This window comes from Spongiibacter sp. IMCC21906 (genome assembly GCF_001010805.1).
Taxonomy (GTDB): Bacteria; Pseudomonadota; Gammaproteobacteria; order Pseudomonadales; family Spongiibacteraceae; genus Spongiibacter.
In genome coordinates, this window is record NZ_CP011477.1 from 3182052 (window position 1) to 3412737 (window position 230686).

The 230686-nt window shown below is 51.9% G+C and carries 219 protein-coding genes, 3 tRNA genes and 1 pseudogene (2 of these 223 only partly in view); 101 read left to right on the forward strand and 122 right to left on the reverse strand.

Translation table 11 applies throughout. The features are described from left to right. From IMCC21906_RS17120 to IMCC21906_RS14710, 5 genes are all read right to left on the reverse strand, one after another. A protein-coding gene (locus IMCC21906_RS17120) for an arsenic resistance protein (RefSeq protein ID WP_231580280.1) crosses the window boundary here: on the reverse strand, positions 1-17 show its beginning. 382 nt of this gene lie to the left of the window's left edge; only the first 17 of its 399 coding nucleotides appear in the window; it begins with the start codon at positions 15-17; its stop codon lies beyond the left edge, outside the window. Between the two features lie 409 nt (positions 18-426). Then, entirely contained in the window at positions 427-960 is a 534-nt protein-coding gene (locus IMCC21906_RS14695; RefSeq protein WP_052763560.1) for a protein-disulfide reductase DsbD domain-containing protein, read from the reverse strand. 5 nt (positions 961-965) lie between these two features. Then, positions 966-2138, reverse strand: coding sequence for a protein-disulfide reductase DsbD (locus IMCC21906_RS14700; protein ID WP_047012803.1), 1173 nt, complete (start codon positions 2136-2138; stop codon positions 966-968). 178 nt (positions 2139-2316) lie between these two features. Continuing rightward, positions 2317-2952 carry a peroxiredoxin gene (locus IMCC21906_RS14705; protein WP_047012804.1) on the reverse strand — a complete coding sequence of 212 codons (636 nt, stop codon included), beginning with the start codon at positions 2950-2952 and terminating at the stop codon, positions 2317-2319. 81 nt (positions 2953-3033) lie between these two features. Further along, complete coding sequence (locus IMCC21906_RS14710) at positions 3034-3540, reverse strand: hypothetical protein (protein WP_231580281.1); 507 nt, start codon at positions 3538-3540, stop codon at positions 3034-3036. 77 nt (positions 3541-3617) lie between these two features. Between IMCC21906_RS14710 and cadR the strand changes: the two genes are divergently transcribed. Further along, positions 3618-4025, forward strand: coding sequence for a Cd(II)/Pb(II)-responsive transcriptional regulator (gene cadR / locus IMCC21906_RS14715; protein WP_047012805.1), 408 nt, complete (start codon positions 3618-3620; stop codon positions 4023-4025). On the opposite strand, the gene IMCC21906_RS14720 is transcribed toward cadR, so the two are convergent. The 4 genes and pseudogenes from IMCC21906_RS14720 to IMCC21906_RS14730 all read right to left on the reverse strand — a co-directional run bounded on the left by IMCC21906_RS14720 (position 4003) and on the right by IMCC21906_RS14730 (position 8676). Continuing rightward, the gene (locus IMCC21906_RS14720; protein WP_231580282.1) at positions 4003-6012 is read right to left on the reverse strand and encodes an FTR1 family protein; all 2010 of its coding nucleotides are present in this window, start codon (positions 6010-6012) and stop codon (positions 4003-4005) included. The genes cadR and IMCC21906_RS14720 overlap by 23 nt on opposite strands. A 445-nt stretch (positions 6013-6457) precedes the next feature. Continuing rightward, a pseudogene (locus IMCC21906_RS16710) lies at positions 6458-6562 on the reverse strand (MerR family DNA-binding transcriptional regulator); the annotation flags it as partial. Beyond that, positions 6540-7997 carry a Cu(+)/Ag(+) sensor histidine kinase gene (locus IMCC21906_RS14725; protein WP_082117496.1) on the reverse strand — a complete coding sequence of 486 codons (1458 nt, stop codon included), beginning with the start codon at positions 7995-7997 and terminating at the stop codon, positions 6540-6542. The gene IMCC21906_RS14725 and the pseudogene IMCC21906_RS16710, both read right to left, overlap by 23 nt. Next, a complete protein-coding gene (locus IMCC21906_RS14730; protein WP_047012807.1) occupies positions 7984-8676 on the reverse strand; it encodes a heavy metal response regulator transcription factor in 693 nt (230 codons plus the stop codon). The genes IMCC21906_RS14725 and IMCC21906_RS14730 overlap by 14 nt, the downstream gene beginning before the upstream one ends. 211 nt (positions 8677-8887) lie before the next feature. On the opposite strand from IMCC21906_RS14730, the gene IMCC21906_RS14735 reads away from it, so the two are divergent. The 5 genes from IMCC21906_RS14735 to IMCC21906_RS14755 all read left to right on the forward strand — a co-directional run bounded on the left by IMCC21906_RS14735 (position 8888) and on the right by IMCC21906_RS14755 (position 13474). Continuing rightward, positions 8888-9640, forward strand: a complete 753-nt coding sequence (locus IMCC21906_RS14735; RefSeq protein ID WP_047012808.1) for a MauE/DoxX family redox-associated membrane protein — start codon at positions 8888-8890, stop codon at positions 9638-9640. Positions 9641-9838: 198 nt separating this feature from the next. Beyond that, a complete protein-coding gene (locus IMCC21906_RS14740) occupies positions 9839-11686 on the forward strand; it encodes a copper resistance system multicopper oxidase (RefSeq protein ID WP_047012809.1) in 1848 nt (615 codons plus the stop codon). Next, positions 11683-12528, forward strand: coding sequence for a copper resistance protein B (locus IMCC21906_RS14745; RefSeq protein WP_022960196.1), 846 nt, complete (start codon positions 11683-11685; stop codon positions 12526-12528). The genes IMCC21906_RS14740 and IMCC21906_RS14745 overlap by 4 nt, the downstream gene beginning before the upstream one ends. A gap of 52 nt (positions 12529-12580) precedes the next feature. Continuing rightward, positions 12581-12874, forward strand: coding sequence for a hypothetical protein (locus IMCC21906_RS14750; RefSeq protein WP_040803697.1), 294 nt, complete (start codon positions 12581-12583; stop codon positions 12872-12874). 18 nt (positions 12875-12892) lie between these two features. Continuing rightward, positions 12893-13474 (forward strand): cytochrome c, encoded by a 582-nt coding sequence (locus tag IMCC21906_RS14755; RefSeq protein ID WP_047012810.1) that lies wholly within the window; start codon positions 12893-12895, stop codon positions 13472-13474. Between the two features lie 24 nt (positions 13475-13498). On the opposite strand, the gene IMCC21906_RS14760 is transcribed toward IMCC21906_RS14755, so the two are convergent. From IMCC21906_RS14760 to IMCC21906_RS14865, 20 genes are all read right to left on the reverse strand, one after another. Beyond that, positions 13499-13753, reverse strand: coding sequence for a DUF5676 family membrane protein (locus tag IMCC21906_RS14760; RefSeq protein WP_022960193.1), 255 nt, complete (start codon positions 13751-13753; stop codon positions 13499-13501). A gap of 47 nt (positions 13754-13800) precedes the next feature. After that, a complete protein-coding gene (locus IMCC21906_RS14765; protein WP_022960192.1) occupies positions 13801-14259 on the reverse strand; it encodes a hypothetical protein in 459 nt (152 codons plus the stop codon). A gap of 208 nt (positions 14260-14467) precedes the next feature. Continuing rightward, positions 14468-15820, reverse strand: coding sequence for an APC family permease (locus IMCC21906_RS14770; protein WP_008284552.1), 1353 nt, complete (start codon positions 15818-15820; stop codon positions 14468-14470). A gap of 189 nt (positions 15821-16009) precedes the next feature. Beyond that, on the reverse strand, positions 16010-16357 hold the full coding sequence (locus IMCC21906_RS14780) for a hypothetical protein (protein WP_008296008.1): 348 nt from the start codon (positions 16355-16357) through the stop codon (positions 16010-16012). Between the two features lie 41 nt (positions 16358-16398). Continuing rightward, the gene (locus IMCC21906_RS14785; RefSeq protein WP_231580284.1) at positions 16399-16728 is read right to left on the reverse strand and encodes a hypothetical protein; all 330 of its coding nucleotides are present in this window, start codon (positions 16726-16728) and stop codon (positions 16399-16401) included. Positions 16729-16856: 128 nt separating this feature from the next. Beyond that, positions 16857-17507, reverse strand: coding sequence for an isoprenylcysteine carboxylmethyltransferase family protein (locus IMCC21906_RS14790; protein ID WP_008296010.1), 651 nt, complete (start codon positions 17505-17507; stop codon positions 16857-16859). A 26-nt stretch (positions 17508-17533) separates the two neighbouring features. Next, the gene (locus IMCC21906_RS16715) at positions 17534-17818 is read right to left on the reverse strand and encodes a DUF2933 domain-containing protein (RefSeq protein ID WP_008296011.1); all 285 of its coding nucleotides are present in this window, start codon (positions 17816-17818) and stop codon (positions 17534-17536) included. A gap of 8 nt (positions 17819-17826) precedes the next feature. Next, the gene (locus IMCC21906_RS14800) at positions 17827-18165 is read right to left on the reverse strand and encodes a P-II family nitrogen regulator (RefSeq protein ID WP_008296012.1); all 339 of its coding nucleotides are present in this window, start codon (positions 18163-18165) and stop codon (positions 17827-17829) included. 12 nt (positions 18166-18177) lie between these two features. Beyond that, positions 18178-18531, reverse strand: a complete 354-nt coding sequence (locus IMCC21906_RS14805) for a cupredoxin domain-containing protein (RefSeq protein WP_008284637.1) — start codon at positions 18529-18531, stop codon at positions 18178-18180. A gap of 27 nt (positions 18532-18558) precedes the next feature. Next, positions 18559-20772: a heavy metal translocating P-type ATPase gene (locus IMCC21906_RS14810; RefSeq protein ID WP_040362992.1), complete on the reverse strand. Its 2214-nt coding sequence runs from the start codon at positions 20770-20772 to the stop codon at positions 18559-18561. 140 nt (positions 20773-20912) lie between these two features. Next, positions 20913-21233, reverse strand: a complete 321-nt coding sequence (locus IMCC21906_RS14815; protein WP_023659439.1) for a heavy-metal-associated domain-containing protein — start codon at positions 21231-21233, stop codon at positions 20913-20915. Next, positions 21230-21646 (reverse strand): MerR family DNA-binding protein, encoded by a 417-nt coding sequence (locus tag IMCC21906_RS14820; protein ID WP_047013472.1) that lies wholly within the window; start codon positions 21644-21646, stop codon positions 21230-21232. The genes IMCC21906_RS14815 and IMCC21906_RS14820 overlap by 4 nt, the downstream gene beginning before the upstream one ends. 1257 nt (positions 21647-22903) lie before the next feature. Beyond that, the gene (locus IMCC21906_RS14830; RefSeq protein WP_047012811.1) at positions 22904-26032 is read right to left on the reverse strand and encodes an efflux RND transporter permease subunit; all 3129 of its coding nucleotides are present in this window, start codon (positions 26030-26032) and stop codon (positions 22904-22906) included. Then, positions 26029-27630, reverse strand: a complete 1602-nt coding sequence (locus tag IMCC21906_RS14835) for an efflux RND transporter periplasmic adaptor subunit (RefSeq protein ID WP_047012812.1) — start codon at positions 27628-27630, stop codon at positions 26029-26031. The genes IMCC21906_RS14830 and IMCC21906_RS14835 overlap by 4 nt, the downstream gene beginning before the upstream one ends. Further along, positions 27627-28964: a TolC family protein gene (locus tag IMCC21906_RS14840; RefSeq protein ID WP_047012813.1), complete on the reverse strand. Its 1338-nt coding sequence runs from the start codon at positions 28962-28964 to the stop codon at positions 27627-27629. The genes IMCC21906_RS14835 and IMCC21906_RS14840 overlap by 4 nt, the downstream gene beginning before the upstream one ends. A gap of 11 nt (positions 28965-28975) precedes the next feature. Continuing rightward, complete coding sequence (locus tag IMCC21906_RS14845) at positions 28976-29476, reverse strand: DUF411 domain-containing protein (protein ID WP_231580286.1); 501 nt, start codon at positions 29474-29476, stop codon at positions 28976-28978. A 127-nt stretch (positions 29477-29603) separates the two neighbouring features. Continuing rightward, positions 29604-29963, reverse strand: coding sequence for a hypothetical protein (locus tag IMCC21906_RS14850; protein ID WP_047012814.1), 360 nt, complete (start codon positions 29961-29963; stop codon positions 29604-29606). Positions 29964-30321: 358 nt separating this feature from the next. Continuing rightward, positions 30322-30939 (reverse strand): LysE family translocator, encoded by a 618-nt coding sequence (locus IMCC21906_RS14855; protein WP_047012815.1) that lies wholly within the window; start codon positions 30937-30939, stop codon positions 30322-30324. Between the two features lie 91 nt (positions 30940-31030). After that, a complete protein-coding gene (locus tag IMCC21906_RS14860; protein WP_052763561.1) occupies positions 31031-31684 on the reverse strand; it encodes a nucleotidyl transferase AbiEii/AbiGii toxin family protein in 654 nt (217 codons plus the stop codon). Next, positions 31671-32693: a DUF6088 family protein gene (locus tag IMCC21906_RS14865; RefSeq protein ID WP_047012816.1), complete on the reverse strand. Its 1023-nt coding sequence runs from the start codon at positions 32691-32693 to the stop codon at positions 31671-31673. Before IMCC21906_RS14865 ends, IMCC21906_RS14860 begins: the two co-directional genes overlap by 14 nt. A 383-nt stretch (positions 32694-33076) precedes the next feature. Here IMCC21906_RS14865 and IMCC21906_RS14870 point away from each other — a divergent pair, with 383 nt between their 5' ends. Genes IMCC21906_RS14870 through IMCC21906_RS14890 form a run of 5 tightly spaced genes read left to right on the forward strand, consistent with a single transcriptional unit; the run spans position 33077 to position 37711 of the window. Continuing rightward, on the forward strand, positions 33077-33487 hold the full coding sequence (locus tag IMCC21906_RS14870) for a TIGR03757 family integrating conjugative element protein (protein ID WP_052763562.1): 411 nt from the start codon (positions 33077-33079) through the stop codon (positions 33485-33487). Next, complete coding sequence (locus IMCC21906_RS14875; protein ID WP_047012817.1) at positions 33484-34425, forward strand: TIGR03756 family integrating conjugative element protein; 942 nt, start codon at positions 33484-33486, stop codon at positions 34423-34425. Before IMCC21906_RS14870 ends, IMCC21906_RS14875 begins: the two co-directional genes overlap by 4 nt. 10 nt (positions 34426-34435) lie before the next feature. Beyond that, a complete protein-coding gene (locus tag IMCC21906_RS14880) occupies positions 34436-35833 on the forward strand; it encodes an integrating conjugative element protein (protein WP_047012818.1) in 1398 nt (465 codons plus the stop codon). Beyond that, a complete protein-coding gene (locus IMCC21906_RS14885; protein WP_156166061.1) occupies positions 35830-36177 on the forward strand; it encodes a hypothetical protein in 348 nt (115 codons plus the stop codon). The genes IMCC21906_RS14880 and IMCC21906_RS14885 overlap by 4 nt, the downstream gene beginning before the upstream one ends. Positions 36178-36193: 16 nt before the next feature. Next, positions 36194-37711, forward strand: a complete 1518-nt coding sequence (locus tag IMCC21906_RS14890) for a conjugal transfer protein TraG N-terminal domain-containing protein (protein WP_047012819.1) — start codon at positions 36194-36196, stop codon at positions 37709-37711. 14 nt (positions 37712-37725) lie between these two features. Here IMCC21906_RS14890 and IMCC21906_RS14895 read toward each other — a convergent pair whose 3' ends face one another. The 3 genes from IMCC21906_RS14895 to IMCC21906_RS14905 all read right to left on the reverse strand — a co-directional run bounded on the left by IMCC21906_RS14895 (position 37726) and on the right by IMCC21906_RS14905 (position 38906). Then, positions 37726-38091: a DUF3742 family protein gene (locus IMCC21906_RS14895; RefSeq protein ID WP_047012820.1), complete on the reverse strand. Its 366-nt coding sequence runs from the start codon at positions 38089-38091 to the stop codon at positions 37726-37728. 150 nt (positions 38092-38241) lie between these two features. Further along, on the reverse strand, positions 38242-38661 hold the full coding sequence (locus tag IMCC21906_RS14900; RefSeq protein WP_047012821.1) for a type II toxin-antitoxin system VapC family toxin: 420 nt from the start codon (positions 38659-38661) through the stop codon (positions 38242-38244). After that, positions 38658-38906: a plasmid stabilization protein gene (locus IMCC21906_RS14905; protein WP_047012822.1), complete on the reverse strand. Its 249-nt coding sequence runs from the start codon at positions 38904-38906 to the stop codon at positions 38658-38660. The genes IMCC21906_RS14900 and IMCC21906_RS14905 overlap by 4 nt, the downstream gene beginning before the upstream one ends. Before the next feature lie 405 nt (positions 38907-39311). On the opposite strand from IMCC21906_RS14905, the gene mobH reads away from it, so the two are divergent. Continuing rightward, positions 39312-41165 (forward strand): MobH family relaxase, encoded by a 1854-nt coding sequence (mobH, locus tag IMCC21906_RS14915; protein ID WP_047012824.1) that lies wholly within the window; start codon positions 39312-39314, stop codon positions 41163-41165. Here the strand turns inward: mobH and IMCC21906_RS14920 are convergent. Continuing rightward, a complete protein-coding gene (locus IMCC21906_RS14920) occupies positions 41162-41410 on the reverse strand; it encodes a hypothetical protein (RefSeq protein WP_047012825.1) in 249 nt (82 codons plus the stop codon). The genes mobH and IMCC21906_RS14920 overlap by 4 nt on opposite strands. Before the next feature lie 764 nt (positions 41411-42174). Between IMCC21906_RS14920 and IMCC21906_RS14930 the strand changes: the two genes are divergently transcribed. Then, on the forward strand, positions 42175-43212 hold the full coding sequence (locus tag IMCC21906_RS14930) for a LysR family transcriptional regulator (protein WP_231580287.1): 1038 nt from the start codon (positions 42175-42177) through the stop codon (positions 43210-43212). A 2-nt stretch (positions 43213-43214) separates the two neighbouring features. On the opposite strand, the gene IMCC21906_RS14935 is transcribed toward IMCC21906_RS14930, so the two are convergent. After that, positions 43215-43514, reverse strand: coding sequence for a helix-turn-helix domain-containing protein (locus tag IMCC21906_RS14935; protein ID WP_047013478.1), 300 nt, complete (start codon positions 43512-43514; stop codon positions 43215-43217). A gap of 100 nt (positions 43515-43614) precedes the next feature. Between IMCC21906_RS14935 and IMCC21906_RS14940 the strand changes: the two genes are divergently transcribed. Then, entirely contained in the window at positions 43615-44280 is a 666-nt protein-coding gene (locus IMCC21906_RS14940; protein ID WP_047012827.1) for a LysR family substrate-binding domain-containing protein, read from the forward strand. Positions 44281-44611: 331 nt separating this feature from the next. Continuing rightward, complete coding sequence (locus IMCC21906_RS14945; protein ID WP_231580288.1) at positions 44612-45634, forward strand: IS110 family transposase; 1023 nt, start codon at positions 44612-44614, stop codon at positions 45632-45634. A gap of 499 nt (positions 45635-46133) precedes the next feature. Here the strand turns inward: IMCC21906_RS14945 and IMCC21906_RS14950 are convergent, their stop codons facing one another. The 7 genes from IMCC21906_RS14950 to IMCC21906_RS14985 form a co-directional block, all read right to left on the reverse strand. Continuing rightward, a complete protein-coding gene (locus IMCC21906_RS14950; protein ID WP_047012828.1) occupies positions 46134-47042 on the reverse strand; it encodes an amidohydrolase family protein in 909 nt (302 codons plus the stop codon). Between the two features lie 382 nt (positions 47043-47424). Further along, complete coding sequence (glk, locus tag IMCC21906_RS14955) at positions 47425-48396, reverse strand: glucokinase (protein ID WP_047012829.1); 972 nt, start codon at positions 48394-48396, stop codon at positions 47425-47427. Positions 48397-48481: 85 nt separating this feature from the next. Next, positions 48482-49717, reverse strand: a complete 1236-nt coding sequence (locus IMCC21906_RS14960) for an ATP-binding protein (RefSeq protein ID WP_047012830.1) — start codon at positions 49715-49717, stop codon at positions 48482-48484. 154 nt (positions 49718-49871) lie between these two features. Continuing rightward, complete coding sequence (locus tag IMCC21906_RS14965; RefSeq protein ID WP_047012831.1) at positions 49872-50432, reverse strand: lipocalin family protein; 561 nt, start codon at positions 50430-50432, stop codon at positions 49872-49874. Between the two features lie 62 nt (positions 50433-50494). Continuing rightward, the gene (locus IMCC21906_RS16725) at positions 50495-50653 is read right to left on the reverse strand and encodes a YqaE/Pmp3 family membrane protein (RefSeq protein ID WP_047012832.1); all 159 of its coding nucleotides are present in this window, start codon (positions 50651-50653) and stop codon (positions 50495-50497) included. A 366-nt stretch (positions 50654-51019) separates the two neighbouring features. Beyond that, a complete protein-coding gene (locus tag IMCC21906_RS14980; RefSeq protein WP_047012834.1) occupies positions 51020-51421 on the reverse strand; it encodes a hypothetical protein in 402 nt (133 codons plus the stop codon). Between the two features lie 26 nt (positions 51422-51447). After that, complete coding sequence (locus tag IMCC21906_RS14985; RefSeq protein WP_047012835.1) at positions 51448-51762, reverse strand: DUF883 family protein; 315 nt, start codon at positions 51760-51762, stop codon at positions 51448-51450. A gap of 264 nt (positions 51763-52026) precedes the next feature. Between IMCC21906_RS14985 and IMCC21906_RS16730 the strand changes: the two genes are divergently transcribed. From IMCC21906_RS16730 to IMCC21906_RS15000, 3 genes are all read left to right on the forward strand, one after another. Beyond that, positions 52027-52203, forward strand: coding sequence for a DUF1328 domain-containing protein (locus tag IMCC21906_RS16730; protein ID WP_047012836.1), 177 nt, complete (start codon positions 52027-52029; stop codon positions 52201-52203). Between the two features lie 47 nt (positions 52204-52250). Further along, the gene (locus IMCC21906_RS14995) at positions 52251-52451 is read left to right on the forward strand and encodes a CsbD family protein (RefSeq protein WP_047012837.1); all 201 of its coding nucleotides are present in this window, start codon (positions 52251-52253) and stop codon (positions 52449-52451) included. 117 nt (positions 52452-52568) lie between these two features. Further along, positions 52569-53132, forward strand: coding sequence for a BON domain-containing protein (locus tag IMCC21906_RS15000; RefSeq protein WP_047012838.1), 564 nt, complete (start codon positions 52569-52571; stop codon positions 53130-53132). A gap of 170 nt (positions 53133-53302) precedes the next feature. On the opposite strand, the gene IMCC21906_RS15005 is transcribed toward IMCC21906_RS15000, so the two are convergent. The 3 genes from IMCC21906_RS15005 to IMCC21906_RS15015 all read right to left on the reverse strand — a co-directional run bounded on the left by IMCC21906_RS15005 (position 53303) and on the right by IMCC21906_RS15015 (position 56738). Further along, a complete protein-coding gene (locus IMCC21906_RS15005; RefSeq protein WP_197085911.1) occupies positions 53303-54139 on the reverse strand; it encodes an alpha/beta hydrolase in 837 nt (278 codons plus the stop codon). Positions 54140-54167: 28 nt separating this feature from the next. Continuing rightward, complete coding sequence (locus IMCC21906_RS15010; RefSeq protein WP_047012839.1) at positions 54168-55628, reverse strand: HAD-IB family hydrolase; 1461 nt, start codon at positions 55626-55628, stop codon at positions 54168-54170. Positions 55629-55856: 228 nt separating this feature from the next. Continuing rightward, complete coding sequence (locus tag IMCC21906_RS15015; RefSeq protein WP_047012840.1) at positions 55857-56738, reverse strand: DMT family transporter; 882 nt, start codon at positions 56736-56738, stop codon at positions 55857-55859. 362 nt (positions 56739-57100) lie between these two features. Between IMCC21906_RS15015 and IMCC21906_RS15020 the strand changes: the two genes are divergently transcribed. Further along, the gene (locus tag IMCC21906_RS15020) at positions 57101-58702 is read left to right on the forward strand and encodes a GMC family oxidoreductase (protein WP_047012841.1); all 1602 of its coding nucleotides are present in this window, start codon (positions 57101-57103) and stop codon (positions 58700-58702) included. 26 nt (positions 58703-58728) lie between these two features. Here the strand turns inward: IMCC21906_RS15020 and IMCC21906_RS15025 are convergent, their stop codons facing one another. Together IMCC21906_RS15025 and IMCC21906_RS15030 are read right to left on the reverse strand one after the other, a co-directional pair. Beyond that, positions 58729-59328, reverse strand: coding sequence for a tRNA-uridine aminocarboxypropyltransferase (locus IMCC21906_RS15025; RefSeq protein ID WP_047012842.1), 600 nt, complete (start codon positions 59326-59328; stop codon positions 58729-58731). Between the two features lie 83 nt (positions 59329-59411). Next, on the reverse strand, positions 59412-59870 hold the full coding sequence (locus tag IMCC21906_RS15030) for a hypothetical protein (protein ID WP_047012843.1): 459 nt from the start codon (positions 59868-59870) through the stop codon (positions 59412-59414). A 182-nt stretch (positions 59871-60052) separates the two neighbouring features. Between IMCC21906_RS15030 and IMCC21906_RS15035 the strand changes: the two genes are divergently transcribed. Beyond that, on the forward strand, positions 60053-60847 hold the full coding sequence (locus tag IMCC21906_RS15035; RefSeq protein WP_047012844.1) for a class III extradiol ring-cleavage dioxygenase: 795 nt from the start codon (positions 60053-60055) through the stop codon (positions 60845-60847). A gap of 48 nt (positions 60848-60895) precedes the next feature. On the opposite strand, the gene IMCC21906_RS16445 is transcribed toward IMCC21906_RS15035, so the two are convergent. From IMCC21906_RS16445 to IMCC21906_RS16455, 4 genes are read right to left on the reverse strand one after another with little or no spacing between them, the layout of a single operon-like run. Next, positions 60896-61660, reverse strand: coding sequence for a DUF2894 domain-containing protein (locus tag IMCC21906_RS16445; RefSeq protein ID WP_197085912.1), 765 nt, complete (start codon positions 61658-61660; stop codon positions 60896-60898). Next, positions 61653-62348: an OmpA family protein gene (locus IMCC21906_RS15045; RefSeq protein ID WP_047012845.1), complete on the reverse strand. Its 696-nt coding sequence runs from the start codon at positions 62346-62348 to the stop codon at positions 61653-61655. The genes IMCC21906_RS16445 and IMCC21906_RS15045 overlap by 8 nt, the downstream gene beginning before the upstream one ends. Positions 62349-62350: 2 nt before the next feature. Further along, positions 62351-64630, reverse strand: a complete 2280-nt coding sequence (locus tag IMCC21906_RS16450; RefSeq protein WP_052763566.1) for a hypothetical protein — start codon at positions 64628-64630, stop codon at positions 62351-62353. After that, positions 64627-65388 (reverse strand): DUF3348 family protein, encoded by a 762-nt coding sequence (locus IMCC21906_RS16455; protein ID WP_052763567.1) that lies wholly within the window; start codon positions 65386-65388, stop codon positions 64627-64629. The genes IMCC21906_RS16450 and IMCC21906_RS16455 overlap by 4 nt, the downstream gene beginning before the upstream one ends. 323 nt (positions 65389-65711) lie before the next feature. Here IMCC21906_RS16455 and IMCC21906_RS15060 point away from each other — a divergent pair, with 323 nt between their 5' ends. After that, entirely contained in the window at positions 65712-66134 is a 423-nt protein-coding gene (locus tag IMCC21906_RS15060; protein ID WP_047012846.1) for an Rrf2 family transcriptional regulator, read from the forward strand. 48 nt (positions 66135-66182) lie between these two features. Here IMCC21906_RS15060 and IMCC21906_RS15065 read toward each other — a convergent pair whose 3' ends face one another. After that, on the reverse strand, positions 66183-66527 hold the full coding sequence (locus IMCC21906_RS15065) for a HopJ type III effector protein (protein WP_047012847.1): 345 nt from the start codon (positions 66525-66527) through the stop codon (positions 66183-66185). 137 nt (positions 66528-66664) lie between these two features. On the opposite strand from IMCC21906_RS15065, the gene IMCC21906_RS15070 reads away from it, so the two are divergent. Next, a complete protein-coding gene (locus IMCC21906_RS15070) occupies positions 66665-66931 on the forward strand; it encodes a hypothetical protein (protein WP_047012848.1) in 267 nt (88 codons plus the stop codon). A gap of 49 nt (positions 66932-66980) precedes the next feature. On the opposite strand, the gene IMCC21906_RS15075 is transcribed toward IMCC21906_RS15070, so the two are convergent. Together IMCC21906_RS15075 and IMCC21906_RS15080 are read right to left on the reverse strand one after the other, a co-directional pair. Continuing rightward, positions 66981-67496 carry a hypothetical protein gene (locus IMCC21906_RS15075; protein WP_047012849.1) on the reverse strand — a complete coding sequence of 172 codons (516 nt, stop codon included), beginning with the start codon at positions 67494-67496 and terminating at the stop codon, positions 66981-66983. Positions 67497-67562: 66 nt separating this feature from the next. Further along, positions 67563-68123: a hypothetical protein gene (locus tag IMCC21906_RS15080; protein ID WP_047012850.1), complete on the reverse strand. Its 561-nt coding sequence runs from the start codon at positions 68121-68123 to the stop codon at positions 67563-67565. A gap of 409 nt (positions 68124-68532) precedes the next feature. Here IMCC21906_RS15080 and IMCC21906_RS16460 point away from each other — a divergent pair, with 409 nt between their 5' ends. Further along, the gene (locus tag IMCC21906_RS16460) at positions 68533-69429 is read left to right on the forward strand and encodes an alpha/beta fold hydrolase (RefSeq protein ID WP_052763568.1); all 897 of its coding nucleotides are present in this window, start codon (positions 68533-68535) and stop codon (positions 69427-69429) included. Between the two features lie 544 nt (positions 69430-69973). Continuing rightward, positions 69974-70948: a transglutaminase family protein gene (locus tag IMCC21906_RS17000; RefSeq protein WP_082117568.1), complete on the forward strand. Its 975-nt coding sequence runs from the start codon at positions 69974-69976 to the stop codon at positions 70946-70948. A 4-nt stretch (positions 70949-70952) separates the two neighbouring features. Here IMCC21906_RS17000 and IMCC21906_RS15095 read toward each other — a convergent pair whose 3' ends face one another. Both IMCC21906_RS15095 and IMCC21906_RS15100 read right to left on the reverse strand, forming a co-directional pair. After that, the gene (locus tag IMCC21906_RS15095; RefSeq protein WP_047012851.1) at positions 70953-71147 is read right to left on the reverse strand and encodes a hypothetical protein; all 195 of its coding nucleotides are present in this window, start codon (positions 71145-71147) and stop codon (positions 70953-70955) included. 330 nt (positions 71148-71477) lie between these two features. Continuing rightward, positions 71478-71789: a hypothetical protein gene (locus IMCC21906_RS15100; RefSeq protein ID WP_047012852.1), complete on the reverse strand. Its 312-nt coding sequence runs from the start codon at positions 71787-71789 to the stop codon at positions 71478-71480. Between the two features lie 247 nt (positions 71790-72036). Between IMCC21906_RS15100 and IMCC21906_RS15105 the strand changes: the two genes are divergently transcribed. After that, positions 72037-73137: a hypothetical protein gene (locus tag IMCC21906_RS15105; protein WP_047012853.1), complete on the forward strand. Its 1101-nt coding sequence runs from the start codon at positions 72037-72039 to the stop codon at positions 73135-73137. Positions 73138-73179: 42 nt separating this feature from the next. Here IMCC21906_RS15105 and IMCC21906_RS15110 read toward each other — a convergent pair whose 3' ends face one another. Both IMCC21906_RS15110 and IMCC21906_RS15115 read right to left on the reverse strand, forming a co-directional pair. Beyond that, on the reverse strand, positions 73180-75870 hold the full coding sequence (locus IMCC21906_RS15110) for a TonB-dependent receptor domain-containing protein (RefSeq protein WP_231580289.1): 2691 nt from the start codon (positions 75868-75870) through the stop codon (positions 73180-73182). A gap of 115 nt (positions 75871-75985) precedes the next feature. Continuing rightward, positions 75986-77674: a hypothetical protein gene (locus tag IMCC21906_RS15115; RefSeq protein WP_047012855.1), complete on the reverse strand. Its 1689-nt coding sequence runs from the start codon at positions 77672-77674 to the stop codon at positions 75986-75988. Between the two features lie 230 nt (positions 77675-77904). On the opposite strand from IMCC21906_RS15115, the gene IMCC21906_RS15120 reads away from it, so the two are divergent. Continuing rightward, entirely contained in the window at positions 77905-79365 is a 1461-nt protein-coding gene (locus tag IMCC21906_RS15120; RefSeq protein ID WP_047012856.1) for an NAD-dependent succinate-semialdehyde dehydrogenase, read from the forward strand. 82 nt (positions 79366-79447) lie between these two features. Here IMCC21906_RS15120 and IMCC21906_RS15125 read toward each other — a convergent pair whose 3' ends face one another. The 12 genes from IMCC21906_RS15125 to IMCC21906_RS15180 form a co-directional block, all read right to left on the reverse strand. Then, positions 79448-80740 (reverse strand): adenylosuccinate synthase, encoded by a 1293-nt coding sequence (locus IMCC21906_RS15125; protein ID WP_047012857.1) that lies wholly within the window; start codon positions 80738-80740, stop codon positions 79448-79450. Between the two features lie 30 nt (positions 80741-80770). Then, the gene (locus IMCC21906_RS15130) at positions 80771-81946 is read right to left on the reverse strand and encodes an ATP phosphoribosyltransferase regulatory subunit (protein ID WP_047012858.1); all 1176 of its coding nucleotides are present in this window, start codon (positions 81944-81946) and stop codon (positions 80771-80773) included. A gap of 32 nt (positions 81947-81978) precedes the next feature. Next, positions 81979-82164 carry a DUF2065 family protein gene (locus IMCC21906_RS15135; RefSeq protein ID WP_047012859.1) on the reverse strand — a complete coding sequence of 62 codons (186 nt, stop codon included), beginning with the start codon at positions 82162-82164 and terminating at the stop codon, positions 81979-81981. Between the two features lie 124 nt (positions 82165-82288). Continuing rightward, on the reverse strand, positions 82289-83164 hold the full coding sequence (hflC, locus tag IMCC21906_RS15140; protein ID WP_047012860.1) for a protease modulator HflC: 876 nt from the start codon (positions 83162-83164) through the stop codon (positions 82289-82291). A 2-nt stretch (positions 83165-83166) separates the two neighbouring features. After that, positions 83167-84315 carry an FtsH protease activity modulator HflK gene (hflK, locus tag IMCC21906_RS15145; protein ID WP_047012861.1) on the reverse strand — a complete coding sequence of 383 codons (1149 nt, stop codon included), beginning with the start codon at positions 84313-84315 and terminating at the stop codon, positions 83167-83169. Positions 84316-84463: 148 nt separating this feature from the next. After that, positions 84464-85759, reverse strand: coding sequence for a ribosome rescue GTPase HflX (hflX, locus tag IMCC21906_RS15150; protein WP_047012862.1), 1296 nt, complete (start codon positions 85757-85759; stop codon positions 84464-84466). 33 nt (positions 85760-85792) lie between these two features. Beyond that, a complete protein-coding gene (gene hfq, locus IMCC21906_RS15155) occupies positions 85793-86047 on the reverse strand; it encodes an RNA chaperone Hfq (RefSeq protein WP_047012863.1) in 255 nt (84 codons plus the stop codon). A 154-nt stretch (positions 86048-86201) separates the two neighbouring features. Further along, complete coding sequence (gene miaA / locus IMCC21906_RS15160; protein ID WP_047013484.1) at positions 86202-87107, reverse strand: tRNA (adenosine(37)-N6)-dimethylallyltransferase MiaA; 906 nt, start codon at positions 87105-87107, stop codon at positions 86202-86204. Positions 87108-87168: 61 nt separating this feature from the next. After that, positions 87169-89031 (reverse strand): DNA mismatch repair endonuclease MutL, encoded by a 1863-nt coding sequence (gene mutL, locus IMCC21906_RS15165; protein WP_047012864.1) that lies wholly within the window; start codon positions 89029-89031, stop codon positions 87169-87171. Next, positions 89031-90371, reverse strand: a complete 1341-nt coding sequence (locus tag IMCC21906_RS15170; protein ID WP_047012865.1) for an N-acetylmuramoyl-L-alanine amidase — start codon at positions 90369-90371, stop codon at positions 89031-89033. Before IMCC21906_RS15170 ends, mutL begins: the two co-directional genes overlap by 1 nt. Beyond that, positions 90358-90828, reverse strand: coding sequence for a tRNA (adenosine(37)-N6)-threonylcarbamoyltransferase complex ATPase subunit type 1 TsaE (tsaE, locus tag IMCC21906_RS15175; RefSeq protein WP_047012866.1), 471 nt, complete (start codon positions 90826-90828; stop codon positions 90358-90360). The genes IMCC21906_RS15170 and tsaE overlap by 14 nt, the downstream gene beginning before the upstream one ends. After that, positions 90803-92395, reverse strand: coding sequence for an NAD(P)H-hydrate dehydratase (locus IMCC21906_RS15180; RefSeq protein WP_082117569.1), 1593 nt, complete (start codon positions 92393-92395; stop codon positions 90803-90805). Before IMCC21906_RS15180 ends, tsaE begins: the two co-directional genes overlap by 26 nt. A 66-nt stretch (positions 92396-92461) precedes the next feature. Between IMCC21906_RS15180 and queG the strand changes: the two genes are divergently transcribed. Further along, positions 92462-93619 (forward strand): tRNA epoxyqueuosine(34) reductase QueG, encoded by a 1158-nt coding sequence (gene queG / locus IMCC21906_RS15185; protein WP_047012867.1) that lies wholly within the window; start codon positions 92462-92464, stop codon positions 93617-93619. Here the strand turns inward: queG and orn are convergent, their stop codons facing one another. Then, a complete protein-coding gene (gene orn / locus IMCC21906_RS15190; RefSeq protein WP_047012868.1) occupies positions 93620-94162 on the reverse strand; it encodes an oligoribonuclease in 543 nt (180 codons plus the stop codon). A 186-nt stretch (positions 94163-94348) separates the two neighbouring features. Between orn and rsgA the strand changes: the two genes are divergently transcribed. The 4 genes from rsgA (at position 94349) to IMCC21906_RS17005 (ending at position 98608) form a co-directional block, all read left to right on the forward strand. Continuing rightward, complete coding sequence (gene rsgA / locus IMCC21906_RS15195; RefSeq protein WP_047012869.1) at positions 94349-95356, forward strand: small ribosomal subunit biogenesis GTPase RsgA; 1008 nt, start codon at positions 94349-94351, stop codon at positions 95354-95356. A 157-nt stretch (positions 95357-95513) separates the two neighbouring features. Beyond that, entirely contained in the window at positions 95514-96362 is an 849-nt protein-coding gene (locus IMCC21906_RS15200; RefSeq protein ID WP_369795799.1) for a sulfurtransferase, read from the forward strand. Between the two features lie 43 nt (positions 96363-96405). Beyond that, positions 96406-97266 carry an archaetidylserine decarboxylase gene (asd, locus tag IMCC21906_RS15205; protein WP_047012870.1) on the forward strand — a complete coding sequence of 287 codons (861 nt, stop codon included), beginning with the start codon at positions 96406-96408 and terminating at the stop codon, positions 97264-97266. A gap of 199 nt (positions 97267-97465) precedes the next feature. Next, positions 97466-98608, forward strand: a complete 1143-nt coding sequence (locus IMCC21906_RS17005; protein ID WP_052763571.1) for a PAS domain-containing sensor histidine kinase — start codon at positions 97466-97468, stop codon at positions 98606-98608. Between the two features lie 186 nt (positions 98609-98794). Here IMCC21906_RS17005 and IMCC21906_RS15215 read toward each other — a convergent pair whose 3' ends face one another. Beyond that, positions 98795-99742: an IS5 family transposase gene (locus tag IMCC21906_RS15215; protein WP_047011319.1), complete on the reverse strand. Its 948-nt coding sequence runs from the start codon at positions 99740-99742 to the stop codon at positions 98795-98797. A 172-nt stretch (positions 99743-99914) separates the two neighbouring features. Here IMCC21906_RS15215 and IMCC21906_RS16470 point away from each other — a divergent pair, with 172 nt between their 5' ends. Genes IMCC21906_RS16470 through IMCC21906_RS15230 form a run of 3 tightly spaced genes read left to right on the forward strand, consistent with a single transcriptional unit; the run spans position 99915 to position 103263 of the window. Further along, positions 99915-101897, forward strand: a complete 1983-nt coding sequence (locus IMCC21906_RS16470; protein ID WP_052763572.1) for an ATP-binding protein — start codon at positions 99915-99917, stop codon at positions 101895-101897. Next, positions 101866-102288, forward strand: coding sequence for a response regulator (locus tag IMCC21906_RS15225; protein ID WP_047012871.1), 423 nt, complete (start codon positions 101866-101868; stop codon positions 102286-102288). Before IMCC21906_RS16470 ends, IMCC21906_RS15225 begins: the two co-directional genes overlap by 32 nt. A gap of 36 nt (positions 102289-102324) precedes the next feature. Further along, positions 102325-103263: a diguanylate cyclase gene (locus tag IMCC21906_RS15230; RefSeq protein WP_047012872.1), complete on the forward strand. Its 939-nt coding sequence runs from the start codon at positions 102325-102327 to the stop codon at positions 103261-103263. Between the two features lie 63 nt (positions 103264-103326). On the opposite strand, the gene epmA is transcribed toward IMCC21906_RS15230, so the two are convergent. Both epmA and efp read right to left on the reverse strand, forming a co-directional pair. Then, a complete protein-coding gene (epmA, locus tag IMCC21906_RS15235) occupies positions 103327-104286 on the reverse strand; it encodes an EF-P lysine aminoacylase EpmA (protein WP_047012873.1) in 960 nt (319 codons plus the stop codon). Between the two features lies 1 nt (position 104287). Then, positions 104288-104857 carry an elongation factor P gene (gene efp, locus IMCC21906_RS15240; protein ID WP_047013489.1) on the reverse strand — a complete coding sequence of 190 codons (570 nt, stop codon included), beginning with the start codon at positions 104855-104857 and terminating at the stop codon, positions 104288-104290. Between the two features lie 47 nt (positions 104858-104904). Between efp and epmB the strand changes: the two genes are divergently transcribed. From epmB to IMCC21906_RS15260, 4 genes are all read left to right on the forward strand, one after another. Further along, complete coding sequence (epmB, locus tag IMCC21906_RS15245) at positions 104905-105915, forward strand: EF-P beta-lysylation protein EpmB (RefSeq protein ID WP_047012874.1); 1011 nt, start codon at positions 104905-104907, stop codon at positions 105913-105915. A gap of 88 nt (positions 105916-106003) precedes the next feature. After that, a complete protein-coding gene (locus IMCC21906_RS15250; RefSeq protein WP_047012875.1) occupies positions 106004-107590 on the forward strand; it encodes a hypothetical protein in 1587 nt (528 codons plus the stop codon). Then, complete coding sequence (locus IMCC21906_RS15255; protein ID WP_156166063.1) at positions 107562-107783, forward strand: hypothetical protein; 222 nt, start codon at positions 107562-107564, stop codon at positions 107781-107783. Before IMCC21906_RS15250 ends, IMCC21906_RS15255 begins: the two co-directional genes overlap by 29 nt. A gap of 53 nt (positions 107784-107836) precedes the next feature. After that, positions 107837-109825, forward strand: coding sequence for an EAL domain-containing protein (locus tag IMCC21906_RS15260; protein WP_197085913.1), 1989 nt, complete (start codon positions 107837-107839; stop codon positions 109823-109825). A gap of 32 nt (positions 109826-109857) precedes the next feature. Here IMCC21906_RS15260 and serB read toward each other — a convergent pair whose 3' ends face one another. Further along, positions 109858-111069, reverse strand: a complete 1212-nt coding sequence (gene serB, locus IMCC21906_RS15265) for a phosphoserine phosphatase SerB (RefSeq protein WP_047012878.1) — start codon at positions 111067-111069, stop codon at positions 109858-109860. 119 nt (positions 111070-111188) lie between these two features. On the opposite strand from serB, the gene IMCC21906_RS15270 reads away from it, so the two are divergent. Then, positions 111189-112379, forward strand: a complete 1191-nt coding sequence (locus IMCC21906_RS15270) for a hypothetical protein (RefSeq protein WP_047012879.1) — start codon at positions 111189-111191, stop codon at positions 112377-112379. Between the two features lie 24 nt (positions 112380-112403). On the opposite strand, the gene parC is transcribed toward IMCC21906_RS15270, so the two are convergent. Further along, positions 112404-114653 carry a DNA topoisomerase IV subunit A gene (gene parC / locus IMCC21906_RS15275; RefSeq protein WP_047012880.1) on the reverse strand — a complete coding sequence of 750 codons (2250 nt, stop codon included), beginning with the start codon at positions 114651-114653 and terminating at the stop codon, positions 112404-112406. 130 nt (positions 114654-114783) lie between these two features. Here parC and IMCC21906_RS15280 point away from each other — a divergent pair, with 130 nt between their 5' ends. Further along, positions 114784-115038, forward strand: coding sequence for a hypothetical protein (locus IMCC21906_RS15280; protein ID WP_047012881.1), 255 nt, complete (start codon positions 114784-114786; stop codon positions 115036-115038). 5 nt (positions 115039-115043) lie between these two features. Here the strand turns inward: IMCC21906_RS15280 and IMCC21906_RS15285 are convergent, their stop codons facing one another. Next, the gene (locus IMCC21906_RS15285) at positions 115044-115223 is read right to left on the reverse strand and encodes a hypothetical protein (RefSeq protein ID WP_047012882.1); all 180 of its coding nucleotides are present in this window, start codon (positions 115221-115223) and stop codon (positions 115044-115046) included. Positions 115224-115335: 112 nt separating this feature from the next. On the opposite strand from IMCC21906_RS15285, the gene IMCC21906_RS15290 reads away from it, so the two are divergent. From IMCC21906_RS15290 to IMCC21906_RS15345, 11 genes are all read left to right on the forward strand, one after another. Next, positions 115336-115818 carry a peptidylprolyl isomerase gene (locus IMCC21906_RS15290; RefSeq protein WP_047012883.1) on the forward strand — a complete coding sequence of 161 codons (483 nt, stop codon included), beginning with the start codon at positions 115336-115338 and terminating at the stop codon, positions 115816-115818. A gap of 1217 nt (positions 115819-117035) precedes the next feature. Then, positions 117036-117818: a cellulose biosynthesis protein BcsQ gene (gene bcsQ, locus IMCC21906_RS15300; RefSeq protein WP_047012885.1), complete on the forward strand. Its 783-nt coding sequence runs from the start codon at positions 117036-117038 to the stop codon at positions 117816-117818. Between the two features lies 1 nt (position 117819). Then, entirely contained in the window at positions 117820-122175 is a 4356-nt protein-coding gene (bcsA, locus tag IMCC21906_RS15305) for a UDP-forming cellulose synthase catalytic subunit (protein WP_047013490.1), read from the forward strand. Between the two features lie 5 nt (positions 122176-122180). After that, positions 122181-126530, forward strand: coding sequence for a cellulose biosynthesis protein BcsC (locus IMCC21906_RS15310; RefSeq protein WP_197085914.1), 4350 nt, complete (start codon positions 122181-122183; stop codon positions 126528-126530). Positions 126531-126534: 4 nt separating this feature from the next. Further along, positions 126535-127008 (forward strand): cellulose biosynthesis protein BcsD, encoded by a 474-nt coding sequence (gene bcsD, locus IMCC21906_RS15315; protein WP_047012887.1) that lies wholly within the window; start codon positions 126535-126537, stop codon positions 127006-127008. Further along, positions 126998-128065, forward strand: coding sequence for a glycosyl hydrolase family 8 (locus tag IMCC21906_RS15320; protein WP_052763575.1), 1068 nt, complete (start codon positions 126998-127000; stop codon positions 128063-128065). Before bcsD ends, IMCC21906_RS15320 begins: the two co-directional genes overlap by 11 nt. A gap of 255 nt (positions 128066-128320) precedes the next feature. Then, on the forward strand, positions 128321-128875 hold the full coding sequence (locus tag IMCC21906_RS15325) for a hypothetical protein (RefSeq protein ID WP_047012888.1): 555 nt from the start codon (positions 128321-128323) through the stop codon (positions 128873-128875). Positions 128876-128936: 61 nt separating this feature from the next. Continuing rightward, positions 128937-129590 (forward strand): membrane protein, encoded by a 654-nt coding sequence (locus IMCC21906_RS15330; protein ID WP_047012889.1) that lies wholly within the window; start codon positions 128937-128939, stop codon positions 129588-129590. 101 nt (positions 129591-129691) lie between these two features. After that, positions 129692-130900: a hypothetical protein gene (locus IMCC21906_RS15335; protein ID WP_047012890.1), complete on the forward strand. Its 1209-nt coding sequence runs from the start codon at positions 129692-129694 to the stop codon at positions 130898-130900. 36 nt (positions 130901-130936) lie between these two features. Further along, positions 130937-131383, forward strand: a complete 447-nt coding sequence (locus IMCC21906_RS16475) for a hypothetical protein (protein WP_052763576.1) — start codon at positions 130937-130939, stop codon at positions 131381-131383. 80 nt (positions 131384-131463) lie between these two features. Beyond that, the gene (locus IMCC21906_RS15345; protein WP_156166065.1) at positions 131464-132240 is read left to right on the forward strand and encodes a hypothetical protein; all 777 of its coding nucleotides are present in this window, start codon (positions 131464-131466) and stop codon (positions 132238-132240) included. A gap of 43 nt (positions 132241-132283) precedes the next feature. Here IMCC21906_RS15345 and IMCC21906_RS15350 read toward each other — a convergent pair whose 3' ends face one another. From IMCC21906_RS15350 to rimP, 8 genes are all read right to left on the reverse strand, one after another. Continuing rightward, positions 132284-133696: a S41 family peptidase gene (locus IMCC21906_RS15350; protein WP_082117503.1), complete on the reverse strand. Its 1413-nt coding sequence runs from the start codon at positions 133694-133696 to the stop codon at positions 132284-132286. Between the two features lie 204 nt (positions 133697-133900). Beyond that, positions 133901-136024, reverse strand: a complete 2124-nt coding sequence (pnp, locus tag IMCC21906_RS15355; protein ID WP_047012893.1) for a polyribonucleotide nucleotidyltransferase — start codon at positions 136022-136024, stop codon at positions 133901-133903. A gap of 72 nt (positions 136025-136096) precedes the next feature. After that, a complete protein-coding gene (rpsO, locus tag IMCC21906_RS15360; RefSeq protein ID WP_047012894.1) occupies positions 136097-136366 on the reverse strand; it encodes a 30S ribosomal protein S15 in 270 nt (89 codons plus the stop codon). 152 nt (positions 136367-136518) lie between these two features. Then, on the reverse strand, positions 136519-137445 hold the full coding sequence (gene truB, locus IMCC21906_RS15365) for a tRNA pseudouridine(55) synthase TruB (RefSeq protein WP_047012895.1): 927 nt from the start codon (positions 137443-137445) through the stop codon (positions 136519-136521). A gap of 6 nt (positions 137446-137451) precedes the next feature. Further along, complete coding sequence (gene rbfA / locus IMCC21906_RS15370; RefSeq protein ID WP_047012896.1) at positions 137452-137832, reverse strand: 30S ribosome-binding factor RbfA; 381 nt, start codon at positions 137830-137832, stop codon at positions 137452-137454. 16 nt (positions 137833-137848) lie between these two features. Continuing rightward, the gene (infB, locus tag IMCC21906_RS15375) at positions 137849-140641 is read right to left on the reverse strand and encodes a translation initiation factor IF-2 (protein ID WP_047012897.1); all 2793 of its coding nucleotides are present in this window, start codon (positions 140639-140641) and stop codon (positions 137849-137851) included. 29 nt (positions 140642-140670) lie between these two features. After that, positions 140671-142173 carry a transcription termination factor NusA gene (gene nusA, locus IMCC21906_RS15380; protein WP_047012898.1) on the reverse strand — a complete coding sequence of 501 codons (1503 nt, stop codon included), beginning with the start codon at positions 142171-142173 and terminating at the stop codon, positions 140671-140673. A 45-nt stretch (positions 142174-142218) separates the two neighbouring features. Beyond that, entirely contained in the window at positions 142219-142674 is a 456-nt protein-coding gene (gene rimP, locus IMCC21906_RS15385; protein WP_047012899.1) for a ribosome maturation factor RimP, read from the reverse strand. 656 nt (positions 142675-143330) lie between these two features. On the opposite strand from rimP, the gene IMCC21906_RS15390 reads away from it, so the two are divergent. Beyond that, positions 143331-144578: a hypothetical protein gene (locus IMCC21906_RS15390; protein ID WP_047012900.1), complete on the forward strand. Its 1248-nt coding sequence runs from the start codon at positions 143331-143333 to the stop codon at positions 144576-144578. Between the two features lie 336 nt (positions 144579-144914). On the opposite strand, the gene IMCC21906_RS15395 is transcribed toward IMCC21906_RS15390, so the two are convergent. From IMCC21906_RS15395 to rlmE, 7 genes are all read right to left on the reverse strand, one after another. After that, positions 144915-145000 (reverse strand) — tRNA-Leu (locus IMCC21906_RS15395). A gap of 13 nt (positions 145001-145013) precedes the next feature. Then, the gene (secG, locus tag IMCC21906_RS15400; protein ID WP_047012901.1) at positions 145014-145412 is read right to left on the reverse strand and encodes a preprotein translocase subunit SecG; all 399 of its coding nucleotides are present in this window, start codon (positions 145410-145412) and stop codon (positions 145014-145016) included. Next, on the reverse strand, positions 145412-146167 hold the full coding sequence (gene tpiA / locus IMCC21906_RS15405) for a triose-phosphate isomerase (protein ID WP_047012902.1): 756 nt from the start codon (positions 146165-146167) through the stop codon (positions 145412-145414). The genes secG and tpiA overlap by 1 nt, the downstream gene beginning before the upstream one ends. Before the next feature lie 75 nt (positions 146168-146242). Beyond that, entirely contained in the window at positions 146243-147577 is a 1335-nt protein-coding gene (glmM, locus tag IMCC21906_RS15410) for a phosphoglucosamine mutase (RefSeq protein WP_047012903.1), read from the reverse strand. Positions 147578-147579: 2 nt separating this feature from the next. After that, on the reverse strand, positions 147580-148458 hold the full coding sequence (folP, locus tag IMCC21906_RS15415) for a dihydropteroate synthase (protein ID WP_047012904.1): 879 nt from the start codon (positions 148456-148458) through the stop codon (positions 147580-147582). A 5-nt stretch (positions 148459-148463) separates the two neighbouring features. Beyond that, a complete protein-coding gene (gene ftsH, locus IMCC21906_RS15420; protein ID WP_197085916.1) occupies positions 148464-150419 on the reverse strand; it encodes an ATP-dependent zinc metalloprotease FtsH in 1956 nt (651 codons plus the stop codon). A 115-nt stretch (positions 150420-150534) separates the two neighbouring features. Beyond that, positions 150535-151158 (reverse strand): 23S rRNA (uridine(2552)-2'-O)-methyltransferase RlmE, encoded by a 624-nt coding sequence (gene rlmE / locus IMCC21906_RS15425; protein WP_047012906.1) that lies wholly within the window; start codon positions 151156-151158, stop codon positions 150535-150537. Between the two features lie 138 nt (positions 151159-151296). On the opposite strand from rlmE, the gene yhbY reads away from it, so the two are divergent. Beyond that, complete coding sequence (gene yhbY / locus IMCC21906_RS15430) at positions 151297-151602, forward strand: ribosome assembly RNA-binding protein YhbY (RefSeq protein WP_047012907.1); 306 nt, start codon at positions 151297-151299, stop codon at positions 151600-151602. A 31-nt stretch (positions 151603-151633) separates the two neighbouring features. On the opposite strand, the gene greA is transcribed toward yhbY, so the two are convergent. The 8 genes from greA to grpE form a co-directional block, all read right to left on the reverse strand. Then, entirely contained in the window at positions 151634-152116 is a 483-nt protein-coding gene (gene greA, locus IMCC21906_RS15435; RefSeq protein WP_047012908.1) for a transcription elongation factor GreA, read from the reverse strand. Beyond that, entirely contained in the window at positions 152113-155334 is a 3222-nt protein-coding gene (carB, locus tag IMCC21906_RS15440) for a carbamoyl-phosphate synthase large subunit (protein WP_047012909.1), read from the reverse strand. The genes greA and carB overlap by 4 nt, the downstream gene beginning before the upstream one ends. Positions 155335-155466: 132 nt before the next feature. Beyond that, complete coding sequence (gene carA, locus IMCC21906_RS15445) at positions 155467-156606, reverse strand: glutamine-hydrolyzing carbamoyl-phosphate synthase small subunit (RefSeq protein ID WP_047012910.1); 1140 nt, start codon at positions 156604-156606, stop codon at positions 155467-155469. Positions 156607-156874: 268 nt separating this feature from the next. After that, positions 156875-157681 carry a 4-hydroxy-tetrahydrodipicolinate reductase gene (gene dapB / locus IMCC21906_RS15450; RefSeq protein ID WP_047012911.1) on the reverse strand — a complete coding sequence of 269 codons (807 nt, stop codon included), beginning with the start codon at positions 157679-157681 and terminating at the stop codon, positions 156875-156877. Between the two features lie 23 nt (positions 157682-157704). Beyond that, positions 157705-159075: a YhjD/YihY/BrkB family envelope integrity protein gene (locus IMCC21906_RS15455; protein ID WP_047012912.1), complete on the reverse strand. Its 1371-nt coding sequence runs from the start codon at positions 159073-159075 to the stop codon at positions 157705-157707. Between the two features lie 105 nt (positions 159076-159180). Then, the gene (dnaJ, locus tag IMCC21906_RS15460; RefSeq protein WP_047012913.1) at positions 159181-160314 is read right to left on the reverse strand and encodes a molecular chaperone DnaJ; all 1134 of its coding nucleotides are present in this window, start codon (positions 160312-160314) and stop codon (positions 159181-159183) included. Between the two features lie 186 nt (positions 160315-160500). Then, a complete protein-coding gene (gene dnaK / locus IMCC21906_RS15465; RefSeq protein WP_047012914.1) occupies positions 160501-162423 on the reverse strand; it encodes a molecular chaperone DnaK in 1923 nt (640 codons plus the stop codon). Positions 162424-162542: 119 nt separating this feature from the next. Continuing rightward, the gene (grpE, locus tag IMCC21906_RS15470) at positions 162543-163100 is read right to left on the reverse strand and encodes a nucleotide exchange factor GrpE (RefSeq protein ID WP_047012915.1); all 558 of its coding nucleotides are present in this window, start codon (positions 163098-163100) and stop codon (positions 162543-162545) included. A 212-nt stretch (positions 163101-163312) separates the two neighbouring features. Between grpE and recN the strand changes: the two genes are divergently transcribed. Further along, on the forward strand, positions 163313-164980 hold the full coding sequence (gene recN, locus IMCC21906_RS15475; RefSeq protein ID WP_047012916.1) for a DNA repair protein RecN: 1668 nt from the start codon (positions 163313-163315) through the stop codon (positions 164978-164980). Between the two features lie 91 nt (positions 164981-165071). Here recN and fur read toward each other — a convergent pair whose 3' ends face one another. After that, positions 165072-165488 (reverse strand): ferric iron uptake transcriptional regulator, encoded by a 417-nt coding sequence (fur, locus tag IMCC21906_RS15480; RefSeq protein WP_047012917.1) that lies wholly within the window; start codon positions 165486-165488, stop codon positions 165072-165074. A 75-nt stretch (positions 165489-165563) separates the two neighbouring features. Between fur and IMCC21906_RS15485 the strand changes: the two genes are divergently transcribed. Further along, a complete protein-coding gene (locus IMCC21906_RS15485) occupies positions 165564-165965 on the forward strand; it encodes an outer membrane protein assembly factor BamE (protein WP_047012918.1) in 402 nt (133 codons plus the stop codon). Between the two features lie 3 nt (positions 165966-165968). Here the strand turns inward: IMCC21906_RS15485 and IMCC21906_RS15490 are convergent, their stop codons facing one another. Genes IMCC21906_RS15490 through IMCC21906_RS15500 form a run of 3 tightly spaced genes read right to left on the reverse strand, consistent with a single transcriptional unit; the run spans position 165969 to position 168166 of the window. Beyond that, positions 165969-166286, reverse strand: a complete 318-nt coding sequence (locus IMCC21906_RS15490) for an RnfH family protein (RefSeq protein ID WP_047012919.1) — start codon at positions 166284-166286, stop codon at positions 165969-165971. Continuing rightward, positions 166276-166710: a type II toxin-antitoxin system RatA family toxin gene (locus tag IMCC21906_RS15495; RefSeq protein ID WP_047012920.1), complete on the reverse strand. Its 435-nt coding sequence runs from the start codon at positions 166708-166710 to the stop codon at positions 166276-166278. Before IMCC21906_RS15495 ends, IMCC21906_RS15490 begins: the two co-directional genes overlap by 11 nt. 10 nt (positions 166711-166720) lie before the next feature. Beyond that, positions 166721-168166: a sodium-dependent transporter gene (locus IMCC21906_RS15500; RefSeq protein ID WP_052763577.1), complete on the reverse strand. Its 1446-nt coding sequence runs from the start codon at positions 168164-168166 to the stop codon at positions 166721-166723. A 157-nt stretch (positions 168167-168323) separates the two neighbouring features. Here IMCC21906_RS15500 and smpB point away from each other — a divergent pair, with 157 nt between their 5' ends. The 3 genes from smpB to IMCC21906_RS15515 are packed head-to-tail and all read left to right on the forward strand — an operon-like array spanning position 168324 to position 169994. Next, positions 168324-168803 (forward strand): SsrA-binding protein SmpB, encoded by a 480-nt coding sequence (gene smpB / locus IMCC21906_RS15505; RefSeq protein WP_047012921.1) that lies wholly within the window; start codon positions 168324-168326, stop codon positions 168801-168803. Between the two features lie 18 nt (positions 168804-168821). Next, a complete protein-coding gene (locus tag IMCC21906_RS15510; protein ID WP_052763578.1) occupies positions 168822-169322 on the forward strand; it encodes a histidine phosphatase family protein in 501 nt (166 codons plus the stop codon). 42 nt (positions 169323-169364) lie between these two features. Then, positions 169365-169994: a methyltransferase gene (locus tag IMCC21906_RS15515; RefSeq protein ID WP_047012922.1), complete on the forward strand. Its 630-nt coding sequence runs from the start codon at positions 169365-169367 to the stop codon at positions 169992-169994. A gap of 46 nt (positions 169995-170040) precedes the next feature. On the opposite strand, the gene rhlB is transcribed toward IMCC21906_RS15515, so the two are convergent. The 6 genes from rhlB to hemA all read right to left on the reverse strand — a co-directional run bounded on the left by rhlB (position 170041) and on the right by hemA (position 176227). Then, positions 170041-171381, reverse strand: a complete 1341-nt coding sequence (rhlB, locus tag IMCC21906_RS15520; RefSeq protein WP_231580290.1) for an ATP-dependent RNA helicase RhlB — start codon at positions 171379-171381, stop codon at positions 170041-170043. A gap of 124 nt (positions 171382-171505) precedes the next feature. Then, positions 171506-172183, reverse strand: a complete 678-nt coding sequence (locus IMCC21906_RS15525; protein WP_052763579.1) for a DoxX family protein — start codon at positions 172181-172183, stop codon at positions 171506-171508. A gap of 47 nt (positions 172184-172230) precedes the next feature. Next, complete coding sequence (locus tag IMCC21906_RS15530; protein ID WP_047012924.1) at positions 172231-172980, reverse strand: molybdopterin-synthase adenylyltransferase MoeB; 750 nt, start codon at positions 172978-172980, stop codon at positions 172231-172233. Further along, positions 172973-173836, reverse strand: coding sequence for a peptide chain release factor N(5)-glutamine methyltransferase (gene prmC, locus IMCC21906_RS15535; protein ID WP_047012925.1), 864 nt, complete (start codon positions 173834-173836; stop codon positions 172973-172975). Before prmC ends, IMCC21906_RS15530 begins: the two co-directional genes overlap by 8 nt. Further along, positions 173836-174921 (reverse strand): peptide chain release factor 1, encoded by a 1086-nt coding sequence (gene prfA / locus IMCC21906_RS15540; protein WP_047012926.1) that lies wholly within the window; start codon positions 174919-174921, stop codon positions 173836-173838. The genes prmC and prfA overlap by 1 nt, the downstream gene beginning before the upstream one ends. A gap of 31 nt (positions 174922-174952) precedes the next feature. Then, complete coding sequence (hemA, locus tag IMCC21906_RS15545; protein ID WP_047012927.1) at positions 174953-176227, reverse strand: glutamyl-tRNA reductase; 1275 nt, start codon at positions 176225-176227, stop codon at positions 174953-174955. Between the two features lie 244 nt (positions 176228-176471). Here hemA and IMCC21906_RS15550 point away from each other — a divergent pair, with 244 nt between their 5' ends. The 15 genes from IMCC21906_RS15550 (at position 176472) to IMCC21906_RS15620 (ending at position 192581) form a co-directional block, all read left to right on the forward strand. Next, complete coding sequence (locus IMCC21906_RS15550) at positions 176472-178196, forward strand: tetratricopeptide repeat protein (protein ID WP_047012928.1); 1725 nt, start codon at positions 176472-176474, stop codon at positions 178194-178196. Continuing rightward, complete coding sequence (gene lolB, locus IMCC21906_RS15555; RefSeq protein ID WP_047012929.1) at positions 178186-178767, forward strand: lipoprotein insertase outer membrane protein LolB; 582 nt, start codon at positions 178186-178188, stop codon at positions 178765-178767. Before IMCC21906_RS15550 ends, lolB begins: the two co-directional genes overlap by 11 nt. A 19-nt stretch (positions 178768-178786) precedes the next feature. Beyond that, the gene (ispE, locus tag IMCC21906_RS15560; RefSeq protein WP_047012930.1) at positions 178787-179632 is read left to right on the forward strand and encodes a 4-(cytidine 5'-diphospho)-2-C-methyl-D-erythritol kinase; all 846 of its coding nucleotides are present in this window, start codon (positions 178787-178789) and stop codon (positions 179630-179632) included. A gap of 7 nt (positions 179633-179639) precedes the next feature. Further along, positions 179640-179714, forward strand: a tRNA-Gln gene (locus IMCC21906_RS15565). A gap of 970 nt (positions 179715-180684) precedes the next feature. Next, positions 180685-181629, forward strand: a complete 945-nt coding sequence (locus tag IMCC21906_RS15570) for a ribose-phosphate pyrophosphokinase (protein WP_197085917.1) — start codon at positions 180685-180687, stop codon at positions 181627-181629. An 84-nt stretch (positions 181630-181713) separates the two neighbouring features. Then, complete coding sequence (locus tag IMCC21906_RS15575; protein ID WP_047012931.1) at positions 181714-182373, forward strand: 50S ribosomal protein L25/general stress protein Ctc; 660 nt, start codon at positions 181714-181716, stop codon at positions 182371-182373. A gap of 29 nt (positions 182374-182402) precedes the next feature. Beyond that, positions 182403-182990 (forward strand): aminoacyl-tRNA hydrolase, encoded by a 588-nt coding sequence (gene pth, locus IMCC21906_RS15580; protein ID WP_047012932.1) that lies wholly within the window; start codon positions 182403-182405, stop codon positions 182988-182990. 4 nt (positions 182991-182994) lie between these two features. Then, on the forward strand, positions 182995-184086 hold the full coding sequence (gene ychF / locus IMCC21906_RS15585) for a redox-regulated ATPase YchF (protein ID WP_047012933.1): 1092 nt from the start codon (positions 182995-182997) through the stop codon (positions 184084-184086). A 91-nt stretch (positions 184087-184177) separates the two neighbouring features. Next, positions 184178-184254: transfer RNA gene (locus IMCC21906_RS15590), tRNA-Met, on the forward strand. Between the two features lie 1185 nt (positions 184255-185439). After that, positions 185440-187125, forward strand: a complete 1686-nt coding sequence (locus tag IMCC21906_RS15595; RefSeq protein WP_052763580.1) for an Ig-like domain-containing protein — start codon at positions 185440-185442, stop codon at positions 187123-187125. A gap of 104 nt (positions 187126-187229) precedes the next feature. After that, positions 187230-187832, forward strand: a complete 603-nt coding sequence (locus IMCC21906_RS15600; RefSeq protein ID WP_047012934.1) for a hypothetical protein — start codon at positions 187230-187232, stop codon at positions 187830-187832. Positions 187833-187909: 77 nt separating this feature from the next. Beyond that, the gene (cmoA, locus tag IMCC21906_RS15605; RefSeq protein WP_047012935.1) at positions 187910-188635 is read left to right on the forward strand and encodes a carboxy-S-adenosyl-L-methionine synthase CmoA; all 726 of its coding nucleotides are present in this window, start codon (positions 187910-187912) and stop codon (positions 188633-188635) included. Continuing rightward, positions 188632-189600 carry a tRNA 5-methoxyuridine(34)/uridine 5-oxyacetic acid(34) synthase CmoB gene (gene cmoB / locus IMCC21906_RS15610; RefSeq protein ID WP_052763581.1) on the forward strand — a complete coding sequence of 323 codons (969 nt, stop codon included), beginning with the start codon at positions 188632-188634 and terminating at the stop codon, positions 189598-189600. Before cmoA ends, cmoB begins: the two co-directional genes overlap by 4 nt. Before the next feature lie 154 nt (positions 189601-189754). Further along, positions 189755-191173 (forward strand): DUF1631 family protein, encoded by a 1419-nt coding sequence (locus IMCC21906_RS15615; RefSeq protein WP_047012936.1) that lies wholly within the window; start codon positions 189755-189757, stop codon positions 191171-191173. Between the two features lie 130 nt (positions 191174-191303). Beyond that, the gene (locus tag IMCC21906_RS15620; RefSeq protein ID WP_047013499.1) at positions 191304-192581 is read left to right on the forward strand and encodes an aminotransferase class I/II-fold pyridoxal phosphate-dependent enzyme; all 1278 of its coding nucleotides are present in this window, start codon (positions 191304-191306) and stop codon (positions 192579-192581) included. Positions 192582-192668: 87 nt separating this feature from the next. Here IMCC21906_RS15620 and IMCC21906_RS15625 read toward each other — a convergent pair whose 3' ends face one another. Beyond that, positions 192669-193019 (reverse strand): DUF1820 family protein, encoded by a 351-nt coding sequence (locus IMCC21906_RS15625; protein ID WP_197085918.1) that lies wholly within the window; start codon positions 193017-193019, stop codon positions 192669-192671. A 233-nt stretch (positions 193020-193252) separates the two neighbouring features. Here IMCC21906_RS15625 and miaB point away from each other — a divergent pair, with 233 nt between their 5' ends. From miaB to IMCC21906_RS15735, 23 genes are all read left to right on the forward strand, one after another. Next, positions 193253-194587 (forward strand): tRNA (N6-isopentenyl adenosine(37)-C2)-methylthiotransferase MiaB, encoded by a 1335-nt coding sequence (gene miaB, locus IMCC21906_RS15630; protein ID WP_047013501.1) that lies wholly within the window; start codon positions 193253-193255, stop codon positions 194585-194587. A gap of 123 nt (positions 194588-194710) precedes the next feature. Beyond that, a complete protein-coding gene (locus tag IMCC21906_RS15635; protein ID WP_047012937.1) occupies positions 194711-195700 on the forward strand; it encodes a PhoH family protein in 990 nt (329 codons plus the stop codon). After that, positions 195678-196178 (forward strand): rRNA maturation RNase YbeY, encoded by a 501-nt coding sequence (gene ybeY / locus IMCC21906_RS15640; RefSeq protein ID WP_047012938.1) that lies wholly within the window; start codon positions 195678-195680, stop codon positions 196176-196178. Before IMCC21906_RS15635 ends, ybeY begins: the two co-directional genes overlap by 23 nt. After that, positions 196171-197028, forward strand: coding sequence for an HlyC/CorC family transporter (locus tag IMCC21906_RS15645; RefSeq protein WP_047012939.1), 858 nt, complete (start codon positions 196171-196173; stop codon positions 197026-197028). Before ybeY ends, IMCC21906_RS15645 begins: the two co-directional genes overlap by 8 nt. A gap of 134 nt (positions 197029-197162) precedes the next feature. Then, positions 197163-198716 carry an FMN-binding glutamate synthase family protein gene (locus tag IMCC21906_RS15650; protein WP_197085920.1) on the forward strand — a complete coding sequence of 518 codons (1554 nt, stop codon included), beginning with the start codon at positions 197163-197165 and terminating at the stop codon, positions 198714-198716. Between the two features lie 112 nt (positions 198717-198828). Further along, positions 198829-200334: an apolipoprotein N-acyltransferase gene (gene lnt, locus IMCC21906_RS15655; protein WP_156166066.1), complete on the forward strand. Its 1506-nt coding sequence runs from the start codon at positions 198829-198831 to the stop codon at positions 200332-200334. A 96-nt stretch (positions 200335-200430) separates the two neighbouring features. Then, entirely contained in the window at positions 200431-202890 is a 2460-nt protein-coding gene (leuS, locus tag IMCC21906_RS15660) for a leucine--tRNA ligase (RefSeq protein ID WP_047012941.1), read from the forward strand. Next, a complete protein-coding gene (gene lptE, locus IMCC21906_RS15665; RefSeq protein ID WP_047012942.1) occupies positions 202880-203434 on the forward strand; it encodes an LPS assembly lipoprotein LptE in 555 nt (184 codons plus the stop codon). The genes leuS and lptE overlap by 11 nt, the downstream gene beginning before the upstream one ends. Beyond that, positions 203434-204450 carry a DNA polymerase III subunit delta gene (holA, locus tag IMCC21906_RS15670; protein WP_047012943.1) on the forward strand — a complete coding sequence of 339 codons (1017 nt, stop codon included), beginning with the start codon at positions 203434-203436 and terminating at the stop codon, positions 204448-204450. Before lptE ends, holA begins: the two co-directional genes overlap by 1 nt. Before the next feature lie 222 nt (positions 204451-204672). Then, the gene (locus IMCC21906_RS16915; RefSeq protein WP_156166067.1) at positions 204673-204843 is read left to right on the forward strand and encodes a hypothetical protein; all 171 of its coding nucleotides are present in this window, start codon (positions 204673-204675) and stop codon (positions 204841-204843) included. Further along, on the forward strand, positions 204844-205452 hold the full coding sequence (locus tag IMCC21906_RS15675; RefSeq protein WP_052763583.1) for a Fic family protein: 609 nt from the start codon (positions 204844-204846) through the stop codon (positions 205450-205452). 41 nt (positions 205453-205493) lie between these two features. Then, a complete protein-coding gene (locus IMCC21906_RS15680) occupies positions 205494-206348 on the forward strand; it encodes an SIS domain-containing protein (protein ID WP_082117506.1) in 855 nt (284 codons plus the stop codon). Between the two features lie 2 nt (positions 206349-206350). Further along, positions 206351-206626, forward strand: a complete 276-nt coding sequence (locus tag IMCC21906_RS15685) for a hypothetical protein (protein WP_047012944.1) — start codon at positions 206351-206353, stop codon at positions 206624-206626. An 87-nt stretch (positions 206627-206713) separates the two neighbouring features. After that, complete coding sequence (locus IMCC21906_RS15690) at positions 206714-207433, forward strand: thermostable hemolysin (protein ID WP_082117507.1); 720 nt, start codon at positions 206714-206716, stop codon at positions 207431-207433. Positions 207434-207450: 17 nt separating this feature from the next. After that, positions 207451-208935, forward strand: coding sequence for an AMP-binding protein (locus IMCC21906_RS15695; protein WP_369795845.1), 1485 nt, complete (start codon positions 207451-207453; stop codon positions 208933-208935). A 16-nt stretch (positions 208936-208951) separates the two neighbouring features. Continuing rightward, positions 208952-209620, forward strand: coding sequence for a TenA family transcriptional regulator (locus IMCC21906_RS15700; protein ID WP_047012945.1), 669 nt, complete (start codon positions 208952-208954; stop codon positions 209618-209620). A 16-nt stretch (positions 209621-209636) separates the two neighbouring features. Continuing rightward, positions 209637-210440 (forward strand): SDR family oxidoreductase, encoded by an 804-nt coding sequence (locus tag IMCC21906_RS15705; RefSeq protein ID WP_047012946.1) that lies wholly within the window; start codon positions 209637-209639, stop codon positions 210438-210440. Continuing rightward, positions 210440-211075 carry a tetratricopeptide repeat protein gene (locus IMCC21906_RS15710; RefSeq protein WP_047012947.1) on the forward strand — a complete coding sequence of 212 codons (636 nt, stop codon included), beginning with the start codon at positions 210440-210442 and terminating at the stop codon, positions 211073-211075. Before IMCC21906_RS15705 ends, IMCC21906_RS15710 begins: the two co-directional genes overlap by 1 nt. 5 nt (positions 211076-211080) lie before the next feature. Next, positions 211081-211755, forward strand: coding sequence for a response regulator (locus IMCC21906_RS15715; RefSeq protein WP_047012948.1), 675 nt, complete (start codon positions 211081-211083; stop codon positions 211753-211755). After that, positions 211752-213095 (forward strand): ATP-binding protein, encoded by a 1344-nt coding sequence (locus tag IMCC21906_RS15720; protein WP_047012949.1) that lies wholly within the window; start codon positions 211752-211754, stop codon positions 213093-213095. The genes IMCC21906_RS15715 and IMCC21906_RS15720 overlap by 4 nt, the downstream gene beginning before the upstream one ends. Before the next feature lie 32 nt (positions 213096-213127). Further along, entirely contained in the window at positions 213128-213424 is a 297-nt protein-coding gene (locus IMCC21906_RS15725; protein WP_231580292.1) for a cupredoxin domain-containing protein, read from the forward strand. A 16-nt stretch (positions 213425-213440) separates the two neighbouring features. Beyond that, positions 213441-214229: an FTR1 family protein gene (locus IMCC21906_RS15730; protein WP_052763586.1), complete on the forward strand. Its 789-nt coding sequence runs from the start codon at positions 213441-213443 to the stop codon at positions 214227-214229. Positions 214230-214245: 16 nt separating this feature from the next. Next, positions 214246-214929 (forward strand): hypothetical protein, encoded by a 684-nt coding sequence (locus IMCC21906_RS15735; RefSeq protein ID WP_156166068.1) that lies wholly within the window; start codon positions 214246-214248, stop codon positions 214927-214929. A gap of 6 nt (positions 214930-214935) precedes the next feature. On the opposite strand, the gene IMCC21906_RS16920 is transcribed toward IMCC21906_RS15735, so the two are convergent. Beyond that, positions 214936-215310, reverse strand: a complete 375-nt coding sequence (locus IMCC21906_RS16920) for a response regulator transcription factor (protein WP_052763588.1) — start codon at positions 215308-215310, stop codon at positions 214936-214938. A gap of 32 nt (positions 215311-215342) precedes the next feature. On the opposite strand from IMCC21906_RS16920, the gene nadN reads away from it, so the two are divergent. The 5 genes from nadN to pta all read left to right on the forward strand — a co-directional run bounded on the left by nadN (position 215343) and on the right by pta (position 221461). Beyond that, a complete protein-coding gene (gene nadN / locus IMCC21906_RS15740) occupies positions 215343-217136 on the forward strand; it encodes an NAD nucleotidase (RefSeq protein WP_052763589.1) in 1794 nt (597 codons plus the stop codon). Positions 217137-217830: 694 nt separating this feature from the next. Next, the gene (locus IMCC21906_RS15745; protein WP_047012952.1) at positions 217831-218619 is read left to right on the forward strand and encodes an enoyl-CoA hydratase/isomerase family protein; all 789 of its coding nucleotides are present in this window, start codon (positions 217831-217833) and stop codon (positions 218617-218619) included. A gap of 55 nt (positions 218620-218674) precedes the next feature. Then, positions 218675-220045: an acyclic terpene utilization AtuA family protein gene (locus IMCC21906_RS15750; RefSeq protein WP_047012953.1), complete on the forward strand. Its 1371-nt coding sequence runs from the start codon at positions 218675-218677 to the stop codon at positions 220043-220045. Between the two features lies 1 nt (position 220046). Next, a complete protein-coding gene (locus IMCC21906_RS15755) occupies positions 220047-220379 on the forward strand; it encodes a hypothetical protein (protein ID WP_047012954.1) in 333 nt (110 codons plus the stop codon). A gap of 122 nt (positions 220380-220501) precedes the next feature. Then, positions 220502-221461 (forward strand): phosphate acetyltransferase, encoded by a 960-nt coding sequence (pta, locus tag IMCC21906_RS15760; RefSeq protein ID WP_047012955.1) that lies wholly within the window; start codon positions 220502-220504, stop codon positions 221459-221461. 126 nt (positions 221462-221587) lie between these two features. Here the strand turns inward: pta and lipA are convergent, their stop codons facing one another. The 11 genes from lipA to nadD form a co-directional block, all read right to left on the reverse strand. Next, on the reverse strand, positions 221588-222589 hold the full coding sequence (lipA, locus tag IMCC21906_RS15765; protein ID WP_047012956.1) for a lipoyl synthase: 1002 nt from the start codon (positions 222587-222589) through the stop codon (positions 221588-221590). Then, positions 222586-223281, reverse strand: a complete 696-nt coding sequence (gene lipB / locus IMCC21906_RS15770; RefSeq protein WP_047012957.1) for a lipoyl(octanoyl) transferase LipB — start codon at positions 223279-223281, stop codon at positions 222586-222588. The genes lipA and lipB overlap by 4 nt, the downstream gene beginning before the upstream one ends. Beyond that, positions 223281-223550 carry a YbeD family protein gene (locus IMCC21906_RS15775; protein ID WP_047012958.1) on the reverse strand — a complete coding sequence of 90 codons (270 nt, stop codon included), beginning with the start codon at positions 223548-223550 and terminating at the stop codon, positions 223281-223283. Before IMCC21906_RS15775 ends, lipB begins: the two co-directional genes overlap by 1 nt. Positions 223551-223574: 24 nt before the next feature. Then, positions 223575-224735 (reverse strand): D-alanyl-D-alanine carboxypeptidase family protein, encoded by a 1161-nt coding sequence (locus tag IMCC21906_RS15780; protein ID WP_052763590.1) that lies wholly within the window; start codon positions 224733-224735, stop codon positions 223575-223577. A gap of 65 nt (positions 224736-224800) precedes the next feature. Beyond that, the gene (locus tag IMCC21906_RS15785) at positions 224801-225556 is read right to left on the reverse strand and encodes a septal ring lytic transglycosylase RlpA family protein (protein WP_047012959.1); all 756 of its coding nucleotides are present in this window, start codon (positions 225554-225556) and stop codon (positions 224801-224803) included. Positions 225557-225663: 107 nt separating this feature from the next. Continuing rightward, complete coding sequence (gene mltB / locus IMCC21906_RS15790; RefSeq protein WP_047013508.1) at positions 225664-226620, reverse strand: lytic murein transglycosylase B; 957 nt, start codon at positions 226618-226620, stop codon at positions 225664-225666. Between the two features lie 87 nt (positions 226621-226707). Beyond that, on the reverse strand, positions 226708-227853 hold the full coding sequence (rodA, locus tag IMCC21906_RS15795) for a rod shape-determining protein RodA (protein ID WP_047012960.1): 1146 nt from the start codon (positions 227851-227853) through the stop codon (positions 226708-226710). Further along, positions 227846-229714, reverse strand: coding sequence for a penicillin-binding protein 2 (mrdA, locus tag IMCC21906_RS15800; RefSeq protein ID WP_047012961.1), 1869 nt, complete (start codon positions 229712-229714; stop codon positions 227846-227848). Before mrdA ends, rodA begins: the two co-directional genes overlap by 8 nt. After that, positions 229714-230181 (reverse strand): 23S rRNA (pseudouridine(1915)-N(3))-methyltransferase RlmH, encoded by a 468-nt coding sequence (gene rlmH, locus IMCC21906_RS15805; RefSeq protein ID WP_047012962.1) that lies wholly within the window; start codon positions 230179-230181, stop codon positions 229714-229716. Before rlmH ends, mrdA begins: the two co-directional genes overlap by 1 nt. Further along, positions 230171-230521 (reverse strand): ribosome silencing factor, encoded by a 351-nt coding sequence (rsfS, locus tag IMCC21906_RS15810; RefSeq protein WP_047012963.1) that lies wholly within the window; start codon positions 230519-230521, stop codon positions 230171-230173. The genes rlmH and rsfS overlap by 11 nt, the downstream gene beginning before the upstream one ends. Next, positions 230521-230686 carry the 3' portion of a nicotinate-nucleotide adenylyltransferase gene (gene nadD / locus IMCC21906_RS15815; protein ID WP_047012964.1) on the reverse strand. Its footprint extends 500 nt past the window's final position, so only the last 166 of its 666 coding nucleotides appear in the window; its start codon lies off the right edge, out of view; the stop codon is at positions 230521-230523. Before nadD ends, rsfS begins: the two co-directional genes overlap by 1 nt.

Here is a 230686-nt window from a genome sequence, read left to right on the forward strand (position 1 = left end):
AGAACGGGCCACAACAACACCTCTCAATGCCCGGTCAGTCCCGGTGAATCCAGCCGATGGTCATGCCAGCCAGGATGCAGGCAAGATAGAGCCAGACCTGCTGCTTCTCAAGTTTTTCGCGCATTGCGCTCCAATCGTGTTGTTAAGGGTTTGCGCCGCAGTTGTTTTACGGCTTTGCCTGTACAGTGTGCTGCCATCAGCGCTCCGTTAATCACGATCAAGATTATCACAAGCCCAATGACCAGGCCGGGGTGGGGTGATGGCGTCGGGGCGACCAGCAAATCCGCCAGGATGAAGACCTGGTTGGCGGAGACATCGTTTCGGTATCGTTCCCGCCCACGTTGCCGTTAGGTTCAACTCTATTCCTCATGGTTGGTGACAGCTTTGCCTATGGAAATCTTTCTTGTGGAAGCCGTAATCGAGAGATCACGGACTTCCCCTGACGTTGAATCGTGCCTGTAGCGTATCCGGTGGCAAACAGCGTCCCTCGTCGTGGCAGGCCTGCACACGAACCGCGACGTTCAGGGGTTGGTCAGGGATATTGCCAGGCAACGCGGCCCGTAGGCTCGTGCCGTCGTCATAAACGGCCCAGGGTTCGCCGAGGCCGCTGTCGATCCAGCGTCCGGGCGGGTAGTCGATCTGCAGTGGCAGGGGATTGTCTGCGCTGGCGGTGATTTCCGTGGGAATGAGGAAGTCGAGGGAAGCGGGGTTGGCGTTGACGTGCCAGCCTTCGGCAATGTGCAGAGTGACCTGCAGCCCACCTGCGCCGTCGCGCACGGCGCGGATGTCGACAAGGTCGGCTGTCGTGCGTACCTCATCGATGCGCGCTGTGTCACTCTCGGCGTGCGTCGTTTCGGGCTCGCCGGACGGCCATTGCCAGACCAGCAACCCGCCCGCCACCGCCAAAGCGCCGAGGCCGGGCACCAACCAGCCGAAGACCCAGGATTTGTTCATGCGCATACGATTCATTCCTCCGTAGCGTTGTGCAGCGTTGACGCCAGCGTGTCGGCCATAAACAAGTCGGGCAGCCGCTTGACCGGCTGTCCGTTACCGTCGAGTACCACTGCAAACGGCAGACCGGCGCCGCCGAACTCGCGCAGATAACGTTGCAGGCGTTCATCGGGCCGTGTCAGATCGGCGCGCAGAGTGAGCGCGTTTGCCGCGCGAGCAGCCTCGACCACACGCCGGTCGCGGTAAACGGTCTGCTCGAGCACTTTGCAGTTGATGCACCAGTCGGCGGTGAATTCAATCAGCACCGGCTGCCGTGCAGCGCGTGCATCGGCCAGCGCCTGCATGGTCAGCGGCCGCCAGGCCAGGGTATCGGTCCCGGCGCGATCCGGTTGCGGCCAGAGCGCGAGCGCCGTGGCCACCGTGCCGGCCAGGACCAACGCCGGTACCAGGCGCGCCCGGAGATCGGGGCCGTCCCATAGCGTGCGCAGCAGCCAGAAGGTAAGCACGGTGGCCCAGGCCGTCCATAGCAGCGGCCCCAGATTGCCCGGGAGCACGGTAGCCGCGAAGAACACCGCACCGGCCAGCAGGACCAGGCCCAGAAATTGCTGGATGCGAAGCAGCCAGGCACCGCCGCGGGGTATCCGCGCGATCAGGCCAGGTCGGACCAGCAGGATCAGGTAGGGCAGCGCCAGGCCCACGCCGACCGCCAGGAAAATCGCCACGATGGCGGCCGGCGACTGGGTCAGGGCAAAGGCCAGCACACCGCCCAGAAATGGCCCGGTGCAGGGAGTGGACAGCACCGCCGCCAGCAAGCCGGCGAGGTAGGGCTCGGCGTAGCCCGACCCCCGGACCCGGTAGACCCACTGCGGTGGCTGAAACCCGCGCCCGGCCAGGCTCCAAACGCCCAGGCCGGCTAGCACGAAGGCCAGCGTCAACCGGAATGAGGACGAGTGAAACAGGGCGCCCCAGGTCCAGTTCAACCAGGCGGTGGCCACCGCCAGTGCACCGAAAAACGTCAGCGTTCCAGCCAGCAGCGCCGCGCCGGCGAGCAGACGCCGGCCGGCACCATCGCCGACCACTCGGCCGATGCTGCGCAGCTTGATCGGCAGCGCCGGCAATACGCAGGGCGTGAGATTGAGCAGCACGCCGGCCGCCGTCGCCAGCAACAGGTACTGCCAGAGGCTCATGGCGGGTACTCCATTCCCCGCCTGTTCAAGGCGATGCAGGTTACGGCGAAAAGGAAAGGTACCGCAGAAACGATTCTCCGCATGTTTTTCATGGTTGCTCGAGTTGCCTGATAAGGGGTCTTCGGCCGGAAAAGGGCGCGGTTACCCGCGCCCCTGAAAGGTTGGTTACGGCCACGCCTCAACGGTTCGGCTGTCTGGTCACCCGGAGGTAGGGCTTGAGGGTCTTCCAGCCTTCCGGAAAGTGCACCTTGGCCTCATCATCGGACAGCGACGGCAGGATGATCACGTCGTCCCCGTCGCGCCAGCTCACCGGCGTGGCGACCTTGTAGCCGTCGGTCAATTGGATCGAGTCGATCACCCGCAGGATCTCGTCGAAGTTGCGGCCCGCGCTCTTCGGATAGGTCAGCGTCATCCGAATCTTCTTGTTCGGATCGATCAGAAACACCGAACGCACGGTCGTGCTGTCATCCTCACCGGGATGCAGCATGTCGTAAAGCCGCGAGACCTTCCTCTCCTCATCCCCGATGATCGGGAAGTTGACCGCGTGGCCCTGGGTCTCCTCGATATCGCCGGACCAGGCTTTGTGATCCTCCACCGAGTCCACCGAAATGGCGATCACCTTGCACTGGCGTTTGGCAAATTCGTCCTTCAGTCTGGCGGTCTCGCCCAGTTCGGTGGTGCATACCGGCGTGAAATCGGCCGGGTGGGAGAACAGTACGGCCCATCCGTCGTCGATCCAGTCGTGGAAGTTGATCCGGCCTTCGGTGGTGTCCGCCTCGAAGTCGGGGGCGGTATCGCCTAGATGTAAGCTCATAATAACCTCCTTCAATCAGTCAATTTCAGCTTTGGTCGGAGCCGCCGTCCTGGCTATTCGCATTATCCATCATGCGCTCCATCATGGTGTTGCAGTTTTCATCATTCTGCTCATTTCTGCCATCATCGGCATCGCAATCAAGCCAGTGGATCGCGTCCACCAGCCGACAGTGATTTCAATGACAAACATGATGCCGTTGATGGCAAGTAGCCACTTGAGAATGCCAGCTTCTGTTTGTGCCTCCTGTTTTGCGGACGCCTGTGCTCGGGCGAGGTCATCTCTGGCGACAGGCATTGTGCTTTCCAACGTCGCACCCAAGCCGAGTGCGCGCATTCGCTCCTCAATGGCGTCAGCGTTGTCCCCATGAAAGACCCGCACCTTTCTCTCGGGGGCATCGAATTCCAATGCGATTTTAGGTTCCACACTGTCCAACGCCATACGGATCATGCCTTCTTCAGAAGGGCAGTCCATCTTGGGGACAAGATACTCACTGACAAAGCCGCCATGAGTAGCATCGTGTACTTCAGCAGTCTGGGGAGTGTTCTTCATCGCGTCACTATGACAATTGTCGCGGCATGTGTTTGTCATAAAAAGCCCTTGTACTATTCACGACGTACAGCTTAAACTCTATATTAACTATAGAGTCAAGCGCAGAGATTGAATAAATGAAAATCGGCGAACTGTCGAAAGTGACTGGCTGCTCCGTGCAAACCATCCGGCATTATGAAAAGGAACATTTGATTGCCTCTGCTGAACGGAGTGAAGGCAATTTTCGCCTGTACGATGAAGCTGCCGTTGAGCAATTGCTGTTCATCAAACACTGTCGCAGCCTGGATCTCAGTTTGCCGGAGATCCGGCAGCTTTTGGCTTTAAACCGTTCTCCAGGCGCGCAATGTGATGATGTGAATCGGATGATGGATAGGCATATCGAGCAGGTGGAGGCGCGTATCCAGGAGCTCACCAAGCTAAACGAGCAACTGAGAAAGCTGCGCCGCAGTTGCTCAAACCGTCGGACAGTGAAGCAGTGCGGCATATTGCGGAATTTGTCGGCTACTCCGGTTTCGAGCGGGTGACACCCGGTTCCAAAAACTCTCCTGAACGTTCTGCAACAGGGGCATTTTTCCGCTGCCTTCTCGCCAACCCCAGAAAGACCAGGAAAACCACCAGTACCGACAATTGCGCCAGGATCCCCTGCCAGGTGGATTTGACGCCGACCCAATCGAATTCAAAACTGACAGGCAATGGGGTAATACCGATAAGGTCCGCTTCCTGAAGTGCCGACATCGCCTTACCCATGAGGATAAACGCCAGGGCCAGCAACAGGTAGGTGGTGACGGAAAAGAATCTGGCAATGGGTAATTTCACTGAATAACGCACCAGCAACCCGGCCAATACGGCCAAGAAAGCAGTACCGGCTACAAAGCCGCTGAATACGGATGAATATTGAGCGGCTGCAGCCTGGGTCAGCAGCGCCTGATAAAACAAGACCGTTTCAAAGACTTCACGATAAACCGCAATAAATGCCAGCAGCGCAAGACCCCACAGGGTACCCGCAGTCAGGTGGGAGTTGATGTGCTGCTGGATATAGGCCTGCCACTGGGCAGCATGGGTTTTACTGTGCATCCAGATGCCGACATAGAGCAACACGACCGCCGCCAAAAGGGCCGCAACCCCTTCCATGACTTCGCGGCTGGCGCCGCTGATACTCACCAGGGACTGCGCGGCAGCCCAGGTCGCAACACCGGCCACCAATGCCGTTACCCAACCCAAATGCACATACCGAAGTCCGTCACGCCGACCGGTTCGCACCAGCACAGTCACCAGGGCAATCACCACGAGCAGGGCTTCGAGCCCCTCCCGCAACAGAATAACCAAGCTGGCACTGAACAGGGTCGCATTGGACAAGGTAGATTCCGAAAGCAATCGATCCGCATCATCCAACCTTGCCAGCGTCCGGCTCACAGCGCTTTCCACCTCACCCGGGGACTGTGCCTGCTTCAATAATTGCCTTATCGCCATCATATCGGCTTCGAGCGTCTGGCGAAGTGCTTTATCCTGCGCATCCAGGCTGTTTTCGACCAATTCAAAGCCATCCAGATAAGCACTGACCGCCAGTGCTTGTGCTGTCTGATAATCGCCGCGCTGGTGCGCCTCTTGTGCTAGCAGCAGTTGGTCGCGGGTGATTTTCAGAGGATTGGTCGTTTCCTGGAATAACAGTTCTGGCTTTGCGCGCAACCGTTCGATCCCCTTCTGCGTCATCTCCGGATGTTCTGCAGCGAGTTGCGCCGGCGTGTGGTTAACCATCTGTGACAAGGTGACGCTGGGTGCCTCGCCTGTAACTTCAGAGCCGGATTGGAATGCCAATCCGCCGACATGGAACGCCAGCGACCAGCGTTCCTCTTCCGTCAGTTGGGTAAATGCCGGCATTGCGGTATCGTCTATGCCATTGGAGATGGCGTCGTACAGGCCCAGAAGTGACCGGTTCAAGGCTCGCTCTTTGCTGGTGAAATCGGTTGGAGCGGGCTCCAGCTGTTCGGCCATCACACCATCGCCCCCACCGGCTGCGCCATGGCAAGAAGCGCACTGGCTCTCATACAACCCTTTGACGGTCGCTTTCGACAACAGATGATCCGGCAGGGACGACTGCGGCATCAGTGCCAACAACGTACCCCGCAGGCTGCCGCTCATTTGCCGAATTGTTTCAATAGCCTGTTTGTTCTGGATGGCTTCCTGTAAAGCCTTGGCCTGATCTGTCAGGTCGCCAGCGTCGGCTGATTTATCCTGAATCTCAGAAATATTCGTCACAATGAGCTGGGAGAACTCCAGCATTTCCTGATATTCACCGTCATTGACCACATGGCCATCTTTGACGGCTTCCACGTAATCCACAGCAATGTATTCGGCCAGCTGTGCCAATTGACGCATCTGAGCCCAGCCGTCATCACTCATCTCGGCCTGACTAGTCGCTGGAAGCAAACACGATAAGCCCAGCAGCAGTACTGAGACATTCAAAACAAATTGCTTCGGGCTTATAAAACGGTATATCCAGTGCGCCTGCATTAACGAGATCTCTACTTGGCTTGTTGCTAATGATAATTAATCTCAATTATAATGCCTATGGTAGCTATAGAGTCAAGTGTGTGACTGGTTTGTTGGCATTCCTGACAACACGGCTCCTGTCGGCACACGGGATATCCTTCTGCCTCCATTGAGCTGCTCTCATAACCAGTCGTACCCGCAGTCCGGGGCCGTGCAGAATGGCATTACGGTGCGTATCTTCTGTCGGAGCAACCTCACGCATCGCACTCCTCTTGCGTTTGTACACTGGACTGGTTGAGATACACCAGCATGATCATCCTGATCTTCACGGCGACCCCGGACAATGCGATTCTCTAGGCGCCAACAGATTATCGATTTCTTACAAAGTGGATCCTAGCTCTTGGGCTCATTTCATGAAGAAGACCCGCTTCAGAGTGGCTTTTGGGTTGGTGCGGTATCCTTAAGCTGGCTTTAGCGGCTGTTCGATAAGCCCGAGGCGTTCGTAATAACGAATAGTTTCGACACTGACCCGAGCTGCTTGTGCCAGTTTACCGATGGTCAATTGACTCATCACTTTCTCCCGTAGCACTCACCTCTACATCAGCCATGCTGGGTAAACTGATCGTGAAGCGCGTGACGCCGCGTTCGGAGATCACCGCGATGTTTCCTTCATGGGCCTCGACTATGGACTTGACGATAGCCAGCCCCAAGCCAGCACCTTCGCTTTGGCGTTGCCGGGAAGGATCGACCCGGTAAAACCGGTCGAAAATCCTGAGCAAATGCTCGGCTGGAATTTCTGGCCCCGGATTCTGTACGCTGAGTAACGCCCTACCCTCGCCCGATGAATCCAGACGGATCAGCACACTTCTTCCCACTGGTGTGTGGCGTATTGCATTGGACAGCAGATTGGACAATGCGCGACGCAGCATAGCGCGGTCACCTTGTATAATCGGTGCCTTTCCTTCCAACACCAATTGGATGTGCTTTTCCTCCGCCAGGGCCTCGAAAAAATCGAACAGCTCGCGCACTTCCCGAGCCAGATCCAGCGGTTCCCAGACAGGCTTGAGCAGGCCGTGTTCGCTTTGGGCCAGCCAGAGCATGTCATTAACCATCTTGGTCAGGCGTTCCTGTTCTTCCAGGTTTGAATATAACAGTTCGCGATATTCTTCCAGGCTTCTGGACTTCCCCAAACCCACCTGGGTCTGTGTGATCAGGTTGGTCAGAGGCGTGCGCAATTCGTGGGCGATATCGGCGGAGAAATGGGAAAGTCGAACAAAGCTGTCCTCCAATCGACCAATCATATGGTTGAACGAATCAACCAGAGTTTTCAGCTCCGCCGGCACGGTATTGGGCTCGAGACGCACATGCAGTCGATCAGCCTGAACATCCATCATGGATTCACTCAGAGCACGTATTGGCGCATGCCCCTGATGCACGCCATACCAGGCCGCCAGAAGGGTGACGGCTCCCGCCAGGACCATGATCACCCACAAACTGCGACGAAAATTTTTCAGAAAGTGGATGTGGAAATCCATATCGATGACAGCAATGATGCGATAGTCCTGACCACCGATACGAGCTTGGGTGGCAGTGCCACGGTAGGTTTTGCCATCAGATCGCCAGGTGTAAAGATTGTCTACCTGGATGCGGGCCACAGGGGCATAGGTGTTCGCCTGTGGCAAAGATCCGGTGTCCACGGAACTATAGACCAAACGTCCCGCATCATCCCAGACTTGAAAGTAGACACCATGGTGACCAGAAACAGCTCGCGCAAGGGCGCCCTCCGGTGCCGAGTCCTGATCTTTCGCCGATTGTAGAGCGTCTTCAACAGCACGAGTAATCACCACCAACTCGTCGGCATCCTGTTCAGCAAAATGGCGCTCTACTTCATTCAGCACAAGATAACCGATCATCAGTAAACTGAAACCGATAGCCATCGCGACAAACAGCATCACCCGGCTGTTGAGTGACAGTGGTCGTCTCCGGGTGAGACTAACCTTCGTCATGGTCGTCCTCGACCTCCAACTTGTAACCCAAACCGCGCACAGTGTGAATCAGCTTGGGCTCATAATCGTCGTCGATTTTTGCCCTTAGGCGCCGTATGGCCACGTCAATGACATTGGTGTCGGAATCGAAGTTCATGTCCCACACCTGGGAGGCGATCAAGGAGCGCGGTAATACTTCGCCCTGTCGCCGGACCAACAGCTCCAGCAAACAAAACTCCTTGTGGCTGAGATTGATCTTGCGGCCGGCGCGCGTGGCCCGGTGACGCGGCAAATCCAGGGTGAGGTCGGCAACCTTGATCTGATCGGTCATCACCGGCACCGTACTGCGGCGTAACAGAGTGCGCACCCGGGCCAGCAGCTCGGCAAAGGCAAAGGGCTTGACCAGGTAATCGTCAGCGCCCAGCTCCAGGCCCTTTACGCGGTCATCCACGCTATCACGGGCGGTCAGGAACAGCACTGGTGTTTGACGGCCGGCCTCGCGCAATGACTGCACAATGCGCCAACCGTCCACATCCGGTAGCATCACGTCCAGCACCAGTAAGTCAAAGGTTTCGGTCATCGCCAAATGATGGCCGTCGAGGCCATTGCGCGCCAGCGTGACCATAAACCCTGCTTCGGTCAGCCCCTGCTGTAAATAGTCTCCGGTCTTGATTTCGTCTTCGACCACTAATAGCCGCATCGCTTCACCACTCCTACTATCAATATATGCCGGGCCTCCTTCAAGACTATCTGCCTTTTCCCAACAGAAACATGACCCAAAGATTACATATATGTAATCTTTGGGTCATGTTTAAGACAGGAGCCTACTACTATCATCATCAGGACGACACCTCAAGTGCTGTTCATTCAGTCATATCAGTCATATTCAGTCATATAAGGAGGGAACACCGATGTCAGGCACCAAGACAGCTGAACTGTACCGGATGGTGATGGAGGATCATCTCTGTCCCTATGGCTTAAAATCGAAACATTTATTGGAGACCCAAGGGTTTCAGGTGGAAGATCATCACCTTAAAAATCACGAGGAAACCGAAGCTTTTAAGCACAAGCATAATGTTGAAACCACTCCTCAGACCTTTCTGGAAGGTAACCGAATCGGTGGGTACGACGACCTACTTGTGTATTTTGGGAAAGAACCAAAAGGCAAAAATGAACAAACTTACTGGCCCGTTATCGCTCTGTTTTCAATGACCTTTCTGATGGCCACGGGTTCGGCTTCGGTTGCTGAAGGGCAATGGCTGTCTTTACGCACTTTCGAGTGGTTCATCGCTTTTTCAATGTGTGGTCTTGCCTATTTAAAAATACGGGATGTCGAAAGCTTTTCGACCATGTTTCTTAACTATGATCTTCTTGCCCAAAAATGGGTGCCTTACGGGTACGTGTATCCCTATGGTGAAGGCCTGGCTGGCTTGCTAATGATAGCCGGGGTATTGCCTTTCGTTTCGATACCAGTTGCCTTTTTCATAGGGATTGTCGGTGCCGTCTCAGTGTTTAAAGCCGTGTACATTGACAAAAGAAAGCTCAAGTGCGCCTGTGTAGGTGGCGAGAGTAACGTCCCCTTGGGGTTTATATCGCTCACTGAAAACCTCATGATGCTTGGCATGGCAATATGGATGCTACTCAAGGCAAGTGTTATGGGGTAGCCGCAAGCTTTTTTTATGCCCTGTTCCCCAGAGCCATTCATCAAACCTAAATCGGCAACTCGAATCATCACACTTAGCGACAATTTTGCAGGATTACATGATTGTCATCCAGGAGTCATGCGGGTGACAGGCTCGGCTCGCTAGTATGCGGAGTCAGAACGTGGAACAACCATCACTTATTCGAAAAGAGATTGACTCATGACCCATGGTTTCCCCCGACCCAAGCAGCCCTGGCAGCTTAGTCGCCGCCGCTTCGTGCAGGGCCTGGCAGCCGGTGGCGTGCTGGCCGCCACACCGTCCTGGTTGCAGGCCGCCGCAAAAGGCGCGACCGCGCTGGGCTCGGCACCGGTACTCAGCGGCCGTGAAATCGACCTGGTAATCGCCGCAACACCTGTCAATTTTACCGGTGTCACACGTATGGCTACCACCATCAACGGCTCCATTCCGGCACCGACGCTACGGCTGCGCGAGGGCGATGACGTCACCATCCGCGTCACCAACCGATTACCTGTTTCTACCTCTATTCACTGGCACGGCATCTTGCTGCCCTATCAAATGGATGGTGTGCCGGGGATCAGCTACCCAGGCATCGCACCGGGAGAAACCTTTGTTTACCGCTTTACCCTCCGCCAGAGCGGCACCTATTGGTACCACAGTCACTCCGGCTTTCAGGAGATGACCGGGATGTACGGCGCCCTGATCATTGAGCCGCGGGCAGGCGAAAGACACCGTGCCGACCAGGATTATGTGGTGCAGCTGTCCGACTGGACCGACGAAGATCCAATGCATACCTTCAGCAAGCTGAAAGTACAAAGCGATGTCTACAACTTCAATCAGCCCACCTTTTTCGATTTCACAGCCGATGTCTCCAAGCTGGGCTTGCAGGCGGCACTGGAAAAGCGCCAGATGTGGAACCAGATGCGGATGAACCCGACCGATCTGGCGGACCTGTCGGCGGCCACCCTCACCTTCCTAATGAATGGCACCACCCCGGCGGGCAATTGGAGCGGGTTGTTCCAGCGCGGTGATCGCGTACGGCTGCGGTTTATCAATGCCGCCAGCAATAGCTTTTATGATGTTCGCATTCCCGGTTTGAAGTTAACGGTGATCCAGGCAGATGGCCAGGATGTCGAGCCGGTCACTGTGGATGAATTCCGCTTTGGCCCCGGCGAAACCTACGATGTCATGGTCGAGCCCCAGGACGACGCTTATACGATCTTCGCCCAGAGCATGGAACGCAGCGGTTACGCTCGCGGCACCCTGAGTGTGCGGCAAGGTTTAACAGCGCCTGTGCCAGAACCCGATTCGCCCGAGTGGTTAACCATGAAGGATATGATGGGAGCAATGGGTGGTGGCGCCATGGGCCACGACATGATGAAAATGGACTCCATGGGCCAAACCAAGATGGATCATTCCCAAATGTCCGGCGGTATGGCCATGGACCACAGTATGCACGGCATGCAGCAGGGTTCTGACAACCCGCTTGCCAAACCTTCATCTACCATACGCCACGCCCGAACCGAATACGGGGCTTCGGTTGACCAACGGGTGGATACGCCAAGTACCAATCTCGACGACCCCGGTATTGGCTTGCGCAACTTAAGCCAGCGTGGGCTGCGCCCACAGGGCCACCGCGTGCTGACGCTGGCCGACCTGAAATCCATCGATGGTGTGCTGGATGACCGCCGCCCGCCCGCAAGAGAGCTGGAACTACACCTTACCGGCAATATGGAACGCTATAGCTGGTCCTTCGACGGGCTTGAATTCGGCAAAAGCACACCAGTCTCCTTGCGTCATAACGAACGCGTTAGAATCATTTTGCAAAATGACACCATGATGACCCACCCCATGCACTTACATGGTATGTGGAGCGAACTGGAAACTGACCAGGGTGAATTGCGAGTGCGCCGCCATACCATTCCCGTGCAACCAGCGCAGCGCATCAGCTACCTGACCACACCCCACGATCTGGGCCGCTGGGCCTGGCATTGTCATTTGCTGTTCCATATGGATGCGGGCATGTTCCGCGAGGTGGTGGTGTCATGAGACTTAATACGGTGAAATATCTCACAACACTGGTTGTTATTGTCGGTGCCCTTCAAGTAAATACGGCCCTGGCGCAAATGGATCACGGCGATATGCAAATGCAGGGTGGTAGTGCGCCAGCCGATGCCCGCGATCCCCACGCTTATTCCGACGGTTACACCTTGACCGAAGGCCCCTATGCACAGCCGGGGCCACGGCAACTGAAACTGGCGGACGAGCACGCCTTCTGGTCCGTTCTGGGCGATCGCCTGGAGTATCAGGAAGACAGCGATAGCACGGTTTACGATATACAGGCCTGGTATGGCACCACCTACAACCGCTTTGTCATCAAAGCGGAGGGTGATATCGCAGACGGCACGCTGGAAGAAAGTTCTACCGAGCTGTTGTGGGGCCATGCGCTCAACGCCTATTTCGACACCCAATTCGGCGTTCGACTTGACCAATATGACGAAGGTAAGGATCGCCAGTGGCTGGCAATTGGTATGCAAGGCCTGGCGCCCTACTGGTTTGAGCTGGATGTGACTGCCTATGTTGGCGACGACGGTCGGACCGCACTCTCTGCCGAGGCCGAGTACGAGTTGCTGCTGACACAGCGGCTCATTTTACAGCCCCGCGCGGAACTGAATCTGTATGGCAAGGATGATCTTGATAATAGATTGGGGTCGGGCCTCTCGGATCTCGCCTTGGGCTTGCGCCTGCGTTACGAATTCAGCCGTCAATTTTCTCCCTACATCGGTGTGGAATGGACAGACACCTATGGCGACACAGCCGATTACCGCCGCGCGGCAGGCCAAGATACGTCAGGCACCCAATTCGTCGCGGGACTGCGATTCTGGTTTTAACAATCACCAAGTTGATATAGAAACTTTTTAAACACCTATGAGGAACACCTTTATGAATATGAAAACACTAGCCACTATCATCGTGTTCTCCACACTGGGCATCGCTTTATCTGCACAGGCCCATGATCCTAAAGAGCATATGAAAGACGCTGAAAAGCCGGATTGTGCAGCCATGAAAAATATGGATCACAGCAAGATGGATATGAATGATCCTGTGATGCAAGCCATGATGAAACAATGCATGAATGACACGCATAATAACGACTCTGAAAAGGATCAAGCGCAGGCTGATCATCAGGACAACGAAAAAAGCTCAGGCGAGCAACATTCAGAACACCAACACTGATCAACCCAAGGAGTTTTCATGTCGGCGCTCACCACCTTTATCAAGAGTCTGGTCATTACCGCTGTCATCGCGCTGGTGGGTGGTGGGCTGTTTCTCTATTCAGGTCTCTACCCCATGGGAGCCGATGTACCACACAATCGGCTGACCTACTGGCTGCTGGAAACCTTGCGTGAACGTTCAGTTGCACGTGCTGCCAGTGACATTAAGGTTCCTGGCGACCTAAACGCACCGGAGCGGTTACTGGCGGGTGGCGCCGACTACAATGATATGTGTGCGGGGTGCCATTTGAAGCCGGGCAAAACCGAAAGTGATTTCACCCTGGGACTGTATCCCGCTCCCCCTAATCTAACTCTAGCCGGCGATGAACATGGGCACGAACATACCGGCGACACCGAAAATGACGACGAGGCCATTAAGCGACAATTCTGGATTATTAAACACGGCATCAAGGCTTCGGGCATGCCCGCCTGGGGACCGGGGCATGACGATGAACGTATCTGGAACATGGTGGCGTTCCTGAAGCGATTGCCGGAATTGTCTCCCGACCAATACCAGATACTCACCGCACGTGGGCAAGACTCGGAAGGGCATGGTCACTGATATGGCACCTCATAATCCATCGGCTTACTGCAAGCGGTTGTAAATAGCCGCCAGCAACCACCCGGCGATACCCGCTGACACTGACCAAGCCACCAGTCCCACAACAACGCCAGTGAATGTCAAATGCCAACCCATCTCATTCAGTTGCATATGCACCATTTCCCCAGACATGGATAACATCATGGCGGGCATTAACATCACCAACAGGCTGCAAGCCAGCCACAGTATCGCCGCGGTAATCGCGCTGGCTATCCCGAATTTGAACGCATTAAGTGTCATGACTATTCCTCCGTTTATGGTGGTGTATCTGTAATAAATTAGTGTCTCTACATATCCCCGAACCGGTTGGCAGACTGCACCATACGCATCATTTCGTGTTCCTCCAGCGACCGGAGTGATTCCATCAACTCCTTGGCAGAGGGGATATCCGCCCTTGAGGCGAGATAGCGATACAGCTCAATCACCTGCTGATGCTGATCGACAATCACCTCCATGATTTGCGCGGCATCAAGCTCGGCAAAAGGCGCGTCGCAATGTGCATGTCGGACGATAGGATGCTTTGCCACATATTCCATACACCAGGTGTTCAGCGCATGTTCATCGCCCGAGGTTTCGAAGCCATTGACAACTTTTGTGAGACTTTTTTCGTGATCGGACAGGTAAGCAAGAATCATCCGGGCCCGTTCATCCGTATTCTTGTCTGCGCAATGGGATAAGCACTGACTGAGATGTTGGTGAAATTCCCGGGTCCAGTGCAGCACATCTTTTAAGGTTTCAATTTGCATAATTTTTTCTCAGTTGTGGATTGACTCATCGATTAGAGTCTCAAAAAGTCACGATAGCTGCGCATACACACCACCAGTTCCTGGTGGGTGTCGATGCCCATATAGATCGCTTTAAGTGTGCTAACTTGATCCATTACCATTCTCCAAACAACAAAAGTTAACCACTAGAGTCCCGTTCTGTGCCTGGCAGGCTTCCTCCACATGATTTTTAATGATGATGTTCATGCGCCTGACTTTGGGACACAGCTTGCTTTCGTTTTTCAGATCCAAGGAATAGTTGCTCTCCGATCGCGATTAGCATCATTGTGACAACGGCCACACCCAACACAAATGGATCTGAATTCAACTTCACCCAAACGAACCCGCTTAGTGCAAGCGAATCTAATATAATCGCGGTAACGGGGACCCAGCTTTTGGCTTTAACATCGTCCAACAAGTAGCGCAGAACACCCCAGTGAATGGCGATATCCATCACCAGATAGAATATGATGCCAAGTGCTGCTATACGGGAAAGATCAAAGAACGCGGTGAGCACAAGTCCAAGAACCACGGTGTACACCAATGTATGTTTCTGAATGCTACCCGGCATACCGAAATGGCTATGGGGCACCAACTTCATTTCCGTTAGCATCGCCAGCATTCTGGAGACCGCAAAAATACTGGCAAGAATCCCTCCCGCCGTCGCCAGCATGGCAATCGCAACGGTGAACCACACGCCGTACTCACCGAGTGCAGGTCGAGCGGCCGCAGCCAGGGAATAATCTCGAGTTTGAATAATCTCCCTGAGTGAGAGGTTACTGGCCACCGCAAAACCAACCAATGTATAGATAACGACACAGGCAGCAATCGAAATAACAATGGCGCGACCAACATTGCGGTGTGGATCGATCACCTCGGAACCACTATTGGTAATAGTGGTAAAGCCTTTGAATGCCAGAATCCCCAGCGCTGTGGCGCCGAGGAAATTACTGGCTGAACCGGTCTCGCTTACATGGTCAAAGTCCACTGCCAGGCTATCAGCTAACCAGATGCCGACGAGACCAAAGATTAGAATTCCACCAATTTTCAGTAGGCCGATAAACCCTGCAACCCCTTGAATCAACCGATTACCCAACAGGTTCACAATGAACGCCGCCAGAATTAGGGAGACGCCGAGTATAGGAGTCATTTGCCCTGAAGGGTCACCGCCAAATAATTGCATGGTGTAAGAACCGAACGTACGCGCTAGAAAACTCTGCGCGATGACCATCGAAAAATACATAAGTAGTGCATTAAACGCAGTGGGCAACCGGTCGCCATAGGCCTTATGCAGATACATGCCGATCCCCCCTGCTGATGGGTAGGCATTGGATATTTTGATGTATGAGTAAGCACTGAAACCAACGATGATCGCGGCCGCGAGGAATGCCAATGGGAATAATGCACCAGTCATCTCTGCCATTTGCCCGGTTAGCGCAAATATTCCTGCGCCGATCATCACCCCAGTCCCGAGCATCACCGTACCTGACAGAGAGAGGCTACCCTCGTCATAATGTGTCGAACGATCGTCTTTTTCCTCCATTCATGCCCCCTTAATATAATGGTCAGCCCTCTTCCTGGGCATTCGTTGCAAGGTATACAGGATGCTTAAAACTGCATTTCTCAACAGACTGCTAGTCATATCGACAGGTTCCAACGTCAATTGGCCCCTCACCAGATTAATTTCCGAGACACCTAATCGATGTTCTTTGTTGCTCATTTTCTCTTTCATCTAATGAGGCGGCATCTTGTTGCAGCAGTGCGCCTCATGTTTAGCGTTATCCCTGATATTCTCATCGGTCTGCCGTTGCCAACTCAGCCTGGTTCGGGGCCACCAGCTGTCTTTTATTGCCGCACCATGCTTTTCGACAATGGCGATCATTTCATCGATATTGTGATGAGAAGCGTCGTAGGCGATTTTTAAGGTTTTTCTACGTGCATCGAACTGAACGCTGTCAACACAGGGAAGCTCATCAATTTCCTCAACAATCGCTTTGGTATTGTTTTCATTGATCCCGCACACGCTCAAGGTATGCTTGGTTAAAAAACCTGGATTGATACCCGATCGATGCTCATTCATAGTGTTTTTCCTCCAATCGACAGGTTGAGTAAGCAACCCATCTATTTTTTGTGTTTGTGGACAGGTGTTTTTTGGGATTCAGACTCATGATCCATCATTTGCCCCATCATCATCTGCATCATGCCCATTCGTTCTTCCATCATGTCCATGCGCTTTATCATATCCATGTCGTCCATTTTTGATGACTCATCTTTGTTCATGTCCATTCCCATGCCATCACCCATTAATCGCATGCCCTCCTGCATCACTCGCATATGTTCCTGCATCAGTTGCTGGCGTTTTTCCGGATCGGTTTCGGCTTTGATTTTTCCCATCATGTCGTGCATCTTTTGCATGTGCTCATGCATAGCCATCATTTGCTCATGGCCCATCACCATTCCGCCCATCGGCTGATCTTTACTGTCGCCATGTTCGTGCCCTTTTTTCCGCAAAGACGGGCGAAGAAATCGCGGCGGCTATTACCAAATTGGAGATTAGTTTTTTCATCGGAGTACCCTCATCAGTTGGAAACAGTTTTATCGACGTTAAATTTCGGAATCCATGCCGGCGTGACTTCCATATAGCGGCGATAGTCATCACCGAATTCCTTCAATGCCATGCGCTCCTCACGCTTAGCGAGTCGCACGTAAACCACTACCAGAACCGGAAACATAATCACGGTAAGGATCGTCGGCCACTGCAACAGAAATCCAAACATGATCAGGATAAATGCGATGTACTGCGGGTGGCGGCAACGGGCATACCAGCCGGTAGTCGCTAGCGAACGGGTCTGCTGCGCCTTGTGCAGAACACTCCACGCCGAGGCCAGCAAAAAGAAACCCAAAATGATCAGGACATTACTGGCGATATGCAGCGGATCAAAATGAGGGTTGCCTTCAAAACCGAAAAGGGTATGCAGAAGATGGCCGTTTTCGTGGGACAGAAAATCAATACCAGGATATTTTTCCGCCAACCAGCCGGAGAGAAAATAAATGGTTAATGGAAAGCCATACATCTCGGTAAATAGGGCAATAATAAACGCCGAGAAAGCGCCAAAGCTTCGCCAGTCAGTTTTGGTTTGCGGCTTGGTAAAGCTGAAGGCAAAGAAAATAAATATCGCCGAATTAAGTATCACCAGCGTCCAGAGGCCGTAAGCGGATTCACCGTGCATGCTTCTTCTCCTGTAATATTGTTGGATTAATGGTGATGACGGTGTTCGTTTTCCCGACGGCCTTCCTCCAGCCCCCGCTGATAGGCATCCTGATCGGACTCGCCCTCATGCTGATCATGGCTACCATGACCACCGTGTCCGCCGTGCATAAACAGATGCATAAAGGGGCAGGCAAGGAAAATCAGGAACGGCAGAAACTGCCAGACGTGTTGCCGGTGCTCGACGAGCAGAAAATAGGTGACCGCGCCGATAAGTCCCAGTGCCGCCAGTCCTTTGGGTGTTAACCAGAATGATGTTTTTTGAGTCGCCATGTCACACCTCACCTGTGTAATTGAAAATCGTTGTCTATTGCGCCGCGTTTATCGTGTATCCATAGCAGATCGTTAACCGGCACAATGCAGACCAGCCCTTCGCTATCGGCATTGGCATGCGCCGCATCCACAATCAACCGTGCGATTTCCTTGGCCTGCTCCGCCTTGGCGTAAACTTCCATTTGAATATGCTTGATCAAATGGTTTTCGTTAAAACTGTCAAAGTAATGACCACGCCCACGAACTGGATGCAAGGTAAACCCCTTCACCCCATGTCGAATCAAAGTTTCTTCCACGTTTTTCAGGCGAAACTCGTCAAAAATGGCCATGACTTTGTTGATGTTCATTGGGCCTCCTGCTTATTTCACCGTGATTTGTCCACGGTACATCTGCATCTGACAATGAAACGCATACTCGCCGGATGACATTGCTGGCAGCTGAATGGTCTTCAGTTTATTCAACGGCAAAGTGTCGCTGATTTGCAGTTCGGGGATCAATAAAGTCTCAGAACAGGGTGATTGATCTTTGCGCATAAATTTAATTTCAAATGGTGCTCCAGCTGGCACCTTAATGCGCGAAGGCGAATAGGTACCGTTTTCCACAGTTATCACCAGATCGTTTTCACCCAGCTCGGCTTCTTTCGGCTTGTAGAGCCAGAACCACCACACAATCAGTGCAATCAGCGCTAAACCCGCAATATTAATAATCATCATCGCAACGCTCTCATCCCGACATTCTCATTAGTGCTCCTGCGCTTTAAAGAAGCGCAGCCTATTAGCATTGGTTACAACTGTCAGCGATGAAAACGCCATCGCCGCACCGGCAATCACCGGACTTAACAGCAAACCGAAAAATGGATACAACACGCCAGCCGCAAACGGTACACCGGCCACGTTGTAAATAAAGGCGCCAAATAAATTTTGTTTGATATTGCGCAACGTAGCCTTGCTGACGGCAATGGCATCCGCCAGGCCATGTAACGAACCCCGCATCAGTGTTATGTCGGCACTCTCAATGGCCACATCCGTACCGGTGCCGATAGCAAAACCGACATTGGCGATAGCCAGGGCCGGCGCATCGTTAATGCCGTCCCCGGTCATGCCCACCACTTCGCCTTCCATCTGCAGTTCCTGCACCTTTTTGGATTTTTCTTCCGGCAGCACTTCGGCGAAAAATTCCTTGATACCGGCTTTTTTCGCTACCGCTTTGGCCGTGGCACGGTTATCGCCGGTGAGCATCACCACCCGGATGCCGTTATGCTGCAGGCGCTTGATGGCAGCGATGGAGTCTTCCTTAATCGGATCGGCTACTGCGATAATCGCTGCGAGCTTATTATCAACGGCGAAATACATCGGCGTTTTAGCCTCGGCGGCCAGCGCCTGGGCCATTTCAACAAAATCACCGAGCTCAATGGTGCGCTCGCGCATGAGTTTTTCATTGCCAAACAACAGCGTTTTACCGTCTACTTCCGCCTGCACGCCGTGGCCAGCAATGGCGTTAAAGTTGGAGACTTTGCCGGTTTCGATCCCCCTTTCCTGAGCACTTTCAACAATAGCCATGGCCAACGGATGCTCAGAGCCGGATTCAAGCGTTGCTGCCAATCGCAACACCGCCTGCTCATCATACTCACCCGCCACCAGTACATCGGTGACCTTCGGTGCACCCAAGGTAATGGTGCCGGTTTTATCCAGAATCATCGCCGTTATCTTCGACGCGGTTTGCAGGGCTTCACCGTTGCGAATCAGCACGCCCGCCTCTGCGGCCTTACCCACACCCACCATCACCGACATCGGCGTGGCCAGCCCCAGCGCACAGGGACAGGCGATAATCAATACAGTCGTGGCCGATACTATGGCAAATGCCACCGCCGGTTCCGGTCCAAAATTAAGCCAGGTCAAGGCACTCACCACAGCAATAATCATCACCACCGGTACAAAATACGCCGAGATGACATCAGCCAAACGACCAATCGGCGGCTTGGAGTTTTGTGCGCGCTTGACCATATTGATGATTTGCGCCAGCGCCGTGTCTTTACCAACGCGGGTAGCTTTAAACAGAATTGAGCCGGATTTATTGATGGTGCCCGCCGCTACGGTATTCCCAGTGGCTTTTTCAACCGGCATCGGCTCGCCGGTGAGCATGGATTCGTCAATCGCCGTATGCCCTTCAACCACTTCACCATCGACGGGAATTTTTTCACCTGGGCGCACGCGGACCACATCGTTCAGTAGAACCTGTTCGATAGCGATATCCAGTTCTTTGTCATCGCGAATAACCCGCGCCGTTTTCGCCTGCAATCCAATCAGGCGCTTAATAGCCTCAGAGGTACGACCGCGGGCTTTCAATTCCAGGGCAAGACCGAGATCGATTAAACCAATAATCATCGCGGTCGCCTCGAAATAAACATGGCGCGCCATTTCCGGCACCAAGTGAGGAACAAACACCACCACCATCGAATACACCCACGCCGTACCTGTGCCTAAAGCAATCAAGGTATCCATATTGGCCGAGTGATTTTTAAAGGATTGCCAGGCACCGACATAAAAGTGTTTGCCGGAGAACACCATCACCCCAAGCGTCAGTAATCCAACAGCCAACCAGGCAATGCGCTCACCAGTGCTTGTTACCGTCATTTCGCCGACTACGATGCTGTAAATCATCAGCGGCACGCCCAGGCTGAGGGCGATGGTCATTTCCCGCATCAGTCGTTTGTAGTAAGCCCAATCAGCTTTTTCTTTTTCCGCCAATGCATCGTCTTCATTGTCAGCAAGGCTGATTTTGGCGTTATAACCAGCGCCCTCAACGGCTTTTATCAATTGCTCGGCAGGCGCCGAACCCAACACGCTGACGGTTCGCTGAGCGAAATTCATTTCCGCGTTTTCCACACCCGGTATCGCTTTTAGGGCGGATTCGATTTTTCCCACACAGCTGGCACAACCAGCGCCTTCGATCATCAATTCCTGGCTTACTGCGCTGCCGCCATGAACATGATGGTGGTGATGCTGGCCAGTTTCCGTACCTTCATGACAGGATGGATTGCCAGATTCCGTGTTTGTTGAACTCATATCCATACTCCTGGTTTACTTGACAGCAACTAGCGAATGAGCGTTGCGGGAAAACCCACACGATCCAACGCATCGGTAAGGTTTTTTGGTTCAACCACACCAATGACTGAAGCGATGCCCGTTACCAGGTCCATCGACACTTCGCTAACCCCTGCAACGGATTTCAACGTCTGCTCGATACTTTTCACGCAACCACCGCAGCTGGCACCCTGAACCTGTAAACGATGAAGAGGAAGAGACGTATCGCTAACGCTGCGGATATCACGGGCTTCAGCAGAAACGGATGATTTGCCGGCGCAGCAACAACCACCTCGGTGTAGATTCGCACTTGGCGTTTTGTGTGTATTCATAACCTTTCCTCCGCAGTGAATTCTTCGATCAGATGGCAAAGCATATGGCCCGTTGGCGCCTTATCCGGCTTTTGACTCCACTCCAACACAGCCTGTTGCATGCGATCCCGCAATTTCAACGTTTCCCTAAGCTGTCGCTCGGTTTCATGCAGGCGCTGATCAATCAGGCGGCGCACCGTCGGGCAAGGCGATTTCTTATTATCCGCGTGGTTCAAAATTTCCTGAATATCCTCAACGGAAAAGCCCAGTTGCCGTGCACTCAGCACGAATCGCAAGCGGTTGTAATCCTTTTCGCTGTATTCCCGATATCCATTGGCTTTGTTCTTACCCGGTTTCAGAATCTTGATCCGGGTATAAAACCGCACGGTATCGGCCGTAACCCCTAAACGCCTGGCCATTTCGATAACTTTCACACAGCCCTCCTCGCAGCTCAGTCTGACTATCGCAGGATTCAGATTAACCCCGAAGATCTGTTCCTTGCCTTGATATGAGTCAATCATCAGTTCTAAACCCGAGAGAAAATCCAAAGAATTTGTCCGGCTTTTTGTCACCTTACACCTGTGTCCAAGACACAGGTCAAGCAATTTTCATTAACAGGTATCAGGCCTCTCGTACTCACTATTACACGCACCTCGATCTGTAGCCTGTACGCCGTCAACCGTTAATATTGGCCAGATATCCTGTCGCGGCGTTTCTGCATTGAATCGACCCGTACACAACTCCCAAGCTGCACCTGGACTTATCCATTGTCATAGTAGAGCGGCGTTTCTGACCTTAAGATGACCCGTGTATTACATTGCTGTAATGGATGTGTAATCCTGTTTACCCTGGCTAGTCGGAACATGCGTTGCTCCCAGCACAAAGCGGGAGAACCGCCAGCAGGGATTTCAAAGGTTCAGGAACCAGGATCCGCAAAGGCGGAACCATTCACGAAACAGGTATCGCAGTTGTTATACCAGCGGGATTACCGGCCTGATCAGGCCGTTTTGGGAGGATGAAAAATACGTGAGGGGAGCCGCGCCAACAGTGGTTCCGGCGGGGTATTGAACACATCGCAGGCGGCATGATTCATAGTATTTTTATAAAATGAACCGACAGCCCCAACTGTTCCCGAGGCTGAACAGGTTGGCGCACAATGACTGGCCGATAGACAGCCTGAGTCACAATGACCGGTTAAGCACTTACCGCAGGGTTTGGACAAATCACTACTGTCGGCAATTTGGTGACAGGGCATTGTCGAAGCAGTGAGGCTATGCCCTGCCGCCTGTTTACCATACTCATTCGGGTTGAGAGGATTGGAAGTGGCCGCTGGGACTGGGAGCGTATGGTCCAGATCCGATACTGAGGCGATCGCGCCAATATTGGGCGCACTTGCTGATACTGGAGAGTGAACCTGTATATCTCCGGGTAATGCAGCCATCAGTGGTTGCGCAAGCAACCCCCAAATGACCAGCACAATACCCAGATAATGAACCATATCGGCCCCCCTTTATTGACCGTTTTAATCTAGCAGATCTGATATTGCCAGTTCTTGATCTGAATCAAATGTTTGACACCGATGTGTTTCTCATCGGTTCCACAACCAGAACCAACGGAGAGGCCAAGAATATAGGGTTAGAATTCAGAACGGCGCACCCGAACTTTATAATCGGGTACGCCAGGTTCATTGATTAAGTTCCGTCATTACCCTTGCTCTGCTTCCAAAGCAGATAAACCGCCGGCAATACCAACAAGGTCAACACCACGGCACTCAGCATTCCACCCACCATAGGCGCCGCAATCCGACTCATGACTTCCGAACCGGTACCCGTGCCGTACATAATAGGTAACAGCCCCACGATAATCGCCGCTGCAGTCATCATCACGGGTCTTACCCTTAGGCCGGCACCGTGCAACACCGCGTGGCGCAATGTTTCCTTTCGCGGTTCAACACCTTTCTGCTCACATTCTTCCAGCATATGGCGATAGGCCTGATTGAGGTACACCAGCATGATGACCCCGATTTCTACTGCTACACCTGCCAGCGCAATAAACCCTACGCCAACAGCGACAGAGAAGTTGTAGCCGAGCAAGTACATCAGCCAGATCGAGCCCACCATGGCTAGCGGCAGAGTCCCCATGATGATCGCGACCTCGGCAACGCTGCGAAAATTGAAATAGAGCAGCACGATGATAATGGCCAACGTCAGTGGCACCACATAGGTGAGTTTTTCTTTGGCTCTTAGCATGTATTCGTACTGTCCCGACCAGTTGAGGGAGTAGCCTGCGGGTAGCTCGACCTGATCGGCCACCACAGCCATGGCATTTTTTACGTAACTGCCAATATCCACGCCATCGATGTCAACAAAGGTCCAGCCATTAAGGCGGGCATTCTCGCTCTTGATGGCAGGTGGGCCGTCTTCCACATAAACACGAGCGACATCCCCCAATGCAATGCGCTGGCCACTGGTTGTTACAATAGGCAGCAAGGCCAGTTGTTCCGGCGAGTTACGATAGTCCTGCGGATAACGCAGATTGACGGGATAACGCTCCAACCCTTCGATTGTCTGCGCGACGTTCATGCCGCCGATAGCAGTGGCCACCACCTGCTGCACGTCAGCGATATTGAGACCATAACGCGCTGCCTTTTCCCGCTGAATATCCACCTTGATATAACGGCCACCCGCTACTCGCTCGGAATACACTGAGGCGGTGCCAGGTACATCTTTGAGCACCTGTTCCAGACGCTTGCCGATTTTTTCGATTTCCCTCAGATCAGGGCCAGCCACCTTGATGCCTACCGGGGTTTTAATACCCGTGGCCAGCATGTCGATACGGGTTTTGATGGGCATCACCCAGGCATTGGTCAGTCCAGGAAACTTCACCAAGGCATCCAGTTCCTTTTTTAACGATTCCGTGGTCATGCCATCGCGCCACTCCTCTCTCGGTTTCAACTGGACAAAGGTTTCAATCATGGTCAGGGGCGCCGGGTCAGTGGCTGTTTCTGCCCGACCGATTTTGCCGAATACGCTTTTCACTTCGGGCACCGTGGCAATCAACTTGTCAGTTTGTTGCAGGATCTCCCGTGCTTTACCTATGGACAGCCCCGGATAGGTGGTGGGCATATACATCAAATCGCCCTCATCCAGGGGGGGGATAAATTCGCTACCTATCTGGCTGACTGGCCAAAACCCGATAACCGTAATCACCAGGGCTAACACGAGCGTGGATTTAGGGTAATTGAGCACGGTTTTAAGCGCAGGCATATACACGCCAATCAACGCGCGATTGAGTGGGTTTTTGTGCTCGGGCAATACTTTTCCGCGAATAAAATAGCCCATCAGCACGGGCACCAGCGTTACCGCCAATGCAGCGCTTGCGGCCATCGCATAGGTTTTGGTAAAGGCCAGCGGCGAGAACATACGGCCTTCCTGCGCCTCCAAGGTAAACACCGGCACGAAACTCACGGTGATAATCAGCAGGCTGAAAAATAGCGCCGGCCCCACCTCGGCAGCAGATTCCGCGACTACCTGCCAGCGATTTTCGTTGGTCAGTGGTGTTCGCTCCATATGCTTGTGCATGTTCTCTATCATGACGATGGCGCCGTCGATCATGGCGCCGATGGCAATGGCAATCCCGCCCAACGACATGATATTGGCGTTGAGTCCTTGCGCATGCATGACGATAAATGCGACAAGAATACCCACTGGCAAACTGACAATGGCCACCAGACTGGAGCGGATATGAAACAGGAAGACGACACACACCAGGGCCACGACGATGAACTCTTCCAGCAATTTGTGCCACAGGTTTTCCACCGCACGCTCAATCAGGCCGGAACGATCATAGACCGTCACGATTTCCACACCCTCAGGCAACCCGGCCTTGAGTGTCTCCAGCTTGGCTTTGACGCCATCAATGGTTTTTTGCGCATTCTCGCCAAAACGCATGACCACGATGCCGCCCACCGTTTCACCTTCGCCATTGAGTTCGGCAATGCCCCGGCGCATCTGCGGCCCGACGTCGATGTCCGCCACATCCTTTAACAGCAAGGGGGTACCGTTTACGTTCAGGCCCAAAGGGATATTGGCCAGATCATCACGCCCCTGGATGTAGCCAGACGCGCGCACCATGTATTCCGCTTCGGCCATTTCCACCACCGACGCCCCGACCTCCTGGTTACCCCGCTGGATCGCCATTTGGATATGGGACAGCGGGATGTTGAAGGCCCGTAACTTATCCGGGTGAACCCTGACCTGATATTGCTTCACCATGCCACCCAGGGCGGAAACTTCCGACACGCCGGGAACCGTTTGCAGCTCGTATTTCAAGAACCAGTCCTGCAGGCTGCGCAGCTGGCTGAGATCGTGCTGACCGGTGCGGTCCACCAGCGCGTAGAGGTAGACCCAACCCACACCGGTGGCATCCGGCCCCAATTGCGGCCTGGCATTGGGCGGCAAAGTCGGTGCCACCTGCGACAGGTACTCCAGCACTCGCGATCGCGCCCAGTAAGCATCGGTATCCTCATCAAAAATGACATAGACATAGGAGTCGCCGAAAAAGGAGTAACCCCGAACCGTAACGGCGCCAGGCACGGACAGCATGGCTGTAGTCAGTGGATAGGTGACCTGATCTTCCACCACCTGCGGCGCCTGCCCCGGATAACTGGTTTTGATAATCACCTGCACGTCCGACAAATCGGGAATGGCATCCACTGGCGTGTTTTTCAGGGACCAACCGCCGATCCCCACCAGAATCAGGGTGGCCAGCAGCACAAAAAAGCGGTTTTGGACAGACCAGCGGATAATACCTTCAATCATGGCTTGTCCTCCCCGTTGCGCTGGCCTTGATCCATATCGATCGCATCATGGCTCATACCCTGATGCTGGCTGTTGTCCATGGATTGCCCGTCCCCCTCCCTGGGCGCATCTTCGGACACCTGTTCCAGTCGATGGATCTGGCTGATCACGTAGTGGTTGTCCCCGTTCCGCTGAATCTCCACATGCAGCTTCATGTCGGGTTTCAGCCCATCCAGATCCACTGCGGGGTCCACAGTAAAATCCATCGTCATGGCCGGCCATTGCCAGGCATCGATGGGGTCGTGAGCCAGCTTGAGCATTCGGTGTTCGACCATGACGCCTTCAATACGGGCGTCGACCGATACCGATGCCGGTGTTTCAGGCTGGGTATCGTCATCCGGGCTGTGGTTCATGCGACGAAAATCCGAGGTCTTGCTGGATTCGGAATCAATCAAAAATTGAGCGGAAGTCACAAGCCGGTCGCCCTCGTTGAGCCCCGACAGAATCTCCACCTGGTTCTCGCCAATCCGCCCCACCTCGACGGCGATGGATTTAAAGCGCCCGTCACCTTTAGCCAACACGACCCGCGATTGACTACCCGTGCGAATCAGTGCTTCACGGGGAATGAGCAACGCCTCCCGAGCGGGTTGTGTCGCTATCGTCATTTGCGCAAACATACCCGGCCGCAAGTAACCGTCCGGGTTGTCGAATCGTACCCGCACCCGAGCTGTTCGAGTCTGGGTATTCAGTGACGGGTAGATATAGTCAACCGTGCCAGACCACGTGCGTCCTGGCAGATAATCGAGGTACATGCGCACTGCATCGCCCTCTCGCACACTCATAACCTGACGCTCGAACACTTCTCCTATGACCCAGATATGTTCCAGCTGCCCGATGGCCATCATTTCCATACCGGGTTTCACAAACATGCCTTCACGGACCATAAGATTGTCCAATACGCCGGATTGCGGGGCCTTGATGGTGATGGCCTGACTGACCTTTGCGGATTTTTTCAGTCGGTGGATCTCCGATTCCGGCACCTGTAAAGCCGACAGCCGTTCCATGGCAGCAGTGATTAGTGTTGGGTTATTTCGCTTTAATGCCAGCAACAGTTCTTCCTGAGCATTGACCAGGGTAGGCGAATATAAGGCATAGAGCGGTTCGCCTTGAGTGACCGGATCTCCGGCGGCTTTGACATGGAGTTTTTCAATCCAGCCTTCTACCCGTGGATGAATGTGAACAAGACGGTCTTCATCATATTGCACATAGCCCACGGTATTGACAGAGACGTCCAGCTGCCCCCGAGTGGCAGGCGCTGTACGTACGCCGAGGTTATTGACCACATCGGGAGAGATGGTGACTGTGCCAATCTCCTGATCGCCGCCCGCGTTTTCATACACTGGTATCAGATCCATCCCCATAGGGGATTTACCCGGATTATCGCGCTTATAATTGGGATTCATCGGCGCGACCCAGTAGAGTGGTTTTTTCTCGGTTGCAACGTCATCATCGCCCGTGGTCCCTTTCATACGCCATAGGGCCGAATAGTGAGCAAGGGTCGCTGTCGCAATCAACAAGGCAACTGTAATGAAAAAAGATTTATTCAATTGAATCTTCATGGGGTTAATCCTTCAGCGTGTTCTCTGCTGGTGGCGGGAAACGGTTCTGAACCATTTTTGGACAAGAGGTAATTCAACTCGGCAATCATCTTCAGCCGATCAATCCTGATCGTTAAAAAGTCGATCTTGGCATTTAACTCAGCAATGCGGGCGCGCACCGCTTCGGCAAAGTCGCCGTCGTCGTTGTTGTAGGCGGCCAGGGCAGCTTCGGCCTGCTCTGACATTTGCGGCAATAACTGCTCGGCGTAGAGCGCGCGACGATCATTCAGGCGCTGTAGCTGGACCAAGGCCGTATCCAGTTCCGCCATCAGCTTTCGCGCCATCAGTAACTTGTCAGTTTTCAAGGCCTCGGCCCGAGAAGTGGCCGCACTGACGTCTTTATCCTGTCGCTTGCCGGTGAAAAGCGGCAGGTCAAAGGTCACACCGACAGAGAACAAATCAGCGCGGTCGCGACCCATGGGATCATCGTCCCTATAGCCGTATTGGGCGGAAAGACCCCACTCAGGTTTATATTTCTGGCGCGCTAATTCGACCCCGGTCTCCATGGCATCAATACGCTGATCAAGTGCCAGCAAGAGTGGGTGCCGATTGACCTGTTCATAGAGCAAACGATCACTATCCGGCTGACTTCCCACCGACGTCGGCTCATCACCGTACTGACTGGGCACAAGCTGCGCTAACGGCAGACGGGCGCGACCGCCGACCCACTCGGATAAACGCTGCTGTGCTGACTCCGACTGTTGCCGCAGCACCGTCAAACGATCGTCCAACCGGGTAAGCTCCAATTGGGCCCGGATAATATCCTGCTGGCGGGCACGTCCCAGTGCCGACGAATAGCTCGCTTTGGTTGCATCCACCAAATGTTCAAACAGCGAGCGATCCCGCTCAATCAATCGAATGCTCTCCTGGGCCCTGAATGCTTCCAGCCACAGCTGCGAGACAGTAGCCGCTACCTTGGCCTGGCGATTCTGCCTGAGCAATGGCTCCTGTTCCGCCAACTCCTGTTTCTGACGGCTGGACAACTCCAGGCTATCGCCGCGAGGAAACATCTGACTAACACCTACAGTGAGCTGCGTCATAGGCTCCTGGTTGATATCGAAGCTATCGGTAGGAAAGTTAGCCGCCATCAGGCTGACCTTGGGGTCTGGCAGCGTCGATGCTGAAATTGATTCGCTGGTCAAAGCGTCTTCGCGATGCCGGCTACCGTTCAGCCAGGGATCCGTGGCAATGGCATGGGCGATGGCCTCATCCAGACTCAACGTATTAGCCGGGCTCTGCGCAAATACAGGAAGCCCCACCAGCAAAAACAATAAAAATACCCATTGAATGTTCATCGTTATATGTCCTATTGCTGATCGCGACTATTCACAGATGCAAACACGTCAGCCGAACCGTCTTTTTTAAGCAGCCATACCTTGTAAGGCGTAAACCTGTCACCCATCTCCATACCAGGGCTGCCTGCTGGCATGCCAGGCACACTAAGGCCGATGGCGTCATCGGGAGGGTTTTCCAGAAACTGCTGAACAAAGCGCGCAGGGATATGGCCTTCGAACACATAGCCGTCGCTCGAAACTGCCGTATGGCAGGACTGGAACTCAGGTGCTATGCCATAGTCATTTTTAATGCGATTCAAGTCCGACGGGTGGTGGGTTTTTGTGTCAAAACCAACATCTTCCATATGGTGAATCCATTGCTGGCAGCATTGACAGGTGCGGCTTTTATAAACATCCAACGTGGCAATCGTTGCGCTTTTAGTTGCGTGATTTTCGCTTTCGGAACAAGCGGTAAGAAATAACAGGAATACGATCAGCGCCGGAAAGCGCAGATAGGTATGTAACGGCTTCATGATGACTCCCAATCAAGAGTTGCAGTGAACGCGCTCGTAGCGATGGCGCGTTTTAAACATACGTTATGGGAGTTTTGATCTCCCGCTTATCGAGTCGTCAGACGCCTGAATTTCAGGCGTACCAACCCTACTTCAGCGGGAAATGGGGGGGGCGAAACAGCGAGGAAGCTGCCTGGGAGAGGAAGGAAACCGAATACGCTGTATTGAGGGTTTGAGAAAACTGAACGGAAAACGGCGACAGTGTACTCACCACCGCAACGCTTGCAGAGATGCAATCCAACTGAGAGCAGTGATCCTGGCTGCAACAATCAGCGGCATCAGCCGTAAGGGCATTATTGATCTGGATATTGTTTGCCTTGGTATGGCTTCCATGATCCATTGCCCCCGTCATTACTGGAACATCAGGTTCGTGACTCATCTTGTGGCAGGGCAATTTCGCAACAGCGAACGACTGGCTGGTAAAAGCCAGTAACGCGAAGATCGCCATGTAAAATCTGAATCTGCTAAGCCACATAATCTGCAAATGGTTATATTAACATTAGGAAAGATACCTTATTCTCTCGAAAGTTCAAACATAACGCCCTTGATGATTGACATAGATCAATCAACGGATACTTCCATTAAGCGCCAGAACTGCAAATATTGACTTGAGGCCCACCCCGTCAGGATTGACCTGCGCTTCGAAGCACTTCATATGCAGTGTGCAGAAAAACCACAGCCACAACACTGGCGACTATTAATAAGTCCGGCCAATAAGAATTGAGCCAAATAACCAGAACCCCTGAAATAATCACGACGTACAACCGACCGAAAGAGGCTTCAACTGTCCAGCCCGCACAATACCTTCAGGCCTTCACAATGAGATAACCGCCCGCCCCCACCAGCAGGCCACCGGCGGCGACTCTGGCCTCCTGCCGAAATACAATCCCTTTCGATAGCCAGGCAATCCGATTGGCTGCCAGTGCATAGGCAACCTTGACACCGCCAACGGCAATGACCGTCACCAGCATAATAAGTACGACATCGGACATTGTCAGGGACGCGATATCGACAAAGGCGGGAAACAAGCTTGCATAGAACAGGATAGCCTTGATATCGCCCAGGGTCAGCGCCAGTCCGGATAGAAAACTGGTCGCCATACCGCCTGTGACCTGACCCGCATTCACAACCCTGGTGTCCGCCGCGTGCCGGATCAACTGCCAACCAACCCAGACCAGATAACCGGCAGCCAGGTAGCGGATCATGGCGAAGAAGGCACCCATGATTTCAGACAGCGCCACCAGCCCCATCATGGCCATGGTAATAAAGATCAGGTCCCCCGCCACAACCCCCACTGCGGTAGCGATACCGTTACGCACATTCACCGTCGCCGAACGCACAACCACCAGCGCCACACTGGCACTGGGTATCGCGGCCAATGCGCTCATGACAAGGAAAAGCCCGAGCAGATCGTATGCAGTCATCCCTTTTTCCCATTAATTGACAGCATGTCCCCTTCTACCCATGTTATTGGATCCTTGCGCAGATCGTATCGAATGGATCGACTCCCGGGTATCAATGACGCTGCTCGTAAAGATCAATGAACCGACTCATATCCTGCAACAGGTCAGAGATCGACAGGATGGTATCTTCACTATAGGCCGGGGTGTATTCTTCGAGAATTGATGACTGGTTGTCGTACAAGGCAGTGATTTCCGCCAAGGCCTCATCGTCAAAATCATCCGGGAAATGTTCGTAGAGATAAATGACATCATGCAAGTCTCGGGCGGCGGTTCGTCCGGTGAGTGCGCTGAGTTTTTGTTGGATCAGTTTCCCAATCCTGTAGGTGAGGATACCGTTTATCTCGACAAGGTCGTTGTCATTGGGCGTACCGCGCAATGAGGTTTCCAACTTTAGATTCATGCCATCCCCATATGTTATGCGGTAGCGGCGAACCGTTTTTGTGTCCTTGGTGATATCAATCGTTGGGTTTCTCAAGTGGGCTTTGCCCTTGCCGAGCTGCGTAAAAACCTCCTTGATCGAACTGTCCAGATTCAGGGCTTTGGCACAATCGAAATCCAGATCCTCGCTAAAGCGATCGAGGTCATAACACAGCTTCAGGGCTGTCCCACCTTTCAGGATCATCGGCAGCCCTTTCTTGTGAAAACCATGGCACAGCGCCGACATGACCTCTATGTGTTCGCGTTGCTGTTCGTCACTCAAGCTCATTGTCATGCATCCAGGTATCGAGTAACTGCTTCTGTGTTTCGTCCGCCAACGGTCTCAGTTCATCAATCGCTTGCTTCATCTCGCTGGGAGTTATATCGAACATAAACTGATCCAGCATAAAGAAACCAGGGTATTGTGATTTGCGGATGATGCTGGCGAACAAAATATCTTTCATCGCGCGCAGGGGTGTGGCACACAGGATGGTGCCTACATCGACGTTGAATTTCCGCAAGAAAGTACTGCAGTCAAACAGCTCTGTATCCTGAAGGTTGGGTGCGCTGTCGTAATTCTTCCCGGCAACTTGAAATTTATTTCTGTGAAGCATGCCCATCTGATGCCAATCCGCCTGTTTTCCCTTGTGGGGAATGTTCAGAGCACTTAGCCCGGTAATATACGGTTTCTCCACTCCCTGCATGAAAGCCTTTACTTTGTCCTGGAACCATACGGGCCACAAGGCAATGGCTTTGTCGAGTTGCCCGCGGGAAAAACGACTGAGTAGTCGACGTATACGCTGCTCCTGCAGTACGGTTAAACGCCCTTCTTCCTTGTAGAGAAACTCCAGCGCCCGCAAAACCGTCAACAAGCCGCCATTGACCGAAACGAGCTTTTTACCCTCCACCTTGCGAAAATAAAGTGTGAGATTATCGAGTTGGATGGGGCCGATGCGCTTATTGGTTTCGTAACTAATGTTATCGGGCAAGTTGTCGGTTAAACCGAGCTTGTAGGCAGCCAACTCACCAGACGGGGCCACCTTGGCTTGGTATTGCTGTTTGATTGAACGAACAATGCGCTCTTCTTCGGGTGGAAGCTTGCCGAAGAAGGTGCTGGTATAGGGGCGGTAATAAATACCATTGCGAAGCTTCTGGAGCCCCGCTGTTTTGTACAGACGAGAGGCGGCCTTATCGACCTGCTGACTGTCAGGCGACAATTTGTGGAGTGCTCGGCTGGTGATAACGCCACCCTCCGGCACACTCTGCAACTGCAGTTTTACTTGCCCTGCCAAGCTCATCGGTGCCAACTACCTCAATAGTGATAATACATCATGCGATTTTATCACAAAATCAAGGTCTCGGTACAGTTTGACGACGGTAGCCAGCGATACATGCCCCGCCCGACACGCCACACATCCCAAGGACAACGGTAACAGCACACCGGGAAGCCAAATCACGAGGCGAGACCTGCTGGAAAGCGCAGTCACCCTCATAACGGAAGTTTACCTTGGCCGCATTAAGTCCAATTTAATTGGACAAATACCATAGAAATCAAACCTACATGGGTCCATTGCCCTATACGAGCAATCAATCCGGCATCCGGCAATTCCCTTTCTTTGTCGCCCCTCCATGCTCAACCGGGGCCTACTATTCGCCTGCCCCCTTGTTTAGGTGAGTATTTATGCGAACAGGATCGCTGTGGCTTTACGCCGTCACCATCGGATTATGTCTGTGGGCCTCGCTCGCCCGTACCGAAGTCTGGGTAGTCACCGACCAGCACCATCCTGTTGCCGGCACGCCGGATCGGCTGATTGAACTGGATGCCCCGGCGCGTATTGAGGCGGCCTTTTCCGCCGGCTTACCCACCAACCCGGAGAATGCAGCAGCGGCAGTCCGGCAACGCATGGCAGCGGGAAAGAAAGCGCTGCACCTGCGTTTGAGCCGAGCGTACCAGGACGTTATCGATGCCTGGCAGCTGGGGGTTGATCGCATTCCGGCTGTGGTCGTCGACCAGCGCTACGTCGTCTACGGCGAGCACAATCTCCGCCGCGCACTGTCCCGAATCGAGGCATACCGGAGACAGCAACCATGAGACGCCCTCTCCGTCATCGACTTCGCCGCAAAGCTGCCATCATCCTGCTATGCCACGCCCTGCCCTCCTCGGCACTCACCACCGCCGACATTGTCTCGTCCACGGTGTCACCGGACTGCCTCGAATACCGCGTTGTCGGTATCTGCTATTGGTTGTTTTGCACGCCCTACAGTTGCTCCGTCGAAACCTCCATTAAGGTCAGTCACTATGTACCCGACGCGGTGGTCTCCAGTTATTCCAATACCGGCGAAAACCCCTGGGCGGAGGTCGCCGCCATGAGCCCGTCCAACGAAACGGCACAGGCCGGCGGTGACGGCACGACCAACGAATCCCATGAGAACAACCTGGCCAAGTTCAAGAATGCGGATGTCATCGGCCATCCCGGCGGCTATATCTTCAGCCAGTTCGCCGGCCAGTGGGGCTATAGCTGCGAAGGGGCGGGCACGGCCTTTATGCCCTACCTGCTCAGCACCCTGGACACCCTCGCCTGGCGCTACAACCTTCCCGAAGCGTTCTACCCGGAAGCCCTGATACTGGGCAGGCGTGAAATCGGCGCGCGCAGCACCCTCAACCTCTGGGGCAATGTCTACCCCCGCGGCGGTTTCCTGCATCACGTGGACGATCACAAGGCAGGGGCGGTGGTGGCCCAGCGGGCGGGCGACATCGTAACCCGCCGCGGCCAGGTCCACGTCTACCAGCCCCTGCTGGCCAGACAATCCGCGGGGTATTGGCCTGCCGGTGCCCTGATGGAAAGCGATGCCGCCACCGGCAAATGGCAGGAACTGACCCCCACCCTGTCCAGAAGCTGTGCCGTCTTTCCCAACAGCGGGAACCATACTCAGGCCACCCGAGGAGACTATGCCTGGGCACTGTGGCGCCCCTACCAGTGCTGCGAACGGCAAGGCCAGGTGTTTCTCGGCAGCATCGATGTGCAGTGAGGCGACAGATATGCACCTGAGCCATAGCCACCTCATCACTCGCACTCGCATTATCCAATGCCTCGCCCTGGCATTATTGCTCAGCAGCTGTCATATCACGTCGGCGCAAACCACGATTGACGGCGATGGGGTCAGCGTCACCGGCAGTGTGATTGGCGACGATGTGCTCTACACCATTGGCGGCGGCCGGGCGGTTTCCATGGGCAGCGCCGGCAATATGCAAAGCCTCGGTGTCGGCGTGGGCTGGAACAGCAATCTGATCTGTGGGGACATGAGCATCACCACCACCCTTCACAACCAACTTAACGGCATCACCAACGGCTTTCAGAGCATCATGAGCAATGTGATTCAGAATGCGACAGCCGCGGTGGCCTCACTACCCGCCCTGATCATTCAGCGCGCCGACCCGGGTCTCTACAACCTATTGACCAACGGTATCTTGCAGGCGCGGCTGGATTTTGACCGCTCAAAAATGACCTGCCGGGCTATTGCCAACCGCATGGCTGACACAGCGGGCGGCCAACTGGGATGGGATCAACTGGCCGAAGGTATGGCCCTGAAAGAGGCCGTCGCCGACAACGATGCGGTCGCCGCCATTGAAGAAGCGGAAGCCAACCGCGGCAACGGCGGCGTCCCTTGGGTGGGCGGCGACAATGCGGGGGGCAATAGCCAGGCACCGATCCGCATGATCGGCGATGTCACCCGCGCCGGTTACAACCTGTTGAACAGCCGGGCGGTTGACGACACCTCCAACATTGATCCCACGACCTGCGCCGACCAGTTGGGCTGCAGGGCCTGGCCGTCTCCCGAGGCAGCCGCCGACTGGGCCGTCCGCGTACTGGGTGAACGGGAGCAGCGCACCTGCGACAGCTGCACCAAGACGCGCACCACCCCCGGTGTCGGCCTGACGCCACTGATCCAGGAGGAATACGACGAGAAACTGCTCTCTCTGCAGGATCTGGTGACGGGGCGCTCATCCACCACCATCGACAACCTGGAAGCCGCCGGCAGCCGCTCCCTGCCCATTACCCGGGCGGTGATCGAGGCGCTGCGGGATGAGCCCGATCAGGACATCCTGGGACGCCGCCTGGCATCGGATATCGCGCTGTCCAGCATCCTGGAAAAAGCCCTGCTGTTGCAACGCACCCTACTGGCGGGGATGAAAGAACCCAATGTTGCCTCAAACGAACTGGCCATCGCGGCGGTGGACAAGGAGCTTACGACTCTGGAGCAGGCTATCAACAATCTCAAAACCGAACTGGAGCTGCGCCGCACCCTGGCGGGTAATTCCCCATTGGCCATCATCCAGCGCAACCGCGTGCGCGGTGCCAACTCCAGTGGCATTTATGACGGTGAGACCATCCGCGACCGGCTGCGCGAGGCGGAGAAACCGGACAACTCACCATGACCTCGCCGCCACATTCATCGCCAATCCGCCGTTACTGCCGCCGACTGGCCTGGGCAGGTTTCTGGATGGTGCTACTGGTCACGACAGCCTTCTTGGCCTCCTGGGCGGGCATTCAGGCCGTCGGCAGCCAAACGGCCTGGCATCTTTGGCTCAAATCCCACGCTGGAGGCGTTCTAGTATGGCGACTCGGCCTCTATGGCGCCATCGGTTACGGCTGGTGGCGACTACGCCCCCGCTTACTGCGGCGGGAACCCTCGGCCCGCGCCCGCTTGTTGAGAGTGGAAATCGCCACGGGCACCGCCCTGCTCCTAATGGAAGCCAACACTTGGCTATACAGGTCGTAAAAGGGGAGCCTGCCCGGTGACGCTCTATACTTCGGACTACTTGGAATACTATCTGACGCTGGTGGGCTGGATCGTCAGTAACGGCATCTGGCACGTGCTGGTAGCCAGTGGCGTATTCGCCCTGCCGTTTCTTGCCATCATCATTCAGGAGTGGCTGCGCGCCCGCGCCGAGGGTGCCGACGAAGGCAACAAAGGTGTACTGTCCTCGCTGCGTATCGAAAACCGGGTATGGGTCGCCATTGTGGTGATTCTGTTTGCGGGTATTCCGTTTATCCAACTGGACCTGAGTACACTGGCATTCGACCGCTCCCGCTCTATCCAGTGCCAGATCGATGTGCCCCTGCCCAGCGAGACGGACTGGGCCACCAGCTTTACCACCCTCAACGACCAGAGCGCCCAAGTACCGGTCTGGTGGTTCTTCATGCACAGTCTCTCGAAGGCCATCACCGGCGCGGCGGTGGCGACCATCCCCTGCGGGACCGACCTGCGCCAGATCCGCATGGACATCGACAGCACCCGCATCGACGACCCGGTGCTGGCCCAGGAGGTGGCCGACTTCACCCACGATTGCTATGGCCCTTCACGGGCAAAGCTGTTCATGAACCGGCCAACTCTCGGTAAGGATGAGATGAACGATATCAACTGGATCGGTTCCAGCTATTTCCTCGAGACGCCTGGCTTCTACGACACCTACCACTCCACCCTCCCCCGACCGGACTGGCCCTATGACACAGTCCGGGACGCCGGATTTCCGGAAGTGGTCAGCGGTGGCGGCTACCCCACCTGCCGACAGTGGTGGTCCGACAGCCCCCAGGGGCTGCGAACGCAGTTGCTGGAGCAGGTGGATCCCGATCTACTGGATCGCATCGGTGAATGGGCGGGGTTCCTGACCCAGGGCCAGATCAATGACTCGGTGATACGCGCCATCGCCTCCCCGCGTCAACAAAAGATGAACCAGGGCGCCGTCTACACCGACTACGGCGGCCAGATCGAGATGACGCTCCCCAACATCGTGGCCCGCGGTGCCGCCGACGTGGGGCTGACTGTCGGCTCGCTGGGCTTTTTCCCCGCCATGGATATCGTGCGCCAGGCCTTGCCCATGGTGCTGTCGTTCCTGAAAATGGCCATGGCCATCTGCATTCCGCTGATACTGGTGGTGGGCACCTACGACCTGAAATCCGTGGTCATCGTCAGCTGTGTGCAGTTCGCACTGTTCTTCGTGGCTTTCTGGTTCCAGCTCGCACGCTGGCTCGACTCGACCATACTCGATGCCCTCTACGGCTGGGGGCTGGGCGCAGACCGACCCCACACCAACTTCAACCTGCTGATGGGATTGAACAATGCGTTCGGGGATATGTTGTTGAACTTTGTGATGGCGACGCTGTTCTTCATTCTCCCAGCATTCTGGCTCAGTGCCTTAACCTGGGTTGGGATTCGTGCTGGAGGGATCGCTCAGAATCTCGTGAACGGAACAAAAGACGCTCAATCCGCAGGGGCAAGAGGTAGTGACGCTCTACTGAAAAGTGCTAAGTAAGTTGCATTCGAACATCAATATTCATCGTCGGGATCGTGAGGGTCTATTCGAGAGCCGTCCGGGTGATAAAGCCCAAACCCTAATAAGCCATCGCACCATTCCGGCTCATTTTCATTGCTGATTTCTGTATTTCTCATAACCCAAGCAGTGACAATGAAAAACACCAGCACCAAAGCCAGCCAGAAAGCGACGTACAGCAGAATACCCAACACGATAAGCTTGAAAGCCCAGAGCATCGCCTTGGCGAGACCAGTTGGCCAACCGTGTTTCACAAACCACTCAATGGCTCGCCGATCCTGACGCACAACTCCACGCCACGCACGGCCAACCTTACAGCCAGCCCGATGAGCCCACCTTTCGGTATGTGCATTAGTTGCCATCGTTCTGCCTCGCTTTTCAGTTCTGCGTCAACTCATAACCACGCCATCATTCCATCAACTCGCTGAGTGAAACGCTCTTCGTCTATGACCCGCCGCATACTGTTTCAGTTCATGCCACAGGATTTTGACGCAAGTCACGGCAGGGCATCCTCAATACTGCCAAGGATCTACCACTTGGATACCGCAATCGGCGAAATCCTTGACGTTTCGTGTCGCCAGACCGGCGCCACGGGATTTGGCCACCGCGGCAATCATGGCGTCAAACTGGCTGATCGGCTTACCCGCCGTTTTACGGAAGGCGGCAATTTCCGCATAGGCTGCCGCAGCATCACTGTCAAACCCCAGCACCTGCCCGGCCATGTCGGAGACAAAAATAGCCTGAACAGCATCCAACAACGCAGCTTTACGCTGGCCATTCGGTAGCACGCGAACACCATATAGCACCTCCGCCTGGGTGATTGTGGTGGTAAACAACGCCGCGCGAGGTTGCGCCTCCAACCACGCCAGGGCGCGCGCGTCCGGACTTGGACGCAATGTTTCGGACAACACGTTTGTGTCCAGGATAATCACGCATCCAACTCCGGTGGCGTGCGGATCGCCTCCCGGGCGGGCAGCTCCAGCTCAATGCCTTCCGTAGGTGCAATGCGCTCCCGGATCGCCTTCACCAGGGAAGCGCCCCGTACCGGTTCAGACGACAATGCCGCCCGAAGAATGTCCCGAGCCTCATCTTCCATCGACCGTCCGTGTGAAGCGGCTTGCACACGCAATCGAGTCTTGAGCTCGTCTTCAATATTACGAATAGTCATTGTAGCCATGGCTCTCCTCCATTAGTCAATGACTGCATATTAGTCATTGACTAACAGAAATTCAATACCCTCCCAAAGACATCCTCAGCACATGCGTACCGTCGCAACCCCAAACGGCATTAAGGGCTGAAAAGGCTGGCACAACGGAAGGGTGATCAAGGGGAAAGGCCCTACCTGTAAAAGGCGAAAAGGCTCTCCCGCCAATCATCCTCGCCCAACAGAGAAATATTCTCCTGGCGTTTAAGAATGCCCAAAATCGCTATGCCACAACGATGCGAAACCCTGTCGCTTTTGGGATGGACCGAAAACGGAGGTAATCCGCACCAACGCCATTTCCCATTCTCCATAGCCGCCACGCGCCCGATGCCGTATACCCGGATGTCACCTTTATCCGGCCCCGTATCTGATAGCGCCATGTTTACACTGCTTCGATCCAAAATTGGCAAAAGGCCACCACCCTCATCCACTCCGGGCACAGAGGAAGTCACAGGCCTGTTCCCTCCGCGGAGCGCCGCCTCCCTGCTGGGAGAGCCCCATCGCCAGAAACTGCTGGAACGCATCTGGCAGCTCACCGCCGTCTCCAGACAGCAATACGCCACGCTCTACCGGGCCCCGCTGGAGCGATACGCCCAATGGGTACAGGCTTTTCCAGCCTCGGAAAGCCACCACCACGCCTACCCTGGCGGGATGCTGGATCACGGACTGGAGATAGTCATCTACGCCTTAAAGCTGAGGCAATCCCACCTCCTGCCGCCGGGCGCGCCGCCGGAAACCCAGGCCGCCCAGGCCGATGCCTGGACAGCCGGTCTCGCCTACGCGGCGCTGCTGCACGATATCGGCAAGGTCGCTGTGGATCTACATGTCGAGTACCGGGACGGCACAGTGTGGCATCCCTGGCACGGCCCCTTGTCCGCCCCATACCGCTTCCGTTACCAACCGAACCGCGAATACCGCCTGCACAGCGCCGCCTCCGGACTGCTGTACACCCAACTGCTCAGCCGCGATATTCTCGACTGGCTGTGTGCCTACCCGGAACTGTGGTCCGCACTGCTCTATATGCTGGCGGGCAAATACGAACACGCCGGGATACTGGGTGAACTGGTCACCAAAGCCGATCAGGCATCGGTTGCCCAGGCCCTCGGCGGCAACCCCGCCAAAGCACTGGCTGCGCCCAAACAGGCGTTGCAACGCAAACTTTTGGAGGGGCTGCGCTATCTGGTCAGGGAGGCCTTCAAACTAAACCAGCCCCAGGCCTCGGATGGGTGGCTGACCCAGGAGGCCTTGTGGCTGGTGAGCAAAACCGTCTCCGACAAGCTGCGGGCACACCTGTTGTCTCAGGGACTGGAAGGGATCCCGGAAAAAAATACAGTGCTGTTCGACGTGCTGCAGGATCATGGCATTATCCAACCCAATGGCGAGGGCAAAGCCATTTGGCGGGCCACCGTCACCGGCGACAATGGCTGGGTCAACACCTTCACCTTCCTCAAATTGTCACCCTCACTCATCTGGGAAGCGGGCGACAGACCGGCACCGTTTAGCGGCACCGTACAGATTGAACAGGACGCTCAGAACGACACGCATGCCGAAGTGTCACCAGAGACAACGCCACGACAAGCGCCCGCCCAGCCCAAGAAAAGTGATGCCCCTGCCGAAAGGGCTCAGACCGACGATATCGACGCATTAATGGATCTGCTATCCAGCCCCAAGCGGGGTGAGCCAACAGGTGGCGCCGGAAAAGGGACCGCAGCCGAAGCTGAAAACACCGGTTCAGGAGTAACAACACCTTCCTCCCAAAAACCAACAGTAACCGACTCACCTATCACCCACCCTCCGCCACAGGAACCGTCAGGCGAGCATTTCACAGAGTGGCTGAGAACCAGCATGCTGAGCCGAAAACTGATCATCAATGACGCCAAGGCCCTGGTACATACCGTTGAGGATACCTTTTGCCTGATCAGCCCGGGAATATTCCAACGCTACGCGCAGGAGCATCCTGAAATCTCTCCCCTCGCCAAACAGGATCAAATCAAGGACTGGCAATGGATTCAAAAACGCTTCGAACGCCTGCAACTGCACCGCAAACAGCCGAATGGCCTGAACATCTGGACGTTCAACGTCACTGGCCCGAGGAAATCGCGGAAAGTACACGGGTATCTAATGGCGGATCCTGCCGTCTTAATGAATGAGACTCCACCAAATAACCCGTACCTTTCCCTGATCGAACTTCAGGGAAATGACAAAGCAGACCAGAACGGGACGCATGCCTAGGACGACCCCACCGGCACTGCTGGACGAAGATTTACCGTCGGTTGCTCCACTGCGGTTTCGGTCTGCTCAATGCTGGATAGTTGTCCATCTTCCAGCTTCAACAACCGGTCACCAAGATGGAAGTAGCGGTCGTCGTGGGAGATCACCAGCACCGCCTTGCCCTGCGCTTTCAGCTCGGGTAACAACTCCCGGTAAAACACCTCTTTGAAGACAGGATCCTGATCTGCCGCCCATTCGTCGAACACCAGAAACGGGCGGTCCTTCAGGCAAGCCCCCGCGAAGCTCGAAGGGCAGCGTGAAGGTCATCAGATAGTACGGCACGACAACGGTGATGGCGTTGAAGGCCGACCACTGCCCGGTCTCGGGGAGGCACCAGAGCGCGTCCGATATCGCTCAAAGAGAGAGTGGAGAGTTCCATGTCACTCTCCCCACAGGATGCGCATCCGCGACACCAACCGTTGATTCGCCTTTCGGTATCGTGCTGTGTGACCTCAAGCAGCTGCGTATAGACGGAGGCAGTCTTGCAGCATTCATGCCCCATCTCCTTCTGAATGGCCCGCAGGTTGATCCCGGGTTCCACCAGGTGGGCGCCGTTTGATCAGGCGCTCAATTTCCTGGAGAGTGAGGATGTCGGGCAACATTTTTTCTTCGGCTGCTTGACGATATCTACCCAGGTCCAGTCTTTCTTGAGCATATGCTGGTAGAAGAACTGCAGGCCCTTACGATCCACCTCGACGGTGAACCAAGGGTGGGTATCGACCAAGGGTGAGAAATGCGTTTCGAGCTGATCCTAGGGCAGAGTATCCGGAAAGGTGTACCAAAATTCGGTCCCCCGCCGTACGGCCCGCCGGTGCGTAGGAATCAATTGTCCGATCAGCTTTGCCTCGCCGTCGCAACGCGCTAAAATGTTTGCGGTACAGTGATTGGAGTGTCTTTTGCTGTACCGCATTCATGGTAATTCCTCCTGCTATCGCGCCGGGGAGTAGCACGTGGAGGAATTATTCGCTCATTGGAGGGACTCGATGAAGGTCTCTTACTGCGCAGCGGCTTCGTTCAACAACGTGAGGAAATGTACCGGCTTGCCGCAAGGAGCAAAAACAATACAACCAAACAGGCATATCAGGGTGAAAACATGGAACTTCGCCACCTGCGCTATTTTCTTGCATTGGCGGAAGAGCTTCACTTCGCCCGGGCTGCAGGGCGTTTGCATATTGAACAATCTCCCCTCTCCCGCACCATCAAGGAGCTTGAGGATGAGCTCAATGTCTTGTTGTTCCAGCGGAGTCGCCGTGGAACTCAATTGACATGGGCTGGCCAAGTCTTCCTAGAAGATGTTCAACGGATCTTTACCGTCTTGGAACAGGCCCGCAATAACGTCAAAGCAGCCGCCACCGGCTATCGTGGCGCTCTGCGAATTGTGCTTTCCGATGGCATCGTCCAGCCCCGCTTGGCGTCGCTGCTCGCCCTTTGCAGGGAAGAGGAACCCGATGTGGAAATCCGCTTGTTCGAGCGATCTCTGACCCAACAAATCAAGGGACTGCAAAGCGATATTTTTGACGTCGGTTTTGCCCACACAGACAACGTCGAAAAATGTATTTTGGTTGATGCTGTTTGGACCGATACTCTCGTCGCTGTTATTCCCTCCCGACACCCATTGTTGTCTTTCACCCATGTGCCGCTGGACGCCCTGCTGCGCTATCCGTTGGTGCTCTGTCATCCTGACATCTGCGAGGGGTGTAGTCGGCAAATCGATCAGATACTCAGGAGTGTGAAGACAGAACCCATCGTCGCCGAGCATGCCACGTCGCTCGACTTGATGCTGACTCTGGTCGCCGCTGGTTATGGACTCGGCTTTGCCACGGAGTCCCAGCTCAAGGTGTACCGACATCCGGATGTGGTCCCCCGACCACTCGATATGGAGATGGCCACACTGTCCACTTATCTACTGCGCCCAAATACCGAACCGTCTGAACAACTTGAACGGTTTCTACAACGGGTCAGTCGCAGTGATCGATCTCCCGGGGAACTCACTATGGAAGAAGACTAACGCTATGGACTGGATTTGACCCTGTTGTCCAGTTGCGCTTCCGTAGCCTCTATAAGCACTCCTGCACGACAGCCCAATGCATTTGCGATTTTTAAAATCAAAGCGAGTGTCGGCATATGTTCGCCGCGCTCGATCTTACCCAGATGAGAACGCTCAATGCCTGCAAGATGAGCGAGCTTTTCCTGAGCTATGCCCAAATCGACCCTGGCTTCCCGCACAGCCGCACCAAACGCCAGAGCAGGCTCGGCATCATAAGTCGTGGATCCTACGGGGCGCCCCCGCTGTATTGAACGCTTCTGCATCTGCAAAAGCATCCATTATGGACTTTGCTTAAACCACGTTAAATTTAACTCATTACTGATAAGATAGGCGGAAAATTGTGCAATCGCCATTTCAGCAAATATGGATACTGTCACCTCAGACAAACTGCGCGTCCTGCTATCCCATGGGCTGTCGCATCCTCAACTGGCGACTTTGCTCGCCCGGCAGAGGGCCGAAGAACCACGCGTCAAAGTTCAGCTCAGTGAGTCGGATCCGTCACTAACATCTCGGCAGTTCAGCAATGGGCAATATGATATCGGGATATCCCGATCAGCCATTATTGATGAACAATGGGATGCCGTGCCGCTTTGGCGAGAGCCCTGGGTGGTCGCCACATCAATCCACTCTCCATTGAGGCAAAGCCTTTCAGTTACCATGGATCAGTTGATAGATTGCCCCTTCATCCATTGGGATCCGGTGCTTTGTTATGAAAACTACCGGGAGTTGAATGCTATCCTCGAGTCATTGGGTAACCCTCAGCCCGCGGGCACCCGAGTTGTCCGAACCTTTGATATGATGATGACCTTGGTTGCTTCGGGGCAGGGTGTCACGATCACACCAGCGTCCAAAGTAAAACGATATCTCCCGTGGGGAGTGATTGGTCGCTTCCTGGCCGATGTTCCACTCACGACCACGGTGTGCCTCATTCAACGATCTCGAATAGACACTACGAGCGCCTGGTGGCGATTCAGCCAGAGGGCGTTGTCCATCGATTGGGAGACTAACTGCAAGCTCGCATCAATATAGCCCGGACTATTATGTCCAAGCGCTCACATATCAGTGCGCTTGCACTACCTTTTGGCTATGGTATCTGCCCAGCCACTTAAGAAAAACCGAAGCCATGTGATTTTGAGTACACTAACGAGTACATATTTAAAATAATAAAATTTTTTATTATTTTAAATCAAGTAGTTATTTATATATTTCAAGTCCTCTCCTGGGCACCATTCTTATATTTTTCAAGGCTCTACGGCTCTACCCCATTAACGATAGGATGGTCTCCTCCTCGCTCCAATCTGCATAGCGATGTGCGAATATTGGAGACTTACTTTGTCTAACCGAGTAGGGAGAAGCCATCATGAAACTTAAAACACTCGCAATAGATTTGGCAAAAAATACGTTCTACCTTGTGGGCTTTGATCTGGACAATCAGCCCGTGTGGCGCAAGAAGCAAAGCCGCCGACAGCTAGAAATCTTTATTGCCAAACAAGAACCCCACCTTATTGTCATGGAAGCCTGCGCCAGCGCGCATCATTGGGCCCGCCGATTCAGCCAGCTTGGTCATCAGGTCAAACTATTACCGCCTCAGCATGTTAAAGCTTATCTTCGCGGGCAGAAGAATGACTATAACGATGCCCAAGCCATCGGCGAAGCATCTCTTCATGGCGTCACACGAAGCGTGCCAGTCAAAACGGTTGAGCAACAAGACAAGCAGGCCTTTCACCGTATCCGTCGTCAGCTCATGGGTGAACAGACGCGAATCATCAATCAGTTGCGGGGGTTATTGGGCGAGTACGGCATCATCATTGATACCGGTATTCACCAAGCAAACAAAGCGATCCCCCTTATCCTTGAGGATGCTGAGAATGGTCTGACGCCAAAGTTACGTGAGTTAGTATACCGGCAGTACCAGCGCTATCTCGTACTCAGAGAGGAGCTGGCATGGTATGAGCAACAGCTTGAGCAGGTGGCGAAAACCGATCCCGATGTTAAGCGCTTACAAGATGTGCCGGGATTCGGCCCCGTGAACGCTAATGTCCTGTGTAGTTGGCTAGGCGACGGCACTCAATTCAGTCGTGCTAGAGACGCCTCCGCAGCGCTGGGGGTCGTCCCGAGGCAGCATACGACCGGTGGGCATGACCGTTTATATGGCATTACGAAGCGGGGTGATAGTTATGTTCGCAGCATGGTCGTACATGGCGCTCGAGCAGTGGTCAGCCGTGCCAAAGGAAAAACAGATGCTCTGAGCCACTGGATAAATCAACTGGTAGCAAGGAGAGGCTTCAACAAAGCCGCTATTGCGTTGACCAATAAAATGATTCGCATTGCTTGGGTGTTAGTTACCCGAGGCGAGCGCTATAAACCCGCTCTGAGTATGTAAGCAGACAAAACAGAAAAGAAAAATCAGTAAGGGGTAAGTACTTCCCCCCAAGGTTGCGTAGGTAAAAGCAGAGATAGCAGCACAGGTGAGACCGGCATACTGTAAACCTGAATCCCCCGTTGACCCGATTCCTGAATCGATTAGGTCGTATTAACGTATAGGGCAGTGTGCGCGGATATTTATCGAGGCCAGAAGCTCAGCTTCAATAATAGGCCGGATATACGACAGCAAACCTGGTTCTGTTACCCGCTATTACCTTGCAAAAGAGGAGGAGACCATATACGGGGGATGGCACTCATCTCACTCTGTCAATTACACCGTCCCATCCACAATGGGCCAGCACACGTAATCGATAATTCTCAACCTTTCCAAAACAATACACTCCCGTAATCACTTAGGGCGTCGTCATTATGCTTTCTCATTACGGCCAAACGCACCGAACTACAAGGGCCGTAGTTTTTGTTATTTGATGCGTCTGACTTCAGGCGAGTATACGGCGCTAGCGACCCAAAAACTCTACAGCGTTGTCGTGTAGGATTCTTTGCAATGTCTTATCTCGCAGGCCGAGTTCGCTAAGTTCATCTGCACAGCGTTTCAGATCAAAGCCGTTGGAGCCAATCATAATTTTATTGCGAAGCTGTCGATCCATCGCGCGGATAAGCTCGGGATCCAGTGTCTTGGGGAAATACGCAGAAATATCGCCATATACGTTCGGGTGACGCCACAACATGGAAATGAACTCTGCCGTCCAGGGCCAGCCAGTGTGGGACAGGTTGATTTTCAGGGTGGGAAACTCAATAGCGACATCGTCCACCAGCATCGGCCGACCCACATTGCTCGGCAGCGGCTCGGCAGAGTGCCCGACCTGCAAACCCACTGGCACTCCCAGTTCTACGCACTTAGCATAAAGGGGGTAGCAGCGGCGGTCATTGGGCGCTATACCAAACGTAATCGGGTGGAAGTAAACATAGGTAAAGCCCTGCTCCCGCACGCAACGTTCGATAACGGCTAAACTTTCGCTGATACGAAATGGATTGTAGCTGGCACCGCCGATAAAACGATCAGGATCGGCCTTCACCGCCTGCGCCACCACATCTTCTGACAAATCCATAATCAGTTGATGATGCGAGTAGTAGGACCACATTTTCATGCAGGTTAAAACAACAGTTTCCGCGCCGGTGCGTGCCATGTCTTTGTAAGCGCGATCCAGGTCTAGCGTGGGATCGGGTTCGGTGGGCGGATTCTCTACGTCCACCACCCGGCCCCATTGGGTGGTGATCTGGCCATCTTTGAGCAGAGGTCGCAGCGTGGTGCGGACCATGGTTTGAAACTCTTCGTATTGGAATTCGGGACCCGACAGCCCCGGCGCCACGAATGGCGCGTAGTTCATCACATCGATGATTCCCATAAACGATTGCCTCCTAAATGTCAGTTGTTAGGGAAACTTGATCAGCACTCCATTTATCGTAAAAATCATTGATTCGCTGCATCGCAAGAACGTGATACCCAGCAATTCGTTTTCTATTCATAGCTTTTGACAATAGTGGTTTGAAAGCACTCCCTTATCAACATGAGAGTGCTCATGAACCACCATACCGTCACCACAACAGAATTCACGCGGCACTATAAATATTGTGTATAAAAACCCCCTTCTCCTTAATGGGAAAGAGACTAAAACGCTAACCAGACACGGCGGGGTTTCTCAGTTCTCTTATACCTGCACTTGTACGACGTTTAAGCATTTTCGCTAGCGAATTTGCATCGGCGTATCCGAGCAACCCCGCTATTCCTCAGTCACGCAATAGCGCCGCCGCGCCCATCAAGCCCAAGTTTTCCCTAACAATAACTTTTATAGGCACCTCAGCAAGATAGGCTTCAAAACGGCCTTTTGCTTCAAAACGCTGGCGGAAATTGCTGTCACGCAAGAACCCCAGTAGCTGAGGTACGATACCACCGGCAATATACACTCCACCTTTGGCGCCTAGCGTAAGTGCTAAATTTCCTGCCGTCGCACCGAGTATGTCGCAAAACATCGACAAGGCCTCCTTAGCCACCCCATCCGCACCGTTAAGCGCAGCCCGAGTCACTTGTTCAGGCGTTTTGCAATCGGCGTTAACCCCAGCGATTTTGGATAGCGCCATGTATAACGCATAAATCCCCCGACCGGATAAAAGCCGTTCGACGGACACACGCTGATATTGTTGCTGCAGATAACGCAGAACCGCTATTTCTTGTTCATTTACCGGGGCAAAATCCACATGCCCGCCTTCACCCTCGACCACAAGATAGCCTTGCTCTGTAGAAACGAGACTGCAAACCCCCAAGCCCGTTCCCGGCCCCAGTACAGCTATCGGCCTGTTTGCACACCCCTTCTTGCCACCAATTTGCTGCCAATCATTCAGCCCTAAGAAAGGAATAGCGTGGCCCACTGCGGCAAAGTCATTGAGCAAGCTGACGCGACCTCCCCCTAAGAGCTCAGATAAGCTTTTACGGGAAAATCGCCAAGGGCTATTGGTAAAACGAATGACAGCTTCATCAACGGGGCAGGCTACGGCAAAACAAGCACGCTCAGGGAGGGGCAACCACTCAGATATCTCAGTAACGTCAGATAAAAACCGCGTTAAGACCTGGTCAAAATTAGCGTAGTCTGCCACCGAATAACGGCGAATGCCGTGCAGCCCGCCTGTTGTGGCATCATGAATACCGAAGCGTGCATTGGTACCGCCAATATCAGCCACCATACTCCATGGTTTTAACCCCATTCGTCACGTGCTCTTTATGACCAAAGACCAGCTTACGTTATCGAAGTCCTGCCGCTATCGCTAGCAGAAATCGATAAGCATAAACTTAACGGTTAGGAAAAATAACTCGGAATTCGGTACCTTTGCCTGACTCTCCACCAACCTCTATACGGCCACCGTGACGATCAATGATTTTTTTACAAATGGCCAAACCAATACCTGTGCCTTCAAATTCTTCCCTGTTATTTAGTCGCTCAAAAACACCAAATATCTTGCTGCGACAACGGGGATCAATACCAATGCCATTGTCCCTGACGTACAAGCCTATTTCGTTTTCCGCCACATCGTCCAAGCGACCAATGCTTATCTGTGGTGACTGACTTCTGGCGCTAAACTTGACGGCATTGCTGATTAAATTGGACATTAGCTGCTGAAATTGCGGGGCAATCAGCATCGCCTGCCCCAATGGACTTTTATTCACGTCAGTACCAATTTCAGCAATACGAACTGACAAATCGCTCAGAACATTGTCGACAATTTCGTCCATATTGGTATCGCTAAACTGCTCATTATTACTACCAACAACCGTATAAGAGCGCAGATCATCAATCAGTATCGTCATTCTACTGGCGGCACTGGTGACAAAATTGATCATCTGGGATTCTTGCTCGCTTGTACGACCTGCAAGGCTGTTATCAAGCAGCTCGCCCATTGAGGTAATGGTACGCAGTGGCTCTTTTAAATCATGGGACGCAATGTAGGTGAAATGCTGTAATGCCTCGTTGCTCTCAGCCAGCTCATGATTGCGCCGCTCCAGCTCCGCTTTGACGCGATTTAACTCATCAATCTCCGCGGTGCGTTCTTCCACTAAATTTTGGAGTTTATGCGAAAGGACCTCAAGCTCCTGCTTCTGAGCCAAATTCCGCTCAGACTCCTCCTGTAAACGTACATTTACTTTGCGCAGAGTTTCATTGCTAGGCAAAGCCAGCGCCTTGGGCACCAAAGGCCAAACCAAAATTGCTGTGCCTACCGAAGCGACTGCTGTAATCAGCTTGATTGAGCCACTTAACCAGTAAGCGCCATACCAGACGTTGTATATGTTAACTAAATGAGTCAAGCCACAGGCAAAGATGAATACCCCAAACAGGAGAAACATATAATTAAAATGCAGGTCATCGCGCTTCTTTACCAGATAAACCAATGCAATTGGAATAGTAAAATACGATAGGGTAATTAAGACATCGCTAATAACATGTAGCGCGACCAGCTTGTCATTCCACAGATAACAATGCCCATGGGGGGGCATTTTATTACCCCACAGTGCATTCCAAAAACCGTCCATCCACTCGTCTCTTTTAACTACCGCAGTTCAATATTATTACTGTTCTGTCGGTTTAATCAGTAAATCTTACGTCACATTTAATCACCGTCGTGAATTTAAATGTTAAACCTCACCATGGCAATCAAACAACTTCCCTATGTCAGCTTTATTCAAGCTATTCATTTAACGGTGGGCGAGCTCGACTTTCCGGCCAGCGTTGGGGCTGCCGTTTAAAATCTGTCAGGTCATACCCCATATCAGCAATTTTCTTTTTATAGTGCTGATAATCCGAGTCGGTCATATTCGGGGATCGAGACATCAGCCACACATAGTCTCGGGCGGTTCTGGCGACAATAACTGTTTGATAATCCTTCGAAAGATAAGCGATGCGATATTCAGCGTTAAACGGCCATAGAAATTGCATTTCCCAAAGGGCGTTATTAGAGCCTTCAACCACAGTTGCGGTTGGGTGATAGGTTTTAAGCTCACCATCAAAACTGCCTTCCCTGAAGCGGTACGTTGTGTGAATCTGGCCATCCTCGTCCAGTCGGTACCGTTCTATTCCATTGTAAGCATCCTTCTCTGGATACAGGGGAATAAAACCAATTACATGCCATGCGCCCATAAAGCGTTGAAGATCGACGCTCTCTACCGCCGGTAACGGAGGCTGACTCTGCCCCACCGAACAGGCAATGCTGACAACACAAGCGATGACAAGTAATATTTTCTGGAACATAGCGCCCCCACGTAAAAACCTAAATAAGGTTTTATACGCACATTCAGCCAGTTCAGAGCAACCTATCGTTTAGCGATAATCCAAACGGCGTGAATAATCCCCGGGAAATACCCCAACAGCGTGAGCAAAATATTTAACCAAAACGCGCCGCCGAACCCGACCTGAAGAAAAACGCCTAAAGGGGGTAATAAAATAGCCACTAAAACTCTTATTAAATCCATATTAAAGTCCTCTCTTATTTACATTCCATTTCTGTTCTACGCGCTTTTACGCGTATCCAAGCAAACTGAAGCCAGCGCTGCACTTGGCGGTCAATCACGTCAACGGCAAGCAATCGAGACTCTCTTAACAATCCATGCCAAGGAGATTCAGGCTGTCCGGCGTAGCGCGCCTGACTTGAGCCCGGGCTTGGCCTTTTGAGTATAGCGTATGTGCAAGCCCCCAAAAGGCCCGCGCCTAACACTGTGGACGGTTTTACCAGCTGATGCCGTCCCTTCGCCATGTATAGGCGTCTAAGCTGGCGATTCTGCTTTGCCAGTTGGTATCGTCGTCGTTGCACATTCAAAAATTGCTGCTGGAGATTTTGCTCAGAACTCGTCATTCGCCGCCTCCTTCACTGCAGGCATGCTCAACTGACCGATACTTCGTAACAAAAGCCGCCAACTGCCCCATGTCACAAGCAGGGTTAAGATGCAGCAAACAGCAATACCTACCTCATTAGGAACACCAAAGTGAATGGCCGTTGAGAGCAGTCCTGCCAACATCAACAGCCACGCGGTGACACCCATCAGCACCATGACCAAACCGCAAACCACCACTTTCACTAAAGCCAGCAACCATATTTGTGCTCGCAGCTGCCCGGCCTCAAAGAAAAGTAGAAGCTGATCCATATGCCCAGAAGCCAACCCACTCAGACCTTCTGGCACTTGGTTGCCAGAATCCTCAGTTTTAGCATTGGCAACTTGGTCATTTTGCTCTGGAGATGACATTTTTATGTCCTAAACAAAAAGGGGAGTTATTTCCTGAATAAAAAGGCCACAACTGCGCCGACCAAAAATGCCAAGCCTATTGTCTTCAACGGATTAGTTCGCGTGTAATCGCTAACCGCGCTACTCACCTCATCCGAACGGTTCTTTGCTGAATTGGCCAATTGCTCAGCCTGCTTACGTAACTCATCCGCCAGGTTATGGAGCTTTTCTTCTCCACTACCTGCCATAGTCGCTGCACGGTTCACCGCGTCATGGGCCCTCTGCGCAGCTCGGTCCACTTTGTCATGTGCTCCTGCTGTGGCTTGTTCATCTACATAAGAGTTTGATGATTCTTGTGCCATAAGACCTTCTCCTTTTAACGTTTCCAAAAAAGTACCTTAACAATTACGATGGCAAGCTCGCAGGTAAAGTTCAGTTTTAATATTTAAAAAATCAAACTTAATCACCCACCTGTTAACAACCCCGGTTAACAATGGGTTTAGCGGTTTTTCCTTCATTCTCCCCCTGCTTTTTTATAACGCTATCAAAATACAAAAAATAAAATATTGGAACTGATTTCATAAAGACTGTCTGATTAACTGAAGTCATTAACATTAGGAGAATTTATGCTCGGCTGGTCGCTGGTATTTTTTCTGGTTGCCGTTATCGCAGCGGCGTTGGGCTTCGGTGGCATTGCAGGTGCAGCAACAGGTATCGCCAAGATACTGTTTTTTGTCTTCCTCGCATTGCTAATTATTTCTCTGGTTGCACAAGCGGCTAGAGGCCGTCCTCCCAAGCTATAAGCGAGAACACGGACCTTTAACGTAAAACTTAAACATGGAGAATGACGATGAATAGAGATGTTGCAGAAGGTAAATGGAAACAGTTTAAAGGCCAAATCAAAGAAAAGTGGGCAGATCTGACAGACGACGATTTGGACCAAGCTGAAGGTAGCAGTGACCGATTTGTCGGCATACTGCAAGAGCGTTATGGCTTAGCCAAAGATGAAGCCCAAAAGCAGTTTGAAGAGCTGAAGAAAAAGATATCTTAACGATCTCTTTTTCGAATCAGGCGCCTCAAAGGCGCCTTTTTTATTCTCGAAAGCATGAGCTGCTGTAAAAAAACAGTATCAAAATCTAGTTATTTCTAGGAAGCAAAGGAGTTCACTATGAAATATTCTAAAACACTGAGTACCGGCCTGATTATTGCCGCCCTTTCCAGCACCAATGTCATGGCAAACACTTGGCAAGGTGAAACCAAAGATGCGTGGCTTGATGGCAAGATAGAAACAGCGTTTATGCTGAACAGCGAGCTAAACAACTTTGAAATCAACACCGATGTGGAAAATGGCGTTGCCGTGTTATCCGGCACGGTTAAAACTGAGATCGAAAAAGACCTTGCTGAAGAAATCACCAACAACATTGAAGGCGTCACCGACGTCAACAACAACATTGAGGTGAAGGAAGATTACACCAGCAAAATAGAGAAAACAGGGGACAATTTCGCCAGAACCTGGAGCGACCTTACCATTACCGCTGGTTTAAATATGAAATATGCCGCCAACGATGACATTGCGGCAACAGAAATTGACGTAGATACTCTTAACGGCAATGTCACCCTGACGGGTACTGTCAAAAGTAAAGCCGCCCACGACTTGGCAATCGAAATAGCGAAAGGCTTTGACAATGTCGTGGATGTTGACGACCAACTGACCATCGTCAGTGAGTCCTAACAGCCCTTAGCTAGCAACCGGCATTTGATTGCCCGCCATTGCCACCTGTAAAAGCAGGTGGCAATTTTTTAATCCTTTCGAAAGTCTCTTTTCTAACATTACAAAGCTGAGTAGCCCGCTCACTTTGTCGATACTACAAAACGATTTGTTCACACGACAAAAACACTTCGTTATTTAAACCGCTGATTAAGCCAATCACGAATATCGTCAACAACCTGTTTTCGATCTGTGGGGCCCTCGTTGACAACATCGTGGTATAGGCCAGGATAAATATTTAAGGTTTTATCTTCTGAAGCACTTTTCTCATACACCCGCTCACTAACCGTATGAGGCACCAGCTGATCCTTTTCGCCGTGCAAAATGAGCAAAGGCAGGCTTAACTCAGCAAACCGCTCAGACAGTGACGGAACAACCCGAATAAGTTCAGCAAGGGTTTTAAGGGGAATTTTAGTGCTGAGATTTAAAGGGTCGGCCTTAAAATCACTAACCATTGCCGGATCTCGACTAAGCATATCGGGGGCAAGATTGGCCGTTGGCAGATTGGGCGCGACCGCAGCAAGAAGCTCACAAACTGTTCTCATAGAGCCGGGGATTTTATCAACAGAGAGCGCCGCTCCTGACAACATTAACCCCGCCAAACTTTGCTGGGTAGATAAAGTGTACGCAAGCGATATAGCACCGCCCATACTATGCCCAAATAATACTCTAGGTACAGCTAGTTGGCTTGCTAACAGGGTGTCTAAAAATAACTTCAAATCCGCTACCGCATAAGAAAAATCTTCAACTTTTCCCCGATGGCCATAAGAGTGACCATGCCCACGGTGATCAATGGCATACACTGAATAATTCTCTGCCACTAATGTTTCTGCTAAATGTCGATACCGCCCCCCATGCTCCCCCAAGCCATGACACACAACGACAACCGCATTGGGTTTCTCCACTTCCCAGCTCTGCCAAAAAATTTTCACACCCTTTTGACCTAAAAAATAGCCATTGCCTTGATTCACAAACACGCCCTCACATCCCATGTACTTTTTACAACTTAGCAACGGCAACCGAATAATTCGATGCGTCAGGCCAGTTACTTAAGGTATCAACAAACTGTTGCCGGACTTCTTCAACATTTTTGCTCATGTCTGCATCCGTCCACGCACTTACATCAATCGGTTCCAGCACACAAATATCAACCGTACCCGCGCGAATAGTTTGATCATTGCGCGCCTGAATTTCACCAGAATTACGAAGGACCACCGGCACAATTGGCACACCGGCTTGCCTGGCAACATAAAATGCACCTTTTTTAAAGCGTCCTAAATTCGGTGAATAGGAGCGCGTGCCCTCTGGTGCTATACCCACTGAAAGCCCTTTTTTTAAACGCTCGACCACTGGTTTTAATGTTTCAATCGCACTCTGGGTATTACTCCGATCAATAAAGGACATTTCAGCCATTTTCAAAAAAGGTCCGATAATTGGCGCATTGGCGGCTTCTTTTTTCACCACTCCTGTCGCGCCGCGACGAATAATATTACAGAAGATAAAAAAATCGAGCTTACTCTGATGATTGATAATAAAAACAGCCGGTCTTGCCTTCCACAAGTTATGCTCGTTAATCACATTGATTTTTACGCCAGCCAAGGCAAAGCCCACATCACTCCCCACCGAGGCAATCAAATCAACCGCTCGACGTGGATCTTGGTAAACGCGATTATAAGCAAGTCCCGCCAGCATCGTTGCCGTCATCGCAGAATAACAGCCCACCGTCCCCGCCAATGCTTTTAAGGGTGCCCTGCGCCGCATAGTAAAATCGATAATCGGCCAATCCGATAAACGTGCCTCGGAGCGGAGTATACGATCAGGGTTAATGGCCGTGGCCCGGCCTACACTATTTAAAAAATCAATATCTTCATCACCGTTGGCATAGCCATAGCTTTGAGACAGGTCAATGGTCTGTTTTGTAGCAAACTGCTTAACCGCTGCAGCTTTATTGGCTCCCCAAGCAGGATCACCAGACAGCCGGCCGGTAAGCACGCCGCGCTTCACCTCAAGTTTGCTTGCCAGAATGTGTTTAATGCCGTATTCCTCTGCAAGCCCCTCTATTTGATAGCGGGTTGCAGAGGACGCAATTGCCACCGTGTGCCCTGCTTTCAAATGTGCTTTAACCAGTGTGAAACCCTCGTGATACATGCGTTTGGCCACCCGCTCGACAAACAACCGCTGCCAGTACGCGCGCATCTCACTCTCTTTGTACCCCGCCCATTCAGTCATCAACTCTTGAAATAACGCTTTAAAGCCAACTGCATCAAGATCTGTTTTTAACGGTGCTTTTAAAGCGGTCAACAGCTCTCTCTTAGTAATTTCACGCTTTCGAATTCTATCTTTGAAATACTCTGCTGCCGAAAAACCGTCAATCAAGGTGCCGTCAAAATCGAAGAATGCCCCCACCGCTGGACCTTGTGGGCCGCTTTCAATATCTGCAATTGCATTTTTCAAACTCATTTTTTTCAAACCCCTAGCGGCCTTCCACTGACTATTTTAAGCATTTTCCAAGCGATGGGAGGATACCCTTACCACTCAGCTTTACTAATCATCATGACAGTTTAGTGCTACTGCGTTTATCATTTGTGAAACCCTCAAGCACTTCTAGTTCATTCAGCAATATCCATGCCGCAGAATATCTTTGTTTGTGCCACACAAGGCATCCGCCTCACAGCCGTATCACTCACTTTAGATCAGCGTTCGTTTACTGAAGGCGCCTTGATGGACCGCAAGTCCCAATAAAATTAACGCCGCCCCGGCCAGCATTGCCGGTGTCATAACCTCACCAGCGACAACCACCCCTAACAACATCGCCATGACGGGTGTAATTAGCGGTATAAGGGAAACCGTATCTACCGACAGATGCTTGAGAATATAGTAGTAAGACACAAAGCCCAGCAACGAGCCAAAAATTGACAAATAAAGTAATGAGACTAGTGACAAATAACTAAAAGTGGGCCACTCAAGCTCCACCAGAAACAGCCATGACAGCAACATTCCCGGCAACGCAAAAGTCATTGCCCCCAACGCTTGTTCCCATGGGTCAACAATCATTTTTTGATTCAGTTTTTTCACCCACAGAGCACTTGCCGAAAACAAAATATTAGAGATAAACATCAGTCCAAAACCAATGTAGCTGCTTTCTGAGAGTGCGCCATCCCCTACAACCAACACGACGAGACCGATAAAGCCAACAATCACAGCAAGCAATTTACGCGGCTGTAACAAACTTTCACCCAATATCGGCTTTGCAAGTACTGCCGTGACTAAAGGCGTCAAACCAAACAGCAATGAAATAAGCGCTGAAGGTAAATACTCTGCAGCCATGTAGACCAATGCCATATTCGGAAATAGACTGATGGAGGCCGCAAAATACAGTTGCCAATGCTTTCGCAGTGACAAACCACGCTTACCTATTAGCGTGCAGATTGCACTGCCCAAGATAAACGCTAACAGAATACGCAGACTCAAACTGACAATCGGTACTAAAGTATCGCCACCTAGCTTTATCGCCAGCGGCGTCGTAGACCAAATTAAAATGACGAAGCCATAGGCCAGCCTTACAAGCATCTGTCTTTCCTCTAGGGCGTGCTAAGCCCAATACTTGCCGAGACATTTCTGACCCAAAAAAAAGGCCGCAGATGAAATGTCTGCGGCCTTTTAAAAAAATTTTGCTAATCAACTCATCACAAAAAAATTTCACCTGCCGCAATATCTCGCGTCCAACGCACACAAGTGCGAAGGACAGTGGAGAAAATGACGGCAAAAAAAGTAAACATGGTTTGGCTTGTCGTTTTGATAAGTAAGCTACGACTATAAGCAGGCACAGGAACGAGCGCAAGTACAATCACCGCATTCACACAAGATCACCGTAGTACAAGGGTGTACACTCTGCAGTAGGATAAAAACCAATAACACGTTTACGGTTACACATGACCTCTCAGTTTAATTTCAATGGCTTCGATACCATTATTGTCGGCGCTGGCAGCGCGGGTTGCGTACTGGCCAACCGACTATCCTCAAATCCCAATCGTAAAGTCCTGCTATTAGAGGCCGGGGGCGATGATAACTGGCATTGGTTTCATATTCCTGTGGGCTACCTTTTTGCCATGGGTAACCCCCGCAGCGACTGGTGTTACCAGCTTGAGCCCCAGCCTGGGCTAAACGGCCGCACGCTACCCTACCCCCGAGGAAAGGTGCTTGGCGGTTGCAGTGCGATTAACGGCATGATTTATATGCGGGGCCAAAGCCAAGACTATGAGCAATGGGACCTACCCGGTTGGCAATGGCGACATGTTTTGCCGCGCTTTAAAAAATCTGAAGATTATTATGGCGGCCCAAGTGCGTTTCACGGTGTCGACGGCGAACTGAGGGTTGAACAGCAACGTTTGCGCTGGCCCATTTTAGATGCCTGGCGAGACGCCTGTATCGAGTACGGCATTCCCCCTACCGAGGATTTTAATACCGGGGACAATGAAGGCGTCGGCCTTTTTCATGTTAACCAGCACCGGGGCTTACGCTGCTCCGCCAAGCGGGCATTTCTGCGCCCCATTATAAAACGGAGCAACCTCCACATCGTCACCGGCGTGATGGTAGACAAACTGCATTGGCAGGATAATCGCGTCAACGGGCTAGATGTCACTTTTCAAAATACGCGCCAGCGAATTGAGTGCAGCGGTGAAGTGATTTTATCTGCAGGCGCCGTTTCAAGCCCCTGTATTCTGCAGCGTAGTGGCATTGGCGACGAAGCCACGCTCAAAAAAGCCGACATCCCCTGCCGAAAAAAACTGGATGGCGTAGGTGCCAATCTACAAGACCATCTACAAATACGGGTGCAATTTCAGGTAACCAACGCCACCACCCTAAACTGCCTCAACCGCAATTGGCTCGGAAAAACAAAAATGGGCTTGGAGTATATATTGCGGCGCTCTGGGCCATTGTCCATGGCGCCAAGCCAGCTCGGAGCCTTTTTTAAGTCAGACCATTACCAAGAGCGCGCAAACCTCGAATACCACGTTCAACCCATGAGCGCCGAAAAACTGGGCACCGAGCTACACCCCTTTCCTGGTATCACGGCCAGTATTTGCAATCTTAGACCCAGTTCCCGGGGGCGAGTCGCTGTCCGGTCAGCCGACCCCAGCCAGCCGCCATTAATTGACCCACACTATTTGGCCACTGAAGACGATCAGAAAGTGGCGGTGCAATCTATCCAAATTACCCGCGAGATTGCCCGCCAGTCTGCGAGCCAAAAATTCCAACCACGGGAAATTAAACCGGGGCCGCAGCTACAAAGCCCCGAGGAGCTTGCCAAAGCGGCAGGCGACATTGCCACCACTATTTTTCATCCTGTTGGCACCTGTAAAATGGGCCACATTGATGACCCACTAGCGGTAACAGATAGCAATTTAAAGGTGCGCGAGCTAGACAATTTGTATATTGCCGATGCGTCAATTATGCCCACCATTACCAGCGGCAATACCCATGCGTCAGTAGTCATGATTGCAGAAACCCTTGCCGAGCACCTTAAGGATTAGGCGACATTTCTAGCTGGGATTGGAGCTTAGCTGCCCCGTAAGTCAGGGTGATTTTGCCGCGCTGCAGGCCCCATTTCTGCAAGCTGCATATCAATCATCGCCTGAAAGGCTAGCAATACTTTGTCAAAATTTTGTTCGGCATGCAGTACATTCAGCGCGGCGACCCCCGCTTCAATAGTCGACAAACCGTCTTGCCGGGGCGACTTACGTATGCGGTATCGACTCTGTTCTGACATTTGTAAATGCATACACGGCAAATGCGACAACCATGGATTTAAATGCATAAGTCGACGGACTTTACGCCAAGTGCCGTCAAGCAACAGTAAATAACGAAAACGGGCAGAGCCAATGGCGTCAGCACTGAGGGGGCTGGCACCAGGGTAGACCAACAAGGTGTCGGTCAACCAGTTTTCCCCTAATACCTCTAGCGGGTCAAAAACATCACCAACCAGCAATTGGGCGCCAGCAATGGACTTTGCCAACAACGGCGCCGATGACATTGCGTGCCTGGCTTCTTTAGGGTCTTGTAAAATCACCAATCGATAATCGCTGGCACAGCAAATCAAATAGTCACAAAGACAGGTTTTGCTGGGACGCTCGCAGCGTTGACAAAGGGATCGGCTCATCGGCAAATTGTACCGTAAAGCCAGGCACTAGCGAGCTCGATGTCGCTAAAATCTAATTCGTAAGCCTATCGTTTTCAGCGGGGCTACAGATCTCGCAAGCGATTCGCCGAATGAGAAATTAAGCTCAGCTCCTGCTCTTCCATGTCCAACAACTGTTCCAGCGTACCTGCCGCTGGAGTCGCAGCGCACCGGCTGTGTAAATGGCGATAAAGCTCAATGAGCTGGGCATGAACCTCCAGCACCTCATCTAATAATTGCTCACTGCTAAGAGAAGCCCAATGCAAATCCTTATACTTGGTATCAGGAAGCGGTTGGTTATTGAGAAATTCTGTCACCCAAGTGTCCAGCGAATTCTTACTTTCGGTGTCTTTTAAAGCCAAGATCGTGGTTGCCAAATTCGCCTCATGACGAGCAATATCATCACCCAGTAGCTTGGCTCGCTCATTGGATGAACTGGCTATACTGTCGGGCAAAAATTGTGCAAAAGACTGATGAAAATCCCCTGACCACTGAACAACATCTCCTACCGTTTCAACGTTCATACCGCTACCTCCTTGATTTATGCGTGTTCTTGCTATGACAAGTGGGTGGGTACAGATGTTCAATATTGTCTTTTTATCGGCCAACAGAAAATAGATCAGATTTTTTGGCTATTTAACGGGAATTTTTATACCGGACGTGTAGACAGTATCGGCCTAGAATCAAGACCGAGATAGGAGTAAACATGAAAAAACACACTGCCAATATCGCTTTTATTCCCCATGGGGGCGGTCCCTTACCACTGCTTGGCGAACCTGGACACGCCAAGCTGACTGCATTTTTAAAAAACCTACCCAATTTAATTGCCAGACCAGAGGCCATCATTGTCATTAGCGCCCACTGGGAGACCCCGCACGCGATGCTTACCAGCACAGCCAATCCGTCGCTCATCTACGATTACGACGGTTTTCCTGATGAGAGTTACCATATTCAATACCCTGTTCCCGGTCACCCCGCACTGGCCGCAAAGCTCGGTCATCTATTGGATGCGGCCAAAATTCAAAACCGCTTAACCTCAACGCGCGGCTTAGATCACGGCGTTTTTGTCCCTCTTAAAATAATGTATCCCCATGCAGATATCCCCTGCATACAAATGTCGTTACTCGACAGCTTATCTGCCGAAGACCATCTAAGCCTGGGCAGAGGACTACGCGCGCTCAAAAACGAAAAAATCTTAATTTTAGGATCAGGACTGTCATTTCATAATATGCAGGCCTTCCGCAGCCCAGATATACCCCCAGCTAATATGCACTTTGAGCAGTGGCTGAATGACATTTGCTGTAACCCCAACCTCCATCAGCAACAACGCGAACAGGCTTTACAAAACTGGCATACCGCACCCGGCGCCGCGTACTGCCACCCAAGGGCTGAACACCTGCTGCCTTTGCATGTTTGTTTAGCCATGGCAGACAAACCCGCCCAGCGGATATTTTTTGACAAGATAATGGGAAAGTGGGCTAGCGGCTTTCTGTGGCAATAAAACAACTGACACAACACTGGCGGCTGACGTCATAGTACGCCATTGGTATTAGCGCTTTTTTCGGGGTTTTGGCGCTTTTTTGTTTGGATGACTACTCGACCCGGCAGCCATATCGAGCACGGTAAGAGTCTCTATATAAGCAATAAACCTGTTCAGGTATTGAGGTGATAAATCCCGCATATGGCTGAGAGATTTGATCGCTAACATTTGCGGATTCAGTGGCCCCGGATTTTCTGGCTGAGCATCAAGGGCCGCATTTATGCGCCGCTGATGATTCTGTCGCGCTTGGTTTCTGCGCAGATTCTGCACCGCTTTTAGCTGGGGCTTTTCTTCGGCCTGCTCTTTTGGCTGGGCTGCACTTTTGATTTGAGATTGGCCTTGGTTAGCCAGCTCGCTGAGGCCAGCCTCTTGCCAAGCACTCGTCTGCTGGTCGCTTGCCTGGCCAAAAATGGCCTGCTCCTGAGCGCCCATTGAAGCACTCAAACCGTGACCCGTCTCTGGTTCTGGATTGCTGTAACTTTGATTCAACGCCCGAATAATGTCACTTAATCCGCTGCTACCCGCCCCCGCAGACGCATTAGCATCTTCAGTTTCTGCCAAGGCGTTAACAAGAGGTGCCTGCCCCTCAAGCACAACGAGATGCTGCCGTATCTTGTTTAACAAAACCTCAGCCACCCCCGCGCGCTGTTCTTGCGCTCGAGTCAAAAGGGCTGCCGCTAGCTTAAAACGGGGCTGCTGATCTAAGCCCTGCTTTGCCAGCGCGTCCATCCCAAGCTCCAGCACTTCCAGCTCCGGTATAGAGGCTCTAATCATCAGAAACCTGTACACGGGACTGTTGCCCACTCGAGCCGGGTTCATTAGCGCTGAGGCCATCAGCACTATGCTCAGCCCTAGGAACTGGGGCCATTTCTACCCGGCGGTTTTGAGCACGACTACTGGCATCGTGGTTGGGCACCACAGGTTGCTGAGCCCCAAAGGCTGCGGCGAATACCATTCCGCGGGGCATACCGGCCTCAATCAAAGCTCGGGTCACCGTTAAAGCCCGCTGTGCCGACAACTCCCAGTTGTCTTCGAAATTAAGATTGCCCTGCTGAATAGGTAAGTCATCGGTAAAACCACTCACCATTAGCAACTGGTCGTTTTCGCCGAGGTAAAACGTGAGCGGCTTCATTAAACTGACCAATAGTTTTCGACCTTCCGGTTGCAGCTCTGCGGAATTCAGCGAAAACAACACACTGCCACTAATGCCAATGCGGCCATTTTTTAGGGTAACCCGGCCTTGAGCCAAGGGGTCGGCCAAGGCTTCTTCTAACTCGATACGTCGCTGTTGCTCGGCCTCACGTTTGGCAATTTCTTTTTCTAAGCTTTGCGAAAGCTCAAGCTGAAAGCCCAAGGTCCAAACCAAGAGCAGCACAAAAACCCCAACCAAGCCTGTCATTAAGTCGCCAAAAATCGCCCAGATGGGCGGCTCAGAATTTAGCCCTTCATCCAGTTCAGCCATGATCAAGCCTTGCCATCATGCGCTTTGCGGCCAGCGCTCTCTTTTAGTTGTTCCAGAAGCTCTTGCTGGCTCAGCAAATTGTGATCAATGATTTCTCGGGCCTGCAGTAAATAGTATTCCATTTGCTCATCACTGCGACTGGTCGCTTTATTCAAGCCTTTTTCCAGCTGAGAAAATTGCGCCATCATCTTCTGATTAGAGTCGCTAAACTGCTCTACAGCGGTGGTGAACACCTCACCTAAGCTGGCTAACTCCGTTGAACTCGCGGCAAAATAATCAACTAGCGATACCAATTTATTAGACTCATCATCTACCTGCTTGGCAAACTGTTGATTGACCTCGCCCAGCTGCTCTGCAGAGCGATCTAGCAGTGCCTGTACCGCAGAGGACTGGGTTTGCGCATTGGCCTCCAAAGAAGCCGACAGTTTATTAAGCTGGGCCATTAATTGCTGTCGCTCTTCAAGCAAGGCATTATCCCGCTCAATATTGTTAGAGATTTCGCTTCTTAGCTTAGCAATTACCTCAGCAGCAGCCTTGGGTGTTTCTGATGCGGTTTCAATCAAGGCCCGCATCGGTTGCTCTAATGCTGTGCCCAGTTCAGCAAGGCGCAACGCCGCAATATCTTGCAGTTTATCTAATTGACTTGCCGCGGCCGCGCCGCGACGGCTCTCTTCGTCTCGCAACGCCGAAAGCTGTTCTGCGAACGTCGACATCAAGGTATCAAAACGCTGTTGTTGATCTTGCTGCCACTGTTGCTCACCGTTCTCTCTCGCCTGAAGCAAGCCCTCACTACGGCTGATAAGCTCTAATAACTTAGCTGCCGAGCTGTCATTACGCTGCTGTTCAGTGTCTCTCAACTTGTCGAGCTGGCTAGACATGGTCGCCTGCAATGCTTCAAAGCGTGACTGTTGGGCATCCAGCCATACCGCTTCACTACCCTCTCGCGCAGAAATTAAAGCCTCGCTCTGAGTCAGCAACGCATTAATTTGCTGGCTCGCCTCGGCAGCATTACGCCGACCATTGACGGCTATTTCTTCAGCCGTGCCACGCAGCAGCGTGGCGGCTTCGTCCAAGCTCCGCTGCCAGTTTTCTTGCTGGGACTGGCCGTGAACATGCTGCTGCGCCAGCCATTCTTGGCTGGCCGTACTAAAGTCATTAAGCAACGATCCACCGGTTTCTGAAAACTGCTCTTGTAACACCACAAAGTTTTTTGCCAGTGTTTCTGCCAACTCAGTATTGGCGGCATGGTGGTGTTTAAGACCACGTTCCCATGCACTACTGACCGCCGATGAGGTTTCGGAAAATGCCGTTGTCATGGTCGTAACTTGATCGGCAAGCGCGCTATTCAAACGCTGTTGTTCTTCGTGCTGCTGTTTAGCCAGGGTATCCAAAAACTGTGCTAACACCGGCTGCATGCTCTCACCCGCCAATTTTCCGCTGTCAGCAAGGCTTTGTTTGAGCGAACCGTCTACCGACTCCGCTAATTGCGTAAAGCCCTGGGTCATCCCCTCTTGAAAGCGCTGCTGTCTGGCGCTGAGGTTTTCTCCCAGTGAGCCCGTCATTTCAGCTAGCTTTTGTGCCAAATTTTCTAATTTACCTGCCACTGCGGGTAAAGCCTCGGCCTGTTGCTGCAAGGCCTGGTAAGTTTGGCGCCGCTGATGACTCAGTGAATACGCTTTAAAAGCCCCTGACATTTCGGCATCCAATTGCCGGGAACTCGCCAACCGCTGACGGCGACTCAAGGTAGAAATCAACCCCAACATTGCCGACGCAGTTACACCAGCTACCGAAGTGGCAAAAGCCATTCCCAAGCCCTGAATAGGGGCCGCCAAACCAGCCCGTACTGCTGCCAGCTCAGTGCTGCCTTCCAGAGCACTGACAGCGCCCTGGAGGGTTGCCACCATGCCAATAAAGGTGCCTAGCAAGCCCAGCATAACCAGCAAACCCACCAGATAAGGGGTCAGCACTGGCGCGGGCAAACCTAAATGCTCGCCCTGAATGCGCTGATGTACCGCGTGTTGCAGCGACGGGTGTAACTTACTCAGCCATTGCTCAAGAGACGCTATTCCCTCTCGGGATTGCAGCAGCGCTGCCTCCAACGACGCGGTGGCCGTTTGATAGCGCATCAGCTCTGAAAAGCCCACGCTATAAGCTCCGGCAATTAATACCGTCACTAGCAGCGCCAACAGATTTGAGCCAATAAAAGAACTACCCATCCACAGCACCACAATGGCGCCAAGGGCAAAACACAGGATAGAAATAGCTTTTGTTATATTGGTCATGGAGTTTGAGTTTCCTCAGCGTCTAAGGCTTCCAATAGCCCTAAAACCGGCAGCAAGCGAAAATCTAATTCCGCCAACAGCAGGTCCTGCATTTCATTATAAAAATGCCGCAACCAGCCATGAGGGCCAAGCCAATTATCTGGCTCCCCAAATTCACCACTGGTTTGGCTCTCAAGATAGTGTTCAGCGAGTTGTTTGAAGCGTCTGCTCAAGGTACGTGGCACCGTTGCGAGCAGGCGGCGACTGTGGTCAAGCAAGGGTTCTGCAACGATCCGGTCTAGCGCCGATAGCTTCGCCATGTCAGGTGAATGCGCTGACAAACATTGTCGCAACGAATTTCTCAGTTTGAGAATTCGATGGTCCATCTCGCTTTGATGCAACATATAAAAACGCTGATAGGGCTGATAACCCTCGGCCAGATCCGCTACCGTTTGACGGCTTGCCCTAGGCAGCAAAAACGGCACCGAACCTGCGTCGGAGCGAAAACTGTCCGCGATAAACGTTAAAATTGAGCCCCTTGCCTCCCAAAAAAGGGCGCTGGCGTCTGTCTCCAAAGCGTCGGCCGGTGGCTTAAACCGACTCCGAGTCAACGCTCGCAAGGCATCAGCTAACGTAATTGAATCAGAAAGATCAATTAGCCCCGCCAGTTTATCTGCCACGCTTGCTGTGGTCGGCGATTCAAGCTGTATTCCCAAGTTTGCCAAGGTATGAAGCAAGCGGGTGTCAGGATTTTGGGCGGTCGCCGAAGATTGGCTCATATTACCTATAGCTTAAGCGCCACACTGCACAGGCGGCGGGAGATTAGCTGGATACCGGAGATTGTCAGCTGCAGATTTTTTGGCCGCTCATTATCGCCATTTTATCGACAGGTTCAAGCACGGTCGGACTTTACCACCCATAGCCCACCACTACCCCGGCCATATTCCTGCCACAACGCTGGCGACCACATCCGCCGATATCAAGCCCACTGTTGGGCTAGCGCATCATAGAAGACTCGTCACTGACGAGTGAGGACCCATTACGATTACAGGCATATAATAAGTATAATGGATGCATCTTTATATGGGCTTAGCCAACCGCTATGAAACTGACCAAACAAACCGATTTCGCATTTCGCACCTTACTTTTTTTAGCAGCCAAGCCTAAAGAGCAGCTGTCTAACATTCAGCAGATTTGCGACTTTTACGATATATCAACCAACCATATCTCTAAAGTGGTGATGCGCTTAGTGCGAATGGGTTACATAGAAGCGGTAAGGGGCAAAGGGGGCGGAATCCGACTTGGCTGCGCGCCAGAACATATCCAGCTGATCAATGTGGTAACCGAATTTGAAACAACCCTACGCCCCATCAACTGCAGCGAGCAACCTTGCCGAATTATTCGCAACTGCCGACTAAAAGGCGTACTCGGCAATGCGATGCAAGCATTTCTTGACGCCCTTTCTGCCTACACTTTAGCCGACATGGTTGACAGCGACCTAGAGGCCATTGTCTTTTCAAACTGAGGCATTAGCCTTTTCAAGCTCGGCCCCAACTAATGGTGACAAGGTAGCTTACGCTCCACGTACCGACAGGGCTTCGCCTTCAAAAAGAACCCCTTGCCACCCGGTTTGCATAAAGTTACGGATATTCGCGTGATCACTGCCCGCCGGATTAGCCAACACGTCCTTGCTGTAATAATCACCAAAGGCATTTAAGGTCGCGGCAAGGGAAAGTTGGTGGCGCTGGGCAAAGGCAAAAACCTTACAAGAACCATTGTTTTCCCCTGCGGCATTATCTTGCTCGCCATTGCGAAAAGCGGTTGGCTTAAAATCATATTCGCGATCAATCACCTCCATAACGTTGCTAAAAGCTACAGGGCCTTGCTCTAACTGGGCGATAAGGTCTTGCTCTGTCATAGCTACTCTCCAAATTTTGGGGCCGCTATTCTAACCTTATTGTCATCTTTATCTGAGGATTCTGGGATGAGCCTAGACGAAAATTTGATATCATTGCCGCCAATAAAAAATTTTACCAGCTGTTAGGGAGAGTCCAAATGCAAGGCCTAAGCAACGATAATGGCGAGAAATGTCCCTTTGATCTCAATTTTGAAGCGGACACCTTTAAAGTCGGTGACCTGGTAAGCTACCGCGTGAGCGGCAGCATGATGGATATGCCCTTTGTTGGAGTGCTCTCAGAAGTGCACGATGACTATGTATTATTAGCTCACTTTGATGGCAGCGAGACGCCAGCAGGGCCTTTCATGCGAGGCACTAGAGAAAGTCGACCGGTGGTGAGCGAAGAAGACGCGTTAAAAGACTAAACACAAAAATCCGGCTGCTTGCCGGATTTTTTGCGTGGGCGCGAATCACCTAGTGAATAGGAACCCGGGTATTCCACTGCCGGTTATCGTGTCTATAACGATTATCTTTATGCCCCTTATCCCGGCGCCCGTTATCCTTATACTCCTTGTTTTTATGGCCGCCGTTATCTCTATGCCCTTTAGAAGCGTGTTGGCCTGCGTGGTAATCATTTCGGTAGTACTTATTAACCTGCACATACCGCCTGTCATGGTATTGCTGGCCGTAGCCGCGACGATCATTCCGGGAGTTATGCTGGTAATACCTGCCACCATGGGCAACATGACGATCATAACAGGGCTGGCGACCACCATTATGATAATGGTAACTGACCTTACTCCGCCGATGGCTATCGCTGTCCTTAACAGCATAGAGCAACGCTGCACCCACCAAAACCGCAGCGACAGCCTCGGCGCCATCGGCCCTGGCAGGTTTAGGGTTTAAACCAAGCACTACCGCAACCGCCAGCAATGCCAACAATGCTCGCTTTTTCTTACTGAAAACGGCCGAAGCCATGACTGTATTCATAGCGTATTCCTCTTTGTGTCAGGAATACGCTATCAATATGTAGCTGAACGACAACTGAAGGCTAGATCAGAAGTTGGCTGCAGTGGTAATTTGATCACTTAAACCATTGCAACGCTGGGCAGCTGCCGCACGAGCATCCATAAAACCTGCAATGTTAAAGCTATCCTGATTCACGCCAAAAAGCGCTGCCATGGCAGGGTCTTCCTGAGGCATCGACACAGTTAGCCTTTGAGACTTTCCAATTAAGTCAATAACCGCATCGTTAGCATAAACATGCGAAAACATAACTAAATGCTTATTACCGCCCAGTTCTTTAATAGAAACCACTTCTAAGGGCATTTCTAGACTGATGCCGTCAAAATTAGCCAGTACATTCACCCGCTGCCCTGACAAAGACCAAATATCGGCTCGATCGCTGGACCAAATCAGGTAAAGCTCATCGCTGGCACAGATATTACTGTGCTTAAGCATGCCAAACTGATGTTGACTCATCATTGATCCGGGCACGGTATAGCCCGTAGAGTGAGAGATAGGCTCAACTTTCCAAGCATTTCGCTCACCTGCGATAACGCCTGAAACCATAAAAAATACAAACAAAGCAGATATTGATTTATAAAAATACTTCATCTCAAACCTCGGCATAATCATAGTGTTTTTATCATTATTAATTTTTATTTTTAGCCGTAAAAAAACATATACGTAGTCACCTAAATCGATAAACCCGTCACAAAAAAACCATTAAAATCTAAGCTAACGATACAAACAAGTCACCAACGGTACATAAATACGGTCGAGTCACACACAGCTGCAGCAACTAAAAACAACGAGTAATAGCATGCAACTATCAAATCAGCCCTCGCGTACAATCACCCCTGATAAGCCTCATTTAACACCACCAGCTAATGCTTGCCGTCAAATTCCACTATCAACAAGTACATCCAAGACGATTTCTTGCTACCCTAAGCCCGCTGAAAACGACGTTAAGACACCCATTGCTAATATTGCGACACTATAACCAGCTCATCAAGCGCACACTATGAAAAATGAAACCCTAACCAACTTTGACTTTAACCCCGACCAGAACAATGCAGGCATCCACCCGGAGCTGACTTTACACTTTTCTGCTGCCAATGGCTTTCCCCTTGGCGCTTACCGACATTTCCTAGCCCCCTTTTACGACCAATATACCGTCATCGGACTGGAAAACAGGGGAGCATGGCGCGCCGACCCACCACATCGCGCCTTTGGCTGGACAGATCATGCCAACGACATAATCACAATGCTTGAGCAGCGCCGGCAAAAAGGCAAAGACAGCAAGGGCATCATCGCCATAGGCCACTCAATAGGCGGAACCGTGAGCGCACTAGCCGCACATAAGCGCCCGGACCTGTTTCGGGCCGTTATTATGATTGACCCCGCTTCTCCACCGGGGCGGTATTTCTGGCGCCTACCCAAGCAGATTATTCAAGCAATGATGCGGCGCCATCGCCTGGTAACCGGAACCAGTAAGCGGCGCTTTCAATGGTCTTCTCGACAAGAGTTTATTTCAACAATAAAAGAAAAAGCCGTATACCGAGATTTCAGTCCGATAGCATTACAGGAATACGCCGAAGCTGGCTTGATCGAAGATGACAATGGTGGCTTTGAACTCCGCTATGACAGAGCCTGGGAGGCTCACAACTTCTTAACCACCCACGCGCCTTGGCCCGCGCTGAGAAAAAGCCAGACTCCCACCCTGCTGCTACGAGCAGAGAAATCCTATATGCACAAATCAGAGGACTTTGAATTTCACAGTAAGCGCTTACCAGCATGCGTCGATACAGCTGTTATTCGTGGCGCTGGACATATGGCGATTCAAGAGGATACTGACCAAGTCACTCAAATATGCAAGGACTGGCTCCGCAAGCAAGGCTTGCTTAGCCCACCGTTATAAGCTGCCACCTGTGAGTATCAAACAGACCACCTCTATGTCGCCGAGAAATTTCGCTTACTATCTTTTCTGCTACCTCTTTTACGCCACCGTATTAACGGCATGCGCTGGACCAGCGCCCGCCCTTAACACAGCCCAAGGCGACCAATGGCAAGCCGTTAGCTATGACGGGAGCCGAATTGGACACCGCCAAATCCGTCGTATTCAAAGCGCCGCGCTTGTGACCACAACACAATGGCTGAGGCTGAAATTACTGCAACCTGGAGCGGGAATTTCAGACAGTGAAACACGGCTTGAATACATAGAAACACGCTCTGGTGAAGCTATTTCAATAACAAAACAGCTTAAAAGCCCTAGCGCCAATTACCGTATGACCGCTGTAGTTGATGGCGATACGTTGCTTGTTAAGCCAGGTAGAAACAAAAGCGATAACAAGCGCTACCCACTACCCGCGAACTTCTTGCTTCCTGAAGGCCAGCGTTTAGCAATGCACCAACAAACCGGAGAACGCCGAAGCCTAAGCTATAGCAGTTGGAGCTTCTCTGACATGGCTTTTGAAGATATTAGTCTAACCGCCTTTAAAATTAAGGCTTCAATCAGGGAAGAAAATCAAAAAACCAACGCCGATTATCACTGGGAGATACACCGCACCGTCAATAACGATACAAACCCAACAACCACTATTCTTTACACTGACGCCGACTTTTACCCCCTGGCGGAGCAGAGTCAGAGCGCAGGCAAAGCTTTCGCCATAGAGACCTGTAATAAAGACTGCGCTCTAAGTGACTTTGTGCCGCAGACGCATGTTTACCGGCAAATCATACGTTCACCCTATCGCATTAGTGAGCAAGCGCTTTCCGGAAAAATTCGTTATCAACTCATTGGCCCCAATTCAATACAACCACCTATAACCCGAGACCAGAAAGTCGAAAAGATCGAAAATGGCTGGCAACTCACCGTTTGCAACAACTGTAATGCAAACGAACCCAGCACATCTCCGGCGCAACTTAGCAAGGCGCTGCAAAGCAATTACTGGCTTGCTGCCGACAATCGTGTTTTTAAAAGCGTGATCTCCCAACGTTTGGATAAGAAGCATTTTACGGCCGCAGAAAAAATGCAATTTCTTACACGTTTGGTGACCCGCCATATGAGTGAAGTTGCCGACTATACGGGCTACGCTACCGCCTTAGAAGCGTGGCAAAACCAAACAGGCGATTGCACGGAACATGCCTTGTTGCTGGCAACGTTGGGCAAGGCAGCGGGTATCCCCACCAGGGTAGTCATCGGGCTGGCATATAATAACGATCGATTTCTGGGAAGGCGCTTTGTCTTCGTTCCCCATGCTTGGGTGCAGGCATGGACAGGGGAAGGCTGGCAGAACTATGACAGTGCTTTGGGGAAATTCAATGCGGGTTATATCACTTTGGGACTTAGCCAGGGTGAACCTGCGGTCTTGCTAAAACTTAATGAGCAGCTGCACCAACTCGAACTTCGTTCTGCGGTGCAGCTTAAATCTCGTTAACCGCTTATTCGTAAACGACAGGCATCTCTTCCAGAGTCGCATCACCGGCCATATCAATATCAGCAACCTTTACTGCATCACTGCTACGCACGGCGCCCACGACAGTCACCTCTTCCATCAACTTCACAGGCTCTTCAGCCAAAACCAAACTTGGCAAAAAGGCCATTGCAACCAACGCCACTTTAAGCGCATTACCCATGATATTCTCCTCTAAAGGTCGACATCGACCTGTTCAATTCAGCGACATAACAGCCCAATACAGAAGAGGGCTAATGGCGGTGAATTCTGAGGCATAAATATGACAGGAGAGTTACAACAATATGACAATACGGAATAATTGATGAATTTTTTGTGAATTCACCCCGCGCAAACAAGCATTGTTTTTCATCACTGCACAAAAAAGCCCCTCCAAACCATGAAAGGGCTTTTACTTGTGACAGATCCAAATGCTTAACGAGATCCATTATTGAATCTATCAAACAAGCAGGCCAACGGCTTGCGCCTGAGCAATATGCGGTTTTAAAGGTGATTAATTAGCCGATTTGAAAGCTTGGACTGACTTGTTGAACGTATCAGACGTTTCTTTCATTTCATCAACTGTCGTATTATAGCTTTCAAGTAACTTCTCTCGTTTTGCATCATTGCATTCAAGGTAGGCCTGACCTGCAGCCACATACTCCTTTACCACTTTTTGTGTAGCAATAAGCTCTTTCTCTGAAGCGCTGTCACCTTCAGGAATTTTTGGCTGATCAGGCTTATCACAGTCCTGATTACCGGCAAATGCGGTTAACGACAGACTAGTTGCCAAAATTGCCGCCGCAGCGGAATAAGCAAATTTCATTATTCTTCCTCCAATATGCGTAGGGCTTAAAACGCTAACATGTAAAAACCCCATTTTGTACACCTGAGCACATTTTTACCGCCTTTTTTGCCTCGGGCAGAACCTCTGCAACAATCTACTGTCTCTTACTGTTGGTTCACAGCATTTCTCGCTAATATACCGCCTCAGATTGAGAAATTTAGACGCTATCACGCTATCACGCTATAGTTAGTCGTGACCTCAAAACAAAAAATAAAGAGCGCACCACATGCCGTTAAATCGTTTTGCAGTCGGCAGTTTACTAGCCATCCTCGCCAGCTGTGCCAGTCAAGCACCGTTAGCACCACCCAATCAAGATGCTGTCGCACAACTGCTCCAAGCAGAAAGCCTTTACCAAATCGACCAGATTGACCCGCTCTTCCCTGAAGAGAACTTGCTTGCTCTTAATGCGCAAATGCGCTTTTTCGTTCAAGAAAATGTTCCCAGCGTTCTATCACCTCGGGCAAAACTCAATTATCTACTAGACGCCATGATTCGGCCGTCTCAGCTTGGACTTAAATATGAACCAGGCACCACACTCAACGCCAAAGACACCTTTTATTTAAAAGAGGGAAACTGTCTATCCTTAAGTTCGCTCTTTATCGCAATGGCCAGAGAAGCTGGGCTAAATGCCTACTACAATGAAGTCACCATTCCCCCTAGCTGGGATATGATTAGCGAAAACAGCATGGCTTTTTATCAGCATATTAATGCCGCTGTAGATTTTGGAAACGGAGATATTCAGGTCGTAGACTTGAGTGTTGATAACTATGACTACAACTATCATCAGACTCCCATTAGCGACCAGCGCGCTGCCGCCCAACACTACAATAATCGAGCCATAGAACATCTGAATAAAGACGATACCTCCGGTGCTTATCGCTACCTGCATCGTGCATTATTTCTAGACCCCAATGCAGGCCATATCTGGGGGAATCTGGGTACCGTTTTTCGTCGAGACGGACATAAACACGAAGCAGAGCTGGCGTATAAGCAGGCCCTTTTTTTAAACAATCAAGACCAAGTCGCTCTCAATAATCTGGGCCGACTTTACAGAGAAACGGATCAAAATAAAAAAGCCAAACGACTGGAGGAACAATCCCTCGCCTTTCAACGTTCCAACCCCTTTTGGCACTTTGGTCGAGCCAGACAAGAATACGAACAAGGTGATTTTGATGCGTCATTACGAGCTGTTAACCGTGCGATCAGCCTCGACAAAGAGCAATATCGCTTCTATCAGTTTCAAGCCTTAGTCTACAAAAAATTAGGCAATCGTAACGCCAGCATACAAAGTGCAAAAAAGGCTTCACGATTAAAATTGCAGCAATAAAAAAGGCGCCGAATGGCGCCTCAGGTTCTTAGCTAAAATTCATCAGAACTGGTATTGGATACTAGCAGATAGCGTGCGACCCACTTCTTCTTCGTACGTTAATTTACCCTCACGCTCAATTTCCAAGCCCTGATCAAGAATATTTATCACTTTTAATTTAACGATAATATTCTCTGTTGGATAATACGAGTACGTCATATCCAATGAGTGAAAGGGCTGCTCATAAGCATCCGGTTCGCCATTACGACCAGCAAAGTACAAGCGCTCACCAAATACATTGTACGACAGGGTCGCAGCATGCATTTCATTAGGCGAGTCGTAACCAATAATAAAGTTTGCCGCGTAGTCTGAAGCACCCACCAGATCCCGCTTTGGATTAGTAGGCGCATCTGCCTTGTTCCCGGCTACCAACTCAGTATCCAATAATGTCAGGTTACCCTGTACAAAAAAGGACTGCAGCGCATCAGAAAATTCGCCGAGGGTTTTCATAAACTCGACTTCAATACCCGTAATTTCAGCGCTTTCAGCATTAATGATTTCAACTGCCGTATTGGTATCACCAGCCGCAGCCTGAAATTGCTCAATCGGATCAGTGATGTCTTTATAGAACAGTGACACAGTTAAATTGTCGCCGTTGCTAAAAAACCACTCTGCGCGAACGTCATAGTTTTTAAACTGTGAGGGCACCACATCCGGGTTACCAAACACCAACGCACCCGTAATGGGGTCAACATAACTGGCATCGGCAATTTCGCGAAGGTCTGGGCGAACGGTAGTCTCACTAAAACCAAATCGAAGCTGGAAATCTTCAGCAAGAAAGCCTGGCTGCATATACGTCAGGGCCACCGATGTATACATATCATCATCAGTAAACACAGCGTCATTCAGCTCATCCGCAATCGCTTGTTGACCACCGCTCTCGCTGGTAACAATTGGAATACCATCAAAATCCAGCGGGTCCCAAGTCAAGCCAACTTGCTGATAGTCTTCCCAACGCAAACCAGCAACAACCCGCCATGTATCCAGCCAAGTGACATCTACTTTACTGTAGTAGGCATCAACTTTGTTGACGGCGATATAACTCTCTGAATTACTACCCGCTACCGCAATTTGATAGCCATAATCAGGGTTCAGTATATTGCTATCGCTATACACTTTATCTAACGGCCCGACCAAATCGGCATCAGTATCCACTGTACCCAAGCTAAGCTGGGTCTGACGGTATACCCGACTTTTCTGCCAATAATCCATACCGGTGCTGAGTTTAGCAGTCCAATCCATAGTCGAAAACGGCATACTGAGTTCCCAGCCGTAACTCTCTACTTCATCTTCTAAGTCAGTAAAACGGTAGTCAGCCGATGAGCTGTTACGGTTTACCGTCGTCGTATTGGTAGCAAAGTTTGTGCTGGCACCAACAGCCACTTCATTTGGTATTTCTGTCGTGGAACTGCTATCAGAGTAATACCAATCAAAACCCAGGCCATCAGCAAACTCCAACCAATCCAAATCCAACATTTCGCGGGTATATTCACCTAATTTGTGTGTACCACGGATCTGATGAACTTCTAGCTCTCGCTGCTCATAGCGTATTCTATACAAGCGGTTAGAAACACCGCCGCTTTCAGGGCGTTCGTTATCATAGCGATCGGTAATAGATACCTTATCATCGGTATTACGCAGAAAGAGGCTGGTAGTATCGATGGAGTGATCTTCGTTTAAACGCAAACCAAAGCCTAAATTAAAGGCCATAGACACGTTTTGAGTCGTTTCATTTTTATAGTCAGCAATGGTGTCGTCATTAACAGCCCGGGCTACCGACTTTTCGTTTCGCCATTGACGGTCATAAGAAAACCCAGTCAAAAAACCCAGCTCGGTTTCTTCAGCGTCGCCTAGGTAGAAGCGATTTCCCAAGTTTACTTCACCCGAAAAATCGGGATCACCATCCACTTCATACGTGTTGATATTACGATACAGCTCAGTGGCCAGTTCGCGGTTAGCCGCCTCAGCATCTGCCAGGGTAGCATTGGGGTTAGTCTGGCGCATAACTTCCAATATATCGCTGCGGTCCAGGCTGCCACCGTAAGTATTCAAAGCCCGCAACAAGTTACCCGACAATGCTCGGGTGCCATCATCTTCACCCCGGATATCGGTACCACCACCTTTGTAGCTCAAAAAGTCACCATCTGACTCAGTATTCAAGCCGGTGCCCAGCTCAACATTAAATACAAAATCCGTTGGAATACCTTTGGTGCGAATATCGACAGAACCACCGCCAAAAGCTGCGGGCATATCAGAAGAATGAACTTTTTGAACAGACAATGACTGCACAATGGATGTCGGGAAAATATCCAAGGGAATAACACTGCGCGACAAATCTGGAGACGGAACGTATGCACCATTAAGCAAGGTGCTTGAATAACGCTCACCAAGGCCGCGCACAAAAACATACTTGCCATTAACCAAGGTGACGCCAGGAACACGACGCAGGGCGGCCCCAACAGTAGAGTCGCCAACACGGCCAATAAATTCTGAACCAATAATATCGACGGCAACTTCCTGCTCTAAGCGCTCCATTACCAAATTTTCAGCGCCACTTTTTAAGCGCCCAACAACGACAACCTCTTCAACCGGCTTAATTTTTACCGGCTCCATGCCGGGCCCATCCTGCGCCACAGCCTGAACGGCAATGCTTAGCGCACTGAGCGTAAAAGCGGGCATCAGGGCTTTTTTCATTACATGCATTTTCATCGGATTAGACCCATCTTAGTCTTTGCTCTGTTTACAACAGAGAGGGCGCCGTAAGGCGCCCTCTTGATTACGGCTTAAGGCATAAATCTGTTGTTAGTGATCACTCAAACCACAGAGCTTGACCACGGTTAGCTGGGTCAAGACCGTAGGCCCAACCAGCTGTCCAGTCGTCATCAGCCGTTACTGCGCCAACAAATGCACGTCCTTCGGTTGGCGTAACAGTGGCAGCAGCGCCACCAACAACCATGTCGCCGACTAACAAAGAGTAGAAGCCATTAAGAATTTCCAAATCAGCATTGCTTGCAGAAGTGGGATCTTCACCTTCGGGTAGAGACTGATAAATCTGATTGCCACTATCCGTTAAAAACGTTTCCTGAGTCGTACCCGTACCATCCAAGTCATCACCATCGGTTAGATCCTGGCAAGCAAAGATTGATTGCTCGATAACCAGATCACCCTCCAATGCGGCTCTCTCACCTTCATTATCAATACGCAAACACCAGTTAGCCGCATCAGGAGCTTGATCAGCTTGATACGCTGTTGTTACAAGCGCATTAGAGATAGTTGGATAGTGGGCTTCGCGAATACGTAGACCCTGGCCTTCTTCATGGGTACCCGTGCCGTCAGCACCGTTAATGTCTGCCTTACCACTCACCTGAGATGGTGAAATAATGCAGGTCAGATTTTTGATGGTGGCGCGTGAGTTCAAGCCCCGAGAAATCAAGTCTGCAACGTCAGTACGACCGTCGTAGCTACCAACACCATCAGACTCAACGCAACGGTTGCCATCAGTTTCAGACTGAATAACCAATGCGTAATCAATAGTGCCCTGATAGCCTTCATCGATATCGATAGAGTCATCGTTTACATACAAGGCAACGTAGTGGCTGATATTGACCGCGCCACCAAACATTTCAATACCGTCGTCATAGGTGGCGTAAGCTTGCAGGTAATCAACCTTAGTCTCAGAACCCACAGCGTCAAAAGCAATACCATTCAGCTCGTTATCTTCTTCAACCTGAGCGCCGGTGTGCTTAACGATGAAGTATTTCAACACACCCGAGTTGTCTTCGTTGTTATCACCGCCGTAGTGAGTCTGACCGGCGCCAGCCTTACCTTCAGCTGCAACGTGGCAATCAGAAGTCGCTAAATCACCGCCATCAACAGAACCTGTGTAAGCGCATTTATTCGTCACACCAAAGCCGTTAATGATCAAACCGCCCCACTGCTGTACATCTTCTGGGTCAACACTGTTTTCAACCGCATCACTGACTGAAGTAATTGTGATCGGATCATTCATCGCGCCTTCAGCAAAAATCTGCGAGCCACGGTTAATCACCATATAATCGTCTGAAGATTGAAATGCTAATGTCGCGCCAGCTTCAATCTGAATGATTGAGCCATCACCGCCTTCGCTGATACCCGCAGCCGCCATGTCGGCATCATTATCGTAATTTTTACCGACCGCTAAGCTATCGCGAAATACATGTACGCCATTATTAGCCAACTTAACAAAAGTCACTCGTGAACTTGGGCCAATATCAATGGGATTAGTCAGGCTGACGAAATCCGTCCCGTACACACAGTTAACACCGTCCAATGAACCTTGCCGTGTTGTGCCATTATCATCCGAATAGCTGGCACAGCTGTTGGTTTGACCGGGGTCACCGCCGCCACCGCCATTGCCGGTGGAATTGTTTTGGGCGTTGATATTCACGTCACCGCCACCGCCACAGGCCGCCAGCAACAGCGCTGAACTTATCGCCGATAATGCAAAAAGCTTTTTCATTTGAAGTATCTCCAGAATCTTGTGATTCGGTTTTCTAGGTGTGTGTTTATGACGGCTATACTAGGTGGGCTTCGTGACAGAACTGTGAACGGAATATTTCAATTAAATGACAACTTGGCGTTAATAACAGTGGCTCAGGTTTCGACATAGCTTTTTGTCACCTGCACGGCAGGTGGATACCCTGAGCTCGTTTGCTGTCACATGAGATACATAGCTTGAGAGGTGCACTTATGCAATTAAAAAATATGAGCCTATTGCAAACCCAGCTCTACATTAATGGCCAGTGGCAAGACGCTGCCACTTCTCGGCAATTTGCCATAAACAATCCCGCCGACAACCGCCATATTACGGACGTTGCCGATGGTGCAGGCGATGACACCCTTGCCGCTATTGCCTCGGCAAAATCCGCCCTACCGGCATGGAAAAGTAAGACGGCCAATGAGCGGGCCATTATTTTGCGGCGCTGGTATGAGCTGATGATGGACAACCAAGATGATTTGGCAACGATTCTCAGCACCGAGCAGGGAAAACCTTTAGCAGAAGCCAAGGGCGAAATTGCCTACGGGGCCAGTTATGTTCAGTGGTTTGCGGAAGAGGCCCGGCGTATTGAAGGCGATATTATTGCCCCTCCAAGCAACGACAAACGCTTAATGGTCATCAAACAGCCTGTGGGCGTGGTGACGTCGATCACCCCATGGAATTTCCCCAATGCCATGCTGGCACGCAAGGCAGCCCCTGCCCTCGCCGCCGGTTGTACCTTTGTCGCCAAGCCCGCTAGCGAGACGCCCTTGTCAGCATTGGCGCTGGCCGTACTCGCCGAAGAGGCTGGCATCCCTGCAGGGGTATTTAATGTGGTGTGTGGCAGCGATTCCGCTGCTATCGGCCAAGCAATGACCGATTCGCCCTCAGTGAATAAATTGAGTTTTACGGGTTCTACCGCGGTAGGCAAAAATTTGCTGGCCCAATGTGCCACTACCGTCAAAAAAACCTCAATGGAATTGGGTGGTAATGCACCTTTTATCGTTTTTGATGACGCCGATATAGAAGCTGCCATTGCGGGTCTAATGAACTCGAAATTTCGCAATGCGGGCCAAACCTGTGTGTGCACCAATCGGGTTTATGTACAAAGCGGCATTTACGATCAATTTATTGAGGGGCTGACATCGGCAATGAAAGCCTTAAAGGTTGGACCCGCAACAGAATCAAGCGTCGATATTGGTCCATTGATTCACAGAAAGGCCGTCGATAAGGTTCAGGAGCTCATTGACAGCGCGATTGCCAACGGCGCTGTTCTCTCTTATCAAGCCAAACTTGAAGAGATGGGCAGTAACAACTTTTATCCCCCCACCTTGCTCACCAATGTGGGGCCAGAGATGGCTATCTGCCAAGATGAAATTTTCGGTCCGGTTGTTGCTGTGCAACGCTTTAACGATGAGGAAGACGCCGTAGCCGCAGCGAACAACACCGAGGCGGGGCTAGCAGCCTATTTTTACACTCAGGATATCGCCAGAACCTGGCGGGTAGGTGAAGCGCTGGAATACGGCATTGTCGGCATCAACGAAGGGCTGATTTCCAACGCTATGGCACCCTTTGGCGGGGTGAAACAATCTGGCTTTGGCCGCGAGGGCTCTAAGTACGGGCTGGATGATTATCTGGAGATTAAATATCTCTGTCTGGGTGGTTTAGCTTAAATTCTAGCAACGCTGAAGCACCCTACAAACAAAAACGCCAGCACTAGGCTGACGTTTTTGTTTCGCAAGGCTATAAGGCTAATCAATCAAACGGATGGCGCAGCACGATGGTTTCTACCCGGTCAGGACCGGTGGAAATAATATCGATGGGCACACCGACGATCTCTTCAATGCGTTTAATATACGCACGGGCATTGGCGGGCAACTCATCCAGAGACTTGGCTCCCACTGTGGATTCAGTCCAGCCTGGCAAGGCTTCATAAATCGGGGTGATATCGCCGTAGTCTTCGCAATCAAAAGGCGCCGCAATAGACTGCCCATTCGCATCGCGATATTCCACGCACAAATTGACGGTTTCCAGGCCATCAAGCACGTCCAGCTTGGTTAAGCACAAACCGGTTACACTGTTGATGCGCACTGCCTGGCGCAGAGCAACACCGTCAAACCAACCACAGCGGCGGGCACGACCGGTGGTCGCACCAAACTCATGGCCTTGTTTGGCAAGGTGCGCACCGATGTCGTCAAACAGCTCAGTAGGGAAAGGACCACTGCCCACTCGCGTAGTGTAGGCCTTGGTAATACCCAACACGTAATCGAGGTACAGGGGGCCAAAGCCACTCCCTGTCGCCGTGCCACCCGCAGTAGTGTTCGACGACGTCACAAACGGGTAGGTGCCATGGTCGATATCCAACAAGGAACCTTGTGCCCCTTCAAAGAGGATATTGGCGCCTTGCTCCCGGTACTCATGCAGAGCACTGGTCACGTCAACCACCATCGGCCGCAGCTCCAGAGCCATGCGCAGGGCATCGTCCAATGTCTGCTGATAATCCACGGCGTCAGCTTTGTAATAGTGGGTCAGCATAAAGTTGTGATATTCCATCACTTCTTTCAGCTTTACCGCAAAACGCTCAGGGTTAAACAAATCACCCAACCGCAGGCCACGACGAGCTACTTTGTCTTCATAGGCAGGACCGATACCGCGACCTGTGGTGCCAATTTTGGCATCACCACGGGCAACTTCACGAGCCACATCGAGGGCGACATGATAAGGAAGAATCAGCGGACAGGCTGGGCTTAAGCGTAAACGCTCCCGCACCGGTACGTTTTTCTCTTCCAGTTCACCCATTTCTTTCAACAAGGCCTCGGGGGATAAGACCACACCGTTGCCAATCAAGCAGGTCACGCCATCGCGTAAAATACCTGAGGGAATCAGATGTAAAACCGTTTTTTCGCCGCCAATAACCAGGGTATGTCCGGCGTTGTGCCCACCTTGAAAGCGGGCAACGGCCTCAGCTTGATCCGTCAATAAATCGACGATCTTGCCTTTGCCTTCATCGCCCCATTGGGTGCCCAGCACCACCACATTTTTACTCATATATCCGCGTCTCTGGATAAGAATTAAATATTAATTAGACGACAAGGGCACAACAGCCCACTTGTCATCCTTGTAAACGACCTGACGATCACAATTACCGGCAACCGCTTCACCAGGAAGCCCAGCAATAACCTGCTCGCCCTGCTCTCGCAATTGCTGAACAAACTGCCAATGTTCCGGCGACTCGTTAAAAGCGGCATAAATTGCCGGTGCCGGTGTTGCAGGAGCTAACAACCCCAGTAATGCTTTTAGATCGATACTAAACCCGGTTGCCGGGCGCGCCCGGCCAAACACCTGACCAATATCGTCGTAGCGGCCACCTGAGGCCAATGCCTGGCCGTGCTCGCGCACCAGCGCAGAAAACACCAGCCCGGTGTGATAGTGGTAACCACGCAACTCGGCAAGATCAAAGTAGAACTGCAAGTTTGGAAACCGTGCCATCAGTGCCCGCGACAATTGCGTCAAAGAATCAATAGCCGCCACAGCCGCAGGAATATCCGCGAACAGCTCGCGGCCACGACTTAAGACATCTGCCCCGCCATGCAGGCTATTCAATGCCAGCAAATACTTGGCAGCCGTATTATCTGTGTTTAAGCCCGCTACAAAATCGTTTAACTCAGTCACCGCTTTGCGTTGCAAAATATCGAAATAACGTTGTTCTTGAACATCATCAAGCCCAGCCGCCTCAACCACCGCCCGATACACGCCGACATGACCGCTGTCCAAGGTAATGCCATCCAGCCCCGCCACGTGCAGGGTTTCCAGCATTAAACAGACAATTTCTAAGTCACTGGCCGGGCTATTATCCCCGTATAGTTCTGCCCCCAATTGGATAGGCGAACGGGAGACCAGCGGTTTTTTAGGCTTAGTATGCAAAACACTACCGGCATAGCACAATCGTACTGGGCCTTCGCGATTCAAACTGTGGGCATCTATTCTTGCTGCTTGGGGAGTGATATCTGCCCGCAAGCCCATCATTCGACCGGTGAGTTGATCGGTGACCCGAAAAGTCAGTAAATCAATATCACTGCCCAGCCCGACTAACAATGATTCGGTGTATTCCAGCATAGGCGGAATCACCAATTCATAGCCCCAGCTATGATAAAGGTCCAATAGACGGCGACGTAAATCTTCCACCTGCGCAGCTTGGGCGGGCAGAAGTTCTTCAACACCATCGGGGAGTAACCAGCGGTCTACCGAAGTCATAGCGCTCTTCAAATTCTCTTGCAGGGTCGCCGCTAACGCAGCCACGTAAGTAGAACAAGCCCAGATATCATGCTCAGCAAGCCCACCCAACGCACCTGCTTACTCTCCATATCGGCTAGCCGGTATACCCATAAACGCCAGCGCTCAGGACAAATAAAAGGAGCAAGCCCCTCTAAAACCAGCACTAAACTGAAGGCTACGGCGAGTTCCTGCCACATGATAGGGTCTTGCCTATTTATACATAAAAAAACCGCACCGGCCGATGACGTTTCCGTCTCGGCCGGTCCGGGGGATCGAATGATACCACAGTCCCCGCGATGCGAGGAATGCAAAGGCTTATCTCTAGCGCTTAAGATTACCTTGCTTCAAGTAACGAAAAAACTCGCTATCTGAATCTAACACCAGCATATCGCCGTCGCTGTTAAAGGCAGCTTTATAAGCCCGCAGACTGCGAACAAAGGCATAAAACTCGGGGTTGGCATTATAAGCAGCGGCATAGGTCCGCGAGGCCTGGGCATCACCTTCACCACGAATAATCTGCGCATCTCGGTAGGCATTGGCAGAAATAATGGTGCGCTGACGATCCGCAGTCGCGCGAATTTTCTCAGCCAATTCACGCCCTGTAGAACGATGCTCTCTGGCTTCCCGCTCTCGCTCAGACTTCATCCGGTCAAAGACTGACTGGCTAACCTGAGCAGGCAAGTCAATGCGCTTCACCCGCACATCAACAAGCTCGATACCAAACTCACTCACCGTAATGGTATTGAGATCACGGGTCAGATCCGTCATCAACAAATCCCGCTCACCAGACACCACCTCATGGAAGGTCCGTTCACCAAACTTGTTCCGCAACCCGGTATTAATACGCTGAGCCAGCAAGGCATCGGCACGAATCTCTTCACCGTTAGTCGCGGTGTAGAATTTTTGGGTGTCGGTGACCCGCCACTTGGCATAAAAATCCACGTCCAAGGGCTTCTTCTCAACCGTTAGAAAACGCTGAGTCGGCGCGTCCAACGTCAGAATGCGGCGCTCAAACTTTCGCACTACGTTCATAAACGGGGCTTTAAAATGTAAGCCGGGTGGCACATTGGGGTTAACCACCTCACCAAACTTGAGCATTACCGCTCGCTCAGTTTGCTTAACGATAAACAGCGAGTTGAAGCCCAAAACAATGGCGCCAACCAACACGATCACAATGGTAAAACTACGGCTATCCATGATTAGCGACCCTCCCGACGAGTGCTTTGACTATCCCGACGAAGTTGCTCTACCACTTTGTCAGTCAGTTCGCGAATATCAACATCTTGACTGCTGCCAGTCCGCTTAACACTGCTCTTATCCATCAACTTATCTAACGGCAGATACATCATATTGCTGCCGCCATCCACATCTACCATGACCTTTGACGAGTTGCTGTAAAAGTCTTGTAGCGCGTCAATGTACAAGCGCTCCCGGGTTACTTCAGGGGCCTTTTTATACTCCGTTAATAACTGAGTAAAACGCTGAGCTTCACCTTCTGCCTCGGCAATCACCTGCTCCTGATACGCCTGGGCTTCTTCCAGCTGACGCTGGGCTGCACCGCGAGCTTCAGGAATAATGCCGTTGGCATACGCTTCGGCTTCGTTTTTCAAACGTTCCCGATCTTCTTTAGCGCGAGTCACATCATCGAATGCGTCCTGCACCTGAGAGGGCGCCTGAGCATCTTCAATATTCACCTTGGCCACCAAAATACCGCTTTGGTAAGTATCCAGGTAGGCTTGCAACCGCATTTGAGTGGCTACCGCAATTTCTTCCCTGCCTTCAGTAATAACCTGATCCATTTTGGAGCTACCAACAACATGCCGCAGCGCACTTTCTAGGGCGTGCTCCAAGCTCAGTTCAGGGCTTTTTACTTTCAGCACAAAATTTGCCGGATCGTTAACGGTGTATTGCACCGACAAAGCAACGTCGACAATATTTTCGTCTTCGGTCAGCATTTGTCCGCGGCTGTGCGCCGAACGCACCTTGGTAACGTTGATTTTCTGGACTTCATCAACCAACGGCGGATTCCAGCGTAAGCCCGGCATAACCGTCGCGTGATACACCCCTAAGCGCAACACGACTGCTCGCTCCTGCTGATCTATCTGATAAAAACCAAACAGCCCCCAGATAATCACAGCCAAAACAGCAACCGCAATCAGCGTGCTACTGCCAACCTGAAAATCGCCGCCACTTTTACCGCTGTTTCCACCACTACCTTTGCCGCCAAACAGCTTGCTCAAACGGTCTTGTAGTTTCTTCAGCGCCTCGTCGAGATCTGGCGGCCCCTGGTCTTTTCCTCCCCAAGGATCTTTACCGTTATTACCACCACCCGGCTCATTCCAGGCCATATTTATCTCCCGTGATTTTTAATTTGAGGCACCAGATAAATCGCATTCACGATCTATCACATATTGTCATTGTTAGTAATTTGGACGCGAACCGTCGCAATGCGACTAAATCATTGGCCCGGGAGTCTAGCAGATTTCCCCAGCCCTGCTAAGCGTCTGCGCCCAGCAGTAAATCTTCTTCGTGCACTGACTCCGCCGCCAGAAAACGCTGCCAATCCACCGCAGGCAACCTAACATGGAGCTTTACGCCACCATTAACGTCGGCTTCTTCATTTTGAACCGCATTTAAATTATACAGTTTTGCCCGCAAGCGTCCCTGTTTGGGGCTGAGGCGAATATCGGTTTCGACCACTTCTGCACAAAGCAACTCAGTCAAGGCCTGCTCAAGCAGCTGCAACCCTTGCTGACGACGGGCAGAAAGCCAAACGCGGATTGGCTTGCCTTCGTCATCTCTGTCGATCCGAGGCTCAACCCCCATCAAGTCTGTTTTGTTATACACCTCAAGCATGGGAATAGCGTCGGCGCCGATCTCAGTCAGCACAGACATCACCTGCCGGGCGTTTTCCTGTCGTTCAGGGTCTGCCGCATCCACAACATGAACCAGCAAGTCTGACTGCACCGCCTCTTCCAAGGTTGCTCTAAATGCTTCTACTAGCTTGTGCGGAAGATGGCGAATAAAGCCCACCGTATCCGCCAGCACAACAGGCCCAACATCGGTAATAGGAATACGTCGAACCGTTGGATCCAATGTCGCAAACAGCTGGTCGGCGGCATAAACCTCAGACTCGGTAAGGGTATTGAATAGCGTAGATTTACCCGCATTGGTATAACCAACAAGTGAAACAGCGGGCACATCTGCCCGACGCCGGGCTCGACGGGCTTGATCCCGTTGCTTACGCACTTTTTGTAAGCGCGCTTGAATGCTTTTAATTCTGGCCCGGAGCAAACGGCGGTCAGTTTCAAGCTGAGTTTCACCCGGGCCCCGTAAACCGATACCACCTTTTTGCCGCTCAAGGTGAGTCCAGCCCCGAATCAGCCGAGTCGACATATGCTCCAGCTGGGCCAGCTCCACTTGAAGCTTACCTTCGTGGGTACGCGCCCGCTGGGCAAAAATATCTAAAATAAGCCCGGTACGGTCGAGCACTCGGCATTTGAGCTCTTGCTCAACATTGCGCTCTTGACTGGGGGAAAGGGCATGATTAAACAACACCAATTGGCCATCGTTATCGGCCAAGGCACTGCGGATTTCTTCGAGTTTGCCGGAACCGACAAACAGACGCGAATCGGGATGCTGACGCTTGCCAGTGATGAAGGCAACCGGATCACCCCCTGCAGAGGTGACCAGCTGCACAAACTCGTTGGCATCTTCGCGCTCGTCTTCACTGTTTAGATCCAGGTGCACGAGAACTGCGCGCTCACCAGAATCAGGTCTTTCAAATAGCAAGGACGAACCTCAATAAACGAAAACTATTCAGATTTATACTTCTTCTTGCTCGTCGTCTTCTGGCGGATGTGCCATTGGCAGACGAACAACGCGAGAAGGAACAACGGTAGAGATGGCATGCTTATATACCATCTGGCTGACTGTATTTTTCAACAGCACGACAAACTGATCAAATGACTCAACCTGGCCCTGTAATTTAATACCGTTTACCAAATAGATGGAAACCGGAATACGCTCCTTGCGAAGAATATTCAGATAAGGGTCTTGTAAGCTGTGCCCTTTTGACATGGTGTAGCCTCCTTGTGCCCAAATCGGGCGTTAAATAAAGTCGTATTAAAATAAATCAGCGCTTCTAGAATATGCAATCAAATAGGCGCTTGTTGTGGCCTTGTAACATGGACCAGCCGAGCTAAGACAAAAAAGTATAACTCAAGTTCTAGCCTTACGGCAGCGACATTTCACCGATCACCGCATTTATCTGTTGTTCTTTTGGCAATTCACTGTTTATCCACTGCAATTGTGGCCATCCCCGCAACCAGGTGAGCTGCCGCTTAGCCAACTGCCGACTTGCAACCAATGCTTTTTCAACAGCGGTGTCTCGATCATAGTCACCCTGCAAATATTGCCAGACTTGCCGATAACCCACAGCCCGAATGGCTGGCAGATCTGCATGAAGATCCCCTCGGGCCATCAACCCCTTAACCTCATTTTCAAAACCCGCTTCAAACATCTGCTGCAACCGCAGCTCTATGCGCCGATGCAGCTCTGCACGCTCACCGGGGGCAATCGCAAATTGATAAACCCGGTAAGGCAACACGCTTTCGGCCTGCTCCGCTTGCAGCTGGCTCATGGTTTTGCCGCTGACGCGATACACTTCCAAAGCCCGGCTTAAGCGCTGCGAATGATTGGGGTGAATACGCGCGGCACTGTCAGGGTCGACCTCCGCCAATTGAGCATGAACGGCGGGCCAACCTTCTCGCAAGGCTAATGCATTAATGTCTTCCCGTACCGATAAATCAGCCGAAGGCATATCTGCCAAGCCCTCCAATAGCGCTTTGAAGTACAGCATAGTGCCACCCACCAAGAGTGGAATTTTTCCCGCCCGGCTGATGCGCGCCATTTCCGCCAAGGCATCCCGCCGGAAATTGGCCGCTGAATAAGCGTCACTGGGATCACAAATATCCACCAATGCGTGGGGATATTGAGCCAGGGTTTCAGGGTCGGGTTTGGCACTGCCAATATCCAAGCCGCGATAAACCAAGGCGGAGTCGACGCTGATCAATTCACAGGGAAGTGTCTCACTAAGAGCTATGGCCAAATCCGTTTTGCCCGAAGCGGTGGGGCCCATCAAAAAAATCGCCGCGGGTAAATCTTCAGCGCTATGGTTGGCCGTATTCTGAGCGCGGCCGTTACTGACCACGCAAAAACCACTTATCTAATTCAGACATGCCCACCTGAACCCAGGTGGGACGACCATGATTACACTGACCGCTGCGCTCTGTCGCCTCCATATCGCGAAGCAAACCGTTCATTTCAGGAATCGTTAATCGGCGATTGGCCCGCACCGAACCGTGGCACGCCATGGTGGATAAAATCTCATTGCTGTGCTCCCGAATTCGGTCGGTGGTGCCGTATTCCAGCAAATCCGAAAGCACATCACGCACTAACTGCTCCACTTGACTATTGGCCAGCATCACCGGCACTTCCCGCACGATCAGGGCTTCTTCAGACACTCGCTGCAAGCCTAAGCCAAACTCACTAAACACGTGCTGATGCTGCTCGGCACAATCCGCCTCGCGATGGCTTACCGCAATGCTCATTGGCACCAGCAGCGGTTGGCTACGAATGCCCTCACCATCTTTGGCCAATTTCATACGCTCGTAGGTAATCCGTTCATGGGCAGCGTGCATATCGACCATAACCAAGCCATTGGCATTTTCCGCCAAAATATACACACCTTTTAATTGTGCGAGGGCATAACCCAGCGGGGGAATCTCTGCCTCTTCCGGCATCGCGGCAACGTCCAGGCTAGAACGGCTCTGCAAGCGCTGATACGCAGAAACCTGCTCTCTAACTTGTTGCGACGAACCCGGCGCGCCCTGAGAGAAATATTGGGGCGCAGCATTGCCGCCAACTCCCGGTTCAGGGGCAGCCCGCCCAAGAGAAACCTGCTCATGAGAAGCTAATGGCATCGCTGACTGAAATGCTGGCGAGGGTCGCTCCAATTGGTCTGGCTCAGCCAAATTAGCCTGCTGGGTAGTATCTTCTGGGCGCACATCTGCCAAGACCTGATGCAGAGTGCGAAAGATAAAATCATGAACTACGCGACCATCCCGAAACCGAACTTCATGCTTGGTGGGGTGCACATTGACATCCACCGAGGCGGGCGCCAGTTCAAGATATAAAACAAAGGCGGGATGGCGGCCATGAAACAGCACATCGCGGTAGGCTTGGCGCACAGCGTGGGCCACCAGCCGGTCTTTAATATAACGACCATTAACGTAAAAATGCTGTAAATCAGCCTGACTGCGCGAAAAACTCGGTAAGGCGACCCAGCCCCAAAGCCGTAGCCCCATCACTTTTCGATCAATGAACAAGGCATTTTCCATAAACGCCGGGCCACATACCGATGCCAGACGCCGCTCTTGCTCCAATTGATTATGGGCTGGTTTTAAACTGTGCACAGCCTTGCCGTTATGGCGCAGACTAAAGCCCACCTCAAAACGCCCCAGCGCTTGACGCTTAACCACTTCTTCAAGATGACCAAACTCGGTTTTTTCAGTACGCAAAAACTTGCGTCGGGCCGGGGTGTTAAAAAACAAATCCCGCACCTCAACCGTGGTGCCTCTGGGGTGGGCAACAGGTTCGACGACCGCCGCCATATCCCGCCCCTCGCTACGGGCACACCAACCGGCAGCATCACCCTCTTGCGCCGTGCTTAAACTTAAGCGAGACACGGAGCTAATACTGGCCAGCGCCTCCCCCCTGAAGCCCAAACTGGCAACGGCTTCCAGGTCTTCTAAAGCAGAAATTTTACTGGTGGCATGACGGCTCAACGCCAAAGGTAAATCCTCTTTACCAATGCCCTCACCATCGTCCCGGCAGCGAATCAACTTGATGCCGCCATCTTCCACCTCGATATCGACCCGGCTACCCCCGGCATCCAAGGCGTTTTCCAATAACTCTTTAACCACAGAGGCTGGCCGTTCAACCACCTCACCGGCGGCAATTTGGTTAGCCAGCCGAGGATCTAACAAACGAATTTTAGTCATTACGAAGCAGGTATCTGAATTTTTTGGCCAACCCGAATCTGGGTATTAGACATTTGATTATGGCGAAGCAGCTCACCCAGGGAGATTTTGTAGCGCTGGGCGATCCCGGACAGGGTGTCACCTCTGGCAATAATATAATCTTCCGGCACCGCAGGGGCACTCACTTCACCGCGTTTTACAGCGGCAAAATAGGTATCGGGCGGCGGGCTGTCGCGGAAGTAACGATCAATGCCGTGATAAATGGCTTGGGCCATTTTGTACTGATAATTAGCCGTTTTTAAACGACTGGCTTCTGTTGGGTTTGAAATAAATCCGGTCTCAACCAACAATGACGGAATATCCGGCGACTTCAACACCGCAAAGCCCGCCTGCTCAACCCGGCGACTATGCAGTCGAGAAATTTTGCCCATTTCCCCCAGCATCTCAGCGCCCACACTGAGGCTAGCATCCAAGGTTGCGGTCATCGAAAGGTCGGTCAACACCCCCGCCAGCACATGATCTTTATCGGACAAGCTCACACCGCCAACCAAATCTGATTCATTCTCTCGCTTGGCCAAAATCCGCGCCGTGGCGCTAGTGGCTCCGCTTTTAGAGAGCGCGTATACCGAGCTACCGTTCGCTTGAGGGCTGGTAAAGGCATCGGCGTGAATCGATACAAAAAAGTCGGCCTGGGCCTTGCGGGCCAAGTCCCGGCGTTTGGCCAAGCCCACGTAGTAATCACTTTTACGAATCATCACCACCTGATAGCCTTTTTTAGCTTCGAACTTGGCTTTCAGTTTATTGGCAATCTGCAGAACAACGTCCTTTTCCCGCAAGCGACCCGGCCCTATCGCACCGGGGTCTTCACCGCCATGACCGGCATCAATAGCAATCACCACATCACGTCGGGCGCTACTGTCGACACTTTTCACCACCCGCTCAATTTCAGTCTCGCCCTCCCGATCCAAAAAATCGATAACAAGACGGTCGTGCAACCCGGCATTGGCTGCCAAAAAAAAGCTTCGGGCCTGAACACTGGCGCTTAAATCAAACACCATCCGCAAACGGCCATCAGGCTTGCTGGCGTAACGCAGTTTTTGAATGGGGCTGCCTTCAAAATTCAAGGCGGCCGTATCCACCGAGCCTAAAGAGGCCTGACTGATATCGACAACGAGACGATCGGGATTGCTGAGGCTAATGACTTCATGCTGAACCGGACCACTGAGGTCAAAGACCACCCGGCTGTGGTCCGGTGCCCGCCAAAAGCGAACATCGCGGACTTCTGCAGCCTGCGCCAAGGCAGTAAACAAAAGCAGGCAACACTGGGCTAGCACTAAGGCCAGCAGTTTACTTGGTTTCATATTGGCTCAATTGCGCAAGAATTTGCCGCCCGGTGTCACTCTGCGTTTGCAGACTCAAAAGACGGCCCCCACCTTGCTGAACAATGCTAACCATTAAATCGGCCGTTGGCAAAACGCCTCTGCCGCGCTCGGGCCACTCCACCAGACAAATGCTCTGGCCGTCAAAATAATCCCGTATGCCCATATACTCCAGTTCCTCAGCATCGCCCAGCCGGTAAAGATCAAAGTGATATACCGAGACCCCAGCTAAGCTGTAGGGTTCAACGAGGGTATAGGTTGGACTCTTAACGGCACCTTGATGACCCAGCGCCGTTAAAAAGCCGCGACAAAACGTGGTTTTCCCTGCACCCAAGTCACCGTCTAAATAAATCATGGCACCCATTGGGCAAGCACCGGCCAGCTTGCCCCCCGCGGCTACGGTTGCCGACTCATCAGCGAGATTCCAGCGAACGTCCATTCACCACCATTTGTAATTTATCGACCACATCCATCGCCAACAGGCCTCGCTCGCCGCCCAATTCTGCAGCAATATCTCCAGCCTGTGCATGTAACGACGCCCCCAGGCAGCTTGCCTCTGTGCCTTTCATCCCCTGAGCCATTAGCGCCCCAATCACACCGGACAGGATATCCCCCATACCGCCGCTTGCCATACCGGGGTTGCCGCCCTGACTCACAAAGATTGCAGCATCCTCATTGCCAGCATCCTCATTGCCAGCACCGGTCATTCCAGCGTCTGCAATCCCGCGGCCTACAATCCCAGCGCCCGCAATCAAAGTGCCAGGCCCTTTGAGCAACACCGTCGCCTGGTAGCGTTCTTGAAGTTTCGCCACTGCCGTAAAACGATCATGTTGAATCGCTTCAGTGGACTCACCCAAAAGCCGCCCTGCCTCACCCGGATGGGGTGTAAGCACACGGCAAGTATCAGCGGACACATTTAAAGAAGGATCCTGCGCCAACAGGTTTAAGGCATCGGCATCTAGCAGGGTAGGTTTATTCGCCGCCAATGCCGCCTTAAGTAATTCTGCACCCCAAGCATCGGTGCCCAAACCGGGGCCAATAACCACGACCGAGCAACGCGCTAACAATGGCGCCAAATCTACCCCAGATTCGACGCCCAACGCCATCACTTCTGGCCTGGCCGCACAAAACGCCGGCAAATGTTCTGCCCGAGTCGCACAACTCACCAAACCCGCACCACTCCGGGCTGCTGCCGAGGCGGCCAATAACACCGCCCCCGCCATGCCTTTATCACCACCAATCACCAGAACATGGCCAAAACTGCCTTTGTGAGACAGTTTGGAACGCGTACCCAAAGACGCCATCAATTTCACCGGACTCACCCGATAAGACGCAGGTTCAATCTGCTTATAAAGCTCCCCAGGTAAATCAATTTGGTTCAACAGCAGATCGCCAACATAATCCACCGCCTCGCCGGTATACAGCCCCTGCTTTAAACCGACAAAGGTCAGGGTCGCAGTGGCGTGAATAGCGTCACCCAAGGTACGGCCCGTATCGCAACACAGCCCAGAGGGAATATCGATAGCCAATACCGGCGCGCCACTGGCGTTAATCATCGCAATCACCTCGGCGTATTCCTGCCGCAGCGAACCGGACAAACCAATGCCCAACAAAGCATCCACCACCAGCGACTGCGGCGACAACGTCGCTCCCTGCCAGGGCTGGATTTCCACACCCTGCCGCTCAGCCCATTGCCGGGCAGACAAGGCGTCGCCTTTTACATTATCCGTCATGGCCCACACTTTAACGGGCACACCACTTTCAGCCACCAGCGCGGCCAGCACATAACCATCACCGCCGTTGTTGCCGCCTCCACAAAATATTTCGATGGGGGCTTTTTCTGGCCAGCGGTCCTCCAAGTACTGAAAAGCAGCCTGCCCTGCTCGGGTCATTAACTCTATCCCGGCAATACCACTATCTATGGCCAGAGCCTCAAGCCGTCGTATCTGCGCACCGCGATACAGTGACGTAGGCATGGCAATTTCAGCCAAAATGTTCTGTGACATACACAAGCTATCCCAGAGTGTAAAATACCCCCACATGATAACGCGCCAAGGCGCTGACGTAAGCTAATGAAAGATGAAACAGACCACAATGCCGAGCTAGACACGCTGGCCCAGTCGCTAAAAGACTGGGCCAAAGAACTGGGGTTTGCCCATTTAGGTATCACCTTGGCTGATCCGGTCCATCATGCCGAGCGACTCCGGGACTGGCTCGCCAAAGACTTTCATGGCGAAATGCACTATATGGCCAACCGCGAAGCCCTGCGAGCCAACCCCGCAGAACTATTACCGGGGACCGTGAGAGTCATCAGTGCCAGAATGGATTATCTGCCCGACGCCGCCGCGACCGAAGCGATTCTCAACACCCCAGAAAAAGCCTATATCTCTCGTTATGCCCTGGGCCGGGATTACCACAAGCTAATCCGTAAACGCCTGTCTCAACTTGCCCAAAAACTGCAAGCCGAAGGCGGCGGCCAGCACCGCGCCTTTGTGGATAGCGCCCCGGTATTAGAGCGCGGCTTTGCCGAACAAGCCGGACTGGGCTGGATAGGCAAAAACAGCATGCTGATCAACAGCAAAGCGGGGTCATGGTTTTTTCTGGGCGAGATTTACACCGACATTCCGCTACCTGTCGACCCGCCCCAGCCAAGCGGCCATTGCGGTAGCTGCACCGCCTGCCTGCAAGATTGCCCCACTGCGGCCATTGTGGCCCCATATCAGGTGGATGCCCGGCGCTGTATTTCTTATCTCACTATTGAATTAAAAGAGGCCATCCCCGAAGAATTCCGGGCGCCAATGGGCAACCGCGTCTTTGGCTGCGACGATTGCCAACTCGTCTGTCCATGGAATAAATTTGCCCAACCCACCGCAGAAACCGACTTTGCCCCCCGGCACCAACTGGACAACAGCGATTTGCTAAGTTTATTTATGTGGACTGAAGAAGAGTTTTTACGCAACACCGAAGGCTCGGCCATTCGCAGAATTGGTTATGCTCGCTGGCTGCGGAATTTATCGGTGGGCCTGGGCAATGCGACGTATCAGGCCAATATCGTTAACGCCTTGCAACAGCGCCGCAACGAGCTTGATACTTGCCATCAGGACGCCACAGCCTATGACGCTACAAATAACACGACCGACACGAACGCAATGCTGGCCGAGCACTTTGACTGGGCCCTTCAATGCCAACAACAAAAAGCTGACTCACTGAAGACCCCGCATCAGGCCTGATTACACCTGCAAAAAATGCTCGCGGTAATACTTCAACTCATTAATCGAATCATGAACATCGTCCAGCGCCAAATGGGTAGCATTTTTCTGCAAACCATTCATCAACTGGGGCTGCCAACGCTTGACCAGCTCTTTGAGGCTGCTGACATCCAAATTGCGGTAATGGAAATACGCTTCAAGCTGAGGCATCTCCCGGGCCATAAAGCGGCGGTCCTGACAAATGCTGTTGCCACACATGGGTGACGCGCCTGGCTCGCTGTACTTATCTAAAAAGGTCAACGTAAGGCGCTCAGCTTCTGCGGCAGTAATGCAGGTTTCTTGCACCCGCTTGGTCAAGCCAGAACTGCCATGCTGCTTCGTATTCCATTCATCCATCCCCGCCAACACCTCGTCGGGCTGGTGAATGGCCAACACCGGCCCCTCGGCCAGCACATTCAAATCGGCATCGGTGACCACGGTGGCAATTTCAATAATATGATCGTTCTGGGTATCCAAACCCGTCATTTCCAGATCGATCCAGATTAAATTCTTCTTTTTGGACATGCCCCACCCACTCTATCTTGATCGCCAGAACCGACCACCGGCCCCGAACAATTGCCAATTGTATCAGCCTCGCCGCACTCACTTCACCTGCAGCCAACATCACAATTGACTGCAAACACACAATTGGCACTGGGTAGTACCACCTTCCCTGCAGTAAACTAGCCGCCACGGTTACAGAGAGTCCTAATGAGCAAACGCAAAATAAGCCGACAACAGCGCTGGCGCATCGAGAAAATTCAGGCCGAACGCAGCGAGCGCGCCACCCGCCGCCAAAACCAAATTGAAGATGCCATTGGTGAAGGCAAGCTGGGCGAAGAGCAATACGGCCTGATTGTCAGCCACTTTGGCCAGCAGGTAGAAGTTGAAGGCCGCGACGGCCAGAGCCAGCGTTGCCATGTGCGCAGCCAGGTGGGCGACCTTGTGACGGGGGACGAAGTAGTATGGCGAGAGGGCAACCCCACTGGAGCAGTTGAAGCCCGAAGGGAGCGCAACTCCTTACTGTCTCGACCAGACAACCACGGCAAGCTCAAACCGGTTGCCGCCAACATCAACAAAATTTTAATTGTGTTCGCCGCCCGGCCTCTCCCCCACGGCAATCTGATTGATCGCTATTTGGTCGCAGCAGAAAATACCGGCATTGCGCCGATGTTGGTGCTAAACAAATACGACCTGATTGACGACAGCAATCGGCAAATGCTCGACGAGCTCCTTAAACGTTACCAAGACATTGGCTACCCGGTGGTTCGCGCCTCCACCAAAACAGAAGACGGTCTCTATCAGCTCAAGACTCATCTCAAAGATCAAGTCAGCGTATTTGTCGGCCAATCTGGCGTGGGCAAATCATCTTTGGTCAACAGCCTGCTCCCCGGCACCGATACGCGAGTCGGCGCCCTATCTGAAGGTACTCACAAAGGCCGACACACCACCACCACCGCCCGCTTGTTTCATTTTCCCGAGGGTGGCTGCCTTATCGATTCCCCTGGCATCAGGGAGTTTGCACTGTGGAATTTACAGCGCGAGGATATTGCCAGTGGCTTCGTCGAGTTCAGCCCTTTTATCGCTCGCTGCCGATTTCGCGACTGCAAGCACGAGCATGAGCCCGGCTGCGCGCTGATAGCAGCAGCAGAATCAGGGCAAGTGGATGAACGCAGGCTCGCCAGTTACCGTCAAATTGTGCAGAGTTTAGAGGATTAAACCCTCGCAAAAACTGATAAAACCAGCGTAAACGTGGTCCAATAATCACACCCGGCGCGCTGCTCCACAGCATTGTTGCTGATACAATCAGTCATCATCCAGTTTAGCAGCGCAGCAGCAAACTCAATCTAGCAAGCAGATATGTAAAGGCAGAAATATGATGGATAACTTGCCACTCCTTATTGAAGCAGATCAACTCAACGAGCTCCTCCGCGAGCCCGGCCTGCTGATAATTGATGTCTGCAGTGCAGAAAACTATGCCCGCCACCATATTCCCGGTGCGGTGCATATCGCCCCTTCAGAACTGCAATCTGGCGTTAAGCCCGCCGTAGGCAAACTGCCAACTAAAGCCGCGCTACAATCGCTGTTTCAACGGGTGGGCTTAACCCCCGACAGCCATGTTATCGCCTACGACGACGAAGGTGGCGGCTGGGCAGGACGACTCATTTGGACATTAGACGCCATCGGTCACAAACACTACAGCTACCTCAATGGCGGCTTACACGCCTGGGTAGAAGAAAATCACCCCGTCCAGCAGGTCGCCGCAGACCCCAAGCCCAGCGACATCGAAATTGCCCTGGACACCACCCCCGTCGCCGAGATTGAAGATTTTATCGCCATGCTCGATAACCCCCAATTGCGGATATGGGACGCCCGCTCCCCAGAAGAGTACCGAGGCGAAAAAGTTTTTGCCGCCCATGGTGGCCATATCCCCGGTGCCATCAACCTCGATTGGCTGGAGCTCATCGACAAAGAAAACAATATGCGTCTAAAAGAGTTAAGCAGCCTGCAGACACGGCTGAACGAACTGGGGCTGAGCAAAGATAAATCGATTATTACCCACTGCCAAACCCATCACCGGTCTGGGCTAAGCTATTTGCTAATGAAAATCCTCGGCTACCCCAACATCAAGGGCTACCACGGCTCTTGGGGTGAATGGGGCAATCGCAACGACACCCCAATAGAAACCGGGGCAGACCACCGCAGCAGTGCGCAACAGCCTTGAGTGAAATAAAACCTCTCAGCAACCACGATAAAAAGGACAACAGGTGAAAATTGTTTTTATTATTTTTCAATATTTACTGCCACAACAATGCTTATCCCGGCTGGTGGGGCGCTTGGCCGAGTGCACCACGCCGTGGCTGAAAAACGCCCTGATCAAACGCTTTATCCGCCACTACGGCGTCGACATGAGCGAGGCCGCCGAGCCCGACCCAGAGCTATACAGCAACTTTAATGCGTTTTTTACCCGGGCATTAAAAGAAGGCGCGCGGCCCATTGCGGAAGGCAGTCACGATATTGCCTGCCCCGCCGACGGCGTTGTCAGTCAGTTGGGCAAAATTTCTGCAGGACGCATTTTACAAGCCAAAGGCCAAGACTATTCCCTCAATCAACTCTTGGCCGGTGACCAGGCAATGGCCGCACAATTTATCGACGGCCACTTTGCCACCATTTACCTGTCACCCAAAGACTATCACCGTGTGCATATGCCCCTGGACGGCGAGCTTCGCAGCAGTACCTATGTCCCCGGCCAATTGTTTTCAGTTAACCAAACTACCGCCGATAATGTCGCCAATCTCTTTGCCCGCAACGAACGTCTAATCAGCGTGTTTGATACCGACGCCGGGCCAATGGCGGTGATCCTGGTCGGCGCCATGATTGTGGCTGGCATCGAAACTGTCTGGACAGGACAAATTGCCCCCCCACCCCGGCAAATCAGCACCCAGCATTACCCTCGCCAAGAAGCGGTCAGTCTCAAAAAAGGTGAAGAAATGGGTCGTTTCAAACTGGGGTCCACCGTCATCCTCTTATTTGGCAAAGATCAAGTAGAGTGGGCGTCGCAATTTGGCCCCCTCAGCCCCACCCGGCTTGGAGAACCACTGGGATCACACAAAATCGTCAGCGCTTAAACCCTAGCTGCCGCAGAGAGAGGGCCGTGACCCATCTCTGCATAGGCAAGCCTTCTGGCTTACCTTGCGTCCTTAAAGATAATTTAGGTATAAAAACCTATCCCCCAAACGGCGAGCAGCGATTATTCTCAGTAGCATTAGTCTATTGCACATCCCTTAACTACCGGTTTATTAACCACGGGATGCCAAGGATACTGTAATGAATGCCCCACTCACCACAAAGCCTGATGCTCAGCAAAATTACTTAAAAAATGAGCTTTATACGCTGATTCAGCAAGACCCTGGCATCTTTGAATTTATTCAATCTGGCTCGCTGGATGGCCTTTGGTACTGGGATATTGAAAAACCGGAAAACGAATGGATGAGCCCCCGATTCTGGGAAACTCTGGGCTACGCCCCGTCAGAAAAGGCCCATCTTGCCAGCGAGTGGCAAGACATTATTTTTCAAGAAGATCTGGCGACGGCACTGGTCAACTTTAAAGAACATTGCCAAAACCCCGACCATCCTTACGATCAAATTGTGCGCTACCGCCATCGCAACGGTTCCACCGTATGGATTCGCTGTCGGGGCATGGCGGTACGAGATGACAATGGCCGCCCCCTACGCATGTTAGGCGCTCACACCGATGTCACCGAATTAAAGCTGGCCGAACTCCGACTGGCGGAGAAAAACGATGAGCTGCTCAAATACAGCTACGCTATTTCCCACGACTTAAAAGGCCCCATTGGCAATGCCGGTTTGGGCCTGAAATTGATTGAAGAAAATTTCAGCGCCGGGCTGGACCCGATGGCTAAAACCTTGCTGTCCCAAATGACCGATACCATGAGCCGTATGATCACCGTGATTGATGGCCTGCATAATATAGCCGTGGTAGACGGCCTGGAATCCGATTCCGAAACCTTTTCACTGGGTGCCCTGCTTGAAACTGTCAAGCAAGACCTGCAACAAGATATTAGTCAAAGCAACGGCCACATTACGCTGGACAGCGATGGCGACATTACCGCGACCAAAGTCCTTTGCACCCAAGTACTCTACAATTTGGTTCAAAACGCGCTTAAATACCGCAAACCCGAGGTGGCGCCCCAGATCAATATCGGCCTGGGTGAGACTCCCAGCCACTGGCAGGTTACCGTTATCGACAACGGGCTAGGCATTGCCCCGCAACACCACGAAAAGATATTTGAATTTTTAAAACGCCTGCACGCCAATCATGAAATCGCCGGCTCAGGTTTAGGTCTGAGTTTTTGCAAAAAAGCGGTCTCACGTTTGGGGGGAACGCTAAAACTCGAGTCCGCCGAAAACTGCGGCGCCATATTCAGCTTTACCATTGCCAAACCCTGATAGTAGTATCTGCAGCGCCCTACTTGTTGCCATGCTCACAATCATAGCAACCTAGGGAAGGTCTGCACAACCTCCCTCGTTCATAAAAATACCGCTAAAAATACGCGTTAGTTTCTTGGGCCGCGGTGATTCTCAGCTTTTCCCGGCCTGTAACCAGCCATTTGGCTGATTACAGGCGCACCTTCCCTACGAAGGCAGATATTTCTCCGCTCTCAGCAGGTTGGTAAACGCCGAGAGGACATACAGGCGATTGGTGTTTTTCGCCAGTCCACGGTAGCGAACCTTCCCATAACCAAACTGCTGTTTGATCGTCCGGAACGGATGCTCGACTTTCGCACGCACGCTGGCCTTTATTCCCTCCAGCATTTCCTGTAGCTGGTCAGCCAGCTTGCGCCGGGTGCCGGGGCGTAGCGCGATACGCCAATCGACATCCCGATCTTTAAACTCATCTCGCTTATGGATGCCGGTATAACCCGCATCACCCCAGACCCGCTGCTCTTCTCCGTGAAGAAGCTGATCTGCCGCAGTGAGATCATGCACATTCGCGGCTGTGGTCTCGATGCTGTGAATCAAGCCGTCCCGGTCATCCACGCCAATATGCATCTTCATGCCAAAGTGCCATTCATTGCCTTTCTTTGTCTGGTGCATCTCCGGATCCCGCTCCCCGTCCTGATTCTTGGTTGAGCTGGGCGCGGCGATAATCGTGGCATCAACAATGGTGCCTTCACGCATCATCAGACCCTGCTGGCGCAGCTGGGCGCTCACGGTATCGAAGATCACTTTGCCCAATTTGTAGCGTTCTAAAAAATGACGGAAGCGGAGAATGGTGCTTTCATCCGGTAGCCGATCAGACAAACGGAGCCCGGCAAAGCGGCGCATCGACTCGATCTCGTACAGGGCATCCTCCATCGCCGGATCACTGAGGTTGTAGAACAGCTGCAGGCAGTGAACCCGAAGCATTATCGCCAGCGGGTACGGCGGATTCCCGTTCTCACCCTTGGGATAGTGCTTGCGGAGCTTCTTCTCCAGCTTGGCCCAGGGAATCAAGCCATCCATTTTCTCGAGGAACAGCTCCCGCCGCGTCTTGCGCTTCTTGTTTTGGTATTCGGCTTCGGCGAAAGTCAGTTGGCTCATGCTATATTCCGGTTGAAATGGGTCATCACGAAATTATCTCAAATTTTCGAGGTTGTGCAGAGGTTCCCTAGTTCCAGGTATTGTGCTGCGGCAGCCCTCAGCACAAAAAGCTGTGACGCCACACTGACAAGCCCTTCAATAACAAAGACTTCCGGTAACCATGAGGAAAAATGTGAGCCCTCCCCCCGTTAAGCGGCTGCGAAGAATTTTTCCGCAAATTCTGGTTCCAATACTGCTACTGCTGATTGCCAGTAATCTGCTGATCTTGGCCACTACCTATATCGCACTGGACCAGGAACTCCACAACAAAGACGATCGCTTATTGCTTACCGAGGCTGAAAAACTCTCCCAGCAATTTCAAAATGTGATACAAAAATTACCCATTGATGCCCGCCAAGCCAGCGGCTTTCCTGCGCTGGAAGGGGTCATTCGAGCAGAAACCGAGGCTCAATACGCCCATGAACTTAAGGATTGGGAGGCGCGACTAGCGCAATTATTTACCGGCATGTTACGCGCCAACCCCGCCCTCTCCCAAGTGCGCCTTATTCATAACACTGGGCAAGAACGTGTCCGGGTAGACCGCTATAACGAAGGCGGCCGCATCCAACGAGTTCCCAATTCCAAGCTGCAAAACAAAGGGGGCAGACAATACTTTACTGACACCATCAGCCTTGCTGCAGACGAGCACTACCTCTCCAAGATCGAACTGAATCGGGAAAACGGCAAAATTACAGAACCTCGTGAGCTGGTTATTCGCGTTGCCACCCCCGTTTTTCAACCCCAAGATACCAGCCAAGCCTATGGTGTTCTGGTGATTAACCTGGGACTGGCCCAAGCACTTGAAGAGATGGCCTCTTTGGCCGGAAATCGCAGCGTGATGTTGATCGACAGCAATGGTCGCTATCTTTTCCATTCCAATCAGGCTATAGCCATCACCCACGCCACCGCTCCTAAACGTAGCTTTTTTGATGACTTTGCCCTGACGGAGCAAAATCTCAGCGCCAATCGAGTGCATGTTTTCGACCAACAGCGCCTTACTGTGTTACCTCTGAGTTACGGTCAAAAACCCCTTAACCAAACCCAATTGTATTTGGCAATAGCCAGCCACAACGACGATGCCGTCAGTGTGCGAGACTCGGTCATTCGACAAACCCTATTTATTTTAGCCGCAGTGATATTGTTCACGGTGCTGCTGTGCATCTACATTACCCGCCGCATCACCACCCCCATCCGCCGCATGTCAGACAAATTGGCGAAAGACCAGCGGCAAAACCTCATGGGCGCAATACCTGGCAAAGCCCCCCTAGAGGTTCAACAGCTGGCACAAGAATTTGACCGGGTTTATTCCAACCTGACCGAGCAACAACACCAGCTTGAAGTAGAGATTAGCGCCAAGATCCAAGCGCAAAAATCTCTGGAAGACAAAATCGACCTTCTTAACAAAGCCAACCAGGAACTACAGCAATTTACCTATATTGCCTCCCACGATCTGCAGGAGCCCCTGCGCACCATTCGCAGTTTTATTACGGTACTGTCCCAGCAATACGATCAGCTCTATGACGACCAGGGTCGTACCATGCTCAAGTTTGTCGATGATGCGGGCAGCAGGATGGAAACACTGGTCAAAGACCTGTTGGACTACGGCCGCATAGGGGTAAAAAGCGCCCCCCAAGTCGTTAACCTCAGTGAATTAATCCACTCGGTTCAACAAGACCTCGCCAAAGCCATTGAACACAGTGGCGCCATTTTGCAGATCGATGAACTGCCCGTATTAACAGGCTACGAGACTGAGCTGCGCTTGCTGTTTCAAAACCTGCTGGCCAACGCCTTAAAATTTTCCAGGCCCGGTATCACCCCCAAGATAACTATTTCGTCACAAGCCGTAGTCGATGGCTGGCAATTCGCCATATCAGATAATGGTATTGGCATTGCAGAAGAGTATAGAGATAAAATATTTGGCGTATTTAAACGCCTGCACACTAAACAAGAGTACGCAGGAACCGGTATCGGCTTAGCCCATTGCAAAAAGGTCGTGGAACTTCACGGCGGCAAAATCTGGGTTGAAGCCAGTCACACCGACGGCAGCGGCAGCTGCTTCCTGTTTATACTCAAGGAGCCAAAGAGTGAAAAAGTTGAAATCAATCCTGCTGGTTGACGATGACATAGCAACCAATTACCTGCATCGAATGGTGATTGAAAGCTATGGATTTACCGAGCACATTGCTGAGGTGCACGACGGCCAGGAAGCCATGGAGTACCTCACCAAGAAAATTGATGGTGAATACCCACGACCAGAAATTATCTTTTTGGACATCAACATGCCCCGCATGGATGGCTGGGAATTTCTTGAGGCCTACGAAAACATCGCCCCGGAGTGCAAAGCGGGAGCCGTGATTGCCATGCTAACCACCTCACTTAACCCCGACGACCGGAGCAAGGCCTCAGACTACGACTGTGTTAAAAACTTTGAGAACAAGCCTTTAGACCACGATAAACTAAGCAAATTATTGGCAGATGTTTTCCCAGAATGTGTCAAAGACAGCTGATCAAAACGTCAAGCCACCGCCATTGAGCACGTGTAAATGAGCGACTCCACTCGCCCGACAATATTGATTGTTGAAGATGAGCAATCCAGCGCCACTTTAATGTTGCTGTTGCTCGCAAACCACTATGAGACGGAAGTCGCCCATAATGGTGAGCGCGCCATTGAGCTGATGAAAGCCCTGCGGCCCGATTTGATCTTGCTGGATGTTGTTATGCCAAGAATGGACGGCTACCAAGTGTTAGAGGCAATACAAGAACTTTATGCCGACGATCCAGTGCCCGTCATTTTTATTACCGGCCTGAACACCCCCGATGCAGAAGTACGCGCACTGAGTGATGGGGCCGTGGATTTTATTCACAAGCCCTTCCAGCCAGACATAGTACAAGCGCGTATTCGCCTGCACCTTGAACTGCAATACAAAACCAAGGCCCTGACCAAAGCCAATAAAGAACTTGAACGACTATCGAGAATAGACCCTTTAACCGAACTGGCTAACCGCCGCCATCTTGAAGAAACTGCCGCCCACGAAGTCGACCGGGCACGGCGACAACAACGCCCTCTTAGCCTTATTACGCTGGATATAGATCACTTTAAAAAGGTCAACGACCAGTACGGGCATATTATTGGTGACCTCGTCCTCAAGGCCTTTGCAAACTATGCCAGCCAGTTTATGCGCGCCAGCGACTTTCTTGCCCGGACAGGGGGAGAAGAGTTTGTCTTTTTATTGCCTGACACCTCGCTAGATAACGCCACCGATGTAGCAAAACGCTTTCGTCTTGCGCTGGAGTCTTTCAACATCGACATTGGCAACAACGAGAAGCTCCAGATCAGAGTGTCCGCGGGGGTCGCCCAATTTACAGATAGCGACATCAATATTGAAGGCACATTTGCACGGGCTGACAAGGCACTTTACGACGCGAAACAGCAGGGCCGTAACAAGGTCGTTGCCCAGCAGGCCTCACAAGCCAGCGGCTAATACAGTAGAGTACCCCGCGTTTAACAAACTTGCCCTGCCCGGCTCAAGGCCACAACAGCCTGGCTAAGCCCGCTCCAGCGGGAAGGCAATAACCTCATCAATACGGCTGGCCCCACAGGCCAACATCACCAAACGATCTAAACCCATTGCCACTCCCACACAGTCCGGCAAGCCTGCCTGCATCGCCTTCAACAATTGGCGGTCAATGGCCGGGCGATGCTGCCCTGCCGCATCCCGGCGTTGGTGATCAAGGCTGATACGACGCACAAATTCGCTGGCATCTTGCAGCTCGTCATAGGCATTTGCCAGCTCCATGCCGCCATAAAATGCTTCAAAGCGACGGGCAACAGCTTGGCCTGAGGCATCGACCTCTACCTTTGCCAGCGCAGCCTGAGATGCCGGAAAGTCGTAAATAAAACTGATGGCATTGCGCTTCAGAGCAGGTTCCACCACGGTAGACATCAGCAGCTGCAACCACATATCCCGATCTTCACTACTAAAACTGAGTTCAAGATGTTGCTCGGCCACTTCCTGCAAACGAGAAGCCTCAGCGGTGAAGGGGTCGATACCACAATAGTTGATAAAGGCCTGCTGATAACTGATCTTTTCGACCGGCGGCGCACTGCCCAGTGCCAGCGAGATCACCGCAGCCACCTCGTCCATTAGCGCAGTCAATCCCAAGCCCGGCCGATACCATTCCAGCATGGTAAATTCAGGGTTGTGGCGCCGCCCTCGCTCCCCCTGCCGAAACGCTTTGCAAATTTGATAAACAGGCCCACTCCCCGCTGCCAGCAGACGTTTCATGGCGTATTCCGGCGAGGTTTGCAAATACATCTCGCCTTCGCCATTGGGCCGAGTCGCGGCAATGGCCTCGATATTGGGGTCGGTTACCGGTGCCGAGGCCAGCAGTGGCGTCTCCACCTCCATCACCCCCTTATCGGCGAAAAAAAGGCGCAGCTGCGAAAGCAGTTGCGCCCTTTTTTTCAGCGAATCCAAGTCAGCCGTAGGCCGCCAAGAACTCACCTCAGCTTTTCACCCGGCTGACATATTCGCCGCTGCGGGTATCGACTTTAATCACCTCACCTTGGTTGATAAACAGCGGTACCTTTACCACGGCGCCCGTGCTCAAATGCGCAGGCTTGGTGCCACCTTGGGCGGTATCACCTTTCAGGCCGGGGTCGGTTTCTACAATTTCAAGCTCAACAAAATTCGGCGGCGTCACCGACAAGGGCGCGCCGTTGTATAAGGTTACGGTAAAAACATCTTGCTCTTTCAGCCAGTTAACCGCGTCGCTCACCGCTTTGCTATCGGCTTGAACCTGCTCAAAAGTGGCGGGATCCATAAAATGGTAAAACTCGCCATCGGTATAGAGATATTCCATCTCCTGATCCATAACGTCCGCGCCTTCCAGTGATTCACCGGACTTGAACGTGCGCTCCCAAACTCGGCCAGAATTCAGGTTGCGCAATTTAACCCGGTTAAAGGCTTGGCCTTTGCCCGGTTTTACAAACTCATTGTCCAGAATCGAGCAAGGCTCGCCATCGAGCATTACTTTGAGCCCCGAACGAAAATCATTGGTAGAATAGTTGGCCATATGTTCCTCAGCGACAGCGTCGATAACCGTGATTTTAAAAGGCCACAATGATACCCGTTAACGCATCAATTTGGCAGACCGAAACGTGGCAACAGCAAATGCGACATCTGATTCGCGACCCGCAGGAACTGATGCGGCGGTTAGAGCTAAAAAGCGAGGCCGAACCAGAGTTAGCCGCCGCCCTGAAACAATTCCCTCTGCGAGTACCCGAAGCCTTTGTGGCTAAAATGACCAAGGGCAACTGGCAGGACCCGCTACTGTTGCAAGTTTTACCCCAAGGTCAAGAAGCCCTGCCCCAACCCGGTTACAGTGATGACCCGTTGGAAGAAAAAACCGCCAACCCCGTCCCCGGCCTTATTCATAAATATCCGAGCCGGGTATTGCTGATCACCAGTCCGGCTTGCGCCATCAACTGTCGCTACTGCTTCCGCCGCAGCTTTCCCTATCAAGACAATATCCCCGGCCAACAGGACTGGCAGCACGCCATTGACTATATTGCCCAACGCCCCGATGTCAGCGAGGTTATTCTCAGCGGCGGCGATCCACTGGTGGCCAATGACCGCGCCCTTCAACAGCTCATCGAGCGCCTCGCGCAAATCCCGCAGCTCACCACCCTGCGTCTGCATACCCGGCTGCCGCTGGTGATGCCCGCTCGAATCACCCCGGAGCTGGTCGACATCCTCACCGCGACCCGGTTACAAACGGTGATGGTAGTGCACTGCAACCATGCCAATGAGCTTGATGACGCCACCGCTTCTGCATTCCGTCTGCTGACAAGCAACGGTGTTAGCCTGCTAAATCAAAGCGTACTGTTGGCTAACATCAACGATAACGCCGCGGCACTCGGGAGTTTAATGCGCAAGCTGTTCAGCCAAAACGTCTTGCCTTATTACATACACCTGTTGGATAAAGTGACGGGGGCAGCCCATTTTGAGGTCAGTGAAGCGCGGGGCATCGAGCTGCTGACCGCATTACGGGCAAGTTTGCCGGGCTACCTGGTTCCTCGTTTAGTTCGTGAAGAACCCGGAAAGACGAGCAAAACCCCTATTGCGCTCTGACATTGAACCGCGTAAAAACATATACTTAGCTCATAATTGTGTATTGATGTCATAACATCTCAGTAAAGTAGCAAGACGGCGGAAGAAGATGACCGGAAAATCAGACACAGCGATTCCGCTCCCTGAAGCAAGCAGGGACAAGCACAGCCTGTTCGCCACAAACGCCAACGCAGCCCGAGCTTGGCTACAAACCGTGCCCAGAGCAAACTTGGGCGAAGCCACGCGGCAGCTCTATCAAGCCACATCAGAACTCAATCAAGTCAAGTGCAAAGGCAAAGAGCGGCTGGAAATCCTTGAAACACTCCGACCTGACGTCCACCAAGCTATTCAGGGGCTAGCACAGCACTACTTAAGCAAACCTCTTAACATTCCCGAAAAGGTCGAGAAAATAGTCTCTCTGGCCAATACACTAAACGCCCAGCTGGCAACCGGTTATGCCCTGTCGTTCAAAGCTTTGCTACAGGAATCACGGCTACTGAAGCCAACTGAGGCATTATCTCGGGCCCTGCATCGACTCATTACTGAATACAGCCGCATTTTGCTGCGCACTTATCAACTCCACCGCTCGCCTAGCAGCGGTTACTGGCAAAAACTGCATTATTTTTATCAGCAAGGCCTCATACAAAAAGTTTTAAAACACAAAACCAACGACCCCTTGTACGGATCAGGCAACGTTAACGACGCTTATTTACGCGCCCTGTTATTATCCACCAGCCGCCCCCACCAACTGCCGCAACGCTATCTGAGCGAGTTATTTATTGCACTTTCTCGCATGAGTAATTTGGTTGAGCTACGCGGCGAACGTTTAGAAAGCTGTGCATTCTTACTCGATCCCAAACAAGACAGTGCGCCGCAATATCGTGAGTTAATCAACCGTGCGCCTACCGAAGGCTGGCTAGGCATGGATACCCGGCCGCTGACCAAGCAGGATGGCGAATCGTCGTTATTCAGCAAAGCCCCGTCTATTCCCCCGTTGCTGCAAGAGCGAGTTATATTGGCTTGGAGCGAAGCCGCCGACCGGGTTTCTGACCGCCAACCTTGTAATATCCTGGCCAAAGTTGCGGTGGGCATCAGCGCCAGCCACTACTATATTGCCAGAGAAGAAGTTTTTGAGACGTTTAAGCTAAACAGCAAAGAAGCCACTGCCTGTCCAGACCCTTTTTTGGAGCACGTACCGATTGACCCTTGGGCTGGCGTGCCAGACACAGACCCACATGAGCAAAAAACAAGGGCTTATGCTCAAACAGGGATTGATTACAAAGTACCTACCCACACGATTGAAACCATTGAGTACAGCTTGCCCAGCAGCAATACCAAAAAGCGCGGGATAAAAGCCCACTACAGCTACGTTGACTCACGTATTCTGGATATCAGTGATAGCGGTTATCGTATCCAATGGGACCCGGCACCCAATCTGAAGGTCCGCAATGGCGAACTGATGGCGGTGAAAAGTGCGGACATTCCCGAGTGGAGTCTGGCGGTGGTGCGCTGGCTACGAAACGAAGACCACTCTCAGGTTGGGGCAGAAATATTGGCGACCACCGCCACACCGTACAGCGCGCGGGTACTCAATGCCGGACAGCCGATTACCGACTACCAACGCGCCGCACTTGCTATTTGGCGGCAAGCAAAAACTGGATGGCACGGTGTTAATGGCCGCGCTCTCCACCTTTAAATCCGGACAAACTATTGAGCTTGTCCGTCCCGGTCATGTCATGCGAATCAAGCTGACGAAACTGGTTGAAGAAAGCAATGCCTTCAAGGCATTTGAGTTTGATGAAATAAAATCCAACAAACCCGCTCGCAAAGAAAGCAACGACAAGGAACGTCTAAACAACGATTTTCAGGAGGTTTGGGAGATTTTATAGCTCCTTCTCCATACTTAGGCGTTCAGTCATATCACATGATTCACAAACAAATAATGAATATATTGCTCGTTAGTTTATCTGACAGCGATGTAGAACTTTTGACCGGCGGCTTTAGAAAAGCCGGACAGGTTTGCCGCGAAATCCGGGTCACCAACAGCGAACAGTTTGCTGAACAGCTGAATGGGCAACGCTGGGAGCTGATTATATTTGACGCGGAGCGTGCGACTTTTGACATCCAACAATGCGGCCATCTATTGCGCAAAGGCGGGCACGATATCCCAGTTATCTACATGGGCAATGCCGAATCACTGCCACCACCCGATGCCGCCGTCGCGGCTGTTTTCAGCAAATATGAATTCCCCCGCTTGGTCAGCGCCAGCCTCAGAGAAGTACAAGCCCTCCTGCACCGACGCCAACTAGCCACATTGCAGCACACGCTAAATGCAGCAGAGCAGCGCAGCCATTTACTGATGACCGAGTCGAAAGACCCGGTGGCCTACATCACTGACGGCATGATCATCCACGCCAACCCTGCGTTTTGCCAGCAACTAGGTTTTGATGATGTCGATGGTTTTCCCATAGTCGACCTCGTTGAACACAAGGATCAGGATCGATTAAAGAATGTCCTTAAACAGCAGCTTAAAGGCGAGGATGACCGGCATATCGACCTACACTTTCACTGCAATGATAACTCCACCGCCCTATTCACCGTGTACTGCAGCAATACGCAATATGACGACGAAGCCTGTATCCAGCTATTGCTCAACGAGCCCAGCAGCGCCGCCAACACCGGCAATATCGATGAAAGCACTGGCTTAGCAAACCGCTATCATTTTGAACACTTACTGCAAGAGTTTGTAGAAAATGAACGCAACAGCAACAGTTCACTGCTGCTCATCTCCGTGGATAACTTTAGCCGCTTGAGGCAAATCACTGGCCTCAAAGGTATCGAAGTATTTATTGCCGATGTGGCCGGGCGGATACGCACCCAGTTAAATGCCCAAATTTACGGGCGTATTAGCGATGACATTATTGCCGCTGTTACCCACCATATTCCCAGCCAAACTGCGCTGGAGATGGCCGAAGGTTTGCTAAACAGCGTAGAAGAAGCAATCATCGAAATAAAAACACAATCCCTACAATGCACGCTTAGCACGGTGATTATGCCTATCAATCACCTCACGCCACCCCATGCACCCTCTTTGCTAGACACTAGCTTCCAGTTTTTAAAGGGGCTTATTGACGCGGGCGGTAACCAGGCAGCCATTTATAAAAAGGACCGCCAGCAACTTAAAAACAGCGAAGCAGCCAGTGAAATAGTCAGCGAGGCCCTGGCCGATAACCGGCTACAACTGTTGTTTGAACCAATGGTGAATTTAAGTGATGCAGACGGCGATCATTATGAAGTCAGCTTTGAACTGAAAGACCGAGCAGAAGACGAAATCACCGCTGGCGAGCTAATGCGTAATATCGAAAACGAAGCGAGCAATATTCAGCTGGACCGCTGGATAGTGATGGAAGCCACCAAATTACTGGCCAAGGAACGCCTCACTGGGCAGGACATCAAGCTGGTAATCAACCTGAGCGCTAATGTCTTTCATGACCCCGAGTTTTGTTCCTGGCTGGGGGTGGCAATAAAAGCCGCCGCACTGCCTGCCGCAACGCTTACCCTGCAGTTTGGCGAAGACAGTATCCGTGACAACCTCAAACCCGCACTGGATTTTTGCACCCAATTCAAGCGAATGGGCGGTAACATCGGGGTGCGCAATTTTGGCCGGACCGAAACGGCCCATAAATTTCTTGGCCATATCAAACCCGGCCTGGTAAAGCCGGGGATGCGCCGCAGCGACACGCCGGATAGCAAACAGATAAGCGAGTTTATCCGTGTGGCCAAAGGCTTAGGCAGCCGTATTGTGGTGCCCAATGTCGGCAGTGCCGCCACCTTAGCCATGCTCTGGCAACTGGGTCCCGACTTTATTCAAGGCAGCTATGTTCACGAACCCCAGCCAACAATGAGCTATGAATTCTCGGCGTTTAATTAAACAGCCAGATCATCGCAAGCCCGCTTGCCACCTCAGTGACTGAGCCGGTCACTGATCCCCAGTAAATACAGAATACCGTCCAATCCCAGGGTGCTAATGGACTGCTTGGCACTTTCCCGCACAATGGGCTTGGCGCGAAAAGCGATTCCCAACCCGGCAATACTGAGCATGGGTAAGTCATTGGCGCCATCACCAACGGCAATCACCTGCTCCAGATCAATACCCTCTCGGCGCGCAATTTCTCGCAACAACTCGGCCTTGCGTTGGCCGTCCACGACGACACCTTCCACTTCGCCCAGCACCTTGCCATCTTTCACCGGCAAGGCATTGGCGTAGACATAATCGATGCCCAGCTTTTCTTTCAGGTATTCGCCAAAGTAGGTAAAGCCACCAGAAAGAATCGCTGTTTTATAGCCCATGCGCTTGAGGGTAGAAATCAAACGTTCGGCCCCTTCCGTAATAGGCAGTGTGTGCGCAATACCTTCAAGCACAGACTCATCCAGCCCTTTCAACAACGCCACCCGAGCCTTAAAGCTCTCGGTAAAGTCGATTTCGCCGCGCATGGCCCGCTCGGTAATCTCGGCAACCTGCTCACCCACACCGGCCGCCGCCGCCAGCTCATCAATCACTTCGGCTTCAATCAGTGTTGAGTCCATATCAAAGGCCACCAGACGCCGGGTGCGACGGAACATATTGTCCTCTTGGTAGGCAATATCAATATCCATTTCGCTGGCGAGATGCAAAAGCTCACGACGAAAATCCGAGGCATCGGCCAGATAGCCCCGCACCGACAGCTCAACACAGGCCTTAGACTGCTGAGTGGTATCGTCAAGAGAAATACGCCCAGACAGCCGATCAATCCGATCAATATTCAGCCCATAGCGCGCGACAATATCGGTGACAGAGGCAATATGCCGTCCGCTGATTTTTCGGGCCAGCAAGGTAACAATATGGCGCTGTTTACCCTGCCCGCTAACCCACTGTTCGTAGCTATCGGGGCTTACCGGCGAAAAGCGCACTTGCATGCCCATTTCGTGGGTACGAAACAGAATATCTTTTAGAATACTGGACGATTCCAAATCCGATGGCACTTCCACCAACAAACCCAAGGTGAGAGTGTCGTGGATCACTGCCTGGCCAATATCGAGAATGCTGACCTGATGATCGGCCAGAATACTGGTTATGGTGCTTGTCACACCCGGCCGGTCATCACCGGCAATATTAATTAGGATTATTTCGTTCACAGCGACCCCCGCAACAGACCGCGTATTGTAGCCGCTGAACGCATTCCACCCAAGCACCGAAAGCCTTGATATACTCGCCAGCAAAATTGTTACTTTATTATTGGCCTGGATACTCGCCCATGCTCAAGCAGCTTCTCAAGCTTCCTCTTTCAGCTAAATGTGGCCTGGTCGCCGCCATCATCTGCGCGGTTGCCGGGCTTACCCTTTTAATTACCAGTATGACTGCCAGCAAGCAGATTCTGTTAGAGACCACCCAAATGATTGGTCAGCAATGGACCGACCAACTGGCCTCACAAAGCCAACAATCGCTGCTGCGCAATGACAAAGTCAGCCTGCAGGCAATTTTGCAGGACTATATCAACAGCCCATTGGTGGTATACGGCAGTATCGCCAATGCCCGTCAAGAAACCGTTGCCGAAGCGGGCACCTGGCGGCCCGAAAATCTCAACTACGAGGCCGGGGTCGCCGGAGATGGCTCTCTGGGTATTGTTAAGCTTTCCCTTAGCAAAGATATTATCAGCACCGAAATTCGCGACCTGGGCAAAACCCTACTGATACTCACCGGCATATTGGCATGCTTAAGTTACGCCCTTGTCGCCGTGCCAGTTCGCCGAGCCGAATCGTGGCTGGAACTAGCCCGACTGCGTTTAGCCAACCCGCTGCGAGACGACAAAGCAGCCTACCGCGGCGATGACAGTTTAGGGCTCCTACTGGAAGAGATTCACAACCCCGAGATTCGCCTTTTAGAAGCCGGAGAACACCGCTACCGGGACTACTACGTTTTACACTGCCAATGGCAGGCCTACGAGCAATTAAAAGCACAAATGGCTCCCGACAGTTTTATCAGTCACCTGCATAACAGCCACGCCCGCGCCGAAGCCATTGCTCGCTTGTATCACGGTGAACTGATTCCACATCGCCAGACGGCGGTAAGCTTGCGCTTTTATGAGGTGAACGACACCGACCACCCGCTGTTTAGAGCACTGTGCTGCGCTGAGCTTTTACAAAAACTGGATCGAGCCTTAAAAACCCGGGCTGGGGTGGCGCATATTTTAGGAGAAGGGCAAGACTGGGAATGCGCGGCACTGGAATGCGCCGCGGTAGAGCGCCTGCATGAGGCGACCAAAGAAGGTCGCGGAATCTGGCTGGACAACAGCGCCAAAGAACACGAGCGGCTAGACGCCTGGGTTGAGCACAAAGGCAACCGGGTAAGCACCCTCAAACCGCCTTACAATGAGTTACTTGAGCGCCAGCAGACTCAGTTAAAAAACCTGAATCTGGCTGGCCGCTTTGAACAGGAAGAAAGCTAAACCTTTCTGGCCTCTATTCCCGATTTACTCGACAGCCAGACCATCGACCCGCTGGAAGCCCCTGGGCAGCTTATGCCCCCGGCGGCCTCGGTCACCCAGATAATGCTCCAGTTCAGACAATTTCAAGCTGAGGTGGCGCTTACCGGCAATCACTTTTAATGATTGCTGAGCCCCCATCACCGCGGCGGCAATCACATACTCTTCTCGGGCTGCGGCTCGAGCAGAGGGAATACCGATCATCTTATTGCCCTTACCTCGCGCCATCACCGGTAAATCTGCCAACGGGAATACCAACATCCGCCCTTCGGTGGTGACCGCAGCCAGATAATGGTCTTCAATTGCCGTTACCGGTACCGGCGGCAACACCTTGGCACCTTTGGGCAGGGTTAGCGCAGCCTTGCCCGCTTTGTTTTTGCCTTGCAGGTCAGCCAGTTTGGCCACAAAACCATAGCCTGCATCGCTGGCCAACAAAAATTGACTATTTTCTGCGCCCATCATCAGACCTTCAAAATGGGCGCCGGACTGGGCATTAATCCGCCCGGTCAGCGGCTCGCCCTGACCTCTGGCAGAAGGCAAACTATGTGCGGCCACGGTATAGGCTCGGCCGGTATGATCCAACACCACCACCGGCTGATTACTCTTGCCCTGTGTGGCCAGCTTAAAGCGGTCACCCGATTTGTAGTTCAGGGCAACAGGGTCAACATCGTGCCCTTTGGCTGCACGAATCCAGCCCATCTCCGACAACACCACTGTGACGGGGTCAGCTGCGATCACGTCTTCTTCAGAAAAGGCTTTGGCTTCACCACGGGTCACCAACGGCGAGCGACGGTCATCACCAAACTCGTCCGCCGCTTGCAACAGCTCTTTGCGCACTAAGGTTTTCATGCGTCGGCTGGAGCCCAAAATTTGCTCAATGCCATCCCGCTCAGCGGCAAGTTCATCCTGTTCACCGCGAATTTTCATTTCTTCTAATTTTGCTAAATTCCGCAGTTTTAAATCGAGAATCGCTTCGGCCTGAGTATCACTAATACCAAAGCGCGCCATCAACGCCAATTTAGGCTTATCCTCTTCTCGGATGATGGCGATGACTTCATCAATATTCAGATAGGCGACCAGCAAACCGTCCAGAATATGCAGGCGTTTCAGCACCTTATCTAGGCGAAATTCCAAACGGCGACGGGTGGTAGCGGTTCTAAATTCCAGCCATTCACCCAAAATCAGGTCCAGGCTCTTCACCTGAGGTCGGCCATTTATGCCGATCATATTCATATTGACCCGATAACTTTTTTCCAGATCGGTAGTGGCAAATAAGTGATTCATTACCGCTTCACAATCTACCCGGTTTGAGCGAGGTATCACGACCAGCCGGGTGGGATTTTCGTGATCAGACTCGTCCCGCAAGTCCACCACCATCGGCAATTTCTTGGCTTGCATCTGCGCGGCAATTTGCTCGAGAATTTTTGAGCCCGAAGCCTGGTGGGGCAGCGCCGATATCACAATATCGTCGCCGTCTTTATGCCACAGAGCCCGCATCCGCAATGAGCCACGCCCCGTTTCGTAAATTTTCTGCAGCTCGGATTGAGGGGTAATAACCTCGGCATCCGTGGGGAAATCCGGACCCAACACATGCTCGCACAACTCCGACACAGAAGCCTTGGGGTTATCCAGCAGGTGAATGCACGCTGATACCACTTCACGAAGATTGTGAGGTGGTATATCGGTGGCCATCCCCACTGCAATCCCAGTTGTGCCATTAAGCAACACATTGGGCACTCTGGCGGGCAAATTCGCGGGTTCGTCCAAGCCACCGTCAAAATTGGGGTTCCAATCTACGGTGCCCAGGGCCAACTCACTCAACAGCACATCGGCATAGCGGGTTAAGCGGGACTCGGTATAGCGCATTGCCGCAAAGGACTTGGGGTCATCTGGTGAGCCCCAGTTGCCCTGGCCGTCAATCAGCGGGTAACGGTAGGAGAAGCTCTGGGACATCAACACCATCGCTTCGTACACAGCACTGTCGCCGTGAGGATGAAACTTACCGATAACATCCCCCACCGTACGGGCAGATTTCTTGTGTTTGGAGCTGGCTTTTAGCCCCAATTCACTCATGGCATACACAATACGGCGCTGTACCGGCTTCAGGCCATCAGCAATATTGGGCAGGGCTCTATCCAAAATAACGTACATGGAGTAATCCAAATACGCTTTTTCGGTGTAAGTCTTTAAGGATATCTGTTCGACGCCATCGGCGCCGATCGCAATTGAGTCGGTCATAGGGGCTTTATTAAGTCCTTGTTAATCACTGCTACTAAACACTTACGATCCTAAGGGTAATTACGAAGAGTCAGCCATGTCATGTATTTCTATACTGAGCTCACCCTTTAAGAAGGAAAGGAGACGCAAAATGGCAATCTCAAATGTGGTGACGCTAAACGAATATCGCCAAGAAAGTGAACAGGTCATTATTGACGATATCAGCGCTCAAGCTTTTCTATTTTTACAAGAGCAAGCGCAGGAGAATAAACTCTCCATGAGAAAATTGCTAATGGAACACCTGCTGGGACTGGCTTGCGTCGTCAAAGCGGTGGAAGGTCCTGAAGAAGCCAGAAACTGGCTCAACAAGATCAGCTCGGAAATCACTCGAGAGCTCGAAAAATAGGCCTGCTAATGCGCTGTGGTTTTTGTTGTCCCACAGCGTTCACAGCGATATACCGTCACCAGCTTCCCCTGCTTCACATCAAATTTTTTCGCCGTATCGATCTTCCATTTATGGTGCCCCTCACGACATAAGCTATTCGCTTTTTTGCCGTCTCCACGACGGGAGAACGGGATAACCTCGCCCATACAACTCTCCATTGAATTTGACGATACTCGTCACGCTACCACTGCGCTCGATTCGGCTTTACTATACGCGCCTTAATTTAATCACGCGACGGCTCAGCAACAAGGAAATACAATGCAAATTGCCAACAACAGTGTTGTTTCGTTTCACTACACCTTAAAAAATGCTCAAGGTGAAGAACTGGAAAACAATCGCCAAGATGCCCCTTCTTTATACCTGCACGGTGCTAACAATATTATTACCGGCTTGGAAAACGCCATGGCGGGAAAATCCGCCGGTGACAGCTTCGAGGTTACCCTGACAGCAGAACAAGCCTACGGCCCCCGCCAAGATAATATGCAGCAGCGTATTCCCGCCAAATATCTAAAACACGAAGGCAAACTAAAGGTCGGGCAGCCAGTGAGCTTTAACACCGACAAAGGTAGACGTAACGGCACCGTCATCAAAGTCGGAAAATTCTCGGTAGACATCGACACCAACCATCCACTGGCGGGTCAAACACTGCTTTTTGCAATTGAGATCACCGATGTGAGAGAAGCTACCGCCGAAGAGATTCAGCACGGCCACGCTCACGGCGTAGGTGGGCATCAACATTAGACTCAGTGTCATTCTGCTTATGTCTTCCGCCATTAAAACAGATTCCGAATAGATTCTCCGGGCGCTCCAAAAAAGTGCGCTTTTAAGTAAACCCCTGTTTTAATGGCAGATAACCGCATGCTTACACAAGCCCCTTAAGTAAAACCCTCATAAAATTAACATTGCCCTGTGCACCAGCTTAAACAAAATGTTAGGCTAGTATTGACATCGCACAGCAGCTAATACACATTAGATGCATTGCACCGTATTTACTGATTTTACAACTCCAGAGTCATTCGTGAATTATTAACGTGCATATCTTCTTTTGAATTAACCACCGGGCATTCCACGCCAATTAGATACATATTCTGGTTAAAGAAACTGGCTACCTAAATGGCGCAAACCGCCAATCTAGTGTAGCTAGCGTCATTCTTGAGAAGTGGCATTATTTTTTCTTCGAAGTCCTCACCAAGTACTTAGGAATGTACTCTTCAGCCTTAATCGGCTGAAGAGTCATAGCCGAAGGTCAGGCAAAGATTCATATACAGAGATACGAGTAGTACCACCAAACTTAATACGCTATGACACTCGGCAACACTATTTTGAAAGAGCTTGTTCCTAGGGGACCTCTGATTAATTCGGTAATGTTTCAACGGAGTCTCTGGCGCGCACTGGCAAGGCGCGATGCGAAGATTAAGGCTGGTTGTCCTTAATGGGCATGGCAACGCAGTCCAGTGTGCGCCAGAGGCCCGCCCCTCGGGGCTTAGCCAAAAACAGCTCAACTGCGTTGCCGCCACTTGAAAGGCAACCAGCATTCCTTCATGTCGGCGCCTTGTTGAGCCGCTTTTGGCTAAGCTTGAGATATCACCGAATTAATAAGAGGTGCCCTAGTTAAAATCGAAAACGCACTGCTTAACATTATTCACGAATAAGGATTTTTGTATGAGTAATAAAAGGATCAAATTAACGCCGTATACTGACCCAACGTCTAATTTTCATTCTTGGTCTTTACTTTCCCAAGTAAAAAATGCGAATCAAGAGCTAACTCAACCGGAGGTCGTAACGAGGGATATTGAGGACAATCAGAACAACAGAAGCTTTCCACACATCCAGCCCCTGCCCCCGTTGCCTCAAAAACACATTGCCACTAATACTGAGACGGCCCTTCCTGGCAAAACCCTGTTAAAGCCCTTATTAAAGAATATTGCTTACGCCAATTGTAAATTGAGTACATCAACGTGACGGTTATCTGTATTGGTTCTCCCAAAGGGGGTGTCGGTAAAACGACGACGTCAGCACACCTAGCTTACGGGCTACGGCGCTCAGGCTATAGAGTGATTGCGATAGATTTCGACTCACAAAATGCATTGCGGTTACATTTTGGCATACCGTTAAATGATAGGCGGGGTTTTGTCGAGAGTGCCTCGTACAGCGAAGACTGGTCGTCGCTGGCAATACCCATTGCCGATAATTTATCAGTACTACCTTATGGCCATCCAAGTCGACAGCTCAAACAACGTTTTGAAGCAGACTTAATGAAACCTGATTTTTTACGCCAGCGCCTAGCCTCATTACAAAAAACCCCAGGCACCATTGTGATTATTGATCTCCCCCCAGGAGAATCGAATGCATTGGAGTCCGCGACGAACCTAGCAGATTTAAGGCTAACCGTATTGCTGCCCGACTCGGCATCGATGGCGTTGCTCCCTCGGGTTGAAAACAATGAGTTTTACCCAGGGACAGTGCCAATGAATAGCAGGCATGGCTTTGTACTTAATCAGGTCGACCCACAGCGCCGATTAAATAGTGAAATATGCGCGTTTATAGAGCACCGCCACAAAGATAGTCTCTTGGGACTGATCCATCGTGATGAAGCCGTAACAGAAGCGAATGCAACACAAAAATCGGTATTTGAAGGCTCTCCAGGCTCGCTGGCTGCAAAAGATTTCAATACTTTTGTCAGCAATGTTATGCGAGAGCTCCTTTCTATAGAAAAACCTGATGGACCAACGGTCGCTTAATATGACGACAAAAAATGAAGAACTCCGTTCAGAGAACTCTCGCGGAGTTCGTTTTTTAGCATGGTTGCTGGCCCTTATATCCATTGGTCCGGTGTTTTTTTTTATAACTACACCAATGGATATCTCTTACCAAGCTCTATTAGGAATTTTTACCGTCATTATTATGGTGGTTACTAACCGACTGCTGCCAAAGTCTCAGTTAGCCTCATTATTTTTAGCTGCCTTAAGTTTATTGGTGTCTACCCGATATTTATATTGGCGGGCTTCAGAGACCTTAGTATTTAATAGCGGATTAGAGTATGTACTAGGATACGGCCTATTTGTGGCGGAGCTTTATGCATGGCTTATTCTGTTTTTGGGCTACGTACAAACTGCAATGCCGTTGAATAGACGGGTTATTCCGTTGCCAAAAGATATCGCATTATGGCCTACCATTGATGTTTATATCCCCAGCTATAACGAAAGCTTGAGCGTCGTAGCTGATACGATACTGGCAGCCCAATGTCTAGAATATCCCACTGACAAACTAAATATCTATCTGCTGGATGATGGCAAGCGAGCAGAGTTCTCTGCCTTTGCCGCAAGAGCCGGTGTTGGATATATCACTCGTGATAATAATAAACACGCTAAAGCTGGAAACTTAAATAACGCCATGACACAAACCCATGGCGAATTAATTGTGGTTTTTGACTGTGACCACGTCCCAACTCGTGGTTTTTTGCAATATACCATTGGCGGATTTTTACGAGACCCAAAGCTCTCCCTATTACAAACACCCCATTACTTCTACTCTCAGGATCCCTTCGAACGCAATTTGGCAGTAGGTGAAGATATACCGCGTGAAGGGGCGCTATTTTATGGTCCAGTACAGCAGGGCAATGATTTTTGGAATGCCACATTTTTTTGTGGCTCCTGTGCAGTGATACGCCGAACAGCGCTGGAAGAGATTGATGGCTTTGCTGTTGATACCGTCACTGAAGATGCCCATACCGCTTTAAAAATGCAGCGAAAAGGTTGGGGGACCGCTTACCTCGCGTTGCCTTTAGCGGCGGGATTGGCCACTGAGCGGCTTTCATTACATATTGGTCAAAGAGCGCGCTGGGCCCGCGGCATGACGCAAATATTGCGAATGGATAACCCGCTTTTTGGACGAGGACTCACATTGTCTCAGCGCTTGTGTTACTTGTCTGCCATGCTGCATTTTCAGTTTCCTCTTCCTCGCGTGGTTTTTATTACTGCTCCCCTCGCCTACCTACTACTTGGACAGAATATCATCGCATCCTCGGCCGGTATTATCGTAGCGTATGCACTACCACACTTAAGCCATGCACTTTATACCAACTCTCGCACGACAGGACGTTACCGGCATATTTTATGGGGAGAAATATACGAATCTGTATTGGCCTTCCAGCTTGTAAAGCCAACGTTGACGACTCTTTTAGATCCTAGCAAAGGTAAATTTAATGTCACCGATAAAGGTGGCTTAGTTGATAAAACCTTTTTTGATATTAATGCCGTCAAACCCCAATTGATCGTATCGTTTCTATTAATGGCGGGAGTTGGCTGGGGCATTGTGCGTCTATACTGGCATGACTATTACGATATTGAACCCAACGTCATGCTGCTTAACGTTTTCTGGGCAGGCTTTAGTCTTTTTATGTTATTAGCCGCCATCACCGTTGGCCGAGAAAGGCAGCAAATACGAAAAACGGTTCGGGTAGCGGTAGAGCTAGAAGGAAGTATTTTCTTTACCGATGGCCACGCAATAGCGAGTGAAGTGGTTGATATCTCTATGGGAGGAGCACGCTTACGCAACTTGAAAACCCAGCCATTTACTGCAGAGATTGAGTGTATTGAGCTAGTTTATCAAGGTCGCAGGGTGGCGCTGCCTGCAAGCTTAATTGCCTGTGATGAACGCTTTATACGAGTGAGGTTTTCAGAATTAAATATAGACCAACGTCGTAATTTAGTTCGTATTGCACTGGCTAGAGAAGATTCATGGTTCGAAGAGAAAGCAATTAAATCCGATAATATCATTCGGTCATTCTTTGGCATATCACGCTGTATTTTAAGTTTGTTGTTTCCAAGCTTATTCTCACGGGGTGATGACGAACGAAAAATTAATGTTCAGCTAAGAGAGCAGCTTTTCAAACGCTGGATTATGCCTATCGCATTTAGCGTTTTACTTATCGTGTTATTACTATTGGCTAGCTTGCCCGCGTTCGCCAACATCAGCAGTGACAGTGAAGGAGATACTGTTAGAGAAATCAGTATTGCGCAAATCAGCAATATGGATGGCTTGCGGTTAAGCACTCACTCTTCAAGAGCAGGCTTACATTTTTCATTGCCACGCGATGAGGTTGTTACCGGTGCAAGCCTTGATCTCTTGCTTAACTATTCGTCTACCCAAGTAGGTAGCGATACCTTAATTTTGTCCATTAACGGAGTAAAAATTAAGGAAATTAACTTACAAGAAAACAATGGCACACCGGCTCTGGTCTCGATGGAGATTAATCCAGCATATCTCGTTTCCAGTAATAATATCGACTTTATGCTGCGCAGCAATAATACCTACACCTGTATAGACCCACTTGTTGGTCAAGCAAAGCTGCATATTCTGCCAACATCACAGATTCGACTTGCCATAGACACCTTGTCAACAGCTAAAGATTTACACCTATTACCCCGACCTTTTTTAGATGCCGATGCTTCAGGCAGTGCCGCAATCAGTGTCGTTTTACCAGTCATGCCATCATCCGACCAAGTTCGCGCCGCAACAATAATATCATCGTGGTTTGGCGCAGAGAATCACTTCCGCGGCATGAAATTTAACGTAAGTAACACACTTACGAATGGCCATGCCATTGCTTTTGCAACCAATGAAAATCCAGTTATTGGTTTACCCCAAGCACTGATCGAACGTCCGGGAATTAGATTAGTTGCCAACCCCAATTCAACTTTCGGCAGCGTACTTCTTATTGAAGCGCCCGATGATCGAGGTTTAGTACAGGCTGCGCGTTTTTTGGCGCTTCAGCATAGAGGATTGTTAGGCAACTACGTGGATGCGAGTCAAGCCTTATCTATGCCCCCCGATGTTGAAGTTCAAAATCGCTGGGCCGACACGTCGAAACCACTCATGCTAGAAGATATCGTGGACCCTGACAGCCTGCATGTGAAAGGGCTGAGTCCATCTTTAATTCGTATGCCCTTCCGTTTATCGCCGCTACTCAATACCTGGCCTGGGCGTACTGTGCCGCTTCACGTTAGTTATCAATTTCCTGAAGGCGACTGGCTAGATACTAAACGGTCGTCGCTGGACTTGATGTTAAACGGTCAGTTTTTAAAGTCTCTCTCTGTTAATCGAAAGGGACTTATTGAGCAACTATGGGGGAGCATTGGCGGACGTGTTCGGCAAGAGAAAGCGGTTATTCACCTGTCGCCGGAACTACTTCATGGTAAAAACGAATTAACTTTTTATTTCAATTTAAAAGCCAAACTCAAAGACGGCTGCCTAGATGATGTGCCCGACGATGTGCTGAGTCACCTTATGCCTGAAACAGGCTTAGATCTAACAGAGCTTCGGACAATGGTATCCGTACCTGACTTATCTCTATTTACCGATGCAGGCTATCCATTTACAAGTACCGCTGACCTGTCTAACAGTGCATTGGTATTACCTGCAGAGCCTGATAAAAATACGCTAGCGACGGCGTTTGAATTAGTATCACGATTTTCTGAATTTACAGGTAAGCCCGGGATAAATATTGCTGTGGCATTAGGACCAAATCAGCTCGCTGCGGTAAAACAACGTCACTGGTTGGTGCTTTCTCCTGTCAATGATGACGTAATGCCGAACGTACTGAGCGGCAGCAGACTATACGTTAGTAAAGAACGCCTGCGCATCCGTCCTTTAAGTCGGCGTGACTGGTTGGCCTCATTACTTTTAGATGGGCAGGATCTTAATGAAGAGAATGCTGATCGCACACTGACTAGCCGAGAATATTTACAAGCTTTAGTAAGCACCGCATCCCGTGACAACAATGCTTTAACCGTCTTATTAACTGCAACAGATAGCCTAGGTTTAGTAGAGATTGCCAAACAAATAGAAACAGCCGGCGTGTTATCTACTGTTTCTGACGACCTAGTCATTTTGGATGGGGGCAGCAAGGCATTGTCCTTCCAGTTGGCGGCAACCCGTCTCGATGGGGGCGTTAACCTTTACAACCAAGCGTATTGGTGGCTTAGCCAGCGTCCACTCTTATTACTGCTCATACCACTAATATTGATTCTACTACTGGTAACGCAGGTGTATACCTTACTGGTCCGGCGGGCGCAGCGTCGCCGTGATGGGAGATGAAAAACGTGCAATTTCAAAAATCGCGTTATTTAAAAGTATTGGCAAAATCTACACTGCTAGCCCTATTACTCCCTGTAACAGCCTTAGTAGAGGCCGCCCCGTATGAGGCACTACTTGAGCAAGCAAAGTTCTGGATGCAATCTGGGCGCTCTGATTTAGCTGAAGACTCCCTTCGCAGAATTTTAGCCTCAGACGCAGACAACACTGAAGCCTTGTTGCAAATGGCTTTGATTGAGTTAAATCGCGGCAACGTTGAGACGGCAAAGGAGTGGGGGCAAAAACTAGAAAGCACTGCACCTGATAGCAACCAGTGGCAAACTTTACAGAATCGTTTACGCAGAGACGCTCTCGACAATAGCGTTTTAGCCAGAGCACGAGCTTCTGCAGCTCGCGGCGAAACTGAAAAATCGATTGAGTTGTATCGGGCCTTATTTAAAGGCGATGCACCTCCAGAAGATCTTGCCCTTGAGTATTATCAAACCCTTGCAGGGATTGATGCCAGTTGGGCAGAGGCACGGCGAGAACTAGAGCGATTAGCCAAACGTTTTCCTGAAAATTACGCCATTGCTGCAGGGTTGGCAGAAATACTGACCTATCGAAGTCAAACACGTCGTGAAGGTGCCGCTCGCCTGGAAGAGCTTTGGAATGCAAAACAAAACAATAAGGTATTAAAGGCTTGGAGAACGAGCCTGTTGTGGTTACCAGCCACATCCGCGAATGCAGCTTTAATGAAAGCTTATTTAGATAAATTTCCCGAAGATCGGGAGCTGAGCGAGCACCTTGCATCCTATCAAAAAGATACCGGGCAAGCCCGGGCAGATGGTTATGCCGCTCTGAATAAGGGACGTTTACGTGAAGCAAAGTCAGCATTCACCACAGCGCTGCAAAACGACCCAAACGATATTGATGCTCAAGTCGGTTTAGGACTGTTGCAGCTGCGGAGTGGTCAGTTTAGGGCAGCAGATAGAAGCTTATCTCAGGCAATGTTACGGGCGCCAAAATCTGCGGAAAAATGGCGAGAGGCTCGTGACTCCGCACGGTTTTACGCCAAACTTGAAGATGCACGAAAACTGTATAAGTCAGGAAACCTGCCAAAAGCATATCAATCCGTACAACCATTATCAGAGGTTGGCGGTCGTTTAGGCACTGATGCTCAACTACTTGAGGCAGAGATTTTATTAGGATTAAATCGTCCTGAAGACGCAGAGCTCATTTACCGGCACCAGCTGGTGTTAAACGCAAGCTCTGTGGATGCCCGCTCCGGGTTGGTTCGCTCCCTAATTGCACGCAAAAAATTTAGTGAAGCTGATCGTGAATATGCTCGGCTGCCTAAACCTGAACAACAAAAACTTGCCTATCTACGCACTCAACGTGCAAATGCGCTACGTGAGCATGGCCTAGCATTAATACGTAAAGGTCAGACGGCAGCGGCAGAAGTGATGTTGCGAGATGCCATGATAGCCGCCCCCGACGACCCGTGGATACGGTTAGAGCTGGCGCGCCTATATGATGACAAGGGTCAATCGGAGCGAGCAATTGCGCTGGTTGAGCCTACTCCTGCCCGGTCAAGTATTGATGACTTTACTGTGGCAGCCCTGATCGCCGAGAAGCAACAACGTTGGGATGATGTTAGCGCACTGATCAGCCAGATAGCTAAGTCTAAACGCCAAGCTAACCATGAAGCACTGCTTGAGCGTGCAAGCCGCAATAAACGTATTGTGTCGTTACAGCAAATTCTGCGTACGGGAGATCCTATACGAATAGAGATGGCTCTCGACGATATTTATCGCAATCCGCCATCTACAAGTGCTGAAGTTGGTCGGGTAGCGGCGATGTTGCAGGACGAGGGCGAGCGCAGTCTGGCACTGGCATTGGTCAGGCGAGATTTGGACCAAGGCCTTAAGGCAGCGGCAACAGATTACTTAAACCATGTTTTGGTATTCAGAAAAACCGAGAACGACGATGAAGCCAGGCGTTTGTTGGGGTTTTTAGAGCGGCATGCGGCTAAAGATGAAATCGCTAGCAAAAGTTTGATCCGTGCACGTAAGGATATGTTATTGGCCGAAGTCACTAACATGATTGAGCAAAAACAATTTGCACAAGCATATGACATTCTTGTTGCCGAACTAGAACGAGCCCCAAACGACAGCCCCATCTTATTAGCTTTGGCAGATCTATATAAGCGTGGTGCTTACTATGACTTTTCGCGACAAGTGTATGAACATGTTTATGCACAAGGTGGTGAAAACGCGAACTTGGCCTTACTGGGACTGACGGAAAATGCCTTGGCAGCAGATGACCCTGACTCAGCAGAAGATTACTTACAAAAAGCAGCGCCCCTAACGAGTCCGCAGTGGCTTATTTTGGCAGCACGCACGGCCGAAGCTCAGGGCGATAAACGTCAGGCACTGGTATTTGTTGAACAGGCAAGAATGGCGGTAGCTGGCAATACCGAAGGGGCTCAAATGTATCGTTTGGGTGAAAATCCATTCCGCGGCGGGCGGTCTGGTTTGCGAAAGCAGGATAATAGCTCGCGCTGGGTACAATTAACGACCCATAAAACAAGTGATGAATTCGCCGAATCGAGCGCTTGGCTGCCGAGTCGCAGTATTACTGGCGGCACGTGGCAACCCGACATAAATGATCAGCAATATATTAGACACGCTTTTGATGAAAAATCAGCGAAAACAGTGGCCTCAACAGAAAACAGCGCCAGCCCATATGACGATAATATGCCGCTACAGTGGTCAGCACGTTACTGGCGGGACCGCGGCCAAGAACATATCAACACCGCAAGCATAAACGAAGCGGATGTTGCTCGCCGCCGTGAGGTAACCAACATCGAAGAATACCGTAGCAAACTCAAAAAAGACCTGTCACCACGCTTGCGTGGTGACATTGCTATGCGTTTCCGCGATGGCGAAGAAGGCTTGAGCGAGCTAGCAGAAATTAGCGGTGACCTTGCTTTTTCCGGTGTACCTTTCGCCAGCGGCCGCTTAGAAGCAGTAATCAACCCGGTGTTTTTAAACGCGGGCTCTGTTACAAATGATTCTGCACGACGTTTCTTCCGATCGGCCGTCACCAATGCTGGCACCCAAGCGTTAGCAGAAAAATTGAACGGTGCAAGCCAGATCATTGACGACATAGATAATAGCGCTCAAGAACTCGCCCAAGCGACAGCTTCTTTAGAGGCGGTACAAAACTCAGCAAACCCAAGCGCCTCAGAAATTGCGGCAGTAGAGGCGCGAGTACAAACTGCGCAGCGCAACTTCAGCTTAGCGACTAGCCGAAATCCCTTATTTGAATCAGGAATAGATCTGGATACGCTCACAGTCAGTCAGCGTAAGTTTGTAGACGATTTTCTCCTTGAAAACTTTGGTGACAACGATTTCTCGCTGGTATCTACAGATGTTGCTACATACCAGAGCCGCAGCACCGCCGTTCGCAACCTAATATCACAACTCACAACAAGACTGGGATCGTATAATCGCGCTATCCCCCTAGGCAGCCAGGACGAGTCAGGCTTAGGTGTTGAAATAAATTATCAACGAGATAGCGTCCATCTTGATATTGGAAGCACGCCATTTGGGTTTGAAATGACAAATTTAGTCGGTGGCATCTCGTTGGCGCCAAAAATCAGCAACAATACCGAGCTTCGTCTCATCGCCCAGCGACGTGCAGTCACAGATAGCCTCCTATCCTATGCGGGAGTAGAAGACCCGGTGACCGGTGACCGCTGGGGAGCGGTAACGCGCAGCGGCTTCACATTAGGGTTTGCCTTTGACAACGAAGATCTTGGCTTTTACGGAGATGCAGGGGCGTATTACTACGATGGCAACCACGTAAAAAGTAACCAGGCAATGCAGGTAAATATGGGGGCTTACCTCCGACCGGTCAACAAGAACCAACGCGTCCTGCAAACGGGGGTAAACATCGGCTACTCGAGCTTTTCTGAAAACTTGAGTAAGTTTACTTATGGTCATGGCGGATACTTCAGCCCACAGAGTTATGTCAGTTTGGCCTTTCCACTCAGCTATTCGGAGCAATATAAAAAACTTTATTGGCGTGCCGGAGGTGCACTAGGGTTTCAGAGTTATAGCTCTGATAGTGCTGCCTACTTCCCCACCCTGGCTAATGATCAACGCTGGCTGGATATACTGGCAGACACTGGCACCATACTCGAATCACGCTATGCATCAGAAAGCAAAAGCGGTTTTGGGTTGAATTTAGGATTGGATATTCGGTACGCGTTATCAGAGGCGCTAACTATTGGCACAAGGGTTTCGTACGACACCTTTGGTGATTATTCTGAAACCTCCATGGCAATCAATGTCTTGTATAACACGGACCCTTAATGAAATGGATTTAAATAAACTAAGTTATGAGCGTAATCAGCGCTACTACCGGGAACGGCACTGCAGCGGCCAATGGCGCGATTTTCTTTGTGTATTGCTCGATGAGTTACAAGACAATATGGGAAGGAGTGACACAGCTGATTTTTTTAACGCCATTGGTCAAAAACTCGCTACCCGTTTTTCTCTGGCTGAACAAGACACCGTAGAAGAACTTGAAGAGCGCCTGAATAGTTTATGGTTAAAGTTAGACTGGGGCTGGTGCCAGCTGATCGCCCAACCTAACTCTATCACCATTATCCATGGAGCCTGGCCAAATCCGGACGAAGGGAAAGAGACTCTTTGGCCCATTGTTTTTTCGTCGGTATTACAAGGTTTTTATAGTAAATCTCTTTCCATACAGGGCGGTGATGCTAGTGTAAAAATTGAGATTAAATCCAGCACTTTGGGCATGCCGATAGAGCTAATTTATGGCGCTTAGTTTTCGTGTTTTTATCTTGCTGCTGAGTCTGTCAGCCAAATCGTATGGCTTTAATTTACACGCCTCGCAAGATATTAGCTGGCAGACTTACGTTCATAATTTTGTTACTCCGAGCGGACGAGTCATTGATACCGGAAATAACAATATCAGCCACACCGAGGGGCAAGGCTGGGCAATGCTGATGGCCGTGGCATTTAATGACAAACTGCAGTTTGAAAAAATTTGGCAATGGACAAACGCCCACCTTCGCCGCCCCGAAGATAATTTGTTCTCCTGGCGTTACCAAGCGGATGCCGACCCTTCTATAGCGGACCGCAACAATGCCAGTGACGGCGATATTCTTATCGCGTGGGCACTTAGTTTGGCGGCAAGTCGATGGGATTGCCGAGAGTATCGGGAGCAGTCTGCAGTACTGCGGCAAGCTATTGGCAGCAAACTGGTTATGCAGTTCGGTGGCTATACCGTGCTATTACCAGCTGACGACGGATTCGAACATGATGGGTATATCAATATTAACTTGTCTTACATTGTTGTTCCGGCTTTACAACATTTTGCTGAGCTGGAACCAAGTGGCGCGTGGCAGGCAATAATAGATGATGCCCAAGTGCTTTTTAACAAGGGTCGTTTTGGTCGGCAGCAATTACCTGCCGACTGGCTGCAATTATATGAAGACGGTCATTTAAGCGTTGCCGATAAATGGCCAGCCCGCTTCGGTTATGAAGCAATAAGAATCCCGCTCTATTTTCTCTGGGGCGGTTTATCTCAGTCTGAAGGACTTCAATCAATAGCAGATTTTTGGTCAGAATCCGCTACCCCCCCCGCCTGGATCGCTTTAGGCAGTGAAGAACGTGCGGAATATGGCCTATCGAAAGGCGGAATGGCCGTACGTTATTTACTACTAGGAGAGCATCACCGAATAACAGAATTAAATATAGAACATGAAAAGTATTACAGCGCCTCTTTGCTGCTTCTTTCTAGGCTGGCAGCGGATAAACAATTTACTGAAAAGGTAATGATTACTGTACCTCAACACAGAGTTACGATACCTCCCCGATAAAACATTACAATGCCAGCAGGTTCCCCATCATTCCGTCAGTTATAACACAAAGCGGTCAATGTCAATAAGATTTTCATCAACACCCTCTTCCTTGCAGGCAGCATTGCATAATTCACAATACTAACTACGCTAATATATTGCACTTTTGGTAGCCATATCATATAAATGATATGACGGAGAATACCGTTAGCTGCAATATCTGCAGCACCTTAAAAAAATACCTTCAAACCTAGATTGATAAAACCCGGAGTAGTTATGACTTTCAAAACAAGCCGACGAGCGGTCAAAGCCGCCCTCGCCGTATTTTTTATTTCTCTTATAACCGCCTGTGCCAGCACCCCCCAAGCCACACCCGCCCAGTTACAAGCCTTCGCCCCGACTCCAATCCCTGACAATTCCGGTGAGTATTTATCTCCTTATACATCTGATGCAGTCGTCGCCGAATGGGTTGATAAAGCCATAAATGCTAAGGCAGGTTCTGCTGTAGGTGGTGCTGTTGGTGCTTACGCAGGTCAAAAAGCACTAGAACAAGTGCCATTTGTAGGCAGTTTTCTTGGCAAAAAACTTGGTCAATCTGCCGGCCGAGCAATTGCAATTAAATCCTCAGGCGGCATGGATTACATTAAATCAACATCAGATCTATCATTCGACTCCGCAAAAGACCTGTCAGTTTACCTATACGCTAACTACAGTACTAACGAGCATTATCCCGAGGTACTGGATGCCACAATGGCAATTTATCCAGAGCTAAAAGAAAGCTACTACCAGCATATTATGCAAGCAAGCAGGGAAGCCGCCGCAATTCAATAATATTTATACGCTGCAATACCATAAGACATACTGCAGCGGTTCTTAAGGAAAAGGAGCAAATATGACTTCAAGGTTTGCAGGCCGCGCTTCGGCCATATTAATTGCACTAGCAAGCTCATTTTTTGTAGGTTGCGCTAACAATTCCGTCGACTATGACAACAGTAAAGGAAAGCCCTCAGTCTATCAGGACACCAATCAGGCTGGCCCTGTACAAGGCGTAGGAATCGAATCCCAAGATATTAATGCAATGGCCGACCAAATGGTGCGAGACATTATGTCCAGCGGATTGTTCTCAGGACGTGCTACTCCACCAAGGGTGGTCATAGACAATGAGTACTTCAAGAATGAAAGCAGCTCTATTGTTAATACCAAAAGAATCACCTTGCGTTTACGGGCACTGCTCAACCGGGCCGCTAGAGGGAAAATCATCTTTATCGGCCGCCAAGACAGTGTAGCCATGGTAGAAAAAGAGCGTGAACTTAAACGCTCTGGAATGGTTGATTCAGGAAGCATCCGCAGTACAAAAGCCACAGCTGGCGCAGATTATCGCTTAATGGGAACAATTACATCCGGCGACATCTCTAACAGCTCACAAATGGCGGTAAGAGAAACTGAAATCTTTTTTCAGATGTATGATTTGGAGTATAACTCGATTGTGTGGGAAAACTTCTACGATATGAAGAAGGCCGCTCAAGACGACATCATGTACCGCTAGCCCTCAAGCTTAAACTTAAAGGCTATCGCGCTGTTTAAAAGACCCAAAGAGCTTCATCTATGGGTCTTTTTTATCGCTCACAAATCAACAGGAATACCATCATGACAAAAGCCAAAATAACAAGTGCTGCAATTGGCTTACTGGTAACGGCCTGCGCCACCGGCCCGACAGTATATGAAAAAGCCTCACTTTCTGATGCTGACCGCGCACAAATCTCTACTCTCCCACTTCCGTATCAATCCGCTTACACAAAGCTCTTACAGGAAGGAAACCGCAACGAAGTCCTCAATCGCATGGAAATTGGCGCTAAGGCCTTTAAAGCCGGCGATTTCATATTGGCCAAGCGTGAACTTACTGCCGCCAGAAACACAATTGAACGCATCTATGCCGATGATGAAGATGCATTGAAAGCCCGAAGCCTCTGGTATGAGGAAGGCCGCAAGAACTTCAAGGGCGAACCTTACGAACGTTCAATGGTGTATTTTTACCTCGGCCTGATTTACATCACTGAAGGCGACTACGGCAATGCGCACGCCAGTTTTAAAAATGGCCTAATGCAAGATGCCTTTGCCGAAGAAGAACAAAACCGCAGTGACTTTGCCAGCATGTACTACTTGGCTTGGTGGAGTGCTCAAAGAATGGGCTCCGAAACACTCATCCGCGATTATAAATATGACGAAGCGTTCAAAGCACTTCGCCCCGATATTGCCGCACCCAACCTTGATAACAAGCTACTTGTTATTGCCGAAACGGGCACGGCACCCAGGAAACTGGCCGACGGCGTAGGCCATTACGCCTTAGTATACCGTCGAGGTAAAAATTTCACTGAGGAGTCAGTCAATATCCGCTATGACGGTAATGATGCAAAGCTGGACTTGCTAGATAGTGTCTATTTTCAAGCAGCTACTCGTGGCGGTCGGGCTGTAGACAAAATTATTGAAGGCAAAGCCTCTTTCAAGCAAAAAACCGAGAATATAGGTTCAACGCTTACCGACATCGGCATGAGCGATACAGCGCACTTTCTAGCCTACGGTCAAAGTGGCGGAATGGAAACACTGGGAGCATTGACACTAGTAGGCGTTGCTGCGATGTCATTATCGGCGAACACCAAGGCTCGTGCCGACACTCGATATTGGAAGCACCTACCTGACAGTATTCATGTGGGCAGCTTCAAAAACACCGGTACTGACACCAACATTCAAGCCACATTCCTAGACAAAGCAGGTAATGAGGTCACTACTGTCAAGCCCAAAATAAATGTTCAGACTAACCCTGATGGCATTAAATTAGCCTTTATCAGTGCGCGATAAAACTTAACTCGCGGTACTTTGAAACGGAGATTTCACATGAATTATATGAAAAAACTAAGTATTTGCATTCTTTCAGTGCTAGCAAGTGGAACTGGCATCGCCTCAGAACCGGTACAACGAACCAATGAAGTACAAATGAACGAAGTGGTATTTGTTGATCATGACTTGAACAGAACCTACGAGAAATCTTTCTTTGGAATGAAATCCACTAAACAAATCATCAAAGTATCGGTGAACTCCAAAGGCATACGCACAACGCCAGGCGGCACGGCAGAAGCCTGGGTGGTCTTCCGCAACCATACGGACTACCCATTACAGATTCAGGCGCAAACTATGTTCTTTGATTCTGACATGGCTCCGATGCAACCTGACCCTATGTGGAAGCGTGTATTTCTTCCTGCCAACTCCCTAGGGACCTACAAAGAGCAATCATACGATGGGAATATTAGTTATTACCGGATAGAAGTGAAGGAGGCTAAATAATGAGACTCGCGACCCTTGCGATTACAAGCCTACTGCTTTCCTCCCAAACCTACAGCTTTGAAGATACTTCCCCTATGCCTATGATGGCAGAACCCCAGCAGGAAGATTCAGTAGACAATGAAGCCAGCAACCAAGAAATAGTGCGCAGTTTCAGCACCATATACAAAAAGAAAGGTAAACCGCGCTTAGCAGTTTTCTGGAATCGTAAATTTGACGACCAACTAAGCCAATGGGAACAAGTTGCCAGAGGCAGCGTATCCATGCAGGCCAGTTTAGAGACCGAAGGCCACTTACCCTCCTCTGAATCCGAAAAAGATGCTAATGGTAAAGCCCGCGCTAAAGCATTAGGCTCTGCCTATATTGAGCGTAAAAACCCGGCGCAGTACCGTCATGGCCTAGGTGAAACTTCCGACTTTGAATTCGGCTCCGGCTTTGTTCAAAGAATGAGCTCAGCAGGCACTAAAATTATTGACCGTTCGACAATTATGCGGTTAATGCAATCCAATAAGCAGGATACAGCTGGCGCTGAAGTTATCACTGATCGCCAAGTCGTCGAAACTGATGCATTAAAAGGCTACGCTGACTATATCGCTGAATTGGTGTTTACCCGTAATTCAAGTGCCCCTGTTGGAATGAGCTTTTTAGTCACTGTTAAAGATATAAATACAGGTGAAATTGTCACCATGTTCAAAAGTGATGGCGAGCCTCCCACAGTCCAGCAAAAAGCCAAGCTACAGGTAACTGACCACGGTTACGATTACGTCGACGATAACAATTCCGATATTAATCCTACCGATGTTGGCGGACAAATCGCACTTGAGATGATGTCAGCATTAACCCAAGTATGGATTAATTAAAACTAAAAACACAAATTGACGCCACCGCGGGTCAATTTGTGTTTTACTTTACAAGGCTTCCTTTGTTCAAAAACTGTATTGCCGCTTCCAGCACAACATCTCTTTCCAATTTCAGTTGTTTAGTATGAGTTGTAATTTCCAAAATGGGTTGTACACCTCTACCTTCCAAACGCTCATTGTGGCTACCTATTGCAATATGGTTGGAAATACCGAAAAACCAACCATTTGGTAAACTTCTAACCATAACGGGCGAATATATTCCGGCAGACGTTTGGCCGATTAACATAGCCCCAGAGGCCTTAAGGCCATATGCTAGATGTTCCGCAGCGCTTCCAGTTCTTGGACCAAGCAAGACAATAATATTATTAAATCGATGAGAAAAAGTTTCGCTTACCTTCTCGAAACGTTGATAAATAAAGAAATCTCCTCCTTCTGCACGATAAAATAATGACGGCTGCTCAAAACTCTCAGGATAAAGAAAACGCCCAATGACCTCTGAAAAAAGTAGGGAACCGCCTTCATTCAATCGTAAATCTACAATAATCGAATCACTATGTCGTGATAACTTAGCCGCTTTCTGCAATATGTTTTGCAAAACGGACATCGAGTCATTGCCATAAGCATCTCCCTGACGAAACCGTCCCATTTCAATCACACTCAAATAGACATGCCCATATCGGGTCATTCCTAACTTAATGTTCGGCTTTTCACTTTCGACATCTATGTAATGTTTTAAGGCCACTTCCAATCTTTCAGGATAATTACGCGGAACTACATGAGCGCGCCTATCTTGCTGAAAGGTAAATATTCGTTCAAGCTCTGAGCTCATCAAAAAAGCATGTCCATCCCCCAGTTCGACAAGAAACTCCTTGATCGTATCAAAAAGAATATTCTCCGTAGTTTTGTCGTCTATTAGACTCATTACCAAATCAAGCTCTACAAGCCGGTTGACGTACTTTTTATATATGCTCTCCAAATTCTCTTGCTTAGCATCAAACAACGCACTTCGCTCTCGCACTGTCTCCCATAACACTACAAATTGACTGAGCGCAGTATCCACCAGCGATACGTTACAATATCCAGGTAAACTATCCACTCTAACTAGTTCAATAAAATGGGAATCTTGAGGACGGCGTATTTTAAGTACATTCTCAGTGATAGGATGAAGTTCAGCCCAATCATTAACCGAAGTGTTAGAAAGGTAGCCCGTTTGAGGTAGATAACCTGCAGCCGCAACAAAACAGGAAGACTGGGTAAACTGGTAGCGAGTAAAGATACCGTTTTCGACTACTAGATAAAAACCGTAGCCTTCAGCGCTCCAAATGCCATCATATTTTAGTACGGGGCCATCGCGAAAAGGTAGTACACAGCTTACACAGCTAAACACTACAAAACTTGCCAGTATCATTACCTTGATGAGAACTAATGTCCTTGAAATGCTTAGCTTACCTGGCATGCTACTCTTTTCAAATTAGGCCTATTTTCTTGATTAATGCCGATGCAGCACTAATCAGTAGTCAAATACTAACCGTATACAGGTAAAAGATATAGAACTAACACCGACCGCTAATTTTTTATAGTTGAATAAAAATCCACAGCTCTATAAAACAAAAAACCCCGCAAATGCGGGGTTTTTTGTTCAAACATTAGAAGGGCTAAATTACTCAGCGCCTTCCTCAGTTGAAGCGGGTGCATCTTCAGCTTTCACTTCTTTCATTGAAAGTTTGATACGGCCACGCTGATCTACATCCAGCACTTTAACCTGCACATCCTGACCTTCTTTGAGGTAGTCGCTGACATTTTCAACGCGCTCATCAGAGATTTGGGAGATATGCACCAGACCATCTTTGCCAGGCAAAATGGTAACAAAGGCACCAAAATCTACAATACGAGCCACTTTACCCGTGTAGGTTGCGCCAATTTCAGCCTCGGCAGTAATCGCCAAAATACGATCAACAGCTGCATCCCGAGAAGCAGAATCTGCACCGTAAACCCGAACCGTGCCATCGTCTTCGATATCGATCTGGGCTTCAGTTTCTTCACAGATAGCGCGAATCGTTGCACCGCCTTTACCAATGATGTCACGGATTTTGTCAGAATCGACTTTCATCACGTGCATGCTCGGTGCGTTTTCAGAAACGTCCTGACGAGAAATCGACAGTACTTGGTTCATCTGACCCAGAATATGCAAACGGGCTTGTTGAGCCTGATCCAGCGCAATTTCCATGATCTTCTGAGTAATGCCTTCAATCTTGATATCCATCTGCAAAGCAGTGATACCGTCGGCCGTACCGGCAACTTTAAAGTCCATGTCGCCCAGGTGGTCTTCGTCACCCAAGATGTCGGTCAAAACGGCGAAACGCTCGCCTTCCTTAACCAGACCCATGGCGATACCCGCAACAGGCGCTTTCAACGGTACACCCGCATCCATCAACGACAGGCTGCCCACGCAGACTGAGGCCATAGAGCTAGAACCATTAGATTCCGTAATTTCAGAGACCACACGAATGGTGTACGGAAATTCTTCAGCAGAAGGCAGCACTGCTTCAAGACTACGGCGTGCCAAACGGCCGTGACCGATTTCACGACGACCAGTGCCGCCCATACGACCACACTCGCCTACAGAGTAGGGAGGGAAGTTGTAGTGCAGCATGAAGTTGTCTTTGAAGTCGCCAGATAACGCATCGATGAATTGTGCGTCGCGGCTTGTGCCTAGTGTAGCAACACCGATGGCCTGAGTTTCACCACGGGTGAACAACGCTGAACCGTGAGACTTATTCAGTACACCGACTTCAACATTGATCGGGCGCACTGTGCGGCTATCACGGCCATCAATACGGGGCTCACCATTGATAATGCGCTGACGCACAATTTGCTTTTCAAGCTTAGCGAACACAGCTTTTACATCTTCTGCTGTGTACTGGGCTTCTTCACCCGAAGCTAATTGCTCAACGGCTTGATCGCGCAGCGCGCCGACTTTTGCGTAACGCTCCATTTTATCGGTAACGCGGTAAGCTTCACCCAAGCCGGCTTTAAAACCGTCGGCAACGGCACCTAGCAAAGCGGTATCTTCTTGCTCTGGCTGCCAGTCCCAAGAAGGTTTGGCGGCTTCTGCAGCTAACTCTTTAATGACCTGAACCGCTGTTTGCATTTCTTGGTGAGCATAAAGCACGGCACCCAGCATTTGATCTTCGCTTAGCTGCTGAGCTTCTGATTCAACCATTAGCACCGCATCTTGCGTACCGGCAACAACCATATCCAGCAAGCCATCTTTAAGCTGGCTATGACTAGGGTTAAGGATGTAGCCATCTTCGGCTGTAAAGCCAACCCGTGCTGCACCGACAGGGCCACTGAAAGGCACGCCAGAAACGGCCAGTGCCGCAGACGTGCCAATTAATGCGGCGATATCAGGATCGTTTTCTTTGTCTGCCGACATCACAGTACAAACGACTTGGACTTCGTTCAGAAAACCTTTAGGAAACAACGGCCGAATTGGACGGTCGATCAGGCGTGAAGTCAGTGTTTCTTTCTCAGAAGGACGACCTTCACGCTTAAAGAAACTGCCGGGGATTTTGCCTACCGCATAAGTACGCTCTTGGTAGTGAACCGACAGCGGAAAGAAGTCCTGACCAGGCTTGGCTGATTTAGATGCAACAACAGTACAAAGAACTTGAGTTTTATCGATAGTAACCAATACAGCGCCGCTGGCCTGACGGGCAATACGGCCGGTTTCCAGAGTGACAGTTTGGCTGCCCCACTGGAATGTTTTAGTAACGGGATTCACGAATGATTTCCTCCCTTTATAGGATTTAAAAAGTATGAAGGGGCCGCCAGGACCCCCTCACTTATTCTTGTTTTAGCGACGTAGACCGAGACGCTTAATCAAATTGGTGTAGCGATCTTGGTTTTTACGTTTTAAGTAATCCAGCAGTTTGCGGCGCTGGTTTACCATGCGGATCAGGCCGCGGCGGGAATGGTGGTCTTTCTTATTCCCTTCGAAGTGACCTTGCAACTTGTTGATGTTGACGGTCAGTAGAGCGACTTGTACTTCTGGAGAACCGGTGTCGCCCTCGGCAGTTTGATACTCTTTTACAACTTCAGCTTTCTCAACAGCAGATAATGCCATGACTATTTCCTCATTAGGGATATGCAGTTATTAAACGAGCCTGACCGTGCATATCTACAGACAGGTTCGGAGCTTAATCGGGGTAATATGCCAAAACGCCAAGCTCAAACAACTTCCTACACACAACGCATAGAAAATGTGGCCGCGAATTATCACATATTTGCAATCAAACGACGAGGTTTTACGCGACCATCGTCTAAAATTTCTCCAATTCCCATAAATTGGCCGTGTTCATCAAATAAAGTCACCGTTCCCTCGGTAGGCGCGTTGGCCACAAATACCGCTTGACCTAAGCGGAGGTAATACGCGCAAGACTCGACAAGGTGCAGCGCAGGAATATGCTCAAGGGCGCGCTCGACAGGAATCAACAAGGCATCTAAACCGTCAAAATCTTCCACATCGCGCAACGCCTGTAAGGTGTCCATGGTGACAGTCCCAGACTCGTCAAAGGGCCCCGCTTTAATTCGGTGCAGCTCGGCAACATGACCACCGCAAGCAAACACCTCTCCCAGATCCACCGCTAAGGAGCGAATATACGTGCCTTTGCTGCAATGCACCTCGACGACGGCTTCAGCCAGGGCACCGGGCCGAAACGATTCAAGCTCAAAACGGCGAATCGTCACAGGGCGAGGTGCCCGCTCAACCTCAATACCCTTGCGGGCCAGCTCGTACAAGGGGCGACCATCTTTTTTGAGTGCCGAGTACATGGGGGGCACTTGTTCAATATCGCCACGAAAAGTATCGATAGCTGCTTCAAGTGCCTCTTTCGTCAGTTGTGAGGCATCAGCCTCACTCACCACCTCACCATCGGCATCGGCAGTGTCGGTGTTTTGACCAAAGATAAACCGGCTGCGATAAGCCTTATCGGCATCGAGAAGAAATTGGGAAAATTTGGTAGCTTCGCCAAAACAGACGGGCAAAACACCCGTGGCCAAAGGATCAAGAGCGCCGGTATGCCCCGCCTTGGCGGCATTATAAATGGCACGACAAACCACCATGGCCGAATTAGAGGTTCGGCCAGCGGGTTTGTTTAATAAAAGAATGCCGCTGATATCGCGGCCTTTGCGTCGCCGTCCCACTAACCTTTACTCGTCGTCTTGTTGACGACTACGGTCAGACTCAACAGCATCTTGAATAAGCTTGCTCAGACGTTGACCACGATCAATGCTGCTATCGTAGTAAAAACGCAATTGCGGAGTGGTTCGTGCATTATTGGACTTAGCCACTTTGCTGCGTAAAAACCCGGCGGCCTTGTTCAGTACCGCCAGGGATTCTTTCGCTTCTTCGGCGCTATCCTTACCCATTACCGTGACATACACCTTGGCATGACTGAGGTCGCGACTGACTTCTGCGTCAGTCACGCTCACCATGCCCACGCGCGGGTCTCTGATCTGGAGCTGGATTAAGCTTCCCAGCTCTCGCTTCAGAAAATCGGCAATCCGGTCCGTACGGCTAAACTCTTTCACACACTCAACTCACGGTTCACAGGGTACGGGCGAATTCTTTAACATCAAAGACTTCGATCTTGTCGCCGGGGCGAACATCTTTGTAGTTCTTCACGCCGATACCGCACTCAAGGCCGTTTTTCACCTCGTTGGCGTCATCTTTAAAGCGACGCAGAGATTCCAGCTCGCCTTCGTAAATAACCACGTCTTCCCGCAGAACCCGGATAGGCTTGCTGCGATGTACGGTACCTTCCACCACCATACAACCGGCAATATCGCCAAATTTTGGTGAACGGAACACGTCTCGAACCTCGGCCACACCCAGAATTTCTTCGCGCTTTTCTGGACTCAGCATGCCACTCAAGGCCGCTCTCACGTCGTCAATCACGTCATAGATAACGCTGTAATAACGCAGATCGACACCTTCGGCTTCAGCCAGTTTTCTAGCACTACCGTCGGCACGCACATTGAAACCAAACATGACCGCACCTGCTGTCAGCGCCAAGTTCACGTCCGTTTCAGTAATACCACCCACACCGCCAGAAACAATGTTCACGTTGACTTCGTCATTACCAATTTCACGCAACGATGACTGAATCGCTTCCAAAGAACCACGCACATCGGCCTTCACAACCACATTCAATGTTTTGCGTTCAGCTGACTCCATGCTTTCAAACATGCGATCCAGCTTAGCTGCTTGCTGACGCTTAATGCGAAGATCACGCTCACGCACCTGACGGAAGTCAGCCACTTCGCGGGCCTTCTTGTCATTTTCGACAACAACAAAACTATCACCCGCTTCTGGCGTACCATCCAAGCCCAGAATTTCTACCGGGATAGACGGACCAGCTTCTTTCACTGGCTTACCATTTTCGTCCAGCATTGCCCGAACACGACCGTAACACTGGCCAGCCAGAACCGTATCGCCTTGTCTCAAGGTACCGTTCTGTACCAATACAGAGGCAACCGCGCCGCGACCTTTATCCAAGCGCGACTCAATAACCAGGCCTTGCGCTGACACATCCGCCGCCGCTTTAAGTTCAAGCAGTTCAGCTTGCAACAACAGGGCGTCCAACAATTCGTCAATGCCCTGACCACTGTGCGCCGACACATACACAAACTGAGTATCGCCGCCCCACTCTTCAGAGATGACATCTTTAGTAGAAAGCTCATTTTTAACCCGCTCAGGGTCTGCGCCTTCCTTATCCATTTTGTTCACCGCCACCACGAGGGGCACACCGGCCGCTCGAGCGTGGGTGATCGCCTCTTCGGTTTGCGGCATTACGCCGTCATCCGCAGCAACAACCAAAATAACGATATCGGTAGACTTGGCACCTCGAGCACGCATGGCAGTAAACGCAGCGTGACCCGGTGTATCCAAGAAAGTAATCATGCCGTGGCCGGTTTCTACATGGTAGGCACCGATATGCTGAGTGATACCACCCGCTTCACCGCTGGCCACCTTGGTTTTACGGATATGATCCAACAGCGAGGTTTTACCATGGTCAACGTGGCCCATTACCGTTACTACAGGCGCACGATTCATTTCTGTACCGCCACCACGAGATACCAACTCTTCTTCCAAGGCTTCTTCAACGGCAGTTTCAGATACCAGTTTTACCTTGTGGCCCATTTCCTCAACAACCAACTGACCGGTTTCCTGATCAATCGCTTGGTTGATAGTCACCATCATGCCCATTTTGAACATTTCTTTAATGACTTCTGCAGCCTTCACCTTCATCTGCTGAGCAAGCTCGGCAGCATTAGTGGTTTCCGGAATGGATACTTCGTAAACAATTTTTTCTGTTGGCGCCTGAAAAGCATGACGCTGAGCGTCATCTGGCAACTTCAGGGTCTTCTTCTTACGACGACCACCAAACTTACCGGTGCTTTGATCATCCGCTTTCTTCAAACGGCCCTTACCTTTACGACGCGGGCGATCATCATTATCTTGCTCAGTCGGAGCCGCACGACGGTGATGGCGAGGTGCCGGACCGCTAGTGCTTTCTTCATCTTTGGCTTTTTTCTTAGCCTTGCGCTGCTCTTCTTCACGGCGCTTCTCTTCTAGCACTGCCGCGCGACGCTCTTTCTCTTTTTCCTCTTCGTCTTTGCGACGCAAAATGGCCCGCTGACGAAGAATTTCTGGATCGATATTCGCAGGATCTTCTTCTACTGCTTTTTGCTCCTGCTTTGCAGAAGGTTCTTCAGCCGCCGCTGGCTTTTCTTCGGCAACCTCAGCTTCAGGTTTTGGCTCGGCCTCAACCTCTGCTTTCACTTCAGGTGTAGTGTCTTCCACAACGGGCTCAGCCGCTTTGGGCTCTGGCTCTGCAGGCGCAGCTTCAGGTTCTGCAGCTTGAGGCTCTGGCTCAGCAGCAACTTCTTTTTCTGCGGGCTCTGCCTCTGCCGTCACAGTCGTTGTTTCTTCTACGCCAGGTGCCGTTTCTTGAGGCGTTGTTTCTTCTGACGCCACCACTTTTTCAGCGACGTCCTCAGCAGCCACTTGCTCTTCGGCCTGAACCTCTAAATCAGAAGCATCGCGCTTAACGTAAGTGCGCTTTTTACGCACTTCGATATTGACGGTCTTTTTACCTGCACCACTACCTGTTTTCAGGGTGCTCAACGTCTTCCGCTTGAGGGTGATTTTACGGGGGCCCTCAGCAGATTCGCCATGACTGCGCTTTAAAAAAGTCAGCAAGGTTTGCTTGTCTACATCAGACACCGCCTGATCAGCCGAACTGTGCGACAGACCCGCTTCTTTCATTTGCCGTAACAGTCGCTCCACAGGTGCGCCGACGACTTCGGCGAGCTGGCTCACGGTAACTTCAGCCATTCATCATTCTCCCTAAACTTAGGACTCGCTTATTTTGCAGCTTCGTCTTCATCTGCAAACCACGGGGCACGCGCTGTCATAATCAACTCAGCGGCCCGTTCTTCGGTCATTTCTTCGATATCGAGGAGATCCTCGACAGCCTGTTCTGCAAGATCTTCCATGGTCACAATGCCACGGCTAGCCAATACAAAGGCCAAGTGCCGTTCCATGCCATCCATAGTCAAGAGATCTTCCGCAGGCTCAGCGCTTTCAAGCTGTTCCTCGCTGGCAATCGCCTGAGTCAGCAGCGCGTCTTTTGCCCGAGCACGCAGCTCATGGGCAATTTCTTCATCAAATCCGTCAATCGCCATCATTTCTTCAAGGGGCACATAAGCCACCTCTTCAAGCGTGGTAAAGCCTTCATCTACCAAGACAACAGCAATATCTTCATCAATATCCAAAGCCTCAACAAAACTTCCAACAATTTGCTCAGACTCTTGTTCGTGCTTATCCGCCATTTCATCAATGCTCATGACATTGATGGTCCAGCCTGTTAATTCGCCAGCCAGGCGGACATTTTGACCCGCGCGGCCAATCGCCTGAGCCAAGTTGTCTTCAGCAACACCAACATCCATCGTGTTGGAGTCTTCATCCACAACAATGGATTCGACCTCAGCTGGAGCCATGGCGTTAATGACCAACTGCGCCGGATTGTCATCCCACAGAATGATATCAACGCGCTCGTTACCCAATTCACCGGAAACCGCTTGCACACGAGAACCTCGCATACCGACGCAAGCACCAACCGGATCGATGCGACCGTCATTGGTTTTGACGGCGATTTTCGCCCGAGAACCAGGGTCACGAGCTGCAGCGCGAATCTCGATAACTTCTTCAGAGACTTCTGGCACTTCTATTTTGAACAGCTCGATCAACATTTCAGGGCAAGCCCGGCTCAAGAACAGCTGCGGGCCGCGCGCTTCTGGGCGCACATCTTGTAAAATTGCACGCACCCGATCATTGATGCGAAAGACTTCACGACCCACCAATTCTTCGCGGGGCATTAGCGCTTCAGCGTTGTTACCCAGGTCAACAATAATACTGTCTCGAGTCACCTTTTTAACCGAGCCACTCAACAACTCGCCAACCCGGCTTTGATATTCTTCTACAACCTGAGCGCGTTCGGCTTCACGTACTTTTTGTACGATAACCTGTTTGGCGGTCTGGGCAGCAATACGCCCAAAACCAACATTTTCCACTTTTAATTCAAACACATCACCGGCCGCCAAGCTGGTATCGTGCTCGTGGCTTTCTTCAATAGTGAACTGAGTTCCCAGCAACGCCATTTCATCGTCAGGCATGACTTCCCAGCGGCGAAAGGTTTCGTAGTCACCGGTTTCACGGTCGATTACCACGCGGATTTCAGAATCCTCGTCGTAGCGTTTTTTGGTCGCTGTGGCCAGAGCTTGTTCTATCGCCTCGAAAATGATGTTTTTAGACACACCTTTTTCATTGGAAACAGCTTCAACCACCAGCAGTATTTCTTTACTCATCGTCCGCCTCGTTCCGTAGCCGGCTATCTATGTCAAGAAACCCCTTTAAAACTGGGGTACGACGTTTGCTTTTTCGATTTGATCATGGGGCAAGAGATACTCGTGCTCATCCACCATCAAAACCACATCTTCATCTTCAATGGCCACCAGGCGACCAAGAAATTTACGGCGCCCTTCAAAGGCGACCCGCAAGCGGACATTGACATTGCTGCCGATATATTCCGCAAATTGTTCTAAGCTATACAGTGGCCGATCCATACCCGGCGACGACACTTCAAGACTGTATTCACCTGCGATTGGATCTTCTACATCCAAAATACCGCTAAGCTGATGACTCACTTTGGCGCAGTCATCAACCCCAATACCCTGTTCAGCATCTATATAGATGCGCACAGTGGAGTGACGCCCTTGGGAGTGATACTCAAGCCCCCATAGCTGGTAGCCCAGCGCTTCAACGCCAGGACGTAACAACGCCTCTAGTTTGCTGTTTTTACCTGACAACGCCCTACCCACCAATAAAAAATGGGCCCTAGGCCCACTTACGAAATCTCATGCCGCATGCCTTTCAGCGATACGAAAAAGCCCCTGCGTAAGGGGCTTTAAAGAAAACTTCAATCCAAGTAAACAAGCGAAGTGCCCTACGCTTCCATCAAGCCGCCATACTGCAACTGGGCTCGACCTACTCTCAAGAGAGCGGCATTATAGGCCTGAGCCTCCACTGGGTCAAGAAGACACTCGCGTAAACGCCGTATACAACAGCACGTTAGCGCCAACAGGACGGCAACTCCAACCCCATCCACAGCTAGAGAAATCGCCTTTGCCCTACCCAATTGCTAAGCGCCAGCCAAAACCACCGCGACAAAGACAACACCACGCTACACTCCTACTAAATATCTAGAATAAGCAACCCAAAATCAGCGCGGCAATTCAACCCAACACTCCCCCGGAAAAACACCAAGCAGCTCAACACGCTCGCTTGCAAAAATTCCATAAGCACTTGAAAATAAAGATAATTACAAGAACAACTGCACACCAATGCGCGCCGAGAGCGATAGCAACCTCGACAAGCCAAGGCAATTCCATGATCATAGCCGTCGCTGCGTGAACGATTCGTTTTTATTCACACAACTCTCACTGCTCTTATCATGGAAGGCAACATGGATATCAATTACATCATCACACTGCTACAGGAATATGGGCCGTATTTGAGCATCCCTATTGTGAGTGCACTCGTTGGCTACGGCACCAATTTACTCGCTGTAAAAATGATGATGTACCCCGTCGACTTCCGCGGCATCGGCCCACTGGGCTGGCAGGGAGTCGTCCCCGGCAGCGCCAAAAAAATGTCCCGAATTCTGGTTGAACAAAGCTTAGGCAAAGTCATCAGTCAGCAAGAGATTATCGACCGGATCGATATCACCAAGCTCACCCACGCCATGGAACACCGGGTGAACATGCTCATCCACAAAATTGTCGATGAGGTAATGGAAGAAACCCAGCTATGGGGCAAGCATTCGCTGTCAAAATTCCTTTGGCACTCCGCGCCAGCGGGCATGAAGGATGCGATATATAAGCGGATACAAGCACAGCTACCTGACATTATGGACAGCATCACCGATGACTTCCGCCGCGACTTTGAAGTCATCGGCAACGTCAACGAGTCGGTCATCACCCGACTGGAAACCAAAAAAACCTTGCTGATAGAAATTTTTCTAGAAGCCGCCGGTAAAGAGTTCGACTTTTTAGCCCGCAGTGGTTTTTACTTTGGCTTCCCCCTCGGCATTCCAGTGATGTTTATTTGGCACTATCTACCAGAGTGGTGGGTACTACCCGTATTTGGCTTATTAGTTGGCTACCTCACCAATAAGCTCGCTCTATATATGGTGCAAAAACCTTTGCTGCCCAAGCGCATTTTTGGCTTCACCTTCCAAGGCCTATTCATCAAACGCCAGGTAGAAATCTCAGCTTATCTAGGCAAAGTTTTTTCCAAAGAACTACTGAACGCCGAAACCCTCGCCAAAGACCTGCTCAAAGAGCCCAAGAGCGTCGACAAAATTCAAGAACTGGTTTACGAAAGCGTCAGCAACGCCTATTTACGTTTTCCCAACTTGGTAAGACCCTTACTGGTTGCCAGTATTGGCCCTGACGAATACGCAAAATCAAAGCAGATTGTCACCGATATCATCGTTCACGAGATGCAAGACCCCGATCCTCGTTATTACGAAATTATCGACGAATCAATGGAGATCGAAACCACTTTATCGGAACGCATTGGCCAACTTCCCCCCGATGAATTCTTCGGCCTACTCCACCCCGTTGTCGCCGAAGACCAGTGGAAATTAATCGCGGTCGGTGCCGTCCTAGGCCTCGCTGCTGGCATCATGCAGTGGCAGTTTCTGGTGTGATAGCCCACCCACCCTTGCTCATCAACGACCACCTAGCCAAGCGCCAAAGCTAGGTGGGCCGTCCCGCCACAAAACTCCGCAGCACCATCACACAAACAAACATCAAAACAACCCGGCACAAGAACGCAAAAGACAAGCCCAGATTACCTTGCTTAGATGTAGCCGGCAGACAAAATTACCCAAGCGCTATCTGCATCAACGCACTCCTCCCAACAGCCTGCAGGGCATCACGCCAACGCGCGGCTCCTCACTACCAACAAGAGAGCACACAACAACCCTCACCACACCAAACAAAAAAAAGGGGGTAACTGCATGCAGTTACCCCCTTTTTTTGCTTGGTGCCGAAGGCGGGACTTGAACCCGCACGAGCATAGCTCACCACCCCCTCAAGATGGCGTGTCTACCAATTCCACCACTTCGGCTTAATCTGATCAATCAGGCTGACGGAATCTCCGACTCAGATGACGATCCACCCTTGGGTGATGCATCTGTTTCAGACGCCGGCATATCGCTGTCTGGCGCCTTAGATTCATTCATCACAGGTGCCACATCACGGCTTTCCTGCAACTCAGGCACCTCAATTACGTCTTCGCTAATACCACTTTTCTGCTTGGCGACATAAGCCAAAGAAAGACTGGTTGCAAAAAATATCGTGGCAAATACTGCCGTGGCACGAGTCAATGCACTACCGCTACCAGTGCTACCCAGAAGGGTTTGAGATGCGCCAGCACCAAAAGAGGCCCCCATATCGGCCCCTTTACCCTGCTGAATCAAGATCAAGCCAATGATGGCCAGTGCAGCCAATACATGCACTATTAAAATTATCTGTTCCATTATTCCGCCGCTCTGCAAATTGCAGAAAATTCTTGTGCATCCAACGATGCACCACCTACCAAGCCGCCATCGATATCGGCTTGGGCAAACAACGTTGCCGCATTGTTTGCTTTTACGCTGCCGCCATACAAAATCCGCAGCTCATTAGCCAAGGCTTCATCCTGTTTGGCAAACAGGGCACGAATAAAGCCGTGCACTTCCTGAGCCTGTTCCGGGCTGGCTGTCTTACCCGTGCCAATCGCCCATACAGGCTCATAAGCGACAACAATTTTTTTCAACTCCGCCGCAGTAAGCGCCGCAAAAACCGCCACCAACTGAGAAGAGATTACTTCTAGTGTTTGACCCTCATCTCGCTGCGCTTCGCTCTCACCAACACAGACCACTGGAATCAATCCGGCGGTTAATGCTGCCTTGGCTTTTTCTGCAACAAGCTGACTGCTTTCACCATAAAGACTACGACGTTCAGAGTGGCCAACAAGCACATACTGACAACCAACATCCGTCAGCATTGCTGCACTGATTTCGCCGGTATACGCACCTGGACCAGCTTGAGCGCAAACGTTTTGAGCCCCAACCGCCACTGGCGTAGCCGCCATTTCCGCAGCAACTTGCGCTAAATAAACCGCCGGAGGAAATACCGCAATATCAATCCCCGGTTCTGCCGGCAGAGCTTTTAGTAACTCTGACAACAACTGCTTAATGCCAGCACTATCGCCGTGCATTTTCCAGTTACCCGCTACCAAAAAGCTTCTCATGCCATTTCCCTTAGCGCAAAATGGGCGCCAATCTTACATAAACTTATATTCACATACAAGAACACATTAAGCCTATTAAGCCAGGCTACTCACACGGTCGGCCAGCTGCTGACACAAGCCTTCAACTTGGCCTGCATCCTCACCCTCTACCATCACCCTAACCAAAGGTTCGGTGCCCGAGGGGCGCAGCAATACTCGACCTCGCTCGCCCAGCTGGTTTTCTACTTCGGCCACCGCCTCCAACATCTCGGCAGAGCCAAGATCCACCTCACCGGATACCCGCACATTTTTCATAATCTGGGGAAGCTTGGTGACTTTTGCACGCAATTCGCGAAGCGACTCACCACTGCTGGAAATAGCCTGCAACACCTTTAGTGCAGCAACTACACCGTCGCCCGTACTGCTGACATCAGCGCAAATAATATGGCCGGAGTTTTCGCCCCCCAACAGCCAACCTTTGCCGTCCATCATTTCTTTCACGTAACGGTCACCCACCTTGGCCCGGGCAAAGGGGATATCCAAATCTTTGAGAGCAAGCTCAAATCCCAGGTTGGACATAAGCGTGCCGACGACACCTTTGCAACCATTAATCTGTCTATGCTGCTCTGAAGCAATGATGTACAACAACTCATCACCATCTACCAGCTCACCCTTGCTATCAACAAACAGCACTCGATCACCATCGCCATCAAAGGCGATACCCAGATCAGCATTTTCAGCAATTACCTGCTTTTGCAGTGCTTCTGGCGCAGTAGAGCCATAACCGGCATTGATATTCAAACCGTCTGGAGAGCCCCCAATAACGGATACTTGCGCACCCAGCTCTGCAAACACCGCAGGCGCAACGTGATAGGTTGCGCCATTAGCACAATCCAATACGATCTTCATGCCCTCTAATGCAAAACCGCCGTTAGCGGTGGATTTACAATATTCGATATAGCGTCCGCCAGCATCGTCCAGCCGACGCACCTTACCCAACTGGGCAGACTCGACGGTTTCCATAGGCTGATCAAGCATAGCCTCAATAGCCAGCTCTACGTCATCGGGCAGCTTTGTGCCCTGCGCTGAAAAGAATTTAATACCATTGTCGTAATAGGGATTATGACTGGCACTGATCACAATGCCCGCGCGAGCTTTAAACGTTCGCGTCAGGTAGGCAATTGCCGGCGTCGGCATGGGGCCAAGCAACCGCACATCCACACCTGCCGCAACCAATCCTGCTTCTAGCGCCGATTCAAACATATACCCAGAGATACGGGTATCTTTACCAATTAACACCAAGCTGCGGCCACCTTCTTGAGCAAACACCTTGCCCACCGCCCAACCTAACTTTAAAACAAAATCTGCCGTGATTGGCGCCTGACCTACTCGGCCACGAACCCCATCAGTACCAAAATATTTCTTTGTCATTGTCATTCCCTTCTACCCACTATTGCCGCGACAACACTCAGGGCATCACGTGTTTCTTCAACATCGTGTACCCGGAAGATATGCGCGCCGCGTTCCGCAGCCAGTGCCGCCGCCACAATACTGGCGGGCATGCGCTCACTGACATCACGATGCGTTATTGAGCCCAACATGGACTTACGAGATAAACCGACCATCAGAGGGAAACCAAGTTCAGCGAAGTGTGACAAAGCACGAAACAATTCCAAATTGTGATCAAGGCTTTTGCCAAAACCAAAACCGGGATCTAAAAGGATATTTTCCTTGCCGATGCCAGCCGCCGTGCACGCAGCCACTCTCGACAACAAAAACTGCGTTACCTCATCGACAATATTGCGATAACGAGGATTGCTCTGCATTTTATCGGGCTCACCTTGCATATGCATAAGGCAAACAGGTAAACCTGACTCGGCAGCAGCCAACAACGCACCGGGACGCTGTAACGCTCTCACATCATTGACCATACCCGCACCGAGTACAGCAGACTCCCGAATCACCGCAGCACTGCTGGTATCGACAGAAATCACCACATCAAATCGCTGGGCAACCGCCTCTACGGCTGGCAATACTCGATCACATTCTTCTTGTTCAGAAACCGGAGCCGCACCTGGGCGAGTAGACTCACCACCAATATCGATGATAGTTGCCCCACCTCGACAAGCCCCCTCAACCCTCTCAAGCAACTTATCAATAGACACAACACCGGCGCCATCTTGGAGCTGGCCACCATCGGAGAATGAGTCAGGAGTCACATTGATCACCGCCATTATCTGCGGTTTTTGGAGGTCTAAAACACGTCCGCCACAGCGCAGCTGTGGCGGACATTTATTACAGTTTTCAGGCATGGGATTTAGTTATCGCGAGCAGGCCCAGCAAAAGGATCTTCGGGGCGATTACCACTATCTTCCGGCTTGTTATCCGGCTCGGGATCATCAATGGGTGGTGTGGCAGCGCGACCGCCACCATGGTGACCATCATCGTCCCAACCTGCGGGTTTACGGGGCTTGCGACCCGCCATAATGTCATCAATCTGCAAGGCATCAATTGTTTCGTACATCATCAAGGCTTCAGCCATCATGTCTAACTTCTGCCGATTTTCCTCTAGCAACGTAGAAGCGGTGCCATAGCACTGGTCAATGATGCGGCGCACTTCTTCATCAATTTGCCTCGCCGTCTCGCCAGAAATTCCTTTGCCACCGGTAGCCGCAGCCCGCCCCAGAAAGACTTCTTCATCCGCATCGTCATACATCAGCGGACCCATTTTTTCGGACAAGCCCCATTTGGTAACCATCTTGCGAGCAATATCCGTGGCGCGCTCAATATCATTGGACGCACCCGTGGTAACACCATCCATACCCAAGGTCATTTCTTCGGCGATTCGACCACCAAATAACGAACAAATCTGGCTGATGATATGGCGGCGACTCAAGCTGTAACGATCTTCTTCTGGCAAGAACATGGTCACACCCAACGCTCTGCCCCGGGGAATAATGCTGACTTTGTAAACCGGGTCGTGCTCCGGCACCAAACGGCCCACAATAGCGTGGCCTGCTTCGTGGTAAGCCGTGTTGAGCTTTTCTTTATCGGACATCACCATCGATTTGCGCTCAGCGCCCATCATGATTTTATCTTTAGCCAGATCAAACTGCTCCATGCTCACCACACGGGAATTTGAGCGCGCGGCAAACAGTGCCGCCTCATTAGCCAAGTTGGCCAAATCCGCACCCGAGAAACCGGGGGTACCACGCGCAATAACCGAGGCTTCGACATCGTCAGCCAATGGCAGTTTACGCATATGCACTTTCATAATTTGCTCGCGGCCGCGAATATCGGGCAAACCCACCACAACCTGCCGATCAAAGCGACCTGGACGCAGTAATGCGGGATCGAGCACATCGGGCCGGTTGGTTGCGGCAATGACGATCACGCCGTCATTCATTTCAAAACCGTCCATCTCAACCAGCAGCTGGTTCAGGGTTTGCTCACGCTCGTCGTGACCGCCACCCATACCGGCGCCACGATGGCGACCAACCGCATCGATTTCATCGATAAAGATGATACAAGGCGACTGTTTCTTCGCCTGTTCAAACATATCCCGAACCCGGGACGCACCCACGCCGACAAACATTTCGACAAAATCAGAACCCGAAATGGAGAAGAACGGTACCTTCGCCTCGCCGGCAATTGCTTTAGCCAACAAGGTCTTACCGGTACCCGGCGGGCCAACCATCAGTACGCCACGGGGAATACGTCCACCTAAACGCTGAAACTTGCCCGGATCACGCAGGAACTCAACCAATTCCTGTACGTCTTCCTTAGCCTCATCAACCCCGGCCACATCGGCAAAGGTCGTTTTAATTTGATCATCACTCAGCAGGCGCGCCTTGCTCTTGCCAAAGGCCATTGGGCCGCCTCGGCCGCCGCCACCACCGCCCTGCATCTGGCGCATGAAAAACATGAAAATAGCCAAAATAATCAGGATCGGGAAGCTAGCCACAAGCAGTTGAGTCCAGATACTTTGACGCTCAGGCTTTTTGCCTTCAACAACAACGCTGTGCTCCAACAAGTCGTCGATCAGCTTAGGATCAGCCAAGTTGGGCCGAACCGTCTCAAACTGACTGTTGTCTTTGCGCTGGCCACTGATTACCAAGCCGTCAATGACAACTTTGCTAACCCGTTCGTTCTGCACTTCAGAAATGAACTGTGAGTAGTTCAGCTGCTCGGTTGGAGACTGAACACTAAAGTTGTTGAAGACGGTCAGTAGCACCGCTGCTATCACCAGCCACAACAGTAAATTTTTTGCCATATCGTTCAAGAACTATTCCTCTAGCTACAGGCATTTCGGGGGATGAAAAACACTGCCTAATGCGCCTTACTTTTAGACACACTCTACACCATTAATTCAACACCCTCCACGCAAATTAGCCCCGAAACCCCCGCCCTACGAGGTAGACTTCGCGGGAGCGGGGCCGGGATGCTGCGGGTTTGCGCGTAATGACCTTGTCAAATTGATCGCGCAACATTCGGAAGTACTCGTCAAAGCCCTCGCCCTGAAATATCTTGGTAACATAGTCACCACCGGGGCGCAGTACCTGGCCAGCCATATCCAACGCCAGCTCACACAGATACATTGATCGGGGCTGATCAACGTCTTTCATACCACTCATATTGGGGGCCATATCTGAGATTACAAGGTCTACCGGCTTTTCACCGATAATCTCCAGAATCTGCTGCAGCACACTGTCCTCTGTAAAATCGCCGCAGATAAACTCAACGCCAGCCAAGGTATCCATAGCCAGAATGTCCGACGCAATGACTCTACCTTTATGCCCAACCAAATTAACTGCGACCTGAGACCAGCCCCCTGGGGCCGAGCCCAGATCCACCACGGTCATACCCGGCTTAATCAGCTTGTCCTTTTGCTGCAGCTCAATCAGCTTATAGCAAGCACGGGATCGGTAGCCTTCTTTTTGAGCCAGCTTGACGTAATGATCGTCAAAGTGCTCTCTCAACCAGGCGCCACTGGAGGCGGATCGTTTTGCCACAGGAATTCCTCATTTCAAAAATTGCCACCGCGTTAGCATCTATCAACTATTAACAAACCCAGAGCTGCGATGGCATCTCGCCTACAGTATACCTTTGCCGTACAATACCGCCCCACTTCAGGAAAACGGTCTATCAGCATGCCCCAACTCAGCGCCAGCGACAAAAAACATCTTCGCGGTATTGGTCACAAGTTAAACCCCATTGTCATGATCGGCGATAAGGGTATCAGTGAGGGCGTGGAAGCGGAGCTAGAAAGAGCTCTGGAAGATCACGAGCTGATCAAAATTAAGGTCAATGCAGACGCAAGTGACCGCAAACTTATTATTGAACAGCTCTGCCAGTCACATAAAGCAAGCTTGGTGCAATCGGTAGGCAAAATGGCCCTGTTATACCGCCCAGCACGCAAACCCAACGCTAAATTATCTAACCTGCTCCGGGTCTAGCCCAACCCCGGAGCAGTCGACTACCGAAACCTTACTCGGCAATATGCTCCACTAAATCAATCTCGTATTCGATAGCACCGCCGGGCGCCGTCACTACTACGACGTCGCCTTCTTCCTTGCCAATAAGTGCACGAGCGATGGGGGAGGTCACTGAAATTTTCCCCACCTTTACATTCGCCTCATCCTCACCAACTAAACGGTACTTAACTTCTTCATCCGTTTCACAGTTGATCAGTGTCACCGTGGCACCAAAAACAACCTTACCCGTGTAGGGTATCTGGGAAATATCAATAACCCTGACCGAGCCAAGCTTGCCTTCAATCTCTTGAATTCGACCTTCGCAAAACCCTTGCTGCTCACGCGCCGCGTGATACTCAGCATTTTCCTTTAAATCACCATGCTCTCGGGCCTCGGCAATCGCCTTGGTAATTTTAGGCCGCTCGACACTTTTTAACTGCTTCAATTCTTCTCGCAGGGCGCGCTCGCCCGCGACAGTCATAGGCACTTGATTCATTTAACTAATTCCTCATGCACGTCCTGCAGTCGACGTACTGTTTTTTCTTCACCAAAGGCCAGAGCCATACAGATCGCCTCGGCACCCGCCAAGGTGGTGGTATAGCTGACTTTATTGGCTAGCGCACTGCGGCGGATAAGAGAAGAATCCGCAATGGCTTGCTTACCCTCGGTAGTATTAATAATAAGATCGACATCGCCATTTTTAACCATATCGACAATATGAGGCCGACCTTCTAGCACTTTGTTTACACGCTGACATTTTAGACCGGCAGCGGTCAAGACCTTGTAGGTTCCCCGCGTAGCACAGAGACTAAAACCCTGCTCAACCAAAGCGCGCGCTACTTCGACAGCGCCTTCTTTGTCAGGATCCCGAACACTGATAAACGCCTTGCCAGATGTCGGAAACACTTCTCCCGCGCCCCGAGCTGCTTTTGAAAAAGCTTCAGCAAAGGTCTTACCAAGCCCCATGACTTCACCCGTCGATTTCATTTCTGGCCCAAGAATGGGATCTACACCGGGGAATTTATTAAAGGGGAAAACCGCCTCTTTTACGGCATAGTACTGAGGAACCAACTCTTTAGTGAAGTTTTGCTCTGCCAAGCTAGTACCCGCCATGCACCGAGCCGCCACTTTGGCCAGGGACACGCCGATACATTTAGAGACAAAAGGCACAGTACGCGATGCGCGAGGGTTCACCTCAATCACATAAATTTCGCCGTCCTGCACCGCCAGCTGCACATTCATCAAGCCCACTACGCCCAACTCCAGCGCCATACGCTTAACCATGTCCCGCATATCGTCCTGGACTTTTGCGTCCAGCGAGTAGGGTGGCAAAGAACAGGCTGAGTCACCAGAATGCACTCCCGCTTGCTCAATGTGCTGCATAATGGCGCCAATAACGACGTCTTTGCCATCCGACACCGCATCGAGGTCTACCTCAACAGCGGCATTCAAAAAATGATCCAGCAATACGGGTGACTCGTTAGACACTTTTACCGCTTCGCGCATATAGCGCTCAAGCTCTTCTTCTTTATAGACGATTTCCATCGCCCGTCCACCCAATACATAAGAGGGACGCACGACCAATGGATAACCAATTTTAGCCGCTGCCACTAAGGCCGCTTCTTCTGAGCGTACCGTGGTATTGGGTGGCTGCTTGAGCTGCAAACGCTCAATCATTTGCTGAAAGCGCTCACGATCTTCCGCTCGATCGATTGCATCAGGAGTCGTGCCAATAATCGGCACGCCTGCGGCCTCAAGGTCTCGGGCCAATTTTAACGGCGTCTGGCCGCCAAATTGGACAATAACGCCCTTGGGTTTTTCTTTAGCGACAATTTCCAGCACATCCTCCAGCGTTACCGGCTCAAAGTAGAGTCGATCTGAGGTGTCGTAGTCAGTGGAAACGGTCTCGGGATTACAGTTGACCATAATGGTTTCATAACCATCTTCGCGCATCGCTAACGCGGCATGCACACAGCAGTAGTCAAACTCAATGCCCTGGCCAATGCGGTTAGGCCCCCCGCCAATAACCAGAATTTTATCCCGATCAGAAGGCTGGCTTTCGCACTCTTCTTCATATGTGGAATACATATACGCCGTGGAGGTTGAAAACTCTGCCGCACAAGTATCCACACGTTTATATACCGGGCGGATTCCCAAGCTGTGGCGGTGCTCTCGCAAGTCGCTTTCACTCACTCCCAACAATACTGCCAAACGCTGGTCAGAAAACCCTTTGCGCTTCAGCTGCCACATGGCAGGCTTATCCAACTCGGACAACACCACTTTTTTAAGCGCGTTCTCAGTTTTAACAATGTCTTCGATCTGAACCAAAAACCAGCGGTCGATACGAGAGTGGTCAAACACTTCCTCAATGTCCATTCCAGCACGAAATGCATCTGCTACATACCAGATACGATCCGGACCGGGATTGGTTAACTCTGCGATAAGAATATCTTTGGCGCCATCACGGTCCGTATCAATCTTGTGCTCAAAGCCGGAGGAGCCCACTTCCAAGCCACGCAGAGCTTTTTGCACTGACTCTTGGAAATTACGACCAATCGCCATGACCTCACCCACCGACTTCATCTGGGTATGTAGACGGTCCTGAGCCTCGCCAAACTTCTCAAAGGTAAAACGCGGGATTTTGGTAACAACGTAGTCAATTGATGGCTCAAAAGACGCCGGCGTCGCCCCGCCGGTAATATCATTTTGCAATTCGTCGAGGGTGTAACCCACGGCCAATTTGGCAGCGACCTTGGCAATAGGAAAGCCCGTTGCCTTAGATGCCAGTGCCGACGAGCGACTTACCCGCGGGTTCATTTCAATCACCACCAAGCGGCCCGTGTCTGGACACATGCCAAACTGAACATTAGAACCACCGGTTTCCACCCCGATCTCACGTAGTACCGCACAAGAGGCGTTACGCATGATTTGGTATTCTTTATCGGTCAAGGTCTGGGCCGGAGCAACGGTGATAGAGTCACCGGTGTGAACCCCCATTGGATCAAAGTTTTCGATGGCACAGATAATAATGCAGTTGTCGTTCTTATCCCGCACCACTTCCATTTCAAACTCTTTCCAACCAATCAAGCTCTGGTCGATCAACAGCTCATTGGTAGGAGAAAGGTCCAAACCGCGGGTACAAATTTCAACAAACTCTTCTTTGTTGTAGGCAATACCACCGCCCGAGCCACCCATGGTAAAAGAGGGACGAATAATGGCCGGAAAACCGATGCTATCCAGAACCTGCAGTGCTTCTTCCATGCTGTGAGCAATGGCAGAGTTTGGAGTTTCAAGGCCAATGCGCTTCATTGCCCGGTCAAAAAGCTGGCGATCCTCTGCCATATCAATGGCATCTTTGCTCGCGCCAATCATCTCGACATTGTATTTTTCCAGCACCCCTTCCCGGTCCAAATCCAGCGCACAGTTCAGCGCTGTTTGGCCACCCATGGTCGGCAGCAGCGCATCCGGGCGCTCCTTTTCGATGATTTTAGCCACCGTCTCCCAAGCCACTGGCTCGATATACGTCGCGTCAGCCATGGCCGGATCGGTCATGATGGTTGCGGGATTGGAGTTCACCAAAATAACCCGGAAGCCTTCTTCGCGCAGGGCTTTGCACGCCTGAGCGCCGGAGTAGTCAAACTCACAGGCTTGGCCGATGACAATGGGACCGGCGCCGAGAATAAGGATAGATTGAATGTCGGTTCTTTTTGGCATGGCGGTAAGCTATTTGTCCGATTTGGTACTTCGTTAATTTAAGGTTTCAGTGTTTATTTACTGAGGCAACCCCCAACAGCCCTGAGACCGCGCCCAGCCTAAGCGGGCTGGGGGTATCACAATATCACACTGTTACGCAGCGTCTTTTTTAGCGTTGATCAACACAAGAAAGTGATCAAATAAAGCCGCGATATCATGGGGCCCAGGACTCGCTTCAGGGTGCCCTTGAAAGCTAAACGCCGGTTTATCAGTGCGTTCAATGCCCTGCAGAGAGCCATCAAAAAGAGATTTATGGGTTACCCGCATAGTGTCTGGCAAACTGCTTTCATCAACAGCAAAGCCATGGTTCTGACTGGTTATATGCACCACCTTGCTGCGCAGGTCCTGCACAGGGTGGTTAGCACCATGATGACCAAACTTCATCTTCATGGTTTTAGCGCCAGACGCCAGCGCCAATATCTGGTGGCCAAGACAAATGCCAAACACGGGCAACCCGGCTTCAACAATCTCTTTAACCGCCGCAATTGCGTAATCACAGGGTTCTGGATCACCGGGACCATTAGAAAGAAATACGCCGTCAGGGTTCATTGCCAACACCTCGGCGGCAGGCGTTGCGGCAGGCACCACCGTTAAACGACAACCCCGGTCGGCCAGCATTCGTAAAATATTGCGTTTAACACCAAAGTCATAGGCCACCACGTGATGGGGGAGATCGGCGTCATCCAGAAAACGATGCCCCTCCGCCAACGACCAGCTGCTTTCCCGCCAGTCATACACTTCTTTGGTGCTGACATCCTTCGCCAAATCAAGACCTTTCAAGCCACCAAATTCTCTGGCTAGCTGAAGGGCTTTGGCTTCGTCGATGTCACCGGCCATCACGCAGCCGCTTTGGGCGCCTTTGTCCCGAAGAATTCGAGTCAGGCGACGAGTATCAATATCGGCAATACCGACAACATTACGAGCTTTGAGGTAATCGGAAAGGCTTTGTTCGCTGCGAAAACTACTGGCCATCATCGACAGATCGCGAATCACCAGACCCGCAGACCATATTTCAACGGCCTCTTCGTCGTCGGCATTGACGCCGGTATTACCAATATGAGGGTAGGTCAGGGTCACAATTTGGCGAGCGTAGGACGGGTCAGTTAATATCTCCTGATACCCGGTCATGGCGGTGTTAAACACCACCTCGCCTACTGAATGCCCCTCCGCCCCAATCGCAAGGCCCCGAAAAATGCTGCCGTCTTCTAAGGCAAGTATGGCTGAAACGGTCAAAGACACCTCCTAGGTCAGATTTGCGGCCGAGAGTTACCGCCGACAAAAACCTATCGGAGCGACAACCGGAGACCACAGAGGAAAACACGCGTGCAAAAAAGCGAGATGAAGTAACTTCATCCCGCTCCTTTGCGGGGCGCCAAAGCGGAAGAGGCTCGACACCCAAATCTGAGGCGGGATTTTACGCGAAACCGCTACCCCAAGTCCACCGCCTCGACGGAGGAAACTGCATAACTACCGAAGCAGTCGCAAATAATATCCCGACAGCTTACTTTAGCCCCAGCACATCCTGCATATCGTATTTGCCGGCTTGTTGTTCGCACAACCACTTGGCCGCCCGCACGGCACCCCGGGCGAAAGACATCCGCGAACTCGCCTTGTGAGTAATCTCAACCCGCTCGCCCTCAGCGCAAAACATCACCGTGTGATCGCCTACGATATCGCCAGCGCGAACCGTGGCAAAACCAATGGTTTCTCGCTCTCTTGCCCCGGTCTGCCCCTCCCGGCCATATACCGCAACTTTATCTAAATCCCGGCCCAAAGCATCGGCAACAACCTGCCCCATACTCAGCGCCGTGCCCGAGGGCGCGTCCACTTTATGCCGATGATGGGCTTCATAGACCTCAATATCCACGTCATCACCCATCACTCGAGCAGCCATATCCAAGAGCTTAAAGCACAGATTTACACCGCTGGAAAAATTACTCGCCTGACACACCGGAATAGCCGTAATCGCCTGACCAAGCTGGTCTTTTTGCGCCGCATCAAAGCCCGTCGTACCAATCACCATGGCCTTGCCACCCGCACCGCAAACCGCAGCATTATTCAGTGTTGCTGCCGGCGCGGTAAAATCGATCAGTACGTCAAAGTCATCTACCACCGCGGCAATATCAGCCACAATGCTAACGCCGTTTTTACCCAAGCCTGCCAACTCACCAGCGTCGGCACCCAGCAACGAGCTTTCTGGGCGCTCGATCGCCGCCGTCAACTCACAGCCCTCAGCCAAGGCCACCGCCTCAATCAAGGTTTTACCCATCCGGCCTGCGGCCCCAGTTACTGCTACACGTACTGTCATGTTTCTATCCGTTTATCTCTACACTAATTTTGTGGCTTCTCTTCAGGCAGCGGTGCAATCACGCCGTCTATAGCCATATCTTTTACCGTGATATCCGCCAAACAGGTATTTAACGCGGTCTCAATTGCCGCATCGACCTCGGCAACACCTTTCACCGGCCGACGCCCCACCCGCACGGCAATAGGTGGCATCGCGCCGTCATCCCGAACTACATCCATCACCTGTTTCACCGAGGTGGTTTCCATCGGCACATTGGGAAGATAACGCGGCGGGTCTTCACTGTTCTCGGTAATCAACCCAGCTTTTTCCAGCGCCCGCAGCACCCGGGTCACCCCTTGGATCTGCACCCGCAACCGCAACACAAAGTCGGTTGCCGAAAAAGGCCGATGTGTCTCGTAATAACGCTGGGCAATAATAGCCATAATTTCCAGCGCTAAACGCTCTTGCTGACGCAAGCTGAGATTTCCCGTCCGGCGTCCGGGGACGACATATTCGGGGTGCTGCACATAAAAAGCAATACTGCTGCCCACCAGCAAGGTGAGCCAGCTGATGTACATCCACATCATAAACAGAATCAAAATGGCAAAGCCGGAATAGATCGCATAAGGGCCGCTGTCACTGGCCGACACCACCACACTGCCAAACCCCCAACCCAGACTTTGAAACAAAATCCCGGACACCACGCCAGCAATCAAGCCCGCTTTTAACTTGACTCGGGTATTGGGGATAAACATATAAAAGAAGGTAAAGGCGGCAATGATCATCACATAGGGCGTTGCCGCCGCCAGAAACTCCAGCAGCTCAGTCACAAAAGGCACATGATCACTGAGGGCGCGAGCAACATCACCACTTAAAATCTTGGCCGACAGCCCCAGTGCCGAGAAGACCATCAACGGGCCAATTAACATCACACTGCCGTAGTCGGCAAAGCGTCGACCGATACTGCGATGATGGTCCAGCCGCCAAATATAATTGAAGGTGGCTTCGATTTTCTGGATAAGCGAGATCGCGGTATAAAACAACAGAGCAATACCAAAAGCACCGAGCACACCGATTTTTACATTATCGATAAAGCCGATAATTTTTTCGGTAATCTCAATGCCCTGTTCTCCCATCGGCGCCAAAAACTGCAGCATGATAGGCTCAAGCTGTTTATTGTGCATGCCAAAGGCTTTTAGAACAGAAAAGCTCACCGCCATCAGCGGCACCAGCGACAATAGCGTGGTGTACACCAGGCTCATTGCCCGCAGCGTTAGCTCGCCCTTGGCAAGATCATCCAGCACAACATAAATGTAGCGGGCCACATTAAAAAGCTGTCGATGCCAGAAAGGCTTTTGGTCGTGCTCGTCCAACCAGAGATAGTTGGCCACGAAGCGATTTAAAGTTTTATCCATTCAAAGTCGTCCACTGGCTGCCTGTTGACGCAAAGGATGGAGAAAAAAGTGGGGGAAGTCGAGGGGGAATGGACCGAAGCGCCTCCCCCCTCACATTGCAGCGTTTTATAACTTCATATCATCAAAAAAACTTTTTACACCGTCAAACCAACTTTTAGAACGCGGCGACTGTTTGCTATCACCCTCCAGGCTGTCCTGTAGCTCTTTGATCAGTTCTTTTTGACGCTTATTTAACGACACCGGCGTTTCAATGGTGACCTTGCAAATCAAGTCACCTGTACTGCCGCCACGTACCGGCGCAATACCTTTGCCACGCAAACGGAAAGAGCGCCCAGTCTGGGTTTCTGCGGGAATCTTCAACTTCACTCGACCGTCGAGGGTTGGCACATCTAACTCACCACCCAAGGCCGCATCGGCAAAGCCAATGGGGACTTCGCAAAACAGGTTTTTGCCATCACGCTGAAAAATAGCATGGGGGCGCACAGACATCTGCACATACAAATCCCCCGCCGGGCCGCCGTCAGGACTGGCCTCACCCTCGCCACTCAAGCGAATACGGTCGCCAGTATCAACACCCGGCGGCACTTTCACCGACAGGGTTTTAGTTTCTTCTACTCGGCCCTCGCCGCCACAACTACTGCAGGGATCAGAAATAACCTTGCCCGTACCACGGCACGTTGGACAGGCCTGCTGCACCGCAAAAAAGCCTTGCTGCATGCGTACTTGGCCCATGCCATTACAGGTACCGCAGGTAAGAGGCGTGCTGCCTTTTTTAGCGCCACTGCCATCGCAAGGCTCGCAACTTACCAGGGTCGGTATGCGAATTTTTGCCGTCGTACCCTTAACCGCCTGCTCAAGATCGATGTCCAGCGTGTAACGCAAATCCGAACCACGCTGCGGACCGCGCTGGCGACCACCGCCACCGCCGCCAAAAATATCACCAAACACGTCACCAAAAATATCGCTAAAGCCACCTGCACCAGCACCGCCGCCGCCAAAACCACCGGCACCGCCGCCAACACCCTCGTGACCAAAACGGTCGTAGGCGCCACGCTTCTCTTTATCCGACAAGACCTCATAGGCCTCGGTAGCTTCTTTAAAGATATCGATCGCTTTGGGATCATCCGGGTTGCGATCCGGATGATTCTTCATCGCGATACGGCGATACGCTTTTTTAATATCTTTTTCGTCGGAGTCCCGAGCTACGCCCAGAATTTCATAATAATCGCGCTTTGACATATTTCTAATTGCCTAGGGAAGGCCAATAAATCCAGCGTCCCTATGTGCCCCGTGTTGATTTAAACCTGCCAAAAGATCATGGCTATTCAAACGAACAGAACGGGAGAAGACATAAACCGATTAATCAGCCTCGCCCATCTCCCGTTCGGTGTCGCGCTTTGCGGAGCAAAGGCTCCGCACCATCGCTTACTTCTTGTCGTCGTCTTTTACTTCTTCAAACTCAGCATCTACGACGTCATCACTCGCGTCTTTGGGCTCAGCGTCAGACTCAGCACCTTGCGCTTGAGCGGCCTGCTCGGCATACATCTTCTCTGCCAAGCCACCAGAAGCTTCCGTCAGCTTTTTGGTTGCCGCATCGATGGCTTCAACGTCGTCACCTTTAATGGCTTCGTCCACTTCGGTCAGCGCTGACTCAATAGCCGCCTTCTCGTCGTCAGAGGCTTTATCCCCTGCCTCTTCCAAGGTTTTACGCGTCGCATTTGCCAAGCCTTCGGCTGTGTTTCGTGCGGTAACCAATGCTTCAAACTGTTTATCCGCTTCAGCATTCGCTTCGGCATCACGAACCATCTTCTCGATTTCGCCCTCATCCAAACCACTGGATGCGGTGATGCGAATAGACTGCTCTTTGCCAGTTGCCTTGTCTTTGGCCGACACATGCAAGATGCCGTTGGCGTCGATATCGAAGGTCACTTCAATTTGTGGCAAGCCCCGTGGCGAAGGTGGAATATCTGCCAGGTCAAAACGACCCAGTGACTTATTCGCTGACGCCTGCTTGCGCTCACCCTGAACAACGTGAATGGTCACCGCAGTCTGGTTGTCTTCTGCCGTTGAAAACACCTGAGATTTCTTGGTAGGAATCGTGGTGTTTTTCTCAATCAGCGGCGTTGCCACGCCGCCCATGGTTTCAATACCCAAGGTCAGTGGCGTCACGTCCAACAGCAATACGTCTTTTACATCGCCAGACAATACCGCACCCTGCAGAGCCGCACCCATGGCAACCGCTTCATCGGGGTTAACATCTTTACGAGGCTCTTTGCCAAAGAACTCAGAAACCTTGGCTTGCACCATTGGCATCCGGGTCTGACCACCCACCAAAATCACTTCATCAATTTCGCTGGCAGACAAATTGGCGTCTTTCAAGGCTACCTTCATCGGCTCGAGTGAACGCTTAACCAGCTCCTCAACAAGCGATTCCAGCTTGGCGCGGCTCAACTTCACCACCAAGTGTTTAGGGCCCGTCGCATCGGCCGTAATATAAGGCAGGTTCACCTCAGTTTGCTGACTGGAAGACAACTCGATCTTAGCCTTCTCAGCCGCTTCTTTCAGACGCTGCACTGCCAAGGAATCGCCTTTCAGGTCGATACCGTTTTCTTTCTTAAACTCTTCCGCCAGATAATCAATCAGGCGCATATCAAAGTCTTCACCACCTAGGAAGGTGTCACCGTTGGTCGACAGCACTTCAAACTGGTGCTCGCCATCCACTTCGGCAATTTCAATAATAGAAATATCGAAGGTACCACCACCCAAGTCATATACCGCAACCGTGCGATCACCTTTGGCCTTGTCCATGCCGTAAGCCAAGGCTGCAGCGGTGGGCTCGTTAATGATGCGCTTTACTTCCAGACCCGCAATACGGCCAGCATCTTTCGTCGCCTGACGCTGAGAGTCATTAAAGTAAGCAGGCACAGTGATAACGGCCTCGGTAACTTTCTCACCCAGATAGTCTTCAGCGGTTTTCTTCATTTTCTTCAGCACTTCAGCTGAAATCTGCGGGGGGGCCATTTTCTCGCCCTTCACTTCAACCCACGCATCGCCGTTGTCCGCTTTGCAGATGCCATAAGGCACCATTTTGATATCTTTTTGAACAACATCGTCTTCAAAGCGGCGGCCAATCAGGCGCTTAACCGCATACAGCGTGTTGTTAGGGTTAGTCACTGCCTGGCGCTTGGCGCTTTGACCAACCAGAATTTCGTTGTCATCTGTGTAAGCAACAATAGAAGGCGTCGTCCGAGTACCTTCTGCATTCTCGATAACCTTAACCTTGTCACCGTCCATCACGGCAACACAGGAATTGGTCGTTCCTAAGTCAATACCAATGATTTTAGCCATGTTCGTTCTCCGCTTTTCTCATTCGCCGCTGTCGGCGTAAAAACTGTCTTGTTGCTAGATATTGGCCCGTTTCGCCAAACTTCAAGTCTGATCGGGCCGCTAATTCAAAAAAATCTGCTTTAGGGGGCCTTAGCCACCACCACCATCGCCGCTCTCAGCAAGCGACCATTGAGGGTGTAACCTTTCTGCATCACTTCGATAACAGTATTGGGCTCAGCATCAGGGCTGGGCACCATTGCCATCGCTTGGTGATATTCAGGATTAAAAGGCTCGCCAGTCGGGTCAACCGCCTCAACATTATGTTTTGCCAACGCATCGGTTAATCCCTTTAAGGTCAGATCAACCCCTTCCAGCATCGGCTTTAGGTCGTCATTGCTCCGATCCGCAGATGAAAGCGCTCGATCCAAGTTATCCACCACCGTCAGCATGTCACCGGCAAATTTCTCAAGGGCAAACTTCTTGGCATTTTCGGCATCTTTCTCTGCCCGACGCCGAGCATTTTGCGCTTCAGCAGCGGCGCGCAGCGCCTGCTCTTTCGCGTCTGCCGCTTCTTGTTTAGCGGCCTCCAGCTGCGCCTCAAGGCTCAACTCTTCGTTGGATTCCACGGCCTCTTCCGGGGCCTCTGGCTCAAGTTGAGCTTCGTCTTCAATTGGGTTTTTGTCTTGCTCCTCAGCCACGCTACATTCTCCATTAAGGGCAAAAAAATAGCGGCGATAGTGCCGCGATGATTGAAATATGGGGTTAACCCTCTTCTTTTCAAGGCAAGCGCAGATAATTTTCATTGAAGCCGGACGAAGGACTTGTCGACAGGCATAAAAATACTGTACAAATATACAGACAAGTACCAAACGCAATGATTAACCCATCACCACTATTCAGGTTGCGCCATATGCTGACCCATCTGAGCATCAGTAACTACGCTATTACCGAGCGGTTAGAAATTGAACTAAACAAAGGTATGACTGTACTGACCGGCGAAACCGGCGCAGGTAAGTCGATTATGCTCGATGCCCTGGGCCTGGCGCTGGGTGACCGGGCAGATAGCAGTATTGTCCGCACTGGGGCAGATCGGGCAGATATTCACGCCACCTTTGATATCAGCAACATTCCAGCTGCGAAGCAGTGGCTAGAACAACGCGAGCTGATCAGCGGCGACGACTGCCTGCTGCGCCGAGTCATCACCAGCGAGGGACGCTCCCGAGGCTTCATTAATGGCCAGCCAAGCACCCTGCAAGACATGCGAGAATTGGGCGGCCGGCTCATCGACATTCACAGCCAACACGCCCACCAATCGCTGCTAAAAAAACCTTATCAACGCCGCTTGCTGGATGCCTTTTCCCAATCAAGCCAGCTCTGCGACAGCGCGCATCAACATTATCTTGAATACCAGAGCGTCAGCAAAACCCTGGACAAACTAGAAAACCAGCAGGCCGAGCACCACGCCCAAGAACAACTGCTACGCTACCAGCTCGACGAGCTTGAGCGGCTGGGACTGCACACCGGCGAAGTTGAAGAACTGGAATCCCTCCAACAGCAGCTGGCCAATGCCGAGCAAATTCTCAGCGCCAACCACCACAGCTTGGCGCTGTGTAAAGAAGGCGAGGTCAATGCACTGGGAGTCATACACCAAGCCTTGTCATCACTGCAAAGCGGCGATTATCAACACCCCGCACAAGCCAACGCTTCGCAATTACTGGAAACCGCAAAAATTCAAATTGAAGAAGCGGCAAGGGAGCTGCAACAGGTTATTGATGCCACCGAAGTCGACCCCGGCCGACTACAAGAAGTCGAAGAACGACTGGACAGCATTTACCAAACCGCCCGCAAACACAAAATCCAGCCTGAAGAACTGATCGCGCTACAGCAAAACCTCAGCGAGCAGCTCGACGGACTCGACGCCAGCGATGAAAAACTCGATCAGCTGCGCAAACAGCGAGACCAAGCCTTACGCGACTACCAGAAGACGGCATCAGCTCTCAGCGACAAACGCGCCAAAGGCGCTGCCAAAATGAAAAAAGAAGTTGAAAAACAGCTTTCTGCACTGGCCATGAAGCACTGCCAGTTGGAGCTAGCGTTATCCACCTTAGAGAAAGACCAAGCCCACCCCTACGGCCAAGAAGAAGTCGAAATTCTGCTGAGCACGAACCCCGGCGCACCCAAAGGGCCTCTCAACAAAATTGCCTCTGGTGGCGAATTGTCTCGAATCAGCCTGGCCATCCAAGTGGTGACCGCTCAAGTTGCCGCCGTCCCTACCGTGGTTTTTGACGAAGTAGATGTCGGTATCGGCGGCGCCACGGCAGAAGTCGTCGGCCAGCTACTGAACACCCTAGGCACCCGCAGCCAAGTTTTATGCGTAACGCACCAAGCCCAGGTTGCCAGTCAGGGCGACCACCATATTCGCGTACAAAAAGTGGGGGACAGCAAAAAGCTGCGCACTGAGCTTAGTCACTTGAGCAGTGATGAAAAAATCGAGGAAATAGCCAGAATGCTCGGTGGTATTGCCATTACCGAAAACACCCTGGCCCATGCCAAAGAAATGCTGGGTACCCAACACTAACAACAGGCACCCGATACAGCCAAAGAAAAGCCGCATTGACTGCGGCCTTCAACAATAACAGCAATATTAAACAGAAAATTTTGCGGAGAGCTTACTTTGCCTTGGGGCGCACATAGAGAACCAGACTGTGATCAACCAGCTCAAAGCCATGCTCTTTTACCAGCTCCTTCTGTCGCCGCTCAATAACTTCGTCATAAAACTCAACGACTGTACCGGTTTCCATGCAAACAATATGATCGTGATGTTCGCCTTTTGCCAACTCAAAAACCGAATGCCCCGCTTCAAAATTGTGGCGCACCACCAGTCCCGCGGCTTCAAATTGAGTTAACACACGATAGACCGTGGCCAAACCAACATCTTCACCCGACTCCATCAAAGCCCGATAAACATCCTCGGCACTAAAGTGCTGAGTCTCGGTCTCAGCTTGCTCAAGCAACTGCAAAATCTTGACCCGAGGCAGTGTCACCTTTAAACCGGCTTTACGTAGCTCCTGATTTTCTAGTGACATGTAGACTGACCTTCGCGTTGAGATTGAGAATGCGCTATTATCCACGCCTCTGCACGTGATTGGAACCCTGAAGAAATGCTAAGACGTTTTGCCATAACAAGCCTATTGATAACTCTTGGCGCTTGTAGCTCCTTTGAGTTTCCCGGCGCGTATAAACTGGCCATTGACCAAGGCAACATTATTACTGGTGAAATGGTGTCACAACTGGAAGTTGGCATGAGCCGCAGCCAAGTTGAATACGTACTGGGAACACCGTTAATTCGCGACACGTTCTCGCCAAACCGTTGGGACTATTTGTATACCCTTGACGAGCGAGAAGGCAAAGTGGACCGCAATCAACTCAGCGTATTCTTTGAGAATGACCGGGTCGCCCGCTTTGATACCAACGTTAAACCCGAAGATGAAAAGCCGCCAGCAAAAGCACCAGAAGAACTGCTAGAAGATGCAGAAGACGCTGCTGACGACGCCGAAGAATAAGACTTATTTCTGAGCCTGGGCTTTTTCGGCTTTGACTCGTGCTGCTCGCTGCTTGCGAACCTCCTTGGGGTCGGCAATCAGCGGGCGGTAAATCTCTACCCTGTCTCCGTCTTCAACCAGCTGCTGCTCTGGCTTAGTCACGACCTTGCCAAACACGCCCAAGTCTGCCGACTCAATATCCAACTCCGGAAACTGATTCTGCAAGCCAGCGCGCCTGGCGGCATCTCTTACCGTACACGCTTCGTTTAGCTCAAGCGCGACAATACGCTGCCGGTCAGGTAGCGCATAGGCCACCTCAACATGAAGGGTTTTATTGTCCATGTAACTCCTTAGCCCTTTTCACAACCGCATCTACTAAATTATTTGCCACCGAATTAAACAGCTGTTTAGTCGCGGCACCAACCAATTTCCCCGCCAGCGAAAAACGTAACTGCAGGGTCACTTTACAGGCAGCCTCACTTAGCGGTAATAACAGCCACTCGCCCTCTAGGCTATCGAAGGGACCATCAAGCAACTTCAAACCAACCCGACGGGGCGGTTCCAGGGTATTGAGGGTGGTAAAGCTCAAACGGATACCCGCCCGGGCCAAATCCAGCCTGGCCTCCATCATATCTTCATCTTGACGAAGCACTTCAGCGCCAGTGCAGCCATCCATAAACTCAGGGTAAGCCTTCACGTCATTGATCAAATTGTAGATCAGGTCCGCAGGGTACGGCAGCAATGCACTACGGCGGATTTCTGTCATTTGCGATTCCTCAAGCCACTCGCTGATAAAGGCCGACCACTAACACGGCCAGTAATGCTGGCGGCGCAATATACCGCAACAAAGCCTGCCATAGCCAAAAAAAGCCATTATCCAACCAGTGATCTCGCACACCGTAAACCCGCTTTGGCACTCGCCATGCGGCAAACATGACAAAACAAAAGCCACACAATGGCAGCAAAATATGGGCTGCCACAATGTCTAGATATTCCATAAAACTCAGCGACGCCCATTGCAGCTCGCTGTCTGGCGCCAGAGAACTGATAGAGATATCGCCCAACAGCAACAGCACGCTACCAGCGCACAGAGCTGCCGCCCAACGACTCAGGCGCCAACGCTCAACCAAATAAGCCACCGACGGCTCCAACAGGGCCACCACCGTCGTCAGCGCGAGAATGGACAGCATTAAATACGTGGCAACACCAAAAATATCGCCAAAGGCAAGATTCACAAACGTGTAGGGCAAGCTAATAAACAGCAATGAGGGCCCTGGACCGGCAACGATATGCTGGTCCAGCACTAGCGCTAATACCGCAAATCCCCCCAGCAGCATCAGTGCAGTATCTAAAAACGCTAACGAAAAAAGCTGTCTTGAGACGGAACGGCCCGAAGGAAAATACGCGCCATACGCCATTAATGCACCGGTGGCGATACTCAAGGTATAAAAAGACTGCCGGAGCGCCGAAAATACCCCCTGCCAACCAAAGTCATCCCAACGGAAATCAAACAGCCAGCTTAATGCGCCGGCAAAATCCCCCAAGCTATAGGCGTAATACACCACAAATAACAAGGCAATAATCATCACCGGCAGCAAAACCCGCAGCGCCACGGCCATGCCTCGAATCACGCTCAAAGAAGACAGGGCCACCGCAGCAGCAATAAACACTCGCTGCCAAAAGCGCATTTGCTCTGGCGAGCTCATTAACATTTGAAATTCGTCGGCGACGGTTTCTAAACTGGCAGCGGCCATATGCTCGGCGGGAAGTTTAGGGATATACGCCAACAACCAGCCAGCAACCACGCTGTAATTAGCCGCCAACAACAGTGCCGCCACCGCAGCCATTTGCGGCAACAAGACCCAGTGGCGACTGGCCTTGGCAAAATGCACCAGCTGGTCGACCGAGTGAACCGGGTTAGCCCGCCCCCGCACAGCAATGCGCACTTCCGCCACCGCCACCGGCAACATAACCAAAAGTAAAAATCCGCAATATGCCAATAAATACAGACCACCGCCGTACTCGCCCATTTCAAATGGCGTTCGCCAATAGTCCCCCAGCCCCATGGCCAATGCCGTGGCTGCCGCGAGAAAAGTCCAACGGCTGGACCAAATTCCTTGTACCTTGCGTTTTTTCAATGCCATGGGGTGGCAAAATCCTTTCTTTGAAGCAGCGGTCTTTTTACCTGAGCCCACTCGCTTTTGCCAGCCAAGCAACAACATCTATACTCCGCACTGCCGCCCATCTCAATCAAGCGAAGGAAGCTAACTCAACAATCCTGGGCATTTTGACTGGCAATCTGGGCCAATTGACGCTTTTTCTGCCACTCTTTGCATGCAAAGAGTGTTAAGCGATGCATCTAGCCTTATAATCGCCAGCATGAGTAAAAAGAAACCTAATGCATCAAGCGGCACTATCGCCCTAAACAAACGCGCGCGACACGACTACAGCATCAGCGACCGCTACGAAGCTGGCGTGTCCCTGCAAGGCTGGGAAGTAAAAAGCCTGCGAGAAAGCAAAGTGCAAATCACTGACACTTACGTGGTGTTAAAAGATGATGAAGCTTTTTTGATCGGCATGAATATAAGCCCTCTGCTTAGCGCGTCGACCCACTTTGTCACTGACCCCATTCGCACCCGCAAGCTGCTGCTGCACCGCAAAGAGCTGGACAAGCTGTTTGAAGCCACCCAGCAAAAAGGCTACACCTGCGTGTGCACCGCACTGTACTGGAAGAAGCATCTCATTAAAGCAGAGATAGGACTGGCCAAAGGCAAAAAGGACCACGACAAACGGGAAACCGAAAAATCCCGGGACTGGGACCGACAGAAGCAGCGCTTGCTGCGCCAAAATAACGCCTAACGTCAGCGCCACTATGCTATGAAAACTCTCTACCTGTTACGACACGCAAAATCCGACTGGAACGGCGACAAAAAGCTCGATGATGCGCAGCGACCGCTAAGCAAACGCGGCAAACGTGATTGCCAACTCATCGCCAATGAACTTGAACAGCAAAAACGCCGCTTCAATAAGGTTTACTGTAGTTCTGCCATCAGAGCCAGAGAAACCCTGGCTCGATTTCAAGCAGAGTCTTCCGTGTTTGACGATGCTGACATCAATATTCAAGACGAGCTGTATACCTTTGATGCATCCGCACTGCTAAACACCCTCAAAGAGCTCCCCCAAGAACAAGACAATGCCGTTGTGATTGGCCACAATCCCGCTATGGCCGAACTCGCCGAGCAACTGTGCGACGGCAGCATTGGCCACGTCGGCACCGCAACATTTATAGAACTTCACGCCAACGTAGAATACTGGGATCAACTTCGAGGAGACTGCGCCAAGCTTGTCGAGATTTTACGGCCCAAGTATTTTCGCTAATCATTTGACTCACCAACCGTACTGCAAGGACGCCTTGACCACATGGACCCACATCCGGCCCTCAAAAATATTCGCATTGTTCACGACGTCTTAGTACTAAAAAAAAGCCACAAGCTCATTCGCCGGATGCAGCGCATACTGCCAGAACCAGAAATTCACGGTTATCAAGTGTGGGATTCGTCCTTTCTTATTATGGATTACTTACTACAAAACCCGCCCAAACGCGGTAGTAAAATCACCGAGATCGGCAGCGGCTGGGGCATTCTCAGCGTGTTTTGCGCACAGGAATTTGGCGCCAAGGTAACGGCGGTAGATGCTGACCAGCACGTATTTCCCTTTCTCGACGCCCATGCCACCCTCAATGACGTGAAGGTAAAAACCAAAACGGCGCTGTATCAAGAACTGACCAGCAAAGACCTTAAGGGCCAGAAACTCCTGCTGGGGGGGGACATCTGCTTTTGGGATAAATTAGTAAAACCGCTGTATTCGGTGATCGAAACCGCCGTCGCCCAAAAAGTCGGCACCATTATTATTGCCGACCCCGGCCGCTCACCCTTTCATAGGCTGGCGAAAAAATGCATTAAAAATTTTGATGCGGAGTTAATAGACTGGTCGGTTAGCCACCCTAAATCAGGCAGCGGCGAGCTATTAATTATCAAGGGAAAAGGCTAAAGGCCGCAGCGCTCACACCACAGCCTCTATATTGCCAATTTCAATTTTACTTCAACAGCACTTCGGGTGGCTGCTCGCAGTTTAGCTTCATGCCCAGCTCCGCCTCGATGGCTGGCAATAAAAACGCATCGTCTTCACAGGCAAAGCTGATCGAGGTACCCAACGCGCCAGCGCGACCGGTACGACCAATACGGTGAACATAATCTTCGGGTTCTTCTGGCAACGCGTAATTCACCACATGGCTCACGCCGTCAACATGAATCCCTCTGCCAGCAACATCTGTCGCCACCAAACAGGTGATATCACCATCTTTAAATTGCTGCAGGGTACGTGAGCGTTTATTTTGGGGAATCTCGCCAGATAATATACCGCAGCGAATGCCCGACTTTTGCAGTCGCTCAAACAAACGGCGGGTTTCATCCCGACGGTTGGCGAAAATAATCACCGATTTCACGTCATCTTGACGAATAATATTGCGCAGTAATTTGAGCTTGTCTTGGGACTCCACCAAATACACTTTTTGATCCACGGTATCGGTTGCTACCGATTCGGGTTCAATTTCGACGTGTACAGGGTCAAGTGTCCACTGTTCTGTAAGGCGCAAAATATCGTCAGTAAAGGTGGCACTGAACAGCAAGGTTTGGCGATGGGTCTTTTGGGGGGTGGCGCGCACAATTCGCTTTACTTGGGGAATAAAGCCCATATCCAGCATACGGTCCGCTTCATCAATTACCAGCAACTCAACCTGATCAAGATATAAGTCCCGGCGATTTTCAAAGTCCAACAAACGCCCCGGTGTCGCCACCACGATATCCACTAAATTAGCCGACAAGCGATCCAGCTGTTTTTGGTAGTCCATGCCGCCAATCAAGGTCACCACACTCAAACCACAGTGCTTACCCAGCTGCCGGGCATCTTCGCCAATTTGAACAACCAACTCACGGGTCGGCGCAATAATCAAAGCCCGGGGCTCACCTGCAAAGCGCTCCTCTTCAATAGGGTTGTTCAATAGATCGTTAAAGATGGTCAGCAAGAAAGCTGCCGTTTTACCGGTACCTGTCTGCGCCTTACCAATAACATCGTTTCCACGCAAGGTATGGGGTAATGACGCCGCCTGAATAGGGGAGCAGTATTGAAAACCCGCATCAGCAATGCCATGCAAAAGCCGCTCATCCAAACCCAAATCGTGAAAGCGCGTGCGACCCGCTTCTTTGGGCACGGAAAACTGATCAATACTCCACTCGGAATCGGTGGGCTCGGACTTGCTGCGGCCGCGACGACCGCGCTGACCAGATGGCTTAGCGTTTGAACGCGCGCCCGACTCTTGCGCGTCAAAGGCCGTTTGTTCGGACTGGGGTTGTTCTTGGTCTGCTTGTTTGCTCGACAAAATACCGCTCTACTTAATTGCTCAATAATCGCGCATTCTACCACCAACCGGTGGTAGAGATACCAGCGCTATTCATCGAGGAGCGTTCTGAGCGACGTTTTGAATAGCCTAGACTGACCCAAATTCAGCTTGTTGCTGGCTCCGGTTTGCGTTTTAAAGCCGCCCGGCCTCGCTTATCCAGGCAGTAATCAACGCTAAACCAACGCCCACCACCACTAAAAAACAAGCTCAACAACATAATAAAGTAGGTCGCGGCAAACTCGATGCCGTTATTCAAAATAACAAAACTGCCCTTTTCTGTTAGCCAATCATAATGACCATGTTCTTTAAGCAAGGAACGACCCATTTCCAGCCGCCGTCCGACTTCAACACTGTTATTTAAACTCTCTTTTGCCGCCGGAATACCCAGCGCGGCCACGGGTTTGGCAGCGCTGGTCGCCGGTTGCGACGGGGCAATGGCAAACCAACCGTTTTCCCAATGCACCGCAAAAATCGCCACTAACATTGCTACCATTAACGGCACACTGGCCCAGCGAACCGCCAAACCAAACAGCAGCAAGAAACCACCAATTAATTCAGAGTAGCTTGCCAGCAAGGCCATTACCTCTGGATAAGGCAAGCCCAAGCCGGTATCAAACCACGCAGTGGTGGATTCGAGGTTTTGCAGTTTGTACATACCCGCAGCAATCATCACTGGCGCCAAATACAATCTCATTAACAACGGCGCGAGGCCGCTAAGCTTGCCCAAAAAACCGAACACGCCATCGTGAACAAAATAATATCCTTTATAAAGGACACGCATAGTCATTCCCCACTTTGTTTATTGTTATCTAGAACACGCTGATAGCGCTAATGCTGGGCGCTACATACCGGGCAAGACGGATCCTTTGCTAAGCCCAGTTCGCGAATTTGCATATTAATCCCATCGATCAACAGCAATCGCCCACACAAACTGACACCCATCCCGGTAATACATTTAATCGCCTCTAGCGCCTGCATGCTACCAATCATGCCAACAATGGGCGCCAGAACACCGCTATCTGAACAATTTAATGCTGAATCATCAATATCTTGATACAGGCAGCGATAGCAAGGCGAATCCTCCCGCCGAAAATCAAACACGGTGAGCTGCCCTTCAGTTCGGATGGCTGCACCCGACACCAATGGCTTCGCCATTTTGAAACAAGCCTGATTTAAGGCAAAACGCGTGGTGATATTATCCGTGGCATCCACCACGAGATCGACGTCGGCGACCGCTTGCAGCAAACCCTGCCCCTCTAAACGTTGATCCAGGCAGTGGGTGTGAATATCTGGGTTAAGCGCATGAATCCGCTTGGCGGCAGAAGCCACCTTGGACACCCCAATAGAGCCACTGTCATGAATCACCTGCCGCTGCAGATTACTCAACTCGACAACATCGTCATCAGCCAGATGCAGGCTGCCCACCCCCGCCGAGGCTAAATACAAGGCAACAGGCGAACCCAAGCCACCCATACCAACAATCAACACCTTGCTGGCAAGAAGCATTTCCTGGCCGGCCACATCGACTTCTGGTAGCAATATATGTCGGCTGTATCGTAATAGCTGCTGATCATCCATCGGCTTTCACCCCCCAGCTAACCCGGTCCTGCCCCGCAAGATCCTTTAAAGTAGACACCGACAAAAATCCCGCTGACAGCAATATCTGACGAACGGCATCGCCCTGCCTGTAACCATGCTCTAGCAGCATTGCGCCACCGCTATTGAGATATGCGCCAGATTCAGCAACGATCCTGCGGATATCACGCAAGCCATCCTCACCCGATACCAACGCTGAACGGGGTTCAAAACGCACATCGCCCTGGGCAAGGTGAGGGTCGTTCTCTTCAATATAGGGTGGATTGCTGACGATAAGATCGTATTTATCCCCGACCGTCAGATTCGCGTACCAGTTCGATTGCATAAATTTCACATTGGCCAAGCCCAGTTTTTGGCGGTTTTCTTCTGCCAGTGCAACCGCCTCCGTCACACAATCACAGCCCACTACCGACCACTGGGGCAATTCACTGGCCAAGGCCAAGGCAATGGCGCCACTACCGGTACCCAAATCCAATATCTTTCCCGACCTGCGCGATTGAGCAAAATGTAACGCCTGCTCGACAAGGCATTCTGTGTCGGGCCGGGGAATTAAACTGGCAGGTGATACCTTTAAATTCAACGACCAAAACTCTCGCTGACCAATAATATGTGCCACCGGTTCGCCTGATGCGCGGCGGTCTAGAAAATCGAAATAAAGTGCTACCTCACCCGCAGTCAGTGTCCGTTCAGACCAGGCATAGAGGTAGCTTTTTGGCTTGGCTAAAACAGCACACAACAACAACGCCGCATCCAGCCCAGCCGAGTCACTGACCTCCACCAACCGACGCTGATAAGCCAATGCCTGCTGAATACTAAGACCATCTAAGGGCCCTGCCATCAAGACCCCGCCAATTCGGACAACAAGTCGGCTTGATATTCTTGACGCAGTGGCTGAACCACCTGCCCCACGTCACCACCCATCACTTCATCTAATTTATATAGCGTGAGATTAATCCGATGATCAGTCACCCGACCCTGGGGGAAATTATAAGTACGGATGCGCTCAGAACGATCACCGCTACCCACCAAATTCCGGCGCTGATCCGCCTGCGCTTGTTGCTGTTCACTGTTGCGGGCGTCATTTAACCGCGCCGACAATAACGACAATGCTCTGGCGCGATTTTTATGCTGAGAGCGCTCGTCCTGACACTCAACCACCAAGCCACTGGGAATATGGGTAATACGAATCGCCGAGTCGGTTTTGTTTACGTGCTGCCCCCCTGCGCCGCTGGCTCTAAAGGTATCAATACGCAAGTCACCTTTATTGATTTCAATCTCTTCTTCGTTCTCAGGTTCTGGCATCACCGCGACAGTGCAAGCTGAGGTGTGAATACGGCCTTGAGACTCGGTCTCTGGCACCCGCTGAACACGATGAGCACCAGACTCAAATTTCAAATGGCCAAACACGTCCTTACCCGCAACCCGGCTAATAATTTCTTTATAGCCACCGTGCTCACCTTGGCGCTCGTTTAATACTTCAATTTTCCAGCCCTGATTTTCCGCATAGCGGCTATACATACGGAACAAATCACCCGCAAAAATCGCCGCTTCGTCGCCACCCGTACCCGCACGAATTTCTAAAAAAACGTTGTGCGAATCATTGGGGTCTTTGGGCAACAACAAAGTTTGCAGCTCTAGCTCCATGCTCTCCAACTGCTCTTTAGCACTGGCCAATTCTTCTTCTGCCATTTCCCGCATGTCCGGATCGTCTTCTTCTAGCATGGCGGCAGCTTCAGCCATGTCATCATTGACCTGACGATAACGAGAATACGCCGTCACCACATCTTCAAGCTCGGCATATTCTTTAGACAAATTGCGAAACCGTTCTTGGTCGGCAATAATTTCAGCATCGCTAAGCAATGCCGACACTTCTTCATAACGGTCGAGCAAATTGTCTAATTTGCTGACGATAGATGCTTTCATAATGTCTCGCTTGTTTAGCTGGTCATGCCAGCTAGGAATCAGAATCTTTCAATTGAAATAATTCGCGGGCCCAACTAATCAAGTCGGTGCGGCCTTTGGCCCCCGCTTCTTTGAGCTGAGTGGTAGGACTGTGTAACAGCTTATTGGTTAAACCTCTGGCCAGCTGCTCTAATACCGCCTCGGCAGTGTCACCCTTAGCAAGTTGGCGCAACGCCCTTTCCAACTCGGCATCGCGTAATTGCTCCGCCTTGGCCCGATAATCTTTAACGGTGCTAATGGCATCCTGGGCTCGCAATTGCACATCCCAGTCTGCTGCCGCAGCAATAATAATATCGTCAGCTCTAATCGCCTCATGCTCTCGGGCGCGCTTATTTTCATCAACGATTTGGCGTAAATCATCCACCGTATAAAGGTAGACGTCAGACAAGTCAGCCACTTGAGGCTCGATATCTCTCGGCACGGCAATATCCACCATCACAATAGGACGATGCTTGCGTTTTTTCAGCGCCATTTCCACCGCGCCTTTACCAAGAATCGGCAATTGACTGGCAGTGGACGAGACAAGAATATCTGCGTCGAGCAGATACTGGGGAATATCAGCGAGCATTACCGCCTCGGCTCCCAATTCCTGAGCCAGATGCCGGGCGCGATCAAGGGTTCGGTTGGCTATAATAATCCGCTTAACCCCTTTTTCTTTTAAATGTCGGGCTACCAGCTCAATCGTCTCACCCGCGCCAATTAACAGGGCCGTGCACTGACTCAGCTTAGAGAAAACATGCTGGGTTAAACTGACCGCAGCGTAGGCCACCGAGACCGGATTTTCACCAATAGCCGTGTCCGTTCGCACTCGTTTGGCTGTAGAAAATACCTGAGAGAACACCCGGTGCAAGGCCGCATTGGCCGTACCCGCCTCAACCGCTTGAGCGTAAGCGGACTTCATTTGACCCAAAATTTGCGGCTCACCGAGCACCATCGAGTCCAAGCCTACCGCGACTCGCATCATATGACTGAGTGCTTCCCGCGCCTGAAAGCAATAGCTGCACTGTCGTAAGTCAGCGACGGCAATATGATGGAAATCGGCCAACCACTGCAGCAACGCGTCATCCGCAGCCCCGTCAATATCGCCATCTGCTACAACATATAGCTCGGTGCGATTACAGGTCGACAGTATCGCCAGCTCGGCAACACCCTGCTGACCGAGTGCAGCCCCTAACGCCGCCCCCATCTGCTCAGGCACGAATGCCACGCGCTCGCGCAATTCGACAGAGGCCGAATTATGATTGATGCCGATCACTAGCAGATTCATGAAACCCCGGGCCGCTTGCCGCCCCTCAAATAGGACTCGTCAAAAATAGCGAGCAATTCTAGCAAGATGACGCTGAAATGTGGATTTTATTCCTACTCTCCCGGCACTTTCGCTAAATTTAGCATCCAATACTGTACAAAAACCGGGGCGCGATTTATCACCGCCAGGCATACCACTTAGAGGCCTGCCTAGCTTGCTCAAGCCGTGCTACCATGCCCCTTTCATCCTGAGTCGTGACACACCAATGCGCTTTGCTTTTATCACTATTCCCGCAGGCCTGCTGTTTTTGGCCGCCTGCAGCGCCATAAGCCCCGCACCTGAAAGCGAAGAGGGCGTTCAAGCCTCACCTCAGCCCGCTCAAGAAAAAAGCGTAACCCGGCCATTTCCAGAAGACACCTTTATCGACTTACTGGTGGCCGAGTTTTCCATGCGACGCCTCGATTTTGAAACCGCACTGGACAACTACGCTTACCAAGCCAAGCAAACCAATGACAAAGGCGTCGTCTCTACCGCCGCCCGACTGGCTCAATACCTTGACCGCGAAGACGAAGCACTCAATCTAGCTCAACAATGGGTAGCGTTAGAACCCGACAATGCCGAAGCCTTGTTTGCACTCTCTTCCGCTCTCACTAAAAATGCCCAACCTGTCGCCGCGCTAAACTATATGCGCCGGGTACTGGACCAAGGTGGCGAAGCCAATTTTGCCGCACTGGCAGCCAGCGCCTTATCGCTACCGGAAGACGAACAACAAACGTTTATTACGCAAATAGACGCGCTCCGCAAAGAGCATCCCAACGATGCCTCTCTTAAAATTGCCAAATCACTACTACTGCAATACCAAGAAGAGGAAGAGCAGGCACTCAGTCTCATTCGCGAAGTGCTGGACGAAGAACCCGATAACGCCCACGCCTTGCTGATTGAAACCCGCACCCTCGCACAAATGGGCAACACCGAAGAAGCCCAAGAACGCCTGCGCTACGCCGTCGACCAAAACCCGGCAAACAAACGGCTCCGCCACGACCTGGCCCGAAGCCTAGTTAACAACAAACTCTATGAAGCAAAAGCGCAATACCAGGTTCTGGTCAAACAAAACCCCAACGACGACGACCTGCTACTGGAGCTAATGCTAATCAACCGTGAGCTGGACAACACCACAGAAGCAGCCAGCCAACTCGAAGAGCTACAAGACAACACCCGCAACAGCAGCCGTGTAAATTATATTCTCGGCAGAATCGCCGAAGAAGAGCAACAATGGTTAAACGCCATCAAGCACTACCAGCAAGCCACCGGGCCACGGGAGTTTGACCTGGCCATTCGTCGCATCGCGGCAATCAGCATGGCCACTGAAGGCAACGACAACGCCCTAAATAGAATGGCGTCGCTACGGCAGGAACATCCCCAAAAAGCCGAAGACCTCTACCTCCTATCAGCCGAAATCTTACGCAAGTCAGCTCAATTTCAAGAGGGTTTTGCCTTACTAAGTACGGCGATTAACCAACACCCAAATAATGTCGATCTTCGCTATAGCCGCTCATTGTTTGCTGAAAATCTCGGCAAAATTGATATTGTCGAACAGGATTTGCTCAAAATCATTAGCGACGACCCTGACAATGCCGCCGCACTCAACGCCCTGGGCTACACACTCGCCAACCGCACTGATCGCCTGGATGAAGCCGAGGCATTCATAAAAAAGGCCATTGACCTTAAGCCCGATGACGCCGCCATCATCGATAGCTACGGCTGGGTACTTTTTCTAAAGGGCGAGGTTGAGGATGCCGTTGTCATCCTTGAGCGCGCCTTCGCCAAAAGCCAAGACCACGAAATTGCAGCCCATTTTGGCGAAGCCCTATGGCACAGCGGCAAAGAAGCCGAAGCAAAAGAAGTCTTTAAACGCGGCTTGGAAAACACGCCCAACAGCAGCATTATCATGGACACCCTACAGCGACTGCAGCTATTAAATGAAGAGTAAGCTATTTAAGTACTACACCGTTTTGCTAATCAGCTGGCTAGCAACTGCCTGCGCGGTAGCACCAAGCACGCCCCCCGCCAGCGATGCCGAGCAGTGGCAACTCTCTGGAAAAATCGGGGTTTGGTATGGCGAGGAAAAAGAAAGTGCCAGCATCGATTGGCAACATTGCGACAGCAGCCACAGTCGCATTCGTCTCAGCGGACCACTCGGCAGCGGCGCTATGGAAATTAGCCAACGTCCCAATGAAGTCGTGCTCACCCAAGGTAATACCACCCGCCGCGCGGCCAGCGCAGAGCAGCTCGCCATGGACGCAGGCTGGCCCATTCCCGTTGCGGCACTAAGCTACTGGGCCAGAGGACAAGCCGCACCCGGCGCCGCACAGCAAAGCCAAATCAGCCCCGCTGGCCAGCTTCTACAGCTGAACCAAGAAAATTGGCTTATCAATTTTAGATACCGAGAAAACGCCGAACTACCCAGCCGCATAGAAGCCACCACTGCCCAACAAAAAGTGGTATTAATTGTCCGCCAATGGAATGCAGCACCCTCCTACTGCCAAGCTCCCACGACCTAAGGACATAACCATCCAAGCCATGCTCAATAGCCTTAACCTGCCCTGCCCTGCCAAAATTAATTTATTTCTGCGCATCACCGGCCGTAGAGCGGACGGCTACCATCTACTGCAGACCCTGTTTCAACTATTGGACTTCGGCGACACGCTGACACTGCAAAATCGCAATGACGGTCAACTCAAGCTCCTGACCCCCATTCATGGCGTGGCCGACGAAGACAATTTGATTATTCGCGCCGCTCGCGCAATCCAGCAACGCAGCGGCAGCACCCAAGGCGCAGATATCAGCATTAGTAAAAAACTGCCCATGGGCGGCGGTATCGGTGGCGGCAGTTCAAACGCCGCATCCACCCTAATAGGCCTCAACGCACTGTGGAACACCAAGCTTACCTTGACAGAGCTAAGCGAACTCGGCCTCAAGCTTGGTGCCGATGTCCCGGTATTTGTACAAGGACAAACGGCCTGGGCCGAAGGCGTTGGCGAACAACTTCAAGCCGTAAAAACCCCAGAACGCTGGTTTGTGGTGATAAAACCCCCCTGTGAAGTTTCCACTGCAGAAATTTTTTCCCATCAACAATTGACACGCCACGACTCTCCCATCAAAATAGCGGCCTTTCTTGAGGGGGGGTCCCCTAACAGTTGTGAACCACTGGTTCGAAAACTGTATCCAGAAGTTGATAAGGCCTTGATTTGGTTGAATCAATTCTCCCCCGCAAAGTTAACAGGAACCGGCGCTTGCATCTTTGCGAGCTTTGCAGATCAAGCAAGTGCCGAAGCAGTTTTCGCTCAGCGCTCACCACAGCTAAGCGGATTTGTCGCTCGCGGAGTGCAACGCTCTCCTTTACACGAGCAACTGCAAATAGACTAAAGTTTATTGGGGTGTCGCCAAGCGGCAAGGCACTGGGTTTTGATCTCAGCATTCGCAGGTTCGAATCCTGCCACCCCAGCCATATAGATGTGCTGGATTTATTTCGCAGCACTATGTTGGGAAGGACTTAAAAGTCTGACCGGCAGGAGTCGAACCCAGGTTCGATAAACGCAATCGCGTTTAGGCGTCACATTTTTATGTGACGGGGCAACGCCCCAAGAGCCAAAGGCTCGCAGCCTATCCTGCCACCCCAGCCATATAAATGTGCTGGACTTGTTTCGCAGCACTATGTTGGGAAGGACTTAAAAGTCTGACCGGCAGGAGTCGAACCCAGGTTCGATAAACGCAATCGCGTTTAGGCGTCACATTTTTATGTGACGGGGCAGCGCCCCAAGAGCCAAAGGCTCGCAGCCTATCCTGCCACCCCAGCCATATAAATGTGCTGGACTTGTTTCGCAGCACTATGTTGGGAAGGACTTAAAAGTCTGACCGGCAGGAGTCGAACCCAGGTTCGATAAACGCAATCGCGTTTAAGCGTCACATTTTTATGTGACGGGGCAGCGCCCCAAGAGCCAAAGGCTCGCAGCTGATCCTGCCACCCCAGCCATATAGATGTGCTGGACTTGTTTCGCAGCACTATGCTGGGAAGGACTTAAAAGTCTGACCGGCAGGAGTCGAACCCAGGTTCGATAAACGCAATCGCGTTTAGGCGTCACATTTTTATGTGACGGGGCAACGCCCCAAGAGCCAAAGGCTCGCAGCTCATCCTGCCCCCAGCCACATAAGAAGGCGTCATAAAAAGTTTTGTGGCGCCACGCTGAAAAGGCCGCTCAGCCTGATCAGCAATTGAGAAAGACCGCAAGGTTTGCCAGAAAGCGAGTCTACACTTGCTTGCTCTCCGGCCCTCAGCAAATTTCGTAATTGGCGATACCTGCCGGAAAAACTGCAATGGCCAGGGTCGGGCAGCAATCCCCAACACCCTTTCATCGTCAGACCGGCAAGGCGTGTTTCTTCGCTAAACTTTGACACTACAAGCCTGACAGGATTTCACTGTGTCTAAAATGATGGTCTTCACCGGCAACGCTAACCTTCAGTTAGCCACAAAAGTTGTCGAGCACCTCAACCTTCCCCTTGGCGATGCCATTGTCAGCAAATTCAGCGACGGCGAAGTGTTTGTTGAGATTAATGAAAACGTTCGCGGTGCAGATGTCTTTTTACTGCAATCCACTTGCGCACCTACCAACGACAACCTAATGGAATTGGTTGTCATGGCCGACGCCATGCGCCGCGCCTCAGCTGGTCGCATTACTGCAGTGGTTCCCTATTTTGGCTACTCCCGCCAAGACCGCCGAGTCCGCTCTTCACGGGTACCTATTTCAGCCAAAGTCGTCGCAGATATTCTTAGTGGTGTCGGTATCGACCGGGTTTTAACCGTAGACCTACACGCCGAACAGATTCAAGGATTTTTCGGTGTGCCAGTAGATAACATCTATGGCTCACCTGTTCTACTGGATGACATCTCTCGTCAATCTTACGAAAACCTGATTGTCGTCTCTCCAGACATCGGCGGGGTTGTTAGAGCTCGAGCCGTCGCCAAGCAATTAGACGATGCCGACCTGGCCATTATTGATAAGCGCCGCCCCCAAGCTGGCGTTGCCCAGGTCATGCATATCATCGGCGAAGTCCGCGGCAAAACCTGCATTTTGGTAGACGACATGGTGGATACGGCAGGCACATTGTGCAAAGCGGCCACCGCATTGAAAGAGCATGGCGCAGCAAAGGTTGTCGCCTACTGTACACATCCTGTATTATCCGGGCCCGCTATTGACAACCTCAGTAGCTCCGAGCTTGACGAGCTAGTCGTCACTGACACCATTCCATTGTCAGAGGCCGCTATCAAGTCCGGTAAAATTCGCCAGCTAACCCTGGCAACACTGTTGGCCGAGTCCATGCGACGGGTCAGCAATGAAGAGTCGATCAGCGCACTGTTTCGCTAGCATCGCTAGCCAGTCGCCTTCGACATACTGCCGCTGCACTGGTCGCGAGTGCAGCGGTTTTTCGCTTTTATAGGAGGACAACATATGTCCAGCGAATACGTAGTTAACGCCAAAGGGCGTACAGATGTAGGGAAAGGTGCGAGCCGCCGCCTACGTCGCGAAGCCTCTGAAGTACCTGCCATTATTTATGGCGGCGAAAAAGCTCCGCAAATGATCAGCATCCCTCACAAAGATCTGGTTTGGTTTTTGAGCGAAGAAGCTTTCTTCACCTCCGTCCTGACATTAAATGTTGATGGCACTCAAGAATCTGTCGTCCTTAAAGATTTGCACCGTCATCCTGCCAAACTGCAACTTTTGCACGCTGACTTTATGCGAGTGAACGCCAGCACCAAGATCACTATGCAAGTGCCCCTGCACTACATGAACGAAGACACCTGTGTCGGCGTTAAAATGCAAGGCGGCATCATCACTCACGCAGCCAACGAAGTTGAAATCGAGTGCCTGCCAAAAGACCTGCCCGAGTACATCGAAGTCGATATGAAAGACGTCGAAACAGGTCAAACGCTGCACCTTTCTGACCTGAAGCTACCAGAAGGCGTTGAGTCTATTGCCTTGGCACTGGGCGAAGATCACGACCAGGCCATCGCCAGCGTACAAGTACCACGCGGCGGTAGCGACAGTGAAGAAAACGATGACAACGCAGCCGAAGCCGACGAAAGCGGCGACGACAAAGAAGAATCCTGATAGGCCTTTAAGGCTCAGCAGGTACGCCATTGGACTCGATTAAACTGATAGTTGGACTGGCCAACCCCGGCCAACAGTATCAGGATACACGACACAATGCGGGTGCCTGGCTGGTTCAGGCGCTTGCCAGACAGCACAATATTGCGCTGTCTGGTGAAGCACGATTTTTTGGCGACACCGCCCGCATCAACATTGCCGAGCACGATATCAGACTGCTGATTCCCAGCACCTTTATGAATCGCAGCGGCCAAGCTATTGCGGCAATGGCCAACTTCTTCAAAATTCCCATTGAATCCATCTTGGTAGTCCACGACGAACTGGATATCCCTCCGGGCACCGCACGCTTTAAAAAAGGTGGCGGCCACGGTGGTCACAACGGACTCAGGGACAGCATGGCCCAGCTGGGCAACAACGGTGACTTTAAACGGCTACGGATTGGCATTGGCCATCCAGGTAGCGCCGCCCAAGTTACCAACTTTGTTCTTGGCAAGCCCTCACCCGATGAACGCATCAGCATTGAAGCCTGTATAGATGAAGCGCTTAAATGCCTTCCCGACGCGATTAGCGGTGACTGGGGAAAAGCCATGAACCAACTTCACAGCTACAAACAAGGATAAACCCATGGGTTTTAACTGCGGTATTGTCGGCCTCCCTAACGTAGGCAAATCCACTCTGTTTAACGCCCTAACCAAGGCGGGTATCGATGCGGAAAATTTTCCCTTCTGCACCATCGAACCCAACTCCGGGATAGTCGCCGTTCCCGATACGCGCTTAGCTGCCCTGACCGACATTGTAAAACCCGAAAAAGTCATTCCCGCCACCATGGAGTTTGTCGATATCGCCGGACTCGTTGCCGGCGCCTCCAAAGGCGAGGGCTTGGGCAATAAATTTCTGGCCAACATCCGCGAAACCGACGCCATCGCCCATGTCGTACGCTGCTTTGACAACGACAATGTGATTCACGTCGCCAACAAAGTAGACCCCGCCAGCGATATTGACGTTATCAACACCGAACTGGCCCTAGCCGACCTAGACAGCGTTGAGAAGCAACTGCAAAAAGTCAGCCGCACCGCCAAAAGCGGCGACAAAGACGCCGTTGCCATGAAAGCCATTCTAGAAAAACTGGTCGCCCACCTAGATGAAGGCAAACCCGTGCGTTCGCTAAGCCTGGATGACAGCGAACAAAAGCTGGTGGACTCATTACACCTGCTTACCGTCAAGCCCACCATGTACATCGCCAACGTCAATGAAGATGGCTTCGAAGACAATCCTCACCTCGATACCGTTCGACAAATCGCCGAAAGCGAAAACGCCATCGTCGTGCCCATCTGTAACAAGCTGGAATCGGAAATAGCTGAGCTGGACGACGACGAAAAAGGCGACTTCCTGGCCGACCTGGGCATGGAAGAAGCGGGCTTAGACAGAGTTATCCGAGCAGGCTATGAGCTGCTAGGCCTGCAAACCTACTTCACCGCAGGCGTAAAAGAAGTCCGAGCATGGACCATCCCCATCGGCGCCACCGCCCCCCAATCCGCCGGAAAGATTCACACCGACTTTGAAAAAGGCTTTATTCGCGCCGAAGTCATCGCCTATGCAGACTACATAGAATACAAAGGCGAACAAGGCACAAAAGACGCTGGCAAGTGGCGATTAGAAGGAAAAGACTACATCGTCAAAGACGGCGACGTCGTCCACTTCCGCTTCAACGTCTAACAAATACCACTCACACTTGACAAGGCGCCGATAAGTCGTGAAAATGCGCGCCTTCTCAAATTCGAGAACAGCACGGATTAGAGAACAAAATGGCAAGGTAGCTCAGTTGGTTAGAGCACAACACTCATAATGTTGGGGTCGGCGGTTCGAATCCGCCCCTTGCTACCAGATACCAAAAAGGCCACCCCGCAAGGGTGGCCTTTTTGGTATCTGGTGGTCAGGTTCGCTGAGAACCGCCCCAGGTTCGACAAAAATGCACCGCATTTTTAGACGCCAAAGCACAGCGGCGGCGCCCGAAGGGGCCATACCAGGCCAAAGCCTGGCATTGATCAATCCGCAGTTCAATTCCACGGCTCTACAACATTAACGTGGGATGGCACTCATCAAACCCAGTTTATCACACCGTCCTTTGCTCACACCTCGTCATACCGGCCTTGAGCCGGTATCCAGCAAGCTCTACACAAAGAACAACCGCTTAGCGAATACTTTGCGCCGAAACTGGATCCCGGATCGGGTCCGGGATGACGACGAATATGCGGTACTAGTATTTGTGAAGACTGTTGCATTCGGGATTATAAAAAATACACGTGTGGCACCCATACACACTTTTCCCCTCCTCGTCATACCGGCCTTGAGCCGGTATCCAGCAAGCTCTATGCAAAGAACAACCGCTTAGCGAATACTTTACGCCGAAACTGGATCCCGGATCGGGTCCGGGATGACGACGAATATGCGGAACTAATATTTGTGAAGACTGTTGCATTCGGGATTATAAAAAATACACGTGTGGCACCCATACACACTTTTCCCCTCCTCGTCATACCGGCCTTGAGCCGGTATCCAGCAAGTTCCACGCAAAGAACTACCCTTAGTGAATACTTTACGCCGAAGCTGGATTCCGGATCGGGTTCGGGATGACGACGAATATGCGGTACTAGTATTTGTGAAGACTGTTGCATTCGGGATTATAAAAAATACAAGTGTGGCACCCATACACACTTTCCCCCTACTCGTCATACCGGCCTTGAGCCGGTATCCAGCAAGTTCCACGCAAAGAACTACCCCCTTAGTGAATACTTTACGCCGAAGCTGGATCCCAGATGGCTCTACAACATAAACGAGGGATAGCATTCATCAAACCCTCCAAATTACCAAAACCCAAGTTATGAGCCAGCCCCCTTAGAAATCCAGCCTCCAAGTAAGCAATCTCCAGATACCCCTTATTCCATAATGCATTTTTTCAACGAACATGCTTTTATTGTTAGTCACTTACTGCACGCAGCTAAAGAACGTTGTAGTCTTGAAAACTGGAAAAGCCCCGGAGTGGGCCAGAAATAAATGAGGACGAGGGTTATGAAGTTGTTTCTGCGTATTTGGCTACTATTGCTGTCAGCCGCTATTTTTACAGCTTGTGGCGGTGGGGGCAGTGATAGTGATCCTAGCCTCACCCCCAGCGACGACACAGGCAACAACGATGGTGGCGACCCAACAGATGACGGCTCCACCACCCAAGACATCGTGCGCTTTGGCTCGTTCTCTAGCGGCACATTCACCCCCGGCCGTATTGCTGCCAACAAAACCAGTTTAGAAGCAGGTCAAAGTGCAACATTAACCGTTTCGTTTATCGACCAGAACAACAGTCCAGTGACCGATGCCGCAAGCGTTCTGTTTACCTCAAGCTGCATCGGTTCAGGGCTTTCTGAAGCAGCCCCCAGCATTGTTGACAACACGACTGGCACATTAACCACCACCTATACTGCGAGGGGCTGCGATGGAGATGACACCATTACAGCTCAAACAAGCCTTGACGGAACAACCTTTAGCGCAACAATTGACATTACTACAGTCCAAGCCCCTCTAGGCTCTGTAAGCTTTACTGAAGCATCACTTAGTAATATAGGTATCAAAGGTTCTGGCGCTATCCCGGAGCAGGCTGTCGTTTCTTTTCTGGTAACTAACTCCTCTGGAGGTCCAGTACCTAATCAAGATGTCACTTTTTCTCTTAACAATACCACTGGCGGCATTAGCCTCAGCAATACAACAGACACTACCGACGCCAATGGCATCGCCAGCACAACTGTTGCCGCAGGAACTGTTGCCACATCGGTACGTGTTACCGCAACAGCAACACGCGATGGCATAACAAGTACAGCACAGTCTAGCCAACTAGCCATAACAACCGGCATTCCAGATGACGACAGTTTCTCACTCAGTGCTTCTGAACTGAATATTGAAGGACTTCGAATTGATGGCGTCACCACAATCCTTACATTGCGAGCGGCTGACCGTTATAACAATCCTGTTCCCAACGATACGGCTATTACCTTTCAAGCCGAGGGTGGTTCAATAGAAAGCAGCTGTTTGACAACTGCAGGAGCTTGCTCCGTCACCCTGACTTCACAAGATCCAAGACCAGCTAACGGTCGCATTACAGTGCTGGCAACAGCTATTGGTGAAGAAACCTTTGTTGATAGCTCTCCCTCCAATGGTCGCTATGATGACGCCGAAACCTTTACCGATCGGGCTGAAGCTTTTCGAGATGACAACGAAAACGGTCTGCGAGACGCAGACGAAACCTACATCGATTTCAATAACAATGATCAATTCGATGCGGCAAGCGGGCTGTACGAAGGAGTGCTTTGCAACGGCCCAGGAAACTGTAATCAAGCGCAAACAACTATCACCATGCGTGAAAGCATTGTTATCGTTTTGTCAGGCTCAAGCCTATTCGTGAACGCCTCACCCTCAGTAATCAATTTAGACTCAGGTATCGTGCCCGTAACCGTAACTGTGACTGACGTAAATGGCCAAGTGCCCGCAGCAGGCACAACAATATCCGTTGAGACTAGCCAAGGGACGATTGAAGGCGTCTCATCAGAAACACAGCTATCAACCAGCGATAATGGACCATCAACATTTTTCTTCAGGGTAAAGCCTGCAGATACGCCGGGAAACGGGACCTTCAGCATTACCGTTACCTCGCCATCCGGGGTAATTTCCAGAGAATTTTCTGACGTCATTCAAACAGTCGCACTTTAATACAGCCGTCAAAGTGCTAAGCCCCAAAAGATTAGTCCTACTGGCTTAGCACGCTTTTTACTTTAATTACCTAACACTAGACCACCTAACTTTCGGATAAAGCTATGACAAGACAATATTGGAGCCTGTTGCCTATTTTTCTATGCGGGTCACTATCTTTTACAGCCCAAGCCAACACCCTAGACGTCCCCCAGCACTACAATTACCTGGAAGCATCCTACGCTTACCAAAGCACTGACTGGGGGCCGTTTGAAGAAGAGAACAACATTACCCTTTTAGCCAGCGCGGCAATTTTTGAGTACGCCCATGTTCATGCTCGTTATAACAATGGCGATACCTTTTTACCAAAAGGTGTGAGACAGGATGGCTGGCTAACTTACGGGATTGGTTTTCACTATTACACCAGCGCCGCCACTTCGTTCTTTATTGGCTACGACAAGCACGAGCTCAAAGCCCACCAATCCAGCCGGCGGCCAGATCAAGACGGCAACGAGTGGAAAGCTGGGGTTCGCCACGATATCAACGACCAATGGCGAGTAACATTGGAAGCAGGCGAGCATGATTTGGTTGTGGAAGACGACACCACGTTTATCGTTGAGGCGCTTTATCAACCGTTTACAAACGATGTTGGCTTTACATTCCGGGTACGTGATTACGATGAGCTGGATTTAAGCTCCTATGAACTTGGGGTGCGCTGGAGCTTTTAGCTTTAAGCAAAGCGCCTATTCAGTTTGTGATAAAATCCCGGCCTCTTTGGCCCGGCCCTACAGAATCACAAACACCAATGACGCATAAACACGACAACTACTACGCTGATAAGCACAAGAGACTAGACCGCTTTGCATTTAACGAGCAGGTGGTTGAAGTCTTTCCAGATATGATTCAGCGCTCGGTGCCGGGCTATGCCACCATTATCGCAATGACGGGCATTATTGCCGGCCGCTACGCCCAACCCGGCAGTAATGGCTATGATTTAGGCTGCTCTCTGGGTGCCAGCACCTTGGCAATGGACCGAGAAATTCACAACCCTGACTTTACAATCATCGGTGTCGATAATTCTGCGCCGATGATTGAGCGCTGCCAGCACAATATTACCAATAGTCATTGCAACATCGCTTTGCGCTGCGAAGGCATAGAAGACACTCATATTGAAGATGCCTCTGTTGTGGTTTTGAACTTCACGTTGCAATTTGTGCCTGCAGAAAAACGCGACCCATTAATAAAGCGCATCGGCACCGCCATGCGTCCCGGCGGCGTTTTGATTTTGTCAGAAAAAACCTGCTTTGCTGACGAACATATGCAAAACCTGAACACCGAGCTGCACCACGCTTTTAAGCGCGCCAATGGCTACAGCGATATGGAAGTCGCCCAAAAACGCAGCGCACTTGAGAATGTTCTTATTCCAGAAACCCTAGACCGCCACCGCCAGCGTTTAACAAGCGCGGGATTTAACAGCATCGACGTCTGGTTTCAGTGTTTTAATTTCGCATCGCTGGTCGCGATCAAATGATGAATTACGACGATTTTCTGGCCCTACTCGACGGCGAGGAATTTCAAGCATGGCGACATATTCTGCCCGAACAAATTGCAGCAGGATTAAACACAAAGCGCTACGGCGACTTACCTCGCTGGCAAGAAGCCCTCACAAGTCTGCCAAACCTCAGCCCGCAAACAATACATCTAAACACGTCTCGGGTAGGCGTTGATGGCGAGCTTTCCGATGAGGAACAAGCACAACTGCAAAACAACTTGATGGCTCTACATCCTTGGCGCAAAGGCCCCTTTGAGCTATTTGGTGTTCACATTGATACCGAATGGCGCTCGGATTGGAAGTGGGACCGCCTTAAAGACGCCATCAGCCCACTGACCGGACGCAAAGTGCTGGACGTCGGCTGCGGCAGTGGCTACCACTGTTGGCGTATGCGTGGCGCGGGTGCAGAGCTGGTTGTTGGCATCGATCCAACCCCGCTCTTTGTTGTGCAGTATTTCGCCCTGCAAAAATACATTCAAGACCCTCACGTTGCCGTGTTGCCCATGGGCATAGAAGCTGTGCCCGAAAAACTGCGCTGCTTCGACTCGGTTTTTTCAATGGGCATTCTCTATCACCGCCGCTCCCCCATCGACCATCTTTACGCCCTTAAAGACTGCCTTCGGGCCGGAGGCGAATTAATTTTAGAGACGCTGATTATTGAAGGCCGTAAAGGTGAAGTGCTTGTGCCCGAGGGCCGGTACAGCAAAATGGGCAATGTCTGGTTTATCCCTAGCGCCGACACGCTCATAGGCTGGTTACAAAAATGTGGATTTAAAGACGTTAAACTGGTGGATGTTAAGCAAACCAGTCCCCAAGAGCAGCGCGCTACTGATTGGATGCGCTTTCACTCCTTGGCCAATTTTTTAGACCCCGATGATCCAAACCGCACTATAGAAGGCTACCCGGCACCCCGCAGAGGCGTATTTGTGGCCACAGCCCCTTAAGCCAAGACTTGATTTGTTCACAAAACAGTCAATACTTGAATAGATGGCGTCACGCAATTCACAATATGTGTTAGATTTATGACGCTTTTCGGTGCCAGGATGCTATCGGCCAATAAGAGTCTAAATCAGATGCGTAAGGCAAGGATTGCGCTCAATGGAGCAAGTAGACCTAAACAACACGTTACACCTGATTATTCGGGAATGGTTTGAGCAAGCCATACACCGTTACGTCACCCGTTTAGGCGATAACTTCCAGCGCCGAGCCCGCAGCCTCCCCTCAGATCAAGCGCAATCCCTATTAGACCAGTACCAACAAATAGAAAAATGCTACGCCTTAGGAATAGACGCATTTCGGCAACACATTGAAGAGCAGCTAACCAGTCCACGAGACTACCAACACGGCACCCACCCGCAATTAGATCGATTGGCAAAACAGCTATCCGCACAAAGTCAGCCCAATAATATTTGCAGAGTCGCGTCTCCCATGACGGTATTTTCAGGGTTCAGGCCGCTGAGTAATGAACTTGGTATTGCCCGAGAGCACTACAGCCAAGCTGTATCACTGTTTAATATTTTGGTGCTTAACGAACTCGGCAAACTTTACGAGCGCTTGTTAGAAGAGCTCGCTGCGGTCACAAATAGCGACCACACCCAACAATGGATTAGCCACATTAAGGCCCAGCTGGCAAGTGAGGAACTCAACGCAAACCAACGCGCCCTTGCCGAGCGACGCTTGTCCAAATTGATGGGCACACCGGCAAGCCCCACCGAGCTGACAGAACAGCAGTTAATCGACGAGGCCAACACCGTTTTCCAAGACATACCATGTTTAAGCAGCTCAATCGCCCTGGACCGTAGCCTGCAAAAATTCCGAACACTGCTACATGCCATTGCGCTTCAGGAACAGCGGCATTTTCTTAGCCCCCTCCATCCTGCCAGGCGGCTCTGCCGACAGCTCACTGCCACGCTCAAGCAATGGGATACCGCAAGCCAAGAATCACAACAGGAATTTGAGGAGCAGTTTTCAGCAATCAGCACTGAACTGACTCAACAGCAGGCACAAAAACAACCACTGGCACCGCTTTGGCGACGACTTGAAGATAACTGTCTGCGCTTTGACCGTCGCGCTCAATTTAACCAACGCGGCTATTTGCTGGAAGCCAAAAATAACGCACGTATTGAAAAACTTCGCGCCGAAATCCACTATCTCATCAACTTAAAAACTGCCGACCTGTCACTCCCCGACGATATCCAAACAATGCTATTGGGGCCATGGGCATCGGTTGTGCTTTACCATTGGTTACGGCATGGAAAGCACAGTCCCGCCAGCCAACGCAGCCTTGCATTTATCGACGATGTCACCTGGTATATCACGCCCCACACCAATTGGACCGACCTGCGCCGAGCAAAAGCCATGGCCGAACAAATAGAAGAAGAGCTCCTGCTCGGCATGCGCCGCATCAACACCCCTCCAGATCAGGCCAAGAAGATTCTTGCTGAATTACACCGCCGCCGCCTTAACGCATTGGCCCTTGGCAGCCAAAGTATTCAAAAAAATCTTCCCGCCAGTTAAGCAGTTCGCTGGCTGACGACAAAGCCTGAACCCGGTATACTTTTGTGCCTCGCGTCACCCTAAAACAGCTACCCAGGCGGCGCGACTACATCTCTCAATCACAAATCGGCAAAGCCCCAAGGTGATGATTTTGGAACTTACACAAGCGTCAAATGAACAACTCCGCGAATGGGAAACCGCGCTGGCAGAAGAGTATCAACAGTACCAAGCGTCAGGCCTCAATCTAGACCTGACCCGCGGCAAACCCAGCGCCCAGCAACTGTCATTGTCCGATGAAATAAGCGATATTCTCGGCGGCGACCTGAGCAATGAGGCCAATACCGACCTGCGCAACTACGGCGGCCTGGACGGCATACTGGAGTGCAAAGAACTCTTCGCGCCGGTGCTGGACGTCAATATTGATGAAATTTTAATCGGTGGCAACAGCAGCCTGACCCTGATGTATTTTGCCGTGATGTTTGCTCAGCAACAGGGTTTTGGCGAACTAGGCCAATCCTGGGCCAGCGAAAATACAAGCACCAAATTTCTTTGTCCCGTGCCCGGCTACGATCGTCATTTCAGTGTGTGCGAACACCTCGGCATCGAGATGATCCCCGTTACCTTAAATGATGACGGCCCAGACATGGATGAAGTAGAAGCACTGCTGAAGCAAGACAGTAGCATTAAAGGCATTTGGTGTGTGCCTCGCTTCAGCAACCCCACTGGCACCGTATACAGCAATGCCGTCGTTGAGCGCATTGCGCAACTTGGCAAGATCGCGGGGGATAACTTCCGGGTTTTTTGGGACAACGCCTACGCGGTACACAGCCTCAGCGACGACGCACCAGAGGTGGCGAGCTTAATGGCCTGCTGCCGCACACACGGCACCGAAGACAGCGTTTACCTGTTTGGCTCCACCTCAAAAATCACCTACGCCGGTGCCGGCGTCGCGTTTATGGGCATGTCTAAAGCCAACCTGAAGGCATTTACCAAGCACTTGGGCATGACCCAAATCGGCCCGGATAAAATCAATCAGCTTCGCCACGTCAAACTGCTCAAAGATGCGGCTGGCATCAAAAACCATATGCGCAAACACGCCGACGTGCTCAAGCCCCGTTTTGACATTGTCTTAAAGCACCTGCGCGAAGGTCTGGGCGGCACCGACATGGCGGAATGGACCGAGCCAGAGGGAGGCTATTTTATCTCCCTCAATACGCTGCCCGGCTTAGCCCAGGAAGTGGTCAAACTAGCAGCAGAGGCTGGCGTTAAGCTCACTCCCGCGGGTGCAACCTTTCCCTACGGTAACGATCCAGAAAATCGTAACATCCGTATTGCGCCCAGCGTCCCCACAGAAGAAGAAATTGAACGCGCTATGCAGGTTTTTGTAAATTGCGTGAAATTAGCGTCAGTGCGGCAGAGATTAGCGTAACGGGTAAACGGCCAAGCCATTACGTCAAAAGCCCCGGCAATCGGGGCTTTTTTATGCACGTGCTATTCTGAACAGACGAAGAAAAGCTTATTCCCCCTCCGGCCCCCGATTAACGGGTCGACCACCGGGGAGAGGGAAACTACGCACATTACTGCCACCTTCAGTTTCCAGGATCTTGCCCGTGCCCTCTTTCTCGACTTCGTCGATGCGCACAATGGAATGCATAGGAATATAACTGCGGGTGACCCCGTTAAATTCGTTCTTTAGCTTTTCTTCGCCAGGGTTAACCACCAGCTGTGTCGCTTCGCCAAACACAAATTCTTCAACTTCGATAAAGCCGTACATATCGCTCTGGTAAATTGCCCGGGCGTACAACTCATATAACTTGTTGTTGTTATGGAAAATCACCTTGTAGATGGGGGATTTAACGGTATTCATCAAACACTCTCCGGGCTCGTCGCATACTCAGCCCCGTTGTTAATAGGTCTGTTGACGCGTCATTACCAGACCCAGCACCCTGAAATTTAGGGCGCGAGATAATAGCATAAAATTTGCAACATCACTGCACTTGTGGGTTTTAGGGCGCAAAATCGGTATACTGCGCCGCCATTTGCCTTAAGTAGAAAACGCAGGCGGTGCAATGCCTGATGGACTTTATGCCAGACGAACTTATGACAGATAAACCCAAAAAACTCTATATCAAGACCCACGGCTGCCAGATGAATGAATACGACTCTTCTCGTATTCAAGATTTGCTGGGGATCAGTCACGGCTTAATACCCACAGACAACCCTGAAGATGCCGATGTCTTGCTGCTAAACACCTGCTCTATCAGGGAAAAAGCTCAAGAAAAGGTCTTCCACCAACTGGGTCGCTGGCGCAAACTGAAAGAAAAAAATCCCAACCTGCAAATTGGTGTTGGCGGCTGTGTCGCCAGCCAGGAAGGGGCAGACATTGGCAAGCGGGCACCTTATGTGGACGTCATTTTTGGTCCGCAAACCCTGCATCGCGTGCCAGACATGCTAAACAGCAAAAAAGTCGACGGCCCAATTGTGGTGGACGTGACCTTTCCGGAGATCGAAAAATTCGATTCCCTCCCCGAGCCCAGCGTGGAAGGTCCCAGTGCGTTTGTCTCCATCATGGAAGGCTGCTCAAAATACTGTACTTTCTGCGTGGTCCCCTATACCCGAGGCGAAGAAGTCAGCCGCCCCTTTGACGACGTCATTGCCGAAGTTGCCCAGCTCGCCGACAAAGGTGTCCGCGAAGTTAATTTGCTGGGCCAGAATGTCAATGCCTATCGCGGCGAAAACTTTGAAGGCGACATTGTCGATTTTGCCGAGTTACTGGGCGTGGTTGCCCAAGTACCGGGAATTGACCGCATTCGCTACACTACCTCCCACCCCGTTGAATTCAGCGATGCCTTGATAGATGCCTACGCCCACATTCCCGAGCTGGTCGACCATCTTCACTTGCCCGTACAAAGCGGCAGCGATCGCATTTTAACCGCCATGAAGCGCGGCCATAACAATGCCGAGTATCGCGACAAAATTGCTAGACTGAGAGAAGTCCGTCCCAATATCAGCTTATCGTCAGACTTTATCATCGGCTTCCCCGGCGAAACCGATCAAGACTTTGAAGACACCATGACGCTCATCACCGATATTGGTTTTGATCATTCCTTCAGTTTTATTTACAGCGCCCGCCCCGGCACCCCGGCGGCACAGCTGGATGACGACACCGCTGAAGAGGTCAAAAAAGAGCGACTGAAACGACTGCAACTCCAAATTCTCAACCAGGCTGCCCAAATCGGCCGCAAAATGGTGGGAACTAAGCAGCGGATCTTGGTGACCGGCGTCTCCAAAAAAGATCCCGGCGAGCTGCAAGGCCGCACCGAAAATAATCGGGTAGTGAACTTCCGCTGCGACAACCATGACCTTATTGGCGAGTTTGCAGAGGTTTACATTGAAGAAGCCTTTGCCAACTCCCTGCGCGGTCAGCTGTGCTAACAAAACCAACGGGAAACATTATCCGTCACACCGCCTCTGCCGGCATTTTGAGATTACGGCCATTGGCGGTATGCTCATTCTTACGCATTTATTGCCGCTGCCTTCGCAGCGATTGGTGAACCATTGACTGCTCAAACCCAAGCCACACAACGCATTTTGACTTTAGAGCCCAACGACAGCCAACTGCTGGCGGACCTTTGTGGACAACTTGACGAAAACCTCAAGCTGATCGAAAAGCGCCTCGATGTGCGCATTGCGGCAAGGGCCAACACCTTTCAAATTAATGGCGATGACGAAGCAGTTAACGATGCCGTCCAACTCATCCGGCAGCTCTATAATGAATGTCAGTCTGGCGCACGGCTCAATCTTGAAGCCGTACACCTTCATCTGCAGAAGGCGGGACTGGAGCAAATGAGTGGTGTTGCAGAAAATAGCAGCGACTACCAAGTCATTCATACCAAAAAAGGCAGCATCAAGCCCCGTGGTGGCAACCAACAGCGCTACGTGCAGGCCATTCGCGAATGTGACATTAACTTTGGCATTGGCCCTGCGGGTACCGGCAAAACCTATTTGGCTGTTGCCTGTGCCGTTGAGGCCCTTATCAGCAACGGTGTGCAGCGTATCTTGCTGGTTCGCCCCGCTGTCGAGGCCGGTGAAAAGCTGGGCTTTTTACCTGGCGATTTGGCCCAGAAGATCGACCCCTATTTACGGCCACTCTACGACGCCCTTTACGAAATGATTGGCGTAGAAACCGTCACCAAGCTGATTGAGCGCAATGTAATCGAAATTGCGCCGCTGGCGTATATGCGTGGTCGCACACTTAACGACTCCTACATCATTTTGGACGAAGCCCAGAACACAACCCGGGAGCAAATGAAAATGTTTCTCACCCGGATCGGCTTTGGCTCTACCGCCGTCATTACTGGCGATGCCACCCAAATCGACCTGCCCAAAGGTACACCATCGGGCCTATTACATGTGATGCACGTTTTAAAAGACATCGACGGTATCAGCATGAATCATTTTGAATCCCGGGATGTGGTACGTCATCCATTGGTGCAACGTATCGTAGAAGCTTATGCGGCCTTTGATGAACAAACACAGCGCCACTGAGCTAGAGCTGGACCTGCAGGTTGCCTGTGACAACCAGCACCTTCCCAGCGCCGCCCATTTTCGTGAGTGGGTGCTTACCGCCCTGCCCGCAGGGCGCCAGGATGCCGAGCTGACTATTCGTTTAGTAGACGAGGCTGAAAGCGCCGAACTAAACGCGCAATACCGAGGCAAGAACGGTCCAACCAATGTGCTGTCGTTTCCCGCAGACTTGCCAGCAGAACTGAATTTACCCTTATTGGGCGATCTACTTATCTGCAAACAAGTTGTTGAACGCGAGGCCATTCAGCAAACCAAAGCGCTGCTAGACCACTGGGCGCATATAGTAATTCACGGTACACTGCATTTGCTCGGCTACGACCACATAAATGACGACGATGCCGAGGTGATGGAAGGCTTGGAAATCAAGCTGCTCCAACAATTACATATTTCAAATCCCTATACCCCACAATGTGAGGACAGCACCCAAAACCATGAGTGAAGATCGATCTAGCAACGATCCAAGTGAAAAGTCTTGGATCGAAAAAATCGCCCATGCTTTTTCATCTGAACCCAAAACCCGCGAAGACCTGATGGACATGCTGGCCGTGGCCAAGCAGAACGAGGTCATCGATGACGATGCAGTCAGCATTGTTGAGGGCGCCATGCATATCAGTGATATGCAGGCCAGGGAAATCATGATTCCTCGCCCACAAATGGTGGTGGTAAAGCTCAACCAACCCTTGGACGAGTTGCTGCCCATCATTGTTGAAACGGGCCATTCTCGCTATCCGGTCATCGGCGACACCCTGGATGACGTTCACGGCATTCTGCTCTCTAAAGACTTGTTGCCAGTGCTGTGGCAAAAAGGCAATGGTGAAGAAATTGACCTCAGCCAAATCATCCGTCCCGCAACCTTGGTTCCCGAGAGTAAACGCCTTAATGTGCTACTGCGTGACTTTCGGGAAAAGCGTAACCATATGGCAGTGGTTATTGATGAGTACGGCGGCGCCGCAGGCCTCATCACCATAGAAGATATTCTGGAGCAGATCGTCGGCGACATTGAAGACGAATATGACGAAGACGACGACCTACCCATTCGCAAGATTTCTGACAATGACTTTGTTGTTCAAGCCCTCACACCCATAGAGGACTTTAACGACTACTTTGATGCACAACTTAGCGACGAAGAATTTGATACCATCGGTGGACTGTTACTCAAAGCCTTTGGCCATCTCCCCTCCCGCAATGAAACCACCCAGCTTGACGATTTCGAGTTCAAAGTCGTCAACGCCGATAATCGGCAAATTCACCTATTGCGTATGCGCCACAATAAGCGCGACATTAACTAGGTCGTCTCTGACTAAGGGTACGCAAAGGCTTAAACTTTAGCCGCGCCGGTTCTGCTGAACTTGCGCGGCAGTGGCGGTCTACACTGCCTGTATAACACGCGCTAAATTTCGGTAACGCTTTAGGGAGATGTGAAATGGACGCCGGGATAATGGATACGCTACAGAATATTGCCAGCGCCTTTATTGAATACAGCGCACTCATGCTACTGGTGGTATTGGGTTTTGGTATTGCTTATATCATTTATTTATACATTTGCGACATCACCCAAACCGAACATGCCGTGCGACGCAACTATCCCGTTATCGGCCGCTTTCGCTATCTCTTTGAACATCTTGGTGAGTTTTTTCGGCAATACTTTTTTGCCATGGATAGAGAGGAGCTGCCCTTTAACCGCTCCCAGCGTTCTTGGGTCTACCGCGCCGCTAAAAATCTAGACAACACCATTGCCTTTGGCTCTACCCGGCCACTAAACCAAAGCAATGAAATGCTGTTTATGAACTGCCTATTCCCCACCTTAACCCAAGATGTAGTGCCCACCCACGCGGTCACCATCGGCCAGGACTACGCCAAACACCCTTACACCAGCTCTGCCATTTTTCATATTTCTGGCATGAGCTACGGCGCTATTTCCAAGCCCGCCATTCGCGCACTGACCAAGGGTGCCAAAGAAGCAGGAATCTGGGTTAATACTGGCGAAGGGGGTTTGTCGCCCTATCACCTCGAAGGCGGCTGTGACCTTGTTTTTCAAATTGGCACCGCTAAATACGGCGTCAGAAACAGCGAAGGCCACCTCAGCGATGACAAACTCCGGGATATTGCCAGCCATGAGCAAGTCCGTATGTTTGAAGTCAAACTCAGCCAAGGTGCCAAGCCCGGTAAAGGTGGTATTTTACCCGGCGGTAAAGTCACCGCTGAAGTTGCCAACATTCGCGGCATTCCCGAGGGCAAAGACTCTATCAGCCCAAACGGCCACACCGACGTACACTGCATAGACGATTTGCTGGACATGATTCATCACATCCGCCATGTCACCGGCAAACCCGTGGGTTTTAAAGTGGTGATAGGCTTTTCAGAATGGCTGGATGAAATGCTGGAAGCCATTCACAGACGCGGCCCTAATTACGCCCCCGACTTTATTACCATCGACAGCGCCGACGGCGGCACTGGCGCAGCCCCCCAAGGACTCATGGATTACGTCGGCCTGCCCATTCGCCGCAGCCTGCCGCTGGTGGTGGACAAGCTCAATGAATACAACCTGCGGGAGCGCATTAAAGTTATTGCCTCAGGCAAAATGATCAACCCCGCAGAAGCCGCCTGGGCTCTGTGCGTGGGCGCCGATTTTATCGTCAGCGCCCGGGGCTTTATGTTTGCATTGGGCTGTATTCAAGCGATGCAGTGTAATAAAAACACCTGCCCCACTGGGGTCACCACCCACAACCCCGAACTCCAACGGGGCCTGGTGCCCGCCGACAAGGCAAAACGGGTGAAGTACTACGCCCTCAATCTGATGCACGAAGTCGGCGTTATTGCCCACTCCTGCGGCGTAAAAGAAGCGCGTTCATTGCAACGTAAACATGTCTATCTTATCGACGAACGAGGCGTGCCCGAGCCCCTCACCGACCGGTATCCAGACACCACCCCCAAGCCGGAATACCTCATTGCCAGTACGGCGGATAAGGCCAGTTAAGCTGCGCCTTGTCCTCGCACCCACGCTGACCTACATCAACACCCAATTTTTTTACGCTGCCGGTGGCAGTGAAAGAGTCAGCCCTCTACACTAGCGGTCCCGCAATTAAATAGTGCTAAACACTTTGGCGAATCGACTCGGCCCACTCCTGTGCAGCGCCATTGCTGGCGCCCTACTTCCCCTCTCTCTTGCCCCATTTAATTTATGGTGGATGGGGATTGTCTCGCTGGCAGCACTGGCATTTCTGCTTTCCAGCGCCACCCCCAAACAAGGCTGGCTGCTGGGCTGGGCTCACGGCAGCGGCAATTTTCTAGTCGGTGTGTCGTGGATTTATATCGCCATTCACGATTTTGGTTATCACCCCGTTATTCTCTCGGCAATCATGACCGCGGCGTTCTGCATTGCCATGGGGCTGATCACTGGTTTAGCGGGGTACGTCTACTGCCGCTGGATTCGCGACGGTCGCGCTGGCCGGGTATTGGGGTTTGCCGCGTGCTGGGTGCTGTTTGAATGGCTACGCAGCTGGCTATTTACCGGATTCCCTTGGTTGTTAGCCGGGTACTCACAACTCCACACTCCCCTTAGCGCTTGGGCACCGGTGGCAGGGGTCTTTGCCTTAAGTTTTTGGGTTGCTCTCAGTGGCGCCGCCTTCGCGCTGCTAGTACAGGCGCCGCGCAAAGGCCTGCCCGCCTTGCTCGCCAGCCTGCTGTTCGCCGGTCTCGCCTTATCACTACAAACAATAGAATGGACCCAGGCCGCAGACAAAGCGCCATTGCGTATTGGCGCCCTGCAATCCAACATTCCCCAAGACAAAAAATGGAAGGACGAAGAGTACTGGGCCACCCTGGATTACTACGATGTGGCCTCTCGAGAGCTATGGTCAACCACAGATTTAGTGATTTGGCCCGAAGCCGCCATTCCATCGCTTTACCACCATGCCCTGCCTTATTTTGACTATATTCGCGAACAAGCAAATGCAGGTGGCAGTGCGTTAATCAGCGGTGTCCCCACTCGCAATGGTGATGATATTTATAACTCGGTGCTGGTAATTTCTGGCGGCGAAGGTATCTACAACAAACAGCGGCTGGTGCCCTTTGGCGAGTATGTGCCACTGCGAGAATTTATGGGCAGCTTGATCAGCCTATTTGATCTCCCCCTCTCCAGCTTCAGCCGCGGCGGTGACGATCAAGCACTGCTGCAGGTTAAAAATTGGAAGCTGGCAGCCTCCATCTGCTATGAAATTGTCTACCCCGATTTGATCGCCAAAAGTGCCAACGGCGCCGATGTTTTATTTACCATTAGTAACGATGGCTGGTTTGGCGATTCCATCGGCCCAGACCAGCATATGCAAATGGCGCAAATGCGGGCGCTGGAAAATGGCCGCGAACTGATTCGCGTCACCAGCACGGGTATTACCGGCCTGATCGATCATCACGGCAACCTCACCAAGCGCATAGCCAGCTTTGAGCAGGCCACCTTAACGGGAGTAGTTCATGCGCGAGAAGGCCAAACTCCATTTACTCGCTACGGCTCAACCCCAATTTTATTACTCTGCGGATTATTAGCTGGCATTGCCATCATGACCCGGCAGCGCGCTGCATTTACACCCGGCACCTAATTACACTCAGCTCAACCGGCGGTTATTCAGACCGCCCGTTAGCTGCTAGAATACCCGGCTTTCCGTTCGGCCATTACAAGAGATCACACAACTATCATGGATCAGCAATACACTCCGCGGGACATAGAAGCCCGCGCCCAGCAATTCTGGCAAGACAATCAAAGTTTTGCTGCCCAAGAAGACCACAGCCGGGAAAAATATTATTGCCTCGCCATGTTCCCCTATCCCAGCGGCAAACTGCATATGGGCCATGTGCGTAACTACTCCATTGCCGATGTGATCTCTCGCTACCAACGCATGCTGGGTAAAAACGTGTTGCAACCCATGGGCTGGGATGCCTTTGGCCTGCCTGCCGAAAACGCCGCGGTCAAAAACAAAACCGCCCCGGCTAAGTGGACGGTAGAAAACATTGCCTATATGCGCGACCAGCTCAAACAACTGGGCTTTGCCTACGACTGGAACCGGGAGCTAGCCACCTGCAAATCTGATTACTATCGCTGGGAGCAGTGGTTTTTCACTCGCCTCTACGAAAAAGGCTTGGTGTACAAAAAGACCTCCGCCGTAAACTGGTGCCCGGTAGACGAGACCGTCCTGGCTAACGAGCAGGTTATTGACGGCTGCTGCTGGCGTTGCGACACCCAGGTACAGCGCAAAGAAATTCCCCAGTGGTTTATCAAAATCACTGACTATGCCGACCAACTTATTAACGACCTGGACCAACTCGACGGTTGGCCAGAGCAAGTTAAAACCATGCAACGCAACTGGATTGGTCGCTCCCAAGGCGTGCAAATGCGTTTTGACTTAGACGACGCCGTAGCCGGTCAAGATCACTTTGAGGTGTACACCACCCGCCCCGACACCCTAATGGGCGTGACCTACGTCAGCCTGGCGGCTGAACACCCGATCAGTTTGGCATTAGCCAAAAACAACCCCGAACTAGCCAGCTTTATCGACGAATGCCGCAACAGCTCCGTTGCCGAAGCCGATATGGCTACCATGGAGAAAAAAGGCATGGCAACGGGCCTCCAGGCCCGGCATCCTCTTACCGGCGAACCCGTACCGGTTTGGGTCGCTAACTATGTATTGATGGATTACGGCTCCGGCGCGGTCATGGCCGTGCCCGCCCACGATCAACGCGATTTTGAATTTGCCCAAAAATACGGCTTGGATATTAAACAGGTTATTGCCCCAAGCAATGAAGAAGCTATTGATTTAAGCCATGCCGCGTTTACCGACAAAGGCGTATTGCTTAACTCCAGTCAATTTGACGGCCTAGACTTTGACGCCGCTTTCGACGCGATCGCCAAGACCCTGGCAGACAAAGATAAGGGCAGAGTCACCACCAATTATCGGCTTCGCGACTGGGGTGTTTCCCGCCAGCGTTATTGGGGCGCGCCCATCCCCATGTTTAACTTGCCAGAAGGCGGAGAAATTCCGGTACCCGCTCACAAGCTGCCGGTGCTGTTGCCTGAAGATGTTGAAATGGACGGCGTACAATCCCCCATCAAAGCTGACCCCGAGTGGCGCAAAGATGAGCTGGACGGTAACCCCGTAGAACGGGAAACTGACACCTTCGACACCTTTATGGAGTCGTCTTGGTATTACGCCCGCTTTACCTGCCCCGACTTTGAAGAGGGTATGCTCGACCCCGAGCGCGCCAATTATTGGCTACCTGTAGACCAGTATATTGGCGGCATCGAACACGCTATCCTCCACCTGTTATACGCGCGCTTCTTCCACAAACTGATGCGTGACGAAGGTCTGCTCAACTCCGACGAGCCCTTCAAACAACTGTTGTGTCAGGGCATGGTGCTGAAAGACGGCGCCAAAATGTCCAAGTCCAAGGGCAACACGGTAGACCCGCAATCATTGATCGAACAATATGGCGCCGATACCGTGCGCCTGTTTATCATGTTTGCTGCGCCGCCAGAGCAAAGCCTGGAATGGTCAGACAGCGCAGTGGAAGGTTCCAACCGCTTTCTGAAACGACTCTGGAGGCTTGTTGCCAGCCATTTAGACGCCGGTGCCGCGCCCTCACTGGATACCAACAACCTCAGCAAAACCGATGCTGACCTGCGTCGCAAAACCCACGAAACGATTGCGAAGGTCAGCGACGATTACGGCCGCCGCCTCACCTTTAACACCGCCATTGCCGCCGTCATGGAACTGGTAAACGACATTGGTCGTTTTGAAAAAAGCGGCGAACAAAGCCTTGCGGTAGAGCACGAAGCCTTGGAAGCCGCCGTGGTATTGCTGGCCCCCATTGTGCCCCATATCGGCCATAGCCTTTGGGAATTACTAGGGCACCAAGAGGCTATAATTGATGCCCCCTGGCCAAAAACCGACGAGTCGGCACTGGTTCGCAGTACCATCGAAATGGCCGTACAGGTCAATGGTAAACTTCGGGGCACAATCGAAGTGGCCGCCGATGCCGACCCAGAAACCATTAAGAAACTGGCCCGCAGCCAAGAGAATGTTCAGCGCTTTATTGGCGATTTGAACATTCGCAAAGAAATTGTGGTGCCCAAAAAACTGGTGAATATCGTTGCAAACTAAACTGGCTTACACCTTCTCCTTACTCTTGCTACTCAGCCTTGTTAGCGGCTGCGGTTTTGCGCTACGCGGCGATGTTGCTCTGCCTGACACACTGCAGCCAGTGTATATCGCCAGTAACAGAGAAAGTGTTGAGCTTCGAGATTCCTTGGAGCGCCAGCTGGTGATTAACGCCATTGACGTCACCTCCCGACGCAAAGAGGCCAAGCTGATCTTAGAGCTTAAGCTACTAAAAGAAGATACTCGCAGCGTCGCGCTGGATAACGAGGCGCGAGATGCCGAGTACGCTCTCTTTGAATCAGCCAGCATCAGCCTGCGAGATGCCGAAGGTGAACCACTACACGGCCCCCGAGTCTTGCAGCAACGTCGCATTATCGTCAACGACCCCGACAACCCCGTCGGGGAAGAAACCGAATCTGAAATTGTCCGCAGTGAAATGCTAGAACAATTGAGCATTCGCATTGCTCAACAACTGGAGTACTGGGCAACCCAGCTTTCCAAGCAAAACACGCCAATCCCCAATCCCCAACAGCCCGAGACTCACTGATGCGACTGCGCCCCGAACAACTCTCGGCGCATTTGCAAAAACCACTGCAAGCCGCCTATTTGGTTACCGGCGACGAGCTGCTGCTGACCCAAGAAGCCTGTGACAAAATCCGCCAAAGCTGCCGGCAACAAGGCATTGAAGAACGAGAAGTCCTGGAAGTAGAGCGAGGCTTTGACTGGAACCAGCTGTTATCCGCGGGCAGCAGTATGTCGTTATTCGCCGACCGTAAACTCATTGAGTTGCGCCTTGGCGGCGGCAAAATGGATCAAAAAAGCTCCGCCGCCCTGCAAGAATTTTTAACCCAAAGTGATGGCAGCAACATCCTGCTGGTCAGCTGTGGTCGCTTAGACAGCCGCAGCATGAACGCAAAATGGGTAAAAGCGCTGGATGGCGCAGGTGCAGTTATTCAAGTCTGGCCCGTAGAACGACGTCAACTAAGCCAATGGATATCCCAGCGAATGCAAGACCGGGGAATGCAAGCTGACAGTGTTGCCATTGAGTTGTTAGCTGACCGGGTTGAAGGCAATTTATTAGCTGCCGATCAAGAAATTGAAAAGCTCCGAGTACTTGTTGGCGAGCGCCCTATCAACGCCGATATTGTTGCCAGCGCCGTGGCCAGCAGTGCCCGTTACGATGTGTTTAAACTCATTGATGCCGCACTGGCAGGCAACGCCGCCCAAGCCCTGCAAATGTACAGCAGCCTCAGCGCCGAAGGCAGCGAAGAAATTCCCATGCTCGGCGCCATCAGCCGAGAACTCCGCACCCTCTACCAATGCGCCACCGCCATTGAACAAGGCAACGGCATAGAGCGAGTACTGGAAAACCACAGAGTGTGGGACAAACGCAAAGGCCTCTACAAACGCTGCCTAAGCAAACACAACGTCAGCTCATTAGCTAAACTGCTGCAACTGGCAGGTAGAATCGACCCCGCCCTTAAAGGTCAAAGCGCAGAAAATGGTCCGTTATTAATGACCGAATTAGTCGCCACCTTGGCAGGAAAAACCCTCCTGCGTTAACGATTACTGCTTTACTGCGTTTTCCTTATTCAAACTCACCTGTATTCAAAACCACTTGTATTCAAAGCCACCTCAGCGTTCCGTATGCCCTCGATCTGGATCCATCCATGATCGAAGAGGAGCAGCAGCGCCGGGTCGTCAATATCAAGGCGGCCTATGAACTGGCCAAGCAGGAGTGTAGCCAGGCCGACTGGCAGCCCACGCTGGCGTAATATCTGCTCAGTGCATCACCTGATTACCGAAGGCTTGGTGGATGAAAACAACGTTCCGGGGCAGCTGCGAGATAACCCAAAGAGCAAGATAACGCGCGTCGGCGATGGTGAACACGGTGGGGTATACAAGCCGCCGCAGAATGGTCGGGATGTGGCGACGTTTGTTGGTAGCATTGATTGAATGGAATCAGTCGTTGGCCAGACAGAGGGGGTGCCTGCGCTCATTCGGGCACCGCTATTTCACCTGTATTTTGAGTGGATACACCCCTTCTGGGGCGGCAATGGTCGGGTGGGTAGGGTGCTGGAGGCCAGCATTTTGCTGGCGGCAGGTTTTCGCTACGCCCCCTTTGCCCAGACCAATTACTACCTGAACCATATCCACCAGTATTTTGCCTTGTTTAATCGCTGTCGAAAGCAAGGGGAAAACACGGCTTTCGTTGTTTTCTTCCTGGAGGGGATGCTTGAGAGCATCAACCGCCTGCACAATAGGGTCAATGCCCTGGTGGAGTTGCTGCTGTTTCGCAATCTGCTGCGTGACCGACATGAATCGCGGGACATCAACCCGCGACAATACGCCATAGCGGTTGAGGTGTTGAACCAGGGGGCGCCGGTTCCGCTGGACCAGTTTCGCGCCAGCCCCTGGCATAAAGTGTTGTACAACAGGTTGACTAGCAAGACGATGCAGCGGGATTTGCGCCAACTGCGTTCGCTGGGTTTGGTTCACCTGGATGAAAACAATCGGTTATGGCCGGGGTGCATTGAGCCAGACGCAAAGATCAAACGGCCATAGTGGCTGACGGCGCGATAATCCGGCCAGAGTGGGGATAACACGTGAGACCTAGAAACATCATCCGCGCCATCGAGAGCGCCCGGGACGGGCTGCGCCGCAGCGAGCGGCTGGTGGCGGACTATATCCTGGCCAACCGCCGGGAGGTGATTCATATGCGGATTGTCGATCTGGCCCAGGAAGCCCATGTCAGTGAGCCCACCGTGGTGCGGTTCTGTCGGGCGGTGGGCTGTGACGGATTTCAGAACTTTAAACTGACCCTGGCCCAGCATATTGCCCACAGCCCCGAGTACGCGGCCTTTTCCTTTACCGACGACGACAGCGCCCGCCAGTACACCTTCACGGTGTTTGACGCCACCATGGAGGCCCTGAAAAAAGTCCGCGACAGCATTGAGGTCGACGCGGTGGAAAAGGCGGTGGATTTGCTCGCCAACGCCCGGCGGGTGGAGCTATATGGCTTTGGCGCCTCGGCGGCGGTGGCCAGCGACGCCCAGCACAATTTCTTCCGGCTGCAGATCAGCGCCAGCGTCTACTCTGACCCCCATATGCAGGCCATGTCGGCCATGTCCCTGCACAGCGACGATGTGGTGGTGGCCATCTCCCAATCCGGTCGCACCCGCTCCCTCCTCGACGCCATCAAGCTGGCCCAGAAAAGCGGCGCCACCGTCATTGCCCTGGCCCCCAGCGGCAGCCCGGTGGCCGATGCCAGCGATTTGCCCATCTACATTGATGTCGATCTGGATGAGGGCAACTACACGCCGCTGCCCTCCCGCCTGGCCCATATGACGGTGCTGGATATTCTGGCGGTGGGCATCGCCAACACCAAAAAGGGCCTGCGGGAGCACCTGGCTACCATTGAAGCGGGCCTGCAGGCCCTGCGGCTGGACACCAGGAGTTGACCATGCTCAAGCGCTTGATTCTGGCACTCTGCATTGCCGCTGGCGCCATCATTTTAGTGGCCCTGGCGGCCTCTCTGTTCCTGGACGGCTCCCCCAACCGGGCCCGTTATGAAGTCTATGTCGATGCCCAGAACCGTATTTTTATTAATGGCGAACGGGGCACCGAGGATCGGGTCTACGACCTGGCCGGGGATATGACGGTGGATTTCCACCTTGAGCGCCACCCGGATGCCACCCTGGGTTTCTGCTTTCGCTACCGGGGGTGTGACCGGGAGTAAGCGCTTTCCACAATCCTTACATTTCTTAAGAGAGTCTTAATTTTCCCCCGCTAGCCTAACAACATCAAAAACCCGATCTGGGAAGCAATGATGTTGAAACTGCCTGCTGTCGCCCTTGCCGAAACCCCTGCCATCCCCCTGTGCCACACCGAGGATCAGGGCCTGGAGTTGCCGCCGAAACTGGCACTGGTCGGGCCCCATCACCCCCAGCGGGCGGCGGTGGAAGGTTTTATCGCCACCTGCTTTGCCCGCCGCTACAAGGCCCGTCTGAGTCACTTTATGCCGACCCTGCTGGTAATGGGTGGTGCGGCCAGGGTGGAGGCCTGCCTGGGGCTGCGCCGGGGATCGCCTACCCAGCGCTTCTTTCTGGAACAGTACCTGGATCAGCCCGCCGAGCAATTATTGGCCGGGCTGCTGCGTCGGCCGGTGGCCAGAACCGCCCTGGTGGAGATAGGCAATCTGGTCTCCCTGGGGGGCGGCCGCAGCCAGATGCTGTTTGTGGCCCTCACGTCCTTGCTCGGCCAGATTGATGCCGAGTGGGCGATCTTCACCGCTACCCCGGAGGTGCGCAAATTATTGAGCCGCCTCAAGCTGACCCAGTATGTCCTCGGCGAGGCTGACGGCCACCGCCTGGGGGCCTCCCTGGCGGACTGGGGCAGTTATTACGACGGCCGCCCCCAGGTGGTGGCGGTGCAGGTGCGCAAGGCCCGCCGGGCACTGAAGTCCTCGGTTCTCAATCGCTTGCGCCTGATCAACTGCGAACCCCAATTGCGGGCGCTATTGGCGGCGGAGGATGGCGCGCTGTGAGGGGTGACAACGGCGCGGTGACGGCGAGGCCCCAGCCCCATTTGCTTATCCAAACCTTGCGGCAGCATGCTCTGGGTCGGCCCGAGCAGATAGCTCTGGTTGGCGCTGACGAATGCTTGAGCTATGCCGGGTTGTGGCGTCGGGTGGAGGAGTTGGCGGCGACCCTGATCGAGATGAAGGTAGCCCGCCTGGCCCTGCGGGCGGACAATGGTCCCGCCTGGATTCTGGTGGATCTGGCCTGCCTGGCCGCCGACATTGTGTGCGTGCCGCTGCCCACGTTTTTTTCCCCGGGGCAGCTTGCCCACAGCCTGGCCGACAGCGGCTGCGATGCCGTGCTCAGCGAGGGTGTGGGGTTTACCGAGGATGCCGAACCCTTTGCGCCCCTGCCCACCCTGTTGTGCTCCCGCATCGCCGTGCCCACGCCCCCGGCACTGCCTGTCGGCACCGCTAAAATCACCTATACGTCGGGCTCCACCGGCCAGCCCAAGGGCGTGTGCCTGTCGGTGTCCAATCAACAGCTTACCGCAACAGCCCTCAACCAGGCGCTGCAGCATGTGCCCATGGGGCGCCACCTCGTCACCCTGCCCCTGGCGACCCTGCTGGAAAATGTGGCGGGGATCTACACCACCCTGATGCGTGGCGCGACGCTGGTGGTGCCGGGTCTGGCGGCGCTGGGGTGGCAGGGCAGCTCGGGGATGGATATTGACGCCCTGTGCGCCTGTTTGGATCGCCACCAGTGTGCCAGCCTGATCATTCTGCCCCAGATGCTGCGGGCCTTTAACCGGGTGCTGGCCAGCGGGCGGTGGCATCCGCCTGCCAGTCTTCAGTTTGTGGCGGTGGGTGGTGCCCGCTGCGCCGCCAGTGATATTCAGCAGGCCCGGGAGGCGGGCCTGCCGGTATATGAGGGCTATGGCCTGTCGGAATGCGGCTCGGTGGTGTGCCTGAATCGACCCGGCCAGGACCGCCCCGGCTCGGCCGGGCGGCCGCTGGATCACTGCCAGCTTCGCACCATTAATGGCCAGTTAGAAGTGCGGGGCAATGTCTGCCTGGGCTATCTGGGCGATGCGGCGGCGCCATCCGGCAACTGGCTGGCCACCGGCGACCTGGCCAGTATCGACCCCAATGGCTATGTCTGGTTATCCGGTCGCAGCAAGAATCTGCTGATCAGCAGTTTTGGCCGCAATGTTTCCCCCGAGTGGCCCGAGAGCGAGTTGTTGGCCTGCCCGGAGATCCAGCAGTGTCTGGTGTTTGGTGATGCCCGGCCCTACTGCGGCGCCCTGATTCTGATGGCCCCCGATGTCACCCCGGAGCAGGTCGACGCCTGTCTGGAACAGGTTAATCAGGGCCTGCCCGATTACGCCAAGCTGGCCTGCTGGCAGGGGATTGGCGAGCCCTTCTCGGTCGCCAACGGCTTTCTGACCGCCAACGGCCGCCCCCGGCGGGAGGCCATTCTCGAACATTACTGCGACCTTATTGCTGCCTGCTATCGGCAGGCCGACTAGCTACAGGAGAACAACCATGTCTTTTTACGAACAACTGCAAAGCCAAACCCAGCTGGAGCGCCAGTCCCTCCAATCGGTGGAGTTCATAGGCCGGGGGGTGGGTGGACGCCTGGACCGGGAGGACTACATTGCCTTTCTCAGTCAGGCCTATCACCACGTAAAACACACGGTGCCGCTGCTGATGTGCTGCGGCGGGCGCCTGCCGGAGCACTACGAGTGGCTGCGGGTGGCAGTGGCGGAATATATCGAGGAAGAAACCGGCCACCAGGAGTGGATTCTCAACGACATTGCCGCGGCCGGGGGCGACGCCGAGGCGGTGCGCCAGGGCCAGCCAGCCCTGAGCACCGAGCTGATGGTGGCCTACGCCTACGACCAGGTGCAGCGCCGCAACCCGCTGGGATTTTTCGGCATGGTGCAGGTGTTGGAGGGCACCAGTATCGCGGTAGCCGATATGGCGGCCAATGCCATCCAGCAGAGCCTGGGGCTGCCCAACACGGCCTTTACCTATCTGAAAAGCCACGGCGCCCTGGATGTGGGCCACGTGGATTTTTTCCGGGGACTGATGGATCAGATTACCGACCCTGAAGACCAGCAGTGCATTGTCCATGCCGCCAAGGTGTTTTACCGCCTGTACGGCAACATCTTCCGGGAGCTGGCCGAAACCCGCTTCCTGCATGCCGCCTGAGCGCAGGGACCCCGCCATGACCACTGCATCACTCACCATTGTATTGACCGGCGCCACCGGCGGCATTGGCCAGGCGCTGGCCCGGGCCCTCGCCGCCCAGCATCACCGGCTGGTGCTGCTGGGCCGGGATTCCGCCGCCCTGGAAACCCTGCGGCTGGGGCTGGCCAACCCCGACGGGCATCGCTGCTACCCGGTGGATCTGACTGACCCCGCCGCCATTGACCGGTTTTGTCAGGACGCACTCGCTGCCGGGGTCGATGTGCTGATCAATAATGCGGGTTGTGCCCAATTTGCGATGCTGGAAGATAGCCGGGATGAGGCGAGGCTACTCAGCCTGAATCTGCTGGCGCCGATTCGCCTGTGCCGGAGCCTGTTACCGGCGCTGTTGGCCAGTGGCAGGGGGCGGATAATCAATGTGGGGTCGTCCTTTGGCGGGATTGGTTATCCCGGCTTCAGCCTGTACTGCGCCAGCAAATTTGGCCTGCGGGGGTTTAGCGAGGCATTGCAGCGGGAATTGGCCGACCAGAATATTGCCGTCCACTACCTGGCCCCCCGGGCGGTGGCCACCGAGATGAACACCGCCGCAGTGGTGGCCATGAACAAGGCCCTGGGCAATGCCATGGACACACCGGAAGTGGTGGCCCAGGCGCTGTTAAAACTCCTCAGCAAGGGCGCACACCCTGGCAGCCGCTACCTGGGCTGGCCCGAGCGCTTCTTTGTGCGCCTCAATGCGTTGCTGCCAGGGGTAGTCGCGAAGGCGCTGCGCAAGCAGTTACCCGTTATCCGACGCTTTGCCAAAGCCAACCTGGAGACCTTGTGATGCCAACAATCATTCGCGCCATTTTTATGATGTTAGTTTTTATACTGGGCGGCCAAACGGTGCTGGCCCAGGATGAGGGCGGCGTGCTGTCCTATGCCAAGCGCTGGGCGGAGGTGCAATACCAGCTTGAGGGAGACGCCCAAACGGCGGGTTTTGAGGCCTTGATCGACCAGTTGGACGCGGCCCTGGTGGCGGCGCCCAACAGTGCCGAGTTGCTGACCTGGCGGGGCATCGTCAAAGCCAGCCTGGCGGGCAGCAAGGGTGGCCTGGGAGCGCTGTCGCTGGTGAAACAGGCCAGGAAGGACTTTGAGACGGCCATCGCCACCGATGACAATGCGCTGCAGGGCGCCGCCTATACCAGCCTGGGCTCGCTGTACTATCAGGTGCCGGGCTGGCCCCTGAGTTTTGGCGATACCAATAAGGCCGAGCAGCATTTGCGCCAGGGCTTGACCCTGGCCCCGGCGGATATCGACGCCAATTACTTTTACGCGGATTTTCTGCTGCAGCAGGGTCGCCTCGATGAGGCAAAGGTGTATATTACCAAGGCAGAGGCGGCGCCCCCCAGGCCCCTGCGTCCGCTGGCGGATGCGGGGCGCCGCAAGCAATTAGCAGAACTGAAAAAGAAAGTTGAATAGGCTCAATGCGTGTATTGCTGATTGAAGACGACGCCTCCCTCGCCAGGGGAATGGACACCGCGCTGCGCCGGGCGGGTTATGCCGTGGACTGGGCGGCCACCGCTGCCGATGGCCGCCGTCACATCGAGGCGGGCAATCTGGATCTGGTCATCCTCGATCTGGGCCTGCCGGATATGGACGGCAAGGTACTGCTGCGGTCCCTGCGCGGGGCCCGGGTGAGCTTGCCAGTGCTGATCCTGACCGCCCGGGACGGGCTGGAGGACAAAATTGCCGGGCTCGATGCCGGTGCCGATGACTACCTCACCAAACCCTTTGAATTTGCCGAGCTCTTGGCGCGACTGCGGGTGCTGGCCCGCCGGGGTGGTCAGATCGCCGAGCCAGAGCAGCACTTTGGTGCCCTGCGTATCAACCTGTCCAGCCACCAAGTGTGGCTCGATAACGAGGAGCAAAAGCTGTCCCGGCGGGAGTTTGCCATTCTGCGGGCCCTGGCCGACCGGCCGGGGCAGATACTCAGCCGCGAGCAAATCGAGGAAAAACTGTACGGCTGGGGAGATGAAGTCAACAGCAATACGGTCGATGTCCACATTCACAATCTGCGTAAAAAGCTGGGCCAGGGCGTGATCAATAATGTGCGCGGGGTGGGTTATCTGCTGGCGGCGAACGACAAGGGCGCTCGGTGAGTTCACTGCGCCAGTTTTTGCTGGTAACGGTGTTGGCCACCCTGGTGTTGGTGAATTTTCTGGCGGCGATTCACGGCTACCAGCGCAGTATGGTGGCGGCCAGTGCCATGCTTGATGACAAGCTGAAAGGTTTTGCCCACCAGCTGCTGAGCCTGCCCTTGACCGGGTCGGCCATGCCTGCGGCCAGCGACGATGGTTTGGCGTTTCAGTTAACCGCGGGCAATGTAACCGCGGGCAATGGCCATATGTTCTGGCGCTCCAGCCACACCCCCGTGCAGGCCCTGGACACCCCGGAGGGCTTCAGCGAGGTGAACTTTGGCGGTTTCCGCTGGCGGGCCTACAGCCAACAGGCCGACGCCCCGCCCCGGCGGGTGGTGGTCGCGGAGCGGGTCGACCTGCGCTTTGGCCTGACCGAAAAGGTCATTATCGAATCGATTCTCCCGATGCTGCTCAGCCTGCCGCTGGCGGGTATGTTGATTTGGCTTATCGTCAGCTATGGCCTGCGCAGCCTCAAGGAGCTGGCCCGCAAGCTTCGTCTCAAATCCAGCGACGACCTGCAGGCCATCAGCCTCAGCGAGGTTCCCGCCGAACTGGCACCGGTGCTGGAATCGGTGAACTCACTGATGACGCGCCTGCAGGCGGCCTTTGAGCGGGAGCGGCGCTTTTCCGCCGATGCCGCCCACGAGCTGCGCACCCCCATTACCGCCATTCGAATGCATGTGCACAACGCCATGACGGCGCCGGAATCGGCGGCGGAATCCCTCGGTCAGTTGCAGGTGGATGTGCAGCGCCTGTCCCATCTGATCGAGCAGATGCTGGACTTGCATCGCACCGAGCCAGAGAGCTACGGCGGTCATTTTGAGGCGGTTGACCTGGGAGCGCTGGTGCGGGAGATAATCGCCAGGCATTACGATCAGTTTGCCGACAAGCAGCAACATATTGGACTCAATGGTCAGGCCCCCGCCGTGCGTGGTGACCGCTTTGCCCTGGAAATTCTGCTGCGCAATTTACTCAGCAATGCCAACAAATACACCCCGGTGGGGGGGGAGATACAGGTGAATTTGGCCGCCGATAACACCGGCGTGCGGCTGAGTGTTGCCGACAATGGCCCGGGGATCAGCCCGGCGGATCGGGAGCGTATTTTCGAGCGCTTTTACCGGGTGGGGGGAGACCGCCACAGCTCCGGCGAAAGCGGCTGTGGCCTGGGTTTGTCCATCGTCAGTCATATTGCGGCCCTACACCGGGCCGATTTGCAGCTGGGGGTCGGTATTGGCGGGCTGGGTTTGAGCGTCAGCCTGGTGTTTCCCACTGCCGAAGCATTAGAGAGGGTAAGTGAATGAGGCATTGGCGATGCTGGAGTGGCGCACTTTGCTTGGCCCTGGCCGCCGCCAGCGCCCAGGCGGGCAAGCCGGAAGTTCATCTGGCGATTGAAAACAACCTGTTTCAGCCCGCTGTGCTGGAGGTGCCCGCCAACACCAAATTCAAACTGGTGGTGGCCAACCGCGACCCCACCCCGGAGGAGTTCGAGAGTTATGAACTCAACCGGGAAAAGGTGATTCTGGGCGGCCAGTCGGCGATTATTTTTCTGGGGCCATTGGCGCCGGGGGAATATCCCTTTTTTGGCGAGTTTAACCCCAACACGGCCCAGGGCCGGATGATCGCCAAGTGAAGGGCGGGGCAGGGTCATGTTAAGTAACAGCGTTGTCATTCTGATTCGGGAGGTGCTGGAGGCGGCACTGTTGTGCGCGGCCATCCTGGCGATGTGTCGTCAGTTTTCCCTGAGCATTCGGGCTGTGTGGGTGGCCCTGGTGCTGGGCTTGGCAGCGGCCATTGGTTATGCAAAGAATTTGGCCACCATTGCGGGATGGTTCGATGGCGTCGGCCAGGAGGTGGGCGACGCAGCCTCCCAGTTTGCCCTGGTGCTGTTGCTGCCGCTGATCGTGATGCGGTTTATCCGCCGCTATTACCGTCACCACCGCAGCGGCGACACCCTGGTGCTGACCCTGCTGGTTGGCGCCGCGCTGGTGTTGGCGGTAATGCGGGAGGGCGCGGAAATTTATCTGTATGTGGCTTCCTTCCAGTGGCAGCCGGAAAAGCGTCAGGCCCTGGCCATCGGCGCCCTGATTGGCTCGGGGATTGGCTTCAGTATCGGCGCGCTGGTGTACTACCTGTTGCGCCTGCTGCCCAAGCCCCGGGGCATTCTGGTCGCGGGGGTGGTGCTGAATCTGGTGGCCGGGGGCATGGCCGTGCAGGGCTGCAAAATGCTGATCCAGGCCGATTGGCTGCCCGATGGTGAGGTTTGGAACAGCAGCTGGCTGGTGCCGGAGGATTCGGTAACCGGGCAGCTGCTTTACGCTCTGATGGGCTACGAAGCCACCCCCGCGCCGGTGCAGGTATTCGCCTATGTTATCGTGTTAGGCGTCATCGTCCTCAGTCAGGGGGCTATAGTTATGTCCTATCGGAACAAGACCTAGCGAAATGGAAATGACCGTGAAACATCCAATAATGCTGACTGTTGCATTGCTCTGCAGCGGCGCGGCACTGGCCGATGGCACCGTGGTGGACACGGTATACGATCCCTATGTGAATGCCCTGGAAAAAGAAGTGGAGTACCGGCTGGTGCGCACCCAGGGCGGCCGCAGTCTGCATCGCCTGGGCATAGCCAGCTCCCTCACCGACCGGCTGGCGGTGGAGGTCTATGGCCTGAGCGAGGACAGCCGCATGGGCACGCTGGAAGGTGGCGAGCTGGAGTTCAAATACCAGCTCACAGAACAGGGAGAGTATTTTGCCGACGTTGGTGTATTGGCCGAATATGAATACGAGGACGCTGATCACAATAACGAAGGCAGCCTGACGCTGCTGGCGGCCAGTGCCTGGGGCGCCCATGTCTCCGCCGCGAATCTGTCCCTGGGCTATGAAAATCGCGGTGCCCTGGCCGACGAATGGGAAACGAGCCTGAGTTTGCAAACCCGCTACCGCTTGCGCCAATGGCTGGAACCGGGGGTGGAGTTCTACGCTGGCGAGGATTACCGGGGTATCGGCCCGGTGCTGGTGGGCACAACCCGCCTGGGCGTGGCTAAATCCCTGCGTTGGGAAATTGGTGCCATCGCTGGGCTGACCGATGACAGCGCTGACTACACACTGCGCCTGTCTTTTGAATACGAATTTTATTGAGCAGGTTTACGGCCGCAGTGCGGCAATCAAGGCGGTACGGCTGTGGACGCCGAACTTTTTATAGATGCGGCGCAGATGGTTTTCCACGGTGTAATAGGACAGGGAGAGATTGTCGGCAATTTCCTTATTGCTGTGTCCCTTGAGTACCTCGCAGATGACTTGCTGCTCCCGTTTGGTGGCGCAAACCAGGGCGTCCTGGAGTTCACTGCCCTGTCCGGGTTCAATGATACTGCCACGGATGACATCAACGGATTGGTCGACAATAAAATCCCTGCCGTAGCTGAGCCACGCTTCCATGCTGTTGAGGGCACTGTCGACTTGCAGGTGACGGCCCCGGGTCAGTATTTGCACCCCAATGACCAACAGCAAATTGCTGGACAAGGTGTGCCTCCAGAGCTATCGACCTTAGCATTTTGCATATCAACGACCATCACTCACATATCGAAGCGGAAAATTTTGATTTTGATCTCAGTTCACTGAGCTTGTCAGCACGCACAGAAGCTGGCGATGAGCTGGACGAAATCAGTGTTAGTTACGGTGGTTTTCCAATGCTAGTCAACCTGTTTAATACGCTGGCAGGACAAAGCGAAAATGTCCTGAAACTACACGCTGGCGACTCGATTACCGGCACCTTGCTCAACACCTTGTTTAAAGGTGTAGCAGATGCTGATGTGATGAACCAAATCTGCTTTGACGCCTTCGCCCTGGGCAACCACGAATTTGACGGCGGCGACTCTGGCTTAGCGTATTTTCTCGACGCCCTAAACGCCACGGCATGTCACACGCCAGTATTAGCAGCCAATGTCGTGCCCGGAGACGCATCGCCTATTAAAGAAGGATATATTCAGCCTTATACAATAGTTAAACGTGAAGGCGAACAGATCGGCATTATCGGTTTAGACATTGCAGGCAAAACCAAAAACTCCTCGCGCCCCGATGCAGGTACCGAGTTTCTTGATGAAACGGCAACAGCCCAACAATATATCGACGAGCTAGCCGCACTTGGGGTGAACAAAATTATTCTGCTTACCCACTACACGTTTGAAGGCGACAAAGTTTTAGCGACTAAGCTAAAAGGCGTCGATGTCATTGTCGGCGGCGACTCACACTCATTGTTAGGCAGCGACAATTTTGCAGCTCTGGGATTTAATCCAGTCGGCGACTACCCCACTCAAATCACCAATCTGGACGGCGACCCGGTTTGCGTAGTGCAAGCGTGGGAGTATGCCCACCTGCTCGGCAAGCTCGATGTAAGCTTTGACGAGAACGGCGTTGTTTCCACCTGCGCTGGCCAGCCATATATGCCCGTACGCAATGCATTTAGCTATGCCTATAACGATACCGAAAACCGCAACTTAAATAGCAATGACAGTTATCTTATTACCCAGGCGTTGTCCGCTTACCCCGAGCTGGTTGTCACTCAAGCAGATGCAACCACAGCCCAAATTGTCGACAGCTATGTCTCTCAAACAGTGGAGCTGCAACAAAGCGTAATTGGCACTATCAGCAATGATCTGTGCCTGGACCGCTTTCCCGGCGAAGGCCGCTCTGCACTGTGCAACGCCTCAGCCACCTCGGCAATGGGTAGCGATATCTCCAACATCGTTGCCAAAGCCTTTATGACCGTCACACCCACCGCCGATATTGGCATACAAAACGGCGGTGGCGTGCGGGTAGATGTCGCTGCCGGTGAATACACCATAGCTGATGCCTACACCTTGCTGCCCTTTTCCAACACACTAGTGACCTTAGAAATGAGCGGTCAGCAAGTGATAGACGTGCTTGAAGACGCCCTTGCCAATGCATTAGATAACGCAGGTTCTACCGGCTCATATCCCTATGCATCAGGCCTGCGCTATGAAGTAGACGCCTCACAAAGTGCTGGCAGCCGGGTGAGCAATGTTGAAGTAAACCCCCGCGTTTCCGGCAGCTGGACAGCCATCGACACCAGCGCAACCTACACCGTAGTGACCAATGACTTTATTGCCTCAGGCCAAGATGGCTACACCACCTTCGGGCCCATCTTTACCGCCGGTGACTTCGTGGACACCTTCACCGAATATGCACAGGGCTTTGTCGATTACGTGAATGCCTTAACTGCCAACGGCATGAACCTGCAAAAACTACCGGTGGACGAGTACTCAACTCAAAATTACATCGGCCGAGATGGCTGCAATCATGGCACCGAGTCCTGCACCGGCTACTAAGAAGTCTCTTTAATAGATACCGCCCGTTTGCCAAGTAAAGCGTTCTGATAATGTGAATCGAATGCCGCCTTGCATCCGGGCCGGTTGCTAGAAGCTAAGCCTCTAGCACCGATGAAATGTACCGATGGCTTGCACATCTACTTGCACATCTAGATGTGTTCTTCAAAGGATCCTCCGGTTTGACCCGCGCAAAATTCAGCCGGAAGATACCAGTCGATCAATCCAACACTGGCAAAACGCATCGAAACCAGAATGGTTATTATAGTTTCAACCCCATTTACAATCCCTGATACCACATTTAAGTACCGCTTCTATTGCAAAAACCCTCTCCAACGCCCCAGCCTGTAATGTAAAAACGTCCCATACGGGCGACTCTGATTGCTACAATTGAGGTGTCACTTGCTGATAACTCAACGGGTATTTCGTCATAAGCAATATGGCTAAAAACAACATTACAAGTAACACTTTTATCACTACCACCCCCTACCAAGCACGAACACCAAGCTTGTCAAAGCAGAATTCTGAGCACATTTTTGCCTCGAATTTGCCTCCAAGGCACCAACGACCCTCCCCAAAAGCTCGCATTATGGTATGCTCGTGTATTATTATGCAGCGAATCTTTTGTTGTTTGGCGGCGCAAACCAAAGCTGACTCTCAACAAAACCAGAAAGACCTAGCAATAGGAATGAGCTAAATGTCAGAACAAGCAATCAACTATGCTGTTGATGAGCGGGGCGTTGCTACAATCACCCTCTCACGCCCTGAAATTCACAACGCCTTTGACGATGTTGTTGTCGCAGCATTAAGCGAAGCATTCAAAAAAGCAGGCGAAGACACTGCCGTTCGCGCTGTGATTTTGGCGTCTACCGGCAAGAGTTTTTGTGCTGGCGGCGACCTCAACTGGATGCGCCGCATGGCCACTTACGGCTACGAAGAAAACCTGCGCGACTCCAATCTACTGGCTGAAATGCTTCGCCGCCTTAACACCTTGCCCAAATTAACCATTGCCCGCGTTCAAGGCCCAGCCTTTGGTGGCGGTGTTGGCTTGGTAAGCTGCTGTGATATGGTGGTAGCGGCCCCAGAGGCGGCCTTCTGTCTCAGCGAAGTCAAAGTTGGCATGATTCCGGCTACGATCAGCCCCTATGTTATTAATGCCATTGGTGAGCGGGCCTCGCGCCGCTACTTCACCACCGCAGAGCTGATCACTGCCGAGAAAGCCCACATATTGGGGCTGGTTTCTGAAGTTGCAGAGGCAGAGCAACTGGATGAGACAATTAACGGAATTTTAAAAGGGCTGTTACGCAATGGCCCTCGCGGCGTCGGCGAAGCCAAAAAACTGGTACTGGATTTTGCCAATCAGGAAATTACGCCTGAAGTTATTTCAGAAACCAGCAAACGCATTGCTGAAACCCGGGGCTCTGACGAAGGACAAGAAGGTCTGACCGCCTTTTTAGAAAAACGTAAGCCCAACTGGATTCAATAAACCCCCTGTACGGGACACCCATTCACCGATACATCAAGACGTTTAGGTAGAGACTATGAGCGACGACAAAACGGTACTGATTGCCAATGGCCAGGGCTTCTGGGGGGACAGTCTTCTGGGCCCCAAACGCCTAGTTGAGGAAGGCCCGCTGGATTATTTGACCTTGGATTATTTGGCCGAGGTTACCATGAGCATCATGCAGAAACAGCGCCTGCGTAACCCCGAAGCGGGCTACGCCACGGACTTTGTCTCCATGCTCAAAGAAATCCTGCCAACCTGCCAGAAAAAAGGCATCAAGGTCATCGCCAACGCTGGCGGTGTCAACCCCAAAGGTTGCCTAAAAGCGATTAAAGAAGTCGTGAAAGAGCTAGGCATGAGCGGCATCAAAATCGGCATCGTGGAAGGCGACGACATCCTCGACCAACTCCCCGAGCTGATCAAATCAGGCGAAGAATTCAAAAACCTGGATAACGGCGCCCCTATCCAAGACGTACTGGACAAAATCTCCAGCGCCAACGTCTACATCGGTGCCAAGCCCATTGCCGACGCGCTGGACCAAGGTGCCGACATCGTGGTTACTGGCCGCGCTACCGACCCCTCCGTCGTACTCGCTCCGCTGATACACGAGTTCGGCTGGTCGATGGAAGACTACGACAAACTGGCTGCCGGTACCGTCATGGGCCACATCCTTGAGTGCGGTGCACAATGTACTGGCGGCAACTACAACGGCTGGCGCGACGTTCCCAACTTTGCCCGTATTGGCTACCCCATTGTAGAAGCGAAAGCTGACGGCACCTTCACTGTCACCAAACACGAAGGCACTGGTGGCCTGGTAACAGTAGACACCGTTGTTTCTCAGATCATGTACGAACTGGGCGACCCGAAAAACTATCTGGGCCCTGACTGCAAATCTGACTTCACCTCTATTCAAATGGAGCAAGACGGCGACAACCGGGTAAAAGTTTGGGGCATCAAAGGCGCCGAACCCACACCTACTTACAAAGTGTCTATGGCATTTGAAGATGGCTACAAAATCGTTGGCCAACTGACTTACACCGCTCCTGACGCTGTCGAAAAAGCTGAACTGGCCGCCGAAATTCTGTTTGAGCGTGTTGGCATGTACGGCAAAGAAATCCCGAAAGAAGATCGCTTTGTTGAGCTATTCGGCACCAATGTCTGCTACAAAGGCATTTACAAGCAAGAGCAAGAGCCCGGCGAAGTCATGCTGCGGGTCGGCGCTAAAAGCTACGACAAAAATGTACTCAACATCCTTGGTCGGGAATTGGCACCGCTGATCACCAGCGGCCCTGTTGGCGTTACCGGCTTTGCCGCTGGCCGCCCTCGCCCCACTGAAATCGTCGGCTACTGGCCCGCGTTAATGGACAAAACCAAAGTACACACCACTGTCACCGTGGAGGAAGTATAAAATGGCTAAAGTAAAATTGATGGATATCGCCATTGCCCGCAGCGGCGACAAAGGCGACGGCAGCAACGTAGGCGTTAAAGCCAACACCACTGCCATCTACGAATTCCTGAAAGAAAACCTGACCACCGCCGTGGTTAAAGAGCACTTCAAGGAAATCTGCTTTGGCGAGGTAACTCGCTACGAGCTGGACAACCTCAACGTGCTTAACTTTATTCTGGAAGATTCCCTTGGCGGCGGCGGCACCGAAACCCTCATCATGGATGCTCAGGGTAAGGTACACAGCCTGGCCATGCTGTACATGGAAATGGACGTACCCGACGAGCTGCTCGCCTAATCCGGCTGCAAGCAACGTCATAACAAGCTGTTAAACGGCTTGTCAAAAAGGCCGGCAATCCCGGCCTTTTTTGTACCTGTACCTTTTACACACGCACTAAATCCGACAAGAGACAAATCAGCATGACCGGCATTCTCGACCAGCTTCGCCAAACCGCCCAAGCCCAACCCAAACGCATTTTACTGCCTGAGCATTACGATGAACGCGTAATAAGCGCCGCCAGTCAACTCGCCAGCAGCAAACTGGCCCTGCCCGTACTGATAGACTTACCTGAAGGCATAACCGCACCCGAAGGCGTCGAAGTCTTTGCTCAACGCAGCGACGCCGCCCAATGGCGCCAACAAGCCATTCAGGCCTTCACCATCGCCCGAGCGGCAAAAGGCATGACTGAAGAAAAAGCCGCGGCAGCACTAGAGAACCCGGTATTACTCGCCTCAGTGCTATTAAAATTGGGCTTTGCAGACGGCGGCGTGGCTGGCTCAACCGCCACCACTGCCGATGTATTGAGGGCAGGCATTCAGGGTCTTGGTCTCGCCAACGGTGCCAAGCAAGTGTCCAGCTTCTTCCTGATGGAGCTTACCGATGGTCGCGTACTGACCTATGGCGACTGCGGCGTCATCCCCGACCCCGACAGTAATGCCCTGGCTGAAATTGCCCTCGCCAGCGCCGCCAGCCACCAGCAATTGACCGGTGAAGTCGCTAAGGTTGCCATGCTGTCATTCTCAACCAAGGGCAGCGCCGAGCACCCCCGAGTAGACAAAGTTCGGGCAGCACTAGACCTTGCCAAAACGCAGCAACCAGAACTGGCTATTGACGGCGAACTGCAGTTTGATGCCGCTTTTGTTCCGGCAATTGGCAAGAAAAAAGCCCCCGATTCTGCCGTGGCAGGTCAGGCCAACGTCTTTATTTTCCCCGACTTGGATTCTGGCAATATCGGCTACAAAATTACCCAGCGAATTGGCGGTGCCAAAGCACTTGGACCATTACTACAAGGTTTGGCGAAGCCGTGGATGGATTTATCCCGCGGATGCAGTGCAGAAGATATTGTTGATGTGGCCGTCATCGCCGCAACACTGGCATAGCAAAATCGTATTCAAACGCAAAACCAAACGGCCAACATTCGGCGCTGGTAAAAAGCAAAAAAGGGTTCTGCTAATAAGCAGAACCCTTTTTTCTCATATCGATACAAGCTCTTTTTAAAACGGCGTTTACTTCAGTAAGCTCAAATCCACTTGCTTATCGGCGTGATAAGACGAGCGCACCATAGGTCCGCTGGCAACGCTTTTAAAACCAAGCTCTTCGGCAATGCGCCCAAACTCATCAAACTCTTCAGGAGTGACAAATCGATCCACTGGCAGGTGATCACGACTGGGTTGTAGGTACTGTCCCATGGTGATCATGTCGATATCGTGGGCACGCATATCTTTCATAACCTGAATCAATTCTTCTGCTGTTTCGCCCAGGCCCAGCATTAAACCTGATTTGGTGAGTACATCCGGGCGGCGTTCTTTGTATTTTTTAAGCAGGTCCAGCGACCACTGATAATCGGAACCGGGGCGGATTTTTTTATAAAGGCTGGGGACCGACTCCAGGTTGTGATTAAACACGTCAGGGGCTTCGTCTTCTAGAATATCCAGCGCCACATCCATACGGCCACGGAAGTCTGGCACCAACACTTCTATGCGAATGCCGGGGCTGCGCTGACGGGTTTCGCGGATACAGTCCGCAAAATGTTGGGCACCGCCATCGCGCAAATCGTCCCGGTCTACCGAGGTAATAACTACATATTTCAACTGCATTTCGGCAATGGCGTCAGCCAGCTCTACCGGCTCGTCTTGATTCAGCGCATTGGGACGACCATGGGCAACATCGCAAAAAGGGCAGCGCCGGGTGCAAATTTCACCCATGATCATAAAGGTGGCCGTGCCGCCGCTAAAACATTCACCCAGGTTTGGGCAGGCGGCCTCTTCACAAACAGAGGCCAGCTTGTGTTTGCGCAAAATACTTTTGATACGGCTGATTTCAGGGCTGGCCGGGAGCCTCGCTCTAATCCAAGCAGGCTTGGCGGGCAGCTCCACCGAAGGAATCACTTTGACGGGGATACGAGCCACTTTTTCGGCGCCGCGAAGCTTTTCGCCTTGCACGACCTTTTTATTAGCAGGGCGCTGAACCTGAACGGTTGTCGTTTTCTGTTCTACATCGCTGCTCATTGTGACTCCTCCCATTGGGGTAGTGTGTTGTCGTCACTCTCCCTGTATTCGGTATAGGCTAATGTGTTTGCTAACGCCGACGCCAATGCATTGGCCAATGATGACTGACTTGGTACTGGCTGACTTGGGGCCGCCTGAGCAAGCTGTGTGGCAATATCGCTTACCGCCATACCAACGTGACCGCAGGGGTTAATACGCTGAAAAACGCTGAGATCCATGTCGATATTGAGACTCAAGCCATGAAAGCTGCAGCCTCGACGAATCTTTAAGCCCAGTTGGGCTATTTTAGCACCGTTTTCCAGGTAAACACCGGGGGCATCGGGCCGGGGGTGCGCTGGAATAGTTAAATCTGCCAACACACTGACAATGCTTTGCTCAATGGCGGTAACCAAGTCCCGCACGCCAATACCCAAGCGGCGAAGATCAACCAATACATAGCCAAGCAATTGGCCTGGACCATGATAGGTGACCTGACCACCGCGATCTACCTGCACCACAGGAATATCACCAGGCATTAACACATGCTCGGCTTTACCTGCCTGGCCTTGAGTAAACACCGGATCGTGTTCTAAAAACCAGATTTCGTCCCGGCTGTCGGGGCCCCGACTATCTGTATAGCGCTGCATCGCCTGCCAAACAGGCATATATGCTTGCCGACCTAATTGCCGGCACCAGAGGATGTTTTGCGACATTACAGCACCATTTTTACGATGCCGGTCGCCTTGAGGTCAGTAAAGATGTCGTCCAACTGGGGCTTGCCAGTTGCGACGATAGTCACGGTGATAGCGACAAAACGCCCTTCTCGACTTTCTCGTTCGGTGATTAAACTTTCGTCAATATCGCCAGCGTGTTGACGCATTATTGCAATGGTTTTTTCACGCAGGGCCGCCCCAGCCTCACCAATTACCTTGATGGGGTAGTCACAGGGAAACTCAATTACAGGCGGCTTTTGCTCAGTCACAACTACATCACTCAAAAAATAAATTTATGAAAACAACCCAAGAAAAAACAACACAATGCTGTCCCAAAGCCGCTTAAAGATACTGCCTTGCTCAACATTTTCTAACGCCACCAGCGGTACATTCACCTGCTGCTCGCCGTTGAGGGTCACAACCAGCTCACCGTATTCCTCGTCGCCACTAATTGGCGCCACCAAGGTGTCGTCAACGTTAAGCTGTGCGTTTAAAGAATCGCTTTTACCCCTAGGAATCGTCAGATAAACGTCTTCCTTCACTCCCAGAGCCACGGAGTCGGCGCTGCCCTTCCAAACTTTGTTTGTGGTCAGTTCAGTGCCAGAAGCATAGAGATGATGGGTTTCAAAATAGCGAAAACCATAGGACAGCAGCTTTTGGGTTTCACGCTCCCGAGCAGATTGACTGCTGGCGCCCATCACCACCGAGATCAAGCGCATGCCGTCGCGCTTAGCTGACGTCACCAAACAATAACCAGCCTCTTCTGTATGCCCGGTTTTTAAGCCATCCACGCTGGGGTCAGTCCACAGCAAGCCATTGCGGTTGGTTTGTTTAATACCGTTATAGGTAAAGTCTTTTTGACTATACAGTGCATATTCGTCGGGGTGCTGAATAATCGCCTTAGCCAAAATAGCCAAATCCCGTGGCGACGTGTAATGATCAGGGTCGGGCAAACCATGAGAATTCACATAATGGGTGTTGGTCATTCCCAAACGTTTGGCATGCTGATTCATCATGCCGGCAAAGGCTTCTTCACTGCCTGCCAGATATTCAGCAACGGCAACAGTGGAGTCGTTGCCAGAAGAAATCACGATTCCTTTATGCAGATCGTGCAAGTTGACCTGTTTACCCACCTCTATCCACATCAGTGAAGAGCCCGCAAAAACCGGGTTTTGAGCCCACGCATTTTTGCTGATGGTTACCATATCATCGTTACTGACTTGCCCTCGGTCTAACTCATATGACAGCACATAGCTGGTCATCAGCTTGGTTAAGCTGGCAGGAGGCAAACGTTGATCGGCATTGTGCTCAATGAGCACCTCGCCACTATCGGCATCAACCAATAAATAAGCGCTGGCTGCAACCGCAGGTGGAGAGGGGATAAGATCTGGTTGCGTCAGCGCTGGCGCCGAGGCAAACAGCACGGTTGCCGCTATTAATAGTTTTTTTAACATATCTCTCATTCTTTGTTTTAAGCGTTCTTATAAACGTTCCATTAAACGCAGGTATTAAGGCTGCTTCAGCCTTTATCGCCATGCTCGACGATAAGGCTTGTTCCCCCGGTCCAACGCTTTTTAACAAGCTTTTTGGCTGCTTGCGCAGAAGGATAGTCGGCAAACGGGCCAATTCTGACACGGTGCAAGGCATCATCACCGCTCGCTACCGCCACTGGATAACTTAAATCTGCGCTCAGTTTAGCCTGCAAACGATTGGCTGAGGACAATTGGCTAAAGGCTCCCACCTGCAGATAGTATTTTGCCTGCTCTGCCAACGCGGCCGTGCGCATATTATCCGTGTCAATGACCTCGATTTCCACCTCAGCAGTGCCTTGTTCAGCATAACCAAGCTTTACTGCCGCAGCATAAGACAAATCAATAATGCGATCTGAGTGAAACGGACCGCGGTCATTGACCCGCACCACCGCTTGGCGACCATTATCAAGATTGGTCACCTTGACATATACCGGAATCGGCAAGGTCTTATGAGCCGCGCTCATGGCGTAAAGACTGTAAATTTCGCCATTGGACGTTTTGCGACCATGAAACTTGGTGCCATACCAAGAGGCCATCCCCCGCTGGCGAAAGCCGCGATAGTCGTCCTCTAGCTCATAGACTTTGCCCATTACCTGATACGGGCTGATATTGCCATTGACTTTAATAATATCGAAGCGCGGTACCGCGTCGGCAATTAAGTTAGGGTCAAGGGTCTTCAGTGGGGCGCCATCTTGAAGTTCGTCAAGGGGGGTATCGGGATCGTAAAAGGGCTCGACACTCACCGCCGCCTCCTCAGACGGTGGTGGCGGCGGTTTCGTTGGAGATTCGAGTGTTGTACATGCGCTGATGAACAGTGCTGATACCAGGAAAAACCCACGACTTCTCAGCATCATTCAGCAGTCTCAGCGCCTACTCTTGCCGCAATCATCTGGCTCAACTGGTAAGCCGCCATCGCATACATCGCGCTGTGGTTATAGCGTGTAATGACGTAAAAGTTTTGCAAGCCCATCCAATACTCATCACCTTCGTCGCCATCCAAGCGCATTGCCGTGGCCTTCATACCCGGTTTTACGTCAGTGTGATCAGGCTTAATGCCCCCTTTACTCAGTTCTGCGACGGTTTTCGTTGGCTTGAGGCCCGTATTAAACAAGGTGTCGTCATAGTTCTCTGCCAGAACGATCGAACTCACCACCGGCGCTCCTTTTTTCCAGCCATGTTTGGCGAAATAATTGGCCACACTACCAATGGCATCCACGGGGTTATTGACGATATCGACTTGACCATCACCATCAAAATCGACGGCATAGGCGCGGTAACTGCTGGGGATAAACTGACCAAAACCCATCGCCCCGGCGTAAGAACCTTTTAACTCGTAGGGGTCAAAATGCTGCTCGCGCACCATCATGAGATATTGCTCTAACTGGCCCAAGAAAAATTCACTGCGCCGGGGATAATCAAAGCCCAAGGTCGCCAACGCATCTACCACCCGGTAGCTGCCCATATTGGAGCCATAGCGGGTTTCCACACCGATAATACCGACGATCATCCACGCGGGAACACCATAGGTTTTTTCAGCTCGCTCTAGCGTTTTTCTATGCTCATTCCAGAATTTGGCGCCCAAATTAATCCGGGATTCCTGAATAAAGATCTTACGGTAGCGTCCCCACGTCATCACTGATTCAGCTGGGCGCGACATGGCATCCAAAATAGATTGTTTCTTTTCAGCTTGGCTAAGAATGCCTTGTACCCACTCCCGATCAAAGCCGTGTTTTTCCACCATTTTATTGACGAAGGCCTGACTTCCAGCGTGGCCGCTATAATCAGCCCATGCGCCAGGCATAGCCATAAGCGCCGCCAGCCCAGCAGCTGCCAAACGGGGAATGAATTTTCTAAAAATGCCTTTATTGTGTTTGTTCACGTTCGATCCCATTCATTATTGATGTACCAGACGCTCGTCTGCCCGTATTCCCATCAGGATACCAAAACCAACCAGCAAGGTGATGAGAGATGTTCCCCCTTGACTGACAAGAGGCAACGGTACTCCGACTACCGGCAGTAGGCCAGATACCATGCCCATATTTACAAATACATAGACAAAAAAAGTCAGGATAATACTCCCGCCCAATAAACGGCCAAAGCACTGGGTTGCCTGGGTCGCGATCCAAATTCCCCGGCTAATAATCAAACCGTAGAGCAGCAACAGCAGCAACACCCCCCGCAAACCGAACTCTTCCGCGAGAACGGCGATAATAAAATCAGTGTGGCTTTCTGGTAGAAAATCCAGATGCGACTGGGTGCCATGCAGCCAACTTTTGCCGTCAAACCCGCCAGATCCAATGGCGGTTTTGGACTGAATAATATTCCAACCCGCCCCTAGCTTGTCACTTTCCGGGTTCAATAGGGTTAAAACCCGCTGGCGCTGGTAACCGTGCATCACAAAATGCCACATCGGATAAATCGACAGCGCCACCAAGGTCAAACCACTAAAAATAAACGTCCAGCTAATACCCGCCAGAAATAACACAAACACCCCAGAAGTGGCGACCAATATCGAGGTGCCCAAATCTGGCTGAATGGCGACCAGGACGGTGGGCAGCATAATCAACACCAAACTGCCCGCAGAATGCTTAGCGGCTGGGGGCAAGGGATGGCTGGCAAGATACCAAGCCAGCGCCATGGGGATCACCAGCTTGGCAAGCTCTGACGGCTGAAACCGAAAACCAACAATATTTAGCCAGCGCTGCGCACCTTTGGCGTCCGCCCCTAAGAACTCGACGCCCACCAGCAAAAAGAGACAAACAATATAGGCAAATGGCGCCCAGCGCTTTAATTGCTCTGGGCGGATTTGCGCCACCAAAATCATCACCACAAAAGCCACTGACAAAAATCGGCCCTGACGCAGTACCGAAGCCATATTTTGATCGCTGGCACTATATAGCACCGTCAACCCCACCCCGGCCAAAATCAATAGCAAAATGAGTAATGGCATATCAATACGCAATCGTCGACTGATACTGCGCTGGCCATGCATACTGTGACCATCGCCCGGCAATTGGCGCAAAAAATCACTGTTACTCATCACTTACCCTCGGCTGCTCAGCCATATAGTCTGGCGCGTCATCACCCAGCAAATACGCATCTAGCACCCGGCGGGCTACCGGGCCGGCCACACTGCCCCCATGTTCACCATTTTCTATCACCACTGCCACCGCCAACTTGGGGTCCTCTGCCGGCGCAAAAGCAATAAACAGAGCATGATCTCGTTTACGTAGCTCCAACGCCTCGGAGTCATAGCGCTCTCCTGCGGCAATGCCGACGACTTGTGCCGTGCCCGTCTTGCCTGCCAAACGATAAGGCAAATTTTTAGTTAAGCCTCGCGCCGTGCCACGGGAGCCATGAACAACGCTCTCCATCGCCTTAATCACCGATTTCCAGTGGGCGCCTGGCATATCTTCAATTTTCCCCAAGAGTGGAGCAGAGATCGTCTCCTCTCCCACCGAGGCTAACAGTCTAGGGGCCCGCAATTCACCCCTTGAGGCCAGCACCGTGGTCATAACCGCCAGCTGTAGTGGTGTCGCCAAGGTAAAGCCTTGGCCAATACCCACATTAATAGTTTCGCCGGGGTACCAGTGAACGCCACGGCTACGTTGCTTCCACTCCCGGGAAGGCAACAGCCCTGCCCGCTCATTCGTATTATCAATGCCCGTTACGTCACCAAGACCAAAACGGACGCCAAAATCATGCAGTTTATCGATACCTAATTTGTGGGCCAATTCATAAAAGTAGACATCGCAAGACTCTTGTACGGCCTGCTCCAAATCGACTCGGGTGCCATGGCCACCCCGCTTCCAGTCGCGGTAACGACGGCTGTCATTAGGCAGCGAGAAATAACCAGGATCGTAATACGTTGTCGATGGGGTGACAGCGCCATAATACAAACCCGCCAAACCCCAAATAGGCTTAATGGTGGAGGCCGGGGGATACTGTCCCTGCAAGGCCCGGTTATATAACGGCAAATCTAAATCCGAGCGCAGCGCTGAATAATCTTTAGAGCTAATGCCATTTACAAATAAGTTAGCGTCGTAGCTGGGCGCACTGACCATGGCCACGACACCGCCATCTCGCGGGTCTATCGCCACAACAGCGCCCCGGCGCCCCTCCATTGCTTTGGCCGCAATCCGCTGCACTTCGGCATCGACGTGCAGATGAATATCGCCCCCCGGCAGCGGATCATGACGCTCCAACACCCGCAATATCCTGCCGTGGGCGTTGGTTTCAACGTTTTGATAGCCCACCGTGCCATGCAAAATATCTTCGTAATACTGCTCTAAACCGATTTTACCGATGTAGTGGGTACCGCTGTAATTAACCGGATCGATCTCTTGTTGTTCTTGGGCATTGATACGCCCCACATACCCCAACATATGTGCAAACAAATCGCCAAAGGGGTAGTGCCGGACCAGCTGCGCGTCTATCTCAACACCGGGAAAGCGGTGTCGATTAACCGACACCACCGCAATTTCATGCTCGCTTAAGCGAAACTTTAAAGGAATAGCCTGGTAAGGCCGCCCCCGGCGATTGCGAAAGTCCTCAATATCATCTTCATCCAGCTCCACCAGCTTAGAGAGCCCAGCCAGGGTCTCCTCCATATCAGGTACCCGTTCCTTAACAACAGTCAGGGTATAACTGGGAATATTTTCGGCCAACAACACGCCATTACGATCAAAAATCAGTCCCCGCTTTGGGGCGATAGGCAGCAGCTGAATCCGGTTGCGGTCAGACTGGGTGATATACACCTGGTAGTCGACAATTTGTAGCTGGGTATAACGGGCGACAAGGATTCCCGTCATGATCATAACAATCAGCACCGACACCAATATTCTTCTGCGATAAACCAAACGCTCACGGAAGGTATTTTTAAGTGCCTGACGACGGGGCATTAGCGATGGTAGGGATGGTTGCTGAGAATGGTCCACGCGCGATAAAGCTGTTCAACAAACAGCACTCGCACTAATGGGTGCGGCATGGTCATGGCGGATAAGGACCATTTTTGAGCGGCCAGCTCAATACAGCCAGGATGTAAACCATCGGGGCCCCCGACCAGAATACTGATATTGTCACCGTCCATCAGCCAGTCATCTAAGGCCGTAGCCAGGCCTTCGGTGCTCTGGGGCTTACCCTTTACATCCAAGGCAATCACCCGGTCAGCGGGATTAATTGTGGCGAGCATCGCTTCGCCCTCTTGGGCAATAGCGCGATGAATATCACTGCCCTTAGCCCGTTTGGCTAGCGGCAGCTCGCGAATTTCAAAATTGAACTCAGGGGGGAGACGCTTTTGGTATTCAGCAACCCCCGCCTCCACCCAAGCCGGCATTTTTGTGCCGACACAAATTAAACTAATCTTCATTCTGATCGTCGTTGCTCGCAGGCACTTGCCACAGCCGCTCAAGATCATAAAACTCCCGAGCTTCGGGCAGCATTACATGCACCACCACATCGCCAAAATCCACTAGAACCCAATCAGAAGAACGCTGCCCTTCCATACCAATCGGCGTCGCACCCAGCTTTTTAGCCTCAACCCAAACATTGTCTGCAAGGGACTTAACATGACGACTAGAAGTACCGCTGCAGACCACCATGTAGTCAGTAACGCCGCTGATGCCTCGAACGTCTATGGTCACAATATCGCGACCTTTACGCTCTTCTAGGGCGTTCAAAATAGTGGTTTTCAATTGTTCAACATCCATTAATGGTGGGTTTCCTGTGATTCAGGTCGGTAAAGGCCTTGTTCATTGATGATACGTCTCACTCCTTCTGGTAACAGATAGCGTATCGAAAGCCCGTCGGCAATACGACGGCGAATATCCGTTGCCGAAATTGCCAACTGGGACAATTGCAGGCGATGGATATTA

What these genes read in the sequence shown, in the direction of transcription:
- IMCC21906_RS14695 (WP_052763560.1), bottom strand. Translation starts at nt 960, where the DNA reads ATGCGCATGAACAAATCCTGGGTCTTCGGCTGGTTGGTGCCCGGCCTC.
- IMCC21906_RS14700 (WP_047012803.1), bottom strand. Translation starts at nt 2,138, where the DNA reads ATGAGCCTCTGGCAGTACCTGTTGCTGGCGACGGCGGCCGGCGTGCTG.
- IMCC21906_RS14705 (WP_047012804.1), bottom strand. Translation starts at nt 2,952, where the DNA reads ATGAGCTTACATCTAGGCGATACCGCCCCCGACTTCGAGGCGGACACC.
- IMCC21906_RS14710 (WP_231580281.1), bottom strand. Translation starts at nt 3,540, where the DNA reads ATGACAAACACATGCCGCGACAATTGTCATAGTGACGCGATGAAGAAC.
- cadR (WP_047012805.1), top strand. Translation starts at nt 3,618, where the DNA reads ATGAAAATCGGCGAACTGTCGAAAGTGACTGGCTGCTCCGTGCAAACC.
- IMCC21906_RS14720 (WP_231580282.1), bottom strand. Translation starts at nt 6,012, where the DNA reads ATGCAGGCGCACTGGATATACCGTTTTATAAGCCCGAAGCAATTTGTT.
- IMCC21906_RS14725 (WP_082117496.1), bottom strand. Translation starts at nt 7,997, where the DNA reads ATGACGAAGGTTAGTCTCACCCGGAGACGACCACTGTCACTCAACAGC.
- IMCC21906_RS14730 (WP_047012807.1), bottom strand. Translation starts at nt 8,676, where the DNA reads ATGCGGCTATTAGTGGTCGAAGACGAAATCAAGACCGGAGACTATTTA.
- IMCC21906_RS14735 (WP_047012808.1), top strand. Translation starts at nt 8,888, where the DNA reads ATGTCAGGCACCAAGACAGCTGAACTGTACCGGATGGTGATGGAGGAT.
- IMCC21906_RS14740 (WP_047012809.1), top strand. Translation starts at nt 9,839, where the DNA reads ATGACCCATGGTTTCCCCCGACCCAAGCAGCCCTGGCAGCTTAGTCGC.
- IMCC21906_RS14745 (WP_022960196.1), top strand. Translation starts at nt 11,683, where the DNA reads ATGAGACTTAATACGGTGAAATATCTCACAACACTGGTTGTTATTGTC.
- IMCC21906_RS14750 (WP_040803697.1), top strand. Translation starts at nt 12,581, where the DNA reads ATGAATATGAAAACACTAGCCACTATCATCGTGTTCTCCACACTGGGC.
- IMCC21906_RS14755 (WP_047012810.1), top strand. Translation starts at nt 12,893, where the DNA reads ATGTCGGCGCTCACCACCTTTATCAAGAGTCTGGTCATTACCGCTGTC.
- IMCC21906_RS14760 (WP_022960193.1), bottom strand. Translation starts at nt 13,753, where the DNA reads ATGACACTTAATGCGTTCAAATTCGGGATAGCCAGCGCGATTACCGCG.
- IMCC21906_RS14765 (WP_022960192.1), bottom strand. Translation starts at nt 14,259, where the DNA reads ATGCAAATTGAAACCTTAAAAGATGTGCTGCACTGGACCCGGGAATTT.
- IMCC21906_RS14770 (WP_008284552.1), bottom strand. Translation starts at nt 15,820, where the DNA reads ATGGAGGAAAAAGACGATCGTTCGACACATTATGACGAGGGTAGCCTC.
- IMCC21906_RS14780 (WP_008296008.1), bottom strand. Translation starts at nt 16,357, where the DNA reads ATGAATGAGCATCGATCGGGTATCAATCCAGGTTTTTTAACCAAGCAT.
- IMCC21906_RS14785 (WP_231580284.1), bottom strand. Translation starts at nt 16,728, where the DNA reads ATGGGCCATGAGCAAATGATGGCTATGCATGAGCACATGCAAAAGATG.
- IMCC21906_RS14790 (WP_008296010.1), bottom strand. Translation starts at nt 17,507, where the DNA reads ATGCACGGTGAATCCGCTTACGGCCTCTGGACGCTGGTGATACTTAAT.
- IMCC21906_RS16715 (WP_008296011.1), bottom strand. Translation starts at nt 17,818, where the DNA reads ATGGCGACTCAAAAAACATCATTCTGGTTAACACCCAAAGGACTGGCG.
- IMCC21906_RS14800 (WP_008296012.1), bottom strand. Translation starts at nt 18,165, where the DNA reads ATGAACATCAACAAAGTCATGGCCATTTTTGACGAGTTTCGCCTGAAA.
- IMCC21906_RS14805 (WP_008284637.1), bottom strand. Translation starts at nt 18,531, where the DNA reads ATGATGATTATTAATATTGCGGGTTTAGCGCTGATTGCACTGATTGTG.
- IMCC21906_RS14810 (WP_040362992.1), bottom strand. Translation starts at nt 20,772, where the DNA reads ATGATCGAAGGCGCTGGTTGTGCCAGCTGTGTGGGAAAAATCGAATCC.
- IMCC21906_RS14815 (WP_023659439.1), bottom strand. Translation starts at nt 21,233, where the DNA reads ATGAATACACACAAAACGCCAAGTGCGAATCTACACCGAGGTGGTTGT.
- IMCC21906_RS14830 (WP_047012811.1), bottom strand. Translation starts at nt 26,032, where the DNA reads ATGATTGAAGGTATTATCCGCTGGTCTGTCCAAAACCGCTTTTTTGTG.
- IMCC21906_RS14835 (WP_047012812.1), bottom strand. Translation starts at nt 27,630, where the DNA reads ATGAAGATTCAATTGAATAAATCTTTTTTCATTACAGTTGCCTTGTTG.
- IMCC21906_RS14840 (WP_047012813.1), bottom strand. Translation starts at nt 28,964, where the DNA reads ATGAACATTCAATGGGTATTTTTATTGTTTTTGCTGGTGGGGCTTCCT.
- IMCC21906_RS14845 (WP_231580286.1), bottom strand. Translation starts at nt 29,476, where the DNA reads ATGAAGCCGTTACATACCTATCTGCGCTTTCCGGCGCTGATCGTATTC.
- IMCC21906_RS14850 (WP_047012814.1), bottom strand. Translation starts at nt 29,963, where the DNA reads ATGGCGATCTTCGCGTTACTGGCTTTTACCAGCCAGTCGTTCGCTGTT.
- IMCC21906_RS14855 (WP_047012815.1), bottom strand. Translation starts at nt 30,939, where the DNA reads ATGACTGCATACGATCTGCTCGGGCTTTTCCTTGTCATGAGCGCATTG.
- IMCC21906_RS14860 (WP_052763561.1), bottom strand. Translation starts at nt 31,684, where the DNA reads ATGAGCTTGAGTGACGAACAGCAACGCGAACACATAGAGGTCATGTCG.
- IMCC21906_RS14865 (WP_047012816.1), bottom strand. Translation starts at nt 32,693, where the DNA reads ATGAGCTTGGCAGGGCAAGTAAAACTGCAGTTGCAGAGTGTGCCGGAG.
- IMCC21906_RS14870 (WP_052763562.1), top strand. Translation starts at nt 33,077, where the DNA reads ATGCGAACAGGATCGCTGTGGCTTTACGCCGTCACCATCGGATTATGT.
- IMCC21906_RS14875 (WP_047012817.1), top strand. Translation starts at nt 33,484, where the DNA reads ATGAGACGCCCTCTCCGTCATCGACTTCGCCGCAAAGCTGCCATCATC.
- IMCC21906_RS14880 (WP_047012818.1), top strand. Translation starts at nt 34,436, where the DNA reads ATGCACCTGAGCCATAGCCACCTCATCACTCGCACTCGCATTATCCAA.
- IMCC21906_RS14885 (WP_156166061.1), top strand. Translation starts at nt 35,830, where the DNA reads ATGACCTCGCCGCCACATTCATCGCCAATCCGCCGTTACTGCCGCCGA.
- IMCC21906_RS14895 (WP_047012820.1), bottom strand. Translation starts at nt 38,091, where the DNA reads ATGGCAACTAATGCACATACCGAAAGGTGGGCTCATCGGGCTGGCTGT.
- IMCC21906_RS14905 (WP_047012822.1), bottom strand. Translation starts at nt 38,906, where the DNA reads ATGGCTACAATGACTATTCGTAATATTGAAGACGAGCTCAAGACTCGA.
- mobH (WP_047012824.1), top strand. Translation starts at nt 39,312, where the DNA reads ATGTTTACACTGCTTCGATCCAAAATTGGCAAAAGGCCACCACCCTCA.
- IMCC21906_RS14935 (WP_047013478.1), bottom strand. Translation starts at nt 43,514, where the DNA reads ATGCAGAAGCGTTCAATACAGCGGGGGCGCCCCGTAGGATCCACGACT.
- IMCC21906_RS14940 (WP_047012827.1), top strand. Translation starts at nt 43,615, where the DNA reads ATGGATACTGTCACCTCAGACAAACTGCGCGTCCTGCTATCCCATGGG.
- IMCC21906_RS14945 (WP_231580288.1), top strand. Translation starts at nt 44,612, where the DNA reads ATGAAACTTAAAACACTCGCAATAGATTTGGCAAAAAATACGTTCTAC.
- IMCC21906_RS14950 (WP_047012828.1), bottom strand. Translation starts at nt 47,042, where the DNA reads ATGGGAATCATCGATGTGATGAACTACGCGCCATTCGTGGCGCCGGGG.
- glk (WP_047012829.1), bottom strand. Translation starts at nt 48,396, where the DNA reads ATGGGGTTAAAACCATGGAGTATGGTGGCTGATATTGGCGGTACCAAT.
- IMCC21906_RS14960 (WP_047012830.1), bottom strand. Translation starts at nt 49,717, where the DNA reads ATGGACGGTTTTTGGAATGCACTGTGGGGTAATAAAATGCCCCCCCAT.
- IMCC21906_RS14965 (WP_047012831.1), bottom strand. Translation starts at nt 50,432, where the DNA reads ATGTTCCAGAAAATATTACTTGTCATCGCTTGTGTTGTCAGCATTGCC.
- IMCC21906_RS16725 (WP_047012832.1), bottom strand. Translation starts at nt 50,653, where the DNA reads ATGGATTTAATAAGAGTTTTAGTGGCTATTTTATTACCCCCTTTAGGC.
- IMCC21906_RS14980 (WP_047012834.1), bottom strand. Translation starts at nt 51,421, where the DNA reads ATGTCATCTCCAGAGCAAAATGACCAAGTTGCCAATGCTAAAACTGAG.
- IMCC21906_RS14985 (WP_047012835.1), bottom strand. Translation starts at nt 51,762, where the DNA reads ATGGCACAAGAATCATCAAACTCTTATGTAGATGAACAAGCCACAGCA.
- IMCC21906_RS16730 (WP_047012836.1), top strand. Translation starts at nt 52,027, where the DNA reads ATGCTCGGCTGGTCGCTGGTATTTTTTCTGGTTGCCGTTATCGCAGCG.
- IMCC21906_RS14995 (WP_047012837.1), top strand. Translation starts at nt 52,251, where the DNA reads ATGAATAGAGATGTTGCAGAAGGTAAATGGAAACAGTTTAAAGGCCAA.
- IMCC21906_RS15000 (WP_047012838.1), top strand. Translation starts at nt 52,569, where the DNA reads ATGAAATATTCTAAAACACTGAGTACCGGCCTGATTATTGCCGCCCTT.
- IMCC21906_RS15010 (WP_047012839.1), bottom strand. Translation starts at nt 55,628, where the DNA reads ATGAGTTTGAAAAATGCAATTGCAGATATTGAAAGCGGCCCACAAGGT.
- IMCC21906_RS15015 (WP_047012840.1), bottom strand. Translation starts at nt 56,738, where the DNA reads ATGCTTGTAAGGCTGGCCTATGGCTTCGTCATTTTAATTTGGTCTACG.
- IMCC21906_RS15020 (WP_047012841.1), top strand. Translation starts at nt 57,101, where the DNA reads ATGACCTCTCAGTTTAATTTCAATGGCTTCGATACCATTATTGTCGGC.
- IMCC21906_RS15025 (WP_047012842.1), bottom strand. Translation starts at nt 59,328, where the DNA reads ATGAGCCGATCCCTTTGTCAACGCTGCGAGCGTCCCAGCAAAACCTGT.
- IMCC21906_RS15030 (WP_047012843.1), bottom strand. Translation starts at nt 59,870, where the DNA reads ATGAACGTTGAAACGGTAGGAGATGTTGTTCAGTGGTCAGGGGATTTT.
- IMCC21906_RS15035 (WP_047012844.1), top strand. Translation starts at nt 60,053, where the DNA reads ATGAAAAAACACACTGCCAATATCGCTTTTATTCCCCATGGGGGCGGT.
- IMCC21906_RS16445 (WP_197085912.1), bottom strand. Translation starts at nt 61,660, where the DNA reads ATGATTAGAGCCTCTATACCGGAGCTGGAAGTGCTGGAGCTTGGGATG.
- IMCC21906_RS15045 (WP_047012845.1), bottom strand. Translation starts at nt 62,348, where the DNA reads ATGGCTGAACTGGATGAAGGGCTAAATTCTGAGCCGCCCATCTGGGCG.
- IMCC21906_RS16450 (WP_052763566.1), bottom strand. Translation starts at nt 64,630, where the DNA reads ATGACCAATATAACAAAAGCTATTTCTATCCTGTGTTTTGCCCTTGGC.
- IMCC21906_RS16455 (WP_052763567.1), bottom strand. Translation starts at nt 65,388, where the DNA reads ATGAGCCAATCTTCGGCGACCGCCCAAAATCCTGACACCCGCTTGCTT.
- IMCC21906_RS15060 (WP_047012846.1), top strand. Translation starts at nt 65,712, where the DNA reads ATGAAACTGACCAAACAAACCGATTTCGCATTTCGCACCTTACTTTTT.
- IMCC21906_RS15065 (WP_047012847.1), bottom strand. Translation starts at nt 66,527, where the DNA reads ATGACAGAGCAAGACCTTATCGCCCAGTTAGAGCAAGGCCCTGTAGCT.
- IMCC21906_RS15070 (WP_047012848.1), top strand. Translation starts at nt 66,665, where the DNA reads ATGCAAGGCCTAAGCAACGATAATGGCGAGAAATGTCCCTTTGATCTC.
- IMCC21906_RS15075 (WP_047012849.1), bottom strand. Translation starts at nt 67,496, where the DNA reads ATGAATACAGTCATGGCTTCGGCCGTTTTCAGTAAGAAAAAGCGAGCA.
- IMCC21906_RS15080 (WP_047012850.1), bottom strand. Translation starts at nt 68,123, where the DNA reads ATGAAGTATTTTTATAAATCAATATCTGCTTTGTTTGTATTTTTTATG.
- IMCC21906_RS16460 (WP_052763568.1), top strand. Translation starts at nt 68,533, where the DNA reads ATGAAAAATGAAACCCTAACCAACTTTGACTTTAACCCCGACCAGAAC.
- IMCC21906_RS17000 (WP_082117568.1), top strand. Translation starts at nt 69,974, where the DNA reads ATGGCTTTTGAAGATATTAGTCTAACCGCCTTTAAAATTAAGGCTTCA.
- IMCC21906_RS15095 (WP_047012851.1), bottom strand. Translation starts at nt 71,147, where the DNA reads ATGGGTAATGCGCTTAAAGTGGCGTTGGTTGCAATGGCCTTTTTGCCA.
- IMCC21906_RS15100 (WP_047012852.1), bottom strand. Translation starts at nt 71,789, where the DNA reads ATGAAATTTGCTTATTCCGCTGCGGCGGCAATTTTGGCAACTAGTCTG.
- IMCC21906_RS15105 (WP_047012853.1), top strand. Translation starts at nt 72,037, where the DNA reads ATGCCGTTAAATCGTTTTGCAGTCGGCAGTTTACTAGCCATCCTCGCC.
- IMCC21906_RS15110 (WP_231580289.1), bottom strand. Translation starts at nt 75,870, where the DNA reads ATGAAAAAAGCCCTGATGCCCGCTTTTACGCTCAGTGCGCTAAGCATT.
- IMCC21906_RS15115 (WP_047012855.1), bottom strand. Translation starts at nt 77,674, where the DNA reads ATGAAAAAGCTTTTTGCATTATCGGCGATAAGTTCAGCGCTGTTGCTG.
- IMCC21906_RS15120 (WP_047012856.1), top strand. Translation starts at nt 77,905, where the DNA reads ATGCAATTAAAAAATATGAGCCTATTGCAAACCCAGCTCTACATTAAT.
- IMCC21906_RS15125 (WP_047012857.1), bottom strand. Translation starts at nt 80,740, where the DNA reads ATGAGTAAAAATGTGGTGGTGCTGGGCACCCAATGGGGCGATGAAGGC.
- IMCC21906_RS15130 (WP_047012858.1), bottom strand. Translation starts at nt 81,946, where the DNA reads ATGACTTCGGTAGACCGCTGGTTACTCCCCGATGGTGTTGAAGAACTT.
- IMCC21906_RS15135 (WP_047012859.1), bottom strand. Translation starts at nt 82,164, where the DNA reads ATGTGGCAGGAACTCGCCGTAGCCTTCAGTTTAGTGCTGGTTTTAGAG.
- hflC (WP_047012860.1), bottom strand. Translation starts at nt 83,164, where the DNA reads ATGGATAGCCGTAGTTTTACCATTGTGATCGTGTTGGTTGGCGCCATT.
- hflK (WP_047012861.1), bottom strand. Translation starts at nt 84,315, where the DNA reads ATGGCCTGGAATGAGCCGGGTGGTGGTAATAACGGTAAAGATCCTTGG.
- hfq (WP_047012863.1), bottom strand. Translation starts at nt 86,047, where the DNA reads ATGTCAAAAGGGCACAGCTTACAAGACCCTTATCTGAATATTCTTCGC.
- miaA (WP_047013484.1), bottom strand. Translation starts at nt 87,107, where the DNA reads ATGGGCCCCACCGCTTCGGGCAAAACGGATTTGGCCATAGCTCTTAGT.
- mutL (WP_047012864.1), bottom strand. Translation starts at nt 89,031, where the DNA reads ATGACTAAAATTCGTTTGTTAGATCCTCGGCTGGCTAACCAAATTGCC.
- IMCC21906_RS15170 (WP_047012865.1), bottom strand. Translation starts at nt 90,371, where the DNA reads ATGAAACCAAGTAAACTGCTGGCCTTAGTGCTAGCCCAGTGTTGCCTG.
- tsaE (WP_047012866.1), bottom strand. Translation starts at nt 90,828, where the DNA reads ATGGACGTTCGCTGGAATCTCGCTGATGAGTCGGCAACCGTAGCCGCG.
- IMCC21906_RS15180 (WP_082117569.1), bottom strand. Translation starts at nt 92,395, where the DNA reads ATGTCACAGAACATTTTGGCTGAAATTGCCATGCCTACGTCACTGTAT.
- queG (WP_047012867.1), top strand. Translation starts at nt 92,462, where the DNA reads ATGAAAGATGAAACAGACCACAATGCCGAGCTAGACACGCTGGCCCAG.
- orn (WP_047012868.1), bottom strand. Translation starts at nt 94,162, where the DNA reads ATGTCCAAAAAGAAGAATTTAATCTGGATCGATCTGGAAATGACGGGT.
- rsgA (WP_047012869.1), top strand. Translation starts at nt 94,349, where the DNA reads ATGAGCAAACGCAAAATAAGCCGACAACAGCGCTGGCGCATCGAGAAA.
- IMCC21906_RS15200 (WP_369795799.1), top strand. Translation starts at nt 95,514, where the DNA reads ATGATGGATAACTTGCCACTCCTTATTGAAGCAGATCAACTCAACGAG.
- IMCC21906_RS17005 (WP_052763571.1), top strand. Translation starts at nt 97,466, where the DNA reads ATGAATGCCCCACTCACCACAAAGCCTGATGCTCAGCAAAATTACTTA.
- IMCC21906_RS15215 (WP_047011319.1), bottom strand. Translation starts at nt 99,742, where the DNA reads ATGAGCCAACTGACTTTCGCCGAAGCCGAATACCAAAACAAGAAGCGC.
- IMCC21906_RS15230 (WP_047012872.1), top strand. Translation starts at nt 102,325, where the DNA reads ATGAGCGACTCCACTCGCCCGACAATATTGATTGTTGAAGATGAGCAA.
- efp (WP_047013489.1), bottom strand. Translation starts at nt 104,857, where the DNA reads ATGGCCAACTATTCTACCAATGATTTTCGTTCGGGGCTCAAAGTAATG.
- epmB (WP_047012874.1), top strand. Translation starts at nt 104,905, where the DNA reads ATGATACCCGTTAACGCATCAATTTGGCAGACCGAAACGTGGCAACAG.
- IMCC21906_RS15250 (WP_047012875.1), top strand. Translation starts at nt 106,004, where the DNA reads ATGACCGGAAAATCAGACACAGCGATTCCGCTCCCTGAAGCAAGCAGG.
- IMCC21906_RS15260 (WP_197085913.1), top strand. Translation starts at nt 107,837, where the DNA reads ATGAATATATTGCTCGTTAGTTTATCTGACAGCGATGTAGAACTTTTG.
- IMCC21906_RS15270 (WP_047012879.1), top strand. Translation starts at nt 111,189, where the DNA reads ATGCTCAAGCAGCTTCTCAAGCTTCCTCTTTCAGCTAAATGTGGCCTG.
- parC (WP_047012880.1), bottom strand. Translation starts at nt 114,653, where the DNA reads ATGACCGACTCAATTGCGATCGGCGCCGATGGCGTCGAACAGATATCC.
- IMCC21906_RS15280 (WP_047012881.1), top strand. Translation starts at nt 114,784, where the DNA reads ATGGCAATCTCAAATGTGGTGACGCTAAACGAATATCGCCAAGAAAGT.
- IMCC21906_RS15285 (WP_047012882.1), bottom strand. Translation starts at nt 115,223, where the DNA reads ATGGGCGAGGTTATCCCGTTCTCCCGTCGTGGAGACGGCAAAAAAGCG.
- IMCC21906_RS15290 (WP_047012883.1), top strand. Translation starts at nt 115,336, where the DNA reads ATGCAAATTGCCAACAACAGTGTTGTTTCGTTTCACTACACCTTAAAA.
- bcsA (WP_047013490.1), top strand. Translation starts at nt 117,820, where the DNA reads ATGACGACAAAAAATGAAGAACTCCGTTCAGAGAACTCTCGCGGAGTT.
- bcsD (WP_047012887.1), top strand. Translation starts at nt 126,535, where the DNA reads ATGGATTTAAATAAACTAAGTTATGAGCGTAATCAGCGCTACTACCGG.
- IMCC21906_RS15320 (WP_052763575.1), top strand. Translation starts at nt 126,998, where the DNA reads ATGGCGCTTAGTTTTCGTGTTTTTATCTTGCTGCTGAGTCTGTCAGCC.
- IMCC21906_RS15325 (WP_047012888.1), top strand. Translation starts at nt 128,321, where the DNA reads ATGACTTTCAAAACAAGCCGACGAGCGGTCAAAGCCGCCCTCGCCGTA.
- IMCC21906_RS15330 (WP_047012889.1), top strand. Translation starts at nt 128,937, where the DNA reads ATGACTTCAAGGTTTGCAGGCCGCGCTTCGGCCATATTAATTGCACTA.
- IMCC21906_RS15335 (WP_047012890.1), top strand. Translation starts at nt 129,692, where the DNA reads ATGACAAAAGCCAAAATAACAAGTGCTGCAATTGGCTTACTGGTAACG.
- IMCC21906_RS16475 (WP_052763576.1), top strand. Translation starts at nt 130,937, where the DNA reads ATGAATTATATGAAAAAACTAAGTATTTGCATTCTTTCAGTGCTAGCA.
- IMCC21906_RS15345 (WP_156166065.1), top strand. Translation starts at nt 131,464, where the DNA reads ATGATGGCAGAACCCCAGCAGGAAGATTCAGTAGACAATGAAGCCAGC.
- IMCC21906_RS15350 (WP_082117503.1), bottom strand. Translation starts at nt 133,696, where the DNA reads ATGCCAGGTAAGCTAAGCATTTCAAGGACATTAGTTCTCATCAAGGTA.
- rpsO (WP_047012894.1), bottom strand. Translation starts at nt 136,366, where the DNA reads ATGGCATTATCTGCTGTTGAGAAAGCTGAAGTTGTAAAAGAGTATCAA.
- infB (WP_047012897.1), bottom strand. Translation starts at nt 140,641, where the DNA reads ATGGCTGAAGTTACCGTGAGCCAGCTCGCCGAAGTCGTCGGCGCACCT.
- nusA (WP_047012898.1), bottom strand. Translation starts at nt 142,173, where the DNA reads ATGAGTAAAGAAATACTGCTGGTGGTTGAAGCTGTTTCCAATGAAAAA.
- IMCC21906_RS15390 (WP_047012900.1), top strand. Translation starts at nt 143,331, where the DNA reads ATGGATATCAATTACATCATCACACTGCTACAGGAATATGGGCCGTAT.
- secG (WP_047012901.1), bottom strand. Translation starts at nt 145,412, where the DNA reads ATGGAACAGATAATTTTAATAGTGCATGTATTGGCTGCACTGGCCATC.
- tpiA (WP_047012902.1), bottom strand. Translation starts at nt 146,167, where the DNA reads ATGAGAAGCTTTTTGGTAGCGGGTAACTGGAAAATGCACGGCGATAGT.
- glmM (WP_047012903.1), bottom strand. Translation starts at nt 147,577, where the DNA reads ATGACAAAGAAATATTTTGGTACTGATGGGGTTCGTGGCCGAGTAGGT.
- folP (WP_047012904.1), bottom strand. Translation starts at nt 148,458, where the DNA reads ATGCCTGAAAACTGTAATAAATGTCCGCCACAGCTGCGCTGTGGCGGA.
- ftsH (WP_197085916.1), bottom strand. Translation starts at nt 150,419, where the DNA reads ATGGCAAAAAATTTACTGTTGTGGCTGGTGATAGCAGCGGTGCTACTG.
- yhbY (WP_047012907.1), top strand. Translation starts at nt 151,297, where the DNA reads ATGCCCCAACTCAGCGCCAGCGACAAAAAACATCTTCGCGGTATTGGT.
- greA (WP_047012908.1), bottom strand. Translation starts at nt 152,116, where the DNA reads ATGAATCAAGTGCCTATGACTGTCGCGGGCGAGCGCGCCCTGCGAGAA.
- carB (WP_047012909.1), bottom strand. Translation starts at nt 155,334, where the DNA reads ATGCCAAAAAGAACCGACATTCAATCTATCCTTATTCTCGGCGCCGGT.
- dapB (WP_047012911.1), bottom strand. Translation starts at nt 157,681, where the DNA reads ATGACAGTACGTGTAGCAGTAACTGGGGCCGCAGGCCGGATGGGTAAA.
- IMCC21906_RS15455 (WP_047012912.1), bottom strand. Translation starts at nt 159,075, where the DNA reads ATGGATAAAACTTTAAATCGCTTCGTGGCCAACTATCTCTGGTTGGAC.
- dnaJ (WP_047012913.1), bottom strand. Translation starts at nt 160,314, where the DNA reads ATGTCAAAGCGCGATTATTATGAAATTCTGGGCGTAGCTCGGGACTCC.
- dnaK (WP_047012914.1), bottom strand. Translation starts at nt 162,423, where the DNA reads ATGGCTAAAATCATTGGTATTGACTTAGGAACGACCAATTCCTGTGTT.
- recN (WP_047012916.1), top strand. Translation starts at nt 163,313, where the DNA reads ATGCTGACCCATCTGAGCATCAGTAACTACGCTATTACCGAGCGGTTA.
- fur (WP_047012917.1), bottom strand. Translation starts at nt 165,488, where the DNA reads ATGTCACTAGAAAATCAGGAGCTACGTAAAGCCGGTTTAAAGGTGACA.
- IMCC21906_RS15485 (WP_047012918.1), top strand. Translation starts at nt 165,564, where the DNA reads ATGCTAAGACGTTTTGCCATAACAAGCCTATTGATAACTCTTGGCGCT.
- IMCC21906_RS15490 (WP_047012919.1), bottom strand. Translation starts at nt 166,286, where the DNA reads ATGGACAATAAAACCCTTCATGTTGAGGTGGCCTATGCGCTACCTGAC.
- IMCC21906_RS15495 (WP_047012920.1), bottom strand. Translation starts at nt 166,710, where the DNA reads ATGACAGAAATCCGCCGTAGTGCATTGCTGCCGTACCCTGCGGACCTG.
- IMCC21906_RS15500 (WP_052763577.1), bottom strand. Translation starts at nt 168,166, where the DNA reads ATGTTGTTGCTTGGCTGGCAAAAGCGAGTGGGCTCAGGTAAAAAGACC.
- smpB (WP_047012921.1), top strand. Translation starts at nt 168,324, where the DNA reads ATGAGTAAAAAGAAACCTAATGCATCAAGCGGCACTATCGCCCTAAAC.
- IMCC21906_RS15510 (WP_052763578.1), top strand. Translation starts at nt 168,822, where the DNA reads ATGAAAACTCTCTACCTGTTACGACACGCAAAATCCGACTGGAACGGC.
- IMCC21906_RS15515 (WP_047012922.1), top strand. Translation starts at nt 169,365, where the DNA reads ATGGACCCACATCCGGCCCTCAAAAATATTCGCATTGTTCACGACGTC.
- IMCC21906_RS15525 (WP_052763579.1), bottom strand. Translation starts at nt 172,183, where the DNA reads ATGCGTGTCCTTTATAAAGGATATTATTTTGTTCACGATGGCGTGTTC.
- IMCC21906_RS15530 (WP_047012924.1), bottom strand. Translation starts at nt 172,980, where the DNA reads ATGGATGATCAGCAGCTATTACGATACAGCCGACATATATTGCTACCA.
- prmC (WP_047012925.1), bottom strand. Translation starts at nt 173,836, where the DNA reads ATGGCAGGGCCCTTAGATGGTCTTAGTATTCAGCAGGCATTGGCTTAT.
- prfA (WP_047012926.1), bottom strand. Translation starts at nt 174,921, where the DNA reads ATGAAAGCATCTATCGTCAGCAAATTAGACAATTTGCTCGACCGTTAT.
- hemA (WP_047012927.1), bottom strand. Translation starts at nt 176,227, where the DNA reads ATGAATCTGCTAGTGATCGGCATCAATCATAATTCGGCCTCTGTCGAA.
- IMCC21906_RS15550 (WP_047012928.1), top strand. Translation starts at nt 176,472, where the DNA reads ATGCGCTTTGCTTTTATCACTATTCCCGCAGGCCTGCTGTTTTTGGCC.
- lolB (WP_047012929.1), top strand. Translation starts at nt 178,186, where the DNA reads ATGAAGAGTAAGCTATTTAAGTACTACACCGTTTTGCTAATCAGCTGG.
- ispE (WP_047012930.1), top strand. Translation starts at nt 178,787, where the DNA reads ATGCTCAATAGCCTTAACCTGCCCTGCCCTGCCAAAATTAATTTATTT.
- IMCC21906_RS15575 (WP_047012931.1), top strand. Translation starts at nt 181,714, where the DNA reads ATGTCCAGCGAATACGTAGTTAACGCCAAAGGGCGTACAGATGTAGGG.
- ychF (WP_047012933.1), top strand. Translation starts at nt 182,995, where the DNA reads ATGGGTTTTAACTGCGGTATTGTCGGCCTCCCTAACGTAGGCAAATCC.
- IMCC21906_RS15595 (WP_052763580.1), top strand. Translation starts at nt 185,440, where the DNA reads ATGAAGTTGTTTCTGCGTATTTGGCTACTATTGCTGTCAGCCGCTATT.
- IMCC21906_RS15600 (WP_047012934.1), top strand. Translation starts at nt 187,230, where the DNA reads ATGACAAGACAATATTGGAGCCTGTTGCCTATTTTTCTATGCGGGTCA.
- cmoA (WP_047012935.1), top strand. Translation starts at nt 187,910, where the DNA reads ATGACGCATAAACACGACAACTACTACGCTGATAAGCACAAGAGACTA.
- cmoB (WP_052763581.1), top strand. Translation starts at nt 188,632, where the DNA reads ATGATGAATTACGACGATTTTCTGGCCCTACTCGACGGCGAGGAATTT.
- IMCC21906_RS15615 (WP_047012936.1), top strand. Translation starts at nt 189,755, where the DNA reads ATGGAGCAAGTAGACCTAAACAACACGTTACACCTGATTATTCGGGAA.
- IMCC21906_RS15625 (WP_197085918.1), bottom strand. Translation starts at nt 193,019, where the DNA reads ATGAATACCGTTAAATCCCCCATCTACAAGGTGATTTTCCATAACAAC.
- miaB (WP_047013501.1), top strand. Translation starts at nt 193,253, where the DNA reads ATGACAGATAAACCCAAAAAACTCTATATCAAGACCCACGGCTGCCAG.
- ybeY (WP_047012938.1), top strand. Translation starts at nt 195,678, where the DNA reads ATGAACAAACACAGCGCCACTGAGCTAGAGCTGGACCTGCAGGTTGCC.
- IMCC21906_RS15645 (WP_047012939.1), top strand. Translation starts at nt 196,171, where the DNA reads ATGAGTGAAGATCGATCTAGCAACGATCCAAGTGAAAAGTCTTGGATC.
- IMCC21906_RS15650 (WP_197085920.1), top strand. Translation starts at nt 197,163, where the DNA reads ATGGACGCCGGGATAATGGATACGCTACAGAATATTGCCAGCGCCTTT.
- leuS (WP_047012941.1), top strand. Translation starts at nt 200,431, where the DNA reads ATGGATCAGCAATACACTCCGCGGGACATAGAAGCCCGCGCCCAGCAA.
- holA (WP_047012943.1), top strand. Translation starts at nt 203,434, where the DNA reads ATGCGACTGCGCCCCGAACAACTCTCGGCGCATTTGCAAAAACCACTG.
- IMCC21906_RS15675 (WP_052763583.1), top strand. Translation starts at nt 204,844, where the DNA reads ATGGAATCAGTCGTTGGCCAGACAGAGGGGGTGCCTGCGCTCATTCGG.
- IMCC21906_RS15685 (WP_047012944.1), top strand. Translation starts at nt 206,351, where the DNA reads ATGCTCAAGCGCTTGATTCTGGCACTCTGCATTGCCGCTGGCGCCATC.
- IMCC21906_RS15690 (WP_082117507.1), top strand. Translation starts at nt 206,714, where the DNA reads ATGATGTTGAAACTGCCTGCTGTCGCCCTTGCCGAAACCCCTGCCATC.
- IMCC21906_RS15700 (WP_047012945.1), top strand. Translation starts at nt 208,952, where the DNA reads ATGTCTTTTTACGAACAACTGCAAAGCCAAACCCAGCTGGAGCGCCAG.
- IMCC21906_RS15705 (WP_047012946.1), top strand. Translation starts at nt 209,637, where the DNA reads ATGACCACTGCATCACTCACCATTGTATTGACCGGCGCCACCGGCGGC.
- IMCC21906_RS15710 (WP_047012947.1), top strand. Translation starts at nt 210,440, where the DNA reads ATGCCAACAATCATTCGCGCCATTTTTATGATGTTAGTTTTTATACTG.
- IMCC21906_RS15715 (WP_047012948.1), top strand. Translation starts at nt 211,081, where the DNA reads ATGCGTGTATTGCTGATTGAAGACGACGCCTCCCTCGCCAGGGGAATG.
- IMCC21906_RS15730 (WP_052763586.1), top strand. Translation starts at nt 213,441, where the DNA reads ATGTTAAGTAACAGCGTTGTCATTCTGATTCGGGAGGTGCTGGAGGCG.
- IMCC21906_RS15745 (WP_047012952.1), top strand. Translation starts at nt 217,831, where the DNA reads ATGTCAGAACAAGCAATCAACTATGCTGTTGATGAGCGGGGCGTTGCT.
- IMCC21906_RS15750 (WP_047012953.1), top strand. Translation starts at nt 218,675, where the DNA reads ATGAGCGACGACAAAACGGTACTGATTGCCAATGGCCAGGGCTTCTGG.
- IMCC21906_RS15755 (WP_047012954.1), top strand. Translation starts at nt 220,047, where the DNA reads ATGGCTAAAGTAAAATTGATGGATATCGCCATTGCCCGCAGCGGCGAC.
- pta (WP_047012955.1), top strand. Translation starts at nt 220,502, where the DNA reads ATGACCGGCATTCTCGACCAGCTTCGCCAAACCGCCCAAGCCCAACCC.
- lipA (WP_047012956.1), bottom strand. Translation starts at nt 222,589, where the DNA reads ATGAGCAGCGATGTAGAACAGAAAACGACAACCGTTCAGGTTCAGCGC.
- lipB (WP_047012957.1), bottom strand. Translation starts at nt 223,281, where the DNA reads ATGTCGCAAAACATCCTCTGGTGCCGGCAATTAGGTCGGCAAGCATAT.
- IMCC21906_RS15780 (WP_052763590.1), bottom strand. Translation starts at nt 224,735, where the DNA reads ATGTTAAAAAAACTATTAATAGCGGCAACCGTGCTGTTTGCCTCGGCG.
- mltB (WP_047013508.1), bottom strand. Translation starts at nt 226,620, where the DNA reads ATGGCTATGCCTGGCGCATGGGCTGATTATAGCGGCCACGCTGGAAGT.
- rodA (WP_047012960.1), bottom strand. Translation starts at nt 227,853, where the DNA reads ATGAGTAACAGTGATTTTTTGCGCCAATTGCCGGGCGATGGTCACAGT.
- mrdA (WP_047012961.1), bottom strand. Translation starts at nt 229,714, where the DNA reads ATGCCCCGTCGTCAGGCACTTAAAAATACCTTCCGTGAGCGTTTGGTT.
- rlmH (WP_047012962.1), bottom strand. Translation starts at nt 230,181, where the DNA reads ATGAAGATTAGTTTAATTTGTGTCGGCACAAAAATGCCGGCTTGGGTG.
- rsfS (WP_047012963.1), bottom strand. Translation starts at nt 230,521, where the DNA reads ATGGATGTTGAACAATTGAAAACCACTATTTTGAACGCCCTAGAAGAG.